General features: G+C 68.8%; 210 protein-coding genes and 1 pseudogene (2 of these 211 only partly in view). 106 read left to right on the top strand and 105 right to left on the bottom strand.

Annotated features, from left to right (window positions below; all coding sequences use genetic code 11):
* The 4 genes from ACU6XJ_RS26580 to ACU6XJ_RS26565 form a co-directional block, all read left to right on the top strand.
* Positions 1–99 carry the final stretch of an AMP-dependent synthetase/ligase gene (locus ACU6XJ_RS26580; protein WP_476317365.1) on the top strand. Its footprint begins 1,569 nt before the window's first position, so the window shows 99 of its 1,668 coding nt (coding positions 1,570–1,668); the start codon falls outside the window, past its left edge; it ends in the stop codon at positions 97–99.
* A 20-nt stretch (positions 100–119) separates the two neighbouring features.
* Positions 120–611 carry a DnaJ family domain-containing protein gene (locus tag ACU6XJ_RS26575; RefSeq protein WP_476317362.1) on the top strand — a complete coding sequence of 164 codons (492 nt, stop codon included), beginning with the start codon at positions 120–122 and terminating at the stop codon, positions 609–611.
* A 98-nt stretch (positions 612–709) separates the two neighbouring features.
* Positions 710–1,144, top strand: coding sequence for a hypothetical protein (locus ACU6XJ_RS26570; protein WP_476317359.1), 435 nt, complete (start codon positions 710–712; stop codon positions 1,142–1,144).
* Between the two features lie 130 nt (positions 1,145–1,274).
* A complete protein-coding gene (locus ACU6XJ_RS26565) occupies positions 1,275–1,874 on the top strand; it encodes a DUF4232 domain-containing protein (RefSeq protein WP_476317356.1) in 600 nt (199 codons plus the stop codon).
* A 224-nt stretch (positions 1,875–2,098) separates the two neighbouring features.
* Here the strand turns inward: ACU6XJ_RS26565 and ACU6XJ_RS26560 are convergent, their stop codons facing one another.
* The gene (locus tag ACU6XJ_RS26560; RefSeq protein WP_476317353.1) at positions 2,099–2,986 is read right to left on the bottom strand and encodes a helix-turn-helix domain-containing protein; all 888 of its coding nucleotides are present in this window, start codon (positions 2,984–2,986) and stop codon (positions 2,099–2,101) included.
* A 155-nt stretch (positions 2,987–3,141) separates the two neighbouring features.
* Between ACU6XJ_RS26560 and ACU6XJ_RS26555 the strand changes: the two genes are divergently transcribed.
* Complete coding sequence (locus ACU6XJ_RS26555) at positions 3,142–4,446, top strand: glycoside hydrolase 5 family protein (protein WP_476317350.1); 1,305 nt, start codon at positions 3,142–3,144, stop codon at positions 4,444–4,446.
* Here the strand turns inward: ACU6XJ_RS26555 and ACU6XJ_RS26550 are convergent.
* On the bottom strand, positions 4,441–4,884 hold the full coding sequence (locus tag ACU6XJ_RS26550) for a hypothetical protein (protein ID WP_476317347.1): 444 nt from the start codon (positions 4,882–4,884) through the stop codon (positions 4,441–4,443). The two genes, ACU6XJ_RS26555 and ACU6XJ_RS26550, sit on opposite strands and share 6 nt — an antisense overlap.
* A gap of 324 nt (positions 4,885–5,208) precedes the next feature.
* On the opposite strand from ACU6XJ_RS26550, the gene ACU6XJ_RS26545 reads away from it, so the two are divergent.
* The 5 genes from ACU6XJ_RS26545 to ACU6XJ_RS26525 all read left to right on the top strand — a co-directional run bounded on the left by ACU6XJ_RS26545 (position 5,209) and on the right by ACU6XJ_RS26525 (position 9,867).
* Positions 5,209–6,498, top strand: coding sequence for a helix-turn-helix domain-containing protein (locus tag ACU6XJ_RS26545; protein WP_476317344.1), 1,290 nt, complete (start codon positions 5,209–5,211; stop codon positions 6,496–6,498).
* Positions 6,499–6,588: 90 nt separating this feature from the next.
* Entirely contained in the window at positions 6,589–6,984 is a 396-nt protein-coding gene (locus tag ACU6XJ_RS26540; RefSeq protein WP_476317342.1) for a hypothetical protein, read from the top strand.
* 35 nt (positions 6,985–7,019) lie between these two features.
* Complete coding sequence (locus tag ACU6XJ_RS26535) at positions 7,020–7,508, top strand: DUF3558 family protein (protein ID WP_476317339.1); 489 nt, start codon at positions 7,020–7,022, stop codon at positions 7,506–7,508.
* Between the two features lie 65 nt (positions 7,509–7,573).
* Entirely contained in the window at positions 7,574–9,031 is a 1,458-nt protein-coding gene (locus ACU6XJ_RS26530; protein WP_476317337.1) for a PPE domain-containing protein, read from the top strand.
* A 77-nt stretch (positions 9,032–9,108) separates the two neighbouring features.
* Positions 9,109–9,867 carry an ESX secretion-associated protein EspG gene (locus ACU6XJ_RS26525; protein WP_476317334.1) on the top strand — a complete coding sequence of 253 codons (759 nt, stop codon included), beginning with the start codon at positions 9,109–9,111 and terminating at the stop codon, positions 9,865–9,867.
* 47 nt (positions 9,868–9,914) lie between these two features.
* On the opposite strand, the gene ACU6XJ_RS26520 is transcribed toward ACU6XJ_RS26525, so the two are convergent.
* Positions 9,915–10,517: a cupin domain-containing protein gene (locus ACU6XJ_RS26520; protein ID WP_476317331.1), complete on the bottom strand. Its 603-nt coding sequence runs from the start codon at positions 10,515–10,517 to the stop codon at positions 9,915–9,917.
* A gap of 77 nt (positions 10,518–10,594) precedes the next feature.
* Here ACU6XJ_RS26520 and ACU6XJ_RS26515 point away from each other — a divergent pair, with 77 nt between their 5' ends.
* Complete coding sequence (locus tag ACU6XJ_RS26515) at positions 10,595–11,767, top strand: PucR family transcriptional regulator (RefSeq protein WP_476317328.1); 1,173 nt, start codon at positions 10,595–10,597, stop codon at positions 11,765–11,767.
* Positions 11,768–11,953: 186 nt separating this feature from the next.
* Here ACU6XJ_RS26515 and ACU6XJ_RS26510 read toward each other — a convergent pair whose 3' ends face one another.
* From ACU6XJ_RS26510 to ACU6XJ_RS26500, 3 genes are all read right to left on the bottom strand, one after another.
* Positions 11,954–13,135, bottom strand: a complete 1,182-nt coding sequence (locus ACU6XJ_RS26510) for a M6 family metalloprotease domain-containing protein (RefSeq protein ID WP_476317326.1) — start codon at positions 13,133–13,135, stop codon at positions 11,954–11,956.
* Positions 13,132–14,313, bottom strand: coding sequence for a M6 family metalloprotease domain-containing protein (locus ACU6XJ_RS26505; RefSeq protein WP_476317324.1), 1,182 nt, complete (start codon positions 14,311–14,313; stop codon positions 13,132–13,134). Before ACU6XJ_RS26505 ends, ACU6XJ_RS26510 begins: the two co-directional genes overlap by 4 nt.
* A gap of 104 nt (positions 14,314–14,417) precedes the next feature.
* Positions 14,418–15,626: an ROK family protein gene (locus ACU6XJ_RS26500; protein WP_476317321.1), complete on the bottom strand. Its 1,209-nt coding sequence runs from the start codon at positions 15,624–15,626 to the stop codon at positions 14,418–14,420.
* A 203-nt stretch (positions 15,627–15,829) separates the two neighbouring features.
* Between ACU6XJ_RS26500 and ACU6XJ_RS26495 the strand changes: the two genes are divergently transcribed.
* The gene (locus ACU6XJ_RS26495) at positions 15,830–19,243 is read left to right on the top strand and encodes an endo-alpha-N-acetylgalactosaminidase family protein (protein ID WP_476317318.1); all 3,414 of its coding nucleotides are present in this window, start codon (positions 15,830–15,832) and stop codon (positions 19,241–19,243) included.
* 54 nt (positions 19,244–19,297) lie between these two features.
* Here ACU6XJ_RS26495 and ACU6XJ_RS26490 read toward each other — a convergent pair whose 3' ends face one another.
* Positions 19,298–20,380, bottom strand: a complete 1,083-nt coding sequence (locus tag ACU6XJ_RS26490; RefSeq protein WP_476317315.1) for a ricin-type beta-trefoil lectin domain protein — start codon at positions 20,378–20,380, stop codon at positions 19,298–19,300.
* Positions 20,381–20,473: 93 nt separating this feature from the next.
* Complete coding sequence (locus ACU6XJ_RS26485; protein ID WP_476317312.1) at positions 20,474–21,205, bottom strand: alpha/beta fold hydrolase; 732 nt, start codon at positions 21,203–21,205, stop codon at positions 20,474–20,476.
* 31 nt (positions 21,206–21,236) lie between these two features.
* Here ACU6XJ_RS26485 and ACU6XJ_RS26480 point away from each other — a divergent pair, with 31 nt between their 5' ends.
* Both ACU6XJ_RS26480 and ACU6XJ_RS26475 read left to right on the top strand, forming a co-directional pair.
* Complete coding sequence (locus tag ACU6XJ_RS26480) at positions 21,237–21,917, top strand: M15 family metallopeptidase (protein WP_476317309.1); 681 nt, start codon at positions 21,237–21,239, stop codon at positions 21,915–21,917.
* A 1-nt stretch (position 21,918) separates the two neighbouring features.
* Positions 21,919–22,824: a hypothetical protein gene (locus ACU6XJ_RS26475; RefSeq protein ID WP_476317307.1), complete on the top strand. Its 906-nt coding sequence runs from the start codon at positions 21,919–21,921 to the stop codon at positions 22,822–22,824.
* On the opposite strand, the gene ligD is transcribed toward ACU6XJ_RS26475, so the two are convergent.
* The gene (gene ligD, locus ACU6XJ_RS26470) at positions 22,825–23,748 is read right to left on the bottom strand and encodes a non-homologous end-joining DNA ligase (protein ID WP_476317304.1); all 924 of its coding nucleotides are present in this window, start codon (positions 23,746–23,748) and stop codon (positions 22,825–22,827) included.
* Between the two features lie 27 nt (positions 23,749–23,775).
* On the bottom strand, positions 23,776–24,636 hold the full coding sequence (locus ACU6XJ_RS26465) for a class I SAM-dependent methyltransferase (RefSeq protein ID WP_476317301.1): 861 nt from the start codon (positions 24,634–24,636) through the stop codon (positions 23,776–23,778).
* An 83-nt stretch (positions 24,637–24,719) separates the two neighbouring features.
* Between ACU6XJ_RS26465 and ACU6XJ_RS26460 the strand changes: the two genes are divergently transcribed.
* The 3 genes from ACU6XJ_RS26460 to ACU6XJ_RS26450 all read left to right on the top strand — a co-directional run bounded on the left by ACU6XJ_RS26460 (position 24,720) and on the right by ACU6XJ_RS26450 (position 27,568).
* Positions 24,720–25,226, top strand: a complete 507-nt coding sequence (locus ACU6XJ_RS26460) for a SigE family RNA polymerase sigma factor (protein ID WP_476317298.1) — start codon at positions 24,720–24,722, stop codon at positions 25,224–25,226.
* Positions 25,227–25,230: 4 nt separating this feature from the next.
* A complete protein-coding gene (locus ACU6XJ_RS26455; RefSeq protein WP_476317296.1) occupies positions 25,231–26,109 on the top strand; it encodes a hypothetical protein in 879 nt (292 codons plus the stop codon).
* Between the two features lie 268 nt (positions 26,110–26,377).
* Entirely contained in the window at positions 26,378–27,568 is a 1,191-nt protein-coding gene (locus ACU6XJ_RS26450) for a PucR-like N-terminal domain-containing protein (RefSeq protein ID WP_476318651.1), read from the top strand.
* A 3-nt stretch (positions 27,569–27,571) separates the two neighbouring features.
* Here ACU6XJ_RS26450 and ACU6XJ_RS26445 read toward each other — a convergent pair whose 3' ends face one another.
* From ACU6XJ_RS26445 to ACU6XJ_RS26400, 10 genes are read right to left on the bottom strand one after another with little or no spacing between them, the layout of a single operon-like run.
* Complete coding sequence (locus ACU6XJ_RS26445; RefSeq protein ID WP_476317293.1) at positions 27,572–28,120, bottom strand: hypothetical protein; 549 nt, start codon at positions 28,118–28,120, stop codon at positions 27,572–27,574.
* On the bottom strand, positions 28,117–28,620 hold the full coding sequence (locus ACU6XJ_RS26440) for a hypothetical protein (protein WP_476317290.1): 504 nt from the start codon (positions 28,618–28,620) through the stop codon (positions 28,117–28,119). The genes ACU6XJ_RS26445 and ACU6XJ_RS26440 overlap by 4 nt, the downstream gene beginning before the upstream one ends.
* On the bottom strand, positions 28,605–29,801 hold the full coding sequence (locus ACU6XJ_RS26435; protein WP_476317288.1) for an MCE family protein: 1,197 nt from the start codon (positions 29,799–29,801) through the stop codon (positions 28,605–28,607). Before ACU6XJ_RS26435 ends, ACU6XJ_RS26440 begins: the two co-directional genes overlap by 16 nt.
* Positions 29,801–30,805 (bottom strand): MCE family protein, encoded by a 1,005-nt coding sequence (locus ACU6XJ_RS26430; protein WP_476318649.1) that lies wholly within the window; start codon positions 30,803–30,805, stop codon positions 29,801–29,803. Before ACU6XJ_RS26430 ends, ACU6XJ_RS26435 begins: the two co-directional genes overlap by 1 nt.
* Positions 30,806–30,825: 20 nt before the next feature.
* Positions 30,826–31,803 (bottom strand): MCE family protein, encoded by a 978-nt coding sequence (locus tag ACU6XJ_RS26425; protein WP_476317285.1) that lies wholly within the window; start codon positions 31,801–31,803, stop codon positions 30,826–30,828.
* Positions 31,800–32,774 (bottom strand): MCE family protein, encoded by a 975-nt coding sequence (locus tag ACU6XJ_RS26420; RefSeq protein WP_476317282.1) that lies wholly within the window; start codon positions 32,772–32,774, stop codon positions 31,800–31,802. Before ACU6XJ_RS26420 ends, ACU6XJ_RS26425 begins: the two co-directional genes overlap by 4 nt.
* Entirely contained in the window at positions 32,771–33,772 is a 1,002-nt protein-coding gene (locus ACU6XJ_RS26415; protein WP_476317279.1) for an MCE family protein, read from the bottom strand. The genes ACU6XJ_RS26420 and ACU6XJ_RS26415 overlap by 4 nt, the downstream gene beginning before the upstream one ends.
* Positions 33,769–34,977: an MCE family protein gene (locus ACU6XJ_RS26410; protein WP_476317276.1), complete on the bottom strand. Its 1,209-nt coding sequence runs from the start codon at positions 34,975–34,977 to the stop codon at positions 33,769–33,771. Before ACU6XJ_RS26410 ends, ACU6XJ_RS26415 begins: the two co-directional genes overlap by 4 nt.
* Entirely contained in the window at positions 34,974–35,813 is an 840-nt protein-coding gene (locus ACU6XJ_RS26405) for an MlaE family ABC transporter permease (protein ID WP_476317273.1), read from the bottom strand. The genes ACU6XJ_RS26410 and ACU6XJ_RS26405 overlap by 4 nt, the downstream gene beginning before the upstream one ends.
* The gene (locus tag ACU6XJ_RS26400) at positions 35,813–36,532 is read right to left on the bottom strand and encodes an MlaE family ABC transporter permease (RefSeq protein ID WP_476318647.1); all 720 of its coding nucleotides are present in this window, start codon (positions 36,530–36,532) and stop codon (positions 35,813–35,815) included. Before ACU6XJ_RS26400 ends, ACU6XJ_RS26405 begins: the two co-directional genes overlap by 1 nt.
* Positions 36,533–36,936: 404 nt before the next feature.
* Between ACU6XJ_RS26400 and ACU6XJ_RS26395 the strand changes: the two genes are divergently transcribed.
* Positions 36,937–37,545, top strand: coding sequence for a hypothetical protein (locus ACU6XJ_RS26395; RefSeq protein WP_476317270.1), 609 nt, complete (start codon positions 36,937–36,939; stop codon positions 37,543–37,545).
* 25 nt (positions 37,546–37,570) lie between these two features.
* On the opposite strand, the gene ACU6XJ_RS26390 is transcribed toward ACU6XJ_RS26395, so the two are convergent.
* A complete protein-coding gene (locus ACU6XJ_RS26390; RefSeq protein ID WP_476317268.1) occupies positions 37,571–38,854 on the bottom strand; it encodes a DUF6801 domain-containing protein in 1,284 nt (427 codons plus the stop codon).
* Between the two features lie 84 nt (positions 38,855–38,938).
* Entirely contained in the window at positions 38,939–39,574 is a 636-nt protein-coding gene (locus tag ACU6XJ_RS26385) for a DUF6801 domain-containing protein (RefSeq protein WP_476317265.1), read from the bottom strand.
* Positions 39,575–39,884: 310 nt separating this feature from the next.
* Between ACU6XJ_RS26385 and ACU6XJ_RS26380 the strand changes: the two genes are divergently transcribed.
* Complete coding sequence (locus ACU6XJ_RS26380; RefSeq protein ID WP_476317262.1) at positions 39,885–40,841, top strand: RCC1 domain-containing protein; 957 nt, start codon at positions 39,885–39,887, stop codon at positions 40,839–40,841.
* A 66-nt stretch (positions 40,842–40,907) separates the two neighbouring features.
* Here ACU6XJ_RS26380 and ACU6XJ_RS26375 read toward each other — a convergent pair whose 3' ends face one another.
* The gene (locus ACU6XJ_RS26375; protein ID WP_476317259.1) at positions 40,908–43,190 is read right to left on the bottom strand and encodes an ATP-binding cassette domain-containing protein; all 2,283 of its coding nucleotides are present in this window, start codon (positions 43,188–43,190) and stop codon (positions 40,908–40,910) included.
* 75 nt (positions 43,191–43,265) lie between these two features.
* Here ACU6XJ_RS26375 and ACU6XJ_RS26370 point away from each other — a divergent pair, with 75 nt between their 5' ends.
* From ACU6XJ_RS26370 to ACU6XJ_RS26330, 9 genes are all read left to right on the top strand, one after another.
* On the top strand, positions 43,266–44,045 hold the full coding sequence (locus tag ACU6XJ_RS26370; RefSeq protein WP_476317256.1) for a TetR/AcrR family transcriptional regulator: 780 nt from the start codon (positions 43,266–43,268) through the stop codon (positions 44,043–44,045).
* A 100-nt stretch (positions 44,046–44,145) separates the two neighbouring features.
* A complete protein-coding gene (locus ACU6XJ_RS26365) occupies positions 44,146–44,754 on the top strand; it encodes a LysE family translocator (protein ID WP_476317253.1) in 609 nt (202 codons plus the stop codon).
* A 121-nt stretch (positions 44,755–44,875) separates the two neighbouring features.
* Entirely contained in the window at positions 44,876–45,052 is a 177-nt protein-coding gene (locus tag ACU6XJ_RS26360) for a hypothetical protein (protein WP_476317250.1), read from the top strand.
* A 35-nt stretch (positions 45,053–45,087) separates the two neighbouring features.
* Positions 45,088–45,777 carry a hypothetical protein gene (locus tag ACU6XJ_RS26355; protein ID WP_476317247.1) on the top strand — a complete coding sequence of 230 codons (690 nt, stop codon included), beginning with the start codon at positions 45,088–45,090 and terminating at the stop codon, positions 45,775–45,777.
* Positions 45,774–46,697 carry a DUF6895 family protein gene (locus tag ACU6XJ_RS26350; protein WP_476317245.1) on the top strand — a complete coding sequence of 308 codons (924 nt, stop codon included), beginning with the start codon at positions 45,774–45,776 and terminating at the stop codon, positions 46,695–46,697. Before ACU6XJ_RS26355 ends, ACU6XJ_RS26350 begins: the two co-directional genes overlap by 4 nt.
* Positions 46,694–47,674, top strand: a complete 981-nt coding sequence (locus ACU6XJ_RS26345) for a serine hydrolase domain-containing protein (RefSeq protein WP_476317242.1) — start codon at positions 46,694–46,696, stop codon at positions 47,672–47,674. The genes ACU6XJ_RS26350 and ACU6XJ_RS26345 overlap by 4 nt, the downstream gene beginning before the upstream one ends.
* A 91-nt stretch (positions 47,675–47,765) precedes the next feature.
* A complete protein-coding gene (locus ACU6XJ_RS26340) occupies positions 47,766–48,266 on the top strand; it encodes a general stress protein (RefSeq protein ID WP_476317239.1) in 501 nt (166 codons plus the stop codon).
* Positions 48,267–48,319: 53 nt separating this feature from the next.
* Positions 48,320–49,369, top strand: a complete 1,050-nt coding sequence (locus ACU6XJ_RS26335) for a chitinase (RefSeq protein ID WP_476317236.1) — start codon at positions 48,320–48,322, stop codon at positions 49,367–49,369.
* Between the two features lie 14 nt (positions 49,370–49,383).
* On the top strand, positions 49,384–51,135 hold the full coding sequence (locus ACU6XJ_RS26330) for a glycoside hydrolase family 35 protein (protein ID WP_476317233.1): 1,752 nt from the start codon (positions 49,384–49,386) through the stop codon (positions 51,133–51,135).
* 103 nt (positions 51,136–51,238) lie between these two features.
* On the opposite strand, the gene ACU6XJ_RS26325 is transcribed toward ACU6XJ_RS26330, so the two are convergent.
* The 7 genes from ACU6XJ_RS26325 to ACU6XJ_RS26295 form a co-directional block, all read right to left on the bottom strand.
* A complete protein-coding gene (locus ACU6XJ_RS26325) occupies positions 51,239–51,982 on the bottom strand; it encodes a class I SAM-dependent methyltransferase (RefSeq protein WP_476317230.1) in 744 nt (247 codons plus the stop codon).
* A gap of 103 nt (positions 51,983–52,085) precedes the next feature.
* Positions 52,086–52,490 carry a hypothetical protein gene (locus ACU6XJ_RS26320; RefSeq protein WP_476317227.1) on the bottom strand — a complete coding sequence of 135 codons (405 nt, stop codon included), beginning with the start codon at positions 52,488–52,490 and terminating at the stop codon, positions 52,086–52,088.
* Between the two features lie 187 nt (positions 52,491–52,677).
* The gene (locus tag ACU6XJ_RS26315; protein WP_476317224.1) at positions 52,678–54,276 is read right to left on the bottom strand and encodes an AMP-binding protein; all 1,599 of its coding nucleotides are present in this window, start codon (positions 54,274–54,276) and stop codon (positions 52,678–52,680) included.
* 26 nt (positions 54,277–54,302) lie between these two features.
* Positions 54,303–55,508: a lipase family protein gene (locus ACU6XJ_RS26310; protein ID WP_476317221.1), complete on the bottom strand. Its 1,206-nt coding sequence runs from the start codon at positions 55,506–55,508 to the stop codon at positions 54,303–54,305.
* Positions 55,509–55,528: 20 nt separating this feature from the next.
* Positions 55,529–56,341, bottom strand: coding sequence for an esterase/lipase family protein (locus ACU6XJ_RS26305; RefSeq protein WP_476318645.1), 813 nt, complete (start codon positions 56,339–56,341; stop codon positions 55,529–55,531).
* A 187-nt stretch (positions 56,342–56,528) separates the two neighbouring features.
* A complete protein-coding gene (locus tag ACU6XJ_RS26300) occupies positions 56,529–57,173 on the bottom strand; it encodes a class I SAM-dependent methyltransferase (RefSeq protein WP_476317218.1) in 645 nt (214 codons plus the stop codon).
* Positions 57,174–57,282: 109 nt separating this feature from the next.
* The gene (locus tag ACU6XJ_RS26295; RefSeq protein ID WP_476317215.1) at positions 57,283–58,452 is read right to left on the bottom strand and encodes a PucR family transcriptional regulator; all 1,170 of its coding nucleotides are present in this window, start codon (positions 58,450–58,452) and stop codon (positions 57,283–57,285) included.
* Between the two features lie 415 nt (positions 58,453–58,867).
* Between ACU6XJ_RS26295 and ACU6XJ_RS26290 the strand changes: the two genes are divergently transcribed.
* Together ACU6XJ_RS26290 and ACU6XJ_RS26285 are read left to right on the top strand one after the other, a co-directional pair.
* Positions 58,868–59,827 (top strand): dienelactone hydrolase family protein, encoded by a 960-nt coding sequence (locus ACU6XJ_RS26290; protein ID WP_476317213.1) that lies wholly within the window; start codon positions 58,868–58,870, stop codon positions 59,825–59,827.
* Between the two features lie 187 nt (positions 59,828–60,014).
* Entirely contained in the window at positions 60,015–60,617 is a 603-nt protein-coding gene (locus ACU6XJ_RS26285) for a DUF4360 domain-containing protein (protein WP_476317211.1), read from the top strand.
* A 331-nt stretch (positions 60,618–60,948) separates the two neighbouring features.
* Here ACU6XJ_RS26285 and ACU6XJ_RS26280 read toward each other — a convergent pair whose 3' ends face one another.
* A complete protein-coding gene (locus ACU6XJ_RS26280; RefSeq protein ID WP_476317208.1) occupies positions 60,949–61,194 on the bottom strand; it encodes a hypothetical protein in 246 nt (81 codons plus the stop codon).
* Between the two features lie 63 nt (positions 61,195–61,257).
* On the opposite strand from ACU6XJ_RS26280, the gene ACU6XJ_RS26275 reads away from it, so the two are divergent.
* Together ACU6XJ_RS26275 and ACU6XJ_RS26270 are read left to right on the top strand one after the other, a co-directional pair.
* The gene (locus ACU6XJ_RS26275; RefSeq protein WP_476317205.1) at positions 61,258–61,848 is read left to right on the top strand and encodes a TetR/AcrR family transcriptional regulator; all 591 of its coding nucleotides are present in this window, start codon (positions 61,258–61,260) and stop codon (positions 61,846–61,848) included.
* 41 nt (positions 61,849–61,889) lie between these two features.
* Positions 61,890–62,369, top strand: a complete 480-nt coding sequence (locus ACU6XJ_RS26270; RefSeq protein WP_476317202.1) for a DinB family protein — start codon at positions 61,890–61,892, stop codon at positions 62,367–62,369.
* A gap of 4 nt (positions 62,370–62,373) precedes the next feature.
* On the opposite strand, the gene ACU6XJ_RS26265 is transcribed toward ACU6XJ_RS26270, so the two are convergent.
* Positions 62,374–63,594, bottom strand: a complete 1,221-nt coding sequence (locus ACU6XJ_RS26265; protein ID WP_476317199.1) for a PucR family transcriptional regulator — start codon at positions 63,592–63,594, stop codon at positions 62,374–62,376.
* A gap of 115 nt (positions 63,595–63,709) precedes the next feature.
* On the opposite strand from ACU6XJ_RS26265, the gene ACU6XJ_RS26260 reads away from it, so the two are divergent.
* The 7 genes from ACU6XJ_RS26260 (at position 63,710) to ACU6XJ_RS26230 (ending at position 70,337) form a co-directional block, all read left to right on the top strand.
* A complete protein-coding gene (locus ACU6XJ_RS26260; RefSeq protein ID WP_476317197.1) occupies positions 63,710–64,498 on the top strand; it encodes an alpha/beta hydrolase family protein in 789 nt (262 codons plus the stop codon).
* 223 nt (positions 64,499–64,721) lie between these two features.
* Positions 64,722–65,405, top strand: a complete 684-nt coding sequence (locus ACU6XJ_RS26255; protein ID WP_476317194.1) for a winged helix-turn-helix transcriptional regulator — start codon at positions 64,722–64,724, stop codon at positions 65,403–65,405.
* 86 nt (positions 65,406–65,491) lie between these two features.
* Complete coding sequence (locus tag ACU6XJ_RS26250) at positions 65,492–66,106, top strand: malonic semialdehyde reductase (protein ID WP_476318643.1); 615 nt, start codon at positions 65,492–65,494, stop codon at positions 66,104–66,106.
* Between the two features lie 319 nt (positions 66,107–66,425).
* A complete protein-coding gene (locus ACU6XJ_RS26245) occupies positions 66,426–66,731 on the top strand; it encodes a hypothetical protein (protein ID WP_476317191.1) in 306 nt (101 codons plus the stop codon).
* 126 nt (positions 66,732–66,857) lie between these two features.
* A complete protein-coding gene (locus ACU6XJ_RS26240; RefSeq protein WP_476317188.1) occupies positions 66,858–68,024 on the top strand; it encodes an acyl-CoA dehydrogenase family protein in 1,167 nt (388 codons plus the stop codon).
* A 14-nt stretch (positions 68,025–68,038) separates the two neighbouring features.
* Complete coding sequence (locus ACU6XJ_RS26235; protein WP_476317185.1) at positions 68,039–69,277, top strand: isochorismate synthase; 1,239 nt, start codon at positions 68,039–68,041, stop codon at positions 69,275–69,277.
* Between the two features lie 25 nt (positions 69,278–69,302).
* On the top strand, positions 69,303–70,337 hold the full coding sequence (locus ACU6XJ_RS26230) for a methyltransferase (protein ID WP_476317182.1): 1,035 nt from the start codon (positions 69,303–69,305) through the stop codon (positions 70,335–70,337).
* Between the two features lie 219 nt (positions 70,338–70,556).
* Here the strand turns inward: ACU6XJ_RS26230 and ACU6XJ_RS26225 are convergent, their stop codons facing one another.
* The 3 genes from ACU6XJ_RS26225 to ACU6XJ_RS26215 all read right to left on the bottom strand — a co-directional run bounded on the left by ACU6XJ_RS26225 (position 70,557) and on the right by ACU6XJ_RS26215 (position 73,898).
* Entirely contained in the window at positions 70,557–71,438 is an 882-nt protein-coding gene (locus tag ACU6XJ_RS26225) for a helix-turn-helix domain-containing protein (protein WP_476317179.1), read from the bottom strand.
* Positions 71,439–71,533: 95 nt separating this feature from the next.
* The gene (gene menD / locus ACU6XJ_RS26220; protein WP_476317176.1) at positions 71,534–73,237 is read right to left on the bottom strand and encodes a 2-succinyl-5-enolpyruvyl-6-hydroxy-3-cyclohexene-1-carboxylic-acid synthase; all 1,704 of its coding nucleotides are present in this window, start codon (positions 73,235–73,237) and stop codon (positions 71,534–71,536) included.
* Positions 73,238–73,334: 97 nt separating this feature from the next.
* The gene (locus ACU6XJ_RS26215) at positions 73,335–73,898 is read right to left on the bottom strand and encodes a GIY-YIG nuclease family protein (protein ID WP_476317173.1); all 564 of its coding nucleotides are present in this window, start codon (positions 73,896–73,898) and stop codon (positions 73,335–73,337) included.
* A gap of 233 nt (positions 73,899–74,131) precedes the next feature.
* Between ACU6XJ_RS26215 and ACU6XJ_RS26210 the strand changes: the two genes are divergently transcribed.
* Positions 74,132–75,550 (top strand): PA domain-containing protein, encoded by a 1,419-nt coding sequence (locus tag ACU6XJ_RS26210; protein WP_476317170.1) that lies wholly within the window; start codon positions 74,132–74,134, stop codon positions 75,548–75,550.
* Between the two features lie 3 nt (positions 75,551–75,553).
* On the opposite strand, the gene ACU6XJ_RS26205 is transcribed toward ACU6XJ_RS26210, so the two are convergent.
* From ACU6XJ_RS26205 to ACU6XJ_RS26165, 9 genes are all read right to left on the bottom strand, one after another.
* Positions 75,554–75,886: a hypothetical protein gene (locus ACU6XJ_RS26205; RefSeq protein WP_476317167.1), complete on the bottom strand. Its 333-nt coding sequence runs from the start codon at positions 75,884–75,886 to the stop codon at positions 75,554–75,556.
* A complete protein-coding gene (locus ACU6XJ_RS26200; protein WP_476317164.1) occupies positions 75,883–76,317 on the bottom strand; it encodes a hypothetical protein in 435 nt (144 codons plus the stop codon). Before ACU6XJ_RS26200 ends, ACU6XJ_RS26205 begins: the two co-directional genes overlap by 4 nt.
* Before the next feature lie 59 nt (positions 76,318–76,376).
* Positions 76,377–77,048 carry a hypothetical protein gene (locus ACU6XJ_RS26195; protein ID WP_476317161.1) on the bottom strand — a complete coding sequence of 224 codons (672 nt, stop codon included), beginning with the start codon at positions 77,046–77,048 and terminating at the stop codon, positions 76,377–76,379.
* A 9-nt stretch (positions 77,049–77,057) separates the two neighbouring features.
* Positions 77,058–77,636, bottom strand: coding sequence for a hypothetical protein (locus ACU6XJ_RS26190; protein ID WP_476317159.1), 579 nt, complete (start codon positions 77,634–77,636; stop codon positions 77,058–77,060).
* A complete protein-coding gene (locus ACU6XJ_RS26185) occupies positions 77,629–78,129 on the bottom strand; it encodes a WXG100-like domain-containing protein (protein WP_476317156.1) in 501 nt (166 codons plus the stop codon). The genes ACU6XJ_RS26190 and ACU6XJ_RS26185 overlap by 8 nt, the downstream gene beginning before the upstream one ends.
* Positions 78,126–78,452, bottom strand: a complete 327-nt coding sequence (locus tag ACU6XJ_RS26180) for a WXG100 family type VII secretion target (RefSeq protein WP_476317153.1) — start codon at positions 78,450–78,452, stop codon at positions 78,126–78,128. Before ACU6XJ_RS26180 ends, ACU6XJ_RS26185 begins: the two co-directional genes overlap by 4 nt.
* A gap of 24 nt (positions 78,453–78,476) precedes the next feature.
* Positions 78,477–79,301 carry a hypothetical protein gene (locus ACU6XJ_RS26175; RefSeq protein WP_476317150.1) on the bottom strand — a complete coding sequence of 275 codons (825 nt, stop codon included), beginning with the start codon at positions 79,299–79,301 and terminating at the stop codon, positions 78,477–78,479.
* A gap of 292 nt (positions 79,302–79,593) precedes the next feature.
* Positions 79,594–80,304, bottom strand: a complete 711-nt coding sequence (locus ACU6XJ_RS26170) for a M23 family metallopeptidase (RefSeq protein WP_476317147.1) — start codon at positions 80,302–80,304, stop codon at positions 79,594–79,596.
* Between the two features lie 317 nt (positions 80,305–80,621).
* Complete coding sequence (locus tag ACU6XJ_RS26165; protein WP_476317144.1) at positions 80,622–82,703, bottom strand: GH36-type glycosyl hydrolase domain-containing protein; 2,082 nt, start codon at positions 82,701–82,703, stop codon at positions 80,622–80,624.
* A gap of 162 nt (positions 82,704–82,865) precedes the next feature.
* Between ACU6XJ_RS26165 and ACU6XJ_RS26160 the strand changes: the two genes are divergently transcribed.
* The gene (locus ACU6XJ_RS26160; RefSeq protein ID WP_476317141.1) at positions 82,866–86,921 is read left to right on the top strand and encodes an nSTAND1 domain-containing NTPase; all 4,056 of its coding nucleotides are present in this window, start codon (positions 82,866–82,868) and stop codon (positions 86,919–86,921) included.
* Between the two features lies 1 nt (position 86,922).
* On the opposite strand, the gene ribA is transcribed toward ACU6XJ_RS26160, so the two are convergent.
* Positions 86,923–87,558, bottom strand: a complete 636-nt coding sequence (gene ribA, locus ACU6XJ_RS26155) for a GTP cyclohydrolase II (protein ID WP_476317138.1) — start codon at positions 87,556–87,558, stop codon at positions 86,923–86,925.
* 67 nt (positions 87,559–87,625) lie between these two features.
* Between ribA and ACU6XJ_RS26150 the strand changes: the two genes are divergently transcribed.
* The 4 genes and pseudogenes from ACU6XJ_RS26150 to ACU6XJ_RS26135 all read left to right on the top strand — a co-directional run.
* Positions 87,626–88,024 (top strand): 6-pyruvoyl trahydropterin synthase family protein, encoded by a 399-nt coding sequence (locus ACU6XJ_RS26150; RefSeq protein ID WP_476318641.1) that lies wholly within the window; start codon positions 87,626–87,628, stop codon positions 88,022–88,024.
* Between the two features lie 2 nt (positions 88,025–88,026).
* Positions 88,027–89,070, top strand: a complete 1,044-nt coding sequence (locus ACU6XJ_RS26145; protein ID WP_476318639.1) for a glycosyltransferase family 4 protein — start codon at positions 88,027–88,029, stop codon at positions 89,068–89,070.
* A complete protein-coding gene (locus ACU6XJ_RS26140; RefSeq protein ID WP_476317135.1) occupies positions 89,067–89,840 on the top strand; it encodes a class I SAM-dependent methyltransferase in 774 nt (257 codons plus the stop codon). The genes ACU6XJ_RS26145 and ACU6XJ_RS26140 overlap by 4 nt, the downstream gene beginning before the upstream one ends.
* Positions 89,837–90,625, top strand: a pseudogene (locus ACU6XJ_RS26135) (lysylphosphatidylglycerol synthase transmembrane domain-containing protein); the annotation flags it as partial. The gene ACU6XJ_RS26140 and the pseudogene ACU6XJ_RS26135, both read left to right, overlap by 4 nt.
* On the opposite strand, the gene ACU6XJ_RS26130 reads toward ACU6XJ_RS26135, so the two are convergent.
* Positions 90,623–91,423 carry a creatininase family protein gene (locus ACU6XJ_RS26130; protein ID WP_476317132.1) on the bottom strand — a complete coding sequence of 267 codons (801 nt, stop codon included), beginning with the start codon at positions 91,421–91,423 and terminating at the stop codon, positions 90,623–90,625. The pseudogene ACU6XJ_RS26135 and the gene ACU6XJ_RS26130 overlap by 3 nt on opposite strands.
* Positions 91,413–92,393: a zinc-dependent alcohol dehydrogenase gene (locus ACU6XJ_RS26125; RefSeq protein ID WP_476317129.1), complete on the bottom strand. Its 981-nt coding sequence runs from the start codon at positions 92,391–92,393 to the stop codon at positions 91,413–91,415. Before ACU6XJ_RS26125 ends, ACU6XJ_RS26130 begins: the two co-directional genes overlap by 11 nt.
* 41 nt (positions 92,394–92,434) lie before the next feature.
* Between ACU6XJ_RS26125 and ACU6XJ_RS26120 the strand changes: the two genes are divergently transcribed.
* Positions 92,435–93,166, top strand: a complete 732-nt coding sequence (locus ACU6XJ_RS26120; RefSeq protein ID WP_476317127.1) for a CDP-alcohol phosphatidyltransferase family protein — start codon at positions 92,435–92,437, stop codon at positions 93,164–93,166.
* The gene (locus ACU6XJ_RS26115) at positions 93,159–93,533 is read left to right on the top strand and encodes a DoxX family protein (RefSeq protein ID WP_476317124.1); all 375 of its coding nucleotides are present in this window, start codon (positions 93,159–93,161) and stop codon (positions 93,531–93,533) included. The genes ACU6XJ_RS26120 and ACU6XJ_RS26115 overlap by 8 nt, the downstream gene beginning before the upstream one ends.
* Here ACU6XJ_RS26115 and ACU6XJ_RS26110 read toward each other — a convergent pair whose 3' ends face one another.
* Positions 93,534–94,205 (bottom strand): RibD family protein, encoded by a 672-nt coding sequence (locus ACU6XJ_RS26110; protein ID WP_476317121.1) that lies wholly within the window; start codon positions 94,203–94,205, stop codon positions 93,534–93,536.
* A gap of 101 nt (positions 94,206–94,306) precedes the next feature.
* Between ACU6XJ_RS26110 and ACU6XJ_RS26105 the strand changes: the two genes are divergently transcribed.
* The 6 genes from ACU6XJ_RS26105 to ACU6XJ_RS26080 all read left to right on the top strand — a co-directional run bounded on the left by ACU6XJ_RS26105 (position 94,307) and on the right by ACU6XJ_RS26080 (position 100,356).
* A complete protein-coding gene (locus tag ACU6XJ_RS26105; protein ID WP_476317118.1) occupies positions 94,307–95,965 on the top strand; it encodes a sulfatase in 1,659 nt (552 codons plus the stop codon).
* 79 nt (positions 95,966–96,044) lie between these two features.
* Positions 96,045–96,458 (top strand): DUF4383 domain-containing protein, encoded by a 414-nt coding sequence (locus tag ACU6XJ_RS26100; protein WP_476317115.1) that lies wholly within the window; start codon positions 96,045–96,047, stop codon positions 96,456–96,458.
* Between the two features lie 120 nt (positions 96,459–96,578).
* Entirely contained in the window at positions 96,579–97,175 is a 597-nt protein-coding gene (locus ACU6XJ_RS26095) for a sigma-70 family RNA polymerase sigma factor (RefSeq protein ID WP_476317112.1), read from the top strand.
* A complete protein-coding gene (locus ACU6XJ_RS26090; protein ID WP_476317109.1) occupies positions 97,172–97,939 on the top strand; it encodes an anti-sigma factor in 768 nt (255 codons plus the stop codon). The genes ACU6XJ_RS26095 and ACU6XJ_RS26090 overlap by 4 nt, the downstream gene beginning before the upstream one ends.
* Before the next feature lie 111 nt (positions 97,940–98,050).
* The gene (locus tag ACU6XJ_RS26085) at positions 98,051–99,619 is read left to right on the top strand and encodes a molybdopterin-dependent oxidoreductase (RefSeq protein WP_476317106.1); all 1,569 of its coding nucleotides are present in this window, start codon (positions 98,051–98,053) and stop codon (positions 99,617–99,619) included.
* An 89-nt stretch (positions 99,620–99,708) separates the two neighbouring features.
* Positions 99,709–100,356, top strand: a complete 648-nt coding sequence (locus ACU6XJ_RS26080; RefSeq protein WP_476317103.1) for a fasciclin domain-containing protein — start codon at positions 99,709–99,711, stop codon at positions 100,354–100,356.
* Positions 100,357–100,426: 70 nt separating this feature from the next.
* On the opposite strand, the gene sbnA is transcribed toward ACU6XJ_RS26080, so the two are convergent.
* The 11 genes from sbnA to ACU6XJ_RS26025 all read right to left on the bottom strand — a co-directional run bounded on the left by sbnA (position 100,427) and on the right by ACU6XJ_RS26025 (position 113,501).
* The gene (sbnA, locus tag ACU6XJ_RS26075; RefSeq protein WP_476317100.1) at positions 100,427–101,419 is read right to left on the bottom strand and encodes a 2,3-diaminopropionate biosynthesis protein SbnA; all 993 of its coding nucleotides are present in this window, start codon (positions 101,417–101,419) and stop codon (positions 100,427–100,429) included.
* A 25-nt stretch (positions 101,420–101,444) separates the two neighbouring features.
* A complete protein-coding gene (gene sbnB, locus ACU6XJ_RS26070) occupies positions 101,445–102,470 on the bottom strand; it encodes a 2,3-diaminopropionate biosynthesis protein SbnB (RefSeq protein WP_476317097.1) in 1,026 nt (341 codons plus the stop codon).
* The gene (locus ACU6XJ_RS26065) at positions 102,467–103,471 is read right to left on the bottom strand and encodes a TauD/TfdA family dioxygenase (RefSeq protein ID WP_476317094.1); all 1,005 of its coding nucleotides are present in this window, start codon (positions 103,469–103,471) and stop codon (positions 102,467–102,469) included. The genes sbnB and ACU6XJ_RS26065 overlap by 4 nt, the downstream gene beginning before the upstream one ends.
* 24 nt (positions 103,472–103,495) lie before the next feature.
* Positions 103,496–106,018: a non-ribosomal peptide synthetase gene (locus tag ACU6XJ_RS26060; RefSeq protein ID WP_476317091.1), complete on the bottom strand. Its 2,523-nt coding sequence runs from the start codon at positions 106,016–106,018 to the stop codon at positions 103,496–103,498.
* Positions 106,015–108,537, bottom strand: a complete 2,523-nt coding sequence (locus ACU6XJ_RS26055) for a Pls/PosA family non-ribosomal peptide synthetase (RefSeq protein WP_476317088.1) — start codon at positions 108,535–108,537, stop codon at positions 106,015–106,017. Before ACU6XJ_RS26055 ends, ACU6XJ_RS26060 begins: the two co-directional genes overlap by 4 nt.
* A gap of 566 nt (positions 108,538–109,103) precedes the next feature.
* Complete coding sequence (locus tag ACU6XJ_RS26050) at positions 109,104–109,451, bottom strand: MmcQ/YjbR family DNA-binding protein (protein ID WP_476317085.1); 348 nt, start codon at positions 109,449–109,451, stop codon at positions 109,104–109,106.
* Positions 109,452–109,495: 44 nt separating this feature from the next.
* Positions 109,496–110,026, bottom strand: a complete 531-nt coding sequence (locus ACU6XJ_RS26045; protein WP_476317083.1) for an EF-hand domain-containing protein — start codon at positions 110,024–110,026, stop codon at positions 109,496–109,498.
* 72 nt (positions 110,027–110,098) lie between these two features.
* On the bottom strand, positions 110,099–110,869 hold the full coding sequence (locus tag ACU6XJ_RS26040; RefSeq protein WP_476317080.1) for an SDR family NAD(P)-dependent oxidoreductase: 771 nt from the start codon (positions 110,867–110,869) through the stop codon (positions 110,099–110,101).
* The gene (locus tag ACU6XJ_RS26035; RefSeq protein WP_476317077.1) at positions 110,869–111,375 is read right to left on the bottom strand and encodes a cupin domain-containing protein; all 507 of its coding nucleotides are present in this window, start codon (positions 111,373–111,375) and stop codon (positions 110,869–110,871) included. Before ACU6XJ_RS26035 ends, ACU6XJ_RS26040 begins: the two co-directional genes overlap by 1 nt.
* A gap of 26 nt (positions 111,376–111,401) precedes the next feature.
* Positions 111,402–112,157: an IclR family transcriptional regulator gene (locus tag ACU6XJ_RS26030; protein WP_476317074.1), complete on the bottom strand. Its 756-nt coding sequence runs from the start codon at positions 112,155–112,157 to the stop codon at positions 111,402–111,404.
* A gap of 57 nt (positions 112,158–112,214) precedes the next feature.
* On the bottom strand, positions 112,215–113,501 hold the full coding sequence (locus ACU6XJ_RS26025) for an SLC13 family permease (protein ID WP_476317071.1): 1,287 nt from the start codon (positions 113,499–113,501) through the stop codon (positions 112,215–112,217).
* A gap of 185 nt (positions 113,502–113,686) precedes the next feature.
* Here ACU6XJ_RS26025 and ACU6XJ_RS26020 point away from each other — a divergent pair, with 185 nt between their 5' ends.
* The 10 genes from ACU6XJ_RS26020 to ACU6XJ_RS25975 all read left to right on the top strand — a co-directional run bounded on the left by ACU6XJ_RS26020 (position 113,687) and on the right by ACU6XJ_RS25975 (position 127,700).
* The gene (locus tag ACU6XJ_RS26020) at positions 113,687–114,853 is read left to right on the top strand and encodes a pyridoxal-phosphate-dependent aminotransferase family protein (protein WP_476317068.1); all 1,167 of its coding nucleotides are present in this window, start codon (positions 113,687–113,689) and stop codon (positions 114,851–114,853) included.
* The gene (locus tag ACU6XJ_RS26015) at positions 114,853–117,735 is read left to right on the top strand and encodes an FAD-binding and (Fe-S)-binding domain-containing protein (RefSeq protein WP_476317065.1); all 2,883 of its coding nucleotides are present in this window, start codon (positions 114,853–114,855) and stop codon (positions 117,733–117,735) included. The genes ACU6XJ_RS26020 and ACU6XJ_RS26015 overlap by 1 nt, the downstream gene beginning before the upstream one ends.
* Complete coding sequence (locus tag ACU6XJ_RS26010; protein ID WP_476317062.1) at positions 117,732–118,529, top strand: hydroxypyruvate isomerase family protein; 798 nt, start codon at positions 117,732–117,734, stop codon at positions 118,527–118,529. Before ACU6XJ_RS26015 ends, ACU6XJ_RS26010 begins: the two co-directional genes overlap by 4 nt.
* The gene (locus tag ACU6XJ_RS26005; protein WP_476317060.1) at positions 118,526–119,398 is read left to right on the top strand and encodes an NAD(P)-dependent oxidoreductase; all 873 of its coding nucleotides are present in this window, start codon (positions 118,526–118,528) and stop codon (positions 119,396–119,398) included. Before ACU6XJ_RS26010 ends, ACU6XJ_RS26005 begins: the two co-directional genes overlap by 4 nt.
* A 12-nt stretch (positions 119,399–119,410) precedes the next feature.
* On the top strand, positions 119,411–121,186 hold the full coding sequence (gene gcl / locus ACU6XJ_RS26000; protein WP_476317057.1) for a glyoxylate carboligase: 1,776 nt from the start codon (positions 119,411–119,413) through the stop codon (positions 121,184–121,186).
* A gap of 18 nt (positions 121,187–121,204) precedes the next feature.
* Positions 121,205–122,413 carry a CaiB/BaiF CoA transferase family protein gene (locus tag ACU6XJ_RS25995; protein ID WP_476317054.1) on the top strand — a complete coding sequence of 403 codons (1,209 nt, stop codon included), beginning with the start codon at positions 121,205–121,207 and terminating at the stop codon, positions 122,411–122,413.
* On the top strand, positions 122,413–123,171 hold the full coding sequence (locus tag ACU6XJ_RS25990) for an enoyl-CoA hydratase (RefSeq protein WP_476318637.1): 759 nt from the start codon (positions 122,413–122,415) through the stop codon (positions 123,169–123,171). The genes ACU6XJ_RS25995 and ACU6XJ_RS25990 overlap by 1 nt, the downstream gene beginning before the upstream one ends.
* 209 nt (positions 123,172–123,380) lie before the next feature.
* Positions 123,381–126,380 (top strand): amidohydrolase family protein, encoded by a 3,000-nt coding sequence (locus tag ACU6XJ_RS25985; protein ID WP_476317051.1) that lies wholly within the window; start codon positions 123,381–123,383, stop codon positions 126,378–126,380.
* A 196-nt stretch (positions 126,381–126,576) separates the two neighbouring features.
* Positions 126,577–126,846 (top strand): hypothetical protein, encoded by a 270-nt coding sequence (locus ACU6XJ_RS25980; RefSeq protein WP_476317048.1) that lies wholly within the window; start codon positions 126,577–126,579, stop codon positions 126,844–126,846.
* Positions 126,843–127,700: a peptidoglycan recognition protein family protein gene (locus ACU6XJ_RS25975; RefSeq protein ID WP_476317045.1), complete on the top strand. Its 858-nt coding sequence runs from the start codon at positions 126,843–126,845 to the stop codon at positions 127,698–127,700. The genes ACU6XJ_RS25980 and ACU6XJ_RS25975 overlap by 4 nt, the downstream gene beginning before the upstream one ends.
* Before the next feature lie 51 nt (positions 127,701–127,751).
* Here ACU6XJ_RS25975 and ACU6XJ_RS25970 read toward each other — a convergent pair whose 3' ends face one another.
* The 7 genes from ACU6XJ_RS25970 to ACU6XJ_RS25940 form a co-directional block, all read right to left on the bottom strand.
* Positions 127,752–131,504 (bottom strand): nSTAND1 domain-containing NTPase, encoded by a 3,753-nt coding sequence (locus tag ACU6XJ_RS25970; protein WP_476317042.1) that lies wholly within the window; start codon positions 131,502–131,504, stop codon positions 127,752–127,754.
* Between the two features lie 464 nt (positions 131,505–131,968).
* Positions 131,969–132,805: an aldo/keto reductase gene (locus ACU6XJ_RS25965; protein WP_476317039.1), complete on the bottom strand. Its 837-nt coding sequence runs from the start codon at positions 132,803–132,805 to the stop codon at positions 131,969–131,971.
* 87 nt (positions 132,806–132,892) lie between these two features.
* On the bottom strand, positions 132,893–133,498 hold the full coding sequence (locus ACU6XJ_RS25960; RefSeq protein ID WP_476317036.1) for a response regulator transcription factor: 606 nt from the start codon (positions 133,496–133,498) through the stop codon (positions 132,893–132,895).
* Positions 133,495–134,643 carry a sensor histidine kinase gene (locus ACU6XJ_RS25955; protein WP_476318635.1) on the bottom strand — a complete coding sequence of 383 codons (1,149 nt, stop codon included), beginning with the start codon at positions 134,641–134,643 and terminating at the stop codon, positions 133,495–133,497. Before ACU6XJ_RS25955 ends, ACU6XJ_RS25960 begins: the two co-directional genes overlap by 4 nt.
* 60 nt (positions 134,644–134,703) lie before the next feature.
* Positions 134,704–135,153: a hypothetical protein gene (locus ACU6XJ_RS25950; RefSeq protein ID WP_476317033.1), complete on the bottom strand. Its 450-nt coding sequence runs from the start codon at positions 135,151–135,153 to the stop codon at positions 134,704–134,706.
* 151 nt (positions 135,154–135,304) lie between these two features.
* Positions 135,305–136,453 carry an extracellular catalytic domain type 1 short-chain-length polyhydroxyalkanoate depolymerase gene (locus ACU6XJ_RS25945; protein ID WP_476317030.1) on the bottom strand — a complete coding sequence of 383 codons (1,149 nt, stop codon included), beginning with the start codon at positions 136,451–136,453 and terminating at the stop codon, positions 135,305–135,307.
* Between the two features lie 257 nt (positions 136,454–136,710).
* On the bottom strand, positions 136,711–137,799 hold the full coding sequence (locus ACU6XJ_RS25940; protein ID WP_476317027.1) for a 3-hydroxyacyl-CoA dehydrogenase family protein: 1,089 nt from the start codon (positions 137,797–137,799) through the stop codon (positions 136,711–136,713).
* Between the two features lie 40 nt (positions 137,800–137,839).
* Between ACU6XJ_RS25940 and ACU6XJ_RS25935 the strand changes: the two genes are divergently transcribed.
* Positions 137,840–139,480 (top strand): tannase/feruloyl esterase family alpha/beta hydrolase, encoded by a 1,641-nt coding sequence (locus ACU6XJ_RS25935; RefSeq protein WP_476317024.1) that lies wholly within the window; start codon positions 137,840–137,842, stop codon positions 139,478–139,480.
* On the opposite strand, the gene ACU6XJ_RS25930 is transcribed toward ACU6XJ_RS25935, so the two are convergent.
* The gene (locus ACU6XJ_RS25930) at positions 139,468–141,264 is read right to left on the bottom strand and encodes a helix-turn-helix domain-containing protein (protein WP_476317021.1); all 1,797 of its coding nucleotides are present in this window, start codon (positions 141,262–141,264) and stop codon (positions 139,468–139,470) included. The genes ACU6XJ_RS25935 and ACU6XJ_RS25930 overlap by 13 nt on opposite strands.
* 4 nt (positions 141,265–141,268) lie before the next feature.
* The gene (locus ACU6XJ_RS25925) at positions 141,269–142,039 is read right to left on the bottom strand and encodes a CoA transferase subunit A (protein ID WP_476317018.1); all 771 of its coding nucleotides are present in this window, start codon (positions 142,037–142,039) and stop codon (positions 141,269–141,271) included.
* A 143-nt stretch (positions 142,040–142,182) separates the two neighbouring features.
* Here ACU6XJ_RS25925 and ACU6XJ_RS25920 point away from each other — a divergent pair, with 143 nt between their 5' ends.
* The 5 genes from ACU6XJ_RS25920 (at position 142,183) to ACU6XJ_RS25900 (ending at position 146,405) form a co-directional block, all read left to right on the top strand.
* The gene (locus ACU6XJ_RS25920; RefSeq protein WP_476317016.1) at positions 142,183–142,956 is read left to right on the top strand and encodes a 3-hydroxybutyrate dehydrogenase; all 774 of its coding nucleotides are present in this window, start codon (positions 142,183–142,185) and stop codon (positions 142,954–142,956) included.
* 17 nt (positions 142,957–142,973) lie between these two features.
* Positions 142,974–144,290, top strand: a complete 1,317-nt coding sequence (locus ACU6XJ_RS25915) for an MFS transporter (protein ID WP_476317013.1) — start codon at positions 142,974–142,976, stop codon at positions 144,288–144,290.
* Complete coding sequence (locus tag ACU6XJ_RS25910; RefSeq protein WP_476317011.1) at positions 144,287–144,940, top strand: CoA transferase subunit B; 654 nt, start codon at positions 144,287–144,289, stop codon at positions 144,938–144,940. The genes ACU6XJ_RS25915 and ACU6XJ_RS25910 overlap by 4 nt, the downstream gene beginning before the upstream one ends.
* 47 nt (positions 144,941–144,987) lie before the next feature.
* On the top strand, positions 144,988–145,266 hold the full coding sequence (locus tag ACU6XJ_RS25905) for a hypothetical protein (RefSeq protein ID WP_476317008.1): 279 nt from the start codon (positions 144,988–144,990) through the stop codon (positions 145,264–145,266).
* A gap of 74 nt (positions 145,267–145,340) precedes the next feature.
* A complete protein-coding gene (locus tag ACU6XJ_RS25900; RefSeq protein WP_476317005.1) occupies positions 145,341–146,405 on the top strand; it encodes a hypothetical protein in 1,065 nt (354 codons plus the stop codon).
* Between the two features lie 49 nt (positions 146,406–146,454).
* Here ACU6XJ_RS25900 and ACU6XJ_RS25895 read toward each other — a convergent pair whose 3' ends face one another.
* Positions 146,455–147,867 carry an AMP-binding protein gene (locus ACU6XJ_RS25895; RefSeq protein WP_476317002.1) on the bottom strand — a complete coding sequence of 471 codons (1,413 nt, stop codon included), beginning with the start codon at positions 147,865–147,867 and terminating at the stop codon, positions 146,455–146,457.
* A gap of 13 nt (positions 147,868–147,880) precedes the next feature.
* Positions 147,881–149,149: an SLC13 family permease gene (locus ACU6XJ_RS25890; RefSeq protein WP_476317000.1), complete on the bottom strand. Its 1,269-nt coding sequence runs from the start codon at positions 149,147–149,149 to the stop codon at positions 147,881–147,883.
* A 307-nt stretch (positions 149,150–149,456) separates the two neighbouring features.
* Between ACU6XJ_RS25890 and ACU6XJ_RS25885 the strand changes: the two genes are divergently transcribed.
* From ACU6XJ_RS25885 to ACU6XJ_RS25870, 4 genes are all read left to right on the top strand, one after another.
* The gene (locus ACU6XJ_RS25885; RefSeq protein ID WP_476316997.1) at positions 149,457–150,179 is read left to right on the top strand and encodes a FadR/GntR family transcriptional regulator; all 723 of its coding nucleotides are present in this window, start codon (positions 149,457–149,459) and stop codon (positions 150,177–150,179) included.
* Between the two features lie 324 nt (positions 150,180–150,503).
* Positions 150,504–151,787, top strand: a complete 1,284-nt coding sequence (locus ACU6XJ_RS25880) for a ferric reductase-like transmembrane domain-containing protein (RefSeq protein ID WP_476316994.1) — start codon at positions 150,504–150,506, stop codon at positions 151,785–151,787.
* Positions 151,788–151,832: 45 nt separating this feature from the next.
* The gene (locus ACU6XJ_RS25875) at positions 151,833–153,440 is read left to right on the top strand and encodes an acyl-CoA carboxylase subunit beta (protein WP_476316991.1); all 1,608 of its coding nucleotides are present in this window, start codon (positions 151,833–151,835) and stop codon (positions 153,438–153,440) included.
* Positions 153,328–153,678, top strand: a complete 351-nt coding sequence (locus tag ACU6XJ_RS25870; RefSeq protein WP_476316988.1) for an acyl-CoA carboxylase epsilon subunit — start codon at positions 153,328–153,330, stop codon at positions 153,676–153,678. Before ACU6XJ_RS25875 ends, ACU6XJ_RS25870 begins: the two co-directional genes overlap by 113 nt.
* Here ACU6XJ_RS25870 and ACU6XJ_RS25865 read toward each other — a convergent pair.
* Positions 153,594–154,379 carry a response regulator transcription factor gene (locus ACU6XJ_RS25865; RefSeq protein WP_476316985.1) on the bottom strand — a complete coding sequence of 262 codons (786 nt, stop codon included), beginning with the start codon at positions 154,377–154,379 and terminating at the stop codon, positions 153,594–153,596. The two genes, ACU6XJ_RS25870 and ACU6XJ_RS25865, sit on opposite strands and share 85 nt — an antisense overlap.
* A 952-nt stretch (positions 154,380–155,331) precedes the next feature.
* Between ACU6XJ_RS25865 and ACU6XJ_RS25860 the strand changes: the two genes are divergently transcribed.
* Both ACU6XJ_RS25860 and ACU6XJ_RS25855 read left to right on the top strand, forming a co-directional pair.
* Positions 155,332–156,723, top strand: a complete 1,392-nt coding sequence (locus tag ACU6XJ_RS25860; RefSeq protein ID WP_476316982.1) for a DUF4185 domain-containing protein — start codon at positions 155,332–155,334, stop codon at positions 156,721–156,723.
* A gap of 254 nt (positions 156,724–156,977) precedes the next feature.
* On the top strand, positions 156,978–157,727 hold the full coding sequence (locus tag ACU6XJ_RS25855) for a S1 family peptidase (RefSeq protein ID WP_476316979.1): 750 nt from the start codon (positions 156,978–156,980) through the stop codon (positions 157,725–157,727).
* A 126-nt stretch (positions 157,728–157,853) separates the two neighbouring features.
* On the opposite strand, the gene ACU6XJ_RS25850 is transcribed toward ACU6XJ_RS25855, so the two are convergent.
* From ACU6XJ_RS25850 to ACU6XJ_RS25835, 4 genes are all read right to left on the bottom strand, one after another.
* Positions 157,854–158,312, bottom strand: a complete 459-nt coding sequence (locus ACU6XJ_RS25850; protein ID WP_476316977.1) for a PaaI family thioesterase — start codon at positions 158,310–158,312, stop codon at positions 157,854–157,856.
* 157 nt (positions 158,313–158,469) lie between these two features.
* Positions 158,470–159,600 (bottom strand): serine hydrolase domain-containing protein, encoded by a 1,131-nt coding sequence (locus ACU6XJ_RS25845; protein ID WP_476316974.1) that lies wholly within the window; start codon positions 159,598–159,600, stop codon positions 158,470–158,472.
* Between the two features lie 21 nt (positions 159,601–159,621).
* Positions 159,622–160,122 (bottom strand): ArsR/SmtB family transcription factor, encoded by a 501-nt coding sequence (locus ACU6XJ_RS25840; RefSeq protein ID WP_476316971.1) that lies wholly within the window; start codon positions 160,120–160,122, stop codon positions 159,622–159,624.
* Positions 160,123–160,252: 130 nt separating this feature from the next.
* Positions 160,253–160,666 (bottom strand): hypothetical protein, encoded by a 414-nt coding sequence (locus ACU6XJ_RS25835; RefSeq protein WP_476316968.1) that lies wholly within the window; start codon positions 160,664–160,666, stop codon positions 160,253–160,255.
* Positions 160,667–161,001: 335 nt separating this feature from the next.
* On the opposite strand from ACU6XJ_RS25835, the gene ACU6XJ_RS25830 reads away from it, so the two are divergent.
* Positions 161,002–161,793, top strand: coding sequence for an AraC family transcriptional regulator (locus tag ACU6XJ_RS25830; RefSeq protein ID WP_476316965.1), 792 nt, complete (start codon positions 161,002–161,004; stop codon positions 161,791–161,793).
* A 162-nt stretch (positions 161,794–161,955) separates the two neighbouring features.
* Positions 161,956–162,288, top strand: a complete 333-nt coding sequence (locus ACU6XJ_RS25825) for a hypothetical protein (protein ID WP_476316962.1) — start codon at positions 161,956–161,958, stop codon at positions 162,286–162,288.
* Between the two features lie 69 nt (positions 162,289–162,357).
* Here the strand turns inward: ACU6XJ_RS25825 and ACU6XJ_RS25820 are convergent, their stop codons facing one another.
* Positions 162,358–164,025, bottom strand: a complete 1,668-nt coding sequence (locus tag ACU6XJ_RS25820; protein ID WP_476316959.1) for an alpha-amylase family protein — start codon at positions 164,023–164,025, stop codon at positions 162,358–162,360.
* Entirely contained in the window at positions 164,025–164,990 is a 966-nt protein-coding gene (locus tag ACU6XJ_RS25815; protein WP_476316956.1) for a TIGR03885 family FMN-dependent LLM class oxidoreductase, read from the bottom strand. Before ACU6XJ_RS25815 ends, ACU6XJ_RS25820 begins: the two co-directional genes overlap by 1 nt.
* Before the next feature lie 113 nt (positions 164,991–165,103).
* On the opposite strand from ACU6XJ_RS25815, the gene ACU6XJ_RS25810 reads away from it, so the two are divergent.
* Positions 165,104–165,982: an NAD-dependent protein deacetylase gene (locus ACU6XJ_RS25810; protein ID WP_476316954.1), complete on the top strand. Its 879-nt coding sequence runs from the start codon at positions 165,104–165,106 to the stop codon at positions 165,980–165,982.
* Positions 165,983–166,133: 151 nt separating this feature from the next.
* Here the strand turns inward: ACU6XJ_RS25810 and ACU6XJ_RS25805 are convergent, their stop codons facing one another.
* Positions 166,134–167,192: a cobalamin-independent methionine synthase II family protein gene (locus tag ACU6XJ_RS25805; protein ID WP_476316951.1), complete on the bottom strand. Its 1,059-nt coding sequence runs from the start codon at positions 167,190–167,192 to the stop codon at positions 166,134–166,136.
* 360 nt (positions 167,193–167,552) lie between these two features.
* Here ACU6XJ_RS25805 and ACU6XJ_RS25800 point away from each other — a divergent pair, with 360 nt between their 5' ends.
* Positions 167,553–168,722, top strand: a complete 1,170-nt coding sequence (locus ACU6XJ_RS25800; protein ID WP_476316948.1) for a hypothetical protein — start codon at positions 167,553–167,555, stop codon at positions 168,720–168,722.
* Here the strand turns inward: ACU6XJ_RS25800 and ACU6XJ_RS25795 are convergent.
* From ACU6XJ_RS25795 to ACU6XJ_RS25785, 3 genes are read right to left on the bottom strand one after another with little or no spacing between them, the layout of a single operon-like run.
* Positions 168,697–169,152, bottom strand: a complete 456-nt coding sequence (locus ACU6XJ_RS25795; RefSeq protein ID WP_476316946.1) for a (2Fe-2S)-binding protein — start codon at positions 169,150–169,152, stop codon at positions 168,697–168,699. The two genes, ACU6XJ_RS25800 and ACU6XJ_RS25795, sit on opposite strands and share 26 nt — an antisense overlap.
* 10 nt (positions 169,153–169,162) lie before the next feature.
* On the bottom strand, positions 169,163–171,376 hold the full coding sequence (locus ACU6XJ_RS25790) for a xanthine dehydrogenase family protein molybdopterin-binding subunit (RefSeq protein WP_476316943.1): 2,214 nt from the start codon (positions 171,374–171,376) through the stop codon (positions 169,163–169,165).
* A 36-nt stretch (positions 171,377–171,412) separates the two neighbouring features.
* Positions 171,413–172,648 carry an oxygenase MpaB family protein gene (locus ACU6XJ_RS25785; protein WP_476316940.1) on the bottom strand — a complete coding sequence of 412 codons (1,236 nt, stop codon included), beginning with the start codon at positions 172,646–172,648 and terminating at the stop codon, positions 171,413–171,415.
* A gap of 232 nt (positions 172,649–172,880) precedes the next feature.
* Here ACU6XJ_RS25785 and ACU6XJ_RS25780 point away from each other — a divergent pair, with 232 nt between their 5' ends.
* Positions 172,881–173,537 carry a TetR/AcrR family transcriptional regulator gene (locus ACU6XJ_RS25780; RefSeq protein WP_476316937.1) on the top strand — a complete coding sequence of 219 codons (657 nt, stop codon included), beginning with the start codon at positions 172,881–172,883 and terminating at the stop codon, positions 173,535–173,537.
* A gap of 33 nt (positions 173,538–173,570) precedes the next feature.
* Positions 173,571–175,493, top strand: a complete 1,923-nt coding sequence (locus tag ACU6XJ_RS25775) for an AMP-dependent synthetase/ligase (RefSeq protein WP_476316934.1) — start codon at positions 173,571–173,573, stop codon at positions 175,491–175,493.
* Here the strand turns inward: ACU6XJ_RS25775 and ACU6XJ_RS25770 are convergent.
* Positions 175,490–180,946 (bottom strand): ATP-binding protein, encoded by a 5,457-nt coding sequence (locus ACU6XJ_RS25770; RefSeq protein ID WP_476316931.1) that lies wholly within the window; start codon positions 180,944–180,946, stop codon positions 175,490–175,492. The genes ACU6XJ_RS25775 and ACU6XJ_RS25770 overlap by 4 nt on opposite strands.
* Before the next feature lie 289 nt (positions 180,947–181,235).
* Between ACU6XJ_RS25770 and ACU6XJ_RS25765 the strand changes: the two genes are divergently transcribed.
* Positions 181,236–182,678 (top strand): DHA2 family efflux MFS transporter permease subunit, encoded by a 1,443-nt coding sequence (locus ACU6XJ_RS25765; protein ID WP_476316928.1) that lies wholly within the window; start codon positions 181,236–181,238, stop codon positions 182,676–182,678.
* 2 nt (positions 182,679–182,680) lie between these two features.
* Here the strand turns inward: ACU6XJ_RS25765 and ACU6XJ_RS25760 are convergent, their stop codons facing one another.
* Genes ACU6XJ_RS25760 through ACU6XJ_RS25720 form a run of 9 tightly spaced genes read right to left on the bottom strand, consistent with a single transcriptional unit; the run spans position 182,681 to position 191,290 of the window.
* Positions 182,681–183,265 carry a GTP-binding protein gene (locus ACU6XJ_RS25760; protein ID WP_476316925.1) on the bottom strand — a complete coding sequence of 195 codons (585 nt, stop codon included), beginning with the start codon at positions 183,263–183,265 and terminating at the stop codon, positions 182,681–182,683.
* A complete protein-coding gene (locus ACU6XJ_RS25755) occupies positions 183,243–183,596 on the bottom strand; it encodes a DUF742 domain-containing protein (RefSeq protein WP_476316922.1) in 354 nt (117 codons plus the stop codon). The genes ACU6XJ_RS25760 and ACU6XJ_RS25755 overlap by 23 nt, the downstream gene beginning before the upstream one ends.
* A gap of 13 nt (positions 183,597–183,609) precedes the next feature.
* A complete protein-coding gene (locus ACU6XJ_RS25750) occupies positions 183,610–184,044 on the bottom strand; it encodes a roadblock/LC7 domain-containing protein (protein ID WP_476316919.1) in 435 nt (144 codons plus the stop codon).
* Positions 184,041–186,461 carry a sensor histidine kinase gene (locus ACU6XJ_RS25745; RefSeq protein ID WP_476316916.1) on the bottom strand — a complete coding sequence of 807 codons (2,421 nt, stop codon included), beginning with the start codon at positions 186,459–186,461 and terminating at the stop codon, positions 184,041–184,043. Before ACU6XJ_RS25745 ends, ACU6XJ_RS25750 begins: the two co-directional genes overlap by 4 nt.
* On the bottom strand, positions 186,448–187,458 hold the full coding sequence (locus ACU6XJ_RS25740) for a hypothetical protein (protein ID WP_476316913.1): 1,011 nt from the start codon (positions 187,456–187,458) through the stop codon (positions 186,448–186,450). Before ACU6XJ_RS25740 ends, ACU6XJ_RS25745 begins: the two co-directional genes overlap by 14 nt.
* Entirely contained in the window at positions 187,455–188,228 is a 774-nt protein-coding gene (locus ACU6XJ_RS25735) for an ABC transporter ATP-binding protein (RefSeq protein WP_476316910.1), read from the bottom strand. Before ACU6XJ_RS25735 ends, ACU6XJ_RS25740 begins: the two co-directional genes overlap by 4 nt.
* Positions 188,225–189,097, bottom strand: coding sequence for an ABC transporter permease (locus ACU6XJ_RS25730; RefSeq protein WP_476316907.1), 873 nt, complete (start codon positions 189,095–189,097; stop codon positions 188,225–188,227). The genes ACU6XJ_RS25735 and ACU6XJ_RS25730 overlap by 4 nt, the downstream gene beginning before the upstream one ends.
* 2 nt (positions 189,098–189,099) lie before the next feature.
* Positions 189,100–190,107, bottom strand: a complete 1,008-nt coding sequence (locus tag ACU6XJ_RS25725; RefSeq protein ID WP_476316904.1) for an ABC transporter substrate-binding protein — start codon at positions 190,105–190,107, stop codon at positions 189,100–189,102.
* Positions 190,108–190,159: 52 nt separating this feature from the next.
* Positions 190,160–191,290, bottom strand: coding sequence for an agmatinase family protein (locus tag ACU6XJ_RS25720; protein WP_476316901.1), 1,131 nt, complete (start codon positions 191,288–191,290; stop codon positions 190,160–190,162).
* An 883-nt stretch (positions 191,291–192,173) separates the two neighbouring features.
* Between ACU6XJ_RS25720 and ACU6XJ_RS25715 the strand changes: the two genes are divergently transcribed.
* Positions 192,174–192,743: a snapalysin family zinc-dependent metalloprotease gene (locus ACU6XJ_RS25715; protein WP_476316899.1), complete on the top strand. Its 570-nt coding sequence runs from the start codon at positions 192,174–192,176 to the stop codon at positions 192,741–192,743.
* 97 nt (positions 192,744–192,840) lie between these two features.
* On the opposite strand, the gene ACU6XJ_RS25710 is transcribed toward ACU6XJ_RS25715, so the two are convergent.
* Positions 192,841–193,017 carry a hypothetical protein gene (locus ACU6XJ_RS25710; RefSeq protein ID WP_476316897.1) on the bottom strand — a complete coding sequence of 59 codons (177 nt, stop codon included), beginning with the start codon at positions 193,015–193,017 and terminating at the stop codon, positions 192,841–192,843.
* A gap of 211 nt (positions 193,018–193,228) precedes the next feature.
* Positions 193,229–193,498 carry a hypothetical protein gene (locus ACU6XJ_RS25705; RefSeq protein WP_476316894.1) on the bottom strand — a complete coding sequence of 90 codons (270 nt, stop codon included), beginning with the start codon at positions 193,496–193,498 and terminating at the stop codon, positions 193,229–193,231.
* Positions 193,499–194,251: 753 nt separating this feature from the next.
* On the opposite strand from ACU6XJ_RS25705, the gene ACU6XJ_RS25700 reads away from it, so the two are divergent.
* The 4 genes from ACU6XJ_RS25700 to katG all read left to right on the top strand — a co-directional run bounded on the left by ACU6XJ_RS25700 (position 194,252) and on the right by katG (position 198,632).
* The gene (locus tag ACU6XJ_RS25700) at positions 194,252–194,659 is read left to right on the top strand and encodes a YciI family protein (protein WP_476316891.1); all 408 of its coding nucleotides are present in this window, start codon (positions 194,252–194,254) and stop codon (positions 194,657–194,659) included.
* Positions 194,656–195,813 (top strand): RNA polymerase sigma factor, encoded by a 1,158-nt coding sequence (locus ACU6XJ_RS25695; protein ID WP_476316889.1) that lies wholly within the window; start codon positions 194,656–194,658, stop codon positions 195,811–195,813. Before ACU6XJ_RS25700 ends, ACU6XJ_RS25695 begins: the two co-directional genes overlap by 4 nt.
* Positions 195,814–195,910: 97 nt before the next feature.
* Complete coding sequence (locus tag ACU6XJ_RS25690) at positions 195,911–196,339, top strand: Fur family transcriptional regulator (protein ID WP_476316887.1); 429 nt, start codon at positions 195,911–195,913, stop codon at positions 196,337–196,339.
* A gap of 22 nt (positions 196,340–196,361) precedes the next feature.
* Positions 196,362–198,632 (top strand): catalase/peroxidase HPI, encoded by a 2,271-nt coding sequence (gene katG / locus ACU6XJ_RS25685; protein WP_476316885.1) that lies wholly within the window; start codon positions 196,362–196,364, stop codon positions 198,630–198,632.
* 110 nt (positions 198,633–198,742) lie between these two features.
* On the opposite strand, the gene ACU6XJ_RS25680 is transcribed toward katG, so the two are convergent.
* A complete protein-coding gene (locus tag ACU6XJ_RS25680) occupies positions 198,743–201,811 on the bottom strand; it encodes a tetratricopeptide repeat protein (protein ID WP_476316883.1) in 3,069 nt (1,022 codons plus the stop codon).
* Between the two features lie 72 nt (positions 201,812–201,883).
* Between ACU6XJ_RS25680 and ACU6XJ_RS25675 the strand changes: the two genes are divergently transcribed.
* The gene (locus ACU6XJ_RS25675; protein ID WP_476316880.1) at positions 201,884–202,198 is read left to right on the top strand and encodes a hypothetical protein; all 315 of its coding nucleotides are present in this window, start codon (positions 201,884–201,886) and stop codon (positions 202,196–202,198) included.
* Here ACU6XJ_RS25675 and ACU6XJ_RS25670 read toward each other — a convergent pair.
* Positions 202,180–202,611: a hypothetical protein gene (locus ACU6XJ_RS25670; protein WP_476316877.1), complete on the bottom strand. Its 432-nt coding sequence runs from the start codon at positions 202,609–202,611 to the stop codon at positions 202,180–202,182. The two genes, ACU6XJ_RS25675 and ACU6XJ_RS25670, sit on opposite strands and share 19 nt — an antisense overlap.
* A 266-nt stretch (positions 202,612–202,877) precedes the next feature.
* On the bottom strand, positions 202,878–203,321 hold the full coding sequence (locus ACU6XJ_RS25665) for an erythromycin esterase family protein (protein WP_476316874.1): 444 nt from the start codon (positions 203,319–203,321) through the stop codon (positions 202,878–202,880).
* 493 nt (positions 203,322–203,814) lie between these two features.
* Between ACU6XJ_RS25665 and ACU6XJ_RS25660 the strand changes: the two genes are divergently transcribed.
* On the top strand, positions 203,815–204,420 hold the full coding sequence (locus ACU6XJ_RS25660) for a DUF4360 domain-containing protein (RefSeq protein WP_476316871.1): 606 nt from the start codon (positions 203,815–203,817) through the stop codon (positions 204,418–204,420).
* 348 nt (positions 204,421–204,768) lie between these two features.
* Positions 204,769–205,773 carry an aldose 1-epimerase family protein gene (locus tag ACU6XJ_RS25655; RefSeq protein WP_476316869.1) on the top strand — a complete coding sequence of 335 codons (1,005 nt, stop codon included), beginning with the start codon at positions 204,769–204,771 and terminating at the stop codon, positions 205,771–205,773.
* Here the strand turns inward: ACU6XJ_RS25655 and ACU6XJ_RS25650 are convergent.
* The 7 genes from ACU6XJ_RS25650 to ACU6XJ_RS25620 form a co-directional block, all read right to left on the bottom strand.
* The gene (locus ACU6XJ_RS25650; protein ID WP_476316866.1) at positions 205,770–205,892 is read right to left on the bottom strand and encodes a hypothetical protein; all 123 of its coding nucleotides are present in this window, start codon (positions 205,890–205,892) and stop codon (positions 205,770–205,772) included. The two genes, ACU6XJ_RS25655 and ACU6XJ_RS25650, sit on opposite strands and share 4 nt — an antisense overlap.
* A gap of 135 nt (positions 205,893–206,027) precedes the next feature.
* A complete protein-coding gene (locus tag ACU6XJ_RS25645; protein ID WP_476316863.1) occupies positions 206,028–207,284 on the bottom strand; it encodes a hypothetical protein in 1,257 nt (418 codons plus the stop codon).
* An 810-nt stretch (positions 207,285–208,094) separates the two neighbouring features.
* Positions 208,095–208,562: a calcium-binding protein gene (locus tag ACU6XJ_RS25640; RefSeq protein ID WP_476316860.1), complete on the bottom strand. Its 468-nt coding sequence runs from the start codon at positions 208,560–208,562 to the stop codon at positions 208,095–208,097.
* A 2-nt stretch (positions 208,563–208,564) separates the two neighbouring features.
* Positions 208,565–209,422: an AfsR/SARP family transcriptional regulator gene (locus ACU6XJ_RS25635; RefSeq protein ID WP_476316857.1), complete on the bottom strand. Its 858-nt coding sequence runs from the start codon at positions 209,420–209,422 to the stop codon at positions 208,565–208,567.
* Positions 209,423–209,794: 372 nt separating this feature from the next.
* A complete protein-coding gene (locus ACU6XJ_RS25630; protein WP_476316854.1) occupies positions 209,795–210,274 on the bottom strand; it encodes a calcium-binding protein in 480 nt (159 codons plus the stop codon).
* Between the two features lie 345 nt (positions 210,275–210,619).
* On the bottom strand, positions 210,620–211,495 hold the full coding sequence (locus ACU6XJ_RS25625; RefSeq protein ID WP_476316851.1) for a phosphotransferase enzyme family protein: 876 nt from the start codon (positions 211,493–211,495) through the stop codon (positions 210,620–210,622).
* Between the two features lie 305 nt (positions 211,496–211,800).
* Positions 211,801–212,598: a hypothetical protein gene (locus tag ACU6XJ_RS25620; protein WP_476316848.1), complete on the bottom strand. Its 798-nt coding sequence runs from the start codon at positions 212,596–212,598 to the stop codon at positions 211,801–211,803.
* Positions 212,599–212,944: 346 nt separating this feature from the next.
* Between ACU6XJ_RS25620 and ACU6XJ_RS25615 the strand changes: the two genes are divergently transcribed.
* Both ACU6XJ_RS25615 and ACU6XJ_RS25610 read left to right on the top strand, forming a co-directional pair.
* A complete protein-coding gene (locus ACU6XJ_RS25615) occupies positions 212,945–213,109 on the top strand; it encodes a hypothetical protein (RefSeq protein ID WP_476316845.1) in 165 nt (54 codons plus the stop codon).
* An 850-nt stretch (positions 213,110–213,959) separates the two neighbouring features.
* A complete protein-coding gene (locus tag ACU6XJ_RS25610) occupies positions 213,960–214,217 on the top strand; it encodes a hypothetical protein (protein WP_476316842.1) in 258 nt (85 codons plus the stop codon).
* A gap of 384 nt (positions 214,218–214,601) precedes the next feature.
* On the opposite strand, the gene ACU6XJ_RS25605 is transcribed toward ACU6XJ_RS25610, so the two are convergent.
* Positions 214,602–215,768, bottom strand: coding sequence for a putative glycoside hydrolase (locus ACU6XJ_RS25605; protein WP_476316839.1), 1,167 nt, complete (start codon positions 215,766–215,768; stop codon positions 214,602–214,604).
* 345 nt (positions 215,769–216,113) lie between these two features.
* On the opposite strand from ACU6XJ_RS25605, the gene ACU6XJ_RS25600 reads away from it, so the two are divergent.
* The 10 genes from ACU6XJ_RS25600 to ACU6XJ_RS25555 all read left to right on the top strand — a co-directional run bounded on the left by ACU6XJ_RS25600 (position 216,114) and on the right by ACU6XJ_RS25555 (position 223,849).
* Positions 216,114–217,058 (top strand): formylglycine-generating enzyme family protein, encoded by a 945-nt coding sequence (locus ACU6XJ_RS25600; RefSeq protein WP_476316836.1) that lies wholly within the window; start codon positions 216,114–216,116, stop codon positions 217,056–217,058.
* A gap of 6 nt (positions 217,059–217,064) precedes the next feature.
* Entirely contained in the window at positions 217,065–217,415 is a 351-nt protein-coding gene (locus tag ACU6XJ_RS25595; RefSeq protein ID WP_476316833.1) for a YidH family protein, read from the top strand.
* Positions 217,412–217,738, top strand: coding sequence for a YidH family protein (locus ACU6XJ_RS25590; RefSeq protein WP_476316830.1), 327 nt, complete (start codon positions 217,412–217,414; stop codon positions 217,736–217,738). Before ACU6XJ_RS25595 ends, ACU6XJ_RS25590 begins: the two co-directional genes overlap by 4 nt.
* A gap of 86 nt (positions 217,739–217,824) precedes the next feature.
* Complete coding sequence (locus tag ACU6XJ_RS25585; protein ID WP_476316827.1) at positions 217,825–218,706, top strand: LysR family transcriptional regulator; 882 nt, start codon at positions 217,825–217,827, stop codon at positions 218,704–218,706.
* Between the two features lie 110 nt (positions 218,707–218,816).
* Entirely contained in the window at positions 218,817–219,668 is an 852-nt protein-coding gene (locus tag ACU6XJ_RS25580; RefSeq protein ID WP_476316824.1) for a fumarylacetoacetate hydrolase family protein, read from the top strand.
* Positions 219,668–220,981 (top strand): L-fuconate dehydratase, encoded by a 1,314-nt coding sequence (locus ACU6XJ_RS25575; protein WP_476318633.1) that lies wholly within the window; start codon positions 219,668–219,670, stop codon positions 220,979–220,981. The genes ACU6XJ_RS25580 and ACU6XJ_RS25575 overlap by 1 nt, the downstream gene beginning before the upstream one ends.
* Positions 220,978–221,733, top strand: a complete 756-nt coding sequence (locus tag ACU6XJ_RS25570; protein WP_476316821.1) for an SDR family NAD(P)-dependent oxidoreductase — start codon at positions 220,978–220,980, stop codon at positions 221,731–221,733. The genes ACU6XJ_RS25575 and ACU6XJ_RS25570 overlap by 4 nt, the downstream gene beginning before the upstream one ends.
* Positions 221,734–221,763: 30 nt before the next feature.
* Positions 221,764–222,075 (top strand): L-rhamnose mutarotase, encoded by a 312-nt coding sequence (locus tag ACU6XJ_RS25565; RefSeq protein ID WP_476316818.1) that lies wholly within the window; start codon positions 221,764–221,766, stop codon positions 222,073–222,075.
* A complete protein-coding gene (locus tag ACU6XJ_RS25560; protein ID WP_476316815.1) occupies positions 222,072–223,034 on the top strand; it encodes an aldo/keto reductase in 963 nt (320 codons plus the stop codon). The genes ACU6XJ_RS25565 and ACU6XJ_RS25560 overlap by 4 nt, the downstream gene beginning before the upstream one ends.
* Complete coding sequence (locus ACU6XJ_RS25555) at positions 223,034–223,849, top strand: amidohydrolase family protein (RefSeq protein ID WP_476318631.1); 816 nt, start codon at positions 223,034–223,036, stop codon at positions 223,847–223,849. Before ACU6XJ_RS25560 ends, ACU6XJ_RS25555 begins: the two co-directional genes overlap by 1 nt.
* Here the strand turns inward: ACU6XJ_RS25555 and ACU6XJ_RS25550 are convergent.
* The gene (locus ACU6XJ_RS25550) at positions 223,831–224,556 is read right to left on the bottom strand and encodes a FadR/GntR family transcriptional regulator (RefSeq protein ID WP_476316812.1); all 726 of its coding nucleotides are present in this window, start codon (positions 224,554–224,556) and stop codon (positions 223,831–223,833) included. The genes ACU6XJ_RS25555 and ACU6XJ_RS25550 overlap by 19 nt on opposite strands.
* 55 nt (positions 224,557–224,611) lie before the next feature.
* On the opposite strand from ACU6XJ_RS25550, the gene ACU6XJ_RS25545 reads away from it, so the two are divergent.
* The 4 genes from ACU6XJ_RS25545 to ACU6XJ_RS25530 form a co-directional block, all read left to right on the top strand.
* The gene (locus ACU6XJ_RS25545) at positions 224,612–225,340 is read left to right on the top strand and encodes a (Fe-S)-binding protein (protein ID WP_476316809.1); all 729 of its coding nucleotides are present in this window, start codon (positions 224,612–224,614) and stop codon (positions 225,338–225,340) included.
* A complete protein-coding gene (locus tag ACU6XJ_RS25540) occupies positions 225,337–226,764 on the top strand; it encodes a lactate utilization protein B (RefSeq protein WP_476316806.1) in 1,428 nt (475 codons plus the stop codon). Before ACU6XJ_RS25545 ends, ACU6XJ_RS25540 begins: the two co-directional genes overlap by 4 nt.
* Positions 226,761–227,378 carry a LutC/YkgG family protein gene (locus ACU6XJ_RS25535; RefSeq protein ID WP_476316803.1) on the top strand — a complete coding sequence of 206 codons (618 nt, stop codon included), beginning with the start codon at positions 226,761–226,763 and terminating at the stop codon, positions 227,376–227,378. The genes ACU6XJ_RS25540 and ACU6XJ_RS25535 overlap by 4 nt, the downstream gene beginning before the upstream one ends.
* Before the next feature lie 157 nt (positions 227,379–227,535).
* On the top strand, positions 227,536–227,801 hold the beginning of the coding sequence (locus tag ACU6XJ_RS25530; protein ID WP_476316800.1) for a sulfatase-like hydrolase/transferase. Its footprint extends 1,132 nt past the window's final position; only the first 266 of its 1,398 coding nucleotides appear in the window; it begins with the start codon at positions 227,536–227,538; the stop codon falls past the right edge of the window.

The raw sequence follows: 227,801 nt of genomic DNA, 5'->3' as shown, positions 1-227,801 counted from the left end.
TTCTCCCAGGAGGGCGGCGAACTCACCCCGACCATGAAGATCCGCCGCAATGTGGTCGCGGCGAAGTACGAGGACCGCATCGACGCCCTTTACGGGTGAGATTTCGGCACAATGGAGTCATGACGGAGCGCAAACCACCCGGGGTGAGCTTCGAAAGCTGGGTGGACAAGCAGATTCGGCTGGCCCAGGAACGGGGCGATTTCGACGACCTGCCCGGAAAGGGCAAGCCGCTGCCCGGCCTGGACGGACCGGATGAAGAGCACTGGTGGCTCAAGAACTACGTCCGCCGCGAGAAGCTGTCCACCACCTCGATGCTGCCCACCCCGCTGCGCCTGCGCCGCGAGATCGAGGAGCTTGCCGCCACCCTGCGCCCGCTCACCTCGGAGAAGGCGGTGCGCGCCGTCATCGACAAGCTGAACAAGGAGATCGCCGACTGGAACCTGGCCCCGGTCGGCCCCGCCATCACCGTCGCCCCCGTCGACACCGACGAGGTGCTAGCCGAATGGCGGGAATCCCGCCGCCCGACCCCGAAAATCGCGGCCCCGCAGCGGGTTTCGGCCAGAACCCGCTGGTGGCACCGCATCGCCCGCGTCTACCGCAACCCGGACTGATTTGACAGACGTTCGACGTTTTCGAGGTGTGCGAAATATGTGCGCGTGCCCGAAAGGATTCTCTGTGAAGCGACCCTCGCAGAGAACAGGACATAACAGTGAGAAGACTCGTCGCGGCTCTATTCACCGCCTCGGTGATCGCGGGTGTCTCGGCATCCGCCGTCACCCCCGCGGTGGCCACGGAATCCGGCTGCTCGGAACCTCGGGCGTTCGGCGCGAACAGCGTGACGCTGTGTGGCACGAGTTGGGGTGGAGTGACGCTGCGCATCGGCGGGCCGCTGCCGGAATGGGCTTCGGCTGCCGAGATGACGGATGGTTCCGCGCGACTTCAGGTCGGCGACCGGAAGATCCACCAGTGCGTCGGTTTGGGCACCGGGGAGCGGGACAAGTGGCAGAACTGGTTCGGCCACTGGGTCTGCAATGCCTCGCTGCCGCAAGGGACGAAGCCCGGCACCCCGATCAAGGCGACCTTCACCGTCACCGACAAGCTCGGCACGCACCACGGCACCGAACGGGCCACCGTAGGCGAATGATCAACGTCGATTCCGGCTGATCGAGTGAGAAAACCGCCGCCCCCGCAATAGCGTCGATATGTTTTGCGGGGGCAGCGGGTAACCCGCATTGGGAAGGGATACACGTCCAGCCCAGGCGGGGAGGCAGAAAATGTCGTTGTCCAGGGTCGTTCTCACGGTGGCGCTCGCCGCCTTGGCGGGCTGCGGGGGAGAGGCGCAACCTCCCGTCGCCACCGGCTCATCCACCGTCGACACGCCGCCGCCCGCGACCTCGAGCCCCACGGGGGTCTCGGTGCCGCAGCCGGTGAAACCGCCGGACGACAAGCTGTGCCGGTCCGCGAATCTGCAACTTTCCCTCGGCACAGGAGACGGCGCGGCGGGCACCTACTACCGACCGCTGATCTTCACCAACACCGCTGACCGGCAGTGCGAGATCCAAGGCTTCCCCGGAGTGTCCTATGTGACCGGTGCCGACGGCCAGCAGGTCGGACCCGCCGCGTTCCGCGAGGGCACCAAGGGCGAGGCGATCCTGCTGAACAAGGGCCAGTCCGCCCACGCGGTCGTCGGTTTCGTCAACACCGGCAACTTCGACGCGGCGACCTGCAAGCCGACACCGGTGCGCGGCGTGCGGATCTACCCGCCGCAGGAGACTGAGTCGAAGTTCGTCGAGTTCGAGACCACCGGTTGCAGCGGCGACCAGCTTCCGAGCAACCAGCTCACCGTCACCACCATGAGGAAGGGCACCGGCTGATGTTTCGCCGGTCGGCCCCTACGCGGACCGGACGGGGCGGCACATGAGGTGTGCGTCGAGCGTCAGCGGCCGGTAGGCGTCGAGCGAGAACATGGTGGGCTTGGGTGCGGGACAGTGGCTTCGCGCGGCCACGATCCACGGTGCGCCACGACTATTGCTTGCTGTGACACGGCGTGGTGCCGCTACGGAACGTGGCTCGACAAGCGGGGATTCGCGTTGACGCGTTAAGGCGCGCGGCGGCGGCGCGGCGGCTCGCCGTACCAGGTCATCTTGTCCACCATCATGCCCGGCGTGTCGTACTCCTCGATCAGGGTGTTGATCAGGTCCTCGGCGACTTCACGCTCCAGCGACGCCTCGGTGAGCGCCTCGCTCGCGTAGTTGTAGACGCGGATCGTTTCGGCGTCGTTCAGATAGGTCGGCGCGGCCATGATGTCCAGGAAGACCACCTCCCCGCGGTCCCCTCTGATCATCTCGAACGCCCTGGTCATCCCGGCGACGAAGCCCGCGGTGCGCGGCACCACCCTGATCACACACTGTGGGTGGTCGGCCCAGTCCAGCAGGTGCCGCAGCTGGTCGCGCATCAACTCGTTGCTGCCCGCCCGCGTGTGCAGCGCGATCTCGTGCACGAAGAAGGTGCAGATGGGGCCGAGGGACTGGTTCAGCAGCGTCTGCCGCTGCATCCGCGCCTGCACCTTGTGCTCGGGCCCCGGCACCTCCACCCATGCGTTGACCAGCAGTTCACGCGCGTAGTCCTCGGTCTGCAACAGGTTCGGCATGATCATCAGGCCGAGTTCGGAGATGGTGTTGGCGGTGGTCTGCAGATCGATCAGCTTGCGCAGCGGCTCATCGACGCTCTGACCGGGCTCCGGCGGATTGTCCTGCTGCCCCAGGTGGATGATGCGCCGCATCTCCTTGGCGGAGGCGCGGCAGATCGCCAGGTACTGGATGAGCCGCACCTCGCTGCCGATGGCCCGGCCCTCCTCCAGCTGGCCCACCAGTTCGGGCTGCGGCCAGCCGAGCCTGGTGCCCAACTCCTCCCGGCTGAGATCGGATCGCTCCCGGTGTTTGCGCAGTGCCAAGCCCACCTCTTGGCGGCGGTCCGTTCGATCCATGCCTGCACGCTATCGGTTGTCCCAGGGGCAAAGCCTTCACCCGGCGTAGACCTATCGGGTCAATCCCGCCTGCGCCTTACGGTCTCTTGCCCGCCCACCACGCCGTGCCGTTCCATGGAGCCAGTTGATGACAACGTTGTCACGCAGGAGGCGCGATGAACCCGAGTCGGCGAACAGTGCTGCGCGGGGCCATGCTCGCGCCCGCCTTACCCGCCGCCATGGCCGTGCCCGCGGCGGCCCGCCCGAAGCGCCGGGTGCGGCTGGGCGTGAACTACGTCCCGAGCCGCAACTGGTGGTACAGCTGGGCCGACTGGGACGCCCGCTCGATCACCGCCGACCTGGCCGACATCGCCCGCCTCGGCATGGACCACATCCGCATCATGTGCCTGTGGCCGGAATTCCAGCCCAACGCCTCCTATGTGCGCACCGAGATGCCGGACCGCCTGGAGGAGATGCTCGACCTCGCCGACGGCTTCGCCCTGGACGTCTCGGTCACGGTGTTCAACGGCGCGGTCAGCGGCTTCCTGTTCGTCCCGCCCTGGCTGATCGACAACGGCAACGGCAAGGTCCGCAACTTCTTCACCGACCCCGACGCCCTCCGTGCCCAACACGCCCTGCTGGAGGCGATGGGCGAACGCATCGCCGGGCACCGCCGCTTCCTCGGCTTCGACCTGTCCAACGAGGTGCACTGGGCGGGCATCCCGCTGGGCATGAAGGTGACCCCCGCCGAGGGCGACGCCTGGCACAACACCCTGTTCGCGACCTGCGAGCGGGTCGCCCCCGGCAAGCTGCACGTCTCCGGCATCGACCACTACCCGTGGCTCAACAACGACTACTTCAGCCGCGACGGCCTGGCCACCAGCGGCACCGCCACCGCCTGCCACACCTGGGCGGGCTGGACCCGCGTGATCCAGGACTTCGGCCCGCTCTCCACCCCGTCGCTGCACTACTCGGAGTACTTCATCGAGGTGATCAAAGCCTTCCACACCGACCTGCGCCGCCAGGTATGGATCGAGGAAACGGGCGTCTCCACCAAGTGGATGGACGCCGCCCTGATCCCGGAGTGGACCGAGCGCTCCATCCGCAACATGGCAAGCTGCGGCGAGTTCTACGGCATCTCCTGGTGGTGCTCCCACGATCTCAACCCCCGCCTGACCGGCTTCAACCCACTCGAATACGACCTCGGCCTCTACACGAACGACCGCACCCGAAAGCCCATCGGCGACGTGGTCGCGCGCCTGGCCAAGGAATTCGACCACCACCCACCGGAGATCCTGCCCCGCCCGGTGGCGCTGGTCCTCCCCGATTCCATGACCCCTGGCATCCCGGTCCTGAAGGCCTTCGCGAGGCTCATCGACCGCGGCATCCGTCCGGCCGTGGTCAAGGAAAGCCGCAGCACCGACCCCAAGTACCTGGCCGCCCGCCGCATCGAGCGCCTGGTGCGCCTGGACGAGTCATGAGCGGTAGGTGGCCCTGAACAAGGCGGCCAGCACCGCGAAATGCGGCGGCAGGAAGACGTCCTCGGGCACCGGCGGAACCGCCCAGGCCAGCGGCCCGGTCAGCACATGGCTGGGCGGAAGGTCGATGCGCCCTCGGTCCACGTGGTAGATCTCATGCCAGGTCATGGCATTGGTCAGGTTGGCGGAGAACGGTTCCGTCGGGGTGATGAAGAACGCCCAGTACTGGTAGGTCTCGATCACCGGCCCTGTTCGGCCGTCGAAAAAGCGCCGCAGAAAGGTCGCCGCGATCCGCGACGGTTTCTCGGGCGCCACGATGAGCTGAGCGATTTCCCCGACGGGCATGCTCACCAGCCACCCGTTGTACGTCACGGGCCAGCCCAAGGTGTCGACATATTCCTGCGCGAACCCACGCATCGGTTCCGGATCGTAGTTGTCCATGCCCCAGGGTTCGGAACCCCAGGCCAGCCTGCTGATATGCGCCGAAAGCCCTGATCGGGATATCCCGACTCGGTATATCGCCGCCGTTAGCACTTTCGGTGAGCGAATCGACAGATCCGACAGTCCAGTCCGAGCGGTTGCGTATGGTGATGGCTCGTGACTGAGCGTTGCGCCCGCTGCGGCGCAATCCTGCGACAGGGGAACGCGGCGATCTGCTCTCCGTGTTCTCGCACGGCAGCCCGCCGAATCGGCTTCCCGCCCCCGCCCGCCTTCTACGAGGCCCCGGCCCTGCTGGAGGCACTGGCCAGGTACGACTTCGGCCCGGTGTTCAAGGCGGTCCGGGCACTGTCCGGCATGAGCCAACAGGAACTGGGCTTCTACCTGGAACTGACCCAAGCCAAGATCAGCGCCGTCGAGTGCGGCAAACAGAACCTGTTGAGCGTCAAGGTCATCGCCCGAGTAGCCCGCGAACTACGCATCACGCCAGCCATCTTGGGGTTTGCGCATCCCGGTACTGTGAGTAGCGGCACGCGTGCTGGGCGTGCCGTCGCGGAGGTGGACTGGATGGATCGCCGAGTGTTCCTCACAGCCGTGATGGGCTCCCTCACGGCAGGCCTCCCACCACACTTTCGGGAGTTCGTCGACATCCATGAAGCGGTGTTTCGGCCTTCGAACACACCTCCGGCGCGGATTGGGATGAGCGACGTTGACCGGATCATGGACGTCACTCAGCAGCTTCATCTGTGGGAGCGTGCGTCGGGAGGCGGCTCGATGCGTGGCGTTGTGGCGGCACACCTCGATTCCGTGCTGGCGCTTCGCCGCTCCAGCGGTGCGGAGCCCGTCCGGAAAAGGCTGATGTTCGCTTCCGCAGATGTGGCCGGACTGGCCGCACAGACTGCCTACGACTCCGGCGAACATGCCGAAGTGCGGCGATTGTCGGCGCTGGCACTCGACTTGGCTCGGGAATCGGATCACCCCGACGCTCCGGAACTCACGGTTGAGGTCTTGCATCGCCTCTGCTCGCAGGCGTTTCAACTGGGCAGACCAGACGAGACCGTTCGGATCGCGGGCTTCGGCAGACTGTTCGAGTTGAGCCGTATGCCTTCGCACGGAGCGATGGCGGATCTCGCGTTCTACGAGGCACGCGGTTTGGGGGAACTCGGTCGTACTCGCGATGCCTTGCACTCGATCGGTCGAGGTATCGACCACACGGAAGCTTTCGATCCGCAGAATTCGACGGAACGGTCTCGACACCGGGGCAACGAGTTTTGGGTCAACTCATATCTATCGCTATGTCATGGTGCTCTCGCAAAGCACGATCAATCCTATGCATCTAGGTCGATAACCGAGATGACCTCTGCAATCGCGGCGACGCCACCGGGACGGGTGCGCGGTCGGGCTCATAGCCTGGGATACCTGGCAACTGCCCACTTCCCCTATGGCGACCCCGCTGAGGGCCTCGCGGTGGGCAATCGGGTGATTGAGATGGCTTCTTCGCTGTCCTCGGAACGAGTCCGCGTCCGCCTGCGTCAGACGAGTCAGGCAGCGGCCAAGCACGAGAAAGTCGCAGGCGTTTCGGAATTCCGTCAGCGGGTCGCTGCGCTGACCGGGTGATCTTTGATCGAATGCCGTAATCGGCCATGCCGCTACGGCGTCGCTGCTAGCGTACGAGACCGGAATCGTTAAGGGAGGGAACGAGATCCGATGACCTCGGTGCCGATGGACGCCGCAGCCATGAGAGCCAAGTCAGCCGAAACCCAAGGTCTCATCACTGCTGCCAATTCAGGCCAGTTCACAGTCAACCAAGAGGTCGGAACCCAGCTCGCCAAGGCTTTCACCGCGCTTGAAGATGGGTTGCTCGAGATGCAAAACCAGATGGACATGATCAAGCAGAAGGCTCGGCTGGGCACCAGCCCGGCGGCGGATCGCTCGCGTGCCATCAACAACGATGTGGCCGCTGGCGACAGGTCGTTTGAGCAGGCGCTGACAGAGCTGCGTTCGCTGTTACCGCAGGTGAAGTCCGCAATCAACACGGCCATGGCGAACTATCGGGGTTCTGATGGTGATGGTGCGGCAGGAATCGCTCGTGCTGGCAAATGAAACGTGAGGAAAGCGTGAAACTACCTTTGGTCTTGGTGACTCTGCTTGCATCTGTGCTGCTTGCAGGGTGTTCCGACGGTGGTGCTGATCCTGTTGCTACGGCGACCACCACGCCGTCCAGCAGTCCGGCTTCCTCCACGAAGACGCTGGATCCGTGCAAGCTGATATCTCCTGCAGAAGAAGAGCAGCTGGGCCTACCGACTGCAGCGCCGAGTGACATGCAGAGCATCCGCGAATGTAAGTGGCAGGTGTCTGGTAGCCACTTGGTGAGTGTAGGGATCCGCGACGATGAAGCGATCAAAGATTTGAACCTTGAGGATGGCCGGAAGTCCGATGCGACGGTCGGCAGTCACAAGGGTGTGAAGATCGAAGACAGCACAGGAACCGGGCTGTGCCAGTTCATTCTTGATGTCGGCACTTCGTCCAGCGTCCGTACCGCTGTGGTCGTGAGTGGGTCCGACACCGCGCGTGCCTGTCAGCTTGCCCAGCAGGCAGTGGAAGTCGTTGAGAAGAAGCTTCCTTAGGGATATCGGGGGTCGTCATGACTAGTCCTGGGAACAGACCCGGCGTGGGGGCGTCAGGGGAGCCGGTGCCGCAGCCGGTCGAATACAGCGAGGATGCCGAGCGAAGGATCATGCAGCAGGCCATCGACGCGGCCAAGGCCGAGGGTGGCTTCATGGCTCCGATCCTGGGCATGGTCGATGGATCGCGTGCCGCGCATCAGTATTCGCAGACGCAAGCACAGCAGCTTGGTGATGGCCTCCAGTACCGCAATGTTCCCGGTTCCCCGGGCACCCATTACATGGGATACGACCACACCGCCCTCAAAGGCATGGTGGACCCGATCGAGTCCGGGCAGGTCCACGATATGGGGCGGGCCTGGACGAAGTTGGGCAACAAGATGGTCGAGTTCGATCAGCTTGTGCAGCAGGCTTCGACGAAGAGCGAGTCGGGGTGGAAGGGTCAAGCAGGCGAGGCCGCTCGGACCTACATGTCCTCGCTCGGCACCTGGATGGGGCAGACGGGGCAGGCCGCTCAATACTCGGGCAACCGGATGGCGGAGCAGGCCGATGCGGCGGGTGCTGCCAAGAGCGCGATGCCCGAGCCGGTCAACTACAGCACCAAAGACGCGATGCTCGATCTGATGCAGGCGCGCAATCCGGTGCAGCTCTTCGGCGCTGTGAAGGAAGTGCAGCAGAAGTTCGAGGAGAAGCAGGCCAAGCACGAAGAGGCCGCTCGGGTGATGACCACCTACGAGAGTGGCCTCAACGATGCGACCGCCAAGTCGCCCTCGTTCGCGCCGCCGCCCGCCATGGACGGCACCGGGCGGAGCGGCGGCTTCGACAGCGGCTACAGCGGCGGCCCAGGCGGTACCGGTGGCTCGGGCGGGCGTGACTTCGGCGGGCTCGGACCCGCAGGTGGGTCCTCACCCGGCGGTACTTCGCCCGGTGGCACGAACTCCCAGTGGGCGCCGTCCCAATCGGTCGCACCGGTCATCCCGTCACCGCAGCCTCCGAGCCTGCCGCCCGGTGTCGGTCCCAATCCGCCTGGGCTGGGACCAAATCCGCCCGGCCTCATCCCGCCCCCGGTGGGCCAGCGTCCGCCACCGCAAGGCGGTCTCCCGCTGCGGCCGCCCACGGGCACTCCGCCCGGCGCCGGTACCGGTCCCGGTGGCGGTCGGCCCGGTGGCGGAGGTGGTCCGGGGCTTGGCGGCATGCGTGGCGGCTTCGGCCCCGGCGGTGCCGGTGGGCTGGGCGGTTCCGGCGGACTCGGCGCTGGCGGTGCGGGCGCGAACAGGGCGTTCGGTCCTGCGGGCGGCGCGGGCATGCTGGACCCCGACGGGCCGGGCGGTCAGCGCGGCGCGGCCGGTGGTCGTGGCGGTGCGGGCGCGGCAGGTGCCGGTGGCATGGGCGGTATGGGTGCGGGCGGCGGTCGCGGCGACGACGACAAGGAACACCGCACGCCCAGCTACCTGGTCAACGAGGACCACGGAAATGAAATCGTCGGCGATCTCCCGCAGACCATTCCGCCGGTCATCGGCGGTTGAGAACTCATAACTGAATAGCGCGGCCCCGACCCCTCCGCAAAGGATTCGGGGCCGCGCCCTTTCTTTCGGAGGAGTCCGTGAACCTCTCGATCACGTTGTCGCCCGCTGCCGTCGACATCCTGTGGGAACACTGCAGGTTGGGCAGCTATCCCTTTCCCTTCGAATTCCCGCACCTCGGTAGAACTTATGATGAGCGCTCAAATATACGCAATGCGGTATTCGCGGAACTGACGTCGCGGAAGCTGTTTTACAATGGGCGTCCCGAACCGGAACTTGAGGAGGCGCTCGGTCTGTTGGCGCGTTCGGAGATCGCGGTCACCGCGATGGCGGCGCTCGATGCGAGCGCCGAGCAGCTGCTCACCGCCCGCGCCGCGGCTACCGGCGGATTCGCGGTGCTCGGGAGTTGGTCGCGGGAAGGGCTTCGGCTGGAGCAGATCCCGCGCGGTGAGCTGTTCCCCGCCATGGTCGGCCTGCTGCCCGCCGCTCCACCGGCTCGCGCCCGAGCTGTCACCGTGTCGCAGCGGCGCTCGGAACACGAGGGCTCCTACCTGGACCGCCCCAAGACCCGCACCGAAGCCGACCTCCAGTACGCGGGCGAACTGCTCGCGCGGCCACGGCTTCGCATGGGGCAGTTCGGGATCGCGAGCCGCGATCCGCTGGGCCGACGTGCGCAGTCACCCGAACTGGCCTGGTTCGACAACGACCTCGGCCGTTTCTCGATCACCAGCCGCCGGGCCTCCGACGGGTGCGACGACATCACCTATGCGCCCGCGGGCGCCAACGATCTGGTCGGCCACCTCAACCGGCTTGCTGATTCGCTGCCTCAGCGGCGGTAGGTCCACGTCCTCGATGTCCAGCCGTTCGCGGTCGGCGATCGCGGCGGCTACGGAACCAAGATCTCGGAGTGCACCATCAGCAGCACCGCCGGTTCCGTGGTGTCGTTGCGGATTTCGTGCGGCACGCCGGATTGCAGGTGCGCGGCGTCGTGGGTGCGCAGCGGGTAGTCGCGGCCGTCCGCCATCAACACGATCTCGCCGGACACCACGAACATGAACTCCTCGCCCTCGTGCGAGTAGGGCACCGGGATCGTGGTCGACGGGGTGAGGGTGATCAGGGTGGGTTCCAGCCTGCGATCGGGGCGGGGCTGCGAGAGCACCTTGTAGTAGCGGTGGTTCGCCTCCAGCACCGCGCGGCCGGGGCCGTCGGCGCGCGTGATGTGCGGTTGGCGGAAGCGCTCGTCCACGGTGGCAGGTCCGGCGAAGACCTTGCTGATGGGGACTGCCAGCACCTCGCACACCCGGCACAACGCGTTGACCGACATGGCGGAATGGCCGCGCTCGGCGAGTGACAGGAAACCGATCGACAGCCCGGTGGCGGCGGCCATCTCCTTGAGGGTGATCCGCCGCTGTTTGCGCAGCCGCCGGATCTCGGCGCCGACGCGCAGCGCCCGCTCCTGCTTGTCGCCCATGCCAACCTTCAACGCCACTTGACAGGAATTTAAGCATAGGCAAAATTCAACCGGTCACCCCATGCAAGAACCCTGCCTTCGCCTGGGGAGCAAGAATGGACACCATCCTGCAAGGTTCCGTGGACAGCCTCGCCTCCCGGCTGCACCGCCCTGTGCTGGTCGAGGACCGGCAGCAGCGCGTCATCGTGTACAGCAAGCAGCTGGAACCGATGGACGAGGTGCGGCGGCAGTCGATCCTGAGCCGCCACACCACGCCCGATGTGATCGACTGGTTCCGCAGGCACGGCATCCGGACCGCGACCTCCCCGCTGCGCACCCCGCCGTGCCCCGAGCTCAACCTGCTCGGGCGGGTCTGCGTTCCGCTGCGGCACCATGGCGAACTGCTCGGCTACCTGTGGTTCATCGACTTCGATATGACCGACGCCGAGATCGACGTGGCAGCCGACCTTGGCGCGGAACTCGCCGAGGAGCTGTATAAGGAGGACGCGGAGGGCCGCGACGTGCGGCGGCGTCAGCAGGACGCGGTCCGTCGACTGGTGCTCGAAGACCCCGCGTCGAGGGCCGCCGCGGCGCGGACGCTCATCGAGGACGGCGCCTTCGACGCCACCAGGCAGGTCACCGCCCTGGTGGCGCTGCCCCGGCAGTCACCCGAACTCCACGACGCGCCGACCCTGAACCGGGCGCTGACCGCCACCGCCCGCTGGCTCGGCCCCCGCGCCGCGCTCCCGCTGGTCCGCTACGACCACGGGCTGCTGCTCCTCGCGGCGGGCAGAACATCCGAGCGGGAAGCCGCCGCCCACCTCCGCGACACCGCGGGCGACCTGGTGATCGGCATCGGCACCCCGCGGCCGAGCCTTGCCGACGCCGCCTGCTCCTACCAGGAAGCCCTGCGGGCCGCCCGGGTGGCCGCCCGCCTTCCCGGCGCCGCCCAAGTCGTGCCGTGGGCGGGCCTTGGCGTGTACCGCACGCTGGCCCAACTGCCCACCGAGGACCTCGCCGACCTGAGCGTCCACCCAGGCCTCGAACGCCTCTTCCCGGACGAAAGCGCGCTCCCACTCCTGGAAACCCTGGAGCGCTACCTCGACCTGGCGGGTAACGCCGACGCCACTTCCCGGCAGCTCTACCTGCACCGGACCTCCCTCTACTACCGCCTCCGCCGTGTGGAGGAACTGGCCGCCACCGACCTGAAAGACGGCGGCGAGCGCCTCTGCCTCCACCTGGCGCTCAAACTCGGCCGCCTCAACGGCCGCTACCACCCGACCTCCTGATTCCTCGATCTCGGCGGGGCGATGAGCGGTCGCTCGGCTTCCCTATCACCGAAGTGCGACCGACCGCTCGCCGCGGCAGACGTACTGCGGCGTCGTCGGCCGGTGCGACGAGCGGTCGGTCGCACTTCGCTATGGCCACAGTGCCGCCTGCCGTTCAGCGCACCGAATCCACCTCCCGACCTGTCTTCACCCGCGGCTGACTCGCACCGTGTAGGGCGCGGTCGTGACTTCGATGCGGGTGCCGGTGACGGGGTCGGAGAACACCGGCACTTCGCCGGGGCCTTGGCTGAAGGGAGCGTCGTTGAGCGGGTCGCCCGCGCAGCTTGTGTTGGGATGCGCGTCCCGGACTCGGATCGGCCCCGCGCCGTTGGCGATCGAGGCGTCCAACCGGTAGATCAGCACCCCCGCGTCGCAGGCGCTTGAGTCGACGCCCGTACGGGACCGGGCTTCGGCGATCCACGCGGTGTACCGGCCGGTTCGGACGATGGCCAGCTTCACCCCGCCCGGTGTTTCCACCGGGCTCAATGCCACGGTCTGGGTGCCGGTCACGCAGGCGACCTGGGTGTCGTCCAGCCAGCCCAGTTTCCACTTCTCCCAGGCGAACAGGTCCGGTCCGGCGCCGCTGATCTTGCCCATCACGTCCCAGCCGCCGGTGAAGCGGTACAGCGGGCCGTTGCCGGTGGCGTTGTAGTTCTCCGGCAGGCCAATGTCGTGACCGGTCTCGTGGTTGAGGATCTTGTAGCCCCACCGCCATGCGTCCTGCCCGAACGTCACACCGTTCTTGAACAGCTTGCCGTCGGCGGTGACGGTGCTCGCGTAGTCGTTCCACTCCGGCGAGAACGGGATCGCGCGGGCATTCCGGGTGGGCACCACGTAGATCAGCTGGTACTGGCTGAAGTCCACCTCCGCATCGGCCAGGCGCACCGCCTCGGCGATGTAGCGGGACTGGACCTCGGGCTTCACGATGTAGCCGAGGTCGTAGTCGCTGTCGCGTTGGGACATCCGGTACCACTTGCGCGGCGCGTCCACGGTGAGGCGAAACCGTCCATAGGAGACGGTGTGAAAGAACTTCGTGGAGCCCGGCACCAGGAAGTCGTAGTACTCCTGGGTGCTGCCCGCGGCACCCGCGTTGGGGAAGTCGACGAACAGCATGATCGCCTTGACCTCGCCGATCGGCCGCGGCTGGTTCGTCCAGTCGTTGTTGTGGCCCATGTGCAGGCGCGTGTTGTAGCCGGGTATCCCGCCGCCGGGCCAGCCTTCTGGCGGTGAGGTGATCGCGCAGGCCGAGGGGTCGGCCTGCGCCGCGGCGGGTTGGACGGGCATCAATACGGCCAGCCCGAGCGCGGCGGCCAGGAACAGGCGGTTCACCGTGTTGTTCCCAGGGTCGCCCGGACGGTGTAGTCGCTGCCGGACTTGCTCAGGACCTGGATGCGCACCTGGTTCGCGGTGTCGGTGAACGTCGCCACCTCACCGGTGCCCAGGTCGTAGGCGGCGTCGTTCAACGCGTTGCCGCACGCACTCGTGTTCGGGTGGGCGTCCATGACGCGGATCGCGCCCGAACCGGCGCGAGAGTCCACCCGGTAGACCAGCACCCCGGTGTCGCAGGCGGCGGAGTCCAGACCGGTCTTCTGCCGCACCTCGGCGACATAGGCGGTGGATTGCCCGTACCGCACGACCACGGCCTTGGTGCCGGTGGCCGTTTCCACCGGGGTGATGGTGTGCTCGCTGGTGGTGTTGCGGGTGGCCACGCAGTTGAGTTGGGTGTTGTCGAGCCAGCCCAGCTTCCACTTGTGCCAGGCGAAGTGGTCGGGGGACGGCCCGCTGATCAGGCCCATCAGGTCCCAGCCGCCGATGTAGCCGTGGCCGCCGGGTCCGCCGTAGAGGTCGGGCAGGCTGATGGTGTGGCCGCCCTCGTGGTTGAGCAGCTTGTAGCCCCAGCTGTAGCGGTCCGAGGCCAGTACCGACTCGGTGAGAATGGTGTTGCCGTCCGCGGAAATGCGTTCGAAGGACGCATATGACCGCGTGTATCCGGAATTGCGGGATGGTACGACGAAAACAATGTCGGTCTGCGAGAAATCGTAGTGCGGGTCGGCCGCGCGGATGGCGTTGGTGAACACGCTGAGCAGGCCGGGGTCGGAAGTGATGTCGCTGTCGCCCATCGGTGCCTGTGCCGCGTAGTCGGACAGTGCTGAGGACACGCGCAGCCAGCGGCGCAGCGGGACGATGTCGAGGTCGTACTTGCCGAATGAGCTTGCCGCGTACCAGTCCTCGGCGGCGGGGGAGAACCGGCCGAGTTCCGCGTCGATGGTCGTAGTGGCGGGTGCGTTGGGGAAGTCGACGAACAGCATGGCCGCCTTGACCTTGCCCTGTGGGCGGGGGAAGTTGGCCCAGTTCGTCGGGCCCTCCGACAGGAAACCGCCTGCGGGCAGGACGCAGGCGGTGATCGGGTCGGGGGCGGACTCCACCGCGGTGGCCGAGGTGGTGGGGGTGGCAAGCAGGGCTGCGAGTACGGCGGGCAGCAGGGCGCCGAGAATTGTTTTTCGCATGGCTCCTCCGTTTTCTCAAACGGAATTCAGCGAAACACGGTGCGCGAAAAACGGTCATCCTGCGGGTGTCGGAGAATAAACGCCAGTCGTTCGGCGTTCGTAGGTCAGCCCACCGCGGTGGGGTTCTCGAACACGGACTCCAAGGCGGCGTGCGCCGCGCCGCGGGCCGCCGCGGTGAGCCCCAGGGTCGACAGCATCACCTGACAGCCCGCCGAATTCGGTGCCATCACGCGGTCGGCGACGATGCCGCGCACCGCGTCGGCGAGCCGGTCGCCGAGGAGCGCGAAGTACCCGCCGAGGACCACCGCGCTCGGGTTGAGCAGGTCGACCAGCACGCCGAGGCCCAATCCGAGGCCGCGGGTGATCCGGTCCAGCGCCGCCAGCGTCCGCTCATCGCCAAGCTCCGCACGCCGCCGCAACTCGGCCACCCGCTCGCCCAGATCGACGGCGGGGTCATGGACCGGGTCGTCGGGGTCCGCCGTGTGCCGCAGGAATGCGGGCAGCCCGACCAACGTCTCCCAGCACCCGGTGCGACCGCAGGCGCAGGGCCGAGGGTCGGGGTTCAGCGGCATGTGGCCGACCTCGCCCGCGAACCCCGTCGCGCCGCGGAACAACCGGCCGTCCAGCACCAGACCGGCGCCGATGCCGACCTCACCAGTGAGGTAGATCAGGTTGTGGATGCCCGCCGGTCCCGCGATGGCGTACTCGGCCATCGCGCCCAGCCGCGCGTCGTTGTCCAGGTGCAGCGGGGGAGTGTCCGAACCGAGGCGCTCGCGGAGACCGTCCAGCACCGGCACCCCGGTCCAGTCCAGATTGGACGCGAACATCACCCGGCCCGCGTTGATCTCGCCGGGAGCGGCGATGCTGATCCCGACCGGCCGCACGCGGCCGAGGGCGTGCCCGCAGTCCGCGACAATCGCCGCGACCTCATCCAGCACCGCCTCCGGGCCGAGGTCCCGCACGTCCGCGGGGTGCCTGCGGTCCAGCAGCACCTCGCCGCGCAGGTTCACCGCGATCGCACTGATGTGGCCGACGCCGATCTCCAGGCCCAGGCCGCAGATGCCGTTGCCGTGCAGTTCGACGGATAACTGCGGGCGGCCGATGGCGCCCGCTCGATCGGGGCCGCCCTCGCGCACCAGGTCGCGGTCGACCAGTTCGCCGATCAACCCGGAGACGGTGGCCTTGGGCAGGCCCAGGTCGGTCGCGATGGCCGTGCGTGAGCGGGGTCCGGCGGCACGCAGGTGGCGCAGGATCAGGCCGAGGTTGGTCCGCCTGATGGATGCCCGGCTGGCGGCTGTCCCATTGCCCGTCACCGATGCCTCCCGCTGATGATGTTTGCCCGGTTTGACGTTAGTTCATCGTTACCGCGCGCCCGAGCACGGGCTTGTAACATGGGCGAACTTAGTTAAAACGTTACTCGAACTAATTCAAGGACCCATGAAAGCAGGCGCCGCGGTGCCCTTACCGGCGGTGCCCTGCGTCCCCTGCTCGTCGCGGAACTCATAGGAGAATCTCCGTGCGTGGTCACTTGCTGCTGGCGCTGGCCGTGCTGGCAGGCGGTCTCACGACGCCGTCTGTCGCCGCGGCCGGTACGCCGGTCACGATCGCTTCCCCCACCCTGTCCGTGAGCGTGGACCCCGACTTCCCACGCGTCATCAACTACACCGAGAAGGCAAGCGGTGCCGTACTGCACGGCAACGAGGACCCGTTGAGCCAACTCGTCGTCAACGGCACCACCCACACCCCGACCGTCACCTCGAGGACCGCCGCCGACCGCGTCGACTACAGCCTGGCCTTCTCCGGTGTCACCATCGACGCGACACTGGCCGTGGCCGGGTCCACAGTGGAGTTCCGCGTGACCCGCATCGCGGACACCGCGAACCTGCGGGTGCACAGCCTGTCCATTCCCGGCCACAACCTGGTGTCGGTGCGCAGCAACCAGACCGGCGCCGCGCTGGCGACCGCGAAGATGCACACCGCGACCACCGGCACCGGCGACACCTTCACCGCGATCACCGGCAGCACCGCGGTGGACAACGCCCCCACGGGGGCGATGCTGGCGTTCGTGAACACCGGCACCCTGGCCGCCGCCATCGACTCCAACGCCTACCGCGACTATCCCAGCGGCGGCGGTGAGCAGAAGGCCGCCGAAGGCGACCGGCTGTCCAGGCAGGTGGTGGCCAAGAGCGGCTACCGACGGGCAGGCCTGTGGGCGGGCGGCTGGACCTACCGGGCGGCAGGTGCCGCGGACACCGACACCGAACCGCTGCCCTACGCGCGGGTCGCGATCACCCGCGACCGCAACGCCGACAACGCCGTGGACTGGCAGGACGCCGCGGTCGCCTACCGCGACATCTGGACGCCGCCGAAGGGCTGGGAGAACACCGCGGACCGCGTGGTGCAGCGCATCCCGTTCAACTTCGCCTCCAGCGCCACCCACCCGTTCTTGCAGACCCTCGACGAGACCAAGCGCGTCAACCTGGCCACCGATGGCCTCGGGCAGTTCGTGCTGCTCAAGGGCTACGGCTCGGAGGGCCACGATTCCGCCCACATGGACTACGGCCTGGTCGGCGCCAAACAGGGCGGGGTCGATGACCTGCGGACGCTGCTGAGCAAGGGCAAGGCCTACAACGCCGACTTCGGCGTGCACGTCAACGCCCAGGAGGAATACGCCGTCTCCCGGACCTTCGACCCGGCCAAGCACACCGGAACCGGCTGGGACTGGCTCGACCAGTCCTATGTCGTCGACAAGCGCAAAGACGGCCAGTCCGGCGACCGCCTGCGAAGGCTCCAGTCGCTGAAGGCCGCCGCACCCGACCTGGACTTCCTCTACGTCGACGTCTGGTACGAAAGCGGCCAACTGTCCCGGAAGCTGACCAGGGAGATCACCGGCCTCGGCTACCAGATCGCCACCGAGTTCCCGGCCGCGCTGACCCACGAGGCGCTGTGGACCCACTGGGCGACCGACGTGGACTACGGCGGCTCCGACACCAAGGGCACCAACTCCCAGCTTGCCCGGTTCGTCGCCAACCACGCCAAGGACAACTGGATCGCCCGCCACCCCCTGCTGGGCGGCGCCGAGATCACCGCCTACGAGGGCTGGCAGAGCAAGAAGGACTTCACCAAGTTCCTGACCACCACGTTCGCCGTGAACCTCCCGACGAAATACCTCCAGTCCGCGCCGATCACCCGCTGGGCAGACGACTCCGTCTCCCTCGCCAACGGCATCACCGTGACGAAATCCGGCGACACCCGTAGGATCACCGACAACGGCAGGCTGGTGCTGGATGGCAACCGGTACCTGATCCCACGGGACGGCAAGCTGTACCACTGGAACGGAACCGGTGGCGCCAGCACGTGGACGCTGCCAGCGGGCTGGAGAGCGCCGAAGCTGTACCGCCTCACCGACCAGGGCCGCGTCTTCGTCTCCGACCTTCCCGTGTCGAACGGCAGGGTCACCATCAACGCGACCGCGGGTGTCCCCTACATCGTCCACAATGGAGCGGCACCCGCCGTCGCCGACGTGAGGTGGGGCGAGGGCACCCCGCTGAAGGACCCCGGCTTCTACGCGGGCAACCTCGACGCCTGGACCGTCAGCGGCACCGGCGCCTCGGTGACCCGCAACAGCTTTGGCCAGTCCGAGCTGACCATCGGAACGCCGTCGACCGTATCGCAGCAACTCACGGGCTTGGCCCCGGGCACCTACTCGGCGTCGGTCTGGGTGTCCACGCCGACCGGCCGCAAGGCGAGCCTGAGCGTCAACGGCGCTTCGGTCCACGCCGACTGGTCGGGCCTGGCCCAGTCCGATGAGGCAAGTGAGAAGAACGGCTCCACCATGCAGCGCATGAAGGTGCTGTTCGACGTGCCCGCAGGCCAGTCCACTGCGACGCTGTCGCTGTCCGCCGCGGCGGGATCGGGCACGGTCCATTTCGATGATGTCCGGGTGGTCCGATCGGGACGAACTCCGACCGGTGGCCACCACTTCGTGGAGGACTTCGAGAACGTGGACGCGGGCTGGGGTCCGTTCGTGCCCGCGGGCGGTGTGGTCGGCGTGCGAACGCACCTCGCGCAACGCAATGCGCCGTACACGCAGGCCGGCTGGGTCGATATCCGCGGCAAGGCCAAGCTGGTCGATGACGTGCTGACCGGGGTGAACTCGCTGAAGTCGCACAACGAGCGGCAACGCCTGATCTACCGCACGGTGCCGGGCACACTGCGGTTCACGCCGGGCAAGCAGTACAAGGTGAGCTTGACCTATGAGGCCGCCTTCGCCGACCAGTACGCGTTCGTCGTCGGCACCGGCGCCGCCGAGACCGCGTCGGTGAAGTTCGCCAAGGCGAGCAAGCCGACCACGTTCACGCACACCTTCACCGCTGACCAACACGCCTGGATCGGTGTCCGGAAGCTCACCGCCGAGGTGGGCCACAACCAGGACGACCTGGTGGTCGACGATCTGATCGTGGACGACCTCGGCCAAGCACCCGGTGGTCCGGTGACCCGCCTGGCGCAGTCCGCGCTGAAGGTGGCCAGAGTGGACTCCGCGGAGACCGCAGCCGAGACGACACCCGGTACCAATGTGCTGGACGGCAACGCGGGCACCTTCTGGCACACCAAGTGGTACGACGGTGCCGCACCGATGCCGCATGAGATCGACATCGACCTCGGCACGTCCCAGAACGTGGCGGCGCTGTACTACCTGCCGCGCCAGGACCGGACCAACGGACGGATCGCCGGGTACGAGGTGCTCACCTCGGCCGATGGCGTGGCCTGGACGGCCGTGGCCAAGGGCACCTTCACCAACACCACGACGGAACAGGCCGCGACATTCGCACCCCGAGCCGCCCGCTTCGTTCGGCTCCGAGCCCTCTCCGAGGTCGCGGGCAATCCATGGACGGCGGTCGCCGAGCTGAACATCGGCGTCGCAGGCTGATCGCCACGTGAAGCAGCTCGGCGGCCGGAAAAGACCGCCGAGCTGCTCTCGTGATCAGCCGATTCGGGCCGGGATGCTCCAGCGCTGGGCGGCGGAGCCGTTGCAGGTCGCGACGGTCAGTGCGTCGCCGGACGCGGTCAGGCACTTGCCTGTCGCCTCGTTGACCAAGGCGCCGTTGTCGACGCGCCAGCGCTGGTTGGTGCCCGCGTGGCAGGACCACGCGACGACCGCTCCGGTGTCGGTGGCGTCCAGGCAGGGGTAGAGGGCGGAGCGGATCGTGCCGTCAAAGGCGTGCACCCAGGTCTGGTTGCGGCCGTTGTGGCAGGAGTACGGCGCCACCGCGGTGCCGTTGGCGGTGTTGCTGCCGCTGAGGTCGGCGCAGCGGCCATCGCCCGATGTCAGCCTGCCCATCACCGAGTTGCCGAGGGCGTTCTCGTGCACGGCGTGGTCGGTGCCGGTGGTGACGCGGGCCTTGTCGGAGCAGGTTTTGGTGGTGCTGGTGCTGCTGATTTTGGCCCGCAGCGAGCCGTTGTTGCCGGTGGGTGTGTCGAAGCGGGCCTTGGAGTAAGGCTCGGCGGCGCAGGAGGTCTTCGGGTCGCTCCAGCGGTAGTACTCGACCCAGCTGACGCTGGTGGGGCTCAGCTGGTTGGCGCCCGCCCGGATGCTGCCGAGCTTGAACGAGGTGCCGCCGCTGCTGACGGTCAGGCCGATCCAGCCGTCGCCCTCGGCGACGTAGTGGAACCGGTAGGACTGGCCCGCCGACCAGTCGTGCCACATCCGGCAGCTCATGCCTTCGCCTTCACCGCCGAACCGCTCGCACCAGCTTCCTTGCGAGCCTGCCTTGGCCTCGGTGGTGTCCCAGATGGAGAACAGGAACAGGCGCTCGGATCGGGCGTTGGTCTGCATGCCCGCGTAACCGCCGCGGCCGTTGGTGAACGAGACCTGGTTGGACCAGTAGACCTGGGAGGCGTCGCCGGGATCGGTCTGCACGGTGATCGTGTAGGCCACGTCGTTGAGACCGGAGACGTTGTCGAAGGTGAAGTGGGAATAGGTGCCGGGAGTGTCGCCCGCCGAGGAGGGAGTCGCGGTGACCAGTAGCAGGACCATCGCCATCACGGCGGCAGAGAATGTGCGCATGGGCACGCTCCGTGAGTATTTATGATTGGAGTTCAGGGTTTCCAATCATTTTTGTGCAGGGGGCGTCAGAATCCTCAGCACGTGGCGACGCTGTCAAGAGCCGTCGAGCCAGAATCGTTCCAGCAGTTGGTTGAACGGCTCGCCTGTCTCCGGCACCAAATGGGCCCGGCCCGAACAGACCGCCCGCTGTGCGCCCGTCTCGCGGGCGATCGCGTCGCAGATGAGTTCGTACGGCTCCAGGTGACCACCGGTGATCGCCAGCATTCGCAAGTCCCGCAACGCGGACAGCGGCAGTTCGGCCTCGTCCGGCGGGCGGGCGCCCTGCAACTGTCGAATGCCCTTGTCCAGCGGCTCGGGCAGCGGTTCGTCGACCTCCACCGGCACCCCGATCACCGCGAAGAACCGCCGTAGGGCCTCAACTGGTGGGAGATCGACGGCCGTCACCAGTGCACGGACTTCGGCGGCGTAGGCGTCCACGACGGGAACCCCGCAGGCCACCGAGGTGGCGGGTGGTTCGACGACCGCCAGCGAACGCACGTTCTCAGGGCGCCGCGCCGCCGCGAGCATCGCGACGATTCCGCCGTAGGAGTACCCGACGAGATGCACGGGCTCGGTGAGCAACTGGTCGGCGACCAGCACCGATTCCGACTCGAAGTCCTGCCGGGCCGCGGGCGAGCGGCCGTGGCCCGGCCGGTCGACGGCGAGCAGTGACCAGCGTTCGGTGAGCGGGCGCTGCGCCCGCCACGCCTCCCGGCCGCCGAGCACGCCGCCGTGTACCAACACGACGGGGGGACCGGCACCGAACCGATGGACATAAAGCTGCATGCGCCCACGCTACTGGTGCATGCTGTGGGACATGCGCATTCTGAGGGGAGCCGCCGCGCTGGTCATCGCGGCGGGGGCATTGGTACTCGGTGGGCCGCAGGCAGGCACCGAGCAGAAGATCACGTCGGCGGGTCCGGAGGGGCTGCCGCCGTATGTGGCGATCATCCGCCCGGTCAGCACCGAGCGGCTGGGCAAAAGCTGGCGGGAGGGCTGCCCGATGGGCGCCGACCAGCTTCGGCTGGTCAACCTGAGCCGGATCGGTTTCGACGGCCACGTGCACCGCGGTGAACTCGTGGTGGACGCGACGGTCGCCCGCGAGGTGGCGGAAATCTTCGGCGAGTTGTACGCGGCGCGGTATCCCATCGAGCGGATGGAGACCGTGGAGAAGTACGACGCCGACGACGACAAGTCGATGGCGGCCAACAACACCTCGGCGTTCAACTGCCGCCCGATCACCGGCGGCACGGCATGGTCCAACCACTCCTATGGCCGTGCCATCGACATCAACCCGGTGCAGAACCCCTACATCTCGAAGTCCGGCGCTGTGTACCCGCCCAACGGCGCGCCCTACGTCGACCGGACCCGCACCGATCCGGGCCTGATCCACGCCGACGACTCCACCGTGCGCTCGTTCCAGCGCCGCGGCTGGGAGTGGGGCGGCTATTGGACAGTGCCGATCGACTACCAGCACTTCGAGAAGCCGCGCGGCTGAGTTGGCGGATTCCCAGGCGGCGGTCGCGGTGATCGTCGCCGCCATCGAGGCCGCCGAGGCGACACTGGAGGAGATCGGTCAGCACGGCATCCGGGCGGAATCGGGCGGCGCGATCATGGGCCCGCACACCGTCTGGGGCTGGCCGGTCACCTTCCCCTCGATCGCCGGGGCCTACCTGCCGGACGTGTACCTGGCCGCGGGCACCCAGACCCACCACGGTCCACCGACCCGGTTCGAGCATGGCTACCGCATCGCGGAGAAGAACCACTACGGGCTGACCGACTACAACCGCCACGTCTGGCGTTGGGAGCTGTCCGCTCCCGGCAGGTTCGCCGCGGAGATCCTGGCCCGAGCCAAGGACCCGCAGCGGGTGGCGGACACGGTTGCCAAGGCGTTCAACGAGATGGCGGACCGGTGGCTGAACGCTTGGCTGGAGACCCAGCGCAATGTGCAGGCCAGAGCCGCGGCCGCTCAGCGGATCGTCACGGCCGCGAAGGCCGCCCGCGGGACCGCCGCCTTGGTCGATCCGCTGCCGCCGAAGAAAGAACGGGTGCGTGGCATGCGCATCGAGTTCGACTGGTCCGCGCTGACCGCTAAACCGCCGACCGTCACGAAGCCGCCCATGCCGTCCTCTGGCGAGTGGACCGCGTTGCAGGCGCCTCGGACCCCGTACGTCGTGCTCACCCCGGACGGCGGCATCGCCGAACCACGGGAGTTCACCTATCAGACCTGGGAGACGCGCACCGTCGCCGAATTCGCCGACCGGGTCTTCCTGGACTGGATCGGCTGGTGGCCGTTGTCCGGCGGCTCCCAGCTGTTCCCGATCGTCGCGTTCACCGACCCCGCCGAGTACATCCCCTACATCGACAACATCGCCGACGTCGTGGTCCGCGGCTTCCAACCGTGACTACTCAAGCCCGTCCCGGTCCGCCCACTCCAACAGGGTGTCCAAGGTGTATACCGCCTCGTCGATGCCCTCGTGCAGGTCGCCGAGCTTGGCGAAGCGGGCAGGCACGGTCGCGATCGTGCAGTCCTGCGGGGCGACATCGTCGACCTCGTCCCAGGTGATCGGCGTGGACACCGTCGCCTCGGGGACGCCGCGCACCGAGTAGGCGCTGGCGATGGTGTGGTCGCGGGTGTTCTGGTTGTAGTCCACGAAGACCTTGGTGGGGTCGCGGTCCTTGCGCCACCAGGCGGTGGTCACGTCGTCCGGGGCGCGGCGCTCCACCTCGCGGGCGAACGCCAGCGCCGCGCGGCGCACCTCGGCGAAGCCGTGCTCGGGCTTGACCCGCACGTAGACGTGCAGGCCGTGACCGCCGGAGGTCTTCGGCCAGCCCACCGCGCCCAACTCGTCCAACACCTCGTGCACCACATGCGCCACCCGCCGCACCCTGGCGAAATCGCAGTCGGGCATGGGGTCGAGGTCGATGCGCCACTCATCGGGCCGCTCGGTGTCGGCCCGGCGGGAGTTCCACGGGTGGAACTCCACAGTGGACATCTGCACCGCCCAGATGACCTGCGCCAACTCGGTCACGCACAGCTCGTCGGCCTGGCGCTTGTACCGGGGGAAGAACACCCGCACGGTCTCCAGCCACGGCGGGGCGCCCGCGGGCACCCGCTTCTGGTGCACCTTCTCGCCCGCCACACCGGACGGGAAGCGGTGCAGCATGCAGGGCCGCTCCCGCAGCGCGCGGACGATTCCGTCGCCAACCGCCAGGTAGTACCGCACCAGGTCCAGCTTGGTCTCGCCGCGGGCGGGGAAGTACACCCGGTCCGGGCTGGACACCCGCACGGTCCGGTCCCCGACCTCGATCTCCACCGCCTCAGCCATGAGGCGAAAGTAATGCCTGCCGCCCGTTCACGCAGCCTTGTCCAGCACCAGCGCCGCGTACCGGATGTCTGGCCGCATCGAGTTGTGGACGCGCATGAACTCCGTGAGCACCCGCCAGTCGGTGGGGGAGAAGCCCGCGAGCCCGGGGCGCAACGAGGTGAGCAGCTTCCGGCCCAACGCCGAGTCCCCGACACGGCTGCCCAGCGCGCCGATGCGGCCCGCGCGGGTGATCACCGGCGTCGTCCAGTCCAGCACGGCGCGCTCGCGGAAACCGACCTCGGCCGCGGTCCGGCGGTAGCGGCGCAGCGGCTCGAACTCCTCGAAGCACCACATGTCCCGCACCAGGTGCGCCGGGTCGTAGGCGTGGATGCGTTCGGGGTGCTCGTCCGCCCAGACGATGTCCACCAGCACCAACCTGCCGCCGGGCCGCAGCACCCGGAAGCTCTCGGCGAGGAAGTCGCGGCGGCCCTCCGAACCGAAGTGGAACGCCGCCTCCAGGCAGTGCACCCGGTCGAACGAGCCGGGCTCCACGTCGAGCGCGGTGACGTCGCCGACCCGGTACTCCACCCCGGGGAAGCGGTCCCTGGCCTGGGCGATCTGGTACTCCAGCAGGTCAACGCCGAGGGCGTCGCAGCCTCGGCGGGCGAGTTCCGAGGTGGTGTAGCCGCGACCGCAGGCCGCGTCCAGGACACGATGACCGGGGCGGGCGGACAGCAGGCTCAGCGAGCGGTCCACCAGTTCGCGCTGGAACAGGTCCAGGCCGCGCGGCAGCAGGTGCAGCTTCGACAGCGGGAAGTAGCCGAGGTTGACCAGCTCACCCCAGCCAAGCTCGGACAGGAAGCGGAAAAGCACCGTGGAGCCGTCGTAGGCGCGCTGGAGGTTCGGCACCGGCAGAGTATATGGCGCGGGTCACACAACGTGGACGCGTGCTGGGCGCGTTACCGGGGTGAAGGACGAGGGGGAGGTGGCAGGTGCGCGCAGCCGAGGAGCAGCAGTACACCGACTACGTGACGGCGCGGCTGCCGTCGCTGCGCCGCACCGCCTTCCTGCTGTGCGGCGACAACCACCGGGCCGACGACCTGGTCCAGGAGACGATCACCAAGCTGTACGTGCACTGGCGCAAGATCAGCGGCGTCGAGAACCGGGACGGCTATGTGCGGACAATGCTGGTCCGCACCTTCCTCAGCGAGCAGCGGCTCGGCTGGGCCCGCCGCGTCCGGCTCGTCGACGAACCCGTCGACTCGCCCGCACCGGACGGCCCCGAGGTGGAGACCCGGTTGGTGGTGCACCGGGCGCTGTCCAGCGTGCCGCCGCGGGCGCGGGCGGTGCTCGTGCTGCGGTTCCTGCTGGACCTGCCCGTCACGGAGGTAGCGGAACTGCTCGGGTGCTCCGAGGGAAACGTCAAAAGCCAGACCGCATCGGGGCTGGCCGCGCTGCGGCGTCGGCTCGGGGCGGCCGTGACCGTGGGAAGGGAGTAGCGGAATGGACATCGACCGCGAGACCGCGCGGCTGCTCGCGCCCCTGCGCGACGCCCAGCCCGGCAGCACCACGACCGTCGACGTGCGGCGCGCGGTGGCCGAGGGCACCCGCAGGCGCCGCTTCCGCCAGTGGTTCGGCACCACCGTCGTAGCCGCGTTCACGGCCGTCGCGGCAGGCGTGCTGCCCGCCGTGGTGATCAGCCCCGCGGGCGCGCCGACCGAGTTCGACGTGCGGCGGCAGGCGTTCAGCGTCGGGTCGGCGGGCGGATACACGCCGGTCAGCTACGAGACCGGCCGCTACCGCCAACGGGTGGAGTTGGGGCCGGAGCCCGGCACCACGCTGCCGCCCGGCAGGGCCACGATCACGCTGTACGCGCGGGGCAGGCTGACACCGGACTCCAGTTGGCACCAGGCGCCCGACGTGCACGGCAAGCGCGCGGTGTGGTCGCCATCGGGCACGGAACTGGCCTGGGAGTGGGGCCGCGACGCATGGGCCAAGGCCCAGGTGTTCGATGCGGACGAGGAAGCCAGGGACCGCGTGCACCGGGTGGCGCAGAGCGTCGAGCCCGCGGACACCGAGGTGAAGGTGCCGTTCACGCTGCAAACCACCGAGCACCTGGCGGGAGTCATCCTCCCGCACGGCACGAACAGCGATCCGGTGTCGGCGGCGCTGCTGGTGTTCGGCGAGGACGGCGACGGCGACCGAGTGATCGTGGGAATCCAGCGCGGCCCGATCGTCGGCGGTGCGCCACGGGACAGCGGGATCAGGCACTACGGCTATCAGGTAGTGAGCTCCGACGACCAACGCGGTATCGCGCTGACAGAACTGGTGCGGTTGGCGGGCGATCCCGCCGACCGACGGAACTGGGCGCCGCTTCGCTGAAAGACGGCGCTCGGAGTTATGTCCGTTATAGCCGCGTGATTGGTGTGGGCGGATCTTCCCATTCGGCCTATTCGTTCAGCTCTGTCGATCCATTGCGGTCAAAAGCAGGCATCGCACCGCGCCTCTATGGCGCAGTTGTGCGGCGGGTATGGGAAATAACGGACTATTTATCCACCGAAGCGAAGTCCCTTCACTTTTTTGGCGGCCAGGTGACATATATTGAGGCGCTCGTGCGATGTGCCTTGTGTCACCCACCCTGCAATGGGCGATCTCCTGGAGCAGAGGAGTCACCATGGTCGTCGATCCATCCCCTGCCGTGTTGCCGCGCCGTCTCGCGGAGGTGCTGCGCCCCGAACTGCCGGGTCTGGCCACCGAGATGCTGGACGAGATACGGACGGCGATCCCCACCTACTCCCAGGTTCTCGGCGGCTCCCACGGCAATGCCGTCAAGGTGGCCATCGAGCACACGGTGACCCTGTTCGTGCGCCGCATCGCCGACCCCGCGATCGGCAAGGAGGAAGCCCATGAGGTGCACAACCAGCTGGGCCGCTCCGAGATGCGCGCGGGCCGCAGCCTGGACACCCTGCAGGCCGCGTACCGGGTCGGCGCCAGGGTCGCTTGGCGCCGCATCATGCGCGTCGGCCGCCGCAGCGGTCTGTCCTCGCCGGTGATGTCGCAGCTTGCCGACGCGATGCTCGCCTACATGGACGAACTCGCCTCGGTCGCCTTGGACGGCTACCTGGAGGCCAAGGCCTCCACCTCCGATGCCCTCGACGGCTGGCGCAGGCGGCTGCTGCCGCTGATCCTCCAGACACCCCCGCCGCCCGCGCGCACCGTCGCCGAGTTGGCGCGGCGCACCGGCTGGGTGGTGCCCGCCCAGGTGTCGCTGGTGGCCGTCCAACCACTGCCTGGCATGGGTGATCTACGTGCGCAGGCCCTGGACCCGGATGTGCTCGCCGACCTCGACGTTGCCGAGCCGTTGCTGCTCGTGCCGGGCAAGGTGCACGAGGCTCGCTTGGCGGCGCTGCGGACCGCGCTGCCCGCTGCGCAACTGGGCATCGGCCCGTGCGTCGCGCTGGAATCCGCGGCGGGCTCGCTGCGGTGGGCGCGACGTGCACTGGATCTGGTCGCCGACGGCGTATTGCCGGGGCGCCCCGTCATCCGCGCGGAGGAGCACCTTTCCGCGTTGCTGCTGCATTCCGATCAGGAGCTGTTGGACGAGCTGCGCCGAAGACTGTTGGCGCCGTTGGCCGAGCTGACGGAGAAGCAGCGCGATCGAATGCTGGAAACACTGCGCGCCTGGTTGGACGCCAGGGGAAGCATGCTGGAAGCCGCCACCAGCCTTGCTGTGCATCCTCAAACCGTGCGGTACCGGGTCCGCCAATTGCACGCCCGGTTCGGAAGCCTCTTGGACAACCCGGCGGGACGCTTCGAACTGGAACTGGTCCTGCGCGGCTGAGAATTACCGGGGCCGCAGGTCGGTGATCACCCAGCGCCCGTTTTCCATGGCGGCGTCGACGGACAGGATCGCCACGGCGGCCGTGGCCGAACCGCCGTCGCGGACGGCCGACTGGTCGAGGAAGACCAGCAGCGTGGCGCGATCGCCGGAGAGGGACTGCACAGCGGAGTCCGACACTCGGCTGGTCAGCACGAGTTTCTGTTGCGGCGCCAGCGAACGGACCTGGGCGAACAGGCGGTTGTAGGACTCGAGAGCGGCGCCGCGGAGCACGTCGGCGGCGGCCTGCGAGGTCGCTTCGGTTCGCCCGTGGGAGTAGGTGAACACCTTGTTCAAGGACGCGCCGACCGACGAGCGGACCTCCGCGGTGGCGGCGGCATCGACCAAGGCGCGGTTGTCCGCGCCCTCGAAGGACCGGGCCGACTGGGCGGCGAACGTCGCGAACACGCCGAACGCCGTAAGCAGCGCCGCCAGGGCGAACAGCAGCCAGGGCACGCGTGCCGGACGAGCGGGCGCGGGAGTGGACACCGTCGTGTCGTCCTGGACGAGGGTCATGAGGCACCCACCGGAAGCTGGTCGAGGGCGCTCAGCTTCCACCCGGCTTCGGTGCGGGTGAGCTGGGCGGCGAAGCGGTTGCGCTTGGTGGCGGGCGCGGTGTTCTCCTTGGCCACCGTGATCTCCACGGCGGCCAGCAGCCGGGCGGTGCCCGCGCGGACGTCGAGGTCGCTGACGGCGGCGTCGAGAACCTTGCCTGAGGCGACGGTGCCCGCGCTCGCGAGCAGCGCCTTGTCGCTGCGGGCGAGTTGGTCGTGCAGGGTGCCGGTGGAGGACTCCAGCCACTGCGCGACGCCCGCATCCACCCTGCGATGGTCGAGGCTGGTGAGCACCGCGACCTGGGTGCGGGCCACGGACAGCACCTCGCTGCGTGCCCGAGCCTGGGCGAGGCCGTCGTCGTTGGCGGCGTCCCACCACGCCCAGCCCGCAGAGCCTGCGAACATGGTGGCGAGGACGGACAGCACGATCGCCCACCGCAGACGGGTCAGTTGCGGAGCCACAGCAGTTCCTCCATCGTCGTCGACTCCAGCGTGGCCACCGGGGCGAGGCCCGCACCTGGGGTCGCGGCGGGCGGGATGGGCTGATGCGGCGCGTGTTGCGAGCCGCGCACCAGCGAGGGATTTCCGGCCGGCAACGTGCACCCCACCGCCAGGTTCAGCGGAAGCGGCGTGAGATCGGTCGGCGGGCGGATCGGCGTGACCTCGTAGCCCTGGACGCACGGCGGGGGATTGTTGAAGTTGAGGGTGAGCGCGAGCTTGCCGGTCTCTGGCCGGATGGCGGTCGACACCGCCGCCACCGCGCGGGGCGCCATGACCAGGAACTGCTCGATCCCGGCCTGCCGCACCGCCAGCAGGTTCGCCGTCGTGAGCAGGTTCGCCAGCAGGACCGCGAGGCTGGGGTTGGTGTCCCGCAGCAGCCCGGAGATCTGCGTGGCGGCCTCCGGGGTGGTGGCGATCAGCCGCCGCAGATCGCCGTCCGCGTCGGCCAAGGCGCCGGCGAACAGCTTCGCGCTGTGGCTGAACTCCCGCCACTGGGCGGAGGAGTCGGCCTGGGTTTTCAGCACCGTCGCCCCGTCGTCGATCAGCTCGATGGTCTGCGGGAGGTTCTGCTGCGCGGTCTGCGTGAAAGCGGCGGCCGAGTCCAGCAGCAGCTGAAGCTGCGGTCCGGTGCCGCGCAGCGCCGCGTCCAACTCGTCGACGACCGTCTTCAGCGAATCGGTGGGCACGGAGGCGTTCAGGTCGCTGAGGCTGCCCAGCACGGTCGACACCGGCAGCGGGAGCGCGGTGTTCTCCTTCGGGATCACCGCCCCGTCCGCCAGGAACGGGCCGTGCTCGGTGCGGGGCTGGAGGTCGACGTACTGCTCGCCGACCGCCGACCGGTTGGCCACCACCGCCCGCAGATTGGTGGGAATGTGCGGTGCGCCTGCCGCGATGGCGAGGTCGGCCTCCATACCGTCCTCGGTGAGCCGGAGCTCGCCGACCCGGCCGACCGTGACGCCGCGGTAGGTGACCTCACCGTTGGTGAACAGCCCGCTGGCGTCGGCGAGTTGCAGGCGAACCGTGTAGCCGGACGCGCCGACCAGCCGGTTGAGGCCCGCGTACTTGCCGCCGACGATGGTGACCGCGGCGAGGGCGATCACCACGAACGCCAGCACCTGGATGCGCACTCTCACGCTCAGCATCAGCGGCCTCCGGCGAGCGGCAGGGGAAGCGGGGGTTGATCGGGCAGCGGCATCCCGGGCGCCGCGGTGACCGACAGGAACACGTTCAGGTAGTCGCCTCGCACCCCGTCGAGGACGGCGTCGGTGAACGGGAACGTCGGCAGGATCTCCAGCGCCTGCGGCAGGTTGCGGCCCGCCTCGGCCAGCCTGCGCAGGATCGGCGCGAGCGCGGTCAGGTCGGCGACCAGGTCCTCCCGGCTCTTGCTGATCACATCGACCGCCACCGTGGACAGCTTGTCCAGCGAGTCGAGCATCGCCACCAGCGCCTGCCGCTGGTCGGCGAGCGTCTTGAAGCCGGGGGAGAGGTCGGTGAGGGCACCGGAAATCTGCTCGCGCCGCTCCGCCAGCCTCGTCGACAGGCGATCCAGACCGTCGATCGCGGCGGTGATCTGGTCCCGCTGGCCGTCCAGATCGGTCACCAAAGTGTCCACATTGGTCAGAAATGCGCGTAGTTCGGTCTCGTTGCCGCGCATGACCTTGGTCAGCTCCTGGCTGATCGTCTGGAGCTGTCCGATGCCGCCGCCGTTGAGCAGCATCGACAACGCGCCGAGCACCTCTTCGACCTCGGTGTTGCGCTCGGTCCGGGACAGGCCGATCAGCGCGCCGTCCCGCAGCCGATCGGCGGCCGGGTCGGACTTGGGCGGTGCGAGCTCGATGAACTTCTCGCCCAACAGACTGGACTGGCGCAGCTTCGCCACGGCGTTGGCGGGCAGCACGACATTACCGTTCACGGACAGCCGCGCCTCGGCGGTCCACCCGTCTGCGCCAAGCCCGATCGCGGCCACCCGGCCCACCGCGACGTCGTTGACCTTCACCGCCGCCTGCGGCACCAGGTCCAACACGTCCGCGAACTGCACCGTCACCCCGTACGGCGCCGCCCCCAGATCAGCACCGCCGGGCAACGGCACGTCGTAGAGGCCGGTGAACTCGCTCGACGCGCAGCCCGCCAGCAGCAGCGCACTCATCGCGAGCGCCAGCGTCCGCCTCACTTCGCACCCCCGCCCAGTACCGGGTAGTACTCCAGGATGTCCGGCCGCCCCTGGAGGGTCTGCGTCTTCGGGTCGTAGCTGCCCAACAGGTTGGTCAGCGCCAGCGGAGCGGTGTCCAGCATCTCCCCGACCTGCGCTCGACGGTCCACCAACTGCTGGGTGGTCTTCGCCAGCTTGTCCACATTGGACTTCACCAGACCGCGGTTGTCCTTGATGAAGCCCTGGATCTCGCCCAGCGCCACGCCCAGCGTGTGCAGGGCCGTGGCCAGCTCCTCCCGGTCCGCGGCGAGGTTCCCGGCGACGGTGGCCAACTGCTGGTTCGCCAGCCGCACCTGGCCGTCGTTGTTGGCCAGCATGTCGGTGAACTTCCGCAACTCGTCGATGGTGCCGAACAGATCCTCGCGGGAGTCGCTGAGCGTGCGGGCCAGGTCGGCGAGGTTGCGCACCGAGGAGTTGAACGCCTCCCCGTTGCCCGCCAGGTTCGCCGCGCCCGTGTCGAGCAGTTCGCTCAACGCGCCTTCGGCGTTCGCGCCGTCCGGTCCGAGTGCGCGGGTGAGGGTGTCCAGACTCGCGTACAGCTCGTCCAGCTCCACCGGGGTCGCGGTGCGGTTCGCGGGGATGACCGCGCCGTCGGCGAGCACCGGGCCGCCGCGGGCGAACTTGCCCAGCTGCACGTACCGGTCGGCGACAACGCTCGGCGCGACCACCACCGCGCCGGTGTCGGCGGCGATGGCGATGTCGGGGTCGATCAGCATCCGGACCTCGACCTGCTCGCCCTTGGGCGTCACCGAGGTGACCTCCCCGATGGGGACGCCCAGCACCCGCACGTTGGAACCGGTGTAGACACCGACGGTGCGGTTGAAGTACGCGGTGATCTCCTTCTCCCCGTTGCCCGCGAAGGCCCACCACAGGCCGCCCGCCGTGAGCACGGCGAGCGCCAGGCCGATACCGAGGAGCTTCGTTCGTAGTCTCATCGCGGCACCACGCAGGGGTTGGTGTTGGCCTTGATCAGGCCGCACATGTACGTCTCGATCCACCGCCCGTTGCCGAGGGTGTTGTTCGCGGCGCGGAAGTACGGACCGGCCAGTTCCAGGCTTCGGTCGAGGTTGCCCGCCTGCCGCTGAAGGATCGCCGTCACCGCGTCCAGGCTGGTCAGCGCCGGTTTCAGCTGTCGGACGTTGTCCGCCACCAGCGCGGACAGCTCCTTGCCAAGCTCCTTCGTGCCGACCAGCAGCTTGCGGATCGCGTCGCGGCGGTTGTTCAGCTCGGCCAACAGCAGGTTCCCGTCGCCGAGCAGCTTCTCCACATCGCCGTTGGCGCCCGCCAGCGTGCCGCTCACGGCGCGGGCGTTGCGCAGCAGCGCGGCGAGTTGGTCGTCGCGGGAGGCCACCGTCTTCGACAGCGCGGACAGCCCGTCGAACGCCTTGCGGACGTGCTGCGGGGTGCCCTTGAACGTCTCCGACATCGTCCGGAAGCTTTCCGCCAGTTTCGCCGTGTCGATGGCGCCGATCGTGTTGGCCAGCCCGTTGAACGCCTCCGTCACGTCATACGGCGTGACCGTGCGGCTGCGGGGAATCGGCTGGTCCGGGTCTTGTTCGCCGTCGCCGAGCGGATGCAGGGCGAGGAACTTGCGGCCCAGCAGGGTGCGGATGCGGATCTCCGCGGAGGTCTTGTTGCCGATCCACGCGTCGCTGACCCGGAAGCTCACCAGCACGTGCTCGTCGACCAGTTCGATCTCCTCCACCTGACCGACCTTGATGCCCGCGACCCGCACCTCGTCCTCGGGCGAGAGGCCCGCGGCCTCCCCGAACTCGGCCTGATAGGTGGTGCCGGAGCCGATGACGGGCAGGTCGCTGGAGTAGAAGGTCAGCGCCAGCACCGCGGCCAGCACCAGGGTGCCGATCGTGCCGAGCAGCAGCGGGCTGCGTTCGTTGAAGGACTTCATCGCGCGCACCTCGCCGAGGGCGGCACCGGGGTGCCCGGAGGCGCGGGCGGCTTCACGACCGCCTCGCAGAGGTAGAGGTTCATCCACGATCCGTAGCTCGTGGTTCGGCCGATCGCGTTGGTCTTCAACGGCAGCAGCGTCAGGAAGCGCTCCAGGTCGGGAGTGGCGGCGAGGTTCTGCGACAGCGCCCCGAGCCCGGCGATGCTGTCCTTCAGCGGCGGCCGCGCCGACTCCAGCAGCCCCGCGGTGGCGGTCGACAGCTCGCCGAGGCCCTCCACCGCCTCACCGATGGCCAGCCGGTCCTCGGCCAGCCCGGACACCAGCTGCCGCAGGGTGCTGATCAGCCTGGACAACGCATCGCCCTTGGAGTTTATGGTCTCCAGCACGGTGTTGAGGTTGGTGATCACCGAGCCGATCACCTTGTCCCGGTCCGCCAGCGTCGACGTCAGCGACGCGGTGTGCGCGAGCAGGCTCTCCACCGTGCCGGACTCGCCCTGCAACACCTGCACGATCTCGGTGGCCAGCGAGTTCACGTCGTCGGGAGACAGCGCCTGGAACAGCGGCTTGAACCCGTTGAACAGGTCTGTCAGGTCCAACGCGGGCGCGGTGCGTTCGAGCGGGATCTCTGAGCCGGGTTTGAACTCCCCGCCCGAACCCTTGCCGCGGTCCAGCGCCAGGTATCGCTGGCCGACCATGTTGCGGTAGCGGATCACCGCGCCGACATCGGCGGGCAGCGTGCGGTCGTGGGACACCGAGAACTCCACCCTGGCCAGGTTCTGGTTCACGATCTCCAGCTTCTCGACCTCGCCCACCCGCACGCCCGAGATCCGCACGTCGTCGCCGGGTTGCAGCGAGGTCACGTCGGTGAACCGGGCGCTGTAGGTCGCGGCGTCGCCCACCCCGCCGCCGCTGATGGAGATCGCCAGCGCGGTGGTGGCCAGCGCCGTGACCACCACGAAGATCAGGCTCTTGACCACCGACGGCGCGATGCTCCTCATCGCAGCGTCACCTCCGTCCCCCGGTACAGCGGTCCGATCAGGGTGCTGCTCCAGTCCGGGATCTCGCCCATAGACGGCCGCAGCAGCGTGGCCAGCAGCTCCCGCTCCTGCGGGGAGTTCGCGATGTTGTTTGCTGTGGACACCGGCACCCCGGCGCCGGGCGGGACGCCGCTGGGATAGCAGCGTGGTCCGCCGGTCGCGTTGTAGACGGGCGTGTCCTTGCCCGGCAGGTACTTGCCGCTGTCGGGCGTGACCAGCACCTCGACCTGCATGCCCGGCTTGTCGGAGCCCTTGCCCAGCATGCGGTCGACCGCGGGCCGCAGATCGTTGAGCGCCTTGAGCGTGCACGGGAAGCTGGGGGAGTAGCGCGCCGTGAGCTCCAGCGTCTCCCGGCTCGCTCCGGTGAGCTGGATGAGGTTGGCGGAGTTGTTGCGCAGGAACGCCGCCAGATCCGCGCCCGAGGAGGTGACCCGGTCGTACAGCGGCGCCAGTTCGCCGCGCTTCTCGGTGACCGTGCGCATCGTGACCGACGCGTCGGTCAGCGCGTCCAGCACATCCGGGGCGATGTCCCCGTACAACTCGCTTACCCGCGCCAGCTCACGCACGTTCTCCCGCAGCCGCGGCAGGTTCGGGTTGAGCTGCCCCAGGTAGTCGCCCGCGGTGACCAGCGTGTTCCCCAGCTGTTCGCCGCGGCCGTGCAGGCCGGTGGCCACCGCGGTCAGCGCCGCCGCCAGCTTCTGCGGCTGCACCGCCCGCAGTACGGGCAGCAGGTCCGCCCACACGCGTTCCAGCTCGATCGCGTTCGCTGACCGGTCCTGGCTGATCTCATCGCCCGCCACCAGCGGGGCGGCGTCGGCACCGTCCGGAATGGACAGTTGGACGTAGCGTTCGCCGAACAGCGTCTTGGGGATGAGCAGCGCCGAGACGTCCTTGGGCAGCCGGTCCGTCTTGGCAGGGTCCAGCGCAAGCTCGATCTCCGCACCGGCGCCCGTGCTGCGGATGCCCCGCACCTCGCCGACCACCACGCCGCGGGCCTTCACCTCGCCGGTGACCCGAAGCTGGTTGCCCGCCCGGTCGGCGTGCAGCGTGACCGGCACCGCCGAAACGAAATCCTTGTTGTACACCTTCACCGACAGCGTGATCAGCGACGCCATGACCAGCAGGAACGCCAGCCCGGCGAGCCGAACACGCAGCTTGCGGCTCATCCCGCGACCTTCACCGTCGTGGTAGCGCCCCAGATAGCGAGGCTGAGGAAGAAGTCCATCAACGCCACTGACACGATCGCGGTGCGCACCGCCCGGCCGACGGCCACCCCGACACCCGCCGGGCCGCCAGTGGCGCGGTAGCCGTAGAAGCAGTGCGTCATGATCACCACGACGCTGAAGATGAGCACCTTTCCGAAGGACCACAACACGTCCTCCGGTGGCAGGAACAGCGTGAAGTAGTGGTCGTAGGTGCCCGCGGATTGGCTGAAGAACCACACCGTGACCTGGCGGGATGCCAGGTAGGAGGTCAGCAGCCCTACCGCGTAGAGCGGGATGACCGCGACGAAACCGGCGATGATCCTGGTGGTCACCAGGTAGGGCACGCTGGGCACCGCCATCACCTCCAGCGCGTCGATTTCCTCCGAGATCCGCATCGCGCCAAGCTGCGCGGTGAAGCCGCAGCCCACCGTCGCCGACAGCGCCAACCCTGCGACCAGCGGCGCGATCTCGCGGGTGTTGACGTAGGCGGAGATGAACCCTGCGAAGGCGGAGGTGCCGACCTGGTTCATCGCGGCGTAGCCCTGCAAGCCCACCACCGAGCCGGTGAACACCGTCATCCCGACCATCACGCCGATGGTGCCGCCGATGACCGCCAGCGCTCCGCTGCCGAAACTGACCTCCGCCAGCAGCCGGGTGATCTCCCGCATGTAGTGGCGCAGCGCGCGCGGCACCAGCGCCAGTGCTCTGACGTAGAAGAAGATCTGCTCGCCGAGCATGTCCAGGAAGGACAGTCGGCGGTCGACCGCCTGCGCCGCGCGGCGGGGATAGGTGACCATCACAGCCCCTTCGGCGGCACTAGTTGCAGGTACAGCGTGGACATGATCAGGTTCAGCAGGAACAGCAGCAGGAAGGTGATCACCACCGACTGGTTCACCGCGTCGCCGACGCCCTTGGGTCCGCCGCCGGGATGCAGGCCGCGGTAGGAGGCGACGATGCCCGCCACGAAGCCGAAGATGAGCGCCTTCAACTCGCTGATCCACAGGTCGGGAAGCTGCGCCAGCGCGGAGAAGCTGGCCAGGTAGGCGCCGGGGGTGCCGCCCTGCATGGCCACGTTGAAGAAGTAGCCGCCCAGCACCCCGACCACGCTGACCATGCCGTTGAGGAACACCGCGACCGCCATCGCGGCCAGCACCCTCGGCACGATGAGCCGGTGGATGGGGGAGACGCCGAGCACCTCCATCGCCGCGATCTCCTCGCGGATAGTGCGCGAGCCGAGGTCGGCGCACATCGCCGAGCCGCCCGCGCCCGCGATAAGCAGGGCGGTGACGATAGGGCTGGCCTGCTGGACGATCGCCAGCGTGCTGGCGGCGCCGGTGAAGGACTGCGCGCCGATCTGCGCGGTCAGCGAGCCCACATGCAGCGCGACCACCGCGCCGAACGGGATCGCGACCAGCGCGGTGGGCAGGATCGAGACGCTGGCGATGAACCAGAACTGCTGGGCGAACTCGCGGAACTGGAAGGGCCGCTTGAACATGTACCGGCAGACTTCCAGCATCAACGCGTACAGCCGCCCGATCTGTCTGATCGCCTGGGCGGCCGGGTGCACCAGCGTCCGAGCCGTTCCGGTCCTCACCGCACCTCCGGTTTGTGTGCCACACGTCGGAATTCGTTATTCCCAATGGCGTATCAATACCTGGATGACTTTCCCAACTGAACGGTAACTTGGGATGTGTGCGAATCACAATGAGGACGGGTGGGGAACTATGCCGTACCCGCCGGTAGCCACACCGTTTTGAAGCCTTCCTGCAAGTGAATGTGAAAACTTTGTAGGTTGGCTAGTAAAACCTGTCCCGGCAGGCCCTGGTGGCAAACGGACGCGTTGCGGATCGGACATGCGGGTTTTAACGTACCGGCGGGTAACTTCCCGTCCCTGCGTTTTCTGTGAATCGAGGAACGCCCATGCGGGGCACATCGAAATTGATTGCGGGAACCGTGACGATGCTGGCGGCGGGCATGCTCGCCGCCGTACCGGCATCGGCTGCCGAGATCAACGTGACCTACCCGGTCTCCGGGAGCACGATGATCAAGAAGAACAACAGCACAATGAAGGTCGGACCTGGGACTATGAAATCCAAGGTCGTGACGAAACCCGGCGGGGGAGACCTGACCGGAACGCTCAGCCTGCCGCCGACGCAGGCCGAGTTCAAGGTGATGGGAGCGATTCCGGCCAAGGCAACGGTGACGATCACCCCGACCGGTCCGGTCACCGGCACCATCGCGCAGGGTGTGGTCAACGCCCGCTCGACCGTGTACATCGAACTCAGCAATATCTGGGTCGCCGGAATCTTCTACGTGCCGGTCGGCAATGAGTGCAAGACCGAGAAGCCGGTTGTCATGGACCTGAAGTCCCAGGGCAGTTTCACCGTTTTCAACGGCGGCACTCTTGCGGGATCCTACGAAATTCCCGATTTCGCCAATTGTACGATCTTCGGGCCGTTGCTGAGCTCTCAGGTCTCCGGTCCCGGAAACACCATCACGCTCCAGCTGGGCAAGCCGACCCAGCCGTAATCCGCACGGAGTGAATTGAAGCCGGTCACCGCTCTTGGGTGATCGGCTTCAACATGAGCTCGATCTGGTTTCCCGGCCCGGACACCAGTCCGGTGAGCAGCGGGTCGAGCGTCTCGGTCACCCCGCAGCCGGTGAACGGCGGAATGGTGAACCCGCGCAGTTCCTCGTTCGGAGACTTGGGGTCGGTGCCGACCGGGCCGCCGCCGGTCGCGGTCCAGCTTCCGCCCTTCACGCTGGCCATCGCGACCTTGATCGGCTCCGCGGTCCGGCAGTTGGGACCGACGTCCAGCGGCACCCCGTTCACCTGCACCTGGCTGAGCTTCAACACCATCTGCGTGCGCATGATCTCCAATACGCCGACCTTGACGGTGCCGACGATCGCGGTCATCTTGCCGCCGGGATCGCCGGGCGGCAGGAATTCGGCGGTCCCGGAGGTCGGCATGAAGCCGAACCCGTAGAACGGCGTCTGCGCCTTCGGCAGCGCCGCGTCGGCGTACAGCGGGCTGGGCTGGCCGACGCCGCCAAAGACGGTCGACAGTCGCGCCGCCATGCCCGGCCCGAGCGAGATCGTCGCGCCCGCCTTCACGACCGTGGACTTGCCGGTGACGGTCTGCCCGGTGAAGTAGATGACGTTGCGCGCCGCGGCGAAGGTCTCCGGCAGCCCCGGCTGTTCTTGCGGCGGTTCGGGTTCGGTGGGCGGGGTCGTCTGTCTGCTGATCACCGGCACGGTCACCAGCAGTGAATCACCCGCCGCGAGCTCGCAGGCCAGCGTCACCTCGCTCGCGGGAGTGCGTTCGTTCTGCTGGAGCGTCAACGTCACGACCGGCGGCAGCACGGTGAACCGCACCTCGCCCTCCCCGGCTGTCTCGGCCGGTCCGACCGACCCGGAGCCCGCCACCGTCAGCGGCCCCTCCGCGGGCACGTCGGCCACGGTGAGGGGGAGTTCGGACTTGAGCTCGGTGGTGCGTTCGGCCTGGCGGGAGACGAGGCCAAACGCCACCCGACCGCCGACCCGCGCACTGCCCTGCGCGAGTTCGGCGGGCATCGTGAAGGCGGTGGAGATCTCCCCGAGCCGCACCGGCTCGCCGATGCGCACCCACGAGGGCGCGGTGGTGGAGATCGACACCGTGACCCGGTACCGGTCGGCTGACCCGCTCGGCACGCAGTCGAATCCCAGCACCCTGGCCACCGATACCGGCGGAGCCACGTCCGGTTCGACCGGACCAGGGCCGGGTGCGGCCGAGCCCGCGCCGGTCAGCCCGACGGACAGCACCGCGATGACCGTCAGCAACGACCGGGACCGGATCACCGGCGCCTCCCCTTCAACGTCTGGTGGTGTGAAAGGCCGAGGGCGCCCCGGCCGGGTGGCCGGAGCGCCGTGGGATGCGCGCGATCAGACGATCGTCGCGCTGCCCAACCGGGTGTTCTGTCCGGGATTGAGCGTGCAGTAGAACGGCTCCTGCGCCTGCCACTCCGGGGTCGCGTTCATGAAGTGGAAGTCCACGCGCACCACGAACTGGTTGTCCAGGTCGATCGACAGCGGCCCCGGTGCCGGGCCAGCGGTGGCGGTCGGGATGAAGGTGCCCGCGTCCTGATGGGCGTTCACCACGAAGTCGCCGGTCCCGCTGTAGGTCTGCTCGGGGATGCGGATGTCCTTGGCCCGCGTTGAGTCCAGCGTGCCGCCGGTGGCCTTGATGTCGGCGTCGCCGAAGCCGCGGATCTTGTCAACGCCTGCCAGGTTGTAGATCAGCTCGGCGACCTCTGCGGGCACGGTCGCCTTGACCGTGAGCTCGCGGATGGTGTTCTTGCTGCCCGCGGCGACCTCGTCGGGCCCGATGGCGCGGGCGTGCAGGGACAGGCTGCCCTCGCCGATCAGCGGGTAGTTGCAGGTGTAGGCGAGCGGGGTCTTCGTCTCGTAGACGATGTCCTTCGCCATGGCGGTGCCGGTGGTGAGACCGCCGACCAATCCGGCTACCAGTCCGACTGCCGCGACACGCGCCGCGACCCTCAACAGTCTGCGATTCTTCAATGAAATCAACTCCATTACCCGGAGGCCCTCAGCCGGTCAACGAACTCTGACGTTTGCAGGGTAAAACCGAATTCGTCCCGTCCGATTGTCCGGGACAAAAGAGAATTCGCGGCAACCGGGGTTACCGGCTAGTACGTTACGACCGAGTAAAGCAACCGACAAGGGCTCAATTTTAGCCACGTCCAAACGGCTGAATGTGATCAGAAAATGTTATAGGCACCCTGCAACGCAAACCCGCCGGTTTGTAGGCAAGCTATGAAAATCGGCCGCTTCCAGGCGGGTTCGGTGGAGCGTGACGTACAGTCCCGGCATGCGGAAGGTGCGGGCGGTCTTTGCTGCCCTGGGCGGGCTGATGATGCTGGTAGGGGTGGCCGCGGCCGCTCCGGGACCGGTGCGGGCGGCGAAGATCGCGCCTGTTCAGGCGGCCGCCGACGGGCCGGGCCGGGTGTGGATGGCCGGGCAGCCGCTGTGGAACCAGCGCATCGTGCTGGACAAGGATCTGGAGCGCCTCGGACTGAAATCGGGCGTGGTATCCGTGCAGTCCGGATTCAACCAGACAATCGCGCTCAAGAACGACGGCAGCGTGGTGGTCTGGGGGAACAACTACTACAAACAACTCACCGTGCCCGCCACCGCGATACCCGCAACGGCGGTCGCCTCCGGATATGGCCATCTGCTCACCCTCCGAAACGGCGGTGTGATCGCCTGGGGAAGTTCGATGTTCGGCGAAACCGAGGTGCCCGCCGAAGCGAAATCGGGAGTCGCGTCGATCTCCGCCAACGGATTCCACAACCTCGCGCTCAAGACCAATGGCACGGTGGTCTCCTGGGGCCTGGAGACCGAGGTGCCGCCGGAAGCCCGCAGTGGGATCAGCGCGGTCTCGGCGGGCGGTGACCACAGCCTGGCGCTGAAGAACGGTCGCGTCCTGGCCTGGGGCTCCAACAAGTACGGCCAGTCGACCGTGCCCGAGACGGCGCGGTCCGGCGTGGTCGCGATCTCCGCGGGCTGGCAGCACAGCCTGGCGCTCAAAGGCGACGGCACCGTGATCGGTTGGGGCAACAACGAGGACGACCAGGCCACCGTGCCCGCCGCCGCCCAAGGCGCCACCGCGATCTCCGCGGGCAGCGTGCACAGCATCGCCCTGCTCCCCGGCGGCAAGGTGGTCGCTTGGGGCCTGGCCAAGGCCCTCACCAACATGCCTCCCGAGGCAGGCTCGGGCGTCACCGCGATCTCCGCGGGCCACCAGGGCAGCATGATGCTCAAGTAGCAGCCACGATCGTGAGAGGGGTTCCGGTGCGGACCCCCAGCGGCCGCACCGGAACCCCTCCCCGCCTTATGCGGCCAGGTACTTGCGCAGGTGTTGGGCGGTCAGCGAGTCGCCCTTCTCCACCAGCTCGGCGGGTGTGCCGGTGAAGACCACCTGTCCGCCGTCGTGGCCCGCGCCGGGGCCGAGGTCGATGATCCAGTCGGCATGCGCCATCACGGCCTGGTGGTGCTCGATGACGATCACCGTGTTGCCGCCGTCCACCAGCCGGTCCAGCAGCGTGAGGAGTTGGTCGACGTCGGCCAGGTGCAGGCCGGTGGTCGGCTCGTCCAGCACATAGGTGGCCGCCTTCTCCGCCATGTGGATCGCGAGCTTGAGCCGCTGGCGTTCACCGCCGGACAGCGTGGTCAGCGGCTGGCCCAGACCGAGGTAGCCAAGGCCGACGTCGGACAGCCTGCCCAGGATGGCCCTGGCAGGGCCGGTGGTGAAGAACTCCTTCGCCTCCGCCACCGACATGGCCAGCACCTCGCTGATGTTCTTGCCGCGCAGGGTGTAGGCCAGCACCTCGGGGGTGAAGCGCTTGCCTTCGCACTGCTCGCACACCGACGCGACGCCCGCCATCATGGCCAGGTCGGTGTAGACGAGGCCGATGCCCTTGCAGTTGGTGCAGGCGCCCTCGGAGTTCGCGCTGAACAGCGCCGCCTTCACGCTGTTGGCCTTGGCGAAGGCGGTGCGGATCGGGTCCAGCAGGCCGGTGTAGGTGGCGGGGTTGCTGCGGCGGGAACCGCGGACGGGGGACTGGTCGGCGACGACCACGCCGGGCCTGCCGGGCAGGGCGCCGTGGATGAGCGAGCTTTTGCCCGAACCGGCCACCCCGGTCACGACGGTGAGCACGCCCAGCGGGATGTCGACGCTGACGTCCTTGAGGTTGTGGGTGTTCGCGCCGACGATCGGCAGGTAGCCGCGGTGCTCGCGGGCGTTGGCCCGCAGCGTTGCCCGGTGGTCGAGGTAGCGGCCGGTGAGGGAGTCCGAGCGGCGCAGGCCCGCGACGTCGCCGGTGTAGCAGATCCGCCCGCCGTTGCCACCCGCGCCGGGGCCGAGGTCGACAACGTGGTCGGCGATCTCGATGGTCTCCGGCTTGTGCTCGACGACGAGCACGGTGTTGCCCTTGTCCCGCAGCAGGAGCAGCAGTTCGTTCATGCGCTGGATGTCGTGCGGGTGCAGGCCGACGGTCGGCTCGTCGAAGACGTAGGTGACGTCGGTGAGGCTGGAGCCGAGGTGACGCACCATCTTCACCCGCTGCGCCTCCCCGCCGGAGAGGGTGCCGGATTCGCGGTCAAGGCTGAGGTAGCCAAGGCCGATCTCCACCAGCGAATCCAGGGTGTGGCTCAGGGTCGTGACCAGCGGTGCGACCGAGGGGTCGGAGATGCCGCGCATCCACACCGCCAGATCGCTGATCTGCATTGCGGAGCACTCGGCGATGTTGTGCCCGTTGACCTTCGAGGCCAGCGCGGCCGGGTTGAGGCGCGCTCCGCCGCAGGCCGCGCAGTCCCGGAAGGTGACCGCCCGGTCCACGAACGACTTGAGCTGGTTCTGCATGGTCTCGCGGTCCTTGGACAGGAACAGCCGCTGCACCTTCACCAACAGACCCTCGTAGGTGATGTTGTGCGTGCCCACCTTGACCTTGCACTGCGGCCGGTGGAGGAAGTCCTCCCACTGCTGCGCGGTGAAGTCCTTCAGCTTGGTGTCCGGGTCGTAGAAGCCGGAGTGCGCCAGCGTCTGCCAGTACCAGGAGCCGACGGTGAACCCGGGCGCGGTGATGGCGCCCTCGTTGAGCGAGAGCTCCTTGTCGACAAGCTCGTCGACGTCGATGGCGGAGACCCGGCCGAGGCCCTCGCATTCGGGGCACATGCCCTCGGGGCTGTTGAAGCTGAACGCCGTCGACGTGCCCGCATGCGGCTGGCCGAGGCGGCTGAAGATGATCCGCAGCATGGTGTGCGCGTCGGTCGCGGTGCCCACCGTTGACCGCGAGTTGGCGCCCATCCGCTCCTGGTCCACCACGATCGCGGCGCTCAGGTTGTGCAGGGAGTCCACGTCGGGGCGGCCGAGGCTGGGCATGAAGGACTGGATGAACGCGGTGTAGGTCTCGTTGATCAGCCGCTGCGATTCGGCGGCGATCGTGCCGAACACCAGCGAGGACTTGCCGGAGCCGGAAACGCCGGTGAACACCGTGAGATGGCGCTTGGGAATGTCGAGCGACACGCCGGTCAGGTTGTTCTCCCTGGCCCCGCGCACCTGGATGACGTCATGACTGTCCGCGGCCCGCACGGAACCGGCGGATGCTTCCCCCATGTTTGCTCTCCTGATACTTTATGGCGTAAAGAGACGAGCCTCGCGAGGCTACTTTATGGCGTAAGGAGATGCAAGGTGGTGGTGTTCGCCGCCCAGGGCGATGCGGAACGCACGATGGCGCTGCTGTGGCGGACGGCCGAACCCGAGGGCACCAGACCGGGCCCGCGCCAGGGCCTGACCATCGAGGAGATCGTGGCCACCGCCACGGCCATCGCCGACAAGCACGGCATGGCGGGCCTGTCCATGCGTGCGGTCGGCGAACGGCTGGGCCGTACCGCGATGGCGCTCTACACCTATGTTCCCGGCAAGAGCGAACTGGTGGATCTCATGTACGACCAGGCGCTGGCCGAACTACCCACCGAGTACGACCTCGGCGAAGGCTGGCGCGCGGCGGTGTCGGTGTGGGCCGCGGACGTGTGGGACTTCTACCTGCGGCACCCGTGGGTGCTCCAGGTGTCCCAGGCGCGCCCGGTGCTGGGACCGAACGAGTTCGCCATGATGGAGACCCTGGTCCGCATCCTGGACGCCGCGGGCCTGTCGGCGCGGCTGTGCTCAACGGTCATCGGCGCGCTGACCCAGCTGGTGCGGGGGGCCGCGCAGCTGGCCGCCGACTCTCGGCTGGCGGTTGCCGAGACCGGCATGTCCGAGGAGGACTGGTGGTACTCGCGGTCGGCGGTGTTGGAGAAAGTAGCGCCGGACTTCGGCGAGCGCTTCCCGCTGCTCACGAAGCTGGAGCGGGAAGGCGCCTTCGAACCCGACCCGGCAGCCACCTCCTACATGGAGCAGTCGGCCTGGGACACCCTGGACCTGAGCCTGGAGGTGCTCCTCGACGGCATCGAGTCCGCCGCGGGCTGACAGCAGGTCACGATTCGGCGATCAGGCATTACCGGCAGGCGGCCGGACGGACTACAAACAGTCCTGAGCGGCACCTGCGCACCGACACTGGGGAGATCTCGTGAGCGTCGAGTTTCTGGTGACCTCGCTGATCATGGTCGCCACACCGGGCACGGGCGTGCTCTACACGATGGCCGCAGGCCTCGCCCGGGGCACGCGGGCAAGCGTGATCGCGGCGGTCGGCTGCACGCTGGGGATCGTCCCGCACATGGTCGCGGCCATCACCGGTCTCGCCGCGCTGCTGCACACCAGCGCGCTGGCCTTCCAGGTGCTGAAATACCTGGGTGTGGCCTACCTGCTGTACATGGCCTGGATGACGTGGCGGGACAAAAACGCTTTGACCGTGGACCAGGACACCACGCCGCAATCGGCCACCCGCGTCATCACGACCGGTGTCCTGATCAACATCCTCAACCCGAAGCTGACCATCTTCTTCTTCGCGTTCCTGCCGCAGTTCGTCACCGCGGGCGAGCCTAACGCCCTGCTGCACATGGTTGAGCTCAGCGCGGTGTTCATGGCGCTGACGTTCGTGGTGTTCGTCGGCTACGGCCGCTTCGCCGCGGCCCTGCGCACTCATGTCATCACCCGCCCCCGCGTGCTCACCTGGCTACGCCGCACGTTCGCGGGGGCCTTCGTGGCCCTCAGTGCACGCCTCGCCGTGACGGACTAGCCCCTCTCGGGGCACGCACCCTCGCTCGTTGGAGTGGATCGGTCACCACGTCGACTGGCCGCGCCGGTGCCCGGCAACCCTGAACTGGTAAGCGCAATCCAGTCGATGGAGGTGCATCCGCATGGGACTGGCTCACACCGTGCAACAGGTCACGACCGGACGGTCGGGTGAAATCGACCGAGCCGCCGTGCTCGACATGTCCGTGCGTCACGAAGCCCCGATCAGCGACGCTCCGCTGCCCGCGCAGCCCGCGGGGGTCCTGGTGCTGCTCGTCCTGTCGCCGCAGAAGCCGAAGTAGCCACGTTCGCGGCAATAACAGGAGGCGTGCACACGATGACCGAAGCGGCCTCGGTGCGTGCGGATTACGCGCGAGTGGTCGGCGAACTATGCAACCGTGTCCTGCTCGCCCTTCGGGGCGGGCAGGACATCGGTGTGCTGTCGGACTTCCCCGCCGAGGTCGGCGGCCGCACGGCGGTTCTGGCTGCCCTGCGGGTGGTCGGCGTCGACGCCCTGACCCCACATCTGCGCTGGCGGGTCCCGTTGACCGTCACCGAGGTCGATCTGTTCGCCGAATCTCTCGCGCTCTTCCCCACGGTCGCCGACGACTCGACCACCGGCCGGGTCATGCGGTGGCGGGACTGGGCGCTGGCGACCATCGCCGAACTGCCTTCCCCCGGCGAACCGCCCGGGTGGGCGGACGATCCGGATTGGCGCGCGGTCACGGAGCGGCTGGCGCAGTTGGCCTCGCTCGCCCTGCCGGGTCTGGACGGCCCGATCCTGCGCATGGCACAGGACAATGCCATCGCGCTCGCGCGCGGTGCGACCAGGGCGGCCCTGCGCCGCGACTACCCGATCGCCGCAGGCAGCGCGCGGTGGCTGGTGCTGCTGGAAAGCCAGGGCAGCAGGCTTCCGTTGGAGCCGCGGCGGCTGGTGGACCACCTCGCCCTGGTGGGCGGCAGCGACCCGCGGGTGGCGCTGGACGTGGGCATCGCCCAACACCTGTGCACCGGGAGCGACCGATGACCGACGCCCTCGCCCGCACCGCGCATCAGCTCACCTCCCGGGCCATCGACTGGCTGCACCGACACCGGGAACTGGGTGCGTTGCCGCCGGATACCACCGCGGACCTCGCCGATCCGGACCGCGGCTACAAGCCACTGGGAGAGAGCGTGCTGGCCGCCTCGCTGGTCCTGCGCGAAGGCGTCGCCGGGCCCGCAGGGACGCGGGCGGCCGAGGAGCTGATCGCCTTCGCCTGGCAGCAGGTGTGGGACGGGGACCTGTTCTACGAGCGGCAGCTCAGGTTCCCGCTGATGACCGACCCGTTGGAGCTGTACGCGCACTTCGTCAGGACCGGCTACCGCAACCAGGCGCTCGACCGGCTGCTGGCGCACCTGCATGAACTGCGCAGCGTCAACGCGTACGAGGTGGTGCCCAACCGGCGGTTGGCGGTGGCCAACGCGGCCGTCATCGCCGGGCTAGAGGTGGACACCGACTGGGCGGCGCTGGGTGCCGCGACCTGGCTGGGGGCCACTCCCGAACCCTGGGCCATCGACTGGATGGGTGCCTACTGCGCGACCCACACGGTGTTCCACCTGACCGACTGGGCGGCCCTGCCCGACCGGCTGCCCGCGCCGATCCGCGACTACCTGCGCGTCTGGCTGCCGGTCTGGGTCGATGTCTGGCTGGAGATGCGGGAATGGGACCTGGTCGGCGAGCTGCTCATCGTCGACTGCTGCCTGCCCGAGCCGGTGTGCTCGCCCGAGGCCTGGGAGCAGCTGGCCGAGGCCCAGCGACCCGACGGCCTGTTGCCCCGCAACGGGGAAGAGCTGTCGGCGGACCCGGAGGAGGTGTACCACGACCACCGGCATCCCACGGTGGTGGCGGCCATGGCGGGCACGTTGGCGCTGTCCCGGCTGCTGCATCCGGGCCGCCTCTCGCCATGAGCCTGGTCGGCAGGCTGGACCCGCTGCTGTCCGTTCCGTCCGGTGCCACCGCGATCGCGGTGGCGGCGATCAGCGGCTCGGAGGAGGCGACCGCCTGTCGCGGGACCACCTGTCGGGGCGGCCGACCGGTCGAGGAGTCCAGTGCGTTCGAGATCGGATCGGTGACCAAGACCTTCACCGCGCTGCTGCTCGCGGAGATGGCGGATCGGGGCGAGATCGCCTTGGACGACCCGATCACCCGCTACCTGCCCGCGGACTTCCGTCCTGCCTGCCGCCCGGAGATCAGCCTCGTGCAACTGGCCACGCACACGGCCGGACTGCCCAGGCTGCCTACCAACCTCTACCTCCGGGCACTGCCCCGGTGGCGCACGAATCCCTACGCGCACTACACCGACCGGCATCTCCTGTCGGCGGTCCGCCGCTGCCGTCCTCGCGGCAGCGGTGTTCGTTACTCCAACTTCGGTGTCGGACTGTTGGGCAGGCTGCTCGCCGAAGCGGTGGGTGAGCGCTACGACGACCTGGTGGTGGGTCGGGTCTGCGCTCCGCTGGGCATGACCGACACGTCGGCCCGTCCCGGCGAGGTGATCGGACACCGCCGGGGCCGTGCCGTGCCTGCCTTCCTGATCCCCGGCCTACCCGGTGCGGGCGTGCTCCGGTCCAGCGCTCGCGATCTTCTGAGGTACCTCCGGGCCTGGCTGCGTCCCGAGGAGACCGCCCTCGCCGCCTCGTTGTGGGAGGCTGGCCGCCCCCGCTGCGAGGCGGACGGCGACCGCATGGCCCTGGTGTGGAACGTGCGCCCGCTTGGCGGTCACGACGTGTACTTCCACGGCGGGGCCACCACCGGCTTCACCGCGTTCGTCGGGTTCTGCCCCGGCACCGGGACCGCCCTTGCGGTGCTCGCGAACGTCCGGCCCACCCTCCGCCACAGCATCATCCAGCCCACCTACGACGTGCTGAAGGCGCTGATCACCCGATAGGTGAGTCGATTGCGGGAACTCGTTAACGCGCGGGTTCGTCGTCTCGATGGAGCCCGCGAAAACCGTCTTCCGACCCCCGGAGGTGATCGACATGACCATGGCTCTGCTCGCACCCGCGGAGCCCACCGCTCGACCCGTTGATCGGTCGATCGGCTCCTACTCCCGCCACCTCGATGCCCAGCGCGCCCTGGACCACCTCGCCGAGCAGGGCTTCCCCGTGCACGACGTGACCATCCTGGGGGTGGACCCGGTGATCGTCGACCGGGTCGGCGCTCGGCTCACCGTGGGCCGAGTGACGGCGCTGGGCGGGGTGGCCGGTGGCTGGTTCGGACTGCTCTTCGGTCTGCTGCTGACGATGTTCGCCGTTCGCGGCCCCGCGCTGCCGGTGATCGTGACGGGTCTGCTGACGGGCGCGGCCTTCGGCGCGCTCCTCGTCGCGGTCGGCTGGGGCTGCCTCAGCGGCCTGAACGACGTCCCGCCCGCGGGCCGGGTCGTGGCGAGCCGCTACGAACTGCTGTGCTCGCCGGCCAACGCGGAACTGGGACGTGAGCTGCTCGCCGCTGGTTGCCCTGGCCTGCCGAAGATGAGATAAAGCAGGAAGGCCGCCGCCTGCCCTTCACGCGAACCCTGCGAAGGAGGCCGACGATGGCTGCCCGCATCCCTGCGCTCGTGGCGATCTTGCTGGCCCTGACCCTGACCACCCCCGCCGCCCAAGCAGACCCGCCCGCCGCGCAGGCGGACACCTGTCCGGTGAAGTCGAAACCGGCGGGCAAGGTGCTCCAAGGCTATTGGGAGAACTGGGACGGCGCCGCCAACGGCGTGCACCCGCCGTTCGGCTGGACCCCCATCACCGATCCGAGGATCCGCCAGCACGGCTACAACGTGATCAACGCGGCCTTCCCGGTGATCCTCTCCGACGGCACAGCGCTGTGGGAGGACGGCATGGACAAAGACGTCAAGGTCGCGACCCCGGCCGAGATGTGCCAGGCCAAGGCCGATGGCGCGACGATCCTGATGTCCATCGGCGGCGCTGCCGCCGGTATGGACCTGAGCTCGACCGCGGTCGCCGACCGGTTCGTCGCCACCATCGTGCCGATCCTGAAGAAGTACAACTTCGACGGCCTCGACGTCGACATCGAAACCGGCCTGACCAGCGGCGGGAACATCAACCAAAACTCGCCGTCGCAGGCCAACCTGATCCGGATCATCGACGGCGTGCTCGCCGCGATGCCGAGCAACTTCGGGCTCACCATGGCGCCGGAAACCGCGTACGTCACCGGTGGCAGCGTCACCTACGGCTCGATCTGGGGCGCCTACCTGCCGATCGTCAAGAAGTACGCCGACAACGGCAGGCTGTGGTGGCTGAACATGCAGTACTACAACGGCAGCATGTACGGCTGTGCGGGCGACTCCTACCAGGCGGGCACGGTGCAGGGCTTCACCGCGCAGACCGACTGCCTGAACAAGGGCTTGGTGGTCCAGGGCACCACGATCCGGGTGCCCTACGACAAGCAGGCACCCGGATTGCCCGCGCAGCCTGGAGCGGGCGGCGGTCACATGCCACCATCCACGGTGGCCCAGGCCTGGAACCACTACCGGGGCGGGCTGAAGGGCCTCATGACCTGGTCCATCAACTGGGACGGCTCCAAGAACTGGACCTTCGGTGACAACGTGAAATCACTGCAGGGCCGTTAAACCCGAAAGGCACCATGATCGAGTTCAGCGCCGACGGCTTTACCCGTGACGGCCGTCCGCACCGCATCCTGTCCGGCGCGCTGCATTACTTCCGGGTGCATCCCGGGCAGTGGGGCGAGCGGCTGGCCATGCTCCGCGCCATGGGGCTGAACACGGTCGAGACCTACGTCCCCTGGAACCTGCACGAGCCCAGCCCGGGGGAGTACACCTTCGACGGCTTCGGCGACCTGGACCGCTTCCTGCGGCTGGCCGCCGAAGCCGGGCTCGACGCGATCGTGCGACCCGGCCCCTACATCTGCGCGGAGTGGGAGAACGGCGGTCTCCCACATTGGCTGGACGTGCCGCTGCGGTGCACGCACCCGGCGTACCTGGCGGCGGTGGACCGCTGGTTCGACGTGCTGATCCCGCGCATCGCCGAGCACCAGAGCAGCCGCGGCGGCAACGTCACGATGGTCCAGGTGGAGAACGAGTACGGCTCCTACGGCAGCGACGCCGCCTACCTGGGACACCTGCGGGACGGGCTCGTCCGCCGCGGCATCGACGTCCCGCTGTTCACCTCCGACGGCGCGACCGCGGTGTTCCTCACCGGCGGCTGCGTACCCGGCGTGCTGGCCACCGCCAACTTCGGCAGCGGCGCCGAGGAACAGTTCGCCGAGCTGCGCAAACACCGCCCGGACGACCCGCTGTTCTGCATGGAGTTCTGGAACGGCTGGTTCGACCACTGGGGCAGCAGCCACATCACCCGCGATCCCGCCGACGCCGCGAAGGCGTTGGAGGAGATCCTCGGCATGGGCGCCTCGGTGAACCTCTACATGGCCCACGGCGGCACCAACTTCGGCTTCTGGGCGGGCGCCAACGCCGCGGGCGAACTGCACGACGGCGCCTACAGCCCGACCGTCACCTCCTACGACTACGACGCGCCCATCGACGAGGCGGGCAGGCCAACCCCGAAGTTCCACGCCTACCGTGAAGTCCTCCAGCGCTACACCGACCTGCCGCCGATCCCCGAGTCGAAGCCACTGCTGCCTGCGGGAGAGGTCCCGCTGCCCAAGGCCCTGCGTCTGTTCGACGTGCTCGACGTGCTGGGCGCCCAGCACGTCCACACCGGACACCTGCCGTCCTTCGAGGAGCTTGGCCAGCACCAAGGGCTGCTGCTGCACCGCGCCGTGCTGTCCGGCCCCCGCCCGCCCGCACCGCTGCGCGCCCGTGAGGTTCGGGACCGGGCGCAGCTCTGGGTGGACGGCGTGGAGGAAGCCGTGTTCTCCCGCGCGGGCATCGAGGACGAGCTGAGCGAGGAGTCCGTCGAGATCGCCGCCCTACCCGAAGGCACCAGGGTCGAACTGCTGGTGGAGGCGATGGGCCGAATCAACTACGGCCCTCAGCTTGGCGAACGCAAAGGCGTCCTCGGCGGCGTGCTGCACGAACGGCAGTACGTCCACGGCTGGGAGACCATCGGCCTGCCGCTGACCGAGCTACCAGACCTGCCCTGGGAGCGCGGTCCGCGCGGCTACGGACCCGCGTTCTTTGGCGGCACCCTGCACGTCGAGAAACCCGCGGATGCGTTCCTGTCCCTTGAGAGCTGGCACAAGGGCGTGGTGTGGGTGAACGGGTTCTGCCTCGGCCGCTTCTGGCGGATCGGCCCGCAGCGCACGCTCTACCTGCCGCGCCCGGTGCTGCGCGTTGGCGAGAACGAGGTGGTCGTGTTGGAACTGCATCCCGGCACGGCGCGCTCGATCGCGGTGGTCGACGAACCCGAGCTGGGCTGAATGTTCGGTGTCGTTCGGTTGACCGGGAGTGCGTGCCCTGATCAGCGGCACGCCCACGGCCTGCCGTTCTGCGCCGGGTGCTGCCCGGACTCCTGGACTCGGCCTAGTCCGGCACCAGCAGGACGCGGTATTCCCAGGCGTCCCACAACTTGTCCGTGCTGCCGTAGCGGCGGTGGAAATCCAGCTGTTCGCCGTCGCGTTCCATCCGCTCGGCGCGCAGCCCAGTGCCTTCCAGCAGCAGGAGCAGATCGGCCGGGGTGTAGCAGCGGGCGAACTGCTCCAAGGCCCTGGACTCCTCGCCGATCGGCCACCAGCGGTCGAGGAAGCGATTGGCCACCGGGTCGTAGTCGTTGAAGTTGGCCAGGTCGACGTTGTACCGGCCGTGTTCCAACTCGCCTGCGACCCTGGCCCATTTGAATGGGCTGAACACGTCGAGGATCATGCAGCCGGTTGGGGTGAGCCAGGTGTCGCGGACGCGGCGCAGCAGGCGGCGCTGGTCGGCGTCGGTCCCGATGCCGAAGCCGTTCCAGTAGGTGACGCAGTCGAAGCCGGTGCCGACGTCGGCGAGGTAGAAGTCGCCTTCGACGACGGTGAGGTCGCGGGCTTCGGTGTGGCGGCGGGCCGCCTCGGCGCGGGCGGAGCTCAGTTCGATTGCGGTGACGTGGTGGCCGAGGTCGGCGGTCGCGGCGGCGGTGCCGCCGTCGCCCGCACCCAGTTCGAGCACCCGTTTCGGGCCGGGTCCGGCCAGCCGCTCGATGTCGGCCGCCCGTCCGCGGTCGGTGTCCTGTGGTTCGAGGTGGCCCCACCAGGGGACGACGGTGTCGAAGAAAGGCTTTACCCAGTCCACGCCGCCAATGATCACCGGGCGGTCAACCGAAATTCTCGGAGTGAGCGGTGGAATTGGTCGACGCGATAACGGCGGCGAGCTATCGGCCCGCCGCCGTTGACTGTTACGGCCCAGTTGCCGGAGGGCGGATGATGAGGGGCTTGCCCAACACGTCCGGGAACCCGCACGACGCGTCGGCAACGATCGGGGTCCGCGGTGCATTCGGATGTCCCGGTGGATCGAGGGTGAGAATCATCCGAAGGGTCCATTGCGGCGGACCGTGGTACTTCCAGAGCACCCAGGTCGGTGCGAACACATTCGTTTGTGGCGTCAACAGAACACGGTAGCCCGACGAGTCCTCGGGCCCACGGAGAATAAGCACATCGGCGCACCCCGTCCTGTTCACCACGGCTGCGACCAGCTTCGGGGCTTCCTTAGACCCGAAAACGTGAATCGTCCAGCCACGCAAGTAGATCTCGTTGAGGAGATCGTCCAGATCCAGCCGCATAACCGGCCGATTGGAATGCATCGCGCCACGGTATTGGCCAAGAGTGGATCTTCGTTGCCGAATTGACAACACCCCCTCCACCGTGTCAGCCGCTACGCCCATCCGGTAGGCCATGCCGGGCGGTTGATGACCCACAGCATGTCTGCTGTACCGCACAACAACATTTTCGACAGTCGTGCGCCCGAACGGGGCAGTACGAATTGCGGCGCTACCCCGCGGGATCGGCTGCCGCGAGTTTGCGGACCCGGACCTTCCCCGACGGGTTGCGGGGGAGCGCGTCCAGGAACACCACTGTGCGCGGCACCTTGAACCTGGCGAGGTTGTCCTTGACGTATTGCCGCACCGCGTCGGCACTGAGGTCGCGGCCCTCCTTGCGGACCACGAAGGCACGCAACGCTTGACCGAAGTCGTCGTCGGGGACGCCGATCACCGCGACATCGGCGATGGCCGAGTGCGCCGCGAGCAGGTCGGCGACCTCACCGGGGAAGACGTTCTCACCACCGGAGACGATCATGTCGTCGTCCCGGCCGTCGATGAACAGCCTGCCCGCGGCGTCGACATGGCCGACGTCGCCGGTGGACATGCGGCCGCGGATGATCTGCTTGGTGCCGCCGCCCGTGTAGCCGGTGAACTGGCTGGGATTCCCGACGAACACCCGCCCGGTGGTGCCGGCGGGTACCGGGGAGCCGTCGTTGTCGAGGATGTCCACCACCGTGCCGAACGGCGGGCGGCCGACGCAGGCGGGCTCGACGCGCAGGTCCTCCGGAGTGGCGATGGTGGCGTAGGCGGCCTCGGTGGAGCCGTACAGGTTGTAGACGACGTCGCCGAAGGCGTCCATGGCCTGCTCGGCCAGCGCGCCGCCAAGCTGGGCGCCGCCGGTGGTGATGATGCGCAGCGCCGACAGGTCGTGGCCCGCTGCGCCCGTGTCGAGGAGGCGCTTGAGCATGATCGGCACGACGACCAAGCCGGTGCAGCGGTGTTCGGCGAGGTCCGCGAGCACCTGTCCGGGGTCGAACCGCCTGCGCGTGATCACCGTGCTGCCCAGCGCCATGCTGATGCTCGTGGTGAGCAGGCCCAGACCGTGGAAGATCGGCGGCGCGATGTAGGTGGACTGGCGGGACCGGAACGGGATCTTCGACAGCACCGCGCCGGGAATGGCCAGCCCTCGCGGCTGACTGCGCTGGGCTCCCTTGGGTGTGCCGGTGGTGCCGCTGGTGAGCACCACCAGCGCACCCGGACGGGCAGGCGCGGGCGGGGGAGCGGGGTCGCCGCCGTTGACCAGGAACTCCAGAGTGGACGCCCGCGGGTTGTCCGACCACGCCACGAACCTGCCCTTGGGAGCGTCCACGCCTGCCACGACCGAGGCGAACTCCTCGTCGTACACCAGCACCTCAACGCCCTCGCGGGCACACACCTCCTCCGCCTGCGGGCCGGCGAAGTCGGTGTTGAGGAACAACGCCCGGGTGCCCAGCTTCGCGGTGGCGAACAACGCGTCGAGGAGCCCGCGGTGGTTGCGGCACAGGATGCCCACCGCGGTTCCCTCGGCGATGCCCTTGGCCCGCCAGGCGTTGGCGAGCGCGTTGGAGCGGCGGTCCAGGTCCTCGAAACCGAGCGTGCCCAGTTCGTCGACCAGGCCTGGCCGGTTGCCGTGCCGCAGCGCGGCGACCGTGATCGCGCCGCCGAGCGTGCCGTAGGCCTTCAACGCGCGGAGCATCGCCAGCAGCCTGCCCGGCGAGGCAGGGCCGAGCAGTCCCGCTTTGGTGACGGTGGCCAACGCGTGCAATTCGACCATGAGCCTGCCCGGCACGGCGCCTCCTTCTTTCGTGTGGGTGATCAGCAGGTGGTGGGCACGTTCCGGCCCGCGAACCGGGCCTCCAGGAAGCCGATCGCGGCGGGGGCGCCGGTGACGGCCAGGACGCCGTGCTCGCTGAGCACATCGCGGTACTTGGTGACCTTCACTCCCGCGGCGCAGTAGCCGGCCACGAGCTTGTCCGCGCCCGCCACCGGGATGAGCTGGTCAAAGACCGAGTGGTAGTTGTAGATCGAGGCCTTGGGCGCGTGCTTGCCCATCGTGTTGGCCGCCAGGATCTTCTGGATGTGGGGCAGCCCCAACGGGTCCGGCACGGTGCTGATGTCGCTGAGCTTCGTGAAGGCGAAACTCGCCGCCGCCTCACCGACGCACATGTTCCCGATCCTGGCGATGGCGTCCTTGCCCCGGGCGTTGAGCACGCCTTCGAGGTTCATTTCCGGATACGCCCTGGACACGCCGACCGCGGCGGCCAGCGCCAGGCCCGACGCGGCGGTGCCGTCCATGCGCCGGAACGCGGCCTCCGGGTCGGCGGGCGTGCCGCCCTCGGCGACAGCTGTCAGGGTGAGGTCGGGGGCGTAGCCGGGCTGGAGTTCAGCCGCCCAGCCGGTGGCGAGGGCACCGCCTGAGTAGCCCATCAGACCCACCGGTGCCTTCGCGTCCAAGCCCGCCTCGCCGAAGCGCAAGGTGGCGCGGATGCTGTCGAGCACGGACCGACCGGACTTGACGCCCGCGCCGTACTGGGACTGCGGTCCCTCGTAGTCCGGAACCACCACCGCCCAGCCCTTGAGCAACGCGGGGCTCATCAGCGCCAGTTCCGGCTCGGTGCCGATCCGCAACTTGTACGACGGCGCGCAGTGCGTTGCCAGGCTGTCCTCGGCCGTCTGGTACGACAGCAGGGGACGCGGCCCACCCTGGTACGGGGTGCCGGGCACCAGGACGGTGGCCGCGTCCGCGACCGGCTTGCCCTTGGCGTCCCTGGACGCGTAGAGGATCTGCCAGGACTTCACCGGGATCGGCAGGCCAAGCCCGGTGACGGTCACCGGCCGGGACCGCAGCACGGCCCCCGGCGCCACCTCGGGAAACGGGCTGGGCTGGGCGTAGAACGGGTCCTTGTCGGGTACCGGGATCGTCTCGGCGGCGCCGATCGCGGGCTGCGATGCGGACAGCGTCACCGCGGCGACCGCCGCCGCGAGCACCGCTGCGGCTAGGGGACGGATTCGGGTTGGCACGCGCAAGGGACTGCCTTTCGTTACAGGGGTCGACAGGAGGGTCGAAGCGTGGGGTCCGCCGGACCTCGGCGGTCAAGCGCGTCGCGCACCCATTGCCAGGTGACGGGGTCGACGGCGAGGAGCCCGTGCCCGACCAGCAGCAGCGGGCAGGCGTCCTGGAGAGTCACGTTGGTGACGCGGTCGGCCGGACCGGCCATGCGCCCCGTCGTGTACGGCGTCACTGCCTGGTCGTAGCGGCTGATGATGTTGGTGTAGGAGACGTCGCCGTCCACCATGCCGCCCTCGTTCACGCGCGTGATGAACTCTGACCCCGGCGCGAACTGGGCGACCACACCCCCGGCGAACGAGGGCGCCCCGGTGGTGCCCGAGTGCGGCGCGCCGAGGGCGACGAGTTCGTCGATCTGCCCGGTGCCACCGAGGAAACGCAGGTAGTGGCGGGGCATCAGACCGCCCTGGCTGTGCCCCACGAGGTCGGCCTTGCCCGCACCGGTGGCGGCGAGCACCCCCGTCACGAACGTCTTGAGCTGCGCCGCCGACGTCTCCATGAGCGCGGTGCCGCGATTGCCGTAGTCCAGCGCGAACACGCAGTAGCCCGCCTCGGTCAGGCGAGGCGCGAGCGCCGCCCAGTTCTCCGCGGAACTGGCAAAAGTGCCGTGCACAAGCACAACAGGCTCGGGATGCTCCGCCGTCGGCGCGCAATCCCAGTCATTCGCCCCCTGCACACTCCCGGCCAACGCCTTCGCCTCGGCGACCGGATCATCCGCGGCCGCAGGCACGGCGGTCGACACCAAAACCGCGCCAGCCAGGAGAAACACTCGAAGACGCGAAACCATGAACACGCCTTTCACCACTTGTTACCGCTCAGAAAGGGTGAAAGTCATCCTGATGGAGCTGTGACCCGGATCGCATCGGGTCCTATCGGTATTTCGGCGTCGTTTCCTCGTGGTTCGTCACAAGTCCGGCCGAGTGTGCCTAACCGCGCGGAAGCCCACTACCGCTTGCCAAGGTCGCGCGTGCGGGTCAGGCCGGGCGCCGCGCGGCGAGCACGACCTGCGGGCGCATCGACGGCGGCTGCGCGGGCAGCCGCAACTCGGCGACCGCCTCGAGGCCAGCCTCGACCAGCATCCCGGCCAACTGCTCGGGGCGGTACAGGTGGGTCGTCCAGGACACCGGCAAGCCGCCGTACCCCTGGGTGCGCGGGACGTCGCCGTCGCCGACGTGCGTGCCGATCAGCGCCTGACCGCCGGGGACGAGCGCCTCGGCGAAGGTTTTCAGCACGCCGGGCAGTGCCTCCCTCGGGAGGTTGAACAGCGACCACCAGCCGAGCACGCCGCCGAGCGAGGCGGGCGCGAGGTCGAGTTCGGTCGCCGAGGCCACGGAGAACCGCAGGTCCGGGTACTGCCTGCGGGCGTGCTCGACCATCCGCGGCGACAGGTCGACGCCCGAGGCATCCAGGCCTAGCTCGGTGAGGTGCGCGGTGACGATGCCGGGTCCGCAGCCGACGTCCAAGACCGGGCCGAGCCCGCGGACGGACTCGGCGAACGCGGCGAGCATGGCCCGTAGCCACGGCTCCGCCTCCAACCGGCCAACGCAGAGCTCCACATAGGCATCGGCGCACCGGTCGTAGGACTCGCGGACCGTCTCAAGATCGGAAGGCTGCTGCACGAAGGCATCCTATGCACGGCCGAGCCTCAGGGTGAGGAGATTGAAAAACCCGTCGGGCTGATCCCATTGGCCCGCAACGAGATCGTTCAGCTCGCGGCGTGATCACGATCTACGGCTGGGTGAGCCTGCGTTGCTTCAGCGCCAGGACGGTCATGGTGAGGTCGTCGGGGTCGCCCAAGCGCAGGCCGGTGAGTTGTTCGATGCGGCGCAGGCGGTAGTCGAGGGTGTTGGCGTGCACCGACAGCTTGGCCGCGGTGTCGCGGCGGTCCAGGCCGCAGTCGACGAAGACCGCCAGGGTTTGCAGAAGCTCGGGGGAGCGGCGCTGGGCGTACTCCTCCAGCGGGCCGAGCACCCTGCTGCGCAGATCCGCCGCCAACTTGGGGGAGCGGCTGAGCAGCAACTCGGGCAGCAGGTCGCCCTCGCCGATGACACCTCTGCGGCCCATCCGCCGGGCCGTCTCGACGCGCAGCCGCACGCAGTCCAGACCTGCGCCCAGGCCGTGGCGATCGGTGGGTTCGGTGATGGCGAGCACAGCGCCCGGCCGCAGCAGGTTCGACTCGTCGACACCGGCGGGCGCCAAACCCGCCACCCGGTTGCCCTCGGTCAACGCGAGGATGCCGCGTGAGCGGAACTCGATGGCCAGATGCGCGTGCTCGCGGGTCGGTGCGTCGGGAAGGGAAAGCACGAAGGGGCGGTACCGGTCCACCAGTCGCAGCCCGGTCTTCTCCGAGAGGCGCCGTAGTTCGTCGGCGCCGGTCCCGGGGTCGAGCAGGCCGTCCATCAGCGCCCGCGCCCAGCGTTCCCGCTCCGACACCAGCTGCTCGCGCTCGTCCATATAGGACTGGGCGACCGCGGAGGACACGCGGTCCACGTACTTCATGATGCGGTCGGCCACCTCCAACAGCACCCGCCGCTGCTCGTCGGTGACCGCCTGCTCGGCCAGCGACTGCCAGGCCACCCGTGCCCCGAGGCGGTAGCCGTGCAGCATGTCCTGCAGTGGCACGCCCTCCCGGCCGCGCTGCATCGCCGACTCGCGCAGTGCCGCGAGTTCGGGCTCGGTGGGCTCTCGATCATCCAGCAGGCACCGCACGAACAGTTCCAGGTTGTGCCGGATGACTTCGAGAACCTGGCCCCTCAGCATGCCGTCCGGCATCCGGGCGTAGCTGGGGATGTCGGGCAGGTGGTCATCGACGATGCGCCGCGCCACTCCCTCGAAGTCGAATCGGGCCACGAGATCGGCGACCAGCGTGTCCGTGGCCGGAACGGTGGTGCGGGGCATGGGCGCCTCCCACGGGTGTGGCTCGACCTTCCGGACCAGCGCCGCGGCCCATACGGGCGAGTGAAGAACGGTACCGTACCTCACTGGCGGCTGCGGTCGGCGTTACCTGACCAGGTACGACTGCCCGACATTACATACACGCGACTCCGGGCATAGCAGGGAAAGCGTCGTGAAACCACCCAGAAAGCCGAGGGCGTGGGTGTGGACCCCGGCGCGTTCCCCGCGGGGTCCACCGTAACTCCAGTCACAGAACTGGAGCGATGGTTCTGTCAGGGATGTCGACATGTAGTTGACGAATGTCGTTGCGCCTTAAATCATCGATTTACAGGGCAGCGACGAAAGAGCATCCATGACGATACGTCCATTTCATCCCCTCGGTCCGATGAGGTGGATGGTAATCACTCTCGCCACGATATTGATCGCCCTGTCCGGGCAGGCGGCCCACGCTGTCGCGATCACGCAGCCTGCCCAGCCCGACACCGGCCCCGGTGGCTCGAACTACCCGCATGCGGGCTTCACCGTCGAGGCGGGCGGCACCGGCAACAGCGCCTGGTTCGTCTTCCAGCCCTCGGACCCTCGACCAGCCTCCGCGCCGGTGTCGATCATGCTGCATGGTTACGGCGAGTTCGAGGGTTACGAGACCATGCGCCAGTTCGTCGAACACACCGTGCGCAAGGGTCATATCGTCGTCTATCCGCGCTGGCAGACCGGCATTCTGGACCCGCTGCCCGTGATGCCGCTTCCGGTGCATTCCGCGAACGCGGGGGTGAAAGGCGGTCTAGCCTGGCTCCAGGCGGACCCCGCCCGGGTGCAGCCGCAACTGGGTCGCGTCGGCTACTTCGGGTTCTCCTTCGGTGGCATGATCGCCGCCAACCTGGCCAACCAGCACGAGGCGCTGGGCGCCCCGGTGCCGCGTTCGCTGTACCTGTACGAGCCGCACGGCGGCCAGACCGGTGATCAGTTCGACCTGTCAATGGCGGGCATTCCGGCCGCCACGAAGGTGAGCTGTCACATCAGCATCGAATACGCATCGGAGAATCCGGATCGAGGCTGCTACACCGTATTTCCGAGATTCATTCACATCGCCAATGGCAACAAGGATTTCGTCTTGATGCGCAGTGACGATCACGGCACTCCGCCTTTGCGGGCGACGCACGGTTCGGTGGGGGCGCGCGGCGACGGGTCCGAGACCGACGCCTATGACTTCTACGCGTTCTGGAAGATATGGGACGCCATCCAGTCGTGCGCCAACTTCGGAGCGGATTGCCGGTACGGCCTGAACGGCACGCCCGAGCACCGCTCCCTCGGCCGCTGGTCCGATGGCACTCCGGTCACCGAGCTTGCGGTGGCCGACATCCCCATCCACGCGGTTTAGCCGCCTGGTCCGCGGGCGCGGTTGCGGCCGCGTGTCGCGCCGACGCCGTGGAATGGCCTTTCCTCTTTTGGTGCGGACGTGAATTTTGTGGAGCGTCTTGTACTGCCCGGGAATTGATGCAGACTTCCTGAATTGTTGGGCGGCCGCGAAACGCATTCGTATCGGACTTTTATCAGGAGAACCACAGATGCTGAGTCTGCTGAACATCGCCGGGCTGGTTTTTTCGCTTGTCGCGGCGCCGCCGGATGCCGTGCCCGAACCGAAGCTGGAGGTCCAGATCGTCACCGTCAACGGAAGCGGCTGCCCGGCGGGATCGGTCGAGGCCACCTCGGAGGGGGACGGGTTCCGTATCGGCTACACCTCCTACCAGGCTCAGATCGGACCGAACACAGATCCCTTGGACCGCAGGAAGAACTGCCAGGTCAACCTCAAGGTGACCTACCCCGCCGGTTACACCTACGGCATCTCCCGGGCCACCTATCAGGGAATGGTGTCGCTGCCCGATGGCGTGACCGCGACGCAGTCCGCGGCGTACTACTACGCGGGAATGAGCCACTCGGACCGCATCTCGCACCCGTTCAAGGGTCCGGTCAACGAGCGCTGGTCGGTGGTCGACCAGAAAGAACCTTCGCAGGTCCTTTATGTGCCTTGCGGTGAATCCCGCAATCTGAACATCAATACGGAACTCCGCATTACGGGCGAGTCCAAGACCTTCAGCTTTATCTCGATGAAGCGCCCGGACATCGACGCGGGCAACCGATACCAGGTCACTTGGAAGAAGTGCAGCTGACCTACTAGCCCTGCCGAGTGGGTGGAGGCCCCTGCCTCCACCCACTCTCCTATCTGAAGACACGGCCAGGCCCATCCCCGCCTCTTGACCAATTAGCCCTCGTTGCTGCTGGCGAGCAGCCCGAGGGTTCGAGCACGGCAGCGTGCTTAGTCAGCTCAAATGCTTCAGTGTAGATTGAAATAAACCCCGCCGAGAAATGGTCACCTTCCGATGGGGATGAAGCGCCTACGGCGCTGACAGCAAGGACAAATGGGCTCAGTGGCATGTGGCCGCGTGCCGGGCGTCCGCAAGGCTGGTGGCGGTCACGCGGCCGGTTGCGGCGGAGCTGCTTTCAGGCAACTCGCTTCTTCTTGAGATCCAGGGCCACGATCACGCCGAAGAAGAGCGCGATGATCGCGATCGGCGCCAGGTAGGTCGCCACGCCTTCCAACTCGAAGCGGCCGAACAGGAAGTTGTACAGCCCGCCCTGGCGGGCGTCGAAGATCCGCTGGCCGAGCGGCAGCAGGCCCAGCGGGACGCCCGCCACCAGCGCCAAGACCTGGAACAAGTCGTAGATCTTCGTATCCTGCTTCGCCATGGTCATCCCCCTCTACCGAACGATCGATACGATCGTATCGTATCGCGTGGGTATCCTAAGGGGGTGACCGTTGGTGAGCAGCGCAGGCGAGAGGTGCTGGAGGCACTGCTGCGCATCACCCGCCGCGAGGGCTTGGACGCGGTCAGCATGCGCACCGTCGCCGCCGAGGCAGGGACCTCGCTTGGTTTCGTGCAGCGTCAGTTCCGCACCAAGAACGACATGGTCAAGGCCGCGTTCGAGCACACCCTTCACCTGCTCGGGCAGCGCATCGAGAAGCACCTCGTGGACGTCGAGTACGGCTATCCCGCCCGGCTGTTCCTGCAGCGGGTCGCGGGCGAGTTGCTGCTCACCGAGGAGGCCTACCTCGATGAGGCTCAGGTGTGGATCGCGTTCCTGGCCCGTGCCGTGGTGGCGCCCGACCTGGCGGAGGAGCTGCGCAGGCATTATCAGGGCGGCCACGACCTGATTGCCGCCGTGATCCTGATGGCCCGGGACGCGGGCCAGATTCCGGCGGAGGTCGACCCCGACCGGGAGGCCACCGCGTTGCTCGCGCTGGTCGACGGCCTCACCGTCCACAACCTCATCGGGCGCTGTGATCCGCAGACAGCGCACGAGATCGTCCGCACCCATCTGGAACGGCTCTGCGGCGTTTAGCGCTTGAGACCTGGTCTCAGAAACTTGTGATGGGAGACCTGATGGGTTCGTTCGATGTGCCGCTGGACGATGAACGCACCCAGCTCGAAGCGTTCATCGAGGAATATCGCGATGCCATCGAGTTGACTCTCCACGGTCTCACCGAGAAGCGGGCCCGCCGCAGGCTCGTCTCGTCGGCGACGACGCTGCTCGGGCTGCTCAAGCACGTCACGTGGATGCAGCGGGTGTGGTTTGAGGAGTGCGTCGGCGGCACGTCCCGCCAGGAGCTCGGCCTGGTGCGGAGTCCGGAGGACTCCTTCCGGCTCTCCGATGAGGACACCGTCGCCTCGGTCACGGCAGCCCACCGGGAAGCTTGCGCCACGGCTCGGGCGGCGGTCGCGGACCTGCCACTGGACGCCGTCGTGACCGGCCACCGGGCCGGACCGCGCACGCTCCGATGGGTGTACCTGCAAGTTCTGCGGGAGCTGGCCCACCACTGCGGACACGCCGACATCTTGCGCGAACAGGTACTCGCCGACTGAGCCCTCAGTCGGCGGGGGTCGACTCGTAGGCCGCCAGTGCGGCGATCAGGCGGGGGAGGTCGGCGGCCCGTGTGGTGTCCAGCCGGGTGAGTGAGGCGATCTTGCGCAGGCGGTAGTCCACCGTGTTGGGGTGGATGTGCAGCAGGCCCGCGGTCTGGCGCCGGTTCAGGCCGCTGTCCAGGTAGGTGCGCAGGGTGTCCAGCAGTTCCGGTTGCTCGGCCACCGGGCGGAACAACCGCGCCAGTTCATCGCGTGCGGCGCTGGGCCTGGTGAGCTGGTACTCCAGCAGCAGATCGTCCAGCCGGTACACCTCGGGCGCCCGGCGATGGGCCAACGCCACCTCCAGCACTTCGCGCGCCAGCTTGGCCGCGGCGGGCACGCCGTCGGGCTTGGTGGACGCCGCGCCCGCGGTGATCTCCGCGCCCGCGGCGCGGCTCATCCGATCCCGAAGCTCCCGGAGCCGAGGCCAATCCGCGTCGGCCTTGTCCACGGGGAGCAGCACCAGCCCGCCTTCGGGCGACAGGGTGGACAACACGGCCCCGCGGGCCTGCCAGTCCAACTCGGTGCGGAGCCTGCGCAGTTTGCGCCGGGCGGCGACGGCGGGGTCGACGGTGACGGACAGCTCGTCGGGATGCGGCGCGATGTGTAGCGCCAACACCAGGTATGCCGCGGGCAGCGGAAGCTCCATGCGGCGTGCGGCCTCGTCGGCGGGCTCGCCGTCGAGCAGGGCGGACAGCAGGCTGTGTCGCGCCACGTGCTGCTCGCCGAAGATCACCTTCTCCTCGGCGAGATACCCGACGGTCACGGCGGCACTGACGCGCTGAAGGAACCCGAGTTGCAGCGCGTAGATGTCCAGCAGGGCCTCCATGTCCTCCTCGGTGGTCCGGGCGCGCATCGCGTCCCAGCACACGCCGATCCCGAGGTGGTAGGCGGTGAGGACGACCTCAAGGGGCACGCCTTCCTCGGCCCGTCGCGCCGCCGACTCGCGGAGTGCGGCGAATTCGGCGTCGTCGGGATACTGGCCGGTGGCGATCACCTGGGCGAACAGCCTGATGCTGTGCTCGACCACCCTGGCGATGTCGCCTGCCAGCTCCTCTCCCGGCAGCTGGCGGTAGACCGGCAGCTGCTCGGTCAGCCGGGAAAGGACGGCGGGCACCAAGTCGGGCAGGTCGTCGACCAGCATGCGGTCGAGCGGCGCGACCGTGACGAACGGTCTGTTACCCATCACAGACTCCCGGCCTCCAAGTCTGGACGAATCCCAGCGGGGGGACGCTGATGTGTGCCACATCATGTGAAGCACACAACCTACTCTGAAGTAACTTGTTCGGAAAGGGCCCGCCGTGCGTCGTGTCGCGCTGGTTGCCATCGCGTTGATCGCCTTCCTCAACACTCCGGCCAGCGCGGCCACCGCGCCAGGCTGGGATCGGCCCGGCCCGCATGCGGTAGCCGTGCAGCTGTTCCCGACGCACACCTTCTACGTCCCGCAGCAGCCGGACGGGAAGTTCCCGGTGATCCTCTGGGGCAATGGCACCGGCGCCGTTCCCGCGTTCTACGACGAGCTTCTGCGGCACTTCGCCAGCCACGGGTTCATCGTCGCTGCGGCGAACACCCCGATGGCCGGCACCGGGCTCGACCTGCGGCTGGGCATCGACATCCTCGCGAACCGCAACAAATGGCAGGGCGACCCGCTGTTCGGCAAGGTCGACCTGGACCACATCGGGGCCGCGGGCCACTCGCAGGGCGGCATGGGCGCTCTCAACGCCGCGGCCGATGAGCGCGTGGACACCGTGATTCCGTTCCAGCCCGGTCCCGATGGCCCGACCCAGGGTTTGCACGGACCGGTGTTCTTCCTGGCGGGCGACAACGATCAACTGGTGCCGTCCAGCACGGTCGGCAGTTACTTCCGCGGTGCCGAGCACGTGCCCGCGGTCTTCGGTGCCCTCAAGCGCGCCGACCATTTCGAGCCCGTCATGCACGGCGGTCGCTTCCGCGGCCCGGCCACGGCGTGGTTCCGCTACCACCTGGCGGGCGATGAATCCGCCCGCGCCGAGTTCTACGGTCAGACCTGCGCACTCTGCGACCACGCCGATTGGACCGTCCAACGCAACGCCAAAGCCCTTGCGAGTTGACAGGCGGCGTCGGCCGATCGCGAACGATTATTAATTGCCCGTTACCCACCACTCACGGTCGTATGGCGGACGGGGTGTGGAATCACGTTCCGCGGTGGAAATGCGCGACTAACGAGACGCACATGTTGCGCTGATTGGCTGCGTGCGCGCTGGAAAATCCAGCGTACCGGCGTGGTCAATCGTCTGAATGCGCGTCCGGGTGACCCCTTCGGGGGGAGGCAACGTGCGTTTGCTGGTACTCACCGTGGCTGTGGACCCGTTTCGGATATTGCCCGCCCTGTCGTTGTTGGCGCATGACGTTCACCGGGAACCGCCGGTGACGGGTTCGCTGATCGGCGGTGAGCCCTACGACGCGGTGTTGGTAGACGCCCGCACCCAACCCACGAACGCAGCCAGGCTGTGTCAGCGAATTCGGGCGACGCGGATGTTCATGCCGCTGGTGGCGGTGGTGGCCGAGGACAGCCTGGGCAGCGACTGGTCGCAGGCTCGGATCGACCAGTTGGTGTTGGAGACGGCGGGGCCCGCGGAGGTGGATGCCAGGTTGCGGCTGTTGCGACCGCGGGTCGTGGACGGGGTGACGGCGTCGGGGGCGCTGGTGGTGGGGGATTTGGTGCTGGACGAGCACACCTACACGGCGTTGATCGGTGGGCGGAAGATCGCCCTGAGCCACCGGGAGTTCGAGCTGCTGCGTTATCTCGCGCAGCACGCGGGGGAGCCGGTGACGCGGCATGAGTTGCTGCACGCGGTGTGGGCGGGCAACGAAAGCTGTGGTGAGCGCACGGTGGACGTGCATGTGCTGCGGCTGCGCGACAAGTTCGGCCCCGCCTACCGGCAGGTCATTCGGACCATTCGGTATCAGGGCTACAAGCTGATCGCGCCCGCGGCCCGATTGGCCGAGACAGGGTGAGGAGCACTTAGCAACATCGGAACGTCGATGTCATATGGCGCAACCAAAGTTCTGGTGCACTCGGGCGCACCAGCATAGGAGGGCGAATCAACGTGACTTCGACCGAAACGGGCATTCTGCCGCTGTCGCAAGAGGCGCAGGATCTGTTGTTCCGCCAGGCGCGCACGGCCAACAGTTTCAGCGACGAGCCGGTCACCGATGCGCAGCTGGAGGGCATTTACGACCTCCTGAAATGGGCGCCTACCTCCGCCAATACGCAACCGCTTCGGATCGCCGCGGTGCGCAGCCCGGAAGCCAAGGCGCGGCTGCTGCCGCATATGGCCGAGGGCAACCGGGCGAAGACCGCATCCGCGCCGGTCACCCTGCTGCTGGCGGCCGATCGCGATTTCGACGCCTATATGCCTCGGCTGTTGCCGTTCGCGCCGGAGATGCGGGAGATGTTCGCCGACCCCGAGGTCCGCGCGCAGGCCGCCGACTACAACGCGACCTTGCAGGCCGGATACGCGATCCTGGCCATCCGCGCCGCCGGGCTGGCCGCGGGGCCGATGATCGGTTTCGATCCCGTGGGCATCGATCGGGAGTTCTTCTCCGGCGGCAGCAACCACATCGTGCTGGTGGTCAACGTGGGCAAGCCGGGCGTTGACCCGTGGTTCGACCGCCTGCCGCGGTTGGATTACGACGAGGTAGTAACCGTCCTCTGAGGACCGTTGAGCACTCCGGGCAATCGAAGTCGCTCACGCGCATCAACATTTCCTGATCGCCGTGTGCGAATTTCCGTGATGGGCTGCACCAATTCCCCGCGCATTGGTGTGACCGCGCTCTCGGTTGCGCGAGATGGTTCTGTTACAGATAAGCAAAAGAAGCGACATCATGGGCAATAGTCGGGTGCTTGACTTTCCTCATGCACGAACCACCGAGATGTTCTCGCCCGGAGAATCTCTGCCGAATGAAACCGGACGAGTTCGCATGCGCGGACCGGAGAAGTGCATCACCGTGTACCCCTCAGATAGAGGAGCCATCTTGAACAAGAACCACTCCGCCTCCAGCGAATCCACCGGCGCGGCGCGTCGGGTCGGTCGGGTGGCCGCACTGGCGGCGCCGTTCATCGCGCTGTCGCTGCTCGGTGCGGGCAACGCTTCCGCGGCCGAGGCCCACCCCACCCACGGCGGCGAGGACCCGGTCACCAACCTGGTCAGCGCGATTTCTCACCACTGGATCGAGCACCACGAGGGCAAGTCCCTCCTGGACGAGCCTGCCGTCATCCTCGGCGACCCGCAGGGCTACGTGGAAATCCACCTCGAGATGCTTAAAGACGGCCTCACCTGATCGTCAGCCGCGATCAAGGTGTGAGGTGGCCCGCCGTCCCGTGGCCGGCGGGCCACCTCGGTCGTTGACAGAGCAAGTTCGCCCTCCCGCAGGTCGCAACCCATCCGTCCTCTTGGGAGGAGATCGATGCAGGCACCCGACGTCGTCGAGCGCGCAACGGCGCTGCGCCCGCTGCTCGAAGACCAGCGGGCGATGGGTGACGAACTGCGCCGCCTGACCGGCGAGACGGTCACCATGCTGGAAAGCGCGGGCCTGTTCCGCCTATTCGTGCCCGCCCGATTCGGCGGGCTGGAATGCGGACTGCGCACCGCGATCGACGCCACCGCCGAGATCGCGAAGGCCGACCCCTCAGCGGCCTGGGTCGTGATGATCCTCGGCTCCGCGAGTTGGATCACCGGCCTCTACCCGGTCGCCGCCCAGTCGGAGCTCTACTCCGCAGGCCCCGACACCCGCGTGTGCGCGGTATTCACCCCCAAATCCACCGCCCGCCGCGTCGACGGCGGCTGGCGGCTCACCGGCCGGTGGGCGCCCGCCTCGGGCTGTCTCCACGCGCAGTGGGCCATCCTCGGCTTCCCCATGGTGGACGCCGACGGCGAGAACCGCGGCCCCGGTTTCGCACTGGTCCCACTGAGCGAACTGCGAGTCGAGGACACCTGGTTCACGGTGGGCATGCGCGCCACCGGCAGCAACCTGCTCATCGGCGACGACGTGTTCGTTCCCGAACACCGCGTGCTGTCCGCCCGCCACGCCGTCGCGGGCCGCTACCCGAACGAACCCGCCACCCCCCGCTACCGGTCGGCGTTCTTCCCGACACTGGCCGCGTTCATGATCGCCCCCTACCTCGGTATGGCCGAGGCCGCGCTGGACTTCGTCGTGGAGCAGGCGGGCAAGCGCGGCATCGCCTTCACCGACTACGCGGTGCAGGCGGAATCCACCGCGTTCCAGTTGGCCGTCGCCGAGAGCGCCGCCAAGCTGGACGTGGTCCGCCTGCTCGCGCGCAACGCCGCCGACACCATCGACGGCCACGCCGCGGCGGACACGTACCCCGACTACCTGACCCGCGCCAGGGTCCGCCTGCACACCGGCCACGCCGTGAAGCAGTGCCTGGAGATCGTGGACACCCTGATCTCCGCCCACGGCGCCGCCGCGTTCGCGGAGTCCAATCCGCTGAGCGTCTACCTGCGCGATCTGCACACCGCCGCCCGCCACGGCGTGGCCAGCCCCGCCACCAACAACGAACTGTTCGGCCGGGCGCTGCTGGGTGTGCAGCCCAACATCACCGAGCTGATCTAGCCCCGGGGACACCCATGACGACCACAGCGCTGCGCACCGAGCGCAACCCCACCAGACTCCGAGCCCACACCCGAGAGATCGACACCGACGAGCCCCTGCTGGACATGCTGCCCAGCCCGCAGCGCGTGCTGTCCTGGGTGCGTGGGGGAGAGGGCCTGGTCGGCTGGGGCGAGGCGTTCCGCATCGCCACCCGAGGCGCGACCCGCTTCCGCGCCGCCGACGCCGCCTGGCGGCAGGTGGCCGCCACCATCGACGTCGAGGACGAGGTCGGCCTACCCGGCAGCGGCCTGCTCGCCTTCGCCAGCTTCGCCTTCGCCGACGACCCCGGCCAATCGGTCCTGATCGTCCCCCGAGTCATCGTCGGCCGCCGCGACGGCCGCACCTGGATCACCGAAATCAGCGGCCACCGCCTCGGCTCCCTGGGCACCAGCCGACCGGTGGCGGAACCCGGCCCCCTGCGCTGGCGGGAAGGCAGCCTGCCCACCGGCCGCTGGCGACAAGCCGTCGCCGAGGCCGTCGACCGCATGGGTGCGAAGCGCGCCGGCCTCGACAAGGTGGTGCTGGCCCGCGACCTGCTCGCCGAGGCCGCCGACCCGATCGACGCGCGCTTCGTGCTGCGCAGGCTCGCCGAGAAGTACCCGTCGTGTTGGGCCTTCGCCGTGCAGGGCCTCGTCGGCGCCACTCCCGAACTGCTGCTGCGGCGTTACCAAGGCGAAGTCAGCTCTCAGGTATTGGCAGGCACGAGCTGGCGGGCCGATCAGAACCTCCTGGAGTCGCCCACCTATCTGCGGGAGCACCGCCTCGCGGTGGAGTCGCTGGTGGCGCAGCTCAGCCCACACTGCTCCCGCTTGGACACCGACGGGCCGTTCGTGTTGCGGCTGCGCAACGTCGCGCACTTGGCCACCGATGTGCGCGGAGTACTCGACCCGCGCCAGCCGTCGCTGCTGGAACTAGCCGGGCAGGTCCACCCCACCGCAGCCGTCGGCGGAACTCCCCGCGTGGACGCCGTGCGGGTGATCGCCGAGTTGGAGGGCGGAGCAGGCCTGGACCGAGGCCGCTACGCCGCACCGATCGGCTGGATCGACGCGACCGGCGACGGGGAGTTCGGCCTCGCACTGCGATGCGCGCAGCTTTCCGGGCGGCAGGCCCGGCTGTTCGCGGGCGGCGGGCTGGTAGCGGGCTCCGACCCGGACGCCGAGGTGCAGGAGACCCATGCCAAGTTCAGCGCCATGCGCACCGCGCTGGGCGGCTGATCAGCGAGGTTTCGAGGGAGGCGCCATGCAGCAGCCACCACCGGCCCCCACGGTCGTCGTGGACACCATGCACGCGGCGTTCCTGGCACGAGCGCTGTACGTGGTCGCCGAGTTGGGCATCGCCGATGTGCTGGTGTCGGGGCCGAAGTCATGCGCCGACCTGGCCGCAAAACTTGGCGTCGAACCCGCGCCGCTGCACCAGATCTTGCGTGCGGTCGCGAGCACCGGCTTGCTCCGCACCGACCGCCCCGAGGTGGTCGGCGTTGGCCAGACCTACTCCCTGACCGAGACGGGCCGGATGCTGGAGGAAGGCCATCCCAGCGGCACCCGCGACCTGATCCTCACCATGCAGGGTCCGACAGTGTGGAACTGCCTGGCGGTGTTGGGGGACCGCATCAGTTCAGGTCGCACTGGGCCAGAACTCGCTTATGGCGTGGCGTTCTTCGACCACCTGGCCCAGCAACCGCAGGTCGCGGCGTCGTTCAACCGCATGATGATCGCCACCGGCGCCACTGAGCCCCCGGCTGTCGCCCGTGCTTATGACTTTTCGTGGGCAGGCAACGTGGTGGATATCGGTGGCGGCATCGGCACCCTGTTGTTGGCAGTCCTGAATGAGCACCCCCACCTGGTGGGCACGGTGTTCGACCGCGCCGAGGTAACCGAACACGCCCGAGCGCGAATCGCAGAAGCGGGCACGACCCACCGCTGCCAGGTCCGCGCAGGAAACTTCTTCGAGCGCATCCCGGCAGGCGCGGACGCTTACCTGATGTCGAGAATCCTGCATGACTGGGACGACGAGGACTGCATACGCATTCTCCGCACCTGCGCCGCCGCGATGACGCCGAGGAGCAGACTGCTCATTGTCGAGAAGGTGCTCCCCGCAGGCGACGAGCCGCACGTCGGCAAGATGCTGGACTTGGTGATGCTCACCCTCACCAGCGGCCGCGAACGCACGGCCGAGGAGTACCGTCACCTGCTGGCCGAGGCTGGCTTTCATATGCAGCGTCTGATCCCCACCGACTCGCCATGCAGCATCATCGAAGCGGTGCTTGCCAGCTGAAGCCGCGTGGGCCCGTGATTGAGTTGTTCGGTTCCACCCACCCACTTGTGAGGCCTGACCTGGGGCGATAGCTGCGAGAAACGCCTGCCATCCGGAGCGTCGGAAGGCGAGAATCGGCCCGTCCGGATCTTCCAGTCCAGCCTCGTGAGTGCGGAGTTGCGTTCTAACGCAACTGTGCACTCACGAGCCTCTGCTTGGCCATGGCGCAATAGGTATCGGCTAGGCGTCTGAGCATGCGCGGGGCGCATCCTTGGTTGCGACTCCGCTCGCGAACTCGGCGATGAACTCTCTGGATTTCTGTGCGTTCAGGGCGATGTCGTCCAGCACTTCGATGGCGTGCCGATGGGCGTCGATCTCGGCGGGATCGTCGATGAACACACAACCTGTTTGGCTGTCGGGGTAGATGATTGGGCCGAAGTCCTTGAACTCCATCAGGATGAAGGCGCCAGCACTAGCCGGATGGGCTCCGACATCATCGGGGATCACCCGCACACTGATGTTCTGTCGAACTGACATTCGCAACACATGATGCAACTGGTTGGACATCACAGCGCGACCACCTACGCGTGCACGTAGCACCGGCTCGGTGATAATAAAGCGGAATTCACAACTCCAGATTCGATCCAGAACCTTTTGCCGGGCAAGCCTTGCGGCCACTCGCTGTTCGATTTCGTCGTCCGTAAGCCTGCGCCAGCTTTTCATGACAGCGTGGGTATATCTCGGAGTCTGAAGCAAACCCGGAATGAGTAGAGGTTGAACATCGGTATACCGAATTGCTGTTTCTTCGTACTCCTTGAGTGTCTTTAGCTGCTCCTGCTTCCGAGGGTTGAACTTGTGCCACCAGTTCCGCTCGGAGAGTGAGCCTGCCAAACCAACCAGGCGGTCAAATTCCGTGCCGCCTCCTACTCCACAGACAGCCAAGAATGCGATCACATCTTTCGCACTGCCGCCCCGCTTGCCGTTGAGCAGCTTGGAGACACGGCCTTGGCCCCACTTGAGGTGGCGCGCGATCTTCGCTGCGGTGAGGTCCGCCTCTTCCATGGCGCTCCGCAGGCCATCCCCGAGTTTTCGACTACGGATCGTTGGGTCTCGATCTTCCATGGCTATCCACCATACGAGCCCCGGGGACAAGGAAATCCCCGTTTCGGGCAACTGTGCCGGATTGGATGGCGGGCTTGTCCCAGGGGACAAGTCCGTCAGTTGAAGGCCGCCAGGAGTCCGACATTCGCAATGCGTTCTGATACCGCGTTCTTGAGCGTCCGGTGCAATGCGCGGCGACCGGATCTGTCGATCGGGACCTCCACCACTCGCAGGCCCGAGCCGGGTTCTGCGCCCGCCGACAGCGCTGCGAGCAACTCCGCCGAATTCGTCACCAGTGTGTGGGCGACCCCGTTGGCCTGGCACAGGGCGCCGATATCCGTTCCGTGTGGCGTGCCGAAGAGGCGCTCGAAGGCGTGCGCGTACTCCGGAGCGCCCTGTTCCAGCAGCGTGAACACACTCCCTCCATCATCGTTGGCCACCACGATGGTCAGGTCCGGCCGCGGCTCCTGCGGACCTGCCAACAATCCATTCACGTCATGGCGAAACGTCAGATCACCCAACAACGCATACGACGGACCGCCATGCACCAGCGCGGCACCGACCGCCGCCGACACCACCCCATCGATTCCCGCGACACCCCTGTTGCCCAACACCGTCACATCGCCCCGTGGCCGCGCCATCAACGCCAGATCCCGCACCGGACTCGACGGCCCAGCGAACAACATCGCCCCGCTGGGCAACCCGTCCACCACCGCGCGCGCCAGCGATGGACCGGTACCCGTACCTGATGTCGCCTGATCGAGCGCGGCGTCCAGCCCTGCCGCAACCGCGTCGTCCGCCCGCCGCCAATGTTCCGCGAAATCCGCCGTCGGTGACCAATCGTCCGGCAGTGCGCCCACCGCGCGCACGGAGCCGACCGTGTCCGTCCACAACAGGCGGGATGGTCCCGGTGCGGCGAACACGTCAATGCGCTTATCGCCCAACAACTGCTGCACGACTCGATGCAGAGTCGGCCTGCCCACCACGATTACTTGACGTGGCAGCAGCTCCGGCGCCGAACCCGACAGCGCCTCGGCCAGCAACCACACGCCCGCTCTTAGCGACCGGTCCCACAGCGGAGACCCCGGTTCGGCCACGACCGGCAACCCCGCAGGCACGACCCCCGCCCCACCCTGCCCGCCGAGTATCAGGGTCGGTGCGTCCGGGTCCACCGGCAGCGGGTCCAATTCTTCCCGATACGCGGCGATTCGCGTCCACGACACGCCGTCCGGTCGACCGCACAAACGTTCGAACCAGTTCGCCGAGCCATCCGGTACCAGCGGCTCGCGGAACGGCACATTGACATGCACCGGCCCCGCAGGCCCGGACACCGCGCCCGTCGCCTTCGCCACCACCCGGTCGACCGCCGACCGCCACAGCGCCTGCTGCCCAGCCCGCGGCTCGGCGACCGGCAACACCACCGACGAACGCGTCGCCGACCCGTACAGGCCGTGCTGGTCGATCGTCTGGCTGGCGCCGGTCCCGTACACCTCGATCGGCCGGTCGGCGGTGATCACGATCAGTGGGACGCCGCTGTAGGAGGCCTCCAACACGGCGGGATGCAGGTTCGCCGCCGCCGTGCCCGAGGTGCAGACCACCGGTACCGGCCGCCCGGAGCGCATCGCCAGCCCCACCGCCAAGTACCCGGCGCTGCGTTCGTCAATCCGCACATGCAGCCGCAGCCGGGCATCCCGGTCGGCCGCGTGCAACGCGAATGCCAGCGGCGCATTGCGCGAGCCGGGACACAGCACGGCGTCCCGGACTCCGCTCCGGATCAGCTCGTCCACCAGCACGGATGCCTGCGCGGTTGAGGGGTTCACGAAGCGAAACTAAGCGCGGCGGGTTGCCCGAGATGACAGCGCCGTCAACTACAAGCAAATCCCCGACAAGAGGGCACAAGGAAAGCGTATGCCCTGCTCACAGGACGGGAAGCGCCCTCGCTTTCGCCCTCGCGGCCCGCCGAATCGCACTCAGCCGCTCGTGGAAGGGGTGGTGCCGATTCTGATCCAGATTAAGCGGCAGATCGACCTGATTGATGGCAGCCGATTCCACCAACCACGGCTCGGGACACACATACCACGAAACCCTGGCATGGGTGTCCATCCAGTCCGATAGCTCCTTCTCACCGCCCTCGGCGAAGATCAGACGCTCGGAGCTGCCGACCCTACGAAGTGGGAGTTCCAGTAGACAGCCCAGGGTGAGGCGCAAGGTAGATGACGACGCGTTGCCGTTGAGATGGTCGCGGAGTCGAGGACGCAGCGTCCGGGTTCCGCGGGGCTTCGGAGCGATGCCGACATAGAGGAGACGGTTGGCTTCCAGTTCGCCGACCAGCGGAACGGTGAACTGCCAGCCGTAGACGCCGGGTTTGGCGGGTACCGGTGAGGGGCGGACCAGGAGCTCTCGGCGAGTCCACAATTTGTCCGGAAACTGGAGTTTGGCAATGAGTTCCGGCCCGGCGCAGCTGTGTGCGCTCGCGTTCATCCTTATATTCTGCCGCTGCGGAGTTCGCACGCGCGTACGAATCCACGGACTTGTCCGCTCGTGTCCTCCCATTGTGTGTTCAGTGGTGCGACGATGCAGATTCCACGTGGATGGGGGATCGAGTGTCCGCTTCACGGCATCGGCGGCTGATCGCCGCAGGTCTGGGTTGTGTGCTGCTGTCCGTTATGGCTGTGCCCGCTGGTGGTGCCGCTGTGTTGGGCGGGTGCTCGCCGGTGATCGATGAGCGGGTGTTCGCGAATGCCGCGCAGCTTCGGGAGCTCGACGCGAAGGTCGCGAGCTTCGGGTTGCGGTCGACCGGGAGTCCGGCGCATGAGCGCATGATCGACTGGGTGGAGGACAGCGTCGAGCGGATGCCCGGGTTCCGGGTGGAGTCGCAGACGTTCAAGATCCAGCGGTGGCAGCCGGAGGGCGGCGACCTGGAGAAGGCGGGCGGCCTCGGTGTCGTCGAGGCTGGGGGAGCGGTTCGGGTGGTGCCGGTGGCGGGGGCCATTCCCTACAGCCTGCCGTCGCAGGGCAGCGCGGGAGAGTTGGTGCACCTGCCGCTGACCGAGTCGATCACCGCGGCGAACGCGCGGGGCAAGGTCGTGATGCGGGACTTCCCCGAGGTGGACCGGGGGTACTTCGCCGAGCCCGCCCTCAACAAGGACCTCACCGACGCCGGGCTGGCGGGTGCCGCCGGGCTGATCGTGGCGTTCGACTTTCCCCGCGAGCAGGTGCGGGGCTACTGGGACCCGCACTTGGGTACGCACTACCGGGTGCCTGGGGTGTTCGTGGGTGTGGATGAGGCCCAGCAGCTCAAGCAGTCGGTCGGCAAGCAGGTGAAGGTGTCGGTGTCGGCGCGCCGGGATGCCGCCGACACGCGGTCGCTGATCGCGACTCTGCCCGGTCGCAGCGCGGAACGGGTCGTAGTGGACACCAACACCGACGGCAACACCTGGGTGCAGGAGAACGGCAACGCGGCGCTGCTGGCGCTGGCGGACTACTTCGCGCGGCAGCCGCTGCGGTGCAGGCCGCGCACCCTGGAGTTCGTCTTCGCGACCGGCCACCTGCACCGGCCCGCGGAGGGTACCGAGTTCCGCGCCCGGCAACTGGACGCCGAGTACGACAAGGGCACGGTGGCGTTCGCGATGGCCATCGAGCACCTTGGCACCCGCGAGATTCTGCCCGCACCGCGTACCGATGGGCCGGGCCGCGACCTCAAGCTGACCGGCGCGGCCGAGAACACGGCGTGGTTCTTCGGCAATCCGCTGTTCGCGACCACCGCCATCGAGGCGACCACTCGGCGCGGCGTGGACCGCACGTACTTCCTTCCCGGCGGTGACCTGCCCAATCCCGTGCGGGTTCCGCCGAACTGTTCCTTCGGCGGCATCGGTGGGCTGTTCCACGGGCACCTGATTCCCACCCTGGCCACGATCTCCGGGCCGTGGTCGCTGTGGGCGCCCTCGTTCGGCGAATCCGCCATCGATCACGAACGCATGCGCCGACAGACCCTGGCGGCGGGGGACATGCTGCTGACCCTGAACAGCCTGCCCCGTGAAGTCATCGCGGGCCAGTACCCGGCCTGGCGTTTGGCTCGGTCCCTGGGTGCCCCGACCTGCCCGCACGACCTTCCGCCGGAGCAGGCGCCGTAGCGGCTACTGCTGGTCTTCGGCGAAAACCTCGGTCAGCAGACCGTCCGCGGCGGGCGGGTAGGTGAGGAGCTGCTGGGGGTCGGTGATGCCCGCTCGGTTGAGGTGGGCGTCCCTACTGACCGGGGTGTTGGGAACGACGTCGAGGGCCGCGGTGCCGCCGAGTGCGGCGTCGGGGCTCTCCAGGTCGCGGTTGCCCCGTTTCGCCGTCACCGTGATGTTGCTGTCGCCTGCCACGACGGGGTTGCTGAGGATCTGGTCGACCATGTCCTCGTGGTAGTAGGCGGCGCGGAGCCACGGGTGTTGGCGGGCGGCGTTGAGGCGCAGTGGCGTGATCACAGGCAGTTCCAGACGAAGATCAGGTGCTGATTGGTCACGGTCGCCTTGCAGAGGGCTTGGACCTCGCCAAGCCAGGTGCGCAGCGAGAGGGCGGAAATGCCTTCCAGCTCGGGGAACTGGCTCCAGTCGGTGGCCAGCGCGTCGAGATTCTGGTCGCCGACGGCGGGCAGCAGGCGGATGGTGCGTTCGCTGAGGGTGGTGACGACGGGCGCGGTGTAGAGGTTGGGCTGCTCGACGGGGGTGGACACCGCCGTGTCCAGGGCTTCCTCGATGGACGTATGCGACAGCAGCACGTCGAGTACCGCCAGGGCGGCCGGGTCGAGCCCGCGTGCCCGCACGGTGGGAAAGCCGAAGGACTGCGGGTCAGGAAACCCGGCCTCGCGGTAGGCGGGCAGGGAAGCGGGTGCGGCGCTGAACACGTCGGTGATCATGGTTTCCCGTCGCCGATACGGCAGTTGCGGATGGTCAGTCTAGTCACGCAGCGTGCTCCTCACTCGGCGATGCCGCGGTCCCGGAGCACGAGTAGCTCGTCCCGGTACTCGGCGAAGTTCTTCGACCTGGTGGGGGCCGCGGCCACCACTGAGTCGTACGGGCCGGCGAGGACACGTTCCAGGACGAGCTGTGCATAGATGGGCAGCTCATCCTTGGTGGCCTCGGCGGCGCGGTCCTTGTGGATCAGGAACTGGGTCTCCGGATCGCGGCGGACGAGATGACCGGGGATGTCGAAGAGTTCGGAGTCGGCGAACTTCGCCTCGGTGATATCGAGCGCCCAGTCGACCTTTGAATACATTTCGGCCGCCGCGGAGCGGAATTCGTCCCGCAGGGCTTGCGAAAGCGAGGTGGACGCGGGGCTCGCGATGAAGTGCATCATATTGCCGCGCAGGACGACCCGTTCGAATACGCATGCCTCGAATCGGACGGACGAGGGGGCGGCGAGCCCGTCGACGGTGATGTCCTGGAAGTGGATTCCATGGATTACCACGTTTCCGGTGCGGCAGTTGGACAGCGTGATGTTCGAGACGACGAAGTCGAAGCCCGGATCGTCGTCTTGGCCGAGCACCCCGCCTTCGAACTTGCACCGGGTGAACTGGGCATCGCTCAACCTCTGCGGCGACCCGAATATCCTCCGGTATTCGAAGGTCTCTTTGGTGTATTCCTTCATTCGGTCGCCCTATTCGAAAATTTCCTTGAGCTTGGACTGCGGTATCGACGGATAGGTGATGATCTGGTCCGGGTGATCATAATAGTCGCGCTTCATATGCTTGTCGATCGAGGACTTGCTGCCGCCCGTGACGTCCACATCGTGTCCGTCACCGATGGTGAAGTCCGGAACCGACTGGCCTGGCTTCGAGGCACCCTGGTGCTTGACGTTGTCATCGAGGCGGCCGAGGTCTTCGGCGACCTTCTTCTCGATATCGGTGCCGACGTACTGGCTGCGGCGCCACGGTTCCTCTTGGCCCCGCCGAATTTGTGCAGGGCTGAGTCGTGCGCGGATGTCGGCGGCCGGGCGGTTGGCGGCGTCGTTGGTCGCCTTCTGGATGCGGTCGTAGCTGGCGCGGTCTTTGTCGCTCAGCTTGTTCTTCCACTCGCCGGGAGTCGGCTTCGGCTTCTTGGGGTCGGCCTTCCCGCCCGCGCCTTTGCCCTTGGGGCGCTTGCTCTTGCGGAGGCTTTTGCCGACCGGGGTGAAGATGCCCGCGTTGACATCGATCTTGGGCGCCCGCCCGCCGCCGCCCCCACGCCGCTTAGCCATTGAGCACCGAGTTGATCGCGAGGTCGAGGGCCTGGTCGAGCAGGAGGCCGGTGATTTCCTTGAAGATGGGGATCTCCAGGAGCGAGGCTCCGAAGGTGGGGACCGCGGTGGCGATGGCCTGGGCGATCTGGATGGCCAGCACCGTGAGCTGGACGACGACGGCGATCTTCAACGCGACCACGACGCCTGCGCAGACATACAGTCCGGTACCGATGAGCGTGGAGGCGGTCGAGCCGTCTTCGAGGTTCTGCTTGGGTGCCTCGCCGTCGGCCCAGAACTGCTGGAAGCTGTCCATCGCTTCACCGGTGTTCATGCCAAGGACGCGCTGCGCCAGACCATCGGCGTCGGCGGCGGCGGGGCCGAGTTGGTCGCCGAAGGAGGACCAGTGGCCTGCCAGGTCGAAGATCTTGCCCTCGTCGCTGGCGGGCCAGTTGAAGCCGAGGGTGTTCAGCAGGCCGGACAGTTCCGGCGGCAGCATGATGCCGGTGGTCATGACAGGCCTCCGAGCAGCCCCTGGAACGACTCCTTGACCGAGGTCTCGGCGCCCGCGTAGTTGTCGGCCATGGCCTTGAGGTTTTCGCCGATCTCGGTCAGGCCGTCGGCGTTGTCCTCGAACGATTCGAACGCGGCGCCGGAAATCGCCTGGTAGATCATCCCCAGCACCGAACCGAGGTCGTCGCCGCCGAAGGCGTCACCGAGGGCTTCGACCTGTGACCGGAAGGACGAGACCTTCCCGGCCAGTTCCTCCGAAGTCCCTAACAGCTGTTCCGCGGAGCCGCTGATCTCCTCCGCGATGAAGCTCATGCCCCCAGACACGGGCTCTCCCTTTCGTAGGGTCGGTCAGTCGATGCTGCGCATGATGTTGGTGATGCTGGTCGTGTAGGCGCGCAGGTGCTGCATGCTCTGTTCCCGCAGCGCCTCGGCCTGCCTGCTGAGTTTCTGCAACGCATCCGGATCGGGTGCGGGGCGGTCGGTCGCCGCGTTCTTCTGTTCCCAGTCGGCCAGGGCGCCGTTGACCGCTTCCTTCACGGCTGCCGCCAACTCGGCAGGGGGGAGCTGGGCCGCGACGGCGGTGAGCTCCAAGGCGGTGAGGTCGCCGTCGGCGATGGTCGCGACGACTTCGTTCGCTTCATCGCGGCCTTCGCCGATGACCGGGGGCGCCGGGTCGGTTGCCAGGCTCGACTGGGCGGAACGGACCACGTCGAGGGCGTCTTGGAACAGGAAGTCCACGTGCTGGGTCGAGGTGTCGCCTCGGATGCCGGTCTTGTCCGCGACCTTGGCCATCGACGCGTCCAGCGCGTCCTGGAAGCGGCGCAGCGTCTCACCGCTTTGCTGCGTGAACTGCGCCAGCTGGGCGCCCAGAGCGGCCAGATCCGGACCGGGATCGCCCGCGGCGGGCGCATCCACTCGCGCCTGCGCCAACGCGGCGTTGGTGGCTTCTCGCACCACGGCGGAGATCTGCGGTCGCGGCTGGGTGAGCAGACCGCGGTCGAGCTGCACTGATGCGATGCGCCGAGACCGAACCACCACGCGGACAGCGCCTGCGCCTGCTACGCCGACCGACTCTTGCTCCTCGGCAGCGGGAACGACGTCACCTGCTCGAACCGCGGCCAACCGCTTCCGCTGCTCGTCGAGAAGGACCTCGTAGTCCTCGTGCTGCTCCACTCTGCCCCCGGTGACAAATACGTGTCTGATCCCTTAATGAAGCTACCGCAGGACAAGCGAATTCGACCAGGGTTTGGCAAAGTGGCACCGATGACCTTGTGGGACATCACGTTGTGGGCCTTCTGCCGTGGGGTGGAGACCGTCGGTGCAGGTCTCCAAGGCTGTGGCCGCGTCCGCCAAGTGTCCTGATTGCTTGCGCAACAACGTAATCCGAAGCGAAGCTCGCCCTTCTCATGGGAGACGCGCGTCGTTATACAAATGTGCTTTGTGTCTCCCGAGAAGGGTGGACCGATTATTCGGGGATGGAGACTCCGCGCTGTTGCAGCCACGGCATGGGGTTGATCTTGCCGCCGTCGGGGGTCCAGACCTCCAGGTGGAGGTGCGGGCCGGTGGACTGGCCGCGGTTGCCGATCTCGGCGATGGTCTCGCCCGCGGCGACCTGCTGGCCCTCGGTGACCAGGGCGCGGTTGACGTGGCCGTAGACGGTGACCGTGCCGTCGGTGTGCTGCACGCGCACCCACAGGCCGAAGCCGCTGGCGGGGCCCGCCTCGACGACGACGCCGTCGGCGACCGAGTAGATCGGGGTGCCGATGCTGTTGGCGATGTCCAGGCCGAAGTGGGTGGTGCCCCAGCGGGCGCCGAAGCCGGAGGTGACCACGCCGTGGGTGGGGGCGACGAACTCGGGCTTGGGTTTGGCCGCCTCCTCCGCCTTCAGGCGGGCTTCCTCCTCCTGGCGGGCCTGCTCGGCTCGGACGGCTTCCTCGGCGGCCAGCCGCTGCTGAGTCAGCACCGCGCTGTTCATCAGCTTGGCCGCCTCCGCGGCGGACACCTCGGTGGGCATCCCGGCGACCAGCCTGACGTCCTGCCCATCGAGGCTGGGGTGCTGGGAGGCGTCTGCGGCCGGAACCCCGACGACGATCGCTCCCAGGGTCAGCGCACCCAGTGCGCCGAGTACCAGCCGCTTGCGTGGCTCTGCCTTCAGTGCGTGTCTACCAGACGACAATGATCACTCCTCGTAGTCGTCGGCGACCATACGTCGGCATTTTCGCTAGTCCAAACGAGTGCAAGACCGTTCAAGTTCGCGACTAGACGTAATCGTCACCGTGACATAAGGGAGCTGCGTCGGGGGTGGGTGAAGGTCAACTTCCCGCCTGACCTGGCGGTGATATCGCCCTGTAACTCACACGGGCGAGGCTCGCGCGCCGACGTCGCAGCGTGATCAAGGTTGACGGCCTGTGAGCAGGGTCTCCGTCGGACTGTGCGTTGCGTCACACGGGCGCAACGTCCGGAGTCGCGGTGTGTCTAAGGCGCGGACGAAGGTCAACTCCAGCTGATCTCGCCTGCTCCGGTGACCGGGCCGTGGTCGGTCAGCAACTCGACGGTACCGGTACTGCGCAGGCTGCCGGAGCCATCGGGGCGGAGGGTGAGAACGGGGCTGCGGAAGGCGCCGCTGCCGCAGCGCAGCCTGCCTTCGGCGGTGGGTTCGACACCGAGCATCCGCAGGTAGGCCAGCAGCGGCTGGGAGTGGCTGTGCAGGTTCGCCACCGGGTAGGCCTGCATCGCCACCCCCAGCAGGGCCACCGCCCAGGTCTCGCCGGGACGCTCGTGCTCGGGCGGGAGGTAGGAGTCCGGGCCGGACACGGTGCCCGACCAGATGTGCGGATAGGCCTTGGTGTGCGCGTGCAGGCTCATCCGACGCAGCTCGTCCCAGGCCAGGTCGGGGTGGTGGTGGGCGGCGGCCCAGATCAGCGGCAGGTTCACCGACGGCCATACCGAGCCCCGCTCGCCGTCGGGGTCGGGCCAGCGGACGCGGGCGCCCAGCGGGGAGCCCGCCCGGCAGGTGTCGTCGATGGTCTCCAGCAGCGTGCGCGCCTGGGCGGGCGTGGTGGCGCCGCACAGGATCGCCCAGGGCTGGACTTCCAACCACAGGTCCTTCTCGCCGACCGGGTCGATGCCGGGGCCGTGGGCGCGGCGAAACCAGCGGCCGTTCCACTCGGCCGCCACCCGGTCGCGCAGGACCGCGGCCCAGCCGCGGGCCTCGGCGGCGGTGGCGGTGTCGCCGAGGCGGTCGGCGAGGGCGGCGTAGACGGGCAGCACCCAGGCGGCGAGGGCGGAGTTGAGCACGGATTCCCCACGTTCGATCATGGCGTCGCGGTCGATGTCGACCTCTTCGAGGACGAAGTCGTTCCAGTCGGCGTTGAGGAGCCGGATGTGGCCGTGTTCGCCGACGCCCACCTCGTCGCGGAGGAAGCGGAACTGGCGGCGCAGGTGCTCACCGAGCGGGACCGGGTCCGCGCCGTGGGTCGGGTGGTAGGGCACTTCGGCGGCGAACGCGGCGAGGTCGCCGGTGGCGATGGCGTACTCCGCTGCGAGCCACAGGGACCAGATCTGCTGGTCCGAGGGGCGGAACCGTTTGGTCCACGGATTCTTGTGCCCGTCCAGGGCGTAGGGGAGGTCGCCGTCGGGGCTGCCCCAGGCGCAGGTGTTGCGCAGCACCGACAGCGCGAGATCGGGTTCGAGGTACACCAGCGGCAGCGCGTGCTGGAGCGGGTCGCGGGCGGCGCCGTTGAAGCCGTGCCGGAACGAGTACGCAGAGCCTTGGTCCAGGGTGTGTCCGCCCAGCAACCCGTCGGCGCAGGCGGCTCCGGTGAGCAGCGCCGCATGCCACGGCACCTCGGCGGCGGCCTCGGGTGCTCGCTCGGCTGTCGCTTCCGGCAGTCGTTCCCGCAGGGCCGCGAGGCTTGAGGTGTAGCAGGATTCGGGGTCGGCGAAGTCGGTGCCGTCGTCCAGGCCGCAGCGGAACCAGACGGTCTGCGTCGCGCCCGCGGGCACCTCTATACCGACAGCCAGCGACAGGGGGCCGGTGTCGGCGGTGATGCGCCGACCCTCGGAGCTTTCCAGCAGGAGCGTGGGCAGGCCGGTCGGCGGTCGGTCGCGGGACGGACCGAATTCGAGGTCGACCAGTCGGGGCCGGACTTCCCACTCCTCGGTCAGCGTGCCGAGCAGCGGCTCGGAGCCGCGGTTGACGACCTCGACGCGGACCAGCACCCACGGTGCCTTGCCCTCCGGGCACAGCACGGTGCGCTCCAACTCGGCGTCCTCGTTGCCTGCCCGCACCCGAGAGAACGTCGGCCCGAACAGAGTGCTCTCCGGTGCCTCCGTCGACAGCAGGCCGAGGCGGCTCACGCCGGTGTTCTCCGCCAGCCACAGGCAGCCGGTGTGCTCGTCCCATAGGCTGCTGAGGCCGTCGCTGCCCGCGACCAGGGTGATCCTGCGGTTGCCCATATGCACGCGGTGCTGCGTGGTGGGCGGGTCGAGGATTGGGTCCCACTCGACCGGCCCCGCGGTGTAGGCGAACGCGGGCAGGTCCTCGGCCCGGGTCCAGGCACCGAACGAACTCATCCGCGGACTCCAACCGATCGCAGGGTCTGATATTGACCTTGCCGAGTCCGTACCCCCGCGTCGAGCCGAATCCACCGCGCGGTGAGCAACCGCACGTCGCGGGATGGCGGATGAAGCCGCCGAGGTCGGTATCCACCCGCCCCCCAATGAGCGGGCGACACCATGAACTCGGGGACTGTCTCGGCGGCTTCCATCCGGTCGACCCGTCCGGTCGACGTGGCAAAGTCTTCGCAACGATCACCAATCGCGGCAGTGGTCTCCCGTATCCCTCCGGCGGCAGGTCAGGGATACGGGTGCCTGCCAGCGGAGACAGCGGATGGGCAGGCGACGCCACGTATTCACTCGAATGGGTCATGCCGGTATCGATACGCTCTCGGGGCTGCGGGATTCACCTGGGGGAACGGCGTGCTGTGGGGGCGCGCCAGGTGTGGATCTTCGCTGCCACCGGGGAAAAGGGTTGCTGGGCAGGGGGGAACTGCTGTGGCAAACGAGTCGTGTTTCGCTACGGAACTTCGTCGTCTTCGCACCGCCAGAAGTCTGTCGCTGGCCGATTTGTCGCGGATGACGCACTACAGCAAGGGGTACCTGGGCAACGTCGAGAACCGGCGCAAACCACCGAGCGCCGACTTCGCGCGAAGACTCGACGACGCCCTCGACGCGGGCGGGGCGCTGGCCAGGCTCGCGGTGGATACCGAGCAGGCGCCGGGCTGCCCCTACCGCGGGCTGGAGGCGTTCAGCCCGGACGACGCGCGGTGGTTCTTCGGGCGGGAACGGGCCACCGCCGCGCTGCTGGGCCGCGTCGCGGACTGCCTACAGGGCAAGGGTCCGCTGGTGGTGTTCGGTGCCTCGGGGGCGGGGAAGTCGTCGCTGTTGCGGGCGGGTCTGCTGCCCGCCGTGGCGCGGGGAGCGCTTCCGGCGGCAGGCTCGGAGTCCTGGCCGGTGTTGGAGCTGACGCCCACCGCCAACCCGGTGGCGGCGCTGGCCGAGGGGGCCGCGACGCTGCTGTCGGCCGCCGAGAACGACCTCACCTCGGCGATTCGCGCGGGCTGCTGGGCCGGTGAGCTGCGGGCCGCGCTGGGCTCGGCCGATCGGCGGCTGCTCCTGGTGGTGGACCAGTTCGAGGAGCTGTTCACCTTGTGCGAGAACGACACCGACCGCGCCGCGTTCATCCGCGCACTGAGCGAGGCGGCGCACCGGCAGCTGGCGGTGGTCGTGCTCGGCGTGCGCGCCGATTTCTACGGGCGGTGCCTGGAGTACCCGGAGCTGGTCGACCCGGTGCAGGACAACCAGTTCGCGGTCACCGCGATGAGCCACGACGAGCTCGTCGAGGCGATCACCGGACCCGCGCGGGCCGCGCGGCTGGACTTCGAGCCGGGACTGGTCGAGCTGCTGGTGCGCGACCTGGGGGTGCCCGGCGCGGACCACAGCATGCCCGCCCGGTACGAGCCGGGCGCCCTGCCGCTGCTGTCGCACGCGTTGCTGTCCACGTGGCAGCAGCGGGAAGACAACCGGCTGACCGTGGTGGGATACCAGCTCACCGGCGGCATCCACGGCGCGGTGTGCACCACCGCCGAACGCGTCTACACCAGCCTGGACGCCGAGGGTCGGGAGGCTGCGCGGGCGTTGCTGCTGCGGCTGGTGCGCATCGACCGCGAGGGCCGCGACACCCGGCGCCGCATCCGCCTGCACACCGGGCCGATTTCCGCGTGCACCGAGGCCGCGCTGGGGGCGTTCGCGGCGGCGCGGCTGATCACCTTCGACCAGGACACCGTGGAGATCACCCACGAGGCGCTGCTGCGGGCCTGGCCGCGGCTGCGGGGCTGGATCGACGCCGACCGCGGTGGACTGCGGACGCGTCAGCAGCTCACCGAGGCTGCGGAGGCGTGGGAGAGCCGCGGGCGGGACCGGGCGCTGCTGCACCGGGGTGCGGCCCTCGCGGTCGCCGCGGACTGGGCGGCGCGTCATCCCGGTGAGCTGACCCCCGTCGAGCGGGCGTTCCTGGATGGCAGCAGGCGGGAGGAACACCGCGGCACCCGGCGGCTGCGCAGGCTGCTCGCGGCGGTCACCGTGTTGTTCCTGCTGGGTGTCGCCGCCACCACCTATGCCGTGCACACCCGCAACACCGCGGTGGAGCAACGCAATCTCGCCATCTCGCGGAAGGTGGCGGGGGAGGTGGCCACCCTGCGGTCGGCCAACCCGATGCTCGCCGCCCAGCTCAGCCTCGCCGCGTACCGGCTCGCGCCGACCGTGGAGGCGACCAGCAGTCTGCTCGCCAGCGGGGCGCTGCCGCACGCCGACATCATCACCGACTCCACCGATCTCGCCGCGGCGATGTCACTGAGCCCCGACGGCAAGACCATGGCCACCACCAGCCCCAACCGGGTCGTGCGCCTGCTGGACCTTGAGCGGACGCCCAGAACGCTGAGCACCGTCTCGGGACATGCCGAACCGGTGCTGGCCACCGGGTTCAGCCCCGACGGGAGGCTGCTCGCCACCGCGGGGCAGGACCGGACCGTGCGGCTGTGGGATGTCTCCGACCGCACCAACCCGAAACTGCTGAACACGCTGAACCGGCACACGCAGCCGGTGCGGACGCTGGCATTCGCCCCCGGCGGCCGGTTCCTGGCTACCGCGGGCGACGACCGCACGGTGGTGCTCTGGGACCTCGCCGACACCTCCCGGCCCGCGGTCGCCGCGACGCTGCCCGGCCACACCGACGCGGTGCTCGCCCTCGCGTTCGGCGGCTCCAGGCTGGCGACGGTGGGACGCGATCACCAAGTGGCGCTGTGGGATCTGAGCACCCCTGGCGCGCCTGTGTTGCTGCACAGCCTGCGTGGTCCCGCCCTGACTGCGGCGTTCAGCCCCGATGGCAGGCTGCTGATCACGGCGGGGGAGGACCACGTCATCCGCATCCACGACCTCGCCGACCCGCGGCGGGTGCGGGAGATCGCCGCGATCACCGGTCACCTGGAGCCGATCCGGGTGGTGGCGGTCAGTCCGGACGGCACACAACTTGCCACCGCCAGCGACGACCGCACGATCCGCCTGTGGGACATCACCGACCCGGTCCGACCCGAGCCGCGGACGGATCTGTCCGGACACAGCGACAACATCACCTCGCTGGCTTTCACCCCCCACGGGCGGTCGCTGGCCAGCGCGAGCGCGGACAACACCGCGCGGGTGTGGGAGATCCCCGGCCCGATGCTCACCGACCACGCCAAGGCGGTGTTCGCGGTGGCGTTCAGCCCCGACGGCACGCGGCTGGCCAGCACCAGCGACGACCGCACTGTGCGGCTGCGCGATGTCACCGACCCGCGGGAACCGCGGCCGGTTGCCACGCTGACCGGGCACACCGACACCATCCGCTCGACCGCGTTCAGCGGCGACGGCAAGCTGTTGGCCACCGCGAGCTGGGATCACACCGCCCGGCTGTGGAACCTGGCCGACAACACGCCGCTGCCGCCACTCACCGGCCACACCGGCATCGTCCGTTGGGTCGCGTTCCGCCCGGACAGCCGAGTGCTGGCCACCACCAGCGACGACCGCACGGCGCGGCTGTGGGATGTCAGCGACCCGAACCGGCCCGTGGTGCTGAGCACCCTGGCCGGGCACGCCGACACCGTGAGGTCTGTGGCGTTCAGCCGCGACGGCACCCTGTTGGCCACCGCGAGCTGGGACGGCACCGCCCGGTTGTGGGACATCCGCGACCCGCGTAATCCCGTTCATGTCGGGACGGTCACCGGGCATGGCCAAGCGGTCCGCTCGATCCTGTTCAGCCCCAACGCCGATGTGCTGGTGACCACCAGTTGGGACCGGACCGTGCGGCTCTGGGACACAGCCGACCCGCGCAACCCGAGGCACCTGTCCACATTGGCCGGGCACACCGCGACCGTGTTCGGCGTGGCCTTCAGCCCGGACGGGCGGCGGTTGGCCACCACCAGCGATGACCGCACCGTGCGGCTGTGGGACGTCGCCGACCCGGCGAACCCGAGCACGGCGGCCGTGCTGGCCGAACACGAGGCCGCGGTGTACGCCGTGGCGTTCAGCCCCGACGGCCACACCTTGGCGACCGCGGCGCACGATCACTCGGTGCGGCTATGGGACACCGACCCCGCGCGGGTGGCGTCCCGGATCTGCGGCCTGCTGCGCGAACCGATCAGCAGGCAGGACTGGGACCGCTACTTCGCGGGCATCCCCTACACCCCGCCGTGCCGCTGACTCACGTGGCCACCGAGAACGTGTCGACCTGCGGCAGGTCATGGCCGAGGCGGTCACGCTTTGCGGTCAGGTAGTTGACGTTGTGGTCGTTGGCCGGAACCAGCAGCGGCACCCGCGCCGACACCTGGATGCCGTTGGCCTCCAGCGCGCGAACCTTGTCCGGATTGTTCGACATCAGCCGCACCGACCGAACCCGCAGGTACTTGAGCACCTTGGCGGCCGGGCCGTAGTCGCGGATGTCGACCGGCAGGCCCAGCGTGGTCGCCGAGTCCAGGGTGTCCAGGCCCTGCTCGTCCTGGAGGACGTGGGTGCGCACCTTCGCGACCAAGCCGATGCCGCGGCCCTCGTGGCCGCGGAGGTACACCAGCACTCCGCTGCCCTCGGCGACAATGCGGTCCAGGGAGGCGTCGAGTTGGTCACCGCACTCACAGCGCATCGCGCGGAAGATGTCTCCCGTCATGCACTCCGAGTGCACGCGGACGAGCACATTGTCCCGGATGCTCCTGTTGCCGAAGACCAGAGCCATGTGCTCGTGCCCGTCGAGACCGTCCCGGAACGCGACGGCGCGGAACGTGCCGCGGCGCGTCACCAGATCGGACTCCGCGATGTCTTCGTGACCAATGGCGTGTTCGTGCATGCATTCCCCTCGTCACCAGGCATTACGCTCGGCCGGAAGTCGTAACCGTAACTCGGTGGAGGTCACCCTGTTCAGCATCACCGTTCGCGATCATGTGATGATCGCTCACAGTTTCCGCGGCGAGGTCTTCGGTCCGGCCCAACGCTTACACGGTGCAACGTTCGTAGTGGACGCTCGGTTCAATCGGGCCGAACTCGACGCCGACAACCTCGTGGTCGACATCGGGCTGGCCACGAAGGAGCTGGGCGCCGTGCTGGCCGACCTGAACTACCGCAACCTCGACGATGAACCTGCCTTCGCCGGGGTCAACACGTCAACCGAGTTCCTCGCCAAGGTCGTCGCGGACCGCCTCGCCGACCGGGTGCACGCGGGTGCGCTGGGCGAGGGTGCCAGGGGCCTCACCGGGATCGAGGTCACCCTGCACGAGTCACATGTGGCGTGGGCCTCCTACGAGCGCGCCCTGTGACCCTGCACGTCATCCTGCCCGGGGATGTGGACGACCCGAGCGTGCCCAGCGGCGGCAACGTCTATGACCGCCGTCTCTGCCAGGCCCTGACCGCGCTGGGCGTGCCGCTTCGCGAGGTCGCGCTGCCCGGGGCGTGGCCGCGCCCGGACCCGGCTGCTCGCGCGGCGCTGGACGGGGCGCTGGCCGGGATTCCCGACGGGGCGGTTGTGCTGCTGGACGGGCTTGTGGCCTGCGGTGTGCCCGAGGTGATCACGCCGCACGCGACTCGGTTGCGGCTGGTGGTGCTGGTGCACCTGCCGCTGGCGGAGGAGACCGGGCTGCCGCCCGCGCTGGCCGCCGAGTTGGATGCCGCCGAGCGTGTCACGCTGCGTGCGGCGGCGGCCGTGGTGGCGAGCGGTCCGGCGGCGGCGCGCAGGATCGCCGCTCACCACGGGCTGCCGCAGGTGCACACCGTCGTGCCCGGCACCGACCCGGCGCCCCTCGCCGCGGGCACCGATGGCGGTTCGATGCTGCTGTGCGTCGCGTCGGTGACGCTGCGCAAGGGCCACGACCTGCTCGTGGCCGCGCTGGCGGACATCGACCTGCCGTGGAGGTGTGAGTTCGTCGGGCCGCTGCGGCGCGACCCCGACCATGTGGCGCGGCTGGTGGAGCAGGTCCGGCGGCATGGCCTCGGGGAGCGGATACGGTTCCGCGGCCCGCTCACCGGCCAGGCGCTGGAATCGGCCTTCGCCGCGGCCGACCTGGTGGTGCTGCCGTCGCGGGGGGAGACCTACGGCATGGTCCTCGCCGAGGCGCTCGCCCGCGGCATCCCGGTGCTGGCGACCGTGCCGGACACGGTCGGCGTCGACCCCGACGGGAACACGCCCGGACTGGTGGTGCCCCCAGGTGACGGTGAGGCGCTCGGCGCGGCACTGCGGCGCTGGCTGGGCGACGAGGGGCTGCGGCGGCACCTGCGGGACTCGGCGCGGAAGCGCCGCGCGACGTTGCCCACCTGGGACGATTCCGCACGGAAGCTGAACGCGGTGCTGGCTAGGGTGGCGGGATGAGCTTCGCACCGGAATGGCTGGCGCTGCGGGAGAAGGCCGACGGCGAGGCCCGCTCGGCGGAGTTGCTCGAGCCGCTGCGCGAAAGTCTGGTGAACCGAACCCCCTTGGTCATCCGTGATCTGGGTTGTGGAACGGGATCAATGGGGCGGTGGCTCTCCGCCAAGCTGGACTGTCCGCAGCACTGGGTGCTGCACGACCGCGACCCAAGGCTGCTCGACCTGGCCGGTGCGTCGATGAGCGGGCTAGGCGTCACCGTGGAGACACGGCAGGGCGACCTCACGGCCCTGCGCGCGGATGACCTGGCGGGCACCTCGCTGGTGACCGCGTCGGCGCTGCTGGACCTGCTCACCGCCGAGGAGGTGCACGGACTGGCGGCGGCCTGCGTCGAGTGTCCGGCTCTGCTGACGCTGTCGGTGGCGGGACGGGTCGAACTCGACCCCGCCGAACCGCTGGACGCCGACTTCGCCGCGGCCTTCAACGCCCACCAGCGCCGCACCGTCGACGGGCGTCGCCTGCTCGGGCCGGATGCCGTCGACGTCGCCATTGAGGCGTTCGAGGACGTCGGCGCCAAGGTTGTGACGCGGCCCAGCCCATGGCGGTTGGGGCCGGATGAGGCCGAATTGACGGGGGAGTGGCTGCGCGGCTGGGTGGGTGCGGCCTGCGAGCAGGAACCCGCGCTCGCCGCCGAGGCGCCCGCCTACCTGCGGCGACGGCTCGACGGCGACGTGCGCGCAGTGGTCGGGCACGTCGACCTGCTGGCGTTGCCGTGATACGGCGCCTGTGGCCGTGGCTGCGGCTCCTGCTGGCGGTCGGCATCCTGGTGGCCCTCGGGCTGCGGCTGGGCACCGGTGCCTTCCTGGACGGTCTGCGCGCCATCAGCGTGTGGTCGGCGCTGGCCGCGCTGGGTATCGGGCTGCTCACCACGGTGCTCAGCGCCGCGCGGTGGTGCGTGGTCGCCCGCGGTCTCGGCTTGCCGCTGCCGCTAAGAGCGGCCGTGTCGGACTACTACCGGTCGCTGCTGCTCAACGCCGTGCTGCCCGCGGGCGTGCTCGGTGACGTGCACCGCGCCGTCAACCACGGGCGCGAGGCCGGAGACCTCGGCCGTGGGGTGCGTGCCGTGGTCTTCGAACGCTTCGCGGGGCAGGTCGTCCTGATCGCCATCGGCGTCGGCGTGCTGGTCACGCGGCCGGTGCCGCTCGGGTTCACCGTCGGCCGGGACGCGGTGCTCACAGGGCTGGCGGTGCTCGCCGGTGCGGTCGCGATCGTCTGCACCACGGTGGTCCGCCGCGCCCTGCGCAGCACGTGGGTCGACGCGCGGTTCGGGCTGCTGTCCCGGTACGCGCTGCCCCGCGTGGTGGGGCTGTCCGCGGCGACCGTGCTCGGCCATGTGGTGTTGTTCCTGGTCGCCGCCCGCACCGCAGGGTCCACGGCGTCGTTTGCGCAGCTTGTCCCGCTGATCGTGTTGGCGCTGCTGGTGATGGCGGTGCCGGTGAACATCGGCGGCTGGGGTCCGCGGGAAGCGTTTCTGGCGGTGGCGTTCGGCGCGGCCGGGCTAGGCGCGGCGCAGGGGCTCACCACCGGCGTCGTCTACGGCGTGCTCGCCCTCATCGCGAGCCTGCCCGGCGCCGTCGTCCTCCTTCGTGGCCGCCGCGCCGTCGAACAGGGCGAGGTGGTCGGCGAAGGCGTCGACCAGCGCGGCGAGCAGGTCCTTGCCCTTGCCCGCTGACGCTAGCGACGGGCGGCCGATCACCCCGGAAGCGGTGTAGGCGGCCAGGCCTCGCGTCAGCAGGTGCGGGCGTTCCTCCGCGGTGTGGTCGGCGGTGTCGTAGCCCGGTTTGACCAGGTGCGGGTGCGCGTGCAGCAGTACCGAGGTCTCCAACTCGCCTGCGTGCATATCGCTGAACGACGAGGTTTCCATGCCCGCGGCGGTGCGGGCGGCCTTCCAGTCCTGGGAGCCGGGAAACAGCGCCATCCGGCCGCGGGACTCCTGCACGATGTTGGACAGCACATAGTTCCCGCCGTGCCCGTTGACCAGCACCAAGTGCTCCACGCCCGAGTGCCGCAGGGACTCGGCGATGTCGGTGATCACCGAGTACAGGGTGCGCGCCGAGATGCTCACCGTGCCCGGCCAGTCGGCGTGCTCGTGGGAGCAGGAGATCGTGATCGGCGGCAGCAGCCGCACCGGGTAGGCCGCGGCGACTTCGGCCGCGATCGTGCAGGCGATCACCGTGTCGGTCACCAGCGGCAGGTACGGGCCGTGCTGCTCGAAGCTGCCCACCGGCAGCACCGCCACCCGCGCTCCGATGCGCTGGACGTCGACGGTCGTGGTGGGCGGGAACAGGTCACCGGTCATGGGCGCGACCGTAGTCAATGCGGTGGCACAGCGCGGGCAGCGCACCGCTCGCCAGCCTGGGCATCACCTCGGGCAGGTCGTCGAAGTCGCTGTCCCCGGTGATCAACGCGTCGAACACCGGGTCGGCGAGCAGCTCCAGCGCCAGCGCCATCCGGTCGGCGAAATCCCGGTCGGGGCGGGCGACGGTGCCGACCTGGCTGCTGCGCAGGGTGAGCCTGCGGGAGTGGAAGAACTCGCCAAGCGGCAGCGCGACCCGGCGGTCGCCGTACCAGCTGAGCTCGATCACCCTGCCCTCCGGTGCCAGCAGCTCCAGCGACCGCGTGAGGCCCTGCTCGGAGGCGCTGGCGTGCACCACCACATCGCAGCCGCCCAGGGCGTCGGCGGGGAGCGCGAAGCCGACGCCCAGCGCGTCGGCCAGCGCCGCCCGGGACGGGTCGGCGTCGACGAGTTGGAGGCGGACCCCGGGGAAGCGGGCCAGCACCGCGGCGACGCTCGCCCCGACCATGCCCGCGCCGACGACCGCGATGCGGTCACCGATCAGCGGCGCCGCGTCCCACACGGCGTTCACGGCGGTCTCCACGGTTCCCGCCAGCACCGCGCGCTCGGCGGGCACCCGCTCCGGAACGGGTGTCACGGCGCTCACGGGCACGACGTAGCGGGTCTGGTGGGGGTAGAGGCAGAACACCGTGCGGCCCAGCAGCGGCGCCGGGCCTTCCTCCACGACACCGACGTTGAGGTAGCCGTACTTCACCGGCCACGGGAAGTCGCCCTCCTGGAACGGGGCGCGCATCGTCTCGTGCTGGCTTTCCGGCACCTCACCTCGCAGAACGAGGGTCTCGGTGCCTCGGCTGACCGCCGAGTACAGCGTGCGCACCAGCACCTCGTCCTGGGCCGGTGATCGAACTGTGACCGTGCGTAGCTCACCTTTTCCCGCTGAGATGAACCAAAGGGCCCTTGCCGAGCGTGTCATCTACAACCTCCGAAAACTTCACCACAGCCACGAGGGGCGCGATGATCACACTGCAGCACACCACGGCGCCTGCCGTCCCCGAGCAGGCGGTCTGGGCAGGTCTCCAGATCCTCCTGCTTGGCGTGCTGGGCGGCACGGTGGGACTCGGCCCGCTGGGCTGGCTCACCGGAACCGTGTACGCCCTGGCCACCTGGGCGCTGCTCGGCACGGCGATGCGGCGCCACGGCGCCCTCTCCCTCGGACCGGCCGACCGCGTGACGCTGGCACGGGGACTGCTCGTCGGCGGGGTCGCCGCGCTGGTGGCCGACCGGCCCGGCGCCGCGGTGCCCGCGCTGGTGGTGGTGAGCCTCGCCGCGGTCGCGCTGGTGCTGGATTTCGTGGACGGCCAGGTCGCCCGGCGCACCGGCACCGCGTCGCCGCTGGGCGCGCGGTTCGACATGGAGGTCGACGCGTTCCTCATCCTCGTCCTCAGCGCCTACGTCGCCACCCAACTCGGCGCCTGGGTGCTGGTCATCGGGGTGATCCGCTACGTCTTCGTTGCCGCGTCGTGGACGCTGACCTGGCTGCGGGCCGACCTGCCGCCGCGGGTGGCGCGCAAGATCATCGCCGCGGTGCAGGGCGTGGTACTGGTGGTCGCCGCCGCGGGCGTCGTCCCGCACGCGGTCGTGCTGGTGGGTGCCGCGCTTGCCGCGCTGCTGTGGTCCTTCGGTCGGGATGTCGCGTGGCTGTGGCGTTCCCGTGTCGTCGTGGTGGAAGGATCGGCCCGTGTCTGACTCGACAGCGGCCCGCATCGGCAACGTCGCCCTGTGGGTTCTCCAGCTTCTGCTCGCCGCGTACTTCATCTACAGCGGCTACCTGCTCTTCGGCGACGGTGTGGTGCGCAAGTTCGACGAGATCGGCTTCGGGCAGTGGCTGCGGTATGTCACCGGCGTCCTGGAGATCGCGGGTGCGATCGGGCTGCTGATCCCGCGCCTGTGCGGCCTGGCCGCGCTCGGACTCGCGGGCGTCATGGCCGGTGCCGTCGGCACGGAGCTTTTCCTGTTGGCCAAGGGCGATGCCCAACTGCCCGCGATCCTGTTCGTGCTGGCGCTGGTGGTCGCGTGGTTCCGGCGGGACACGATCCGCGCGCTGGTGCGGTGATCACCTTTTCGGCAGGTACCGCAGCACCGCGACATCGCCGACCTTGAGCACCTCATCCAGGTGGAAACGCCGAGCGGGGCCGCCGGGAAACGCGGCGGGATACAGGAAACGCGGCGCGTCGGCCTGCCCGATGAGCAGCGGGGCAATGGCCACGTGGAGTTCGTCGGCCAAACCCGTTGACAGGAAAGCGGTGTGAATTCGGCCGCCGCCCTCCACCATGAGCCTGCTCACCCCGCGATCGCCGAGATCGTCCAGGAGTGTCTCGAAAACAATGTCGGCGCCCAGCGAGACGACCTCGGCCAACCCGTCCAGCGTCGTTGCCGCGGTGGGCAGGCCGGAATCGGTGGTGTAGACGAGCTTGTGCCCGCCGTGATGCCAGAACTGCAAGCCGGGATCGAGCTTTCCGGTGCTGGTCAGTGTGACTTTCAGCGGATACTCGGGCAAGCCCCGCGCCACCCGGTTCTCGCGTCGCTGCGCACTGTTGACCAGCAGGCGCGGATTGTCCCTGCGGACCGTTTCGGCGCCGATGAGAATCGCGTCGGACTCCGCCCGCACCTGATCCACCCGGTCGAAATCCTCGGCATTGGAAAGCAAAAACCGCTCGGTGCTGCTGTCATCGATATAGCCGTCCAGGCTGACGGCGACGCTCAGCAGAACGTAAGGGCGAGTCACGATCGATCGGTTTCTTCCTCATCCGACACGCAGGCCTGAACCGCCGGTGCCCGCCCCGCGTAGTCACGGTCAGCCCCCACGAGCACGGAAGGCCTTCCGGATTGTCGTTCCTCACCCAGCCGCAGGCAAGGCAGACGACCGCGAAGAACGACACACCGTGGCGTCGCGTCGCCGCATGGTCGGTCACCGTGCTGGCGGGCCTGTTCGTCCTGTTCGCCCTCCTCGCACCCAACGACTTCGGCCGCTTCACGCCGGGAGCGTTCGTGCGCATCCCGCTGGAGGGCCTGCTCGGCGTCCTGCTGGTGCTCGTGCTGCCCGCCAAGGCACGGCGCCCCGCCGCCGCGGTGGCCGGGGTGGCGTTGGGGGTGCTGCTGCTGGTCAAGCTGCTGGACATGGGCTCGTCTGCGGTGCTCTCCCGCCCTTTTGACCTGCTGTTCGACTGGCCGCTGCTGGGGCCCGCGGTGGACTTCCTCAAGGTCACCTTCGGCCAGGCGGGCGCCGACGGTTCCGTGGACGCCGCGCTGCTGCTGGCCGCCGCTGTCGTCGTGCTGATGGCCCTGTCCGTGCTGCGGCTGAGCAGCGTCGTGGTGCGGCACCGGCAGGTCGCCGTCCGCGCCGTCGCGGTGCTGACCGTCGCATGGATCACCTGCGCGGGTGCCCCGGTGTCCTCCGACAGCGCCGCCGCGCTGCTCTACGCCCGCGCCAACCAGGTGTACTCGGGGTTGCAGGACGAGCAGCGGTTCGCCGCGGAAGCCGCCGTGGACCCCTTCCGCGACACCCCCGCCGAGCAGCTGCTGCCCGCGCTGCGCGGCAAGGACGTGATCGTCTCCTTCGTCGAAAGCTACGGCCGCAGCGCCATCGACCACCCCGACCTCGCGCCCCGCATCGGCGCCGCCCTGGACACCGGAACCCGCCGCCTCGCCGAAGCAGGCTACGGCGCCCGCAGCGCCTACCTCACCTCGCCCACCGCCGGCGGCGGAAGCTGGCTGGCGCAGGCCACCCTGCTGTCGGGCCTGCGGATCGACAACCAGCAGCGCTACCGCAGCCTCGTCGGCGGCGACCGCCTCACCCTGCCCAAGGCGTTCCAGCGGGCAGCGTGGCGTTCGGTGGGTGCCATGCCCGGCATCACCCGGGACTGGCCGGAAGGCCGCTTCTTCGGCTACGACCGCATCTATACGGTGAACGACCTCGGTTACCGCGGCCCCCGCTTCGGCTTCTCCGCCATCCCCGACCAGTACACCCTCTCGGCGTTCCACCACGCCGAACGCGCCCCCGGCCACGCGCCGGTGATGGCCACCATCCCGCTGCTCACCAGCCACGCCCCGTGGACACCCACCCCCAGCATGATCGACTGGAACGCCGTCGGCGACGGCACCGCGTTCGGGGCCATGCCCTCGGGCATCGAGGCGGCCAACGCGATCTTCGCCAGGGCGCCCGCCCAGGTCCGCGCGGACTACGGTCGTTCGATCGAGTACTCCCTGGACAGCCTCATCGGCTACGTCGAACACCACGGCGACGACAACCTCGTCCTGGTCTTCCTCGGCGACCACCAGCCCGTCCAGGCCGTGACCGGCAGCAACGCGGGCCGCGACGTCCCCATCACCATCCTGGCCCGCGACCCCGCGGTCCTGGACCGCGTCGCGCCCTGGAACTGGACCCCCGGCCTCAAACCCGGCGCCGACGCCCCGGTGTGGCCGATGAGCGAGTTCCGCGACCACTTCCTCACCGCGTTCGGCACCCAGCGCGCCGCCCGGCACTGACAATTCGCCGATCGCACCAATCCGAGCGGAGTCCGGCCCCGAAGCAGCTGTGAAAGGTGAGCTGTTTCGAGGAGGATTCATGTCGCGGACTGTCAACCAGCTGGTCGGATTCGGGTTCGGCGCGGTGTATGTACTCGTGGGGCTGCTGGGCTTCACCGTCTCCGGTGACCACTCGTTCGCGGGGGAGCACGGGGGCCACCTGCTCGGCCTCTTCGCGGTCAACGGCCTGCACAACGTGGTGCACCTGTTGGTGGGCGGCGGCCTGATCGCGGGAGCGGCGGCAGGCGCCGCGGCGTCCAAGGCCGTGAACACCATCGTCGGCGCGGTGTACCTGCTGGTCGGGGTGCTGGGTGTGGTCATCGGCGGAAGCTCGCTGAACATTCTGGCCCTCAACCTCGCCGACCACGGACTGCACTTCGCCAGCGCGATCCTGCTGCTGGCCGTCGGCTTGGCCGCCGACCGCGCGACGCGACGCGTCGGCGCCACCCGATAGTCCGCACGACCCGCGGGAGCGCGCCCCACTGCTGTGTGCGGGCGCGCTTCCGCTTGCCGACCAATCCGATCCAGGCTTCGCTGCGAATACAGGTCGGTGCGGCCGACGGGAAGGGACGCCATGCCCAAACGTGAGCACAAGCTGCTGGCTGTACCCGATCATGGGGGAGAAGCCGAGACCGCGGAGGACCTGCTGGGCAGGGTGGCCCGCGGGGACGAGCCCGCTTTCGAGCGGCTGTACGACCTGGTGGCGGGCTCGGTGCTGGGGCTGGTGCGCCGGGTGGTGCGGGACCACGCGCAGTCGGAGGAGGTGACCCAGGAGGTGCTGGTGGAGGTGTGGCGCTCCGCGAGCCGGTACGACCGCGGCCGCGGCAGCGCGATGGCGTGGCTGATGACCATCGCCCACCGCCGCGCGGTGGACCGGGTCCGCTCCGCCCAGGCCTCGGCGCAGCGCGAGGACCGCGCCGCGAACCTGGACCTGGCGCCGCCCTTCGACGAGGTCAGCGAACAGGTCTCACAGCGCTTGGAACAGCAGCAGGTCCGGCGGTGTCTGTCCTCGCTGACCGACCTGCAGCGGGAGTCGGTACTGCTGGCGTACTACCAGGCCTACACCTATCCGGAGGTCGCGGCGCTGCTCGACGTCCCGCTGGGCACGGTCAAGACCAGGATGCGGGACGGCCTGATCAGGCTGCGGGATTGCTTGGGGGTGACCCGATGAACCACGACTCCACACAGGCGGAGATCCACACGCTGACCGGGGCGTACGCGGTCGACGCCCTCTCCGAGGTCGAACGCGCGGGCTTCGAGAAGCACCTCGCGGACTGTGCCGCCTGCACCCAGGAGGTCGCCGAACTGCGGGAGACCACCGCGGTGCTCGCCGGCGCGATGCCGAAGGTGGAGCCCTCGGAGCAGCTGCGGTCGCGGGTGCTCGCGACGGTGTCCCGGACCCGGCAGCTGCCGCCCGAGACTCCAGAACGGGTCGCGCCGTCGGCATCGGGGAAGGTGGTGTGGCTGCGCCGGGCGACCGCGCTGGCTGCCGCCGCGGGCATCGTCGTCGCGGTGATGCTGGGCGTCCAGAGCGTGGAGAACACCCGCCAGCTCCAACGTGACCTGCGGGCCTTGGAACAGGTCAACGCCGACTACGACCGGGTCGCCGACCTGCTGTCGGCGCCCGACGCCAAGCTGGTCCGCGGGGCGGTCACCGGCGGTGGCACCGGCACGGCGGTGGTGTCACCGGGCAAACGCAAGGCGCTGTTCCTTGCCGACGGCCTGCCCGCGCTGCCCGCCGACCGCACCTACCAGCTGTGGGTGATCAACGGCGACGGCCCGCGCTCCGCTGGGCTGCTGGCCGCCGGCGCCCAGCCCAAGCCGCTGCTGGCCGAGGGCATCACCGGGACAGAGGGCATCGGACTCACCGTCGAACCACGCGGCGGGTCACCCGTGCCCACCACCCCGGTGCTGGTGACACTGCCGTTGGCGTGAGCGGCCCGGGGAGGGCGGGCTGGCCGCGGGCAACGCCCGGCGGCGCGTGAGTGACTTCGGTACCTGGCAGACGGGACCAATCCCCGGCGCCGTCTGCGGCGAATACCCCTTGTGAACCCCACACCGAACGACTCGCCAAACCCGCGACGGCTGCCGCTCTGGGCGGCCGCCGTGGTGGGTCTTGTCTCCGTCGCCGCAGCCTTGGCGGTGGGCCACTTGGTAGCCGCGGCCATCGACCCGTTCGCCTCGCCGTTCCTCGCGGTCGGCAACACCGCCATCGACCTCACCCCGCACCCGGTGAAGGACTTCGCCATCCGCACCTTCGGCGAGGACGACAAGCTGGTGCTGCTGGCAGGCATGGCGGTGGCCATTGCCGCCGCGGCGGTGGGCGCGGGCCTGCTGTCGCGACGCAGTCCGCTGCCGGGCACGGTATTGGCCGCGCTGGTGGGGCTGCTCGGTGTCGCCGCGGTGCTCGCCCGGCCCACGCTCGGCGTCCTCGCGCTGCTCGCGCCGGTGGCGAGCCTGGTGGTCGGGGTGGCTGCCTTCCGACGGCTGCACCGGCTCGCCCTCCGCGCAGGCGCCACCAAGACCGTGGACTGGACGGTGTCCGGACTCGGACGCAGGCGGTTCCTGGTCACCTCCGGCGCGGTCGCCGCGGGCGCGGGTATCGCCGGAGTGGCGGGGCAGCTCATCGGAGGCCGGGTCGACGTAGAGGCCTCCCGCCGCTCCATCCGCCTCAACCCCGACACGACCGCGCCGCCCATCCCGGCGGGCGCGGACTTCGCCGCGGACGGCACCCCGACGTTCATCACCCCCAACAGCGGCTTCTACCGCGTCGACACCGCCTTGTCGGTGCCGCGGCTGGCGGCGCGGGACTGGCGGCTGCGGGTGCACGGCATGGTCGACCGCGAACTCGTCCTCACCTACGACGACCTGCTGAAACGCCCGCTGGTGGAGCGCACCATCAGCCTGTGCTGCGTGTCCAACGAGGTCGGCGGGCCCTACATCTCCACCACCAACTTCATCGGGGTCTCCCTCCGCGACATCCTCACCGAGGCAGGCGTGCGACCCGGCTCCGACCAACTCGCCACCCGCAGCAGCGACGGCTGGACCTGCGGAACACCGGTCGAGACGATCATGAAGCCGGACAGCGGCGCCCTGCTGGCCATCGGCATGAACGGTGAGCCGCTGCCCGCCGAGCACGGCTTCCCGGTGCGCATGGTGGTGCCGGGGCTGTACGGGTTCGTCTCCGCCACCAAATGGCTGGTCGACGCCGAGCTCACCACCTTCGACGCGTTCGACTCCTACTGGGCCAAGCGCAAGTGGGCGAAGAAGGCGCCGATCAAGACGATGTCCCGCATCGACCGGCCCAAGCCGTTCGAGAAGCTGCCCGCGGGCAAGCTCGTCGTGGCCGGTGTCGCCTGGGCCCAGCACACCGGGGTCGACAAGGTGGAGATCCGCGTCGACGAAGGGCCGTGGCGGCCCGCGACGCTGAGCACCGAGGTCAACATCGACACCTGGCGCATGTGGCGCGCCGAACTCGACGTCAGCCCCGGCAGCCACACCCTCGAGGTCCGGGCCACCGACCGCGGCGGCTACACCCAGACCAGCGAGCGCGCCGAACCCATCCCGGACGGCGCCAGCGGCTGGCACTCGATCGTGTTCAACGCCACCCGCTGAGAAATCTTTTCCCGATCGACCAATCCGGGCAGGCATTAGCGCCGAATCCCCCATGACAGAGCGGAACAGTCCACAAAGGAGCTACCCCCATGCGCAAGACCCGGCGACTGGCAGCGATCGGCGCACTCACGGCCGCCGTGATCTCGCTTGCTGCCTGCAGCAACAGCGAGCAGCCGAGCAACGACAGCAACACCTCCAGCGCTGCCCCGACCACCACCAGTAAGGCGATGGGCAACGGCGTCACCCAGACCGGCGACGTGTTCGGCGCGGGCTGCGCGAGCCTGCCGAAGGAGGGCACCAACGAGGGCTCCCTGGACGGCATGGTCAATGACCCGGTGGCCACCGCGGCGAGCAACAACCCGCTGCTGACCAAGCTGGTCGCCGCCGTCAAGGCCGCGGGCCTGGTCGACACGCTGAACAAGACCGACGCCAAGTACACCGTGTTCGCGCCGTACGACCCGGCCTTCGAGGCCTTGGGCCCGGAAGCCCTCAACGCGGTGCTGGCCGACAAGGCCAAGCTCACCAGCATCCTGACCTACCACGTCGTGCCCGAGCGCATGGACAAGGACGGCGTCCTCTCCTCCGGCACCCTCACCACGGTGCAGGGTGGCACGCTGAAGGTGTCCGGCTCCGGTGACAACGTGACCGTCAACGACGCGAAGGTCCTGTGCGGCAACATCCCCACCGCCAACGCCACAGTCTTCGTGATCGACAAGGTCATGATGCCCGCCGCCTGACCTGATCAGGTCGGCAGCGGGGTTGGTGGCATCCAAGTGGTGCCGCCAACCCCGTTTCGCCGCGTTTGGATCAGGACCGGCGTGAGCCCGCGGTCAGCGCGTCGCCATCGAGGATGTCCTCCCCGTAGAGATCGCGCAGCCAGTTGCTCTGGTAGATGGTGTCCAGGTAACGCTCGCCAAGATCCGGGGCGATCGCCACCGCGGTGAGATCGGACCTGCCGTCCCTGGCCAGCCACTCCACCGCGCCGCTCACCACGGTGCCGGTGGAGCCGCCGAAAAGGAACCCGCGCCTGGCCAGCCGGTGGCAGGCGCGGACGGTGTCCGCCTCCGCCACGTGCACCACCTCGTCCACAAAGGACTCGTCCAGCAGCGCCGGGCGGACGCTGGTGCCAAGACCCGGGATCATCCGGCGGCCGGGCGGGCCGCCGAAGGTCACCGAGCCGACGCTGTCCACGGCCACCACCCGCACCGGCCGGTGCCAGGTTTGGAAGTACCGGGCGCAGCCCATCAGGGTGCCGGTGGTGCCCGCCCCGATGAACAACACGTCCAGGTGCGGGAACTGGCGGGCGATGGCGGGTGCGGTTCTGCGGTAGTGCGCCCGCCAGTTGCCCGGATTGCTGTACTGGTTGAACCACACATAGCGGTGGTCCGCGGCGCACAACCCCCGCACGTAATCCAGTCTCGCGCCGAGGAACCCGCCGCCGCGGTCGGGGTTCGCGGCCGTGATCACGTGCACCTCGCTGCCCAGCGCCTCCATCAGCCGCCGCGTGGAGAGGTTGCAGCGGGAATCGGTGACGCACAGGAACCGATAGCCCTTGGCCGCCGCGATCATGCTGAGCGCCACGCCCAGGTTGCCCGATGAGGACTCCACGAGCACCGACTCGCGGGTCAGCAGCCCGTCCCGCTCGGCGGCTTCCACCATCTCCGTGGCGGCCTTCAACTTGATCGAGCCCGCGAAGTTGAAGCCCTCGCACTTCAGGTAGAGCGGGTGCCCGAAGTGCGACCGAAGGTCGACGTAAAGCTCGTCCTCGTTGAACGAGTGCGGAGCGGATATGACTGGCACGATGACCCCCTCGCTGTTGCGCTGCTCATCCGTACCGACGCAGCTCGGAAAAGAAGTTGTCGACGGTGGCCAGCCCGCCCCCGCGGGCCACCTCGTCGTAGACGTACTTGCCGACCGCGAGGTCGAGCACCCCGAGCCCGAACGGCGAGAACACCACCGGCCGGTCCGTCGGCACACCCACCCGGCCGGTCACCACGTCGCCGAGCGTGCCGTGCAGGAAGTCCCGGTTGCCGGTGAGCTGCTCGACCAGGTGCGGCGAGGTGTCGGCCTTCAGACAGTGCTCAACGTCGTCGACGAGGTTGGTCGAGGCGAGCAGCACCTCCGGTGCCAGGTCGCGCAGCGACACATGCAGCACCAACGGGTTGTGCGCGAACCAGGACGGATCCGTCACGTGCGGGCTGCCCGCGACGGTCGCGAACACCACCAGTTCGCTGGACCTGATCAGCTGCTCTGCGCTGTCGTGCACGGTGATCCGCCCGCCGGCGTCGGACTGTTCCAGGTACCCCCGAAAGCCCGCCGCGTGCGCCGCGGACAGGTCGTGCACGCCGATCTCATCGAAGGACCAGCCGGTGCCCGCCAGGAAGGTGTGGATGTAACGGGCGATCAGGCCGACCCCGAAGAACCCGACGCTGCGAGGTCGGCGTCGAATGGTGAGCCGGTCGGCGGCCAGCGCGGCGAACGCGGCCGTCCTGGTGGCGCTGATGATGGAGCTTTCCAGGCAGGCGAACGGGTAACCGGTGTCGTGGTCGTTGAGGATCAGCACCGCCGAAGCCCGCGGGATACCGGCGGCCACGTTCTCCGGAAAGCTGGAGATCCACTTCAGCCCGTCCACCCGAACGTCCCCGCCGAGCGAGGCGGGCAGCGCGATGATCCGCGACGAGGGCCGGTCCGGGAACCGCAGGAAGTACGACGGCGGGTTCACCGAGTCACCCGCGCCGTGCAGGAGGTAGGCGGCCTCGACCACTGACATCACCTGGGTCTCGCGGCCTTGGAGCGCCTGCTGGACCTGGGCACCGGGGATGACCGCGAACGACGGTACGCCTGCGGTCATTCCGCGCTCACCGCCGAGGTCGGCGTGCAGTCAGCCAGGCGCACCGCGTCGGACATTCCCACCAGCATTTGGCGGGGGCCGTCGAAGGGCTCGCGGCCGTGTGCGGTGCGGAGGTTGTCGACCAGCATCAGGTCTCCCGTCTGCCACGGTTCGCGGACGGTGTGGTCCTCGTACACCTGGTTGATCAGCCGCACGATGTCCTCGCCGATCGGATCGCCGCCGCCGAACCGGGTGGTGAACGGCAGGCCGTCGGCGCCGTAGACCTCGATCAGGTAGTCACGGATCTCCGGGTCGATCGTCCACTCGTTGAGGAACGCGATCTGGTTGAACCAGCAGCGCCTGCCCGTGACCGGGTGACGGATCACCGCGCTGCGGCGCTGCCTGGTGCGCAGCGTGCCGTCGGGCAGCCACTCGCAGGCGATCGCGTTGTCCCGGCAGTACTTCTCCACCGCCGCCTTGTCCTCGGTGCCGAAGGCCTCGGCATAGGAGGCACCCACGTCCTCGCTGTAGTTGCGGACGAGCAGCCAGCCCTCCCGCTCGAACCGCTCGACCAGATCGGTCGGCAGGGCGTCCAGCACCGTGGGCGAGTCGGCCAGCGGGGTGGCACCGCCCTCAACGGGCGCCTGGAGGCAGGCGAACAGCATCAGGCCGGGAAACTCCAGGGTGTAGCTCAGCTCGTGGTGCGGGCACATCTGCTGGTTCGGCGGCCACTTCGTGGAGGAGTACACGCCGCCGCCGTAGGTGCCGCGCGGGGCGAAGGCTTCCCGCTCGGTCATCAACCCGGTGCCCAGGTGCCGGAACACCGCACCCGTCTGGTCCGGGTCGCGGAGTCCGAGTCCGCGGACCAGCACGCAGCCTTGGGCCGCCACCAGGGCACGCAGCGGCGCCCGGTGGCGGGCTGCCCAGCCTGGCGCGTCGTCGGCGGTTTCGGCCCACAGCACCGGAGGCGATCCGGGCCGCACGTCGACGTCAAGCGCGAGCGCTGACGGTGAGGACAACATCATTTCTCCCTTTCGGTTCGCGACTCAAGAGGAAACCGGTGATTCGGCCGGTGGACGGCTCGCGTTGTCGAGGTGGCCCGCCAGGTCGGCGAGGACCGGGTTGCGGGTGATGTCCTTGAGGGACACCGCGCGGTCGAGGGTGATCGCCAGTCGCACCGCCGACAGTGAGGTGCCGCCCCGGTCGAAGAAGTGGTCCCGGCGGCCGATCGCGGGGGCCGGGACGCCCAGCACCGCGGCCCAGGCGGCGGCCAGTCTCCGCTCGGTGGGGGTGCTGGGCGCGGCGTAGTTGCCCTCGCCCGCGTCCTTGTCGAGATCGGCCGCGAGGGCACGCAATGCCCTTTTGTCGATTTTGCTGTTGGCGGTCAGCGGCAGGGTTTCCCGCCAGTGCAGCGCCGAGGGGACCATGTACTCGGGCAGCGATTCGCCCAGCCGGTCTTTGAGCACCGGCGTCGCGATCGGTTCCGCCGCCGCGTAGAACGCCGCCAGGTATCTGCTCCGATCGGGCCGCTCGGCGACGACCACCGCACCGTCGCGGATACCGGGCACGCGCAGCAGCGCGTTCTCGACCTCGCCGATCTCGATGCGGAAGCCGCGGATCTTGACCTGGCTGTCGCGGCGGCCCAGGAACTCCAGCTTGCCGTCCGGGCGCCAGCGCCCGTGGTCACCGCTGCGGTAGAGCCGTTCGCCCGCGCGGTGCGGATCGGGCAGGAAGGACAGCCGGGTGCGCTTGGGGTCGTTGACGTAGCCGCGGCCGACGCAGACCCCGGAGAAGACGATCTCGCCGGGGGCGCCGAGCGGTACCGGCGCGAGCCGTTCGTCCACGATGTAGACGTGCACGTTGTTGACGCACCGGCCGAGCGGAACCCGGTCGCCCGCGGGTGGTCGGTCCATCACCTCGTGGTTGGTGTCATCCGAGGTCTCGGTCAGACCGTAGGCGTTGACGAGCGTGACCCCGGGCCTGGCCGCGAACCACCGCTGCGCCAGCTCCTTTTTCAGCGCCTCACCGGTCACCGACACGCACCGTAGGCTCGGCAGTTCGTGCGGATGCCGGTCCAAACAGGACAGCACGACCTCCAGGTAGGACGGCACGAGCTGGAGGACCGAGACCCCGCCGTCCGCGATGCGGTCGACGAACCTGTCGACGTCCAGGATGGCGTCCTGCTCGACCAGCAGGGTGCGGCCGCCGACCACGAGCGCGGCGACCAACTGCCACAGCGAGATGTCGAAGCACTGCGGCGCGGTCTGGGCGACCACGTCCGCCGCGCCGATGCGCAGATCGTCGATCTTGGCGTAGAGGTGGTTGAGCATGCCCGCGTGCTCGCACATGGCGCCCTTGGGCTCGCCGGTGGAGCCGGAGGTGAAGTAGATGTAGGCGAGTTGGTCCGCACCGACCTCGATGCCGAGGTTGTCGTCGGTGTGGTCTTCGGCGTAGGCCTCGCCGATCACCAGCTTGGCCGTGCCCGGCAGCGAGCCGAGGGCCTGGTCGAGGGTGGCGGTGCTGTCCGGTTCGGTCAGCACCAGCGTGCAGGCGGCGCGGGCCAGCGTGCGCTGGATGCGGTCGGCGGGGAAGTGCGGTTCGATCGGCAGGTACACGCCGCCCGCCTTGAGGATCGCCAGCACCGCGGCGGCCCAGTCCAGGTTGCGTTCGGTCACCACCGCGACCACGTCTTCGCAGCGCAGCCCGCGCGCCAGCAGCGCCCGCCCCAGCCGGTTGGCGCGGGCGTTGAGCTCCCCGTAGGTCCACGTCCGGTCGCCGTGCACCGCGGCGACGGCATCCGGCCTGTTCCGCGTCTGCTCCTCGAACAGCTCGTGGAACCGGCGGTCCGGCAACTCCCGGCGGGGGCCCGCCAGGCCTTCGATCTGGAAGCGGAGTTCCTCGGCGGACAGCAGGCTCTGCCGCCGGTGGTCCGCGGCCGGATCGGCGGCGAGCAGGGCGAGCGCGGTGCGGTGGTACCCGGCAACCCGGCTCGCGCAGCGCGCGTCGAGGACCTCGGTCCGGTACCGCAGCCGCAGGGCCAGCCCGCCCGAGGTATGCGCGATCCCCACCGCAAGCACACCGCTTTCGGGCAGGCGTCCGCGGCAGGCGGGGTCGAACACGGTCTCGAACCACGGCCCGGCCAAGCCCGGCTCGCGGGCAAGTTCGTGGACCCGAAAGCCGCTGTGCGCCTGGATGTCCGACTCGACACGGTCGACTGCCAGCACCAGTTCCCGCCAGGAGCCTGCTTCGGTGCCGAGCCTGCACGGCAGCGCCCTGCCACCCGGCTCCGCCACGTACCCGGTGATGACCTCGCGTTCGCCGGACAGTGCCGCGAGCACCTTCGCGTGTGCGGCCAGCAACACCGTGCGCAGCGGTACCGACAGTTCCTCCGCCCGGCCGCGCAGCGCGGCCGTCAGATCGGCGGAGATCACCGTCTCGTGTTCGCCGGTGCCCACCACCTCCTCCGCCGTCCACCGCGGGATCGCGGTGAAACCGCCCGCGGCGAGCACCCCGCGCCAGAACTCCCGATCCTCCTGTGCTGTCTGCGTTTGCTGTTCTGTCGGTGTCATCGGGTCTTTCCCCCACTCAAAGCGAATTTCTCGGATGGTGTCGCCGCGGCCGGGGCCTGTCCGGCGGACGGCAGCTTGCGGGCGGGGTTGCCGCCCCACCGCTCGTTGGGCGGGACCTCCTCGCCCTTCATCAGGAAGGAATCGGCCGCGAGGACGACGCCGTCGCCGACCGTCACGCCGTAGTGCACGAAGGCGCCGACGCCGACCGTGCAGCCCGCGCCGAGCACGGTGCGGTCGGACTTGAACGTGCCGTCCTCCAGCGAGTGGCACTGGATCGTGGTGCCCGCGTTGAGGATGCAGTCGTCTCCGACCGTGACCAGCGAGCGTTCCGGCATGGCGGAGCCGTCGTCGAAGAACCGCCGCCCGATCCGCGCGCCCATGGCCCGCCACAACAGCGATTTGAACGGGGTTCCGTTCAGCAGCGGCAACTCGGCGGCGTGCAGCTTCCAGAAGCGTTCGTGCTGCCACAGATACGGCTGGTAGATCGAGCAGAACCGCGGAGTCAGCGGCCGGAACCGCATACTGGCGCGTTCCGCGGCCACCAGCAGGACGACGCTGAACAGCAGCGTCAGCATCGGCAGCAGCGCGACCGTCCACAGGCCCGCGGTCCCGTGGAAGGCAGCGACACCCCAGGCGAGCAGGGTCGCGCCGAACACGTTCAGCCAGCGCACGAGCAGGAACAACACGACGGTGACGGCGTTATGGCGGTTCTTCGCGGCGAGGCCGCGGTGCAGTTCGCCGTCGGTCTTGAGGTGGTCGAACGCGGCGTCGCGGTCGACCGACCGCGGGATCTCGAAGCTCGGCGAGCCCAGGATGCCGACGTCGTGGCGGACCGGGCCGTCGACTGGCACCATGGCCTTGGTGCCGATGAGGCAGTTGGCGCCCACCCTGCTCCGCGGCGGGATGGCGATCCGGTTGCCGAGGAAGTTGTCGGCCCCAATCGCCGTGCGGCACACCCGGAACGAGGTGTTGGAGTACTCGGTGTTGATGAGCGACAGTCCGTCGCAGACCATCGTTCCGCTGCCGATGACGCTCAAGAAGGGCGTGTCCTGCTTGAGTTCGGTGCCGAAGTTCGTCCCGGTCTGCACGATCCGGGACTGGTCGTAGCCCAGCCAGCGCAGGTAGTGCACGACGGCGGAGCTGTCGCCGAACAGGCGCATCAGGAACTTGCTGTTGGTCAGCCTGCCGATCGCCCGGTGAACGCCGTAGTGGAAGCCATACAGGGCGTACACCCGATCCGGACTGAAGAAGAGGTTGAGCACCCTCGGCACGGTGACGGCGATCAGCAGCCCGAGGAGCCGGGCGCCGAAGAAGAGCACGAGGGACACCACCAGTGCGTCCCGGTACAGCGCCCAGCTTGTGAACGCGGTCGGGTCGGCGGTCAGGAACGCGGCCAACGACGGGAACTCGGTGAGCAGCAGGTGCACTCCGCCGATGGTCAGCGGCAGGTACACCGCCACCGTCCACAGCAGTTGCGCGGCGCTGTAGGTGATCTTGCGGAGCGGGCCGCAGGCAGCCGGGGCGACCGTGCGGTAGTCGGTGTCGGCGCGCTGGGCGGGGGAGCCGTGCCACCGTTCCCCGGCAGGCACGGACTGGCCTGCGTGCAGCGCGGAGGCGTGGCCGAGTTGGGCGCCGTCGCCCATCACGGTTTCGATGTCGAGGACGGTGGCCTCACTGACGAGCACATCGCGGCCGAGGGTCACCGGCCCGGTCTGAATCAGACCCGCCTGCGCCCGGTAGCAGGAGAGGAACGAGTCTTTGCGGACGACCGTGCCGTCGCCGACGGTCAGCAGATCCGAGCACACGGGTGCGTGCCGGGAAAGGATCACCACGTCCCGGCCGATCTTCGCGCCCAGCGCCCGCAGGTACAGCACGTACAGCGGCGAGCCCGCGAACAGCACCAGCGGGTTCAGCATGACCAGCGTCCTGACCGCCCAGAACCGGACGTAGGCCGGACTCCAGATGCGGATCTGACGCGGTGTCCACCGGCCGATGAGCACCCACTTGGCGAGGATCGGCAGCAGGCACATGCCCGCGAAGCCCAGGGCCGCCGCCAAGACCGAGCGCAGGTAGATGTCGAGCACTCCCGAGGCCGCGGCCACCCACCGATACCCGCCGAGCACGACCAGCGCGGCCAGCGAGGAATAGGCGAGGAAGACCAGTAGCTGAAGCGCTCCGCAGAGCAGGTACCGGGGAGTGCCCACGGGCGGGAGCCGCTCGACCGACACCGACGCGGGAGGGGCCTGCGCCGTGGGTGTGGTGTCGCCGAGTGCGGCGGCCAGGCTGTTGATCGTCGGGTGTCGGTAGACATCTTTCATGGACACCGAAGGCAGGTCGGCCCGTTTCCTGACCCGCGCGCAGAAATGGGCCATGACCAGCGAGTCGGCCCCGAGGTCGTCGAAGAAGTTGCCGTCGACCGATACCCGTTCGGTTTTGAGTACTCCCGCCAGCACCTCCGCCAGCCCGTGCTCGGTGCCCGCCACCGGACCGGCTTTCGCATTCTCGACAGATTTTCCCACCAGAAAAACTCCCTGAAATCAGTCCCGCAAACCGCACTCGGGTTGCGCAAGGCATAGACCGATGCGCCGGATACGGTGATGCGGGAATGCGCTCCCACACGCACAAGGAAAACGAGTTCCCGACTCGGAAAACATTTTCAGTCAGCCGCCTCCTACCTGCGGCACCTCTGAAAAACCTGCAAGCATTCGCCCCGAAAAGACGTCGCCCACTCAACCACGCAAACTGGGGAAGTGGCTCGCTGAAATCCCATCGTGACCACTCCGAGGCCTGGCTGTGCGACGCCTTCGGGGACTTTTCCACCAATGGGAGGCATTCATTACTACATCATTATCAATAGTAACAGCGGTATTAACTGTGCACGCCGAGCCTCTGGTGATTAACGTCTGCGTTCCGTATCTGAACAACCGCCAACGCTGGTGGCGCAGGAATGTCCGAGAGTCGAACAGTGTACCTGGGAAAGGTGGTACTCCTACGGGAGATTAGGCTGGATGTTGTATCCGGCAATTCTCTGCATACTGCTGTCACGGGTTGTGTGCGAATCACCGGACACACTGATTTGATCGTTTTACGGGGCAGGCTGCGCGCTTTGCTCGGCCAATTCCTCGGGTGCGGACAGCCGCCACGCCTCGAAGACCAGCTCGGATAGTTCGTCGGCGTCGATGCCGTCCAGTTGTACGACCACCCAGCCGAAGCCACCTGAGGTGAACTGTTCCTCGAATACCGCGGGCCGCTCGGCCACCAATGCCTGCTGCTCGGACCAGGTCTGCTTCAGCCCCGCGGTGTGGGTGCCCGGCCAGTAGTAGCCGAACCGCTTGCCGCGCACGCTGAACGAGCTGTACCGCTCGCCCTTCGCGTGCTCCACGTCGACCAGCGTGTCCACGATGCGAAAGAACTCGTCCCTGCCTACTGCCACCACGACTCCCCAGAAACATGCCGGGTGGGCAGTATAAGTTCCGCTCAGCCGAACATCCGGGTACCGGGGGCGGAGTCGTCCTGGTTGAACAGGGCGATCAACGCGCACTTGAACTCCTGGCGGGTGATCCGCCCGTCGCCGTCGGTGTCGAGGTGATCGAAGCCCCGGTCGGCCACGTCTCTCGGCATCGCGCTCGCGTAGACCCTGGACCACTCGTCCTTGGACAGATAACCGCTGCCGCTCACGGTCTCGAACAGCGCGTCCACGCTGTCGTCCACGGCGTCGAGAAACTCCGGTGTGGTGAACGCACCTCGGTGGGAGGCAGCGGCGAAGTCCGCCGCCCGGACCCGGCCCTCGACATCGCGGTGGGTTTCGCGGGCGATCAGCTCCCACCACCGCTCGTAGGCGCCCAGCATCTTCGCCTCGGCCCGCTCGTCGGCCCCGCCTGCCTGACTCATGCTCTTGGCGAAGGCCCGCACATCGGCCACCGAGATCACGCCGTCACCGTTCTTGTCGAACAACGCGAGCACCGGGGCGAACCTGTCGATCTTCGCCTGATCCACCTCTGAGGTCACGATCCACCGCCTTCCTGACCATGGGGTGCCCGAAAATAGCCACTGCTCCACGTGCGGAGGCTCAGAAGTTGTTCACCAGGTGGGGCGGGCGCCGACTCCGCCGTCAATCACCAGGTCGTGCCCGGTGATCCAGGCGGCCATCGGGGAGGCGAGGAAGACGCAGGCGTTGCCGATATCGGCGGGCGTGCCCAGCCGTCCCAGCGGTGCGGCCTGGTGCCATCGCCGCACTCCGTCCGGCCAGTCCTCCGCGAGGCGTCGGCGGTCGATGAGCCCAGGGGAGACGGTGTTGACCCGGATGCCCAGCGGGCCGTACTCGAGTGCGGCGCTGCGGGCGTGCATGACCAGAGCGGCCTTCGCCGCGCAGTAGTGGGCATGCCCCGGGGCGGGTCGGCTTGCCTCGATGGACGCGATGTGGGTGATGCTGCCGCCGCTGCTCCGCATCACCGGCACCGCGGCCTGGGTGCAGGAGAACGCGCTGGTCAGGTTCAGGTCGACCACCGCCTTCCAGTCGGCGACGGACATCGAGGCCAGCTCCTGCACGGGTTGGATGCCCGCGTTGTTGACCAGCGCGTCCAGCCTGCCCGTCCAGGCCGCCGCGTCCGCCACCAGTCGTGAACACGCATCCTCGTCGGCGAGGTCGGCGCCCAACGCCAACGCCCGCCGACCAGCCGCCTCGACGCTGTCCACCACGGCTGTGGCGGCGGTGCGGTCGTGGCGGTAGTGGACGACGACATCGGCGCCTGCCTGCGCGAACCGGAGGGCGATGCCTCGGCCCACGGTGCCGCTCGCGCCGGTCACCAGGGCGACCGAGCCGGTGAGATCTGGAAGTGCGCTGTCCCGCATCAGCTCTCCACGGGCATCCGCAGCGGAGCATCCGGGCGGCACAGCGCCCGAATCCGGTCGGCCGCTTCCGGGTACTCGGCGCTCAGCCGGTCCGCGTCGCCGCCCTCGTAGTCGGCGTCGATGAACCCCGGCGCCATGGTCGTGCCGCACAGCGTCCACCGCCCGCCCGCGGCGACCTGCGCGCCCATCCACGTGCCCGCCGGGACGAGGAGTTGGACCTGCTCGGGTCCCAGTACCTCCACGCGGGCGCCGCCGTCCGGATCGAGCAGCAGCAATTCCAGCGGATCACCGCGGTAGAAGTGCCACACCTCGTCGATCGGCAGCCGGTGCATCGCGGAGAACAGCCCATCCCGCACGGAGAACAAGGCGATGATCGCCGACCCCGCGGGGCGCCCGTCGGCATCGACCGGCCCCGCCCAGGTGCGCCGGAACAGGCCACCCTCCACCGGCAGGGGCCGCAAGCCGTAGCGCGCGGCCAACTCCGCCACTTCTTCTCCGAGAGACACGACATGATCCTTCCAGAGGATCGGCGTCAGGCGAGCGCGTGGACGAGGCGCGGCACGGCGGCCTGAAGGTGCGCGACGACGCGATCGATGGACTCCGGCGCGATCCTGCCCTCCGGGCCGGACACCGAGATCGCGGTGGGTGTCGGCGCGCCCGTGACCGCCACGGCGAGGCAACGCACCCCGGTCTCCTGCTCCGCGTCGTCCAGTGCGTAGCCCTGATCCCGCACGCGGTCCAGTTCGCGTTCGAGCGCGTCGGGATCGGTGATGGATCGTTCGGTCTGGGCGGGCATGCCCGCCCGCAGCACCAGCTCACGCGCGGCGGGCGGCGGCAGTTGCGCGAGCAGCGCCTTGCCGACACCCGTGCAGTGCAGGTAGACCCGCCTGCCGACCTCGGTGAACATCCGCATCGAGTGCCGCGACGGCACCTGGGCGACGTAGACCGCGCGGTCGCCGTCGATCATCGCCATGTTGGCCGTCTCGCCGACGGCCTCCACCAGGTCGGACAACACGGGCCGGGCCCAGGTGCCGAGCATGCGCGAGGCGCTCTCGCCGAGCGCGACCAGCCGCGGCCCCAGCGCGTAGCTGCGGGAGGGAAGCTGACGTGCGTAACCCGCCGCCACCAAGGTTCGGACAATGCGGTGGATGGTGGGCAGCGGCAGCCCGGAGCGCTCGGCGAGCTTGCTCAGCGGCATCTCACCACCGCCGTCGGCCATCAGCTCGAGCAGACCGAACGCCCGCTCCAGTGACTGGACACCGCCTGCCGAGCCCGCGGGACGGGACATATCGGTCGCCTTCCGTCATTTTCCGGATGGCAGAAGTATAAGTCCAGGATGCAGAAACTATAGCCAGCCCGGGGCGATGAACACCAGCCAGGTCGCGATTGGGGTGAGGACCACCATGCTCAGGCCCCAGCGCATCAGGCTCTTGAACATGTGGTCACGCTGCGATTCCACCGAGTTGGCCACCACCAGCGCGCCGCTGGTGGAGAACGGTGAGGAGTCGACCACCGACGAGGAGACCGACAGCGCGACGATCAGCCCGACCACGCCGAGTTGCCCGGTGAGCAGGAACGGGACGGCCAGCGGGATGAGGGCGCCGAGGATGCCGGTCGTGGAGGCGAAGGCGGAGACGGCGGCGCCGATCAGGCAGATCACGAACGCCGCGAGCAGCGGGATGCCGATGCCCACCACCTGCCTGCCGAGGAAATCGATCGTCCCGACCCGCTCCATGAGCCCGACATAGGTGACGATGCCGCAGATCAGCAGCACGGTCGGCCAGGCGATCCTGCCCACGGCGTCCTTCGCCGCCTCGGGGGAGAGCAGCGTGAGCACCACCGCGACGCCGAGTGCGGTGAACCCGACGTCCAAGCCGAAGGCGAGCGCGCCGACGGCGAGCACGGCCAGTCCCACCAGCGTGACGATGCGGCTGCGGTTCAGGGTGATCACCGCCGGGGGAGCGAGGACCGCGGTGGTCCCGCCGCTGTCGACCTCGGTGGGTGCGTTCAGGTCCTCACAGCCGCGCCGCATCAGGTCCCGCCCGCCGAAGGCGGCAAAGACGATCATGCTGAGCACCAGGTTGAACGCGAACGAGCCGAGGAAGAGCATGATCGGATCGCCTGCCAGGCCGCTGCGATCCACCACCCCGTTGACGATGCTGCCGAAGATGGAGATCGGCGAGAACCCGCCCGCGCTGCCGCCGTTGATGATCAGCAGCCCCATCAGCAGCGGGTTGATCCGGCAGCGGGCGGCGAAGCCCATGCCCACCGGGGCGATGATCGCCACCGCGGCGGGCACGACCGCGCCAACGGCGGTGAGCAGGGCGGTGACCCCGAACATCACCCAGGGAATGAGCGCCACCCGGCCCCGCACCGCGCGCACGGCCGCTTGGACAAGCCAGTCCACGGTGCCGTTGGCGCGGGCGATGGCGAACAGATAGGTGACGCCGACCAGGATCACGAAGAGGTCGCCGGGAAATCCGCTGACGATCGTGTCCTTCGATTCGCCGAGCACCAGGGTGCCGACCAGGAACGCGGCGACGAGCGCCAGCGCGCCCATGTGCACCGAAAGGGTCGTGGCCAGCAGGAATACGGCCGCCAGCACGACGATGGTGACGATCTGAATCGACATACGGCACTTCCAGGTTCCGCAGGATTAAACCGGTGCTATTCCGTATTGTGGAAACTTTATTTCGTCTAGAGGGAGTATGGTGTGAGTCACATGTGTCGTCAAGGGCTCTCGACGTTCGACCGAACCCGGGCTAGAGTTCGTATAGCGGTAGTTAGATTCCACGATACGGAAATCGAGGGTCGGTCATGAGTTTCGCCGCGGGTCGTCACTTCCTCCAGATCCCGGGCCCGACGAACGTCCCCGAGTCGGTGCTGCGGGCCATCTCGGCACCCACGATCGACCACCGGGGCCCCGATTTCGCGGAGTTGGCCACGTCGGTGCTCGCCGCGCTGAAGCCCGTGTTCGGCACCGAGCAGCCGGTCGTGATCTATCCGGCTTCCGGTACGGGGGCGTGGGAGGCGGCGCTGGTCAACACGCTCAGCCCCGGCGATCGGGTGCTGTGCTTCGAGACCGGCCACTTCGCCACGCTGTGGCAGGAGATGGCGACCGGCCTCGGGCTGACCGTGGACTTCGTGCCCGGCGACTGGCGGCACGGCGCGAGCCCCGAGGCCGTCGCCGACCGCCTCGCCCAGGACCGCGAACACGCGATCAAGGCCGTCTGCGTGGTGCACAATGAGACCTCGACCGGTGTCACCAGCCGCATCCCCGAGGTGCGGGCGGCCATCGACGGCGCGAACCACCCCGCGCTGCTGCTGGTGGACACCATCTCCTCATTGGCCTCCATCGACTACCGACACGACGAGTGGGGGGTCGACGTGACGGTGGCCGGCTCCCAGAAGGGCCTGATGCTGCCGCCGGGGCTGAGCTTCAACGCGATCAGCCGCAAAGCGCTGGACGCCTCGCGCACCGCCACACTGCCGAGGTCGTTCTGGAACTGGGAGCCGATCCTGGCCGCCAACGAGCGCGGCTTCTTCCCCTACACCCCGGCCACCAACCTGCTCTACGGCCTGCGGGAGGCACTGCGCCTGCTGGCGGCCGAGGGGCTGCCCGCCGTGTTCGCCCGCCACACCCGGCATGCCGAGGCCACCCGCGCCGCGGTCACCGGCTGGGGCCTGGAGGTGCTCTGCGCCGACGAGCGTGAGCACTCTTCCTCGCTCACCGCGGTGCTGCTGCCCGAAGAACACGACGCCGACAAGGTGCGCGCGGTGATCCTGGACCGCTTCGACATGTCGCTGGGCGCCGGTCTCGGCAGGCTGGCCGGGCGCGTGTTCCGCATCGGGCACCTGGGCGACTTCAACGACCTGACGCTGGCAGGCACGTTGGCGGGCGTGCAGATGGGTCTGACGCTGGCGGGCGTGCCGATCGACCCGCGCGGCCTCGACGCCGCCCTCAGCCGCCTCCAGGAACCGTGATGGCCGCACCCGAGAGCGCACTGCGCGACGGCCTCGGCGGTCTGGACGGCGAGGTGCGGTTCGACGACTACACCCGCCACCTGTTCTCCCGCGACGCCAGCATGTACGCGATCACCCCGGCGGGCGTGGCCTTCCCACGCCACGCCGAGGATGTCGCGACCGCGGTGCGCGCCGCGGCGGCGGCCGGTGTGTCGGTCACTCCGCGCGGGGCGGGTACGAGCCTGGCGGGCCAGACCGTCGGCGATGGGCTGGTGCTGGACCTTTCCCGGCACCTCAACCGCATCCTGGAGATCGACGCCGAGGCCCGCACCGCCTACGTCGAGGTGGGGGTGGTGCAGGACGAGTTGAACCGGGCCGCCGCCCCGCACGGACTGATGTTCGGACCGGACACCTCGACCAGCAATCGCGCCACGATCGGCGGGATGATCGGCAACAACTCCGCGGGCAGCGGGTCGCTCACCTACGGCATGACCATCGACCACGTGCGGGCGCTGGACGTGGTGCTCTCCGACGGCTCCCGCGCCCGGCTGGAACCCGTGACCGAGGCCGAACGTGCGGTGCGGGCGCAAGCGTCCACACTGGAAGGTCGGCTGTACCGGGAGCTACCGGAGTTGGTGCGCGCCAACGCCTCCGCTATCGCCACCGGCTTCCCCCCGTTCTGGCGGCGGGCCTGCGGCTACCGCCTGGACCGGCTGACCGCCGGTCCCGACTTCGACCTGGCCAAATTCGTGGTCGGCGCCGAGGGCACCTTGGTGGTGGCTACCCACGCGTTGGTGGACCTGGTGCCCAAGCCGCGCCGCACGGTGTACGCGGTGGGGCACTTCACCTCCACCGCCGCCGCGATCGCCGCCACCGAGGACGCGCTGGCCTGCGAACCGGCGCAGGTCGAGTTGATGGACCGCACCATTTTGGACCTGTCCCGGCAGAAGATCGAGTACGCCGAACTCGGTGACATCCTGCACGGCGACCCGGACGCATTGCTGTTCGTGTCGTTCACAGGTGACGACGAGGCCGAACTCATCGCGCGCTTGGACCACCTCACCGAAGTGTGGCGGCGCAACTCGCACGGCTATCACACGCTGCGCGCGGTCACGCCCGCCCAGCAGACCGCGCTGCTCAAGGTGCGCAAGTCCAGCCTCGGCCTCCTGATGGCGGCCGGTGAGGGCACCCGGCGGCCGCTGGCGTTCGTGGAAGACACCGCGGTCGAGCCCAAACACCTGACCGAGTACACCCGCCGCTTCAAGGAGATCCTGGACAGCCACGGGATGACGGCAGGCTTCTACGGTCACTGCTCGGTGGGCTGCCTGCACATCCGACCGTTCGTCGACCTCGCCGATCCGGCCGAGGTGCGCCGGATGCGGACGGTCGCCGAGCAGGTGAAGGACCTGGTCGCCGAGTTCGGCGGCGTCAACTCCAGCGAGCACGGCGACGGCCTGGCGCGCAGCGAGTTCAACCGGGAGATCTTCGGCGACGAACTGTACGAGGCGATGCGCTCGGTCAAGCGGATCTTCGACCCGGACGGCGTGCTGAACCCCGGCAAGATCGTCGACGCGCCGCCGATGACCGACAACCTCCGCGACGCGGCGCTGCCACCCGCGCGGCCATTTGAGACCAGGCTGCAATTCGAGGTGCTCGGCGGCATGCGGGGTGCGGCCGACCGCTGCATGAACATCGGGCTGTGCCGCAAGAGCACCACCGGCGCGATGTGCCCGTCCTACATCGCCACCCGCCAAGAGGAGCACGCCACCCGAGGACGGGCCAACGCCCTGGTGATGGCGCTGTCCGAACCGGACCCGCGGACGGCGCTGGGCGATGAGCGGCTGCACGAGATCCTGGACCTCTGCCTGATGTGCAAGGCCTGCAAGAGCGAATGCCCGATGAGCGTGGACCTCGCCACGCTGAAGGCCGAAACGCTGTCGCACCACCACGACCTGCACGGGGTGCCGCTGCGGTCCCGCCTTTTCGGCTCCATCCGCACGCTCAACCGGATCGGCTCGCTCACCGCGCCGTTGTCCAACCTGCCGGGCCGCATCCCGCTGCTGCGCAGGCTGATGGAACGCACGGTCGGCATCGCCGCGGCCCGGCCGCTGCCGGTGTTCCGGCGTGCCAACCTGGTGCGCTGGTTCCGCCGTCGACCGGCCGCGGCGGGGGAGCGGTCGGTGATGTTCCTGGCCGACTCCTTCGCCACCTACACCGAACCGCACATCGGCCAGGCCGCGATCGAACTGCTGGAGCGTGCCGGCTGGGGCGTGGACCTGGTCAGCGGCGGCTGCTGCGGCCGGGCGAGCCTGTCCAAAGGCCTGGTGGACGACGCGAAAGCCAAGGCGCGCGGACTCATCGACGCGGTGTCCGGTGTGGACACACCGATCGTGGGCTGTGAGCCATCCTGCCTGTTCACCTTGCGCGACGAGTTCGCCGCGATGCTCCCCGACGACCCTCGGGTGCCCGCGGTCGCGGGCCGTGTGCGACAGGTCGAGGAACTGCTCACCGACGCCATCGACAACGGCAGGCTGCGGCTGAGCGCCGACTCCTGGCCCGCGGGCAGCAGGGTGCTCTACCACGGCCACTGCCACCAGAAGGCCGAGGTCGGCACCGCCGCGACGCTGGCGCTGCTGCGCAGGATTCCCGGCGTCGAGGTGGTCGAGCTTGACGCGGGCTGTTGCGGGATGGCCGGGTCGTTCGGGTTCGAGTCCGAGCACTACGAGCTGTCCCTGCGTATCGGGCAGGACCGCCTGTTCCCCGCGCTGGCGGCCGAACCGGACAGCACGGTGATCGCCGCGACCGGCGTGTCCTGCCGACAGCAGATCTTCCACGGCGCGCAGCGCACCGCATGGCATCCGGTGGAGCTGGTGCGGGCGGCGCTGGAAGGACAACCCCGATGAAGGAGCCGCCCGAGCGCTACACGGTGAACTGCTCGATCCTGCTGACCGATCTGCCCCTGCTGCAACGCCCCGCCGCCGCCCGCGCCGCAGGCTTCGACGCGGTCGAGTTCTGGTGGCCTTTCGAGACCGCGGTGCCCGCTGATCGGGAGGTCGACGCCTTCGTCACCGCCGTCCAGGACGCGGGCGTCGCGCTCACCGGACTGAACTTCGCCGCTGGCGACATGCCCGGCGGCGACCGCGGCCTGCTGTCCTGGCCGGATCGAGCGGCGGAGTTCCGCGACAACGTGCCGGTGGTCGCCGAGATCGGCCGAAGGCTCGGCTGCCGCGCCTTCAACGCGCTCTACGGCAACCGCGTGGACGGTGTTTCCGCGCAGGCGCAGGACGAACTCGCCGCCGAGAACCTGGCCTTCGCGGCGTCCGGTGTGGACGGAACAGTGCTGGTCGAGCCGCTCAGCGGCGCCGACCGGTACCCGCTCAAGACCGCCGCCGACGCACTCGCCGCGATCGACCGAGCGCCCGACGCGTCGAACCTGGCGCTGCTGGCCGACCTCTACCACCTGGCGGTGAACGGCGACGACGTGGACGCCGTGATCGCCACCCACTCCGCACGCATCGGCGGCGTCCAGATCGCCGACGCACCAGGGCGCGGCGAGCCGGGAACCGGCGGACTGCCGATCGAACGCTGGCTCGCCGCACTCGAGCGTGCGGGCTACCGGGGGCCGATCGGCCTGGAGTACCAGGCGACCGCCGCCGACCCGTTCGCATGGCACACCGGGACAAGGAGCAGTGCATGACCACCGTCGCAGTGATCGGCCTCGGCATCATGGGTGCGCCCATGGCCGCGAACCTCGTCAAGGCGGACTTCGACGTGATCGGCTACGCCCGCACCAAGGCCAAGACCGATCAGCTGGTCGAACAGGGTGGCCGCGCGGCGGCGAGTGCCGCCGAGGCCGTGCGCGACGCCGACGTCGTGATCACGATGTTGCCCGACTCGCCCGACGTGGATGCGGTCGCGGCGGACATCCTCGCCCACGCACCCGACGGTGCACTGTGGATCGACACCAGCACCATCCGCCCCGACGTCAGCGTGCGGTTGGCCGCCGCCGCGGCCGACCGGGGACTGCGGGCGCTGGACGCGCCGGTCTCCGGCGGCGAGGCAGGCGCCATCGAAGGCACGCTGTCCATCATGGTCGGCGGGAACGCCGCCGACTTCGAGGCGGCCCGACCGGTACTCGACGCCGTCGGCGCCACCGTGGTGCACGTCGGACCTGCCGGTTCCGGGCAGACCGTCAAGGCCGCCAACCAGCTCATCGTGGCGGGCACCATCGGGCTGGTCGCCGAGGCGCTGGTCTTCCTGCGCGCCCACGGCGTCGACACCGAAGCCGCCGTGAAGGTCCTCGCGGGCGGGCTGGCGGGCAACCGCGTCCTGGACCGCAAGGCCGCGGGCATGCTCGCGGGCGAGTTCCGGCCGGGGTTCCGCATCGACCTGCACCACAAGGACATGGGCATCGTCACCACCGCGGCCCGCGAGGCCGGGGTGGCGATCCCGCTGGGTGCCGTGGCCGCCCAGCTCATCGGCGCACTGCGCGCACAGGGCCACGGAGGCTTGGACCATTCCGCGTTGATGCTGCTCATCGAGCGGCTTTCCGGCACCGACCGCTAGGGAGCAATCGTCATGGCACGTATGCGAACGGTCGACGCGGCTGTGCTGATCCTGGAGCGTGAGAACGCCACCCAGACCTTCGGCCTGCCCGGCGCGGCCATCAACCCGTTCTACTCCGCGATGCGCGCCCACGGCGGCATCCGCCACATCCTGGCCCGCCACGTCGAAGGCGCCTCCCACATGGCGGAGGGCTACACCCGGACCAAGGCGGGCAATATCGGCGTGTGCGTCGGCACCTCCGGACCGGCAGGCACCGACATGATCACCGGGCTGTACTCGGCGTGGGCGGACTCCATCCCGATCCTGTGCATCACCGGCCAGGCCCCGGTCGCGCGGCTGCACAAAGAGGACTTCCAGGCCGTCGACATCACCGCCATCGCCGCGCCGGTCACCAAAATGGCCATGACGGTGCTGGAACCCGCCCAGGTGCCCGGCGCGTTCCAGCAGGCCTTCCACCTCATGCGCTCCGGCAGGCCCGGCCCGGTGCTCATCGACCTGCCGGTGGACGTCCAACTCGCCGAGATCGAGTTCGACATCGACACCTACCAGCCGCTGCCGGTGTACAAGCCCACCGCGAGCAGGGCGCAGGTGGAGAAGGCGCTGGACATGCTGTGCGCCGCCGAACGCCCGCTGATCGTGGCGGGCGGCGGGGTCATCAACGCCGACGCCGACGAGCCGCTGGTCGAATTGGCGGAACTGCTGGACGTGCCGGTGATCCCCACCCTGATGGGCTGGGGCGCGATCCCCGACGACCACCGGCTGATGGCGGGCATGGTCGGGTTGCAGACCTCGCACCGCTACGGCAACGCGACGCTGCTCGCCTCGGACTTCGTGTTGGGCATCGGCAACCGGTGGGCCAACCGGCACACCGGCGGCCTGGAGACCTACACCCGCGGCCGCACGTTCGTGCACATCGACATCGAACCCACCCAGATCGGCCGGGTGTTCGCGCCCGACTACGGCATCGTCTCCGATGCGGGCGCCGCGCTGCGCCTGCTGGTGGAGGTGGCTCGGGAGCGCAAGCGGGCGGGTCTGCTGCCGGACCGCTCCGAATGGGTCGAGGAGTGCCTCGCCCGGAAGGCGAGCCTGCACCGTCGCACCGACTTCGACGCGGTGCCGGTGAAGCCGCAGCGCGTGTACCGGGAGATGAACCGCGCGTTCGGCCGCGACGTGCGGTATGTGTCCACCATCGGCCTGTCGCAGATCGCGGGCGCGCAGTTCCTGCACGTGTACCGGCCACGGCACTGGATCAACTGCGGGCAGGCCGGACCCCTCGGGTGGACCGTGCCCGCCGCGCTCGGCGTGTGCGTCGCCGACCCCGATGCCACCGTGGTCGCGCTGTCCGGCGACTACGACTTCCAGTTCATGATCGAAGAGCTGGCCGTCGGCGCGCAGTTCAACCTGCCCTACATCCAGGTGCTGGTGAACAACTCCTACCTCGGCCTGATCCGGCAGGCGCAGCGGGCCTTCGACATGGACTACCACGTGCAGCTGGCCTTCGACAACATCAACTCGCCCGAGTTGGAGGGCTACGGCGTCGACCACGTCAAGGTCGCCGAGGGACTTGGCTGCAAAGCCATCCGGGTCCGCGCGGCGGGGGAGCTTCCGGAGGCGTTCGAGGACGCGGTCAAGCTGATGGCGGAGTTCCGGGTGCCGGTGGTGGTGGAGGTGATCCTGGAGCGCGTGACGAACATCGCGATGGGCCTGGAGATCGACGGGATCGTCGAGTTCGAGGAGCTGGCCGACGCCGAGACCGAGCCGCATCCGGCGGCGGCGATGTTGGACTGAGCGTAAGGTCGGCATGCCATGACACCCGCCCCGCTGACCGGTATCCGTGTGATCGAGATCGGCAACTTCCTCGCGGGACCGTTCGCGACCACCCAGCTTGCCGACCTCGGCGCCGATGTGATCAAGGTGGAGAACCCGGACGGCGGCGACCCGGTGCGCGCCATCGGCCCGTTCGCCGACGGCAACAGCTCGCCGTTCACCAGGATCAATCGCAACAAACGCTCCATCGCGGTCGACCTCAAGACCCCACGCGGGGTGCAGGTGCTTCGGCGTCTCGCCGCGCGGTCGGATGTGCTGGTGGAAAACCTCCGGCCCGGCGTGCTGACCCGGCTCGGGCTCGGCTACGAGGTGCTGGCGGCGGAGAACCCGAGGCTGGTGTACGCCTCCGCGTCGGGGTGGGGCCAGGACGGGCCGCTGGCGTCGCTGCCGGGCCTCGACATCATGGCGCAGGCCAGGTCTGGGCTGATGAGCGTCACCGGCACGCCCGATGGCGACCCGGTGAAGGTGGGGGTGCCGATCTGCGATCTGGTCTGCGCCCTGTACGTCGCGCTCGGCGTCACCGCGGCGCTGCGCGCCAGGGAGCACACCGGGCGCGGCCAGTTCCTGGACGTCTCGCTGCTGGAATCGGGTGTGTCGCTGGCGGTCTGGGAGGCCGCCAAGTACTGGGGTGCGGGCGAGGTGGCCCGCCCGCTCGGGTCCGCGCACCAGAGCACCGCCCCCTACCAGGCGCTGTCCACTCAGGATGGCTGGGTCACCGTCGGCGCGGTCACCCCGCGCACCTGGCAGGCGTTCTGCACGGCGCTGGGCCTCACCGAACTGCTCACCGACCCCCGCTTCGCCGACGCACACGACCGCCACGGCCTGCGGCACGAATTGATCCCGGCGATAGAGCGGGTCACCTCCGGCCGGACCACCGCGGACCTTGTCGCGGTCCTCGAGGCCGCGGGTGTGCCGTGCGCGCCGATCAACGACGTCGAGCAGGTCTTCACCGACCCGCACCTGAGCGAGCGCGGATTCTTCTGGGACGCACCGCATCCCGAGCTTCCCGGCGTCCGCCAGGTCGGCTCCCCGATGCGCCTGTCCGACACCCCCACTCGTCGTGACGGTGCAGGCCCGCCGTTGGGCGAACACACGGCGGCGGTCCTGGCCGAAGCGGGCTTCGGCCGCGGCGAGATCGACGAACTGCTGCGCGATGGGATCGTCAAGGGAGGCAGCGCGTGGAGCTGATGGTGACCAGGGACGGGCCGGTGCTCGAGGTGCTGTTCAACCGCCCTGACCAGCACAACGCCATGACCTGGGCCATGTACGAGGGCCTGTACGAGGCGTGCGAGCGGGCCGACACCGAGCCGGACCTGCGGGTGATGGTGCTGCGCGGCGCGGGCGGGCGGGCCTTTGTGGCGGGCACCGACATCGCCCAGTTCGCCGAGTTCACCGACGGCGCCGACGGGGTCGCCTACGAACAGCGGATCAGCAGGGTGCTGTCCCGGCTGGCCGTCGTGCGGGTGCCGACCGTCGCGGCGATCCGGGGCCACTGCATCGGCGGCGGCCTGGCCATCGCCGCGGCCTGCGACCTGCGGGTCGCCGACGACACCGCCCGCTTCGGCGTGCCGGTCGCCCGCACCCTCGGCAACTGCCTGTCCGCCGACACCACGTCCCTGCTCATGCACCACCTCGGCCCGGCCCGCACGCTGGACCTGCTGCTCCAGGCGAAGCTGCTCACCGCGGCGGAGGCCGACGCCGCGGGCTTCCTCAGCCAGGTCACGCCACCCGAGGAACTCGACACCCACCTCGCCGAGGTGGTGAGCAGGCTGGCCGGGCACGCGCCGCTGACGATGTGGGCGGCCAAGGAGACCGTCCGCAGGCTGCGCACCGCGTCGGTGGCCGACTGCGACGACATCGTGGAGCGGGTCTACGGAAGCGACGACTTCCGACTCGGCATCCACGCTTTCCTGGCCAAGACCAAGGCCTCCTGGACCGGACGCTGACCCGGCGGAGACCACAGCCCCGCCGGGCGTGACGGATAACCGCCGCACAGGAAAGCCCAGCGATATCCGGTATTCGGCGGTGCCTTCTCAAGAACGGCAAAAAAAGGCTCCCGGAAATGGTCCTCCCGGGGCTGCCCGAATCGGTTGCGCGATCAGTACGTTCACCGACTGTCCGCAGAAACAGCCTGCGCTTTCGAGGAACGGTTGCGATGACTCCGCTGAACCGCCGTCAGTTCGTCGGTATGACGCTGTCCCCCGTGCTGGCCTCGCTACCTGCGGGTACCGCCGCTGATGCGCTGCCTGTCGAGGGTGATGCGGTGCGCGGCGGAGAAATCCGCGTGACAGCGCGGGAAGGCACCAATCTGGCCGTGACGGCGGCTCCAGGGCAGACCAGAATGGTGGTGAACGTGCAGGGAAAGCTGTTCTCGGTGCCCATGGCCGGGGGAGCGGCGACGCCATTCAGCGATGATTTCCTGAGCCCCTTCTGGCCCGCGGCCGCACCTGATGGCAGGACGGTCGCGGTCCAGTCCTTTGTCGACGGGGTGTTCCACCTGTGGACTGTCGACATCGATGGGCGGCACACCCGACAGCTGACCCGCGGCGAATACGACGACCTGCAACCTGCCTGGGCGCCCGATGGCGGCAGGCTCGCGTTCGCCTCGGCGCGGGAGGGCTCGACCGACATCTGGACAGTGGAGGTGTCCTCGGGTGAGCTGCGGCGGATCACCTCGGCGCCCGAGGCGCAGACCCAGCCGACCTGGTCACCGGACGGCCGACACATCGCCTTCGTGCGCGGCAACGCGATCGAGAGTGTCGACCTGGAAACCGGCGAGGTGCGCACACTGGTCCCGGCGGCCCCCGGCGCTGTCTCGGCCCCGTCGTGGTCGCCGGACGGTCGCCGGATCGCGTTCATCCGCCTGCGCGACCGGGCGCAACGGCTCATGGTGTCGGCCGAACCGGGCACCGAGACACCGGTCGGCAACCAGGACACCGTGTTCCCGTTCCCCGCCGCCTGGCTTGCCCCGGACGAACTGGCCTACGGGGCGGGCGGTCGGATCGCGGTCAGCCGGATCGGGGCGAACACAACCCGAATCGTGCCGTTCTCGGCCACCTTCACCCTCATCCGCGACCGGTATCCCCGCAAGCGGTACGACTTCGACACCGACCGCGAGCAGCCGGTGCGCGGAATCGCCGCCCCGGCGCTGTCGCCCGACGGCCGCTCGGTGGTCTTCACCGCGCTGAACAACCTGTGGCTGCTGCCCATCGGCGGTGCTGCGCGCGCACTCACCGACGGCCCCTACCTGAAGACCGACCCAGCCTGGTCGCACGACGGCAGGCGGATCGCCTACGCCTCCGACAAGGCGGGCACCACCGCCATCCACGTGCTCGACCTCGACACGGGCCTGGAACGGCGGGTGACCGACCTGGCCGGTGCGCGGTTCGGCCCCGCCTGGGCTCCCGGCGACCAGGTTCTGGCATTCCAGGACGAGCAGTACCAGGTGTTCACCGTCGACCTGACCGACGGCACGGTGACCAAGCTGCTCGGCCCGCAGAACGCGCCCGGCAGGGTGAGCTGGTCGGCGGACGGCGCGACAGTGGCCCTCGCGGTCTCCGCCAACCAGCGCAACCTGATCCAACTCGTTACCGTGGCCACCGGCCGGACGCGGACCGTCGAACCCGAACCCTTCGGCTCGCTGTCCGCCCGCGGCGATGACGGGCCGGTGTGGTCGCCCGACGGCAGGTGGTTGGCCTTCACGATGCGGGGGACGCTCCACCTGCTGCCGGTGTGGCCTGACGGAACGCCCGCGGGGCCGCCGCGTCGGCTCACCTCGCACTCCGCTGACGCGCCGAGCTGGCACGGGGATTCGCAGTCCCTGCTGTACCTGCACAACGGACGGCTGCGCCTGATCGCCCTGGACGGCTCCTGGTCGCGGGAGGTCACCCAGGGCCTGACCTTCCGGCAGGACCGTCCGGGCGGCCGCTGCGTGATCCACGCCGGTCTGCTGTGGGACGGGCGTAGTCCTGAGCCCCACGCCGATGTGGACATCGTGGTGGCGGGCAACCGGATCGAGCGCGTCGAACGGCATCGGCCGCGTGCGGAGGGCAGGGTCGTGGACGCCTCCGCCGCGACGGTCATCCCCGGCCTGATCGACATGCACCACCACCAGCACATGCGGTTCAAGGCGTTCGGCGACCGGCAGGGCCGCCTGCTGCTGTCCTTCGGCATCACCACCACCCGCTCCACCGGTGACCCCGCCTACCGGGCGGTGGAGGACCGCGAGGCGCTTGCCGCGGGCGCCAGGGTGGGGCCGCGGTTCTTCATGACCGGTGAGATGTTCGAGGGCCCGCGCCTGTCGTGGGAGTTCGCCCGGCAGATCGCCTCCCGCGAGCAGCTGGCGCTGGAGCTGTCTCGGGTGCGGGAGCTGGACTACGACCTGGTCAAGACCTACCAGCGGTTCCCGGACGACTGGCAGGCCGAGGTCACCCGCGTCGCGCACGCCATGGGCATCCCGGTCACCTCGCACTACCTGTACCCGGCTGTCGCGCACGGCGTTGACATGCAGGAACACTTGGCCGGGCCGACCAGGTGGGGGTTCGGCTGGGCGCCCAACTCCGCGCTCGGCGCCGTCTACGACGACGTCATCCAGCTGCTGGGCCAGAGCGGGATGGCGGTCAGCACCACCCTGTTCAGCGCGGGCGCGCTGCTGGCGGACGACCCCGACATCATCGACGACCCGCGGGTGCGCGTCCTGTTCACCGCGACGCAGCGGGAGGTGCTGCGCGCCAAGATCCGCTGCGCCCTGGGCACCGGGCCGTGCGGATTCCTCGACGGCAACGCCGAAATGGCCCGCCGGGAGGTCGCCGTGATCAACCGGATCCTGGCCGCGGGCGGCACCGTGGTGGCCGGGACGGACGCGCCGCTGGACATCACCGCGATCAGCCTGCATCTCAACCTGCGCGCGATGGCCAAACACGGCCTGTCCCCGTACCAGACCCTGCGGACCGCGACCATGGCCGCCGCGAGTCAACTCGGCGTCGGCCGCGACCTCGGCAGCGTCGAACCGGGCAAGCTCGCCGACCTGGTGATCATCGACGGCGATCCGTCGAAGGACATCAGCCGCCTGGCAGGCGTCCGGATGGTGATGAAGAACGGCCGCCTCTACACCCTCGACGAGCTGTTCGCCCCGTTCACCACCGTGCCCCGCTGACGGCGAATGCCTCAGCCGCCAGACAGATCCGGCCTGGAAACCACTCGCCCCTCGGACATTCGGCATAGCCGGATGCGCTGGTCGGAGGGGGTATCCCGACACCGTTCGCCAATGGGATACGGCCCGCCTCTTCCGGTACGGCCCCGAGCTGTTCAGACTCCGCTGGGGGTCAATCGATAGCGAGGAGGGGGGCCTCATGCTGATCTTTTCCCGGTTCGTGCCCGCTGACAACGCGGCGGCGGAGGAGCGAACCGCGAGGGCGATCCGCGATCATCTTGCCGCCATCGCGGATTCCGACGACGATCCGGCGACGCACGCTGACAACGTTGTCGTCGAACGTCATCCGAAGCCGGACGGGGTGCTGCTGATCGGGCGGCTGGACGCCGCGGCGTCCGCGCCGTACCTGGACGACGACCACGACCCGTGGGCGGACATCCCCGCCGAATTGCGGGCGGTGGCCGGATGAACGCCGTCGAGGTCATGTTGCGGATCGCCGACTTCGCCCGCAACGCCGGGGTCAACGTGACCTTCCAGCCAGGCTGGGAACGGCAGGGCAACGGGCAGTCGGCGGCCTACGTCGGCGGCATCATCCACCACACCGCCACCCCGTCGTCGGAGGCCAACCCGGCGCCCACCCGGAATATGCTGATCCGGGGCAGGCGGGATCTGCCCGGGCCGCTGTGCAACATCCAGGGCTGCTTCGACGGCACGCTGCACTTCATCGCGGCGCACCCGGCCAACCACGCGGGCGCCTCCGGCGGCCGATCCATGGGGCCGCTGCCGGTCACCTCCCTGTTCAACAAGCGGGTGATCGGGCTGGAGATCGACTACGCGGGGGACCGGCCGATGAGCGCGGCGCAGTACCGCTCGGCCTGTGTGTTCGGCGCGGCGATCAAGCACGTGTTCAACCGGCCGAACATGGAGTGGACGCGCGGTCACGCCGAAACCTCGATCACCGGGAAGTGGGACCCGGGATTCGCGCCGGGCAAGACCATCAATCTCGCCGAGTACCGGAGGGACGCGGCGGCCGTAGGGGAGGACGATATGACGGTTGAGGAACTGCTGAACGCCCCGATCACGCGGCAGGGCTTGCCCGCCGACGACCCGAGGGCGGGTCAGCCGACCACGCTGCGGTCCGTACTGGCCTGGAGTGACGCCTCCGACGAGGTGGTCGTCCAGCGGTTGGACGCGCTGAGCGCGCGGCTGACCGAGTTGGAGAACAAGGCCAAGGCCGACGCCGCGCAGATCACCGAGGCGGTGCGGGCGCTGCTGCCGGAGATCGCCGCGAGCGTGGCCCGCGAACTCAAGGGCAAGCACTGACACACCTCAAGGCTTCGGTGGCCTGAACTCTCAGGCCACCGAAGCGGGGTCTCACCCGCAGGACGAGCGGTACTCGACATCGGGTAGGTGGCGTTCCCATTCCTGCCTGCCCAGGGTGCCGACACCGGTCCGGCAGATCCGGTCGATCACCGTGTCGGGATCGGTGTCCCACAGGCGGACCGTCGTGTCGCGGCTGCCGGTGGCGAGGATGTCACCGCGGGGATGGAACGCCACGCCGTACACCGCGTCCGCGTGCCCGGTCAGCACCGCGGACAGCCGCGGATCGCGTGGATCGCCGATGTCCCACAGGCGGGCGCCGCGGTCGTCGCCGACGGTGGCGAGCCTGCGTCCGTCGCTGGTGAACACGGCCGCGAACACCGCCTCGGTGTGCCCGGTCAGGGTCGACAGGTGGACGGGTTCGCCGCGGTCGGCGACATCCCACAGCCGCGCGGTGCGATCCCAGCTCGCGGTGGCCAGCACACGGCTGTCCGGGCTGAACCGCACCCACCGCACCGCCTGCTCATGGCCGGTGAGCACCGCAGTGACGCTCGCCCGCTCGGGGTTGGTGACGTCCCACAGCCGGGCCGAGCGGTCGTAGCTCGCGGTGGCCAGCGTCCGCCCGTCGGGACTGAACGCCGTGGTGTAGATGCGGTCGGTGTGGCCGGTGAGCTCGGCCAGCCGACGCGGCTGCCGCGGGTCCGACACGTCCCACAGCCGGGCGATGCCATCGTCGCCCGCGGTGGCCAGCGTTCGCCCGTCGGGGCTGAGCACCGCGCTGCGCACCCCGGCGCCGTGGCCGATCGTGCCCCGCAGGCTCGGGGCCTGCGGATCACCGATGTCCCACAGCCGTGCCATCCCGTCGGCGGCGCCGGTGATGACGGTGCGGCCGTCCTCGCTGATCGCCACCGAACGCAGCTGGACGTCATGGGGGATCACCCCCAACACGTAGGGCTGCCCCGGCGCGGAGGTGTCCCACAGCCGCACGGTGTGATCCCAGCTCGCGGTGGCCAGCAACCCCCCGTCGCCGCGGAACGCCGCGGCCACCACGAGATCGGTGTGGCCTGCCAGCGTGGGCATCGGCATGCTCCACAGCCGGGTCGCGTTGTCCCAGCTTCCCGTCGCCACCCGACGCCCGTCCGGGCTGAAGGCGACACCCAGCACGGCTTCGGTGTGTCCGCTGAACACCGACAGCACCACCGGCCGGTCGGCCCGGGTGACGTCCCAGAGCCGGGCGGTGTGGTCGGCGCTGCCGGTCAGCACCGCCTTGCCGTCCGGGCTGAACGCCACCGCGTGCAGCGGCTCGGCGTGGGCCTGTGCCGTTCCCACCGCGGTCAGCCGCGCCGCGTCCGTCTCCCACAGGCGCAGCGTCTTGTCCGCACCGACGGTGGCCAGCCTCCGCCCGTCCGGGCTTGCCGCAACGGCGGCCACCGGTCCACTGTGGCCGTCCGGGCCGGACACCGCGACCGGCTCGCGGGCGGCGGCGGTGTCCCACAACCGCAGTGCGCCGTCGGAACCGCCGGTCACCACTTGGCGTCCGCCTGCGGCGAACGCCACCGACGTCGCGAGTGCGGTGCCGACCTCGGCGACCCGCGTGGGGGAGCGGGTGTTGCGGATGTCCCACAGCCGCAGCGCGCCGCCCGCGTCCGCGGTGGCAACGGTGCTGCCGTCGGGGCTCACGGCCACCGCGAGGGTGTCGGCCGCATGCGGCAGGACGGCCAGCGTGCCCGGATGGCGGGGATCGGTGAGGTCCCACAGCCTGGCCGTGCGGTCCCCGCTCACCGACACCAGCAGCCGACCGCCGGGGTGGAAGGCCACCGCGTTGACCGGGCCGGTGTGGCCCGGCAGGACGGCCAGCGGGGCAGCGGCGTTTTCCGCTCCGGTGTCCCACAGTCGGGCCCGGCCGTCCACATCGGACGTCGCGAGCAGTCGCCCGTCGGGGTTGAAGGTCACCGAGGTGACGGTGTCCGGGTGATCCAGCCGCTGCGCGTGCGGCGAGGAGTAGACGCTCAGCAGGCTGCTGCGGGTGTCGCTGTTGGCGGCCAGCCGGTAGGCGGCCGCGCTGAGCCTGCGGGCCAGGTTCGGGTCGGTCGCCGACAGCGTCGGCGCCTCGGCCGCGACCTTGCGGGCCAGCGCCAGATTGCGCTGGTCGGTCCTGGACTGCTCGGCTCGGACCGCCCACACCGTGGCGACCGCGGCGAGCAGGGAGAGCGTGGTGAGGCCCGCGACCAGAGCACGCAGCCGCCGGGTTCGCCTGCGGGCCGCGTCCTGCTCCTGCTGTTCGCGGTGCAGCGAAGCGGCCAGGAACTCGCGTGCCTGCGTGGTCAGCGCCGGATGGTCGGCGAGTTCCCGCGCCGCGGCCAGCCGAGGGCCCTGGTACAGCGCGCTGGGGTGGCGGTCCTCGGCCTCCCACGCCTCGGCGGCGGTGTCCAACTGCTGCCGCATCCGCAGTCCCGCGCGGTCGCTGTCGATCCAGCCGCGCAGCCTCGGCCAGGCACGCAGCAGCGCCTCGTGGGAGATGTCGACGGTGTCCCGGTCCAGGGTGAGCAGCCGGGCCGCGGTGAATGCCTCCAGCGCCACCGCCGCGGGCGCGGAGGAGCCGACAAGCTCGTCGCGGTTCGCGCGCCTGCGGGTGTCGCCGCCCTCGTCGCCGACCCGCACCAGACTCAGCAGCATCCGGCGCGCCTCGGTTCGCGCCGTAGTGTCCAGCCGGTCGTACACGCGTTCCGCGGTGGCGCCGACGGCGCCGTGGATGCCGCCCGTCAGCCGGTATCCGGCCACGGTCAGCCTGCTTTCGGACCGCTGCTGCCAGGTCGCCAGCAGGGCATGCGCCAGCAGCGGCAGCACGCCGGGTTCATAGCCCGCCTGCCAGTCCTCGTGGTCGTCGCCGACACCGAGGTCGGCCAGCAGCACGTCCACCAGACCGGGCTCCACGTCGAGCTTGGCGGCCTCCGCCGGTCCGGTGATCGCCCGCACCAACTCGTCCCGCCGCATGGCGCCGACGGCGAACTGGTTGTCCTGCACGGCCCGCAGCAGTTGCGGGTAGGCCAGGCAGCGGTCGTAGAAGTCGGCTCGCACGCCGAGCACCGCCACCGCCGCGGCACCGCCGCTCGGCGGCCGTCTACACAGGTCGAACAGCAGGCTCAGAAACTCCCGCCGCTCCCGCTCGTCGGTGCACAGCGTGAACAGTTCCTCGAACTGGTCGATGACGATGACCAGGCGGGCGTCGCGGATCTCCATCATCGACCGAAGACTCGCCCGCAGCCCTGGTGTCGGGTCGCCGACCAGACCGCCCGCCGCGTTGGCGAAGGCGTCCATCGGGTGCTCGGTCGGCGTCATCGCCAGCACCGGCCAGCCCGCGGCACCCGCGACGGGCAGCGCGCCTGCCGCCAGCGCGGGCAGCAGGCCCGCGTTCACCAGTGAGGACTTGCCCACCCCGGAGGCGCCGAGTACCACCAGCGGAAGTTCACCGGAGAGCGATTCGGCGAGCCTGCCGACCAGCGCCCCGGTCAGGCGCTCCCGCCCGAAGAACCATTTCGCCTCGTCCGATCCGAATGCGGCCAGTCCGGGATAGGGGCAGTGCGCGTGATCCATGCCCGCCGGGGCGAGATCGGCCAGCGCGCCATTGGCCCGGAGCGCCCGGTCCAGCCGCTGGGCCAGCTCCGCCGTGGCGGGTTTCCGGCCGTTCTCGACATTGCTCAGATAGCCCTTGCTGTAATGCGTGAGCCGGGAGAGATCGGCCAGCGACAGCCGGCGTTCCGTTCGGCAGCGACGGAGTTCATCGGCGAACCGCGTCGCATCCGGCACGGCATTCCTCCTGTTCAGCCGCAGTATCCTCGGGCGGACGGCGAGGGATACGGAATACCTCTCCCGCCCCCGCGCGGGCAGTCCGACACTGGTCACCACGGGCCCGCCGAGTTCCGATCCTATTCCCGGCCGCAGTGGGGCAAACAGGGGATGCGGAACAAGATCGGCATCCGTCCAGCGCGGGGTGGGAGGCTTGCAGGGGGTGTCTCCCACCCTCCGCGCTCAACCCCGCGGACGCAGACCGCGGACTCTCGCGCGCCGTGCGGGGCGTGCCGCCATCCGATGAAGCTCGCGGCCTGCCTGACCGATCCGGGCGGCGCAACTGAGCGAATATGACGTCATTGCGCAGGAGCCTCTTCTGAGCGCCGTGTTCGCGAACACCGTTGCTTAAAAGTCCAAGAAGAAGAAATCTAGCCCACGATCTCCGCGGGGATCGGGGAGTTTCGCCAGCCACGACGCACGGCTCAGGGGGCCGCGATCCGGTCGAGTCGCCGCAGCTGATCCTCGCTCAGTCGCAGTTCGCCCGCGGCGACGTTCTCCTCGAGGTGGCTGATCGAGGCGGTGCCCGGGATCGGCAGTACCACCGGTGACCGGTGCAGCAGCCAGGCGAGCGCGATCTGCGCCGCCGTTGCGCCGAGTTCGGCCGCCACCGCGGCGATCTCGTCCGCTGCCTGGGTGGCCGCGGGGTGAACCGGCCGCCACGGCAGGAACGCGATGCCCGCCTCGGTGCAGGCGTCGAGCACGGCTTCGTGTTCCCGGTCGAGCACGCTGTAGCGGTTCTGCACGCTCACCACGTCGATGAGCTTCCGTGCCTCCGCCAGTTCGCCGACGGTGATCTCGGACAGCCCGATGTGCCCGATCTTGCCCTCGTCCTGGAGCTCACGCAGCGCCCCCAACTGGTCGGGCAGCGGCACTTCCGGATCGATTCGGTGCAGTTGGAGCAACTCCAACCGGTCCTTCCGGAGCCTGCGCAGCCCCTCGTGTACCTGGTACCGCAGAAAGTCAGGCTCGCCGCAGAGCCGCGCGTCGCGGCCGGATTCCGGTGGCGCGACCCCCACCTTGGTCGTGACCAACAGGTCGTCGGGATAGGGATGAAGCGCTTCGGCCAGCAACTCCTCGTTGGCTCCCCAGCCGTACAGGTGCGCGGTGTCGATCAGCGTGACGCCCAGCTCGACAGCGCGGCGGGCGACGGCGATGGCCGCCTTGCGATCCGGTTCGGGTGAGGTGGGCAGCCGCATGGCCCCGAACCCCAACCGCCGCACGCCGAGATCGCCGCCGATGAGAAATGTGCGTGATGTCAATGCCGCTTTCCGCCCCTCCGGTCCGCGTCATCAGAACACGGGCGGCGGCCGACGCCAACGACCCGGAGGCAAAGGTCATTGCTCCGGCTACAGCCAGCCATTGTCATGGGCGGTTCGGAAAGCCTCGGAGCGGCTGGCAACACCGAGCTTGTTCATCGCGTTGGCGAGGTAGTTGCGGACCGTGCCCGCGGACAGGTGCGTTTGCTTGGCGATGACCGAGACGGGCACATCGTGCTCGGCAAGGCGCAGGACATCGAGCTCCCGCGGGGTGAGGGGGCAGGTGGGCGCCGTCAGCGCGTCGGCCGCCAGCGCCGGATCGACATATCTGGCACCGCCGTGTACCCGCCTGATCACATCGGCGAGGGTGCCGCCCGGCGCGCCCTTGGGCACGAAGCCCTTGGCGCCCGCGGTCAACGCACGTTGGAGGTGCTGCGGCCTGCCGTGGCCGGTGAGGATGACCACCGCGCAGGACGGCAGCGCGCCTGCCAGTTCGGCGGCCACCGCCAGCCCGCCCGGCCCCGGCATCTCCAGATCGACCACCGCGACATCGGGTCGATGCGCCAGCGCGGCGGCGATGGCGCCCTGCCCGTCTGATGCTTGGGCGACCACCTCGAGGTCGGCTTCCAATTCGAGCAGCGCGGCCAGTGCCGTCCGGATGAGGTCCTCGTCGTCGGCGAGAAGGACTTTGATCACGACGGTGCCCGCACGGTGGCCTCAAGGGTGAACACACCGTTGTTCTCGCCGGTGCGCAGTCCGCCGCCGCCCTCCGCCAGGCGGTCCGCCATTCCTCGCAGGCCGAAGCTGTGCGGGTCGGGGCCTCGCCCGGCGGCGCCGTCGTTGATCACCTTCATGCGTGCTCTCTCGCCGTCGTGTGTGATGTCGATGGTGCACCAGGTGGCCGCGCTGTGCCGCAGCACGTTGGTCGTAGCCTCGCTGAGCACCGCGGCGAGTTGCGCGGCGAGCTCCGAGGGCAACTCGGTGGCGGGAAGGGTGACGGTGCAGCGCACGCCCGATGACCGCAGCACCTGCTCGATCGCGGCGAGCCGGTCGCGCAGATCGATCGTGCGATAGCCGTGCACCGCCCGCCGCACCTCCGCCAGCGCGGTACCGGCGAGCCGCTGCGCCTCGGCCGCTTCGTGTGCCGCCCGTTCCGCGTCGGTGGGGGCCAGCCGGGCGGCGAGTTCCGCCTTGAGGGCGATCACCGACAGGCTGTGCCCGAGCACATCGTGGACGTCTCTGGCGAACCGCAGCCGCTCCTCCGCGGCAGCCAACCGGCCCTGCGCCGCCCGCCCCGCCTCCGCTTGCGCCAGCAGCTCCCACAGCCGGATCGGCAGTACACCCATCATGGCGACCGCCAGTCCGATTCCGAGGGTGATCACGGCGTACTGCACGATCGAGCCGTCCGTCCACCATGCCACGCCCACGGCGGCGACGAGCGTCGCGAGTGTCGCCAACCCGCTGGTCAGCCCGCGGGCGAGCATGGGAAGCGAACCGGCGATGGAGGCGCCGAGCCACGCCCAGGTCGCCCACTGCTGCGCGCCGACCGGTCCGACCAGCGGCACCGAGAGCAGCGATGCCGCCGCGAAGGCTCCGACCAGCCTGCGCCGGGTGAGGTCGGTCAGCCAGGGGGTGAGCGTGGCGTACAGCGCGGCGGCCTGCGTGACCGCCACCGCGAGGATGCCGAGGGCGCCGAGCACGACCCACATCGGACTGGGCTCGAACCGCAGGCCGATGCCCGGCATCAGCACGGTGGTCGACAGGGCCGCGCCGAGCGAAGCCAGCGTGGCCGTCCGCGCCCGGCGCAACCTGCGATCCCGCACCGGGGCCTCGGAGTCCATCCGCACCTCGGCATGTTATGCGGCCGCCTCCTGGTACCCGCCGCGGCGCGACGGTCGCCGTCACAGACTTGGCGCCGCCAGCACCGCCACCGCGAGCAGCACGTCGTAGACGAAGCAGAACTCCGCGAGCTTGCGCGGCACAACCAGGTTCCGACGGTGGTGGACGAAGTCCCAGCCTGCATGCCCCAGCCAACCCGCCGCCACCAGGTAGCGCCCCACCTCGGGCTCCACCGCCATTGCCACGATCGCGACCAGCCCGAACAGCACCACCCCCGCGATCTGCACGACGGGCGCCCATCGGTTCTCCGCCTCCCGGCGGGCCAGGCTGAACACCAGGTACATCAACGCCACGGCGGGCAGCAACCAGGTGGGCACACCACCGGGCTGCCATGGTTTCGAATCGAGCAATTCGGCGATACCGAGGACCAACCCGAGCGCGATCGGCCAGCGCCGCACCCACACCCGCCAACGGAACCGCGTGTCCTTGATGTCATCAGCAGCAATACTCATGAATTCAGGTTCTGTGCCCCACCAGGCAAAACCAACCCGCGCACTGACACCGTCGGACCATGCGGATCGCATGGTCGGACGATGCACGGCGCGGCGGGTGCACACCCCCGCCGCGCCGTGGTGACCGTCCGGTCCGGTCCGCGGAGTGTTGCTAGCTCGACGAGCAGTCGGACTTGTCGGTCCACCCTGCTTCGCAGCGGTAGAGCGGAAACGCGGTGTTGTAGCCGTAGCGGCCGCCGAGGGTGTTGTACCGCTCCACGGTGAGGCGCGCCGCCACGTAGTGATCCACGGCCGTTCCGGCGACGGTGTCGGTGTACGGCGGCGGCGCGGTGGTCGGTGTAGTGGTGCCGGTCGGGGTGGTGTCGGCGGTGATACCCCAGAACCGGGTCAGGTGGTGGGGCGAGCAGATGTTGACGTCCAGCACGAAGGCACCCGCCTGTCCGCACTGGGCCGGTCCCGTTCCCGGGTGGACAGGCTGACCGTGTCCCATGCCGGTGATCTCGAAGTACTCGACGACATCGCCGTAGACCCGGTGCGGGTAGCCCGAGACCGTGTCGCTCACCTCAGGGGTGAGATCGGTGCGATGCACGTCGGTCCACTGCTCGAGGAGTTCCGTGCCGTTGCGCGGCACCACGGTGGTGTCGGAGGTTCCGTGCCAGATGGACACCTTGGGCCGGGGGCCGGTGTGCGACGGAGCGGCCGACCGCACCCGGTCGCCCCACTGGGCGGGGGTGAGGTCGGTGCCGGGGTTCATGCAGCCGAACGCCGAGCCCACCGAGGTGGCGCATCGGTAGGGCAGGCCCGCGATCACACCGCCGCCCGCGAACACATCGGGATAGGCGGCGAGCATGACCGCGGACATCGCACCGCCCGCGGACAGACCGCTGATGTAGGCCGACGTCGACCCTGCGGTGCGTTTGGTGTGGTCGACCATCTGTTTGATCGACAACGTCTCGCCCGAATCCCGTGCGGTGTCGCCGGTCTCGAACCAGTTGAAGCAGGAGTTGGCGTTGTTGACCGACCGCTGCTGCGGAAACACCACCGCGAACCGCAATCGGTCGGCCAAGCTCATCCATCCGGTGTCTCTGGCGTAATTCGCGGCGTTCTGCTTACAGCCGTGCAGCGCCAGCACGACCGGGCGGCCGGGCGCGAGCCCGTCGGGTACATAGCGGAACAGCTGCAGATTGCCAGGGTTCGACCCGAAACCGGTGACCTCCTGGAGGGTGGCCGCGCGGGCATCTCGCGGAAATGCGACCAAGGAGATTGCGGCGATCGCCAATACCGTCAATACCGCGGTCATGAGCGGAACAATTCGTTTGGGAAACAAGGCAGGGCCTCCCATGGCAGGGGTGCAAGTATGGAAGCAGGGAACAACGCGACTAGCGTGACGTGATCTGGCTCATAGCGTTTCCTCGATGCTACGAAATGGGAACAGCCGGCGCTATGTGGCCCGACCACATTGTGGGTAGGCCCGATATGTCGCGAGTAACCATGAGTCGGCGCGAAAATTCGGCGGGGGCGTGCGAGCGGTGCCCGGCAGGCTCGCACGCCCTGCCTTCAGGAAGGCGTCGCCTGGCTCGGCGGCAGGTTGCGACGGATGCCGTCGATGAGTCGACGGGCGACGTCGTCGCCTCGGTCCAGGGGCCAGGGGAGCAGTCCGCTGCCGGACGCGCGTCCGCGGTGGCCGTCGGCGAGGAGTTTGTCCAGGCAGGAGAACGGGCCGTCGGTGGTGGACAGGTGCGGAGCGAGGTTGGTCAAGATGGATCGGGTGAGGTCAAGGCCGATGTAGTCGGCGTTCTCCATGGGCCCCACCGCCGCCAGCCGCAGCCCGAAGCTCGACCGGACAACTGTATCGATCGTCTCGGGGCCACACACGCCTTCCTCGATCAGGTGCAGAGCTTCTCTGACCAGCGCGAATTGGAGGCGGTTGCCGATGAAACCGGGGATGTCGCGGTGCAGGCGGACGGTGGTCTTGCCCAAAGCGCCGACCAGTTCTTCTGCCTCGGACACCAGCCGCGGCGTGGTCGCGGCGCCGGGCGCGACCTCCACCAGCGGGATGAGGTGCGGCGGGTTCCACCAGTGCACACCGACGAGCCGTTCGGGCTGCCGCATCGCACCCGCGATGTCGGTGATGGACAGGACGGAGGTGTTCGACCACACCGGGGTCTCCGAGGACACCACGGCTTCCGCGGCTGCCAGCACATCCTGCTTGACCGTCAACTGTTCCGGCACTGCTTCGACGACGATGTCGGCCTGATCCAGGGCGTCGTGCAGATCGGAAGTGGGGCTGATGCGGCTCTCGGTCTGCTTGCTCGCCTCCTCTGACGCGCCGCACAGCTGAAGGGCCTTTTCAACGCGGATGTCGAGGTCTGCCAATGTGGCGGGAACCGGATCGTAGATGTGAATATGGTGGCCGCCCCGGGCGAGAGCCACGGCGATGCCGTGTCCCATCAGCCCGGCACCGATGATGCCGAATCGCGCCATGATTGTCCTTCGTTTCGAGTGACGGGATGCTCGCGGCCGATGCATGTGCGCGCCGCGCCGGCCGACGGTAGAAAGCGCCATGGAAGCGGTCAACGTGGATTCCCATACAAAGCCGCCGCGGGCAGTGTGTTGAGCGCTATTGCTCCACTCCGCAAAAGACATCGAAAATACGGTGTCAATGCCGGGGATGCGGAGGGATCGAATGAAAAACGCTGTCGCCCTTGCCTCGGCCGTGGTGCTCATGACCGCTGTGGCGCCGCCGATGTCAGCCGCGGCCCCGGTCGGAGTCCGCTGCGGGGACCTCAGCGGAGTGAAGATCCCTGCCGCCGTGATCGGGCTGCCGAGTCGGGGCGGGGAGGTGTCGGGGGTACGTCTCATCGCCCCAACGGTGGCGGTGGGCGAGCACTGCCTGGTCGATGCGGCGATCCATCCGGTGGACCCGGCCGCACCCGACATCACACTGCGGGTAGCCCTGCCGACCGAGTGGAACCGCAAGGCGATGATGTTCGGCGGCGGTGGGTACAACGGCACCATTCCCGATGTCGCGGGCAACGTCCCGTACGGCCCCGCCGACGCCCCGACGCCGCTGGGCAGGGGATACGCCACCTTCGCGAGCGATTCGGGGCACCAGGCCGCACCCGACTTCCAGCCGACGAGGTCGCTGGACGGCTCGTTCGCGGTCAACGACGAGGCGCTGCGCAACTTCGCGGGCGACGCGGTGAAGAAGACCCGCGATGCCGCCGTGTTCCTGATCGCCCAGCGATACGGCGACAGGCCTGCGCACAGCTACTTCGCGGGCGGTTCCACCGGTGGACGTGAGGGGCTGGCGGCGGCACAACGCTGGCCTGCCGACTTCGACGGCGTGATCTCGGTGTATCCGGCCTGGAACGCGGCGAGCCTGGACCTGTTCTTCGGCCACCAGGCGCGGCTGTTGTCCCAGCCCGGTGCGTTTCCGAACCCGGCGAAGCAAAAGCTGCTCTACCAGAGCGTGCTGAAAGCCTGCGACGGCGGCGACGGGATCAGCGACGGCATTATCTCCCACGAATCCGGCTGTCGGTTCGATCCGAGGTCACTGCGGTGCGCGGGTGGCACCGATCGCGGCGATTTCTGCCTCTCCGACCGGCAGATTCACGCCGTCACGGCGATGTCCTCCCCACTGCGATGGCAGCACCGGCTCGCCGGCGGCGAACGGGGCTACCCCGGATTCCCGTTCCTGTCCGGCGCCGACCTGTCCACGCCGCTGCTCGGCATGGGCACCGCGGCCCCCGCCAATCCGATGCCGAAGACCGGCGGGTACGGCGTGCAGTTCTGGGAGCAGTGGGCGAGGTACTTCGTCACCAGGGACCCGAACTTCGACTCGCTGACGATCGATCCGCGGCGGCCCGGCGGCTGGCAGCGGCGCATCAGCGAACTGTCGGCCCTACAGGACGTCAACAACGCCGACCTGCGGCCCTTCGCCCGAGCGGGCGGGAAGCTGTTGCTGCTGCACGGCACCGCGGACGAGTTGGTCAGCCACCGCTCCACCGCGGAGTACTTCGAGCGAGTGCGGAACACCATGGGAGGCCACGCTGTCGATCGGTTCGCCCGGTTCTACCTCGTGCCGGGCGCCAACCACGTCAACATCGACACCCCGTTCGCCGCAGGCTGGGATTCCGTTGGCGCACTGGAGAACTGGGTGGAGCGCGGCCGGTCACCGTCCCGCCCGGTGGTGGCCGACAAGAACGCGAAACGCACCCGGCCGCTGTGCCAGTACCCTGGCTGGCCCAGGTACGACGGTATTGGCGACCCCGACTCGGCGGGCAGCTTCACCTGCACCCGTCCCCACGGTCGTCAGCCCGCCTGAAGCGCGTGCAGGCGGAGCGCGAGCTGGATCTCCAGCATCCGGTCCGGTGACTGCCAGTCCGGACCAAGCAGCCTGCCGATGCGGTCGAGGCGCTGGCCGACGGTGTTGACGTGGACGTGCAGGAGGTCCTTGGCGCGCGGCAGGTTTCCGCCGCTGGCGAAGTAGGCCTCCAGGGTGCGGATCAGCTCGGTGCCGCGGTCCCGGTCGTAGTCGAAGATCGGCCCGAGGGTCTGCCGGATGAACGAGCTGTGGTCGGCGCGCTCCGCGAGCACCAGGCCGATGAAGCCCAACTCGGCCATCGACGCGCCCGTGCCCTCGCGGCCCAGCCGCAGCAGGGCGCGCAGGCAGCGAACCGCCTCGGCGTACGCCGAGGCCAGGCCCGCGGGTCCGCTGCCGGGGCCCGCGGCGGCGACCGTGACGGGACGGCCCGCCTTGGCGCTGAGGGCGGTGGCGATACGGGCGGCCAGCGGTCCCGGCGTGTCGGTGGGGGCCAGCAGCACGACCTGCTCGGCGTGGATGCCGCTCAAGGTCGCGAACTGGGCCGCCGCGGCCGCCAACGGCCGCCGTGGGACCTCGCCCGCGTGGGCGACCAGCACCGCGTAGGAGGCGGTGAGGTCCACACCGAGGCGCTTGCCGCGGTCGATGAGCGCGGCCGGATTGCGGTCGGGGGCGGTGAGCAGGTCGGTGAGCAGTTCACCGCGGACCTCGTCTTCGGCCTTCGCCGCCGAGTGCCGCAGCAGGAGCAGCAGCGCGGTGACGACGGCGGCGCGTTCGTACAGCCGCCGGTCCGCGTCGGTCAGATCGGCGTCGGTGTTGAGCACGACGCTGCCGAGCAGTTCCGGCCCGGCCTGCACCGCGCACACCCAGCCTGCCGGGGTGCGGGTGGCTCGACCGGTGTGCTGCGAAACGGCGACGGCCCGCGGGTCGGGAGGCGTGGTGGGCAACCCGGCGTGGGCGAGTTCGGCACCGTCGACGGCGTACATGCCGATGCCGCCGTGCAGCACACCGGCCACCGCGGCCGCGACGGCGGAGAGGTCCTCGCCGCGCAGCACCAGGTCCATCAGCCGGTCGTGGGCTTCCTCGGCGCGCTGCATGGACTGGCTGTGCGCGCTGATCTCGGCGAGCAGCCGCGCGTTGTCCATCGCGACGGCGGCGTGGTCTGCCAGCGAGGACAGCAGCGCGACCTCGTCGGGGGTGAACTCGCGCGGGGTGCGTTCCGCGGCGTACAGCACGCCGATGACGGTCTCGCCCACCGCGAGGGGCACGGCCAGCAGCGCGGTCAGCCCCTCGTCGCGGACGATCTCGTCCACCGGCCCGGTGTGCTGGAAGTGCTCGTCGGACAGGTAGTCGACCGTGGTGTACGGCCGCGCCGTCTGCGCGACCAGACCGCCAAGGCCAACGCCCATCTTCATCTTCACCTGCGGAAACAGCTTGGACACCGCGCCCTCGCTGACCCGCATGTAGGTGATCCCCGCGTCGGGGTCGTTCAGCGTCAGATACGACAGGTCGACCCCGAGCAGCCTGCGTGCCCGGTGCACGATGGACCGCAGCACCTCGTCCGGGTCACGCAACCTCGCCAGGTCGTCCGCCGTGTCGAACAACGCGGACAGCTCCGCCTCGCGCCGCCGGTGCCCGCGCACCGTGGCGTTGATCCGCAAGGCGAGTTTCACCGCCGCACCTGAGCCGGGGTCCTCCGCCGCGATCCGCGCCAGCTCGTCGCTGCCCGCGCCGCCCGCGAGCAGCTCAAGCAGTCGAAACGCGACGTCTTCTTCCACTCGCGTCATCCTCTCATCGCATGGCGGCACGCACGGTGCGTCGCTCGATGCGCTTCTCCACCTCGGCCCCCACCCGCACGACACGTTGCACGAACACACCGGGCAGCTGCACCTCGTCGGGGTCCAGCTCCCCAGGCTCGACCAGTTCCTCGACCTCGGCGATCGTGACCCGCCCCGCCATGGCGCACAGCGGGTTGAAGTTGCGCGCGGACCGGGAGAACACCAGGTTGCCGTCGCGATCCCCTCGCGCGGCGTGGACCAGGGCGTAGTCGCAGGTGATGGCGTGTTCCAGCACGAACTGCCGTGGCTGCCCCGACAGGGTGAAGTCCCGAATCTCCTTGGCGTCGGAGACGGACTCCACGGTGCCGTCGGCGGCGTAGCGGAGGGGGATGCCGCCGTCGGCGACCTGGGTGCCGACCCCGGTGGCCGTGTAGAAGGCGGGAATGCCCGCCCCACCTGCCCGCAGGCGCTCGGCCAGGGTGCCCTGCGGCACCAGTTCGACCTCCAACTCGCCCGCCAGGAACTGCCGGGCGAACTCCTTGTTCTCTCCGACGTAGGAGCTGGTCATCTTGGCGATGCGGTGATCGGCGAGCAGAACGCCAAGCCCGAAGTCCTCGACCCCGCAGTTGTTCGACACCACCCGCAGCCCGTCGACACCCCGCTGGTGCAGGGCTCTGATCAGCTCCATCGGGATGCCGCACAGCCCGAACCCGCCGACGGCCAGGCTCGCGCCGTCCAGGATGTCGGCTACGGCCGCGGTGGTGGAGACCAGCTTGTCCATCATGTCCCGTCCTTTGAGAGGTCACGTGGACGTCAACCCTGCTCAGCGGAAGAACTATGGGCAATGTATGCACACACATACCCGCGCCGCAATTATGTAGCTGGGCACATTGGCCACCGCTGGGTTCGCGCCTAGCGTTTCGCGGCATGCACATCGCCTATTCCGGTTTGTTCCCGGTCGACCTGGCCGGACGAACCGCGTTGGTCACGGGTGGCGCGGGCGGTATCGGACGCGCCTGCGTTCGGCGGCTGCACGCCGCGGGCGCCCGGCTGGTCGTCCTGGACTACGACGGGGCGGCGGCCAAGGAACTGGCGGGTGAGGTCGGCGGCGAGGCCTGCGAGATCGACCTCGCCGATCCGGACGCCGTCGAGCAACTCGACGTTTCCGCCGACATCGTGGTCAACGGCGCGGGTCTCCAGCACGTCGCGCCGGTGCAGGACTTCCCGCCCGAGCGGTTCGCGCTCATGCTGCGGGTGATGCTGGAAGCCCCGTTCCGGATCGTGCGGCGCACGCTGCCGCATATGTACGCACGACGCTGGGGTCGCATCATCAACATCTCCTCGGTGCACGGACTGCGTGCCTCGGCGTACAAGTCCGCCTACGTCGCAGCCAAACACGGCCTTGAGGGGCTGTCCAAGGTGCTGGCCGTGGAGGGCGCCGAGCACGGCGTCACCTCCAACTGCGTCAACCCCGGCTACGTGCGAACCCCGCTGGTGGAGCGCCAACTCGCGGCGCAGGCCGAACACCACGGGCTGTCCGAGAACGAGGTGCTCGACCGCGTCCTGCTGAGCCGCACCCCGATCAAACGCCTGATCGAGCCGGATGAGGTGGCCGAGCTGGTCACCTACCTGTGCTCGGAGCACGCCTCGTTCATCACCGGGGCCGCATTGACCCTCGACGGCGGTTGGACCGCCCAGTAACAACCCGGGAGCCCCGAATGACGACCACCACCGCCCCACCACAGACCCGCATCGGCCGGGTGCTGGCCGCTAGCCTCGTCGGTACCGCCGTGGAGTGGTACGACTTCTTCCTCTACGGCTCGGCCGCCGCGCTGGTGTTCAACAAGCTGTTCTTCCCGCAGAGCGACCCGCTGGTCGGCACCATGCTGGCGTTCCTGACCTACGCACTCGGCTTCCTCGCCCGCCCGCTCGGCGGTGTGGTGTTCGGGCACTTCGGCGACCGCATCGGCCGCAAGAAGCTGCTCATGGTCAGCCTGGTCATGATGGGTGTGGCGACAGCCGCGATCGGACTGCTGCCCACCTACGCGAGCATCGGCGTGTGGGCGGCGGTCCTGTTGACCACCCTGCGCCTGGTGCAGGGCTTCGCCATCGGAGGCGAGTGGGGCGGCGCGGTGCTGCTGGTCACCGAGCACGGCTCACCGGAGCGCCGCGGGTTCTGGGCATCGTGGCCGCAGGCGGGGGTGCCGGTGGGCAACCTGCTGGCCACCGCGGTGCTGGCCGTGCTGGCGGCCACCATGTCCGACCAGGCGTTCCTGGACTGGGGTTGGCGCATTCCGTTCCTGCTCTCGGCGGTGCTGATCATCCTGGGTTACTGGATTCGCTCCTCCATCGAGGACGCACCCGTGTTCACCGAGGCTCGCGCCAAGGCCGAAGCCGAAGGCACCACCCCGAAGGCGCCCGCACTGGAGGCGATTCGCCGCTACCCCAAGCAGATCGGCATCTGTATCTCGGCGCGGATGGTGGAGAACATCTCCTACTACGTGATCACCGCGTTCGTGCTCACCTACGTCACCACCCACCTCAAGCTGGACAAGGGCATCGTGCTTAACGCCCTGCTGGTGGCCAACGTGGCGCACCTGGCCGCGATCCCCGCGTTCGGCGCGCTGTCCGACCGCGTCGGGCGCCGCCCCGTCTACCTGGCGGGCACCATCGGAATGGGCCTGTGGGCCATGGTGTTCTTCCCCCTGCTCGACACCAGGAACGGATGGCTGATCACCCTCGCCGTGGTCGGTGGACTCATCGCACACGCCGCGATGTACGGGCCGCAGGCGGCGTTCTTCGCCGAGCAGTTCGACACCAGCGTCCGCTACAGCGGCACCTCCATCGGATACCAGGTCACCTCGATCATCGCCGGTTCGCTGGCCCCCTTGATCGCCACCGCGCTGCTCGCCCGCTATGGCAGCCCAACCCCGGTCGCGCTGTACGTGGTTGCCGCCGCCGTCATCTCCACGGCCGGGGTGCTGGCCGCGACCGAAACCCGCCACCGCAACCTTGCCGAGGTGACCGCCCGATGAGCCTCACTCGCGAACAGATGGCCGCCCGCGCCGCCCGTGAACTGCCCGACGGCGGCTACGTCAACCTCGGCATCGGCCTGCCGACCCTGGTGGCCGACCACCTCCCGGAGGGCAAACATGTCGTGCTGCAGTCGGAGAACGGCATCCTCGGCGTCGGCCCATACCCGGTCGATGGCGAAGAGCACCCGGACCTGATCAACGCGGGCAAGGAGACCGTCACCGTGTCGGCGGGGGCCTCGTTCTTCGACTCCGCGCTGTCCTTCGGGATGATCCGCGGCGGGCACATCGACGCCGCCGTGCTCGGCGCGATGCAGGTCTCCGCCGACGGTGACCTCGCCAACTGGATGATCCCTGGCAAGATGATCAAGGGCATGGGCGGCGCCATGGACCTGGTGCACGGCGCCCGCAAGGTCATCGTGTTGATGGAGCACACCGCCAAGGACGGCTCCGCCAAGCTCGTGCACACCTGCTCGTTGCCCGCCACCGGCCGCCGGGTGGTGCATCGGGTGATCACCGACCTCGCCGTCGTCGACATCACCGCCGACGGGCCGGTGCTCCGCGAACTCGCCCCGGGCGTCGGCATCGCCGACGTCCAAGCGGTCACCCAACCCGAGCTGCTGGTGCCCACCCACCCGGAAACCATGCGGTAGGCACCGTCCCGTCCGCGTTCAGACCTCGAAACCGAAAGGCACCGCAGGTGACTGGGGCAACGTATTCGTGGGAGCAGGAGAACAAGAACGCCCTCTGCTACGCCATCCGCCACCTCCCGAACCGACCACACGCGGTCGACCCCGCCGACTTCGGCTTGGTCTGGGCCAACATGACCCGCGGATTCCAACTCGGCGAACTGCGTGAGCTGCCACCACTCGAGGACGCCTTCCACGACTGGCTCCACGAGTTCGACTCACCCGCCCTCGAACTGAATCTTTGCCGTACGGCACGGCCGGGAGCAGGAAAGACCGACGATCGGTGGTGACAGCGGCGGTGCCCGCTGTCATCTTCTGGTTGCGGCGTCGAACCCTGTCGACGCCGATCCATCACGGAGGACCCATGAAAAGGTCACTGGCACTCGGGGTCGCGCTGGTCATGCTCTGCGCCGGTCCGACAGCCGCGGCGAGTTCCCCTCGTCCGTCGTCCGGCAATCAGGTGGTTGTCGACCGGAACTGCGCTGACGGAAAGTTCGTCCTCGACATCGAGGAGTTCACCCTGCCCGAGCAGTTCAAGAGCATCCAAGACCTCGTCAACGGCTACAACTCGGCGAACTACATGGCGTTCATCGACGGCGTCCTGTCCCGGCGGTACCCGACCGGCAAGCGGATAATCGACATCGCGGGGGGCAAACCCGCCGTCGACAAGTGGCTGCGGCGCAAGGACACCGCGGCTCAGGTGCTGAGCCAGTTGGGCATGGTGGTGCACGAGGTCGGTCACGGCATCGACAAGACCCAGCCGCAGAACTGGTACTTCGTGACCCGGAGCAAGAGCGGGTCGGATGTCGCGTTCACCGCACCGGGCATGCACGGCAAGGGCACCACGTCGAACAGCCCGATGTACTCGATGGCGCGTTCGCTGCTGCTGGCCGACGCCGAGAATAAGAAGCGCCCGCCCGCCGAGCGGGGCACGATCACCACCAGCCGGGAGTTCGGCTCGGGCACCCACGGCAGCGACCGGAACTACGCCGAGACCTACCTCAACGGCGACCCGGCCGACTCCCGCTTCCAATCCGGCGACCAGGGCTTCAACATGCTGGTCGAGGAGTGGAACCAGTACATCAACTCGCTGGCCGTGCGGTACTACCTGCAGAACGGCAACAGCACGGGCCGCTTCAGCGACCGGCACGCACTGCTGACCTACCTCTGGTGGACGCAGCGATACATCGCGAAGATCCGCGTGGAGCACCCCGCCCAGTACGACTACCTGATCAAGAGCCCGCAGTGGCAGGAAACCGTGCTGTCCCTGTGGGGGCGCTCGTGGCGATACCTCACCACCAACGTCGCGGGCATGGAGCCGGACACCGGCTACCTGAACGAACTCGTGCGACAGCCCGAACTGCTCGCCGAGATCCAGCGGGTGCGCACGGCCCGCGGCTGCGGCACCCCGGTCGAGCTGTTCCCCTGATCGGCCACGAAGCCGGCGGGCTCGCACCCGCCGGCTTCCTCCGGTCCGATCAGGGGCGCCCCGGTGTCGGCGGTGCTCGGTGCTCACCGCGGAGCGCCCGCTTGGTCACCTTGCCCATCTCGTTGCGCGGCAGGGCGTCCAGGAAGCGCACCACGCGGGGTCGCTTGTGCGGTGCGAGCAGGCGCGCGACGTGGGCGCTCAACTCGTCGGCGGAGGGCAGCAGCCCCGGGGCGGGCACCACCCAGGCCACCACCCGCTCGCCCCGCTCCTCGTCGGGCTCCCCGGTCACCGCGACCTCGGCCACCTGCGGGTGCTCCAGCAACACGTTCTCCACCTCGCCCGCCCCGATCCTGAACCCGGCGCTCTTGATCAGGTCGGTGGCCCGCCTGCCGACGATGCGCACGTACCCGTCGTGGTCCACGCTGGCCAGGTCACCGGTGCGGAACCAGTTGCGTCGCAGCACCTCGGCGGTGGCCTCGGGTCGGTTGAGGTAGCCAAGGAACAGGTTCGGCCCCGACACCTCGATCTCGCCGATCTCACCGTCCGCGACGGACCTGCCCGCACCGTCGACGATGCGCAGCGACACACCGTCCACCGGCGGTCCGACCGTGGCCGGTCGGCGCTCACCCGAGACGCGAACGCTGCAGTTCATCAGCGTCTCGCTCATGCCGTACCGCTCGACGATCCGCTGCCCGGTGGCGCGGGCGATCCGGTTGTGCACGGTCGCGGGCAGCGCCGCGGAGCCGGACACCAGGACCCGCGCCCGGCTGATCGCCCTCGCCAGCGCCGGATCACGCTCGACGTCGGCGGCGAGGCGGTGGTACATCATCGGCACGCCGAACAGCATCGTCGCGTGCTCGTCGAACTCCGCGGCCACCGCGTCGGTGGAAAACCTGCCGAGGTGCCGCACGGTGCCGCCGCGTCGCAGCGGACCGAGCACACCGAGGATCAGACCGTGCACGTGGTACAGCGGAAGGGCATGCACCAGCACGTCATCGGCCGTCCACGCCCATGCCTTGGCGATCGCGTCGAGGTTGCTGGTGAGCGCCCGGCGCGGCAGCGTGACGCCCTTCGGCGGGCCGGTCGTGCCGGAGGTGTAGATGATCAGGGCGGGCGCCTCCCCGTCCAGGCGGACGGTGGGCAGCGGGGGAGTGGCGGCTTTGGTGAGGTCGATATCGGACTCCCGCAGCACCAGGTCCGGTTCGCTGTCGTCGAGGATGTGCGCGAGTTCGCGGGGACCGAGCGCGGGGTTCAGCGGCACCACCGGCACGCCCGCCGCGATCGCGGCCACCACCGCGACGCAGGTCTGCGGTGACGGGGTGGCGTGCACCGCGATCCGCCGACACCCCGCGATCCGGTGCGCCAGCCGGGCCGCGAGGGCACCGAGTTCCCGGTAGGTCAGTGTGGCGTCGGTGAAGCGCAGCGCGACGCGGTCGCCGCCACTGATCACATGATCAAGCATCAGGTTTCTCCCCTCAACCCAAATTCGGAACCACGAAGAGCAGCCAGACGGCGACCGGCGCGACCGCCACCACGATCCCGCCGTAGACGAGCAGTTGCCGGAAGAAGCGGTCTCGGTCGATCCCCTTGCCGTTGGCCAGCACCAGCGCTCCATTGGTGGAGAACGGGCTGACGTCGACGACGGTGGCGGAGACCGCCAGCGCGGCGATCATGCCGACCGGCCCGACGGTGCCGAGCGCCAGGAACGGCACGGCCAGCGGGACGAGGGCGCCGAGGAGGCCGACCGAGGAGGCGAATGCCGACACGACCGCGCCGACGTAGCAGAGCAGCAGCGCGGCGAGGATAGGGATGGCGATGCGGCTCACCGACCGCCCGACGAGGTCGATCGTGCCGATTCGCTCCAGCAGCGCGACATAGGTCAGCACCCCGCAGATCAGCAGCACGGTGGGCCAGGTGACGTGCTCGACCGCGGCCCGGCTGTGTGCGGGTCGGATGATGCTGAGCACCACCGCGACCGTGATCGCGGTGAGCCCCAGGTCCAAGTCCAGCGCCAGGGTGCCGACCACGATGAAGACCACCCCGGCCAGGGTGGCGATCTGCATGAGGTCGGGCCTCGGCAACGGCGAGGTGTCGGCAGCCTCGACCGCCTCGGTCGCCTCGACCGGATCGCCAGGCCGCTTGCGCCGCCTGAGACCGCCGAGGACGAGGAACAACACCACCGCGATGACCAGGTTCACGCCGAGGCCCGCCAGGAATAACACGATCTCGTTGCCGGGCAGACCGTTGCGCTCGACGAGCGTGTTGACGATCGAACCGTAGATGCTGATCGGCGACAGGCCGCCCGCCTGGGCTCCGTGCACGACCATCGCGCCCATCATCAGCGGGCTGATGCCGTGCTGCGCGGCGAGGCCGAGCGCGATCGGTGCCACGATCGCCACCGCCGCCGGGCTGACCGCACCGATGGCGGTGAGGATCGCGGCGATCGCGAACATCACCCAGGGAATGGCCGCTATGCGTCCGCCGACCAGCCGCATCGCGGCCGCGATCAGCCAATCGGTCGTGCCGTTCGCCCTGGCCAGCGCGAACAGATAGGTGACACCGACCAGCACCACGAAAATATCGCCGGGAAACCCTTCGAAGATCTCCTTGCCATCCAGACCGACGACGAGCGCACCGACAATGAATGCGCCCGCGAAAGCCAGTGCGCCCATATTGATCGGCAATGCCGTCGCCACAATGAACAAGACAGTTAATACGACAACCGCGACCACGTGGGCCGTCATCGCGCCTCCACCCATTGGTAGGGCTGCAGGGTCAGCCACTTCTCATGAATAGGTGTTCTGGTCGCCGGCCGGGCATCACCCGCCAGCGCGCAGGCAAATGCCCGCGCGCCCCTTCCAGGCGACAGGTCGTCGCCCCAAGGAACCAATCACCGCCGTGGCCGGAATTGCGACCAACTGCGCCGTCGTCGCCCCCTCCGCTCCACTGGCAGTGGTTCAGTGGTCCAGCCACTTTCCCACTCATAACGTCTGGACGTCAACCCTGAGTTGGCCCAGTGGATGAACCACTGACCCGCGCTAGACTTGACCAGTGAGCAACCGGAGCAACCTTCTTCGCCCGGTCGCCCGCCAGCGTCTTTATGAGAAGGTCGTTGAGCGGATTCGGCAGTTCGCCAGCCAGGCAGGGCTCAGCGCGGGGGACCGCCTGCCCGCCGAGCGTGAGCTCGCCGAGCGGCTGGGGGTCAGCCGCGCGTCGGTGAAGCAGGCCGTGGTGGTACTCGAGGTCCAGGGCCTGCTCGACGTGCGACACGGCGGCGGCATGTACCTGCGCACCGACAACCTCGACGTCGAGCCGTTGTCCGAGCTGGTGGAACGCAGGCGGCGACTACCGGATGTGCTCGATGCCAGGGAGGCGCTGGAGACCACCCTGGCGAGGCTGGCCGCCGAGCGCAGCACCCCCGCCGAGCGGGTGGCGATCGACGATGCGCTGGCGTATATGGCGCGGGAAATCGATGAGGGGGACTACGGCGTCGAAGGCGATCGCCGGTTTCACGCCGCGGTCGCCGACGCCGCGCACAGCCCGTTGCTCGCCGAGTTCATGCGCTCCATCTCCGAGCAGGTCGCCGAGAGCCGCACCGAGTCGCTGCGCCAGCCGGGCAGGCCCGCTCGCTCGCTCGCCCAGCACCGCAAGATTGCCGATGCCATCCACCGCGGTGACGGGAAGGCCGCCGCCGCTGCCATGCGCAGGCATGTCCAGTCGGTGAGCAAGGTGCGTCTGCTCGATTGGAACCCCGACGAGAATTCCGACGGCTGAGCCGCGGTTCGAACGACCTCGCCGGGCCTTTTCCGAATCGTGGACCCCATGTGAAGATCTCGGAATCGGGGTCTGTCTCGATCATCGTGCGCCTTTCGCCACAATCATGCCGTGTCATTCGCTCGGCTTGGTTGTGATATCCACACGGCGGCAGCTCGCAAGGTGAGGATATGAATTGTGCGTCCGCCTGCTGAGGCTGGACACATGATCCAAAAATTACTCACCGAGGTTCCAGCACAGGGCGGAACCGACTATCTCCCCACCAGGACGCGGATTTCACCGGACAATGTGAATTTGCCCCCGCCGATCACCGGCATCCGAAAATTGCTCAAGCATCCGCAGTTCATGCACTACAACCGATTAGCGGTGCTGATCGTCTCGACGAACATCCTGGTTTTCCTGCTGTTCGGCCTGCAGTGGCTGAGCGGGGACCAGGTGAACCTGGTCGCCATCGCCACCACGGCCCAGGCCAACCTCGCCTTGGCGATCATCCTGCGCCAGCAGTACGTCATCAACCTCATCTGCTGGCTGGCGACCCGTCCGCCGCTGACCTGGCCACTGCGGGTCCGCTGGTTCCTCGCGAAGGTCTACCACTTCGGCGGGCTGCACGTCGGCGGCGCCATCGCGGGAACGGCCTGGTACATCGTGTTCGCCGGCGCGCTGACCCACGATGCCGCGCTGGACTCCCCGCTGGGGATCGCCAACATCGTGCTGGCCTACGCGCTCGTCGTCCTGTTCGTCGGGATGATCGTGATGGCGCACCCGCGACTGCGGACCGTCGCGCACGACCGCTTCGAGGCCACCCACCGGTTCTTCGGCTGGGGTGCGCTGGTGCTGGTGTGGGTGAACACGGTGGTGTTCGCGATCAGCAGGCGCGGCGACGATTCGGTGGCGACCGCGCTGTTCAACTCCGCGACCGTGTGGATCCTCGTGGCCACCACGTTCTCGGCGGCGCTGCCGTGGATGCGGCTGCGCCGCGTTCCCATCACCGTGAAGCGGCCGTCCTCCCACGTCGCGATAGTCGGGTTCCGCCACCGCGGGGTGCAGCCCTTCATCGGCTCGGTGCGGCCCATCAGCCGCCACCCGCTGCTGGGCTGGCACTACTTCGCCAACATCCCCGGCGCGGCAAGCTCCTACGCGAGCGGCTACCGGATGGCGGTGTCCCGAGCGGGGGACTGGACGTCGGAGTTCATCGACAACCCGCCGAGCCACGTGTGGGTCCGCGGCATCCCGACCGCGGGCATGGCCAACGTCCGCATGCTGTTCCACAAGGTGGTGTACGTGGCCACCGGCAGCGGGATCGGGCCGATGCTGGCACATCTGCTGACCAAGGAGGTGCCGGGCCACCTGGTGTGGGCGACGCGCAGCCCCCGAAAGACCTATGGCGACGCGCTGGTGGACGAGATCCTCGAAGCCCGGCCGGACGCGACCATCTGGAACACCGACGAACTCGGCAAGCCCGACATGGTCAAGCTGGCCTACGCCGCCTACCTGCACACCGGCGCCGAGGCGGTCATCTGCATCGCGAACCAGAAGGTCACCTGGCGGGTCGTGTTCGAGCTTGAACAGCGCGGCATCCCCGCATTCGGCCCGGTATGGGACTCCTGAGCGACGACCCGAGCAACGACAAGGACGGCATCGAGCATGACCACGATGAACGACAGACCCCTGACCACCGTCGACCTGCCGCCTGTGGAGAGCGGGAACGGCAACGCGATGAGCGCTCGGCTCGGTGAGCTGAAAGCCCGGCGGGACAAGGTGCTGCATGGGCCAGGACTGCAGGCGACGGCACGGCAGCACGCCCGCGGCAAGCTTAACGTGCGCGAACGGCTGAACATTCTGCTGGACAGGGGCAGCTTCGTCGAGATCGAACCGTTCCGCAGGCACCGCGCCACCGAGTTCGGCATGGCGGACAACCGGCCGCTCGGCGACGGGGTCGTCACCGGATGGGGCACGATCCACGGGCGCACGGTGTTCGTGTACGCACACGATTTCCGGGTGTTCGGCGGCTCACTCGGCGAGGCACACGCACAGAAGATCCACAAGGTGATGGACCTGGCGTTGAACACCGGCGCCCCGCTGATCAGCCTCAACGACGGCGCGGGAGCCCGTATTCAGGAAGGCGTGACCGGCCTCGCGGGCTACGGCGGCATCTTCCAGCGCAATGTGCGCGCTTCGGGAGTGATTCCGCAGATCAGCGTCGTGCTCGGGCCGTGCGCGGGCGGTGCGGTGTACTCGCCCGCGCTGACCGACTTCGTGTTCCTGGTCCGCGACATCGGGCAGATGTTCGTGACCGGACCGGACGTGGTCGCGGCGGTGACCGGCGAGCAGGTCACGCACGAGCAGTTGGGCGGAGCCGATGTGCACGCGGGCTCCTCGGGGATGGCCACGTTCGTCTACGACGACGAAGCGCCCTGCCTGACTGATGTGCGTTACCTGGTCTCGATGCTGCCGTCGAACAACTGCGAGCGCCCGCCCGCGGTGCTCACCGACGACCCGCACGACCGTCCCACCCCCGCCCTGTTGGACCTGGTGCCCGCTTCGGCGAACCGGCCCTACGACATGCGCGCGGTGATCAAGGAAGTGCTGGACGACGGCGAGTTCCTGGAATGCCACCAGGGTTGGGCGCAGAACATCATCTGCGCGTTGGGAAGCATCACGGGCCAGGTGGTCGGCGTCATCGCCAACCAGCCGATGTGCTCCGCCGGGGTGATCGACATCGCCGCGGCCGAGAAGGCCTCGCGGTTCGTCCAGACCTGCGACGCCTTCAACATCCCGCTGGTCACCCTGGTCGACGTGCCCGGTTTCCTGCCGGGAACCGCCCAGGAGCACGGCGGGATCATCCGGCACGGCGCGAAGCTGCTGTACGCCTACTGCGCCGCCGCGGTGCCGCGTATCCAGGTGATCCTGCGCAAGGCCTACGGCGGGGCCTACATCGTGATGGACTCCCGGTCCATCGGCGCCGACCTGTCGTTCGCCTGGCCGACCAACGAGATTGCGGTGATGGGCGCGGAGGGAGCCGCGAACGTGATCTTCCGCAAGCAGTTGGCGACCGCCGCGGACCCGGCCGCCGCGCGGCAGCAGGCGGTCGAGCACTACCGGAAGACCCTGGTACAGCCGTTCCACGCGGCTGAACGCGGCCTGGTGGATGATGTCATCGATCCCCGTGAGACTCGGGCGACGCTGGCTCGCGCACTGGCGATGTTGCAGACCAAGCTGCCGCCGGAGATCCGGCGCGTGCACGGCAACCCCCCGATGTGACGCGATGTCCGACATCCGCATCGTCAGAGGGCAGCCGACCGGTGAGGAACTCGCGGCACTGGTGATCGCCCTCGCGCTGCTCGCCAGGGGACGTCGGGCAGCGGCGGAGCACCCGCCGCTGCCCGGCCCGCGGGCCGGGTTCCAACCGTGGGTTCACAGCCAGCCGTTCTTCACGACCAGGTGGTACGCCTCGGAGCGGGTCCGCACACCGAGCTTGCGCACCACCGTGGCGAGGTAGTTGCGTACAGTGCTGGCGGACAGCCGCATCCGCCGCGCCACCATGGCGATCGGCTCGCCGCTCTCGGCGAGCCGAATCGCCTCCAGTTCCCGCGGCGACAGGGGACACTGGGGTGCGGCCAGTGCGTCGGCGGCCAGATCGGGATCGACGTAGCGGCCGCCCGCGTGCACCTTCCTGATCACCTCGGCCAACGCGCACCCGGAGGAGCCGCGCGGCAGGACGCCCTTCACCCCGACGGTCAACGCGCGGCGCAGGTTGGGGGAGACCCTGCCGGTCAGCATCACCACCTTGCAGGTCGGCACCCGCGATGCCATCTCCGTGGTGACCGCGAACCCGTCCAGGGTGGGCACGTCCATATCGACCACCGCGACGTCCGGCCGGTAGGCCAACGCGGTGCCCACGACATCGCGGCCGTCCTCGACCTTCGCCACCACCTCGATATCCGACTCCCTGCCCAGCAGCACCGCCAACGCGGTGCAGATCAGCAGTTCGTCGTTGGCCAGCAACACCTTGATCGCTGCGGGCTGGTGCGGATAAGCACGTTGGATTCGTGCCTGCTTCCCCGCGCGGCCCGCGGGGTTGTCGATGGCGACGGTGTGTCCGTTGGAGGCCACCAGACCGGCGCGCGGGCCGGCGACGGTGGCCACTCGACTGCCCGCGGGCGATCGCTCCGCCACCTCGCCACGGGTGCGTGAATCCATGAGAGGGCCCCTCCTAGATTTTGGTCACGCAGAGGGGGCAGATCGTCCTCGCTGACGGCGCGTGTCCAACGTAAAACCGCCATCTGCCTGATACAAGATGGTCACGAGCTCTGAACCTTAAAGCTGGATTCTTCGGCCACCCAAGGTAAGCGCCGATCCCGGCCTGACCAGGCGGCTTTCCGCCACGGTTACTCAGCGCGACACCTGAGCGGTATTTCTCTTAATTATCCGTTCGTCAATCACCACATTCCGGAGCGTCACCGAGGTCCGTCCGGGCCAGAGCGGCCGAGTCCGTGACGACCTTCCGGGCGAGCGCCATATGCGACGTCCGCCGAACCGTCGGGGAACGGCAGCCGATTTCGGACATCTGCGGACCACCGTCGGTCCGCGGCTGTTCTTCGGACGTTGGTTGTCCGGTCTGCGTTTCCGGTGCCGAACAACCGGTTCGCAGTACACATCGGGAGTCCAGCCACCGGCCGCGAGGGGAACGATGACTGCAGGCGCGCGTGACTCCGTGATCCAGGTTTCCCAGCACGACAAGAACCCTGTCCGCGCGGTCTGGCGCACAGTGCTGTGGCGCGACCGGTTGGACCTGAGGTTCCAGGACCACGCCACGGTGCTGAGCCTGCTTTCGCTGCACGCGACGGATCCACCTCCCGCCTTGTGCCGGACCCACAGCTGGTAGCCCTGGCGTTCGGCTCATCGGAGCTGGACCAGCGACTGGCTGGTGACGGGATCAACCATCAGTGCCGTGGACTAGCTGCGCTACCGCCGATTCATCGCCGCCTTCGGCAATTTCTATTAGATGTGCAGGCGCGATCTGGCGTTTCATTGGGATTTCATCGGCGGTCGATAACGTCGAGGTGACCCGGGGAGTCGAACTGTCTTGAGGAGCGGTATGCGACACGGCGAGGAAACCAGTGCAGCGGCCCATGGGGGCGAGGCGTCGCGAGTGAGCCGGTCGACGTTTCTCAAGGGTGCGGCGGGGGCCTTGCTTGGTGCGGGCGGTCTGCTCGGGGGACTGGGCAACGCTCCCGCGATGGCCAAGGTCCCTGCCGGTTCCCGTGCGATGGTCAACGCGGGTTACGTCAAGGATCTGACGGGGGAGGAGACCGCGCGGTTCGGCTTCCGCGGCACCGATCTCGGCTTCACCGCGCGGACCAACCACGGCTACTGCATCTCGATCTTCGGTGACACCTTCGACCAGCCCGTGCCGCAGAACAGCACCGGGTGGCGGTCGCCTGTCGGGCTGCGTCAGTCCAATCCGGACATCCACAACGGAATTCGCTGGGACAACTGCATCGGCGGCGATCGGGCCAAGGAGATGATTCCCTACACCCATGTCGATGCGGAAACCGCACGGAATGTGCCCGGACAGGTCTTCACCGAAATCCCCAACGACCTGATCCACCTGCCCGACGGCCGCTACATCATGACCACCTTCGGCGTGCGTGACTGGGCGATCAGGGAAGAGGGCGGGACACCGAGTGCGGGCGGCAGCTGGCGCACCTGGTATTCCCGGCAGTGGACCTCGACCGAGACCCACGCCGAGCACTGGACGCGCACCTGGAACGTGGAGACCAACCAGGAGAACATGGACTTCTGGAACGAGGGCCTCTGGTCGCATTTCCAGAACAACTCCATGATCATGTGGCCGAGTGAGGACTGGGTCTACATCTACGGCACGAACGAGGGCCGGTGGAATGGCGGCGGCATCCACCTGATGCGGGTGCCGTGGGACAAGATGTGGGAGCGTAGCCAGTACACGTTCTGGGGAGCCGACAACTCGGGGCATTGGGACTGGCGGCCGCACGGCCCGTCGACGCCGATCATCGCGGCGCCCAGCCCGTTCGAGGCGATCGGCGAGATCTCGGCCCAGGTCATCGAGGGCCGGGCGGTGTTGTCGTTCCTCAATGGAGGCCGCGGTGCGGTGACCCAGACCGCGCCCTATCCGACGGGCCTGTGGACGGCGCCGAGGACCCAGGTGACGTCGGCCCAGGCGAGGAATCTCTACGCTCCTGTCGTCCATCCCTACTCGACGCTGGGCAGCGCTCAACTGCTGGTCTCGCAGTGGATCGATCCCGGCCCCCACTCGTCGTTCTATGGTGTTCGGCAGTGGTCGGGCTCGGTGAACGGCCGGATCTCGGCCAGGGGAGCGGTCGCCGAGAAGCTGGTCGTGACGACCGACGAACCGGCCTACCCGGGCCACCGTGGCCCACTGTCTCCGCAGTGGCAGCGACTCCCCGCGGCGGAGCAGGTCGCGATCCTCGCCGACAACTGTGACGACCGCGTACGCCGGGAGGACCTCGCGGCCGCGACACACGCCGTGCCCATGCGTCGATGAACACCGGGCGGCGGCCAAAACTCCGCCCGGATACTCAACAATCTGCGGCTCTCGCCTGCGGTGGCTGTTGGATTTTGGCTGGCTGTGGACGTCGACTCCGGACTGCCCAGCAGGTCAGCGCGCCTTTTCGGTGGTGCGTCAACCGGCGGGCCGTGTCCTCTACGTATGTCTCTACGTGATTTTGCCGATGCAGCGCACGCAGGCCGCGGGACAGCCTTTCCCCGCCCGATAACGGTACGGAGAAGGGACGGACCATGCGGTTGCGCACTTTGGTTTCCGCCGCAGGCTTACTGGCCGCGGCCTTGGTATTGCCCGCGAGCCCCGCAGGTGCCGCGGAACCGTTGATCATCGGTGGAAGGCCCGCGTCGGAGAACTATTCGTTCTACACAAAGCTGTTCGAAGGCGGGAAGTTCCGCTGTGGTGCGGCGTTGATCGCCCCGCAGTGGCTGGCCACCGCCAAACACTGCATCACCAGGGCCAACCCGGACTCGGTGCGCGTTGGCGGGACCACGTTGACCACCGGCGAGGAAATCAGGATCGAGCAACTGGTGCCTGGCCCGGGTGGCGTCGACGCGGTCCTGGGTGCGGACTTCGCTCTGATCAAGCTGGCCAAGCCCTCGACCTCGGCCCCCATCGGCATCACCGCTGACCCGCTGAAGACCGCCACGCCGGTCCGGATCATGGGGCACGGTCTGACCTGCCCGGAGCGTGGTTGTGGGCAGCCGCCGGAGCAGTTGCAGGAGTTGGACACCACGCTCGTGACCGGCTGTCTGTTCCAGGACGCCAAGACGGAGTTGTGCGTGGGGGAGCGGTCCGCCAAGGGCGCCTGCTTCGGTGACTCCGGTGGCCCGCTGGTGGTCAAGGTCAACGGCCGCTGGGAACTCGGCGGCACCACCAGCCGCCTTGGCGGCTTGATCCCGCGGTGCGCCTCGGCGCCGTCGGTCTACAACAAGGTGCCGCACTACAAGACGTGGATCGAGCAGCAGACCGGTCCGCTGTCGTAACTGCCGCAACCGCGATAGCCGCTTCCTTCCGTAATGCCGGCGCGGCTCTATGCCCGGCGAGCGAGTGGGGAGCGTGGGCCTGTCCCGCGCTCCCCACCGCTGTTTCTGCCGCTGCCGGGGGGAGTCTCACTGCTCGGTTCGGTCCTGTAGGCGGATCAGGGTCTGCTGTCCCGCCGCGACGAGGGACCGCTGCGCATCCTGCACACCGAACACCTCGAGTCTGCACACGGTGAGGGTCCGCCCGCACTTCAGCACCGTTCCCACCGCGTGGAGGTGATCACCGATGGCCGGGGCCAGCAGGTTGATCTTGTATTCCACGGTGAGCACATCCGTGTCGGCGGGGAACAGGGTGAACGCGGCATAGCCGCCCGCGCTGTCCGCGATGGCGCTGGTTGCGCCCGCGTGGAAGTAGCCGTGCTGCTGGGTCACCTCGGGCCGGGCGGGCAGCACGATGTGGACGCATCCGGGCGTGATCTCCACCAGGCGTGCACCGAGATGACGCATCAGCCCCTGCCGCTCGAAGCTGGCGGTGACACGCTCCCGAACCTCGGCGGATACAACCTCCGGATGGCTCTGATCTTCCATAGGGCTCCTCTTTGCCTCATTATTTCGACTCACTCGATTACTTCAGTGTTAACTGAAAACAACCTGGGAAGACCGTAAGCATCCGAAAGGTCCGACCTCAAGTTCACAACGCCACGAAGCGGGGAGAGGGTCGTCAATCCGTGCGGAGCGCTTTGGGTTAGCGGCGAACGGCGTCAAGGCTGTCCAGCAGGGTGACTCCCAGTTGGTCGACCAACGCGTCCGCGCGAGACATGTTCGCGAGCACCGCGACGCCGGTGCGGGTGCTTGGCGAGATCGCGGCGAACGAGTTGAAGCCGCCGGTTCCGCCGTTGTGCCACACCATGGCGCGTTTGCTGGTGGGCAGCGGCATCACGTGCCAGCCGAGGCCGACGCGCAGCGGCGCATGGTTGGGTGGCGCGAGATGCGGGTGCTGGACCAGGCGGATCGATGGCCGCAGGTATGCGGGCGCGTCGCCCAGCATGGCGTGCAGGTAGCGCAGCAGATCACGGGCGGTTCCGTAGAGCACGCCGGCGCCCGCGAATTCGGGGAGGCGCCAGTCGGGCACCTTGGCGACGTCGCTGTTGTGGCCGGTGGCCTTCCGGGTGCGTTGGTCGGCGCTGAGCCGGGACGTGGTGTCCGTCAGGTCGAGTGGGCGGGCGATCCGGGTGCGAACAAGTGCCTCGTAGTCACCGCCGAAAGGTTGGGCCAGGGCCCGGCCGAGCAGTCCGAACGCCAGATTGGAGTAGGCGTAGTCGGTGCCAGGCTTGTACTGGAGTCTTGTTTCGCGCAGCCCGTCGATCAGGTTCTGTTCGGTGTAGTGGGCGTAGGGATCGTGCGGGTCGAAGCCGGGGGTGGTGGTCAGGTTCGGTGGGATCGACGGCAGCCCGGAGGCATGGGTGGCGAGGTGGCGCAGCGTGATCCCGCCGCTGCCCAGGGACGGCACCGGGAACCGCGCGTCGAGGTGGTCGGCGAGCCGATCGTCTAGGCGGAGGTGACGGCGGCGCTGGGCCTCGGCGAGTGCGAGTGCGGTGAACGTTTTGGTGATCGAGCCGATCTGGAAGATCGATCCGCCGTTGGGGGTCTGCGAGCCCGGGCCTGCCAGCGTCCCGGCGCCCGCCACGTACTCTCCGTCGCGGTCGAACGCACCGATTGTCAGGCCCGGGATGCCTTGAGCCAGTCCTTTTCGCAGCGTCTCCTCGACGAGTGATTTCGGATCCGTGGCCGCGTCCGCGCGTGCGGTCGGCAGCAGGGCGGCCATGGTGCCCGCGGCCACGCCGCCGAGCACAGTTCTCCGGTTCAGTGCGCGCATGTTCCCTCCAGTTTTTCGTAATTACAGCGGCATTGGCGGATGGATCGCGGCGAGCAGCACGAAAAGCGGCACGACGCGGTGGCCTGGCACCTGGTAGCGGCCTCGGCTGGAGGTGTGCAGCCAGCCAGCGGCGACCAGTTGTTTGAGGTGGTGGTAAAGCTGGCCGGTGGTGCCGACCGAGTCGAGTTCTTGAAGGTCGGTGACCGAGTGGGTGCCGGTGAGGATGTGCTGGAGCAGTTGCAGTCGGATCGGGTGGCCGAGCGCGGCGAAAGATGCGCTCGAGTCGGCCCAGCCCAGGTCGAGTAGGGCTTCGGTGCGGGCGCCCTGCTGCCATTCGTAGTGCTCCCCGGTTGGCAGGTTCACCGATCCGGTGAACAGCACGCCGCCGGTCTGCTCGGAGAGTCGGTCACGAAGGCCGTGTAGCGCCCAGAACGTCTCGGGGTCCGGGCCGCTGGTGGCGCCCTCCAGCCGGGCGACCCGCTCCTCCAGCGCGGCGAGCCGCTTCGCTACTCCTTCGATCATGAGATCGAGCATATGAAATTCCGTAATTCTTGCAAGTCCGGTCGACGACATGGCCCACTCCGGGTGGAGTGGGCCGTGCCGTCGACGGGTCGGGGTCCGTCGAGCCGGGGAGTTCAGGCGGGGATGGTCGTCAGAGGCGCTTGAGGCACTTGGTCGCGACGAAGCCGGACCCGATGTACTTCCAGAGGTTGCCGCCGCCGCAGGAGCCGTAGTTGCCTCCGGTCACATTGCCGCAGGTGACGTTGTAGATCGGCTTTCCAGCCGCGATTGAGCCGTTGATGGCAGAACTCCGGTCGGGGTTGCTGTGGATGTTGACGTGGGTTCTCGTGCTGTAGCTGCAGTTGGCCTGTGCTTCGGAGTCTGCGCCGTCGCTGCCGTGGATGACCTGGCTTTGCTGGGTGACTGTGTCCGAGACCGGTGCGGACGCGGCGATTGCAGGCGCGGTGGTGAACGCGAGCGCGGCCAACATGGTGACGACTGTGGCGAAAATGCGTTGAACCATGGTGTTTCCCTTCATTTCCGGCGATTTCCATTGCTCGGTCATGCGGGATCCAGTCGTACTCGGCCGCTTGGCGTTGGTCTTGAACAAATGAGAACCGGGCTCAACTGAGGTTGTCGTCCTTTCAATTCGTTGACAGCTCGGGGTGCGTGAAACCTGATATAGGCCGTGTTTGCGCGTCGCGTGTACGACGCCGGGCGCAGCGTGGGTACGGCGCGAAACGCAGTGAGAAGCCGCTCCTCATGTGACGACGGAGCAATCCCGATTTCTGACGATGGCCTTGGCCAAGTGTCAGGGGAGGGATCACTGTGGTCGGAAGGCGATCAAGGGCTGCGCAGTGCGGATTCGTGGTCGAGCGGATCAGCAGGGGAGACGGCTCGATGAAATCCGCGACCGGAATTCCGCGGAATGTCTTGGCGGGCTATGCGCACAATTACCGGGGTTATCGAAATGAGAAGGGCGGGTCGGCGTTGTTGCGTTTGGTGCCGTCGACGCGGCTGAACCTGGACCTCAGTCTGGGTGTCCGCCCGCGGCTTGTCGGCTCGCACACCGCGCCGGTGGGGGCCGCGTACGGCATGCGCACACGCTCCGCGGGATTGGAGCGGGTCGACGGGGAAGGGGTGTTGGTGGAGCTGTCGCCTCACGGGGCGTATCGGCTGCTGGGTGTGCCGCTGTGGGAACTGACGGATTCGGTGGTGGATCTGGCCGATGTGTGGGGGTGGAAGGCCGAACAGCTCGTGGCCAGGCTGGCGAATGCGTCGGAGTGGGCGGAACGGTTCTCGGTGCTGGATGACGTGCTCGCCGATCGGATCGCGGCAGGCCCGCGACCCGCGCCGCAGGTGGTGTGGGCCTGGCAGCAGTTGTGCCGGTCCAACGGCGGTGTGCCGATTGCGCGGCTGGCGGGCGAGGCGGGCTGGACCCGTAGGCATCTGCTGACGCGGTTCCGTGAGCAGATCGGGCTGACGCCCAAGATGGCCGCGAGGGTGATCCGGTTCCAGTACACCTTGCAACTGCTGCTGCGGCCGGGGCCGCGCCCGTCACTAGCCCGGCTCGCCCAGGTGACCGGCTACAGCGACCAAGCACATCTCACGCGCGAGTTTCGCGCCCTCGCAGGCGTCACACCGGTCGAGCTGGTGGACGCTCAGCCGCACCGCGAATGCGAGGCCGATTGAGCGCGCAATTTCCTATTGGGCAGACCGATTCCAATCGGCGTCTGGTTCCCATTAGTTCAAGACGCGAACCGAGTGGCCGAGTACGACTGGGTCCGCACAGTCGATCGGGTGACCGCCCGGCCGCAACCAGTGACGTGAAGCCGTACCAGGAAAGGCATCGCCATGCGTAGAAAGATCTTCACCGCAGCCGCTACCGTGATCGCAGCGGTCATGTTGACGGCGCCTTTGGTCTTCGCGGTGCCGTCGGCCGCGACCTCGAAATCGACGTTCGCTCGAAGTCAGGTGCAGGCAGAGCTCTGCGATTACCGGGTATGGGCGCCACAAGGCGTACGCGAGCGTCCTTCCGGGCAACACCGTCCGCAAGGGTATATCTACATTGATCTCTCCTGCGGGAGTGTGGTGGGAGGTTATTACCCTGATTGCGGCTCGGGCAGCCTGTGGAAACAGACCAGGACGGGCAGCATGGTGCCCCGCAAGTGCCTCGAACCCATCTGATCCACCGCGTTCGTCGGTGAACCCGACGCTCGACTCGTGCGACCCATCCTGGGGGTGGGTCGCACGTCCTTATCGAGGGGTGTCGACGGGGGTCAGCCGCAGCCACCGGCAGTCGTAGGGGCCCAGCTCCAGCGTCATCTTGCCGTTCGACAGCGATGTCTCGGTGTGGGTGAAGACGTCGGTGAGGACATGCGGTCCCTCGAGGTCGTCCAGGGTGAGGTCGGCGGTGGTGGTGCCGTCGGCCAGGTTGTGCAGCACGATGACGGTTCCCTCGATGTCGCAGCGGTGGGCCAGTACGGAGGGTTCTCCGGTGTCGAGGATGGTGTAGCGGCCCCATGCCAGTTCCGGGCATTCGCGGTAGCGGTGGATCAGCAGCCGGATCCAGTTCAGCAGCGAGTCGGGGTCGCGTTCCTGGGCGGCGACGTTGACATGCTCCGGGCCGAAGTCTCCGTCGGGGATCGGTCCGGGCAGGTCCGCCGGGTCGGCGGTGGAGAAGCCCGCGTTGCGGGCCGCGGTCCACTGCATGGGGGTGCGCACGGCGAGTCGTCCTTCGGCGCGCAGGTCCTCGGCCATGCCGATCTCCTCGCCGTAGAACAGGACCGGGCACCCGGGCAGCGAGTACAGCAGGCTGTACGTCAGGCGGATCCGACGCTGGTCGCCGCCCATCATCGTGGGTAGGCGTCGGCGCAGGCCGCGGCCGTAGAGCTGCATGTCCTTGTCCGGGCCGAAGGCGTCGAACACCTCTTGGCGTTCGTCGTCGGTGAGCTTGTCCAGGGTGAGCTCGTCGTGGTTGCGCACGAAGGTCGCCCAGTGGCCGTCGCGGGGCGGCAGGGGGCGCTCGCGGAGGGACTCGGCGAGCGGACCGGCGTCGCCGCGGGCGAGCGAGAGGTAGAGCTTCTGCATGCCGATGAAGTCGAAGCACATGGTGAGCTCGTCGGCCACGTCGTCGCTGCCGCCGAAGAAGCGCATGGTCTCCGGGTAGGGCAGGTTGACTTCGCCGAGCATGACCGCGTCCCCGGCGCGGCGGCCGAGGAAGGCGCGCAGGTCGGCGAGGTAGTCGTGGGGATCGGGCAGGCAGGCGGCGTCGTCGCTGCCCTGGGTTTCCAGGAGGAACGGCACGCCGTCAACGCGGAAGCCGGACAGTCCCAGCTCCAGCCAGAAGCCCATGACCCTGGCGATCTCGTCGCGGACCGCGGGGTTGGCGACGTTGAGGTCGGGCTGGTGCTTGTAGAACCGGTGCAGGTAGTACTGGCCCGCTTCCTCGTCGTAGGTCCAGAGGCTGGTTTCCTCGTCGGGGAAGATCACGCCTTTCTCCGCGCCCGGCGGCGGTTCGTCCTGCCACACGTACCAGTCCCGGTACGGGGATTGTCTGCTGCTGCGGGCGTCTTGGAACCAGGGGTGCTTGTCCGAGGTGTGGTTGACGACGAGGTCGGTGATCACGCGGATGCCGCGATCGCGTGCGGTGCGGACGAATTCCACGAAGTCGCCGAGGGTGCCCAGACGTGGGTCGACGTTGTAGAAGTCGGTGATGTCGTAGCCGTCGTCGCGGTCGGGGGAGGGGTAGAACGGCATCAGCCACACGCAGGTGACGCCGAGCCGGTCGAGGTAGTCGATGCGTTGGGTCAGGCCGCGGAAGTCGCCGTGCCCGTCGCCGTTGCCGTCGTTGAAGGTTTCCACGTCGAGGCAGTAGACGATCGCGGTTTTCCACCAGAGGTCGGCGGTGCGGGTCAGTTCCATCAGGTCGCCTCCGCGAGTTGGGGGAGCACCGATTCGCCGAACGCGGTGATGAACTGGTCCTGCTGCTGTCCGACGTGGTGCAGGTAGATCTCGTCGAAGCCGAGTTCGGCGTAGGACCACAGCCAGGCGGTGTGCTCGCCGAGTTCAGCGGAGACGTTGACGGCTTTGGCGGTGTCGTCGGGCGTGACGAATTCGGCGAGCGCGTCGAAGTGGGCCGCGGTTTCCAGGTCCCAGGGGATCGGTGGGGTGAAGACATTGCTCCGCCACTGGTCATAGGCGATGTGGCGGGCGGTGTCGTCGTCTTTGGCCCAGCTCAGGTGGACCTGCAACGCCAGCCTGCCGCGTCCGCCCGCGTCCCGGTACGCGTCCGCGACGCGCCGCAGGTGTTCCAGGGGTGCGCCAACGGTGATCAGGCCGTCGGCCCACTGCGCGCACCAGCGTGCGGTGTCGACGCTGACCGCGGCTCCGATGAGGGGCGGGGGTTGGTCGGGCAGGGTCCACAGGCGGGCGCGGTCGACGGTGACGAGGCCGTCGTGGCTTACTTCCTCGCCTGCCAGCAGTGCCCTGATCACCTCGACGCATTCGAGCAGGCGGTTGGCTCGGATGTCCTTGCGCGGCCAGCCGCCGCCGGTGATGTGCTCGTTGCTGGCTTCGCCGGTGCCCAGCGCGGCCCAGAACCGGTCGGGGAACATGGCGGTCAGGGTGGCGATGGCCTGGGCGATCACGGCGGGGTGGTATCGCTGGCCGGGGGCGTTGACCACGCCGAACGGCAAGGTGGTGGCCTGGAGTGCGGCGCCAAGCCAGGACCAGGCGAACCCGGAGTGGCCCTGTCGTGTGCTCCAGGGCGAGAAGTGGTCGGAACACATCGCGGCGTGAAAGCCCGCCTGCTCCGCGTGTGCCACGGCGTCGAGGAGTGCGCGGGGGTGTAGTTGTTCATGGGAGGCATGGATTCCGTACCGGGCCATACTCGAAGCGATACCCGCGACGGCGGGTTTGATGTGACCGAGCACAACTTTGTCCGGTTCGTGACCTCCGCTGGTGCTCCGGGAAGCGCTGGAGCCGCACGTAGACTGATCGGGTGCGGATCAGGCCGACGTTGAGCTGGACGCCCGCGGGCCCGGCCGCGGCGCCGACGATGAGCCTGGACGTGGTGATCGAGGCGGTCGCGGCGCGTGATGTGGTGGTGCTCAGCGGCGCCGGGCTGTCCACCGAATCGGGTATCCCGGACTATCGGGGTGCGGCGGGCAGTCTGCGCAAGCACACCCCGATGACCTACGACGAGTTCGTGTCCGGGCAGTCCTACCGCCGCCGCTACTGGGCGCGCAGTCACGTCGGTTGGCGCACCATCGCTCGCGCCCAGCCCAATGCGGGCCACCGGGCGGTCGCGGCACTGCGCGAGCAGGGGTTTGTCTCGGGCGTGATCACTCAGAACGTCGACGGCCTGCACCAGGCCGCGGGTACCCCGGACGTGGTGGAACTGCACGGCAGCCTGGACCGGGTGATCTGTCTGCGCTGCGGGCGAACCAGCCCCAGGATCGAGTTGGACCGCAGGCTCCGCTCCGTCAACCCGGGCTTCGATGCGTCGGCCACGCGGATCAACCCCGACGGGGACTCCGATCTCGCCGATGAGGTGGTGGCCGGGTTCAGCCTTGTCGACTGTCTCGACTGTGTGACCGGTGTGCTCAAACCGGATGTCGTGTTCTTCGGCGAGAACGTCCCCAAGCCGAGGGTCGAGGAGTGTTATCGGCTGGTGGACGACGCGCGGTCGTTGCTGGTGTTGGGTTCCTCGCTGACGGTCATGTCGGGTCTGCGGTTCGTTCGGCACGCACACAAGGCGGGCAAGCCGGTGTTCATCGTCAACGACGGTGAGACCCGAGGCGATCCCTATGCGACAGCGCGTATCCAGCGGGCGTTGGGCGGTGCGCTGACTGAACTCGTCGCCGCGTTGGGGCTTTGAGGCCGCGGTGGTGTGTCCTTCGAGGGGGCGCGTTGGATTCAGGTCGCGCCGCCCGGAGGCGGCGCGACCTGCGTGCTCTGTAACTGGCTGCCCGAGCTCGAGCCTGGCGCTCAGGCAGTCGGTCGACCGTGGTGTCCGGGACTGACGGGCGTCAGATCCCGAGTGCCTCCGCGGCGAGCCGCGTCCCCGTCACCCTGGCTGTGATCTTCGCGAACGCGGTGTCCCTCGAGGTCGAGGTGTCGTCGGCGAACGGCGAGAACCCGCAGTCGTCACAGGTTCCCAGCTGGTCCGCCGGGATGTGTTTCGCGGCCTCCAGCACGCGGTCGCGGACCTCCTCCGGGGTCTCCACCCTCGGGTCGATCGGGTCGGTGACGCCGACGAAGACGCGGCTGCCCGAGGGCAGGTTCCCGGCCACCGCCTCCAGCACCCGGCCGCGGTCGGATTCGCTGGCCAACTGCAGGTAGAAGGCGCCCGCCTCCAAGCGGAACAGCTCGGGCAGGAGTTCGGTGTAGTCCACATCGAGGCTGTGCACCGAGTCGAGGTCCCCGCCGGGACAGGTGTGCACCCCGATCCGGCGTCGGTCCTGCTCGGAGAACCGCTGCAGCACGCGGTTGTTGAGATCCACGAAGTCCCGCAGCAGGGACTTCGACGGGTCCAGTTTGATCGACAGCCGCCCCTCGGTGAAGTCGAGTTGGACACTGGCGGCGCCCGCGTCCAGGCAGCGGCGGATGTCCTGTTCGCAGCCGTCGATCAGGTCATCGAGGAACGCTTCACGCGGATAGTCGGGCAGGCCACCTTCCGGGTACAGCAGGCTCAGCGCCGACGGGGCGATCACGGCCTGCTTGAGCGGCACGGAGGTGTGCCGCTGTGCTGCCTTGAGATAGGTGTCGGCGTGGGTCTGGTACCGAAACGGTCCCGCGATCAGCACGGGAAGCTGCCGGGTGTGGCCGTCGGCGAAGGGGATGGTGACTCCGCCGGAACCGAGGTGCTCGGAGCCGTGCACCGGATAGGTGGCGAAACTCGGTTTGGTCTGTTCACCGTCGGTGATCACCTCCGATCCGGTCTGCTCGAACCGGCGCAGTGTGTCCACGAGCGCCTGCTCGTGCAGTTCGTCCAAGCGCTGAGTGCTGATGCCCTCCGACGCGGTGATCGCGTCGACGAGTTCTCGGGGTCGGGGAATGCTGCCGATGGGCTCTGTCGGTATGGGCATGGGAATACCTTTCCGATGAACGGCGGTAACCGGGGGCGACGCCCGCTAACGTCGACGCGGATGGAGCATCGATGGCTGCTCAATCACTAGCAGATCGGGCGTGCGCCATACACACATCTTTTCGGCTCTACCCGTTCGGGCCAGCGCTTATAGGGCTGTTCGGGTTATGCAAATTCAGGGCACTCAGGGAGTGGAATCTGTCCTCAATGGATGCGGTTGCTCTTGTGTCGGATGCTCGCCAAAGTTGCGGCGTACAACTCGCATGACGATCTCGATAAGACCGATGGGACTTTCCCGTTCGTTCCCGGTTGGGCCGGTCGGTCGTCTGAGCTGGGTGTGTGTCTGCGGTATCACCGACGTATGCGCATCGCAGCGAATGTCGCGGCCACGATCGGCGTCGTGACGCTTGCCCTCGCCTCGACACCGGCGTTCGCCTCTCCGTCGTGGGAGGTGTCATTTCCATTCGGACGGCAACAGGCGGGTGACCGCGCAGGCATCCAAGCCCTGGTTGCCAACGGCCCTGCCGACGCGTGGGCGTTCGGATACCGCAACACCAAGACCGGTGATCAGCCACAGGCTTTCCACTGGGACGGAACGGCTTGGCGGAACGGACCCACGCCTGCGGTGGGTGGCCAGGAGACCCCTGCTGCGGCGTCCACCACGGCGGAGGGCACTGTGTGGGTGGCAAGCAATATGCGGGCGAGCGCGTCGAGGGCGGGCGGCGTCGTCTATCGCTGGGACGGCGGCGCCTGGATTGCGATGCACTTGCAGAACACCCCGGAACGCAGGCTCTACCTCGATGACATCAGCGCCGTGGACAACACGGCGTGGGCGGTCGGCGGGCGCGGCAGCGACACCGGTTCCGGCTCCGCCGCACTGGCACTGCGCTGGGACGGCAGTGCCTGGCAGGAACAGAACGTGCCGGTACCCGCGGGCACCTCGCGGTTGACCGGCGTGCACGCGGTCACCTCGGACGATGTGTGGGCCGTGGGCTACCTCGGCGACGAGCGGAACCGCCTGCCGCTGGTGTTGCGCTGGGACGGCAGCTCCTGGCTGCGGCAGGCCACCCCACCCGTGGGTGAGGGAGAGAGCGTCACGACGACGCTCGTCCAAGCGCACGGGTCCGATATCTGGGTGGCAGGCCACCGAACCACCTACGGCTCCGACGGCACTGTGAAAAGCAGCGGCCCCTATGTGCTGCGGTGGGATGGCCGGATGTGGATCACCACTCCGATGCCCACCGGCGAGGGCATCCACAGCCTGACGGTGAACTGCTCCGAATTGTGGGCGGGCAGCTGGAAGGCCGAGCTGCTGCGGTGGGACGGCCAAGCCTGGCAGCACACCGGTCCGACGCTGCCGCTCGCCGAGGGCCACAGCCTCCACCGGATCGCAGGCGTGCCCGGTGGCGGTCTGCTGGCCGCTGGCAGCAGCTTCAACGAGCCCGACCCGGACAACCGAGGCCCCTATGTCGCCCGTCTCGGTCAGAGCCGATCCGGATGTGGGGTCACATGTTCGCGGCCGCGCTCTTGATGGCCTGGCGGATGCGGGCGTAGGTGCCGCAGCGGCAGACGTTGTCGATGGCGTCGAGGTCGGCTTCGGTGGGGTTGGGTGTCTGGTTGAGCAGGGCTACCGCGGCCATGATCTGTCCTGGCTGGCAGTAGCCGCATTGGGCGACGTCGTGGTCCAGCCAGGCTTGTTGGACGGGGTGCAGCGTGTCGCTGTCGGCGAGGCCTTCGATGGTGGTGACCGTTCGGCCCGCGGCTTCGGCGACGGGCACGACACAGGGGTTGACGGCCTTGCCATCGAGGTGGCTGGTGCAGGCTTTGCAGACGTTGATGCCGCAGCCGTATTTGGGGCCGTGGATGCCGAGTTTGTCGCGGAGCACCCACAGCAGGGGCATGTCGGCGGGTGCTTCGACGGTGACGGGGGTGCCGTTGACGGTGAAGGTGTAGACGGGCATGACGGGGTCCTCAGCGGGGGAAGGGCTCGAAGTCGACGGGGAAGCCGATGGGGAAGGTGTGGGGGACGACGCCGGTGGCGCGGCGGTAGGCGTTGGCGATGGCTCCCACCGCGGCGGGCAGGCCGAGTTCGCCCGCGCCGCCGGGTTCGCCGTTGGCGGGCATGACGATGATGGTGATGTCGGTGGGCGTGTCTTTCTGGCGCGCGTAGTGGAACTGGGAGTAGCTGCCTTCCAGCGGCAGGCCGTTGTCGATGTGCAGGCCCGCGCGCAGGGTGGTGGAGATGGCGTCGGTGAGTCCGCCGAGCATCTGCGCCTGCAAACCACGGGGGTTGATGGGGCGGCCGACGTCGACGGCGATGACGGCCTTGGTGACGCGGGGTTCGCCGAGTTTCCTGGCGTCGATTTCGACCAGGCACGCGGTGCAGGACTTGTATTCGTCGTGGACGGCGACGCCTTGCGCGCGGCCTCGGGGCATGGGCCTGCCCCACTTGCCGACCGAGGCGACGGTGTCGAGTACCGCGCGTTGCCGGTCCGTTTTGAGGAACTCGCGGCGAAACGCCACCGGGTCTTTGCCGAGTTCGGCGGCGATCAGGTCGACCACGATCTCCTCGGCGCCTCGGGTGTTGGCCGAGTAGACCGAGCGGAAGCTGCCGGTGTGCATGCGCAGGGGCACTTCGCTGAGCTGGTGGGTGGTGACGCCGAAGTGGTAGGGGGAGTGGATGGTGGTGGCGAACAGGGTCTGGGCGAAGGTGAGGTTGCCCGCGATCGGCAGGTGGGTGACCGCGGAGGTGAGGATCTCGCCGATGCCGTGACGGAAGTCGGTTTCCACACTGGCGACCCGGTGTTCGAAGGTGAGGACCTGTCCCAGCGCCATGGTGGCGCGGATCTTGTGGTGGCTGGCCGGGCGGGCTCGGCCGTGGCGCATGTCGTCGATCCGGCTCCACATCAGCTTGACCGGTCGACGCAGTGCTTGGGAGACCTGGGCGGCCTCGAAGGCGGCGTCGAAGAACAGGCGGCGGCCGAACGATCCGCCGCCTTGGGTCACGTGCACCCGGACCCGCTCCACCGGCAGGCCGAGCGCACCCGCGATGGTCTGCTGCACCAGGATCGGGCTTTTCAACCCGGCCCAGATCTCGGCCCGGTCGGATCGCACGTCGGCGATGGCGCAGTTGGTTTCCAGCGGGGCGTGGCTGACGAACGCGAAGTCGAATTCGACATCCAGGTGGTGAACCGGCGGGGGTAGCGGTGGGAACGGTGGTGCCGCGGTCCGGAGCAGCGCGCGGATGTCCGGATCGGACAGGCGGTCCACGGTGCCGGGGTGCCAGGTGACGTCGAGGGCGGTCTTGGCATCGAGTGCCTGGCCGAAGGTTTCGGCGGTGACGGCGACACCGGTCGGGATGACGGTCACCGCCAGCACGCCCGGCATGGCGAGCACGGCGGCGCGGTTGTTCACCGAGCGGACCGTGCCGTTGATCGTCGGCGGGCGGCGCAGCATGGTGGGCAGTGCGCCGGGTACGTCGGTGTCGAGGGTGTAGCGCAGCCTGCCGGTCACCATGGCACGCGCGTCCACCCGCGAGGTGGGTGTGCCGATCAGGGTGTGCTCCGACTCCGGTTTCGGCGCGACCGGCCCGGTGCTGAGGGTGGGATCGGCCGCGGCGGCGGCGAGCGCGCCGTAGGTCGCGCGGTGTCCGCCGCCCGCGATGACCGCCCCGTCCCGGGTGGTCAGCTCACCGGGCGGCAGGTTCCAGTGCTCGCCCGCCGCGGCGACCATCCGGGCGCGGACGGTCGCCGCGGCGTGGCGGACCGGGCCGTACAGCGACCTGATCGAGTTGGAACTGCCGGTGAGCTGGTTGAACAGCAGTTCGGGACGGGCATCGGCCAGGGTCACGACCACGGTCCCGAGTGGAGTGTCCAGTTCCTCGGCGATCAGCATCGCCACGGCGATGGTGATGCCCTGCCCGACTTCGGCCCGCGGCAGCCGCAGCCGCACGGTGCCGTCCTGGTCCACCTCGATGACCAGCATGTGCGCCGTGGGCAGGCCCATCAGGATGCCCAGGTCGCCGAGGTCGAGGATCTCGGCGGGCGAGGGCGGGGATGCGACGACGGCGCCCGCGGTCCCGGTGGCGGCCAGATCGACCGCCACGGTCAGCACCGGGGCGGCCACCAGGAATGTCAGAAACCGGCGGCGGTCGATTCCTGGTGCTTTCTCGGCGGGACTTGCCATTCGGCGTCCTTTCACCGAACCGGGACATGGTGAGAATCAGGAAGGGCGGTTCGTGTCGGGGATTTCGATGTGGATCTCCTGCCCTCCGGAGAGGTACAGCAGGATGTATTGCCGGATGGCCTCATCGAGGACCCAGGCGACCTGCGGCACCAGCGGCAGCGGAATGAGCTGTTCGTGGAAGGCCACCAGTTTCGGGAACGCGGCGCGGACCAGCGGATCCCAGGTCGGTTCGCGGGGAATGCCGTCCCAATCGGCGACCTGGTCGCCGACGAGGTAGCGGGCCAGCGCGTTGGCCATCGGCCGGTCCGCGCCGCCGGGGCTGGTCTGCTCGGCGAGCATCGTGAGCAGGATGTCGGTCAGTTCGACACCCTCGCGGGTGGGGCCCATGGCCGGGTCCAGGATCTGCGCGGACTGGGCGTCGGCCGCCTCCCAGGTGGCCGGGATGTACTGGTCCTGGATGCCGAGCATATGGGCGGTCACCTGCCAGACGTGCAGGTAGGCCTCGGCGTGGGCGGGGGTGACCGCGACCTGCCACTCGGTCAGCTTGCGCATGGTGTAGGTGGGCAGGGTGTGCCAGGTGACCAGCATGTCTCGCTGGCTGATCGGGATGTCGCGGCCGGACTGGTTCCAGTGCGGGGACTGCGGCAGCAGGTGCCGAACGGCGGCGTGCACCAGTCGGGTCTTCACCGCGCTCACCACGATGTGCCCGTCGGGTTGGTAGGCGTTCAACTCCCCGACGTCGTACCCCAGCTTGGCGGTCTTGGCGACGCGGTCCTTCATGTCCGCACCGCCCTTGGAGTAGTAGACCGCGCGGGCCTCATTGGGGATCGCGGTGCTCAGCATGCCGCCGCCCAAGGCGTTCAACAGGTTGACGAACCGCCCCTTGGCCTGCATGAATCCCGCGGCCCGGTCCAATTTGGCCTGGTCGGCCCACGGCGGCAGCCGACGCGCCTGCTCCATGAACGCCCGCAGTTCCGCGGGCAGCCCCGCGGGTAAGGGCTGATCATTGCGCCTCCAGGTGCGCAGCAGCCGGTTCACCTCGGCCACCTGCCCGCGCTTGAACAGCGAGGCGACCACCGGATCGGCCTCGGGATCCCACACCCAGCGAGGATCGACACCCTTCCCGGCGCCCGCCACCGAGCCGCTCGGACCCCACGTCCAGGCGGGCAGCGGCCGGGCCTGGGCAGGCATCGCCGTTCCCACCGCACCCAGCGCTCCCAACGTCGCGCCACCACTCACGATCAACATTTCGCGTCGACTGAGCTCATTCATGCTCGTGACTTCTCCTTGAGTCCGGGACCCCCTGATTGATACTGTGATACACGTAACGCAACCGCGTATCATCAGACCACGCTCCCGACGGCAACACCAGACCCCAAGAGCAGTCACGGCAAGAATTTCCGATCCGACGACACACTGAGCACATTCGTTTCACGCGGGAGCGGCCGCGTTTTCCCGAGTGCGCCCGGAAAGGCCGATTGTGGAATCCGTACTGTCCGTCCTGATGACGACCGCGGGCTCGGAGTCATTGCTGGAACGCGCGTTCGCCGAGGCAGTCGAACAGGCCGAGGACAACGACGAGATCACCAACCGGCTGCTCGACGCCGCATACGAGCAGTTCTGCCGCATGGGCATCAAGCGGTCCACCATGGAGGACGTCGCCCGCCGCGCCGGGGTTTCCCGCATCACGGCCTACCGCCGGTTCACCACCAAGGACGCGCTGGTCGAACAGGTCGTGCGACGCGAGTTCCGCCGCTACTTCGACCAGTTCCTCATCGACATCCGCGAGGGCGAGACCATCGCCGACCGAGTCGTGCTGGGCTTCGTCAGCTCCCTCAAGGCCATCCGGGGAAACCCGCTGATCGGCGGCCTGATCGCCGCCGAACCGGGTCTACTCATCCCCTCCATGATCAACGACGGCGGTCGGACCCTCTCGACGGTCCAACGGTTCGTCGCGGGCCAACTCCGCCAGGAACAACACGCGGGCAACGTCTCCGCCGAGGTCGACGTCGAGCTTGTCGCCGAAGTCATGACCCGGCTGTCCTCGTCCTTCCTGGTCAGCCCCAGCCGGGTGATCGACCTCGACGACGACGAGCAGCTACGCGCGGTGGCCCGACAGTTCCTTGTGCCCATGCTCGAACCGACCACACCGCGGGACTGACCCGACCCGGACACGGCAATGACGAGGTGGGCAATGACGATCGAGGAAGACTGCGCGCGGACCGTCGCGGGCGTGACCGTCCCGATGCTCCTGCACCGCAACGCCACCGGGTTCGGCACCCTCCCGGCCCTGACCACAGTGGACGAATCCCACCCGGTCACGCTGACCTGGGCGCGGCTGCGCGAGGAGATCGCGGCGCTGACCCTCGGCCTCGCCGAATCGGGTGTGCGACCCGGCGACCGGATGCTGATCATGATGTCGGCCCGGCCGGAGCACTGGATCACCGACCTCGCCGCCGTGCACCTCGGCGCGGTGCCGTGCACCGCCTACTCGACGCTGAGCCCGGACCAACTCCGGTACCTCGGCAGGCACAGCAAAGCCCCGCTGCTGGTGCTGGGCGGAGCCGCCGAACTCGACCGTTGGCGACCGATCCTGCCCGACCTGCCCGACCTGCGCACGGTGCTGGTGCTCGACGAAGACGCGGTCCCCGGCTCCGATGACCGGTTCCGCTCGTGGTCCGCGGTACTCGAAGCGGGCCGGGAACGGCACCGGGCGCAGCCAGGGCTGTTCGCCGACCTGTGGCAGGCGGTCACCCCCGAGCAGCCGGTGACCTTGCTCTATACCTCGGGCACCACCGGCGACCCGAAGGGCGTGTTGCTCAGCCACACCAACGTGCTCTACCAGGCCGCCACCCTGGACGCCCTCGTGCCGACCCCGGCGCACGGACCCACGGTGTCCTACCTGCCGCTCGCGCACATCGCCGAACGCGTACTCGGCATCTACGTGCCGATCTTCCGCGCCGGGCACACCCACATCTGCGCGGACCCCGCCCAACTCGTGACGGCGCTGCGCGACGTGCGGCCCGCGTCCTTCTTCGGGGTGCCGCGAGTATGGGAAAAGCTGATCACCGCGCTGGGCGCGATCACAGCCGCCCTGCCCGCGGAGCACCGGGCGGCGTTCGAGCAGGCGCACGCGCTCACCCTGCGCGCCTACCGTCTGCGGGCCGAGGACCGGCCCGTTCCCGAGGACCTGGCCGACCAGGTGGCCGAGGCGGACCGCACCGTGCTCCGCCCGATCCGGGCGATGCTGGGACTGGACAACCTGATCTGGCCGGGCAGCGGAGCCGCGCCGATCCCCGTCGAGGCGCTCTACCACCTCGCGGGCCTGGGCATCGAGGTGCTCGAGGTCTGGGGCATGACCGAAACCACCGGAACCTCGACCATCAACACCCCGCAGCGGTTCCGGCCGGGCACCGTGGGCCTGCCCAACCCCGGCATGCGGGTGAAGCTGGCCGAGGACGGCGAGATCCTGGTCAACGGCCCACTGGTGTGCCTCGGCTACCTCCAACCCGACGGCACCGTGGAACCTGCGGTCGACGGCGGGGGTTGGCTGGCCACCGGCGACGTCGGCACCCTCACCGCCGACGGCTACCTCACCATCACCGACCGCAAGAAGGAACTGATCATCTCCTCCAGCGGCAAGAACATCTCACCCGCGCGGATCGAGGGCCTGCTGCGCGCACACCCCCTGGTCGGCCACGCGGCCGCGATCGGCGACCGCCGCCCCTACCTCACCGCGCTCATCGCACTGGACGAGGAGGCAGCCCCAGCCTGGGCACACGCCAACGGCATCGACGCCGACACCCTCGCCGACCTGGCCGCGCACCCCGCGGTACTGGCCGAACTGGACCAAGTCGTCAGGGCAACCAACGACAAGCTGGCCAGGCCGGAGCAAATCAAGCGCTACCGGGTTCTCGGGCGGCCGTGGACCCCCGACAGCGGCGAGCTGACCCCGACCATGAAGCTGCGGCGACGGGTGATCACCGACCGCTTCGCCGTCCTCATCGACGAGCTCTACCGCTCCGAGGGACAGCCTGAACCGGCGCCTTGGGACGGCCGGTCCCAGAGCGGGGGAGTACCGCAGCCCTCCGGCAGCCTTCCCCCGCTGAACCTCTAGCCCAGTCGGGACTCGATGGCCTCGATGATGCGAGGGCGGAGTTCGGCGGCCCGGATCACGGCGTCCACGGAGCCGACCTCCACGGCGCGCTGGATGTTGTGCACCCCGTCGAACTCCGCGGCCACCTCACCGAGCTTGTCCGCGCGGACCGACGCGCGAAGCTCGTCCAGCTCCGCGGTCAACACGGCACGGTCGGCGCCTGCGGCCGCCGCGACCCGAGCCTCCAGATCCCGCACTCGCGGGTCGGCCGCGGTCCGCGCGTTGACCTCGCCGGAGAACACCACCGCTGCGGCGGGCGCGCCGCCGAGCACCGAAGCGAACGAACCCTCCAGCGCCAGCACGGTCATGTTGGGGTTCAACGCCTTCGAGAACACCACGAACGCGCCGCCGTGATATCGGGAGATCACGCAGAACACGATCGGCCCCCGGAAGTTCACCACCGCCCGACCGATCTCGGCGCCGTACTCCAACTGCAGCTTCCGCATCGACTCAGGCGAACCGTCGAAGCCCGACAGGTTGGCCAGCACCACCAGCGGCCGGTTGCCGCTTGCCGCGTTGATCGCCCGCGCCACCTTCTTCGACGACCGCGGGAACAACGTGCCCGCGGTGTAGGTGTCCGGTCCGTCGGTGGGCGGGAAGCCCCGCCGCGGCACCGACCGGGACTCGATGCCGACCAGGCACACCGACCGCCCGCCGAGGTGCACGTCCTGCACCACGGCGGTGTCCGCATCGGCCATGCCCGCCCAGCGCTCCAGCACCGGATGGTCCTGATCGGACAGCGCGCGCATCACGGTGCGGATGTCGAAGGCCTTCTTGCGATCCGGGTTGGCCTCGGCGGAGAAGATCTCGCCGACGGTGGTGAAGTCGCTGCCCACCACCGCATGCGGGAACCCGGAGACGTCGCGGTCGACCGGGTCGTTCGTCTTCGCCCGCCGCGGCGCGTCCTCCTGCGGCGCGACGTAGGTGTGGTCGTAGTGCGACATCAGCACATCGCGTGCGGCGGCCAGGTTGGGCGCCCAGTACTGCGCCTGCCCGTTCGGGCCCATCACGCGGTCGTAGCCGCCGATGCCGAAGTTGTCCTCGGCCGACACGCCACCGGAGAAGTCCAGTGACTGCTTGCCGGTGAGCACCATCGCCGAATCCGGCGTCATCACCAGGATGCCCTTGGTGTGCATGAGCATCGTCGCCTCGGCGTTCCAGTACGGCTGCGCGCCGACGTTGATGCCCGCGACCACGATGTTGATCTCGCCGCCGTCCTGGGTGAACTCGACGATCCGCTTGAGCGCCGCGGCGACCCAGTCCATGTTCTCGGTACCCGACCGCATGGAGATGCGGGCACCGGCGGACAACGCGAACCACTCCAGCGGCACCCGCATCCGCTCGGCCAGGTCCAGCGCGGCGATCACGCGACGGCACTCCGGCTCCGACAGCGCGCCGAGCGACTTCGTCGGATCGCCGAGCAGCAGGACCCTGGTGACGCCCTCCGGGTATCGCCGGGTCGGGGTGGTGACCACGCCCGCGACGATCGCCGCGGTGTTGCGCCCCTTGGGCCGGTCGACGGGGACCAGCGCGTGGTTGTCGTCGAGGTCGTGTTCGACGAAGTCACCGAGCAGGCCGGTGAGCTCGTACGGGTACACGGTGTTGCGGCTGCTGGCGCGCAGCACCTTCTGCCGGTAGTCGTCCAGTGGCTCGACCGGCTCCTCCGACGGTGCGCCGACGGTCAACTCGGTGCCGCCGGTGGCGTCGAAGCGGACCCGCACGGTGGTCTTGGTCAGCGCACCGGTGTGCCGGTCGCGGCGCCGCGCGATCAGCAGGATCTCCTCCAGCCCGGCGCCCGCGGTCGTCGGCAGCACACGCGCGGCGAGCCGGTCCAGTTCCCGCCGGGTGAGCTCGGCGGGCGGCCAGACGTAGATCACGATCCGGTTGGTGTTGAAGCGCTTGCCCGCCGGTCGCTGCGCCTGGGCGCGGCGGATCGAGTCCAGGCAGATGGCGATGACGTCCTCGGCGGTGGGCAGCGCGACCAGCCTGCCGTCGTGCTCCCGCAGCTCGGTCAGGTCGCGCACCTGCGCGAACGCCACCAGGCGCTCGTCGGACGGATTCTCCCTGGCTACGCACCGGAAGAGGTAGACCTCCTCGTCGGAGGACGGCAGCCGAGCGAGGTCGAACTTGTGCAGCCGTTCCAGCTGCATCCGCTGCGCGATGTAGGGGTGCAGGCCGCGGATCAGCCGCTCCTCGACCATGCCGTCGCCCGACGGGCGGAAGGTGAAGTGGTGGTGCATCACCGCGCCGCGGCTGCCCGCGACGGTGGCGGTGAGTCTGCGGACCTGGTTCGGCAGCGGGTGCGCGCCGACGACCTCGTGCAGCGCGGCCGCTGCCTCGGCCGAGTCCTCCGGCTGTCCCTCCCAGGCGAGGTAGATGTCGGCGTCGATCGCGGGCTCACCGATCGCGAGTTCGGCCAACCCGTGCAGCACGCTGCCGAGCTCATCGAAGCTCACCGCGGCGGAGACCACACTGGGGCGAGGGTGGTCGTCACCGCGTTCGGCGACCACGAACGTGCAGCCCGCGACCTCGCGGGTGCGCACGGCGGTGAGGCCCTTGTTTCCGTAGTAACGCCGGGTCAGCACCTCCAGCATCACCGCGTTGTCCAGGTTGTCGCGGCCCAGCCGCTGACCGAGCAGCCGCACCAGCGGCTCGGTGCTGCGCACCATCTCGGCGATGCGCTCGGCGCGGTCCGGCGCGTCCGGGTGCGCGTCGAGGTGACGCAGGTGCCTGCGGACGTCGGCGTATACGCGGGCGCGGTTGCGGCGCAGCAGCGGCTGGGCGAACCAGGCGAACACCACGCCGCGGGCGAGGTCGGCGACCACGGGGAAGCGGACCTGTGTCGCGGCCACCAGCCGCTCCAGCGTCAGACCCGCGGGTTCGCGCAGCGTCTCCTCCGGCGGCGGCTCCCGCAGCCAGGTGCGCAGTAGCGTCGCGATGACCGCGGCGTCGGCGGACGCGCGCTGCTGGGCGAGGAAGATCCGGAACACCGCGGCGTCGAGTTCCGGGGTGCGTTCCAGTTCGGTGACCCCGTAGTGCCGCAGTGCCGTGGCGAGTTTGGCCTGGAACGCCTCGGGCAGCCCGGCCCGCTCGACGTCGAGGCTCTGCAGGTAGGTGTGGAAGTGCTCGCGGGCGCTGTGCACATGCCCGTCGCCGCCGAGTTCACCGCCCACCGGCAGGTTGCGGCTCAGCTCGGCGAGGTCGGCGAACACATCGACGAGTTCCAGCTCCTTGCCCACCGATCGGCCGGTAGCCGACCGGCGCGCGGCGAGGTAGTCCTCGAGCACGCGGCCTTCGTCGTGGGGGTCGACGTCGAAGCCGAGCAGCAGGCTGCGCAGGTCCTCCAAACCGCGGGCGACACGCTCGCGGGCGGGGACGTCCTGGAGGGCGGCGGGCAGGTCAAGCTCGACGGGCTCGACGGTCGAGGTGTCCTCGGCGCCGGTGAGCGGCTCCAGCCGCAGCAGCGGCGCACCGGTCTCCACCTGGCTGCCGACGGAGACCACGCGCTCCTTCAGGCGCGCCTTGAACGGCGCCCGCAGCACGTTCTCCATCTTCATGCTCTCGAGCACCAGCACCGGCGCACCCGCTTCGACCTCGTCGCCGACCTCCAGCGGGGTGGCGACGACCAGCGCGGGCATGGGGGAGCGGAGGACGCCGCCCTCGTCGCGGCCGACGCGGTGCGTCACGCCGTCCACCTCGATCAGGTGGATGGGGCCGTGGGTGCCGGTGAGCAGGCGGTACCGGGTGCCGTTGACGGTGATCCGCCCGGTGTGCCGGTCGAAGCGGTCGAGTTCGACATCGGCGGTGTGCGAGTGGCCACCCGCTTCGATGCCCACGCGGAAGCGGTGGGCGCCGACCCGGGCGACGCGTACGCGGTAGGCGATGCCGCGCAGCTTGAGGTCCAGCGGTCGGCCGCTCTCGTGCCGCACCTGCGGGCGTCCGCCGAAGGCCGTGGACAGCAGCCGCAGCCGTTCGGCGCGTTCCTCTTCTTCGTAGGCCTCGATGGCGGCGGCAGCCAGCGCGACGGCGGAGTGGCGGTGCGAGACAAGCTCGCCCTGGCCGCGGACGCGGTCGATCCAGCCGGTGTCCGCGCTGCCGTCGATCACCTCGGGCCGGTCCAGCAGGTCGAGCACGAAGCTCTTGTTCGTCGCGCCGCCCTCGATGATCACCGTGGTCTGCGCCATCGCCCGGCGCAGCCTGCCGAGCGCCTCGTCGCGGTCCCGGCCGTAGGCGATGATCTTCGCGATCATCGAGTCGAAGTCGGCGGGGATGACATCGCCCGCGCTGACCCCGGTGTCCACCCGGATACCGGCCCCGGCGGGCAGGTCCAGCCGCGCGATGCGGCCGGGGGAGGGGGCGAAGTCGCGGTCGGGGTCCTCGGCGTTGAGCCGGGCCTCGATGGCGTGCCCGCGCTCCACCGGCGGCCTGCCGTCGAGCCTGCCACCTGCTGCCACGTGCAGTTGCGCCTTGACCAGGTCGAATCCGGTGGTCGCCTCGGTGATCGGGTGCTCGACCTGCAGGCGGGTGTTGACCTCGAGGAACGCGAACAGCTTGTCGCCGGGGTGGTAGAGGAACTCGACCGTCGCCGCACCGCGGTAGCCGACCGACAGGGCCAGTCGCTCCGCCGAGGCCTTAAGCTCGGCCGCCTGCTCGGGGCTGAGCACCGGCGACGCCGACTCCTCGACGACCTTCTGGTTGCGCCGCTGCACCGAGCAGTCCCGGACGCCCAGGGCCCAGGCGGTGCCCTGGCCGTCGGCGATGACCTGGACCTCGACGTGCCGAGCCCCGGTGATCAGGCGCTCCAGGAACACGACGCCGCTGCCGAAGGCCCGCGCGGCCTCCTGGCTGGTGCGCTCGTAGGCATCGGCAAGCTCGGCCGGGTTCGTGATCACCCGGATGCCGCGCCCACCGCCGCCCGCGGCGGCCTTCAACATCAACGGGTAGCCGATCTCGGTGGCGGCCGCCAGGGCCGCGTCCAGGGTTTCGACCGCACCCCGGCTCCAGGGCGCGACCGGCACCCCGACCTCCTCGGCGATCAGCTTCGCGCCGATCTTGTCGCCGAGCCTGCGCATGGCCTCCGCGCTCGGCCCGACGAAGGTGATGCCGATCTCCGCGCACAGTTCCGCGAACGCCGGGTCCTCCGCCACGAAGCCCCAGCCGACCCACGCGGCGTCGGCCTTGGTCTCCACCAGGGCGCGCTCCAGCGCCTTCAGGTCGAGGTAGGGGCGCGCGGACGCGGGACCGAGGTCGTAGGCGGCGTCCGCCTCGCGCACGAAGGTGGCGGCGCGGTCGACGTCGGTGTGCAGGGCGACGGTCTCGATCGGCGTCGCGGTCTCCGCGGCCAGGTCTCGGACGGCGTGAATGAGCCGCATCGCGGCCTCACCACGGTTGACGATGGCGATACGACGGAACACCGGGCCGAGTGTAGCGACCAGATCGACTGCCGGTTGACGGCCACAGCCGCCTGGGCCAGGTAGAATCAGCCTACGCCCGCGCCGCGCGGACGGGTCTCCGAGCGGTGCTCCGACGAGCAGGTTTGTCACATCTCTGACATGCATGTGGGCGCGGTGTGTTCCGCCGTGATGTCGACCTATGCCGTTTTCAGTGGCTTGGCGAGTTGCTGAAATGAATCTTGGACGACACGCGTTTTCCAGATGACGCCGTTGGAAGGCGTCTTCCCCGATTCTCGTGAGGTGCCCGTCCATGTCTGCTCCCGCCACCGCCGTGCTCGCCCCTGATCGTGAGGCGCCGCCGTTGCGGTCGGGTCTGCTGATCGGCGTGCTGGTTGTCTCGGCGTTCGTGATGATCCTCAACGAGACGATCCTCAGTGTCGCGTTGCGGGACCTCACCGTCGACCTCGACGTCACGACCACCACGGTGCAGTGGCTGACCAGCGGGTTCCTGCTCGCGATGGCCGTGGTCATCCCGACCACGGGCTACCTGCTCGAACGGTTCACACCACGCCAGGTCTTCCTGGCCTCGCTGACCCTGTTCAGCATCGGCACGCTGATCAGCGCGCTGGCGCCCGGTTTCGGGATGCTGCTGGTCGGCCGGGTCGTGCAGGCCTGCGGCACCGCGGTGATGATCCCGCTGCTGATGACCTCGATCATGCGGCTGGTGCCGCCGGAGCGGCGCGGCGCGACGATGGGCACGATCACCATCGTCATCGCCGTCGCCCCCGCGATCGGGCCGACCATCGGCGGCGCGGTGCTGTCCTCGCTGGGCTGGCGCTGGATGTTCTGGATCGTGCTCCCGCTGGCGTTGGCCGCGCTGGCCGCGGGCGTGATGTGGTTCCGCTTGGCATCCCAGACCCGCTCGGTGCCGCTGGACCTGCCCTCGGTGCTGCTGTCCATGATCGGCTTCGGCGGGCTGCTCTACGGCCTGTCCATCTCCGGCGAGTCCGGCGGTCACCAACCGCTGCCGACGTGGGTCCCGATCGTCGTGGGCCTGGCCGCGCTCGCGGTGTTCGTCTGGCGCCAGATCCGGCTGCAACGCGAGGACAAGGCGTTGCTCGACCTGCGGGCCTTCAACCACCGCGGCTTCGTCATCGCGCTGGTCCTGACCGGACTGCTGTTCGTGACCCTGCTGGGTGCGGCGACGATCACGCTGCCGCTGTTCCTGCAGACCGTGCTGCACACCAGCACGTTCGTCAGCGGCCTTGTCGTGCTGCCCGGCGGCTTGGTGCTCGGGCTCCTCGGCCGCCCGGTCGGGGCGCTGTTCGACCGCTTCGGCCCCCGACCGCTGGTGATCCCCGGCGCGCTGGCCATGGCGGTGTCGCTGTGGCTGTTCGCCACCCTCGGACCGGACTCGTCGCTGGCCGCGGTCGTCGCGATCCACATCCTGCTCATGGCGGGCCTCGGTTTCATGATGACCCCGCTGATGACGGAATCGCTCGGCGCGCTGCCCGAACACCTCTACTCGCACGGCAGCGCGATCCTGTCCACGCTCCAGCAGGTGGCGGGCGCGTTCGGCACCGCGGTCTTCGTCAGCGCGGCGACCCTGGCCAGCACGAACCCGGCGGGCATCCCGGACGCCAACGGGCTGCGTACCGCGTTCATCATCGGCGGGGTGGTCGGTGTGCTCGCGTTGATCGCGGCGCTGTTCGTCCGTCGGGCACCCGCTCCCGCGGCGGCGCCCGCCACCTGACCTCAGCCCGCAGTGCTTCGGACGCGGTCGAGGGTGTTGTGCAGCACGGCGAGCAGGGCGTCCCGCACGGAGCGCCGGTCGCGGGCGTCGAAGGTGATCAGCGGGACGTCCTCGCCGATCGCCAGCGCCCACCGCACGTCGTCCAGGTCGTGCTGCAGCGTGCCGTTGAACAGGTTGACGCCGACCACGAACGGAAGGCCCGCCTTCTCGAAGTAGTCCACGGCGGGGTAACAGTCGTCGGCGCGCCGGGTGTCGACGATGACCAGGGCGCCCAGCGCGCCCTGCACCAGATCGCGCCACATGAACCCGAACCGGTCCTGGCCGGGTGTGCCGAACAGGTACAGCTTGATGTCCTCGTCCAGGGTCAGGCAGCCGAAGTCCAGCGCCACCGTTGTGGTGGTCTTGTCCGGGACGTGCCCGGTGCCGTCGACGTCGGCCGACAGCGTGGTCATGGCCGCCTCGGTGGTGAGTGGCAGGATCTCGGAGATGGCGCCCACCGCCGTGGTTTTGCCGACGCCGAAGCCGCCCGCGATGACGATCTTCACCGGGGTCGGCGGCCTGCGGCTAGCAGATTGTTTCGAGTCCACGGATGACCCTTTCCAGCATGTTCTGGTCTTGCGACAGGCGGGCGGTCGGCCGCACCACGTCGACGTAGCCGTTCGCGGCGAGGTCGGCCACGAGCACGCGGGCGACACCGAGGTGCAGCCCGAGGGTGGCGGCGATCTCGGCGACGGACTTCGTGCTGCGGCACAACTCGACGATGTCGCGGAGTTCGAAGTCGAGCCTGGCCAGCGCGGCGCGTGCCGCTTCCCGCGTCTGGATCTGGGTCTCCATCTCCAGCGACCGGTCGACCGGCTCGGCCCGCCCCGAGGTGATCAGATACGGCCGCAGCGGTGAGACTTGAGGCTCCCGCTCCATGTTTCCTCCCCGATCAGGTACCGACCATCAGCTTGAGTTCCTCGATCAACGCGGGCGTGAGCACCGCACTGGCGCGGTTGGCGAACACCGCCATCTCGTAGGCGATCGTGCCGAGGCTGGACTCCTTGGTGGCGAGCACGCCCAGCGCACAGCCGATGCTGATCGTGCAGACCAGCAGGTAGCCGTCGGTCAACTCGATGACCACCTTGTCGGGGTCGCCGAGCGGATGGCATTCGGCGACCCCGTTGGCCAGGCTGAGGATCGCCGAGGAGATCGCGGCGAGACGGTCGGCGTTGGAGCGTTCCAGCTCCGATGAGGTGGCGATCAGCAGGCCGTCGGAGGACACCGCGATGGCGGCGATCGCCCCCGAGGTGTTCTGCGTGAAGCGGCTGACCAGCCAGTTGAAGTTCTGGGCCGCGACGCTGATGCCGGATGTCGGCGTGCTCATGGTGAGTTCTCTCCCGTTGGATGATCACGACCTGCCGCGGCTTCGCTGACCGCGCAGGCCCCTGCCGGTTTGATCGCCGCCATGCCCCTGGCCAGGCCATCAAACGCGTTTCGTTCCGCCTCTGGATCCCGCTCCCGCCAGCCGCCGTTGGATGGCGCCGCGAGCACGCTCGTGGGTGGCCGCAGGCCGGGCGCGAGATACGCGCCGGGCACCCGGCGAACCAGCCCGCCACGCGCGGGTTCGTTGGCCGCCTTGGCGATCGCCGCCTGATAGCCCGCCATCGACTCCTGCGCCGCCGCCGTGTCGTGCGCGCGGGCGGGTTCCCGCTCGGGTGTGCGGGGGCTGCCGGGAAGCTGCGCGCCCGGCACCCTGCGCCGCAGCTCTCCCCGGCTCTCCGTCTCCTTGACGCGTGCGGGCGGCAGCGCGGGGGTGCTCGCGGGCGCGGTGAGGGCGGGCAGGGCGAACCAGGGGAAGGGCTCGCCGGATTCGGCGGCGGGGATGGACAGGGTCGGCACCGGCGGCACCGGCAGGGGACTGCTCGGCGCGCTCTCGCGGGGGCGCGGGCTCGGCATGCGTTCGACCCGGTGCAGCAGCGCCGACGGGACGGTCACCGTGGCGGTGACCCCACCGCCCTCGGTGTCCGACAGCTCGACCGAAAGCCCGTGCCTGCGCGCGAGGCGACCGACCACGAACAGGCCGAGCAGGCTGGTCGGCGCGATGTCCAGCCGCTCCCGCTCGACCAGCCGCCGGTTCTCCTCGGCGAGCTGTTCGGGCTTCATGCCGATGCCGTGGTCCACGATGCGCACCACACAGCGGCTCTGGCCGTCGAAGCCCGTGGTGACCTCCACGGTGGTCGACGGCGGCGAGAACGAGGTGGCGTTCTCCAGCAGTTCGGCGAAGACCAGCACCAGGTCGGCGCTGGCAGAGGACGCCACCGTCACCTCATCGAGCGCGCCGAAGCGAACCCGTTGGTAGTCCTCGATCTCGGCCAATGCCGCGCGCAGCATGGTGGCGATCGGCTCCGGCTTGCTGATCTTGGCGTCGTCCCGGACCCCGGCGACGACGAGCAGGTTCTCCGCGTTGCGGCGCAACCGGGTGGACAGGTGGTCCAGCCGGTAGAGGCCCGCCAGCAACGCGGGGTCCTGCTCGTTGCGTTCCAGCTCGTCGACGATGGTCAGCTGCCGTCCGACCAGGTTCTGCGTGCGCTGCGCGACGTTGGCGAACATCAGACTCACGTTGCGCCGCACCACGATCTGCCGTTCCAGCAGCTGCGCGGCGGTGGTCTGCAACCGGTTGAACGCCGTGGCGAGCGCCCCGACCTCATGGCCCGCGCCCACCGCGATCGAGCCCAACCGCGGCACCTGCCCGGTCAGGTGCTCGGAGTCGCTGACCCGCGTCAACTCGGTGTCGGCGACGTCGGCGACCGTGGTGGCGGCGGCCGTCAACTGCCGCAGCGGGCGGGCGATCGACCGGCTCACCAACACCACCAGCCCGACGACCAGCACCAACAGCAGGGCCGCGCCGATCCCCACGGTCCAGGCCGCGGCGCGGGCCGCGGCGGCGCGGTCGGCGGCGGCCTCGGAGATCTGGCTGGTGACCTGGTCCTGCACCGCGCGGCGCAGCACCGCCTGGGACTCGACCGCGCCGAACACGTCGTTCAGATAGGAGCCGGTGACCGGGCCGCTCTGGTTGGTCAGCCCGTCGATGCGCCGCGCGGTCTCACCCTGCTCCACCAGCACGACCAGCGCGGCATGCTCGACCTCGGCCTGCTGGACGAACTGTTCGGTGAACATGCCCGCCTGGGCCGCCGCGTCCTCGCGGATCGGCAGGCCGGTCGAGGGGTTCACCGCGGTGGCGATCAACGCCATGCCCCGGGTCGAGTTCCGTTCGTTCGCGCGCAGCAGCGCGTCCAGCGCGGTCAGCGACCGGGTGCCCTGGGCATCACTGGTCTTCTGCGTGACCATCCGCAGTGCGTCGATCGCGAACTCGATGACGGCGTGATAGGTCCTGGCCAGGCTGTCGATCGACACCCCGCGCCGCAGCGCGGCCTGCCGAAGCTGGTCGAGGCTGCCGATTCGGGTCAACGCCGAGTCCAACTCGTCCGAGGTGTCCTCGCCCAGCGCCGCCCGCACCGACGCGGCGGTGTCGGAGACGGTCTGCTGGGCGAGCAGCACCTCCGTCTTGCCCGCCGTCGGCGACGCCAGATAGTGGGCGGTGACCAGCCGCTCGCGTTGAAGCTCCCACACCAGCCCACCGAGCAGCCTCGCCTGATGCGCGGTGCGCGCGGTCGCGCCCGCGGACCCGGCGTTGTCGGCCTCGCTGACCACGAACGGCACCGCCACCAGCACCAACGCGGTGAGGGGGAGGAGCAGGAGCAGGTTGAGTTTGCCCCGGATTCCGAGCTTATCCAACGACATGGGGCTCCCGCTCTCGTTCCCGCCCGGGGGCCGCCGCGGGCGCGGGCCCTCGTCTGCCGTGCAGCCGCAGCGCCACCAACGCCGCGCCCGTGATCACCGCGAGCAGCACCCCGATCACCGCATTGCGTTGCTGCGCGGCCACTTCCGCCGCGCGCCCGGACAGCGTGGTGTCCAACGCGTCCAGCGCGGCCTTGCCCAACCCGACGGCCGCCTGGTCCAGCCGCGTCCTCGCGGCGTCCAGCGTGTCGCGGGCCTGAGCCGTGGACAGCTCCGCGGTGCCTGCCTGCACCAGCCCGTCGGCGGCAGCGGTGAACTCGTCCAGTGGCCTGAGCAGCCCCAAGGCCGTGCGCTGACCGCCGCGGATGGACTGCGCGGCGGAGCCGATCCGGTCCACCAGCACCGCGACCCTCGGCTCGGCCACGGTCGGGGTGCGCGGTGCGCGCGGCGGGATGGCGTGCGCGACCGCGAGCAACTCGCCCGAGTCGACCAGGATGCCCGGCAGGTCCGTCACCGTCACCTCGGTCAGGTAGGCGACCTCCTGACCGGGGTCGCGCACCACGGCCGAACCGTCCCCGACCCGCGTGAACAGCGCCCGGGTCAAGCTGATCGGCGCCTCGTAGGCACCGCGCGTCTCCGGCCCGGACTCCGGCTGCCGCAGCGCCGCCTCGATCTGTCCCGGCAACTCCGCCCACCGCCCGCCGACGCCGATGGCCTCGCCGAACTGCCGGTCCGCGCGGTTGACCTCGCCGATGGCCTGCCGCACCGACCCGGCCTCCACCGGCAGGCCCCGAACCGCGGTCGACTGCGCGTTGACCAATGTGGACAGCAGCGTGGTGAGCGGCCGCAGGTAGCCGATGCCCGCCCGCTGCGCCTCGTTGAACGCGCTCGCCTCGGCCGTGGACCGCCAGAACTGGTTGAACACATAGCCCGCGGGCACCATGGTGAGCACGGCGAGCACCACGAGCGACGCCACCCTCGCCCGTCCCGACAACCTCATGACACCCCTCGATGCTGTGCCCGGACCAGGTCCTCGATGGCGGCCCGCATGGACAGGAACTCGGGGGAGCGCTTGACATCCAGGTCGCGGCTCGCGGGCAGCGGGACCTGCTCGTCGGCGGCCACCCGGCCGGGATCGCAGGCCAGCACGATGACCCGCTGCGCCAGGAACACCGCCTCGTCCACATCGTGGGTCACCATCAGCACGGTGGTGCCGGTGTCCCGCCAGATCTGGCGCAGCAGCACCTGCATGTCCTCTTTGGTCTGTACGTCCAGCGCGCCGAACGGCTCGTCCAGCAGCAGCACCTCCGGCTCGCAGGCCAGCGCCCGCGCCAGCGCGACCCGTTGCCGCTGCCCGCCGGACAGCTGCCCTGGCAGCGAGCGGCGCAGCTCGCCGAGCCCGGTCTCGGCCAGGTACCACTCCACCCGCTCGGCGCGTTCCCTGCTGGACAGCGGCAGCAGCGACAGCCCGAACCCGATGTTGCGTTCGACGTTCAGCCACGGGTACAGCGCCCCGTCCTGGAACACCAGCCCGCGGTCCGGGCCGGGTCCGGCGACGGGCGTGCCGTCGAGCAGGATGCGACCCGTGCTCGGGCTGGTCAGCCCCGCCACCATGGACAGCAGCGTGGACTTCCCGGACCCGCTCGCGCCGACCACGCAGACGAACTCCCCGCGCGAGAGGCGAAGGTCGACCGCGTCCAAGGCCCGCACGGTCCCGCCGGGCACCGGGTAGTCCTTGGCCACCCCGCACAGTTCGAGCAGCCCGGTCATCCCGTCCACCGCCCGACCCGCATCCGCAGCGACCGCAGCGCCACGTCGATCAGCAGCCCCGCCAGCCCGATCACGATGAGCACCGCGAAGATCTTGTCGGTCTGCAGGAACCGCTGTGAGCGCACGATCCGGTAGCCGAGCCCCTCGGTGGCGTTGATCAGCTCGGCCACCACGACGAAGTTCCAGGCAGCGGCGACGTTGACGCGGATCGCGTCGATGATGCCCGGCACCGAGTGCGGGACGATCACCCGGCGCACGACCTCGCCGCGGCTGGCGCCGAGGGTGAAGGACACGTCGATGAGCCTGCGCGGCACACCGCGCACCACATCGGCGGTCATCAGGGTGTTGAAGAAGAAGGTGCCGAGGAAAAGCACGGCGATCTTGGACGGTTCGCCGATGCCGAGCCAGATGATCAGCAGCGGCACGAAGGCGGTGGCGGGCAGGTAGCGCAGCAGGCCGATCACCGGTTCGAACAGGGCCTGGCCCGCGTGGAAGGTGCCCATCAGGATGCCCAGCGGCACCGAGACCAGCACCGCGAGGCCGAAGCCCAGCAGCACCCGCCGGGTGGTGGCCCACAGGTCGGTGGGCAGCTCACCCGATTCGATCATGTCCGCGCCCGCAGCGACGACCGCGGCGGGGGAGGGCAGGAACGTCTCGGGAACCACCCCGGTCGCACCGATTACCAGCCACGCCAGCAGCGGCCCCACCAGGGACAACAGCATCAGCGCCCAGTAGGTGCGTACCGGGACGGCGTCGCGGATGGGCAGCAGCGAGGAGGCCCGCCAGCCGCGCCTGCGCGGCAGTTTCGGCCACTCCGAACGGGCCCGCCGAGCACCCACGGTGTGCTCCGGAGCGTCCATTGTCGACATGCTCACTCCGGGACCGCTTTCACGAACCGGTCGTCGAACAGCCCGTCCAGCTCGGGCCGCTTGGCGACCAGCCCGGAGCCGAGCATGAAGTCCGAGGCCAGCACCGCCTGGTGGTTGAGATAGGCGGGGGTGGTGCCGGGCTTGAAGGCGTCCAGGTTCTGCTGCCTGGTGAAGATGGTGGTGCCCGCGTCGTAGGCGCGGTACTCCTCGGCGCTCACCCCGGCACGCTTGGCCATGACGTCGACGGCGGCGTCCCGGTTCTCCTTGATCCAGCGCACGGTCTCGAACCAGGTGTTCACCAGCGCCTGCACGTCCTGCGGACGCTGCTCGACCAGCTCCTTGGTGACCGCGAGGTGGTCGGGGATGGCGCCGGGGAACTCCGCCGAGGTCGCAATCGCGCGGGAACCCGGGCGTTCCAGGGCCTTGGTGGTGAACGGCGCGAACGCCGCGACGGCATCCACCCGGCCTGCGACAAACGCCGCCGCCGCGGCATCGGTGGCCATCGGGACGAGCTGGATGTCCTTCTCCGTGAGTCCGGCCTGCTGGAGGGCCAGCAGCAGCAGGTAGTGGTCCACCGCGCCCTGTTCGACGGCGACGGACTTGCCGCGCAACTCGGCGACGCTGCCGATGCCCTCCCTGGCGATCACCTGGTCGTTGCCGGTGGAGTTGTCATTGACCAGCACGACCCGCTGCTGCGCCCCGCCGCTGACCGAGGCGAGTGTGTCGTTGAGCGTCTGGCTGTTCCCGTCGATCACGCCGCTGGACAGCGCGTTGATGCTGTCGGTGTAGTTGTCGAAGTACTTGAGCTCCACGTCGACCTTGTGCTTGGCGAAGAACCCCTTCTCCTGCGCCACCTGCCAGGGGAACCAGCCCGGCCAGGCGCTGAAGCCGAGCTTGATCTTGCCCGAGGCGGAGGACGCCGAATCGCAGGCGGACAGCGTCGCGGTGCCGATGAGGGCGAGTATGCACAGAGCAGCCGTCAGGAATCTGTTGCGGAGCCGGGGAATCACGGTGTTTCTCCTGTGTGCAGAGGTTTCGGGGCGGGTGATCCCCTCGGGGCCTCTAGGGTCGGGAGCGGGGGAGGTGACCTGCGCGGACGAGGCAGCCCAAGGTGTCGCAGATGACGCGTGTCGCGATCAGCGAGGTGATCTCGGCGTTGTCGTAGGGGGGCGAGCACTCGACGACTTCCATGCCCGCGAGCGGTCGTTCGGCGATGAGCTGGATGAACTTCAGCACCTCGCGGGGGAGGAAACCGCCGGGCTCCGGCCAGCCGGTGCCGGGCACGAAGGCCGCGTCAAGGCAGTCGACGTCGAAGCTGAGCCACACCGCGTCGGCACCATCCCAGGCCACCTCGAGCGCGCGTTCGGCGGCGGCCTCGATGCCCATCTCGACGCAGTCGGTGACGGTCATGATCGTGGTGCCGCGCTCCCGGCCCACCTTCACACCGGGACGAGGCGCCTGCCAGCCGCCGATGCCGATCTGCACCAGGTTCTTCGGCGGCACCCGCGGGATGTCGGTGGCGTGGAACCACGGCGTGGTGTGCATCCGCTCGTCGAGATCGGTTTCCTGGGTGTCGACGTGCCGATCGAAGTGGATGATCCCCAGATTTCCGGTCAGGTGCTCCGCCACCCCGCGCACGGTGGGATAGCCGATGGAGTGGTCGCCGCCGAGCACCACGGGAAACGCGCCCGATCCGTAGACGTGACTGACCGCCTTGGAGATCTGGTCGAACGTCTTCTCGATATTGGCGGGAATCGTGAAGACATCCCCGACATCGGCAATGGTGATGGACTCCCGCAGGTCGACGCCGAGTTCGAAACTGTACGGCCCGTACAGTGCGGAGATCTTGCGGATGCCCTGCGGTCCGAATCGGGTGCCGGAACGGTAGGTGGTGCCGCCGTCGAACGGCGCGCCGAGCACCACGACGTCGTACTCGCCACAGGTTCGGACATCTTCGACATAGGGCGCTTTAAGGAAGGTATTGATTCCTGCGAAGTGCGGCAGTTCTCCCCGGGAGAATGTCGGAATGCGTTTGTCGACAATCGAGTCGGCACCCGGCAGTCCGAGTTCGAGGCCACGCGCGACCTCACGCTCCCACGCCGCCGTCGGCAGCTCGGCCTCGCGCTCCACCGCGTACCGCGCCTCCGGACCGTAGTTGTCGTGCAACGGAGTCCTGTCGTCGGGGTTGCTCATGGATGTCTAGCCCTCCACATGCCGGCCTGGATCTGAATTAACGGCAGGACTGCCGCAAGGCGGGGTTTGATTGCACGTGCGGAAACCTTAGCCGAACCGCAATCCTGTGCAAGGTGCCCCTTATCGCCGCGCTCGCCCGGGCAATCCCGAATCACGCCGGATTCAGGCAAACGGGCTAAGGATTAGCCCCGCTATCTGTGGGAAATCTGTGGAAGGATCGAGAGCGAGTTACGACCCTATGCCCATAGCAATCCGCCATAACTCCCGCCCCCTTTCACGGCAACCCCTCACTTTCCGTGAATCGACTTGCCCCGGTACCGCCAACCCGGTGAAAACCAATGCGCTTCCGTGGGAAAGTTGAACTTTTAATTGTCAACGCGGCGCTGGTCCCTCGGACGGCGACCATGGGTGTTCCCATGACCCCGATGCCGATCATGGAGGCCCCTCTTGCGCGGAGCGAACCGTCCCTGGCGGCACTGGATCGGTCGGGAACGACGGCGCGACACAGGGTTGCCCGGCGGGACTGATCACTGTTCAATTTCTTCCCGATGCGGGGGCATTCGCAACTGCGTTCGATGGATAGTTCGCACAGCGAACACGCGCCTCGTCCTCCGCACCAGATCTGCTATTCGAGGACGCTTCACTTGCGGCATGCGCTCGAAGTCCGGCCCGGACGGCATGTGTCGAAGGCCCGTCGTTACCTGAAATCACTTATGTGCGGGACAGGCTCGGATGGCACATCCCACGGCGCCCGGTCTTGCGACAATCGGCGGTTTTTGATTTGCCGAACGGGTCATAACATCCCGGTCACGGCGTCCGCGCGAGCACCCTGTGCTCACACGGGCGGCTATCCCTGCAGCACATCGAATGCGAGGAACAAGTCATGTTTCGACGCAGACTTACCGGAGTGATCGCCGGTGTCGCCCTGACGCTGCCGCTCGCCGCCGTGGCGGTTCCCACCGCCGCGGCTGCCGAGCCCCGGCAGCAGGTGATCACCCTTACCTACGACGACAGCCAGGCCGCTGAGTTCAAGGACGCGGTGGCTAAAGGAATGGAAGTCTGGAACACCAACGTCAAAAACGTCCGCATCGTGAAGGCCACTCCCGGCCAGCGGGCGAACATCCGGGTTGTCGCCGACAACGGCTGGCCACGCGCGACCCTCGGGCCGGTCCGTCCCAGCGGCAGCGTCACATGGTGGTTCGGTCGCCAAGCGGTGACCCAGGGCTACAACGTCGTCCGGATCGCGGCCCACGAAACGGGCCACAGCCTCGGGCTGCCCGACGTCAAGCCCGGTCCCTGTTCGTCGCTGATGTCCGGCTCCACGGGCGGAGTCAGTTGCAGCAGCGTCAACCCCAACGCCCAGGAAGCAGCCGCGGTCGAGCGCAACTACGCAAGCCTGACCACGATGAGTGAGGCCCCCAGCGGGGTCGTGCTCAGCGAAGCAGCCTTCTGACAGGCAAGCCCTGATGAGGGGGCGTGGGCCACCACGCCCCCTCACGCGGGTATCGAGACCTCACGGTCAGCACAAGGCCGTCACCTCACCTGCCGGTTCACCGGGCAGGCTCTCCGGGTCGGCCGCGGGGCAGGGGAGACCCGATCTTGCCGATCAGGGTTCCCGGCACCAGGGAGAGGATCTGCTCGAGAATCTCGACGCTGTGCCGGGACGTCTCCCGCTCCGGTTGCCTGCGTCCCTTGCGCCAGTGGCCCGGGGGTCGCGACGCTGACATCGATGCCGCGCACCAGCAGCCGATTGCGCAATTGGCGCAGGCTCAGGCCGCGAGCGGCCACCGCCTGCTGGAGCGTCTCGGCAAACCCTGCTCGCCCTGTCCAGGCGACGCATTCCCCATTGTCGTGTAGGACCATCTCTGGTTCCTCAGGAGCCTGTGCGCACGCGGCAACCGAGCCACGGTTGCCGAGTGAGTTCGCGTCGGCCGTGAGTCACGTGAACGTTTCGACCTGACAGTTCTCCTCGGGGTAGAGAATGGTGTCATGTCCGATGTCGTTGATCATTGAATGGGCGTAGTCCATTTCCATGGCGGACGGCTTTGTCTGCTCGCAGTACTGGCCGGCGGGTTCGAAATACACCCCCCATCCGATTCCTCCATGGTTCGCCTGCTTCCAGCCGCAAATGCACCCGGCCTCGCATTCTGGCGTGGATACCAGCTGATAAGCGGGGTCGGCGGCCGCTGCCGGGCCGGCAGTCAACACGGTGGCGAATGCCGAAGTAGGGACCGGCCCGAAGACACGCGCATGATTACCTTCGTTGTCAATTCTCCGCGAAAATGTTCATGCCTGGAATTCCGGCGAGGGTAGGAGCGGAACCCGTGGTGGAACCTTCGAAATACACATAACGACACGGTCGCGGGGGCCTGAAGCCCAAATGGGCGCCGGAGCGGAATTGCCTACACAAGTATCAACAGTTGTCGACACTTGCAGTGAGAAACGCTGGTGCGGAAATTCATGCCGCGCGGGTGCGGTGCAGTCCCACGCGAAACCGTAGATGCCGGGTTCGGGGTCGAAGACAACGAACTGGACGGGACGGTCAGTTCCTCCCCGCGTCGTTCCCTGACGACCTCACGTGGCCGATCGATGGCCCCCCTGATGGAAACCGAAGCAGCGTTGCGGGCGGCGGCCGCGGAACTGCACGCGGAAAGTGGCGCCCCAGGTGGAGCGCTCTGGGTAGTCGGGCCGAACAGCGCGCCGAGTCTGTCGAAAGACATGAGCCCCGCCATCACCGCACTCCTCGTCGCCACCGGCGTCGCTGTCGCCATCGCGCACCACGTCCGGCGCAGACGCTCGGGAGTCCCAGCCCGCGAACCAGCCGCCTGACCGGCGGCCCACCGAGGCTCTTCTACAAAGTTCGAAAATTCTCCGACGGCGATGTCGAGAACCGGGGCCCGGCTCCGTCCCCGTGGTGAAAGCGACCAAGATGGGCGCACCAGTACCGAGGAGATACCCACCATGGCTAAGTACCTGCTGCTCAAGCACTACCGCGGCGCCCCGGCCGCGGTCAACGACGTGCCCATGGACCAGTGGACGCCGGAGGAGATCTCGGCGCACATGCAGTACATGAGCGATTTCGCCAAGCGGCTCGAGGGCACCGGAGAGTTCGTCGACGGTCAGGCGCTTTCCCCCGAGGGGACGTTCGTCCGGTACGACGGCGAGGGGCGCCCGCCGGTCACCGACGGACCATTCGCCGAGACCAAGGACCTCATCGCGGGCTGGATGGTGATCGACGTCGACAGCTACGAGCGTGCCATCGAGTTGGCCGGGGAGCTGTCGGCCGCCCCCGGAGCGGGCGGGAAGCCGATCCACGAGTGGCTCGAGGTGCGCCCGTTCTACGGCGTGTCGCCCACCATCACGGAATGACCTCTCAGCTGAACGAGGCCCTGCTCCGGAGCCTCACGCCGAGCGTGCTCGGAATCCTCGTCCGCCGCGGAGCCGACTTCGCGGCGGCCGAGGACGCCGTGCAGGACGCGCTCGTCGAGGCGGTCCGCGTCTGGCCCGCCGACCCGCCGCGGGACCCGAAGGGCTGGCTGGTCACCGTCGCCTGGCGCCGGTTCCTCGACGCGACCCGGGCGGACGCCGCGCGCCGCAGGCGTGAGGACCTCCTCGACGAGGAGCCGCCGCCAGGGCCCGCGCCGTCGGTGGACGACACGCTGCAGCTCTACTTCCTGTGCGCCCACCCGTCGCTGACGCCGTCGTCCGCGGTGGCGCTCACGCTGCGCGCCGTGGGCGGGCTGACCACCCGTCAGATCGCCGAGGCCTACCTGGTGCCCGAGGCGACCATGGCGCAGCGCATCAGCCGGGCCAAACGCACCGTCTCCGGCGTGCGGTTCGACCAGCCCGGCGATGTCGCCACCGTGCTGCGCGTCCTCTACCTGGTGTTCAACGAGGGCTACTCCGGCGACGTCGACCTCGCCGCCGAGGCCATCCGCCTCACCCGCCTGCTTGCGGCGGCGATCGACCACCCCGAGGTGGCGGGCCTGCTCGCCCTCATGCTGCTCCACCACGCCCGGCGCGCCAGCAGGACCGCGCCCGACGGCAGCCTGGTGCCGCTCGCCGACCAGGACCGCGGCCGGTGGGACACCGCGTCGATCGCCGAGGGCGTCGAGATCCTGCAGGCGGCGCTGGCCCGCGACCGGCTCGGCGAGTTCCAGGCCCAGGCCGCCATCGCGGCACTCCACGCCGACGCGCCCACCGCCGAGGAGACCGACTGGGTGCAGATCGTCGAGTGGTACGACGAACTCGCGCGCCTGACCGACAGCCCGGTCGTCCGGCTCAACCGCGCGGTGGCCGTAGGTGAGGCCGACGGGCCGCGCGCCGGGCTGGCTGCGCTCGCGGTGCTGGAAGACTCGCTGCCCCGCCACGCCGCGGTGGCGGCATACCTCCACGAGCGCGACGGCGACCTGACGACGGCGGCACAGCTGTACGCCGAGGCGGCCGACAAGGCCCCCAACCTCGCCGAACGCGGCCACCTCACGCGGCAGGCCGCCCGCCTCAACGCCCGCCGTTCCCGCTGAGGGCCGCGCCGCCCGGACCGCGGTGGAAGGTGTCCGCGGCGGCGACGCGCCCTCGCCTAGACTTGATTTATTCCAGAAAAGGCCTAGGGTTCGTCGTGTGACCTCCGATTTCGAGGCGCAGCTGCGATCGGTCTCGTTGCGCGTGACCCGGCCCCGCTTGGCGGTGCTCGCTGCGCTCAGCGACCACCCGCACATCGACACCGAGTCGGTGATCTCGTTGGTACGAGTCGATCACCCGACGGTGTCCCACCAAGCGATCTACGACGTGCTGCGGGCGCTCACCGACGCCGGTCTGGTGCGGCGCATTCAGCCCGCGGGCGCCACCGCCCGCTATGAGTCCCGGGTCGGCGACAACCACCACCACGTCGTGTGCCGCTCCTGCGGCGCGATCGCGGACGTCGACTGCGCCGTCGGCCACACACCCTGTCTCACCGCCTCGGAAAATCACGGCTACGTGCTGGACGAGGCGGAGGTCGTCTATTGGGGTACCTGCCCCGACTGCTCGGCCAACCGCGTTCCCGAATGATTGCCAGCTCGGAAGGAAGCAGATGAGCGACACAACGCCCACCTCCAGCGCGCAGGGCGTGGACCAGAAGGCGGCGGCAGGCTGCCCGGTCGTGCACGACTCGGTGACCGCCCACGGCAGCGAGAGCGAGAACCCCGCGATCGACTCGCCGACCCCCAAGACGGGTGGGCGTCCGCGCACGAACCGGGACTGGTGGCCCAACCAGCTTGACCTCTCGGTGCTGCACGCGCACTCGTCGAAGGGCAACCCGCTGGGGGAGAGCTTCAGCTACGCCAAGGAGTTCTCCACCCTCGACGTGGAGGCCCTCAAGCGTGACATCGCCGAGGTCCTCACCACCTCGCAGGACTGGTGGCCCGCGGACTTCGGTCACTACGGCGGCCTGATGATCCGGATGAGCTGGCACGCCGCTGGTACCTACCGCATCCACGACGGCCGCGGCGGCGCGGGCGACGGCGGTCAGCGTTTCGCCCCGCTCAACAGCTGGCCGGACAACGCCAACCTCGACAAGGCGCGCCGGCTGCTGTGGCCGGTCAAGCAGAAGTACGGCCAGAAGATCTCCTGGGCCGACCTGCTCGTGCTCGCGGGCAACGTCGCCCTGGAGTCGATGGGCTTCAAGACCTTCGGTTTCGGTTTCGGCCGCGAGGACGTCTGGGAGCCCGAGGAGATCTTCTGGGGCCCGGAGGACGCCTGGCTGGGTGACTCGCGCTACGCCTCCGACAGGGAAATGGTGCCCGAGGTCGGCGCCACCGAGATGGGACTCATCTACGTCAACCCCGAGGGACCGCGCGGCAACGCGAACCCGGCCGAGGCGGCCCACTTCATCCGGGAGACCTTCGCCAGGATGGCGATGAACGACGAGGAGACCGTCGCCCTCATCGCGGGCGGCCACACCTTCGGCAAGACCCACGGCGCCGGGGTCGCCGACGACCACGTCGGCCCGGAGCCCGAGGGCGCCCAACTGGAGGCGCAGGGCCTTGGCTGGTTGAGCACCTACGGCAGCGGCAAGGGCCCCGACACGATCACCAGCGGTCTCGAGGTGACGTGGACCGATGTGCCGACGCAGTGGAGCAACCGCTTCTTCGAGATCCTCTTCGGCTACGAGTGGGAGCTCACCACCAGCCCCGGCGGCGCAAAGCAGTGGGTCGCCAAGGACGCCGAGGCGATCATCCCGGACGCCCACGACCCGTCCAAGAAGCACAAGCCGACGATGCTCACGACCGACCTGTCGCTGCGCGTCGACCCGGCCTACGAGAAGATCTCCCGCCGCTTCCTGGAAAACCCCGACGAATTCGCGCTGGCGTTCGCCAAGGCCTGGTACAAGCTGCTGCACCGTGACATGGGTCCGGTCAGCCGCTTCCTGGGACCGTGGGTCCCCGAGCCCCAGCTGTGGCAGGACCCGGTGCCCGCCGTCGACCACGACCTCGTCGGCGACAACGACATCGCCGCCCTCAAGGCGAAGGTCCTCGACTCCGGCCTCACGACCGCGCAGCTGATCACCACCGCGTGGGCCTCCGCCGCGAGCTTCCGGTCCACCGACAAGCGCGGCGGCGCCAACGGCGCGCGGATCCGCCTCGAGCCCCAGCGCAGCTGGGAGGTCAACCAGCCCGAGCAGCTGGCGCAGGTCCTGGAGATCCTCGAGGGCGTCCAGCGCGAGTTCAACGAAGCGGGCGGCGCCAAGATCTCCCTCGCCGACCTGATCGTGCTGGCGGGCTCGGCCGCCGTCGAGAAGGCGGCGCGCGAGGCGGGCGTCGAGGTGACCGTGCCGTTCCACCCCGGCCGCACCGACGCAGGCCAGGAGCAGACCGACGTCGAGTCGTTCCGGGTCCTCGAGCCCCGCGCCGACGGGTTCCGCAACTACCTGCGTGCCGGGGAGAAGCTCCAGCCGGAGGTGCTGCTCGTCGAGCGCGCCTACATGCTCGACCTGACCGCACCCGAGATGACCGTCCTCGTCGGCGGCCTGCGCTCCCTCGGGGCGAACGTCGGCGGCAGCCGCCACGGCGTTCTCACCGACCGGCCCGGCGTGCTCACCAACGACTTCTTCGCCAACCTGCTCTCGCCGGGTACCCGGTGGAAGGCGTCGGAGTCCGACGAGAACGTGTACGAGATCCGCGATTCGGCCACCGACGAGGTGAAGTGGACCGCCACCGCGGTCGACCTCATCTTCGGCTCCAACTCCCAACTGCGGGCCCTCGCGGAGGTCTACGCCAGCGAAGACGCCCGCGAGAAGTTCGTGGCCGACTTCGTCGCGGCCTGGACCAAGGTCATGGACCTCGACCGGTTCGACCTCGCCTGATCAAGCCCACCGACGAGCCCGGCCGATCCAGCGATCGGCCGGGCTCGTTCCTTCCCGACGGTCATCCCGCGGATGCGCCGGTCAGGTGTTCCAGCAGCCGGTCGGTGTGATCAAACGTGCATCACCGGCCGCAGGAACAGCGCCGTGTCGAACTGGTCGCCCACATCCGCCAGCCACACCCCGCGCATGGAGGACGCCGAGGCGAGGACAGGAGCGTGGGACGGGCTGTTGGCGGCCCTGCACCGTTCCCTGATCTCGGCCACCGCCCGGCGAGTGGTCGCCGCGGTGTCGGTCCGGCCCAGTTCCGCTGACAGCTGCGCGAGCGTGTCCATCGCCGCGCACAGTTCGTGGGCGAATGCCGTCGATTCGGCACGCATGAGGCTGCCGTATGCGGCCACCGCGTGTTGGCTTGCCACGAAGGCGGCATCGAGCTCAAGCGCAGCCACCCTGCGAACCCAGGCGAAGGCACTGAGCAGACCCGCCCAGTGCGCCGACGGGGCAGAACCGCTCACGAATTGATGCGCCACCAGCACCGCGCACCGCGTCGAAGCGAGGGCCTCTTCTCGTTGTCCCTTCTCGACGAGGCGTAGACCCAGCTTGGCCAGCGCCGAGAACAGCTCCCACCGATGCGTCTCCGGGTCGACAGCGGCGAGCCGCCGATAGCTTTCCGCGGCCTGTTCAGCGGCGGAAAGCGCTTCGGCGACCCGGCCGACACCGGCGAGGTGGGTGCTGTGATCACTCAGCGATCGGGCAAGCTGCGCCTCACCCACGGCGAGTTCGGCCGCGGCGGCCTTCAACTGGGCCGCTGCCGCCGGGTCTGCCGCGGCCAGCGCCGCGTTGAGCCGAGCCGTCCGCGCGAGGCGGGCGGCCAGGTTTTTCGCCGACTGCTCGGCGGCGGTCGGTTCGACGGCGCAAATCGCGTCCACGGACAGCTGCAGACCGCGGATCCGCTCATCGGATGAGACACCTGTGGTTCCCGGTCGCCGGAAGCCGGGCAGCTGCACGCCCAGTCGCTTGAACACCGAGCCCAGGAGGTCCTCGTACTCGACGAGGCAGGACTCGACCAGCCTGCTCCGGATGTCCACGGTCTGCCGGGAGGCGTCGAATGCCTCTTTCGCGAATCCGGCCTGTGCGAGGTAGGTCGCCTGGTTGTGCAGAGCTCGTGCGAAGAGCGGGTAGTACGCCGAGCGGTCGACCGTCAGCAGTCGCTCATACAGGTCAAGAGCCTTGTTCCCCCAAGCGAGAGCCAGGGTTTCCTGGCCAAGCTGAGAGTGCATGACCGCCATGTTGTGCACTGACAGAGCGAGATCCGAGTCGTGGACGGCGGGATTTGTCCCGGCGAGCTTCTCGCGGATGACGACCGCCTCTTTGGTGGCGGTCAGCGCATGCGCCAGGTCTCCGAGTTCCGAGGAGTACAGACCGACGTTGTGCAGGGAACCCGCGAGATCCGGCAGGAAAACAGCAGGCCGATCGGCAACCAGCCGTTGGTAGATGGCCGCCGACTTCTCGGCGGCGACAAGAGCGTCCTGCAGGCGTCCGATCGAAGCGAGGTGGCTGCCCAGATTGTTCAACGACGCCGCGAGGCAGGGCTCGTACAACGCGGGATTGTCCACGGCCAACCGTTCCCAGATGGCGACGGCCCGGTCGGTGGACGCGTATGCGGCCTCCCGCCAGTCCAGGTTGGACAGGTCGGAGGCGAGGTTGTTCAACGAGGACGCCAGCCCGGGCTCGTGCACGGCGGGGTTGTCCGCGACGAGACGCCTGCGGATGGACACCGCTTCGTCCGTGGCCGCCAGCGCCTCCGCTTTCCGCCCCGTGCCTGCGAAATAGGTGCCGAGACTGTGCAGCGACTGCGCGAGGCCTGCCTCGTACAGGTCGGGGGAGCGTTCGGCCAGGCGCCGGAGACTGCGGACGGCGGGAACGATCACCTTCAGCGCCTGGTCGTAGGCGCCCGCATTGCCCAGCCGCTGAGCGAGCACGGTGCGCAGATGCGCCTGGGTCGCGGGACAGTCTGTGCGCTCCAGCCGGTGCTTGGTCAACCGCTGCACGATCCGCGCGGCCGCCGCGTCGAATTCCACGTGACGGTCGGGCAACCTCTTCTCGATTGCCTCCAGCAGATGGACGTCGGCGATGTCGGCGATCGTCATCAGCGCGGCGCCGCCCGCGGTGAACACCAGGGCCGGATCGCTGTGCAGCAGGGTGTGCAATTGCTGCCGGACGTGCGACCAGCGCTTGCCGGTCTCGGCGAGAACGGTGACCGTCTGCCCGCACCGCGACCGCGGAAGCTCCTGCACGCCTGCGGGAACGAGTATCCGCGACAGGGCGTGAGTACTCCACGGATCGGCCAGCACCGCCCCGCCCGCGTCGCTCGGCGGCGCACCAGGCAAACACTCCGCCACGAAATCCTCGCCCAACCTGTCCGGAGACAGCGGCTCGAGAACCGTTCCCTCGTCGACCGGCGGATAACACGTGCCGTGGTCGCTCAATATCAGGGCGGCGTCGATCTCGTTGGCAGCCAGCCCGACCCGCTGGACCAGCCGCACCCCCTCGTCATAGGTCATCGGCCCGGTCAAGGTCGCCACCAGTGCCGCCCGCTTGATCGCCTGCGGGCGGCTCTCGATCACCGCGGCTTCCCGCAGCGACGCCCAATGGTCGATCTCCCGGTCCAGCAGATAGCTCGCCAGCGCACCGGGATGGGCGGGCGGCTGCCGATTGCGATCGCAGGCGTCGACCGCCGCCAACGCGGCCATGTGGATGGTCAGCACCGACCGATAGCTGGGGTCCGCCAGGGAGCCCGCAGGCTCGGCCATATCCGCGTCGACACCGAGCGCGGAGGCGAAACCCTCCCGTGCGGTTTCGAAGACCTGGCGGCGGGAAGCCAGACTCGCCGAGAGCTCGGTGAGCCGGTAGGCCCCGACGTGGATTCCGAGCTTGTACAACTGATGACGCAGCAGCCCCCACCAGCGCGCGGACCGCGCGAGCAGCAGGATGCGGGTAGGCCTGTCCCGACGGAGCTGGCCATCCTTGAACAGGGCGAGCAAGTTCTCCCGCGGCCAGCGCTCCGCGTAGTCCACGATGACCAGCAGCCCCTTCGGCCTGCTCGCGTTCTCTGCCGGGTCGATCGGCGCCTCGGCCTCGGACCCGCGGTGAGCGAATGCGACTGTCCAGTTCGCCGCCATCGAACGAACCGCGAACTCAGCCGCGAGCCGGGTCTTTCCTTGGCCACCCGGTGCGTGAACCAGGAGAGCGCTATGCCTGTGCGCCGCTCTCCGCCACCGCCTGAGCTGGTCCAGTTCCGGCTCTCTGCCGGTGAAGTCGACTACCTGGTTGCGAGCGCTCAGAAGTTGACTGGGCTGGCGTCGCAGCTCGGATACGTCTGGCCTGCCGATGTCCGACAAGGACTGGAGATGGAATCGGCTTTCCGGACCATGGTTGTAGACGTACTGATCGCCGCCCTGCACGGCGTTTACCGTGGTCGCCATATTGACTTGTCGATTGTGCTGCCGCACTGCGGAGACGTCGGCTCGCCGAAAAGTGCGTTCGCCCATCATCTACCAGAAACGTGACCAGCGCCGTTGTAATTGTGCTGGTGGCCGCCCTGCACCGCGTTTACCGTCGCCCGATCTCGTGCGATGTTGACCTGGGAAATTCCTGTTCCACCGCCGAATCGCGCCCCGAACGATTCGACCAGCACCCTCAGCTCATCGCCTGCCTGCGGATATTCCTCCAGCAGATCGGCCAACCGTGTGCGCCACATCGACTCTTCCCGACTTCTGGCCTCGCCCAAGTCCCCGGCATGAGCCACCGCGGCCGCAGTCGTATCCAGCCGCGCTTCCGCGAGCGCAGCGCGCCTACTGTCCCCCTGCCCGAACAGCCGCGCGAACCCGGAACGCACCTCACCCCAGGCACTGGTTCCTATCGCAGTCCCCAGTGCACTCGCACCAGCAGAAGCCAACGCCGCCAAAACTTCGTCCAACACGGCAACCCTCTTTGTCAATCGCCACCATCGCCCGGCTTGACGTCGCCCATCCGGGTATAAGCGGACCATACTCCGGACACAAATCCGCATCGCAAAGTGGCTCCCAACTGTGCCATTGCCGTCAACATTCCCGAGACAAGTTCACATAGATTCCGAAAGCACCGAGTCGACAACCGATATTCAAGCCACTCGAGCGCTAGGACTTAGCCACACCTCCCAACTTCGACCTGTACCGACGGGGCGCAGGAGATGCGGACTCCTGGTGATCAATGCGGCTGCGTGGTCGGCGAGACTTCACGAACATGCAGCACGACGTCGAAGAACTCGGACAGCGTCCCGCCGGACGTGCTGGCAGGCCAGGTGGGATCGAAACGTGGTCCGGGCAACCGCAGTTTGGCTGGAGCGTCGGCAACAGCACGCGCCGCTGCTGAATCCTCGCCCCGGAGGTCGAGCAAGAAGCCCTCGAGCCCGACGCTCCCCAAGAGAGCGTCGGCGAAGTCGGCAGGCGGAGTACCGACCGACGTTGCCTTCCCGTCCAACTCGACCGACCCATGGTCAAACGTCAAACCGGTCGAGAGGTACGTGGCGCCGAGTTGTTCGCGCAAGTAGCCACCGGCATTGCGACCCGGGACCGCCCTGTCTCCTGGCGACCAGACGACCGTACGCGCCCGACCGACCGCGCTGTGGCTCCCATTCCCCCCCCGGCTCACCCCGCCGAAGTGTGGGCACACGCTTCACCAGCGGAACTGGCCACACACATCGACTCGCTGCTCTGAGAAACTCACCGAGCACCTGGCACCAGTGACAGCGAGGTCGGGATCGCCTCCCACCAATCGCGCCGATTGCTGCGAAGTACCGCGCGATTGACATCATGTCGTGCACCGAAAGCCTTCAGGCTCAGTGAGCTCGATAGGCGTTCCTGCGCATCACGACCAAGCTCGTCGACGCCAAGCGGGCCTCCGCCGCGGCTGAAGCGATCTGCCGTCACCGCGTGCCCGCCGACCAGACGGCGGCCAGGACGGGATTCGTGCCATCCCGCTGGACTGCGACGCGTCGCACGCACACCCACAGCGCTACTCATGCACGGTGTGAAAGTCGCGCCGATGGCGCTACCGCCGGCGCTACGCCACGTCTTTACTGGCCGGGGTTTCCCGTATGCGCGCACACGATCGAATCCGACTTTCCTGGGATGAGGAGACAACCATGCTCAATGTTGTCATCGGCGCTGTCATGGCAGCGCTGCTTGCGCCGACCGCCGTTGCAGGGCCGGTGCCGCCACCTGACCAGATCACCATCGGACTGGTCACCCTCAACGGGTCAGGGTGTCCGCCGGGAGGCGTGGACATTGCCTTGTCTCCGGACAAGACCTCCTTCACGGTGACCTACCACGAATTCGTGGTCAAGGTGGGAGTCAGCTCCAAGCCGACGGACTGGCGCAAGAACTGCCAGCTCAACCTGAAGGTGGGTGTTCCCAAGGGCTTCAGCTACGGCATCGGGCGGATCGACGCCCGCGGTTTCGCGGGGATGGAGACCGGGGCGAACGGCGTGCTGCGAGGGGCGTACTACTTCGCGGGGCAGCCTGCACCTCCGCCCACGGTGCACAACTTCCGTGGTCTGCTAGACGATGAATGGCAGGTGGGCGCCGATATCGAGCCCATCGTCCACACGCTGTGTGACCAGCCGGGAAACCTCAACCTCAACACCGAATTGCGGGTGCAGGCAGGCACATCCGACCCGGCGACCACGACCAGCTTGTTGGCGCTGGATTCGGCCACCTACCACTTCGCGTGGCGAACCTGTCCGCTCTGAATGCCTGACCACACCGGACGTGGAACCGCGCAGTGGTCTCCACGCTTTCGGCGACGCAGCTGGTCGCCGCAGCCTGTGAGGGTGTGCAACCCCTCGTGCATGGCCATCCGGTGAGTGCGGTGAGGAGGGTGTCTAGGCCAGTCGTCACATACTGATCTTGGACACCCACTTCTCGAGTCTGAGCGCCGACTGCCCGGCAAGATCCACTAGGATCAGTCATCTAGTAGCGCATGGGACACATGCTCATGACCAACGCACCAGTCGGCCGCCGCACCGGAAGGCGCTACACCTATGACGTGATGGCGATTCCGCGGTGGAAGGCGTTTCCGATTCGCTAGGGTCGGTGGCATGACCGATCTATCCCGCCGCGGTGCGTTGGTCGCGGCCGCCGGGACCGTTGCGGCGCTGGCTGTTCCCCCTTCCGCAGGCGCGCAGGACGGCTTGTCCGCGGCCACCGGACGGCAGTTCCGGCTCTCGGCCGGGCGGCAGCGGCTGGTGGTGGGCGAGGTCGGGGCGACGCTGCGCTCGTGGCGTATCGACGACAGCGAACTGCTGCTCACGCACGACGCGGACGAAGTGGGGGACAGCTACCTCGGGAAGGTGCTGCTGCCCTGGGCGAACCGGATCGACAGCGCCACCTACACCTTCGGCGGGGCCGAACACCAGACGCCGGTCAGCGAGCACTGGAGTGGCCACGCCATCCACGGGTTGGTCGGCTTCGTGCCGTGGACGCCGGTCCGGCTCCACCGCGATCGTGTTGTGCTGAACTACGTTCTGCACCCGCAGTACGGTTACCCGTTCAGGCTGGCTTTCCAGCTCGAGTATCTGCTGCGCACCGACGGCGTCCAGGTCACGCTGACCGCCCGCAACGCGGGCAAACAGGCCGCTCCGTTCGGCGCGGGCTACCACCCCTACCTGCGGGTCGCCCCAAACGCCGATGCGGGCAGGCTGACCGTGCCCGCGAACTCCTACCTGACCAACGACGACCGCCTCATTCCCGTCGGCAAGACCGCGGTCACCGGGTCCGGCTACGACTTCCGGACCGAGAAGCTCATCGCCGACACACGGCTCGACGTCTGCTACACCGATCTGCAGCGCACGGACGGGATCGCGACGGCCGCGTTGAAGACCGCGGACGGCCATGAGATCCAGGTGTGGGCCGATGAGACCCACCGCTTCCTTCAGGTCTACACCGACGACGGCGCACCGGCAGGCAGGCCCAAGCGCGCGGGGGTGTCCATCGAACCGATGACCGCCGCGCCCAACGCCTTCAACAGCGGCGACGGCCTGATCGTGCTGGAGCCCGGTCGGACCTACCGCGGCAGTTGGGGACTGCGCAGCAACCGGCTCTAGCCCGAGTACCGGAACTCCACAATGGAGCCCGGGTTGTCCAGCCTGTCGGTGGGCTTGCCGGACGGGTCCTTGGTCCGCCCCGAACTGTCCGTCGCGACGTAGAACGTCCTGCCTTCCACGTGCCGACGCCATGTTGCCTTCATTCCGCGAGGCGGGGCAGGCATGTGTGGCTGGGCGGTGGTGTTCTCTGCTGAACCCGAAAGGCCGGCTGCGGGGCGTGCCAGGACCGCAGCCGGCTTCCTCCATTTATTCGGTCAGCCGGTGACGGGCGCGTCGAGCAGGATCACCTCTGGCGAGGGCGCCTCACAGGTGACCTTGATCGGGGGCAGGCCCTCGACGAGGAACTCGATGGCCGCGGTGCCCAGGGAGATCGTCACGGTGGAGGAGTCCCCGGTGGGCTTCCAGTGTCCGACTTCCAGGGTGCTTCCGTCGTAGGGCACGGGGATCACCAGGGCCTTGTCCCGCTGCAGGGTCTGCTCCGGGATCTCGAAGTCCTTGCCGACGTTGACCACCTCGGGCGTGCCGCCCCTGGCCAGCAGGTTGAGCTCAGTCGTCTTGGCCTTGCCCTTGTTGAAGCCCAGGTCCATCATCTTGTTCACCGTTTCCGCCGGGATGACGACGGCGGCGGATGATTCGGTGAACACGATCTCGCCGCCGCGGGGAACCGACAGCGGGGTGCGTGCTCCGACCGCGATGCTGGCCTTGTACTGGCCAGGGAAGTTCTGCGCGGTGCAGGTGTAGGGCGAGTGGATGATGCCGACCTGCGTGTTGGAGCTGATCTTCGGGAAGTTCATCGGCACGTTGTGGAACGCCAGCGGTGGCTGGCCCTTGGGACCGCCCACTGCCATGGACAGCAGCGAGTTGCCCGCCTTGGGCTTGCAGCTGGCCTTGAGCTTCAACGCCATCATCGGAGACTTCAACGTCACGTGCACCAGCGCACTGCGGAACTGCAAGGTCACCACCCCGGAATCCGGCGAGGTGTACGGGCCGATGTCCGGGAACGTGCTGCCGTCGGTGGGCACCGCGACATGCAGATCCTTACCCGCGGTGATCTTGATGTCCTTGAGCTCGATCGGTTTCTCGGCGATGTTGTACGTATCCGGCGTGGCGTTCTTCGCGCCGATGCTCATATCGGTGATCGTGGCGTCGGCGCGGTCGATGCCGAACGGCCCGGCCAGCGAGGTCAGCTCCTTGGGGAAGACCATGCCGCCCTTGCCCTGGGTCAGGAAGAACTGCTGCCCCGGCCCCAGCTGGGTGGGCGCCACGCCCTCGATGTCGACCCAGGTGTCCAGGTCGTAGATCTTGATGTCACCCATGTCCGGCAGCGTGATGTCGCAGTGGATGGGCAGGCCGAACCTGCCCGCGTCCGCGCCGACAGGCGGCACCTCGGCAGGCGGGATCGCCTGCGCTGGCGCCGAAGCCAGCACCATGGTCAGCACCGCGCTCGCCGCGGCGACCAGCGCCACGGCCTGTTTCCGCGATTGGGGACTGCGGCGTTTTCTCTCGGACATTTTCCGGCCTTTCACTTAGCAAGGATCAGTGATCTTTCTGACCAGGGATGTTCGTAAACTGGACAATACCCGAGGTACAGTACGGTACCCGGGGCAGGGGAAAGAAGTGCCTTTCAGGTGCGGTCGTAACGATTCGGTGATGGGTACATAAGTACGGAAACTGGCATGTACCTGGATGAGCAAAGGCCTGGAAAAAGCCTGGTCGAGGCCGAGCAGCCTTATCCATCTGAGGCCTATTCACGTTTTCCGGTGGCTCTGCGGGCAGCGGCCCGGTGGTCTTGACGACTGGCCCAAGTCGCTCGGTGCGTCGAGAATGATCACGGGAAGGCCGCCCGAGAAAGCCCTCTCACCTGAGCTTTGGTGCCACCAACCTGCTGCTCGCGCTGCGATGCGACGAATCGGGTCGCTCCTGCCACATGGTCGGCAACCACAGGCACCGGCGCGTCTTCTAGCGAAGATTCCTCACCTCCGTCCAGGATGGATCTCCGCGCGGCTTCCGTTGCGCAAAACTGATAAGTCGGAGATCGCATTCAGTAAAGGAGGCTCAGAACCCAAAAAAGTAAACGGAGTGAAGACGGCGACCATGCCTCATGGTTAATCTGGGGCCAGCGGTTCTTATGATGGCGCGTTGGGTCCAAGAATTGGGCGCGAAGCGTGTCGTCGGCCTGCGCAAGGAGCGGCCCAGTCCCCTTGTCCGGGACCGGGCCGCTGCTTGCTTCCGTGGCGCTCAGGGTGTGCCGACAAGACCCGAGCGTGCGGGATTGGGCAACCCCTGCCGGCGTGGGCCGGTATGGGGGCAGGGAAGGGTTTCTATGACTCGCAGCCGTTGCGGTTGTCCGGCGGTGTGCCCACCGGTCCGCAGGAATCGGTGTCGTCGCCACCATTGAGCGTGTCCACCGCGATGTCGTCGCCGGGGCCACTCAGGTCGTCGTTGCCCGCGCTGCCGCTCAGCGTGTCGGAGCCGAGTCCACCGCTCAGGACATCGTTGCCGACGCCGCCGGTGACCGTGTCGTCGCCTGCGTCCCCGTAGATGGTGTCGATGTACGGCGTACCAGTGATGGTGTCGTCACCGCCGAGGCCGTGGATGGTCTTCCCGCCGTCCGAGCTGGTGCAGTCGATCGTGTCGTTCGCGCCGGAGCCGGTGACGGTCGAAGCGGTCTGCGTCACTCCGGGTCCGACGACACAAGGCGTGGAGGCGGAGGCAGCGGTGGCGGCGGTGAGGCCGCCCATGATCAGGGTGCCTGCCACCAATAGCGGATACAGAGTGGGCGTTCTCATTGTTACCTCGATTGCTTGTCCCCCAGATGACTCCACTCTGTTCCCGATGCCGTCACCGGCGCGTGACGTCGCTCCAGGCGACAGGAGCGGGGCGGCACCGCACCGAGGTCGGCGACCAATGCTCGGAGCCGCGGTGAGGGTGCCAGGCCAAGGTCGGCTTGGAGGAGACGGCTGAACCGGCCGAACGAACGAAGGGCCTCGGATTGGTTTCCCTCGGCGAGGTGGACGCGAATCAGCGCAGCCTGCGCGCTCTCGCGGAGCGGATCGGCGTTCACCGCCGCGCCCGCGGCCACCGTCGCATCGCCGAATCGCCTGACATCGATGAGGCGGCCGACGAGTGCCTCCAGGGCGTGGAGGCGTAGCTGGCGCCAGTCCTCCGCCTCGAACAGCACCCAGTCGTCGTACCAGAGCGGCAGGAGTTCGAGGGAGAGGCTTGCTGTCGCCGCCGAGCCGAGATCGATGTCGGCGGATGGGGCGGCTCCGATGAGCCGGTGGGCGAGGGCACGCGCGTCGCGCAGATCAACTGCCACATTCCGGCTCAGTTCCAGACTGAGCGGCGTGACCCGCAGCGTCTTGCGGCTGGCTCGCGACATGCGGCTCAAGGCGGAACGCAACGTCGCGTATGCCCGGTCCTCGGACACCTCCGACCACAAGGTCCCGGCAACGAGCAGCCGTCCGACCGCTCGCCGGTGCAGTGCCACGAAAGCCAGCAAGCGTTCCGAGCCTGCGGACACCTGCACGGCGTCGTCTCCGGCCGAGAGCCCGAACCCGTCGAGCAGCTCAACGCGCAGGGTCGCCCCCGCGACCCTCCCCGCCGCGGATGGCGAAGAGCGGGTTTCCGGCGGCGCTAAGAGCGTCACAGCCCGTGTCCGCGTGCGGGTACACCGATGAATTCGGAGATTATGAACATAACTCGCGTTACCTGTTCCCCTGTGAAGTGACGAGCGGCCACAAGCGCAGATCGCGCCCCAACCGGAGTCCACTCCCAGGGTCCGGGGGAGCCGTGGAGGAAAATGTCCGATTACAACCATCCTCGCAATAGCCGCACGACGCAACTCACGAATGCGGGAAACAGGTGCGGCCCGCGCCGAAAACGGCCAGGTCCCCCTGTCCGGGACCTGGCCGCCTATCGCGTCCGGTGCGCTCAAGTCGTGCCGACAAGTCGTGAGCGCCCGGGCCTCCGTGGTGTCCTCAAGCGGCGGATCGAGTGGACACGCTGGAGGCAGTGGTCTCTACGATTCGCAGCTGCTGCGGACGTCCGGCGGTACGCCAACCGGTCCGCAGGAGTCGGTTTCGGTGCCACCGTTGAGCGTGTCCACCGCGAGGTCGGTGCCGGGGCCGCTCAGCGTGTCGTTTCCTGCGCTGCCGCTCAGGGTGTCCATACCGAGGCCACCGCTCAGTACGTCGTTGCCGACGCCACCGGTAAGAGTGTCGTTCCCGGTATTACCGTTGAGGTTGTCGATGAAAGCCGTTCCGGTAATGGTGTCGTTGCCGCCATTGCCGTTGATGGTCTTTCCGGGATTCGCGTTGGTGCAGTCGATCGTGTCATTCCCACCGGATCCGGTGACCGTCGTGTCGGTCTGTGTCACTCCGGGGCCCACAGTGCAAGGGGCTGCGGCGGAGGCGGTGGTTGCGCCGGTGAGCCCGCCCATGACCAGCAACCCGGCCACCAGTAACGGGTAGTACGTGCGCTTTCTCATCTTGTCCTCCATGCTCATCCCTCAGATGACCCCACCCTGCTCCCCAAGGCATCACCGCCGCGTGACGGCGACAGTCCCTGTTCAACCCCAACGTCACCTCACCGCCGCCAGCCCGGACACGGTCGCCGCCGGGCGAACTCCGACCTCGGCGGCGAGATCGGAAGCGAGATCGGCCGATGGTGCCGAAACGCCTCCATACTCGGCCCTCCCCGACCGTCACCTGCAACTCGGCGATCCGCTCACACACAGCGGTTCGCATAGTCCCGAATTACCCGGCATATACAGGCCGGCGGTTCCTCCAACCGCCCCGGCTGGGGCGTAGCAACCTGGGAGTAGGGGACACCAGGCGCGAGAGGCTTACCGGTAGCGGGACCACTGCGCGGTGGTGTCGTGGGTGCGGATGGTGTGGAGTCTGCGGCGAAGCTCGTCACTGATGGCGGAATTGTGGTGGGCCAGGGGCAGACCGACGGCGGCAAGTTTGAGTTCCCGGATTTCGCGCAGCACGGGAAATCCGTCCCAACTGGTGATGTCGTATCCGTAAGCCTGGGCAAGCTGGCGGTGCGTGTCGACGGCGTCGGGGAACCGGCGTTGAGCCACCGCGATGGGCACCAGGTCCCATTCGGCGGGTCCGATGCAGGTGGTGTCCAGGTCGCACAGCAGTGTCCCGTGCGGGGAGGTGAGCAGATTGCCCAGGTGCGCGTCGCCGTGGATCACCCTCGTGGGCAACCGGAAGCGCAGTGCATGCAGCTTGTCCTCAACCGCGTCGCAGTGCTGGGACAGCAGATCCGCGTCGCCGGGAGCCCAAGTTCTGCCTGCGGCGATCCTGGCGCGCAGGTCGGAGATGGGGTTCCACCGTGGCAGCGTCGCGTACGCGGGGGAGAGCCGGTGCATTCGCGTGAGAAGTACGCCGAGTTCGGCGGCGGTGGGCTGGGCCGCCGTCTGCGTGACCTGCTGCCAAAACGTGGCCGCGTGCCCGCCGAAGAACACCGGCTGGCTTATGCCCGGCACCAGCCGCACCGCGGGAACCTGGTGCGTGGCCAACAAACCCGCGGCCGTCACGGCCGCCCTGGCCCGGTATCCCAGGCCGGCGACGAGCGTGATCCGGACCACGACAGGATGTTTGTCCAGCCGGTATACCGCGTTGTTGACCAACCGGATCAGCTCGGCATCACCAGCGTCCAGACCGACCATTCGGCAGACACGGATCAGCACCGCCCGCATCGCATCCTTCATAGCCCGCGGGTAAAACCACGCCACACCATCGTGATGGATCGCCCCTTCGGCTCCGGATGACATCGGCGCAATGCCCCGACGTTTGGTACGCGCACTCCGATAATCGGAGCATCCACTGACCGCGCGGGGCCCGGGCGCAGCCTCACTTCCACGCTGCAATAGCGCTCAGACAGAAAATAAGACCGGCTCGGTCCACGGAGCTACCGCCGTTCGAGCCTGTCGGAGTGTGCAGTGAGAACCGGGCCGCCCCCTGTGGGCGGCCCGGTTGTCGACTGGTCGGCGTCGAGATGTTGTGTGGGTTGTGTTCAGCCGGTGCAGTTGGGAACCGCGGGGACGCTGCCGACGCAGTTGTTCGTGAGGTTCGCGGTGATTGGGGAGTTGGTGGTGGTCATGGTGCCGCCGAGGCGGTAGACGCCCCCTGCGGTGAGCAGCGCCAGGTTCGAGGTCACGGCGGTCTGGGTGAGCGTGGTGGCGGTGGAGTTGATCGCCGCGATGCCACCGCCCTGCGAACCGGTGTTGCCGTTGATGAACATCGGGCTGCCGGAGACACCGGTGGTGGTCAGGGTGCCTCGGAGGCCGTTGTAGATGCCTCCGCCTCGACCCACCGCGGTGTTGTCGGACACCGGGCTTCTGGTGAAGGTCGCCGCTGGGGCTTTGCCTGACGGGGTGTCGGCGTTGGCCAGGCCGCCGCCTGCGCCGGTCGCGATGTTGCCGCTGAGGCTGCTCACAGTGAGGGTCACGGCACCGAAGTTCAGGATGCCGCCACCGTCACCGACGGCGCTGCCGTTGGTGATCGCGACCGAGGTGGTGAGGGTGAGGTTTCCGGTCGTGCTGACCTCCATGATGCGGAAGGGCAGCAACGAGGTGCGGGTGATGGTCGCCGGGCCGATCATCTCGATGGGCGTGGTGATGACCGGCAGCGCTTCCTGGCCGTTGGCCGCGCTGCCGTGGCTGGTGGACATGCCGTAGGTGCAGCCCGATGCCAGCACCAGGGTGTCCTTGGCCGCCGTGGAGTTGGCGAGGTTGACCGCCGCGACGAGCGCGTTCTCGCCGCACGCCACGGGAATGGTGATGGCCTGCGCCGCGGGGGTGAGTGCTGTCATTCCCGCTGTCACGACGGTGGCCCCTAGCAAGGCCTTGACAATGAGGTGAATGCGTCTCATGACGCCTTCTTTCCTTGAACACATAGAAGGACCCGCGCGGACTGCGAGCGGGAGGAGATGCGCGAACGGTCCGCAACGCCGCTGGGGACGCCGTCTGCGTTTAACTCATCCACGCAAAAAACCTCGGCTCATCGCCTGCATTCGCGTCCACCGCGAACACCGACGTCACCGAGGTCTGGAGTAACACCTTGAGCCTACTGGCCTAAAGGGGACGATCTGTCACAAACACGACATTCATTTGGTGTCAATAGGAGCGCGGTCCGGCGCATGACACGAAGCAAAGCCTGTGCGGCAACGCATCCTGACCACGGCGAACCAGTTGGATGTGGTGACCTTCAATCCGCCCGCTGTCGGCCATCCCATCAGCGATGATCCGGATATGGTGCGCAATGTGCTTCGGGTGGCCGCAAGCCCCCCAGCCGCAGCCGGTTGCCTCCTCGGCGAGCGCTAGCGCGGCCTCGCCAGGCCTGGGTGTCCCCACATGGCAAGGTGCACTTGGAAGGACAGGGGCCTGGGTCGTGATCGGACGAGCGTCGTTCGCTGCCCTTTGCTGCCAGGGCGTGGCGAGCGCTGGGTTGCGCGGTTCGAGCCCATTTGCAGCAGGATCACTAGCTTCGTCAGAGCCTTCTTACGGTCCGAAGCTGGACAGCAACGTGGAGATGGAAGCAGGGTGGCCCAGCGGTCAGGTCGATCACCCGGGGACGACTGGAAGCGGCAGATCGCACGCCGATGCCGGGTGTTTGGTCACCAACCTGATGTCGATGCGGGTGAAGCTCACCACTTCAACGGGCGATGACGTCGGACGACCCTCGCGCCGCCCAGCCTGGCGAGAATGAGCGGGAAATTCGTTTCGAGGCCTACGCGTTCGGACATGCCTTGCTTTTCCAGGCGATGGGCAACCAGCACATGGCTGAATGGGAGCATTATGTCGGCCTCGATCTCCCCTGCAACCCGCCATGCTCGTAGCTTCCGTTGGGTTGGGTCCGATGGGTTCGTGGGTGTGGTTGGTGATGTGGAAGGTTTCGCGGTAGGCGGCGGCGAGGGTGATCCAGTGGTCTCACTGTCGGCCTGCGTCGAGGTTGGTGGGCCGCCGCAGGGCTTCGATGACCGAGCGGTCGGACACCCGGCTGTCGCGGTCCATCCGTTCACTTATGGAACGTCACCGATCCCAGCCGACCCTCGCGCCTTGGCCGGCCCTCATCGGGCGGAGGTCAGGTGTGGACCGAAGGTTGGCAGCACAACCCCGACGGCTCATTCAGTTTCGGTAGGCCTCCCTGTAAGGAAGTAACCTGATCTTCTGAATGATGGTCATCCACAATACCGTCAGAAACGTGAAAATCTCCTGTCCAAAGGCAGAGGATTTTCATATCGGCAATACTACGCGGCCCGGTTTCCATCGAGTTTCAGCGTTGGCGAGGTGGGATGACTCGGGCGAGGTCACCGACGAGCAGGCTGTGAAAAGGGCAGGTTCCGGCGGTCACCACGGCGGCGGCTTCGATCTGAGTGTGTTCGCCGATGACAGCGCCTGCGAGCTGCCAGCTAGGAGAGGGCTGCGATGAGCAGCGGCGAGCTCAAGGGTTTCGGTCGGGTTGCCCCGGCGCCACACCAGGGCAACCCGCCAAACTGAGCAGCTACACAAACAGTGTCCTCACAAGACAGGTTGAATGCGCGACCTGCCTGCCGTGCTGAAATCTTGCCTACGGGGCGCCCGGCAGGCTCATCGACGGCACAGGAGGAGCTGGTCCTTGAGTGCGCCAATGTGGCGCCTGCTGACCGGAAGTTCCTGGAGGCCTCGCCTTGGCCGACGAACGAAGTAGCCGGACGAGGTCATTTCAGCTCGGTGACCTGGCGCAGTTGCACCATGTAGGAGCGATCGTTCGCGATGAGGTCGTCACAGCCGATCAAGCGAGGCGGGTGCGGCCATGGTCACTTGCGGACCCTGGTCAGTCCCATTCGATGCGTGCCGTGTCGATGTTGTTCAGATCGAGTGATACGCGGGCGTGCTCGAACTCGCGGGTGTATTTGCGTCCGTTCTGGACGGCCGCACCCAAGGGGTTGCCGAGTGAGCGGTTGAGCTCGGGGAAGTTCATGAGTGCGCCGCCGTCGTACCTGAAGCTTTTGCCGTAGTGGAAGAAGGAGTTCGGCCCTGCCGCGCAGAGGAACGATGCCAGCGAGAAGGTGATGTTGGCGGGCCAGTTCGTGGGGGGCTCGGCCGGTGGGCTGGCCATTCCCGAATTCCACTTGCCGCAGAACGCGACCATTTTGCCTTTGCTGTCGACGCTTCGGGCGAGCTTGATGTCACCGGCCATCGACGCGGGTGAGGTCTGCTCGTGAATGCCGTAGTGCTCCATCATCGCGCCGTCGGTGATGTCCAGATACCCGCCGGTGCCGTCCCAGACGTCGGGGATGTAGCGGATGCCGTTGTACAGGACCGTTTTGCTGGAGCCGAGTGTCCCGAGGGCCCTGCGCAGTTGGGAGACCATCGCTTTCTGGCCTTTGACGATGGCTTCGGCCTTCGTCGCTCCGACCAGGTTCACCAATTCATCTTTCTTGGTGTTGTACCGGGCGACGGCGTCGACGAAGACGCCGTCGTAGCCGACCTTCTTCACCTGATTGACGACCTGCTGCACCCACCAGGCGCGCAGATCGGGATTGGAGGTGTCGTAGCCCCGTGTCACGTCGGTCACCGGCATCCAGGGCTCCCCGTTGCGCTGGTGCACGATCCAGCTTCGGTCCAAGCCGTTCTTCAGCGACTCGTAGTTGTTCAGCCACACGATCGCGGCGTTCCAGTAGTAGAAGACCTTCGTCGAGGAGTTGCTCTTCTTGAGCTGCCCGTACGCGACGGCGCTGCCTGCCTCGGCGCTGCCGTGGGTTTGCAGACCCTGCGCTTTTTCCAGGGTGATCATCGGATAGCGATTCGCCAGCAGGTCCACTTCACCGATGGTGAAGTCCGTCGGCTTGTACGTGTGCCCGTACAACGGCACGGTCGTCCAATGCGAACTGCTGCTCTGCGCGTGTCCCTTCGGCACTGATGCGTTCGCGGCGCGTGCGGCGGTGAGCGAGAGCGCCCCGGCACAGGCTGCTTTGAGGATGGTGCGACGGTCCGGCATGGTTGTCTCCCGTGTTCGCGGCGCTCCCACTCAGGGCAGCGGAGCGCGTGAGTGGCGCTGGACGTCGTCGTGGTCTCACGTGGTCGGCGAGGGCGGTTCGATCCTCGAATCGACGGGGCGCACTCGCAGAACAGTAGGAATCGACCGACGTGATGGCCACCACACCGACGCTCTCATTGGATAGAGGGCGCCTATGAATCCTCGAGCAGGCCGTGATCACGATCGCGATGGGTGCGGTCGATAGCGAGAAACGATCGAACGAGAGTCACGAGAGCGTCGCATCGCCCGCCGTGCCGTCCTTACCGTCGTGACACACCCTGACGGACTCTGTTCGGAGAAGCCCGGATGACGCATGCCTCGCGCTCGGCGGCCTGTTGCGCCCCGTCCAGCGGTTCGCCGGTGCCGAGAGCCGGTAAGGCGTCCGGGTCGACGGCAGGGCGGATGGCGGACACCGAAGCAGGCGGCATGGTGCTGTTGCCGGGTGGCGAGTTCCTCATGGGCTGTGACGACAGGACAGGGTTTCCCGCCGACGGAGAGGGCCCGGTGCGTCGGGTCGTGCTCTCGCCGTTCGCCATCGACGCCTATCCGGTGACCAACGCCCGGTTCGCCGCGTTCGTCGCCGACACCGGCCATGTCACCGACGCCGAGCGGTGCGGGTGGTCGTTCGTCTTCGCCGGGTTCCTTCCCGCCCATCTGCGCCGGACCGCGCAGCGGGTGGAGGGCGCACCGTGGTGGTGTGAGGTCCGGCAGGCCTGCTGGCGGGCGCCGGAGGGACCGGGCAGCGATGTGGACGGCCGCGGTGATCACCCCGTCGTGCACGTGTCCTGGCACGATGCGCGGGCCTTCGCGCGGTGGGCGGGCAAACGCCTGCCCACCGAGGCCGAGTGGGAGTACGCCGCCCGGGGCGGGTTGGTCCAGCGGCGCTACCCATGGGGCGACGAACTCACCCCGGGCGGGGTTCACCGCTGCAACATCTGGCAGGGGCGGTTCCCCACCTCCAACTCGGCGGAGGACGGCTACCACGGCACCTCGCCGGTCGGCGCTTACCCACCGAACGACTTCGGGGTGTTCGACGTGGCAGGCAATGTCTGGGAGTGGTGCGTCGACCGGTGGCGCACCGACCCCGACCCGACCCGCGCGGGGGCGGGCAGGGTCACCAGGGGCGGCTCCTACCTCTGTCACCGCACCTACTGCAACCGGTACCGCGTCGCGGCACGAAGCCGGAACACGCCCGAGAGCAGCACCGGCAACACGGGGTTCCGCTGCGCCAGCGACGCCGGGCAGGACTGAACCGCGATGTCGGGGCGCAGGCCGCGAAGCGTCTACGGCGTCGGTCACGAGCCCGATCCGCGGTTCTCGCTGGCCAACGAGCGGACGCTGCTCGCCTGGCTGCGCACGTCGATGGCGTCCATCGCGGCCGGTGTCGGCGTGCGGGCACTGCTCCCGGATGGCGGGCTGACGTCCGGTCTGGCGCTGACGCTCATCCTCACCGGTGTGGCCTGCGGCCTCGGGGCGCTGCGGCACTGGGCTGTCACCGAGCGCGCGTTGCGGCTGTCCCGGCCGTTGCCCGCGCCGTGGATGGCCATCCTGCTGGGCGTGGGCCTGGCGGGGGTTGGCGTGCTGGCCTTCGCGCTGGTGCTGTGGTGAACGCAGGACCGTGGGACGCCGGTCTCCAACCCGAGCGCACCGCCCTATCGTGGCTGCGCACCTGCCTCGCGCTGATCACGCTGGCGTTGACCGTCTCCAGACTCGTCGCCGAACACAATCCACTGCTGGCGCTGGCGTCCTGCGTTGTCCTCGCGCCACTCGGGGCCCTCTGCCTCATCGGCGCGTGGCACCGTCACCGCAGGACTCTGGCGGGCTTGTCCCGAGGGGACGGTCCCACCGGTGGCCTGCTCGCGGCGCTGATCACCTCGCTCACCGCGGCGACCGGAACCGTTGGCGTGCTGTACGTGCTGATCAGAGCCTAGAGGCGGGGGTGCGGTGCGGCCCTATCGTTATCCGCCGGTGCTGCGATGGCGACCTTGGCTCCCGCCTCTCAGGATAGGTTCCGCCGATGGATCTGCGGCAGTTGCGATCGTTCGTCGTCCTCGCGCAGGAGCTTCACTTCGGACGGGCGGCGCAGCGGTTGGGCATCGCCCAGCCGTCGCTGAGCCAGCAGTTGCACCTGCTCGAAACGGAGCTGCGGGCCACTCTGGTCAACCGCACGAGCAGGCAGGTCACCCTGACCGAGGCGGGTGAGATCCTGCTGCGCGGCGCGCAGCGCACCCTGGCCGAGGCCGAGCGGGCGGCAGGCGCCGTGCACGATCTGAAGGCGGGCAGGCTCGGGCGGCTGATCGTCGGCACGCTCGGTGCGGGCTTGAACGGGCCGCTGCCCGACATCATTAGCCGCATGCGCGAGGCGAACTCGAAGGTCACCGTTGAGCTGCGGCATTTCAGCGACAGCTCGTCGCAGGAGCGGGGACTGCTGGACGGCACGCTGGACGTCGCCGTGCTCCGCCAGGTCGCAGGCGACCGCGCGATCGTTACCCGCAAACTCTTCGACGAGCCATTCCTGGTGTATCTGCCCGCCGACCACCCGTTCGCGGGCCGCACCGAGTTACGGCTGGCCGAACTGGCCGAGGAGACCTTCGTCAGCTGGCCCCGCCACCTCGGGCCGTCCTTCCACGACCTGCTCACCGATGCCTGCCACGCACACGGGTTCACGCCCGTGATCGAGGGCATCGGCGACAGCCTCGTCGCGCAACTGGCCTTGGTGGCCGCGGGAGTGGGTGTGTGCGTGCAGGCGATGTCCAACGCCTCCCTCCGCCGCGAAGGCGTCGTCATCGTGCCGCTGCGCCCGGAGGACATCACCGCCCAACTCCACGTCGCCTACCGCCGCTGGCATCACCACACGCCCGCCGTCGACGCGTTCCTTGCCTGTCTTTCCGCGTCCTGATCACAGTGCCCATCCGATCTATAGCCGACGCCTATCGCACGTTTCCTTGAGCACTTCCGACTCGTCTCCATAAGGTCCTCCCATACATCAGATGTTTGGAGGGCGACGCGGTGAGACTGCTTCGGGTGGGCCCGGCGGGCGAGGAGCGTCCCGCCGTGGTGGACGAGTCGGGGCGCCTGCTCGATCTGTCGACGGTGGTGCCCGATATCGACGGCGAGTTCTTGGCAGGCGATGGCACCGCCCGCGCTCGGGCCGCCGTGGTGGCCGGTGGCCTGCCGGAGGTGCCCGCGGGCCTGCGGATCGGGCCTCCGATCGCCCAGCCGGGAAAGGTCGTCTGCGTCGGGCTGAACTACGTGGACCACGCCGCCGAGACCGGTGCGGAGACGCCCGCCGAGCCGGTGCTGTTCATGAAGGCACCCGACACGGTGGTCGGCGCATACGACCGGGTGCTCATCCCCAGGGGCAGCGTCAAGACCGACTGGGAGGTCGAACTCGCCGTCGTGATCGGCCGCACCGCCCGGTACCTGGACAACCACCAGCAGGCGATGGCCTGCATCGCCGGGTACGCGATCAGCAACGACGTCTCCGAACGCGAGTTCCAGCTGGAGCGCGGCGGGCAGTGGGACAAGGGCAAGTCATGCGAGACCTTCAACCCGATGGGGCCGTGGCTGGTCACCGCCGACGAGGTGCCCGACCCGCACCGGCTGGGCATGCGGCTGTGGGTCAACGGCGTTCTCCGCCAGCACGGCTCCACCAACAACATGCTCTTCGGGGTGGCCGAGATCGTCCGCTACGTCTCCCAGTTCATGGTTCTCCGACCGGGGGATGTCATCAACACCGGAACCCCCGCCGGTGTCGCTCTCGGCCACCCCGATCCCCAGCCCTACCTGCGGGCGGGCGACGTGATGCGGGTGGAGATCGACGGCCTCGGCGGACAGCGGCAGGAAGTGGGGCAGGCGTGATCGCGCACATCACCGGACTGGACATCCACGACATCCGCTTCCCGACCTCGCTGGAGTTGGCGGGCTCGGACGCGATGAACCCCGACCCCGACTACTCCGCGGCCTACGTCGTGATCGGCACCGACGCCGAGGACGGGATCGAAGGGCACGGGTTCGCCTTCACGATCGGCCGGGGCAACGACATCCAGGCCAAGGCCATCGACGCGCTCCGGTCCTCAGTGGTCGGACGGCGGCTGGACGAGACACTGGACGATCTCGGGTCGGTGTGGAAGGACATGGTGCACGACTCCCAGCTGAGGTGGCTCGGCCCGGAGAAGGGTGTGCTGCACATGGCCGTCTCGGCGGTGGTCAACGCCCTGTGGGATCTCAAGTCCAAGCGCGCGAACCGGCCACTGTGGTCCCTGCTGGCCGATCTCGACCCCGAACAGATCGTCGACCTGGTCGACTTCCGCTATCTGTCCGACGCGCTGACCAGGGGACAGGCGCTGGAGATCCTGCGGAGGGCCGAACCCGGCAGGTCGGCGCGCAAGGCCGAGTTGCTCGAGCGCGGCTATCCCGCCTACACGACCTCGCCGGGCTGGCTCGGCTACGACGACGACACCCTGCGCCGCCTGTGCAGGCAAGCCGTGCTGGACGGGTTCACGCAGATCAAGCTCAAGGTCGGCGCCGACCTTGCCGACGACATCCGACGTATGCGCATCGCGCGGGAGACCGTCGGCCCCGCGATCCGCATCGCGGTGGACGCCAACCAGCGCTGGGATGTCAGCGACGCCATCGGCTGGGTTCGGGAATTGGCTCCGTTCGATCCCTGGTGGGTGGAGGAGCCCACCAGCCCCGACGATGTGCTCGGCCACGCCACCATCGCCAGGGCCATCGCTCCGGTGAAGGTGGCCACCGGAGAGCACGTGCAGAACCGCATCGTGTTCAAACAACTCCTTCAGGCCGGTGCGCTGTCGTTTCTGCAACTGGACGCGGCACGGGTCGCCGGGGTCAACGAGAACATCGCGATCCTGCTGCTCGCGGCCAAGTTCGGCGTGCCGGTGTGCCCGCACGCGGGCGGTGTCGGGCTGTGCGAACTGGTACAGCACCTGTCGATGTTCGATTACATCGCGGTGTCCGGGTCGTCGCAGGACCGCGTGATCGAGTATGTCGACCACCTGCACGAGCACTTCGTCGACCCCGTCCAGATCCACAATGGACGCTACCGCGCACCCACCGCGCCGGGGTTCGGCGCGACCATCCGCCCCGAATCGCTTGCCCGGTACGCCTACCCGAACGGGCCGGTGTGGACCGAGTTGAGGTCCACGTCATGAGCAGACCGCCGACCGGGCTCCGGGCTATCGTCACCGGCGGCGGCTCCGGCATCGGGCTGGCCACGGCCACGCTGCTCGCCGAGCGCGGCGCGGCGGTGTGCTGCCTCGACCTCGACCCCGCGGCGGTGATGCCGCCGCTGCGGGGTATCCAGGCCGACGTCACCGACCCGCGCTCGGTGGCCACGGCGGTCGAGCGGGCCGCGGAGTCGATGGGCGGCATCGACATCCTCGTCAACAACGCCGGCATCGGCGCGCAGGGCACCATCGAGGCCGGAACGCTGGAGACCTGGCGGCGGGTCCTGGACGTCAACGTGCTGGGCATCGTCCGCGTGACCAGGGCCGCACTGCCGCACCTGCGGGACTCGTCCGCGGCGTCGATCGTCAACACCTGCTCCATCGCCGCCACCGCGGGCCTGCCCGACCGGGCGCTCTACAGCGCGAGCAAAGGCGCTGTGCAGTCCCTGACGCTGGCGATGGCCGCCGACCACATCGCCGAGGGCATCCGGGTCAACTGCGTCAACCCCGGCACCGCGGACACGCCCTGGGTGCGCAGGCTGCTCGACTCGGCGCCGAACCCCGAAGGCGAACTCCGCGCCCTGCGGGCCCGCCAGCCCACCGGAAGGCTGGTGACCGCCGAGGAAATCGCGGCGGCCATCGCGTTCCTGGCCGACCCGTCGGCTTCGGCCATCACCGGCACCGTGCTCGCCGTCGACGGCGGCATGCACGGCCTGCGCCTGCGACCGACAAGCTGACCGCACTCGCAGAAAGGGCAAGCCCCGACCATGGAACGGATCGCGCTGCACACCCGACTCAAACCGGGGCGAGAAGACGACTACGAACGGGCGCACGCGGTGATTCCGGCCGAACTCGAGACCGCCCTGCGGGAAGCGGGCGTGCGCCGATGGCGGATCTGGCGCAGCGGCCTCGAGTTGTTCCACGAGGTGGAGGTCGAGGACTATCCGCTGATGTGCCGAAAGCTCGCCGGCAGTCCGGTCAACGCGGAGTGGCAGGCGCGGATGGGCGAGCTACTCGAGGTGACCAACGACGCCTCCGGTGCGAGCGAACGCATTCCCCTGGTGTGGGAGCTGCCGTGAAAACCGTCCGCCTCGGCCGCTCCGAGGTGACCGTCACCGGCCTCGGCCTCGGCGGCGCGGGCATCGGCAACCTGTACCGCGCCGTCAGCGACGAGCAGGCCCGCGGCGCGGTCGACGCCGCCTGGGAGGCAGGCGTGCGGTATTTCGACACCGCTCCGCACTACGGCCTCGGTCTCTCCGAACGCAGGCTGGGCGCGATACTGGCCGACCGCCCGCGCCGGGAGTACGTCCTGTCGACCAAGGTCGGCAGGCTGTTGGAGCCCGCGGTGAACCCGGCGGGTCGCGACCCCGAAGGCTTCGACGTGCCCGCGGACCACGTGCGGCGCTGGGACTTCAGCGCCGACGGTGTGCGTCGCTGCCTGGACGACAGCCTGGCCCGCCTGGGCGTCGACCGGATCGACATCGTGTTGCTGCACGACCCCGACGACCACTGGGAGACCGCCGTCGGGGAGGCCTACCCCGCGCTGCACGAACTGCGGGCCCAGGGCGTGGTCGGAGCCATCGGCGTCGGCATGAACCAGTGGCGGCTGCCCGCCGCGCTGGTCGCCGAGACCGAGGTGGACGTGGTGATGGTGGCGGGCCGCTACACCCTGCTCGACCAGTCCGCCGCCGATGCGCTGTTCCCGACCTGCCTGCGACGCGGCGTCGCGGTGCTCGCCGCCGGGGTGTTCAACAGCGGACTGCTGGCCACCGAGGAACCCGGCTCGACCTACGACTACGTCCAGGCCCCGGACACGATCCGGAACGCCGCGGTGCGGATCGCCGAGCACTGTCGCCGACACGGGGTGAGCCTGCCCCAGGCCGCCATCGCCTTCGCCGCCCGGCATCCCGCGGTCGCCTCCGTCGTCGTGGGCTGCCAGGACACAGCCCAGTCGGCGCGCAACGCGGCCCTGTACCACGCGCCGGTCCCGGATTCGCTGTGGAGCGATCTCACCGAAGCCGGGCTGATCCGCTCATGATCATCGACGCACACCACCACCTGTGGGACCCGGCCGCCCGTGAGTACCCGTGGATGACCGGCGCGGCGTTCGACCCGATCCGCCGCGCCTACACGACGCGGGATCTCGCGGCGCTGGTCGGACCCGAGGTGCGCACCGTGCTGGTGCAGACGGTGTCCACACTGGAGGAGACGCGACAGTTCCTGGCGACCGCGCGGGGCTCCGGCGGGCTGATCGCGGGCGTGGTCGGCTGGGCCGATCTGACCGCGGCCGAGCCCACCGCCGACGAGGACCGCCTGCTGGTCGGCGTGCGGCATCAGGTCGAGCGGGAGCCCGACCCCGAGTGGCTGCTGCGCGCCGACGTGCTCCGCTCCCTGCACGGGCTCGCCGCCCGCGGTCTGCCCTACGACCTGCTGGTGCGTGCCCCGCAGCGGCAGGCGGCGCTGGCTTGTGCGCGCAGGCTGCCGGAGGTGACGTTCGTGTTGGACCACGCGGGCAAACCGGCGATCGGGGCGGGGGAGTGGCGGCCGTGGGCGTCCTGGTTGCGGGATCTCGGGGCCTGCCCCAACGTGGTGTGCAAGCTGTCCGGCCTGGTCACCGAGGCGCCGTGGCGGAACTGGACGACCGAGTCGCTGCGCCCCTATGCCGAGCACGTGCTGTCCTGCTTCGGCGCGGACCGGGTGATGTTCGGCTCCGACTGGCCGGTGTGCGAGCTGGCCGGGGGCTACCACGTCGTGCGCGCGTTGACCGCCCAACTCCTCCAGGGCTGCACCGCTGCCGAACGCGCCGCCGTGCTGGGCGGCACCGCCCGCCGCGTCTACCGGCTCGACCCGTGATCACCCGCGCCCGAGGGCAGCACCGAGCCGCGCGGGCCGAGGGTGCTGCGCAGCCACCGTTCGAGCCCGGCGATGTGCACCGTCGCGCAGGCATGGGCGAGAGCGGGTTGGCGGGAGGCGATGGCCTCGTAGATCGCCTCGTGCTGTTCCCTGGTGCGCCACACCGCACCCTCCTGCGTCAGACCCCGCCACACCCTGGCCCTGGTGGTGGGCCCGGACAGGCCTTCGATCAGCGAGCACAGCACGGCGTTGCCCGAGCTCGCGGCGATGTGGCCGTGGAACTTCAGGTCGTTGGCCACCAGCGCCTCCACACTCGGCGCCTCACCGACCTCGTCCAGGATGTCGCGCAGCTCGGCGACCTGCTCCTCGGACATCCTGGTGGCCGCCAGCGCGGTCGCCGCGGGTTCCAGGACACCGCGGACCTCCAGGAAGTGCAACACCGTGTCGTCCTGATGGAAGTCCACCACGAAGCCAACGGCGTCGAGCAGCAAATCCGGCGCCAGACTGGTGACGTAGGTACCATCGCCCTGGCGCACATCCAGCACCCTGATCATCGACAGCGCCTTGACGGCCTCCCGCAGCGAACTCCGGGACAGCCCCAGCCGCTGTGCGAGGTCGGCTTCACGAGGCAGCTTCGAACCGGGCCCGAGCTCGCCGCCGACGATCATCGCCTTGATCTTCTGGATGGCCTCGTCGGTGACAGGCACGCCAGCCCCTCTCAAAGATCCGATGTTTGGAGAGGATAACCGTGGAGAAGCGCCGATGAGGGTCGCCCTGTTCATCACCTGCGTCAACGACGTCATGTTCGCCTCGACCGGGCGGGCCGTGGTCGCCGTGCTGGAGCGCCTCGGGCATCAGGTGGAGTTTCCCGCCGCGCAGAGCTGCTGTGGGCAGCTGCATTTCAACACCGGCTACCAGCGGGACAGCGTGCCGCTGGTGAGAGCCTTCACCGAGGTCTTCGCCGACGCCGACGCCGTGGTGGCGCCCTCGGCGTCCTGCGTGAGCATGGTCCGCGAGTACCACGCCCGCGCCGCCGAGATCTCCGGTGACCGCGGGCTGGCCACGGCGGTCGCGGAGCTGGTGCCCAGGGTGTATGAGTTCACCGAGTTCCTGACCGACGTCGCGCGGGTGACCGATGTCGGCGCCTACTTCCCGCACCGGGTCACCTACCACCCCACCTGTCACGGGCTGCGAATGCTGGGCTTGGGCGACCGGCCCCTGCGACTGCTGCGCGCGGTGCGCGGCATCGAGCTGGTCGACCTGCCCGGTGCCGCGGAGTGCTGCGGGTTCGGCGGCACCTTCGCCATGAAGAATCCCGATGTCTCCGTGGCCATCGGCGTCGACAAGGTCGCCAACGTGCTGGACACCGGCGCCGAGGTGCTCACCGCGGCCGACAACTCCTGCCTGCTGCACCTCGGCGGCCTCATCTCACGCGGCCGAAAGGACATCCGCGTCATGCACCTGGCCGAGATCCTGGCGGCGCGGCCATGAGCGGAACCTGGCTTGGCATGCCGCCCTTTCCCACCGCGGCCCGCCAGGCGCTGGCCGATGACACACTGCGCGCCAACCTGCGCATGGCCACCACGACGATCCGCGCCAAACGGGACGCCGTCGTCGCCGAGCGCGCCGACTGGCAGCGACTGCGGTCGGCGGGCAAGGCGATCAAGGACCACACACTGTCCAACTTGGACCGCTACCTCGTCGAGCTGGAGCGCAACGTCACCGCCGCGGGCGGTGTCGTGCACTGGGCGCGCGACGCCGCCGAGGCCAACCGCATCGTCACCGGACTGGTGCGCGCCGCGGGCGCCGACGAGGTGATCAAGGTCAAGTCGATGGCCACCCAGGAGATCGAGCTGAACGAGGCGCTGGCCGCCGCCGGGATCACCGCCCACGAGACCGACCTGGCCGAGCTGATCGTCCAACTGGGACACGACCGCCCCTCCCACATCCTGGTGCCCGCGATACACCGCAACCGCAAGGAGATCCTGGAGATCTTCCGCCGCGAGATGCCCAGCGTGCCGCCCGATCTGACCGACGACCCCGTGGCGCTGGCCGCCGCGGCCCGCGTGCACCTGCGGCGGAAGTTCCTCACCGCCAAGGTCGCGATCTCCGGCGCGAACTTCGCCGTCGCCGATTCCGGCACCCTGGTGGTGGTGGAGTCGGAAGGAAACGGGCGGATGTGCCTGACCCTGCCCGAGGTGCTCATCAGCGTCGTCGGCATCGAAAAGCTCGTGCCCACCTGGCAGGACCTGGAGGTGATGCTGCAACTGCTGCCGCGATCGTCCACTGGGGAGCGGATGAACCCCTACACATCCACCTGGCGCGGCATCACCCCCGGCGACGGACCCCGGGAGTTCCACCTGGTGCTGCTGGACAACGGTCGCACCGACGCGCTGGCCGACGAGATCGGCCGCCAAGCGCTGCGTTGCATCCGCTGCTCGGCCTGCCTCAACGTCTGCCCGGTTTATGAGCGGACCGGCGGCCACGCCTATGGATCGGTCTACCCCGGCCCCATCGGGGCCATCCTCACCCCTCAACTGCGGGGCATCACCGCCGATGCCGTCTCCCCGACGCTGCCGTTCGCCTCCACCCTGTGCGGCGCCTGCTACGAGGTGTGCCCGGTGATGATCGACATCCCGCAGGCCCTGGTCCACCTCCGTGCGCAGGCCGTGCGGGCCAAGGGGGCTTCCGCGGAGCGCGCGGTGATGGCCCTCGCGCGCTGGACGCTGCGCACACCACGGCTGCTGGCCGCCGCACAGCGACTGGCCGCGGTGGCCGGTCGGCTGCTCGGACGGCGTGGCCGCATCGGCAGGCTGCCTGGCCCGCTCTCCGCGTGGACCAACGACCGCGACATCCCCACGCCGCCCGCCGAGTCGTTCCGGACCTGGGCGCGGCGCACCGGGAGGAGCTCATGACCGCCCGCGACGACATCCTCAGCAGAGTCCGCGCCGCCCTGTCCACAGTGGAGCCCGCACCGCCCGTGGCGCATCAGGTCGCGAGCGAGGCGCCGGGCCATGACGCGGTCGACCTGGTGACGCTGTTCGCCGAGCGGGTGGCCGACTACCGCGCCACCGTGGTGCGAACTGCGGAGTCCGATATCGGCGTCGCCGTCGCCGAGCAGGTCGCGCGACTGGGCTTGGACGGCCCCGTGGTGACACCGGCCGACGTGCCCCTGACGTGGGCGCCGCGGGCCTTGCGGGACGACCCGCCGCTGAGCGTGGCCACGCTCGCCGAGGCGACGGGCGTGGTCACCGGGTGCGCGCTCGCCATCGCCGAGACCGGCACCATCGTGCTCGACACCGGCCACGCCCAAGGCAGGCGAGCGCTGACACTCATACCCGACCTGCACCTCTGCGTCGTCCGCGCGGATCAGATCGTGGCCACGGTGCCGGAGGCACTCGCGCGCCTGGACGCCACCCGCCCGACCACCTGGATCAGCGGGCCGTCGGCCACCAGCGACATCGAACTCGCCCGCGTCGAAGGTGTGCACGGCCCTCGCACACTGGTCGTGCTCTTGACCGAACCGTGATCGGAGCGGTGGCGGTACTGCTAGCAGCCCTTCGGCCTGCGCCGCGGCCGGTCCGTGACCTGCGCTTGACGCGTGCCGAACGCGATAGACACGGCCTATCACACGAGAGCAGCGCAGTGGTAGCGATCAGGCAGGCGCGGTTCCTAGTGTTCCCGCCATGTCCACTGTGCACCGACCGAACATCGTCCTGGTACTCGCCGACGATATGGGTTACGGCGATTTCGGCCGGTTCAACGGCGGGGCCTCGCGCACCACGGCGTTGGATCAGTTGTGCGCCGAAGGCCTCGCGCTGACTCAGCACTACTCGGCATCACCGGTCTGCGCGCCCGCGCGGGCGGCCCTGCTCACCGGCCGCTACCCGCACCGGACCGGGGTCGTGGACACCCTCGAGGCCCGCGGCCTGGACCGCCTGGCTCTCCGCGA

This window comes from Actinorectispora metalli, assembly GCF_056323685.1.
The sequence above is the reverse complement of the archived record's forward strand: the minus strand, read 5'-3'. Positions and strand labels throughout refer to the sequence as shown.

Coding starts and splice junctions, on each gene's coding strand:
- ACU6XJ_RS26575 (WP_476317362.1), top strand. CDS start 120: ATGACGGAGCGCAAACCACCCGGGGTGAGCTTCGAAAGCTGGGTGGAC.
- ACU6XJ_RS26565 (WP_476317356.1), top strand. CDS start 1,275: ATGTCGTTGTCCAGGGTCGTTCTCACGGTGGCGCTCGCCGCCTTGGCG.
- ACU6XJ_RS26560 (WP_476317353.1), bottom strand. CDS start 2,986: ATGGATCGAACGGACCGCCGCCAAGAGGTGGGCTTGGCACTGCGCAAA.
- ACU6XJ_RS26555 (WP_476317350.1), top strand. CDS start 3,142: ATGAACCCGAGTCGGCGAACAGTGCTGCGCGGGGCCATGCTCGCGCCC.
- ACU6XJ_RS26550 (WP_476317347.1), bottom strand. CDS start 4,884: ATGGACAACTACGATCCGGAACCGATGCGTGGGTTCGCGCAGGAATAT.
- ACU6XJ_RS26540 (WP_476317342.1), top strand. CDS start 6,589: ATGACCTCGGTGCCGATGGACGCCGCAGCCATGAGAGCCAAGTCAGCC.
- ACU6XJ_RS26515 (WP_476317328.1), top strand. CDS start 10,595: ATGGACACCATCCTGCAAGGTTCCGTGGACAGCCTCGCCTCCCGGCTG.
- ACU6XJ_RS26505 (WP_476317324.1), bottom strand. CDS start 14,313: ATGCGAAAAACAATTCTCGGCGCCCTGCTGCCCGCCGTACTCGCAGCC.
- ACU6XJ_RS26490 (WP_476317315.1), bottom strand. CDS start 20,380: ATGCGCACATTCTCTGCCGCCGTGATGGCGATGGTCCTGCTACTGGTC.
- ACU6XJ_RS26485 (WP_476317312.1), bottom strand. CDS start 21,205: ATGCAGCTTTATGTCCATCGGTTCGGTGCCGGTCCCCCCGTCGTGTTG.
- ACU6XJ_RS26480 (WP_476317309.1), top strand. CDS start 21,237: ATGCGCATTCTGAGGGGAGCCGCCGCGCTGGTCATCGCGGCGGGGGCA.
- ligD (WP_476317304.1), bottom strand. CDS start 23,748: ATGGCTGAGGCGGTGGAGATCGAGGTCGGGGACCGGACCGTGCGGGTG.
- ACU6XJ_RS26455 (WP_476317296.1), top strand. CDS start 25,231: ATGGACATCGACCGCGAGACCGCGCGGCTGCTCGCGCCCCTGCGCGAC.
- ACU6XJ_RS26445 (WP_476317293.1), bottom strand. CDS start 28,120: ATGACCCTCGTCCAGGACGACACGACGGTGTCCACTCCCGCGCCCGCT.
- ACU6XJ_RS26435 (WP_476317288.1), bottom strand. CDS start 29,801: ATGCTGAGCGTGAGAGTGCGCATCCAGGTGCTGGCGTTCGTGGTGATC.
- ACU6XJ_RS26430 (WP_476318649.1), bottom strand. CDS start 30,805: ATGAGTGCGCTGCTGCTGGCGGGCTGCGCGTCGAGCGAGTTCACCGGC.
- ACU6XJ_RS26425 (WP_476317285.1), bottom strand. CDS start 31,803: ATGAGACTACGAACGAAGCTCCTCGGTATCGGCCTGGCGCTCGCCGTG.
- ACU6XJ_RS26420 (WP_476317282.1), bottom strand. CDS start 32,774: ATGAAGTCCTTCAACGAACGCAGCCCGCTGCTGCTCGGCACGATCGGC.
- ACU6XJ_RS26415 (WP_476317279.1), bottom strand. CDS start 33,772: ATGAGGAGCATCGCGCCGTCGGTGGTCAAGAGCCTGATCTTCGTGGTG.
- ACU6XJ_RS26410 (WP_476317276.1), bottom strand. CDS start 34,977: ATGAGCCGCAAGCTGCGTGTTCGGCTCGCCGGGCTGGCGTTCCTGCTG.
- ACU6XJ_RS26405 (WP_476317273.1), bottom strand. CDS start 35,813: ATGGTCACCTATCCCCGCCGCGCGGCGCAGGCGGTCGACCGCCGACTG.
- ACU6XJ_RS26400 (WP_476318647.1), bottom strand. CDS start 36,532: ATGCTGGAAGTCTGCCGGTACATGTTCAAGCGGCCCTTCCAGTTCCGC.
- ACU6XJ_RS26395 (WP_476317270.1), top strand. CDS start 36,937: ATGCGGGGCACATCGAAATTGATTGCGGGAACCGTGACGATGCTGGCG.
- ACU6XJ_RS26380 (WP_476317262.1), top strand. CDS start 39,885: ATGCGGAAGGTGCGGGCGGTCTTTGCTGCCCTGGGCGGGCTGATGATG.
- ACU6XJ_RS26375 (WP_476317259.1), bottom strand. CDS start 43,190: ATGGGGGAAGCATCCGCCGGTTCCGTGCGGGCCGCGGACAGTCATGAC.
- ACU6XJ_RS26360 (WP_476317250.1), top strand. CDS start 44,876: ATGGGACTGGCTCACACCGTGCAACAGGTCACGACCGGACGGTCGGGT.
- ACU6XJ_RS26355 (WP_476317247.1), top strand. CDS start 45,088: ATGACCGAAGCGGCCTCGGTGCGTGCGGATTACGCGCGAGTGGTCGGC.
- ACU6XJ_RS26350 (WP_476317245.1), top strand. CDS start 45,774: ATGACCGACGCCCTCGCCCGCACCGCGCATCAGCTCACCTCCCGGGCC.
- ACU6XJ_RS26345 (WP_476317242.1), top strand. CDS start 46,694: ATGAGCCTGGTCGGCAGGCTGGACCCGCTGCTGTCCGTTCCGTCCGGT.
- ACU6XJ_RS26340 (WP_476317239.1), top strand. CDS start 47,766: ATGACCATGGCTCTGCTCGCACCCGCGGAGCCCACCGCTCGACCCGTT.
- ACU6XJ_RS26335 (WP_476317236.1), top strand. CDS start 48,320: ATGGCTGCCCGCATCCCTGCGCTCGTGGCGATCTTGCTGGCCCTGACC.
- ACU6XJ_RS26330 (WP_476317233.1), top strand. CDS start 49,384: ATGATCGAGTTCAGCGCCGACGGCTTTACCCGTGACGGCCGTCCGCAC.
- ACU6XJ_RS26320 (WP_476317227.1), bottom strand. CDS start 52,490: ATGCATTCCAATCGGCCGGTTATGCGGCTGGATCTGGACGATCTCCTC.
- ACU6XJ_RS26305 (WP_476318645.1), bottom strand. CDS start 56,341: ATGGTTTCGCGTCTTCGAGTGTTTCTCCTGGCTGGCGCGGTTTTGGTG.
- ACU6XJ_RS26295 (WP_476317215.1), bottom strand. CDS start 58,452: ATGCCCCGCACCACCGTTCCGGCCACGGACACGCTGGTCGCCGATCTC.
- ACU6XJ_RS26285 (WP_476317211.1), top strand. CDS start 60,015: ATGCTGAGTCTGCTGAACATCGCCGGGCTGGTTTTTTCGCTTGTCGCG.
- ACU6XJ_RS26280 (WP_476317208.1), bottom strand. CDS start 61,194: ATGGCGAAGCAGGATACGAAGATCTACGACTTGTTCCAGGTCTTGGCG.
- ACU6XJ_RS26270 (WP_476317202.1), top strand. CDS start 61,890: ATGGGTTCGTTCGATGTGCCGCTGGACGATGAACGCACCCAGCTCGAA.
- ACU6XJ_RS26265 (WP_476317199.1), bottom strand. CDS start 63,594: ATGGGTAACAGACCGTTCGTCACGGTCGCGCCGCTCGACCGCATGCTG.
- ACU6XJ_RS26240 (WP_476317188.1), top strand. CDS start 66,858: ATGCAGGCACCCGACGTCGTCGAGCGCGCAACGGCGCTGCGCCCGCTG.
- ACU6XJ_RS26235 (WP_476317185.1), top strand. CDS start 68,039: ATGACGACCACAGCGCTGCGCACCGAGCGCAACCCCACCAGACTCCGA.
- ACU6XJ_RS26230 (WP_476317182.1), top strand. CDS start 69,303: ATGCAGCAGCCACCACCGGCCCCCACGGTCGTCGTGGACACCATGCAC.
- ACU6XJ_RS26225 (WP_476317179.1), bottom strand. CDS start 71,438: ATGGAAGATCGAGACCCAACGATCCGTAGTCGAAAACTCGGGGATGGC.
- ACU6XJ_RS26215 (WP_476317173.1), bottom strand. CDS start 73,898: ATGAACGCGAGCGCACACAGCTGCGCCGGGCCGGAACTCATTGCCAAA.
- ACU6XJ_RS26200 (WP_476317164.1), bottom strand. CDS start 76,317: ATGATCACCGACGTGTTCAGCGCCGCACCCGCTTCCCTGCCCGCCTAC.
- ACU6XJ_RS26195 (WP_476317161.1), bottom strand. CDS start 77,048: ATGAAGGAATACACCAAAGAGACCTTCGAATACCGGAGGATATTCGGG.
- ACU6XJ_RS26190 (WP_476317159.1), bottom strand. CDS start 77,636: ATGGCTAAGCGGCGTGGGGGCGGCGGCGGGCGGGCGCCCAAGATCGAT.
- ACU6XJ_RS26185 (WP_476317156.1), bottom strand. CDS start 78,129: ATGACCACCGGCATCATGCTGCCGCCGGAACTGTCCGGCCTGCTGAAC.
- ACU6XJ_RS26165 (WP_476317144.1), bottom strand. CDS start 82,703: ATGAGTTCGTTCGGTGCCTGGACCCGGGCCGAGGACCTGCCCGCGTTC.
- ACU6XJ_RS26160 (WP_476317141.1), top strand. CDS start 82,866: ATGAACTCGGGGACTGTCTCGGCGGCTTCCATCCGGTCGACCCGTCCG.
- ribA (WP_476317138.1), bottom strand. CDS start 87,558: ATGCACGAACACGCCATTGGTCACGAAGACATCGCGGAGTCCGATCTG.
- ACU6XJ_RS26140 (WP_476317135.1), top strand. CDS start 89,067: ATGAGCTTCGCACCGGAATGGCTGGCGCTGCGGGAGAAGGCCGACGGC.
- ACU6XJ_RS26130 (WP_476317132.1), bottom strand. CDS start 91,423: ATGACCGGTGACCTGTTCCCGCCCACCACGACCGTCGACGTCCAGCGC.
- ACU6XJ_RS26125 (WP_476317129.1), bottom strand. CDS start 92,393: ATGACACGCTCGGCAAGGGCCCTTTGGTTCATCTCAGCGGGAAAAGGT.
- ACU6XJ_RS26120 (WP_476317127.1), top strand. CDS start 92,435: ATGATCACACTGCAGCACACCACGGCGCCTGCCGTCCCCGAGCAGGCG.
- ACU6XJ_RS26100 (WP_476317115.1), top strand. CDS start 96,045: ATGTCGCGGACTGTCAACCAGCTGGTCGGATTCGGGTTCGGCGCGGTG.
- ACU6XJ_RS26095 (WP_476317112.1), top strand. CDS start 96,579: ATGCCCAAACGTGAGCACAAGCTGCTGGCTGTACCCGATCATGGGGGA.
- ACU6XJ_RS26090 (WP_476317109.1), top strand. CDS start 97,172: ATGAACCACGACTCCACACAGGCGGAGATCCACACGCTGACCGGGGCG.
- ACU6XJ_RS26080 (WP_476317103.1), top strand. CDS start 99,709: ATGCGCAAGACCCGGCGACTGGCAGCGATCGGCGCACTCACGGCCGCC.
- sbnB (WP_476317097.1), bottom strand. CDS start 102,470: ATGACCGCAGGCGTACCGTCGTTCGCGGTCATCCCCGGTGCCCAGGTC.
- ACU6XJ_RS26065 (WP_476317094.1), bottom strand. CDS start 103,471: ATGTTGTCCTCACCGTCAGCGCTCGCGCTTGACGTCGACGTGCGGCCC.
- ACU6XJ_RS26060 (WP_476317091.1), bottom strand. CDS start 106,018: ATGACACCGACAGAACAGCAAACGCAGACAGCACAGGAGGATCGGGAG.
- ACU6XJ_RS26040 (WP_476317080.1), bottom strand. CDS start 110,869: ATGCGGGACAGCGCACTTCCAGATCTCACCGGCTCGGTCGCCCTGGTG.
- ACU6XJ_RS26030 (WP_476317074.1), bottom strand. CDS start 112,157: ATGTCCCGTCCCGCGGGCTCGGCAGGCGGTGTCCAGTCACTGGAGCGG.
- ACU6XJ_RS26025 (WP_476317071.1), bottom strand. CDS start 113,501: ATGTCGATTCAGATCGTCACCATCGTCGTGCTGGCGGCCGTATTCCTG.
- ACU6XJ_RS26020 (WP_476317068.1), top strand. CDS start 113,687: ATGAGTTTCGCCGCGGGTCGTCACTTCCTCCAGATCCCGGGCCCGACG.
- ACU6XJ_RS26015 (WP_476317065.1), top strand. CDS start 114,853: ATGGCCGCACCCGAGAGCGCACTGCGCGACGGCCTCGGCGGTCTGGAC.
- ACU6XJ_RS26010 (WP_476317062.1), top strand. CDS start 117,732: ATGAAGGAGCCGCCCGAGCGCTACACGGTGAACTGCTCGATCCTGCTG.
- ACU6XJ_RS26005 (WP_476317060.1), top strand. CDS start 118,526: ATGACCACCGTCGCAGTGATCGGCCTCGGCATCATGGGTGCGCCCATG.
- gcl (WP_476317057.1), top strand. CDS start 119,411: ATGGCACGTATGCGAACGGTCGACGCGGCTGTGCTGATCCTGGAGCGT.
- ACU6XJ_RS25995 (WP_476317054.1), top strand. CDS start 121,205: ATGACACCCGCCCCGCTGACCGGTATCCGTGTGATCGAGATCGGCAAC.
- ACU6XJ_RS25990 (WP_476318637.1), top strand. CDS start 122,413: ATGGTGACCAGGGACGGGCCGGTGCTCGAGGTGCTGTTCAACCGCCCT.
- ACU6XJ_RS25985 (WP_476317051.1), top strand. CDS start 123,381: ATGACTCCGCTGAACCGCCGTCAGTTCGTCGGTATGACGCTGTCCCCC.
- ACU6XJ_RS25980 (WP_476317048.1), top strand. CDS start 126,577: ATGCTGATCTTTTCCCGGTTCGTGCCCGCTGACAACGCGGCGGCGGAG.
- ACU6XJ_RS25975 (WP_476317045.1), top strand. CDS start 126,843: ATGAACGCCGTCGAGGTCATGTTGCGGATCGCCGACTTCGCCCGCAAC.
- ACU6XJ_RS25955 (WP_476318635.1), bottom strand. CDS start 134,643: ATGGACTCCGAGGCCCCGGTGCGGGATCGCAGGTTGCGCCGGGCGCGG.
- ACU6XJ_RS25950 (WP_476317033.1), bottom strand. CDS start 135,153: ATGAGTATTGCTGCTGATGACATCAAGGACACGCGGTTCCGTTGGCGG.
- ACU6XJ_RS25945 (WP_476317030.1), bottom strand. CDS start 136,453: ATGACCGCGGTATTGACGGTATTGGCGATCGCCGCAATCTCCTTGGTC.
- ACU6XJ_RS25940 (WP_476317027.1), bottom strand. CDS start 137,799: ATGTCTTTTGCGGAGTGGAGCAATAGCGCTCAACACACTGCCCGCGGC.
- ACU6XJ_RS25935 (WP_476317024.1), top strand. CDS start 137,840: ATGAAAAACGCTGTCGCCCTTGCCTCGGCCGTGGTGCTCATGACCGCT.
- ACU6XJ_RS25930 (WP_476317021.1), bottom strand. CDS start 141,264: ATGACGCGAGTGGAAGAAGACGTCGCGTTTCGACTGCTTGAGCTGCTC.
- ACU6XJ_RS25925 (WP_476317018.1), bottom strand. CDS start 142,039: ATGATGGACAAGCTGGTCTCCACCACCGCGGCCGTAGCCGACATCCTG.
- ACU6XJ_RS25920 (WP_476317016.1), top strand. CDS start 142,183: ATGCACATCGCCTATTCCGGTTTGTTCCCGGTCGACCTGGCCGGACGA.
- ACU6XJ_RS25915 (WP_476317013.1), top strand. CDS start 142,974: ATGACGACCACCACCGCCCCACCACAGACCCGCATCGGCCGGGTGCTG.
- ACU6XJ_RS25910 (WP_476317011.1), top strand. CDS start 144,287: ATGAGCCTCACTCGCGAACAGATGGCCGCCCGCGCCGCCCGTGAACTG.
- ACU6XJ_RS25900 (WP_476317005.1), top strand. CDS start 145,341: ATGAAAAGGTCACTGGCACTCGGGGTCGCGCTGGTCATGCTCTGCGCC.
- ACU6XJ_RS25895 (WP_476317002.1), bottom strand. CDS start 147,867: ATGCTTGATCATGTGATCAGTGGCGGCGACCGCGTCGCGCTGCGCTTC.
- ACU6XJ_RS25890 (WP_476317000.1), bottom strand. CDS start 149,149: ATGACGGCCCACGTGGTCGCGGTTGTCGTATTAACTGTCTTGTTCATT.
- ACU6XJ_RS25875 (WP_476316991.1), top strand. CDS start 151,833: ATGAACGACAGACCCCTGACCACCGTCGACCTGCCGCCTGTGGAGAGC.
- ACU6XJ_RS25870 (WP_476316988.1), top strand. CDS start 153,328: ATGATGTCATCGATCCCCGTGAGACTCGGGCGACGCTGGCTCGCGCAC.
- ACU6XJ_RS25865 (WP_476316985.1), bottom strand. CDS start 154,379: ATGGATTCACGCACCCGTGGCGAGGTGGCGGAGCGATCGCCCGCGGGC.
- ACU6XJ_RS25855 (WP_476316979.1), top strand. CDS start 156,978: ATGCGGTTGCGCACTTTGGTTTCCGCCGCAGGCTTACTGGCCGCGGCC.
- ACU6XJ_RS25850 (WP_476316977.1), bottom strand. CDS start 158,312: ATGGAAGATCAGAGCCATCCGGAGGTTGTATCCGCCGAGGTTCGGGAG.
- ACU6XJ_RS25845 (WP_476316974.1), bottom strand. CDS start 159,600: ATGCGCGCACTGAACCGGAGAACTGTGCTCGGCGGCGTGGCCGCGGGC.
- ACU6XJ_RS25840 (WP_476316971.1), bottom strand. CDS start 160,122: ATGATCGAAGGAGTAGCGAAGCGGCTCGCCGCGCTGGAGGAGCGGGTC.
- ACU6XJ_RS25835 (WP_476316968.1), bottom strand. CDS start 160,666: ATGACCGAGCAATGGAAATCGCCGGAAATGAAGGGAAACACCATGGTT.
- ACU6XJ_RS25830 (WP_476316965.1), top strand. CDS start 161,002: ATGAAATCCGCGACCGGAATTCCGCGGAATGTCTTGGCGGGCTATGCG.
- ACU6XJ_RS25825 (WP_476316962.1), top strand. CDS start 161,956: ATGCGTAGAAAGATCTTCACCGCAGCCGCTACCGTGATCGCAGCGGTC.
- ACU6XJ_RS25820 (WP_476316959.1), bottom strand. CDS start 164,025: ATGGAACTGACCCGCACCGCCGACCTCTGGTGGAAAACCGCGATCGTC.
- ACU6XJ_RS25815 (WP_476316956.1), bottom strand. CDS start 164,990: ATGGCCCGGTACGGAATCCATGCCTCCCATGAACAACTACACCCCCGC.
- ACU6XJ_RS25805 (WP_476316951.1), bottom strand. CDS start 167,192: ATGCCCATACCGACAGAGCCCATCGGCAGCATTCCCCGACCCCGAGAA.
- ACU6XJ_RS25800 (WP_476316948.1), top strand. CDS start 167,553: ATGCGCATCGCAGCGAATGTCGCGGCCACGATCGGCGTCGTGACGCTT.
- ACU6XJ_RS25795 (WP_476316946.1), bottom strand. CDS start 169,152: ATGCCCGTCTACACCTTCACCGTCAACGGCACCCCCGTCACCGTCGAA.
- ACU6XJ_RS25790 (WP_476316943.1), bottom strand. CDS start 171,376: ATGGCAAGTCCCGCCGAGAAAGCACCAGGAATCGACCGCCGCCGGTTT.
- ACU6XJ_RS25785 (WP_476316940.1), bottom strand. CDS start 172,648: ATGAATGAGCTCAGTCGACGCGAAATGTTGATCGTGAGTGGTGGCGCG.
- ACU6XJ_RS25780 (WP_476316937.1), top strand. CDS start 172,881: ATGACGACCGCGGGCTCGGAGTCATTGCTGGAACGCGCGTTCGCCGAG.
- ACU6XJ_RS25775 (WP_476316934.1), top strand. CDS start 173,571: ATGACGATCGAGGAAGACTGCGCGCGGACCGTCGCGGGCGTGACCGTC.
- ACU6XJ_RS25765 (WP_476316928.1), top strand. CDS start 181,236: ATGTCTGCTCCCGCCACCGCCGTGCTCGCCCCTGATCGTGAGGCGCCG.
- ACU6XJ_RS25755 (WP_476316922.1), bottom strand. CDS start 183,596: ATGGAGCGGGAGCCTCAAGTCTCACCGCTGCGGCCGTATCTGATCACC.
- ACU6XJ_RS25750 (WP_476316919.1), bottom strand. CDS start 184,044: ATGAGCACGCCGACATCCGGCATCAGCGTCGCGGCCCAGAACTTCAAC.
- ACU6XJ_RS25745 (WP_476316916.1), bottom strand. CDS start 186,461: ATGTCGTTGGATAAGCTCGGAATCCGGGGCAAACTCAACCTGCTCCTG.
- ACU6XJ_RS25740 (WP_476316913.1), bottom strand. CDS start 187,458: ATGAGGTTGTCGGGACGGGCGAGGGTGGCGTCGCTCGTGGTGCTCGCC.
- ACU6XJ_RS25735 (WP_476316910.1), bottom strand. CDS start 188,228: ATGACCGGGCTGCTCGAACTGTGCGGGGTGGCCAAGGACTACCCGGTG.
- ACU6XJ_RS25730 (WP_476316907.1), bottom strand. CDS start 189,097: ATGTCGACAATGGACGCTCCGGAGCACACCGTGGGTGCTCGGCGGGCC.
- ACU6XJ_RS25720 (WP_476316901.1), bottom strand. CDS start 191,290: ATGAGCAACCCCGACGACAGGACTCCGTTGCACGACAACTACGGTCCG.
- ACU6XJ_RS25715 (WP_476316899.1), top strand. CDS start 192,174: ATGTTTCGACGCAGACTTACCGGAGTGATCGCCGGTGTCGCCCTGACG.
- ACU6XJ_RS25710 (WP_476316897.1), bottom strand. CDS start 193,017: ATGTCAGCGTCGCGACCCCCGGGCCACTGGCGCAAGGGACGCAGGCAA.
- ACU6XJ_RS25700 (WP_476316891.1), top strand. CDS start 194,252: ATGGCTAAGTACCTGCTGCTCAAGCACTACCGCGGCGCCCCGGCCGCG.
- ACU6XJ_RS25695 (WP_476316889.1), top strand. CDS start 194,656: ATGACCTCTCAGCTGAACGAGGCCCTGCTCCGGAGCCTCACGCCGAGC.
- katG (WP_476316885.1), top strand. CDS start 196,362: ATGAGCGACACAACGCCCACCTCCAGCGCGCAGGGCGTGGACCAGAAG.
- ACU6XJ_RS25680 (WP_476316883.1), bottom strand. CDS start 201,811: ATGGCGGCGAACTGGACAGTCGCATTCGCTCACCGCGGGTCCGAGGCC.
- ACU6XJ_RS25675 (WP_476316880.1), top strand. CDS start 201,884: ATGCCTGTGCGCCGCTCTCCGCCACCGCCTGAGCTGGTCCAGTTCCGG.
- ACU6XJ_RS25660 (WP_476316871.1), top strand. CDS start 203,815: ATGCTCAATGTTGTCATCGGCGCTGTCATGGCAGCGCTGCTTGCGCCG.
- ACU6XJ_RS25655 (WP_476316869.1), top strand. CDS start 204,769: ATGACCGATCTATCCCGCCGCGGTGCGTTGGTCGCGGCCGCCGGGACC.
- ACU6XJ_RS25645 (WP_476316863.1), bottom strand. CDS start 207,284: ATGTCCGAGAGAAAACGCCGCAGTCCCCAATCGCGGAAACAGGCCGTG.
- ACU6XJ_RS25640 (WP_476316860.1), bottom strand. CDS start 208,562: ATGAGAACGCCCACTCTGTATCCGCTATTGGTGGCAGGCACCCTGATC.
- ACU6XJ_RS25630 (WP_476316854.1), bottom strand. CDS start 210,274: ATGGAGGACAAGATGAGAAAGCGCACGTACTACCCGTTACTGGTGGCC.
- ACU6XJ_RS25625 (WP_476316851.1), bottom strand. CDS start 211,495: ATGAAGGATGCGATGCGGGCGGTGCTGATCCGTGTCTGCCGAATGGTC.
- ACU6XJ_RS25620 (WP_476316848.1), bottom strand. CDS start 212,598: ATGACAGCACTCACCCCCGCGGCGCAGGCCATCACCATTCCCGTGGCG.
- ACU6XJ_RS25610 (WP_476316842.1), top strand. CDS start 213,960: ATGATGGTCATCCACAATACCGTCAGAAACGTGAAAATCTCCTGTCCA.
- ACU6XJ_RS25605 (WP_476316839.1), bottom strand. CDS start 215,768: ATGCCGGACCGTCGCACCATCCTCAAAGCAGCCTGTGCCGGGGCGCTC.
- ACU6XJ_RS25600 (WP_476316836.1), top strand. CDS start 216,114: ATGACGCATGCCTCGCGCTCGGCGGCCTGTTGCGCCCCGTCCAGCGGT.
- ACU6XJ_RS25595 (WP_476316833.1), top strand. CDS start 217,065: ATGTCGGGGCGCAGGCCGCGAAGCGTCTACGGCGTCGGTCACGAGCCC.
- ACU6XJ_RS25585 (WP_476316827.1), top strand. CDS start 217,825: ATGGATCTGCGGCAGTTGCGATCGTTCGTCGTCCTCGCGCAGGAGCTT.
- ACU6XJ_RS25570 (WP_476316821.1), top strand. CDS start 220,978: ATGAGCAGACCGCCGACCGGGCTCCGGGCTATCGTCACCGGCGGCGGC.
- ACU6XJ_RS25565 (WP_476316818.1), top strand. CDS start 221,764: ATGGAACGGATCGCGCTGCACACCCGACTCAAACCGGGGCGAGAAGAC.
- ACU6XJ_RS25545 (WP_476316809.1), top strand. CDS start 224,612: ATGAGGGTCGCCCTGTTCATCACCTGCGTCAACGACGTCATGTTCGCC.
- ACU6XJ_RS25540 (WP_476316806.1), top strand. CDS start 225,337: ATGAGCGGAACCTGGCTTGGCATGCCGCCCTTTCCCACCGCGGCCCGC.
- ACU6XJ_RS25535 (WP_476316803.1), top strand. CDS start 226,761: ATGACCGCCCGCGACGACATCCTCAGCAGAGTCCGCGCCGCCCTGTCC.